The organism is Ewingella americana (genome assembly GCF_006438725.1).
Taxonomy (GTDB): Bacteria; Pseudomonadota; Gammaproteobacteria; order Enterobacterales; family Enterobacteriaceae; genus Ewingella; species Ewingella americana_A.
In genome coordinates, this window is record NZ_RCZD01000002.1 from 1 (window position 1) to 230,686 (window position 230,686).

A 230,686-nucleotide genomic window follows, 5' to 3' on the forward strand; every position below is an offset into this window, starting at 1 on the left:
ATGAGGGATCCCCACAAATTACTCTTCTCACCAATGAGACACTGAGTCGTAGTTTTTTTGCCAGATATTGAAGGCGTTCAATATGTTGGCTGCTGTGATTAAATCGGATTCATGGCGCAGCACGTTTCTTGCTAATGTCTGGAATGAAAGGACCCTGCGAGTCTTTATTGTATTTGCCTGGTATGAATGATGTTTCCCTGTCAGTTCAATAAGATATCCAATGAACCATGTCATGACTGACGCTATCATTGACAGGAGGCACAGGACATTCAGCCGGGCTATTCCTGTACTCCCGCTGTGACGCCAGCCGAAGCCAAAGCGAGGATTCTTCTCATCTCTGAAGTTCTGTTCTATCTGCATTCTTTTGCCGTAGATATTAATCACATCCCTGGCTTTATCTGTTCCGATCGAAGAAAAAATCAGCCATGCCGCTTTTCCACTGCGCCGATACTCTTTCTCAGATGAGCCGTATTTTACTCGCTTTGTCCTGCGCTTTTTAGGTAGCGCTTTATAGGTATAAAAGTGGCCTCTGATTTGACTCTTTCTGGTTTTATTGAGTAACCCTGCGCCGAGTGCTTTCGGTATTTTGGACGCCAATTCTGTCAGTGTCTCAGAATTGGCCCACTGTTCGCTACAGTCCAACCGGCTATGAACGTTCCCACGGATACGACCGACAAAATCCCATCCAATGGCTTTAACATGACTAAACCAGGGTGACTGATAACCTGCATCAGTCACAATAACGACCGATTTATCGGGTCCGACTATGTGTTTTAGCTCATCCAAGAATGTGACGTGGACGTCATGATTTCCTTGTTGTTTTAGCGTTTCAATACGGTTTAACAGAGGAATAGCCCGACCTTCGAATAACAAAGAGGCCCTGAGCATCTGGAACTCTTGCCGCCAGCAAGCACTCCAGTCAACGGCAATAATGAGGTGTGAAAGCGAGGAAATGATATGGCGAGAGATGGAACAATAAAGCCCGGGAATATCATGTTGAAGGCGAGGATTAGCCATTAATCGGTCGACGCGTTTTATTTTATGTTTCACTTTTGCGGAACCGGGCAAATAGCGCCCTATGCTGGTGAGGGTTAAAGATGCCCCGCGAACTAAAGTCATAGACATAGAAATCAAGGCGTCACGCCGATAAACATGAATATGGGAAAGGGATTTTTGGAGAAATTTCTGGCAAACTTGTGCGACAGGCATAGCCGGGGTCCTTTACTTTTTGTTGGCGCACGAAGTAGATCATATCCCGCTATGCCTGTCTGCATTTTGTGGGGAGCCATCAGNTGTTGAAGGCGAGGATTAGCCATTAATCGGTCGACGCGTTTTATTTTATGTTTCACTTTTGCGGAACCGGGCAAATAGCGCCCTATGCTGGTGAGGGTTAAAGATGCCCCGCGAACTAAAGTCATAGACATAGAAATCAAGGCGTCACGCCGATAAACATGAATATGGGAAAGGGATTTTTGGAGAAATTTCTGGCAAACTTGTGCGACAGGCATAGCCGGGGTCCTTTACTTTTTGTTGGCGCACGAAGTAGATCATATCCCGCTATGCCTGTCTGCATTTTGTGGGGAGCCATCAGGTCCAGAGGCCCGCGCGACTGCGGGTCTCTGGTCGGTGTGGGCCGACGCCCACGACCTTGACCTTGAATTTGAATTTAAAATGAAATTTGTAATTAAAGCACCTTGTACATCACTGTCGTCGACTCCAATTCCCCCTCTGTGGAAACGGCATAAACCGGAATTCGCCCCGCCACTTTATATTCCAGCGAGGTGTATAACCCCTCGGCGGCACCGCCGGAAATGGTGTCCAGCACCAGCAGAGTTTTGCCCGCGCTGCGCGCGACCAGCTCAATGGCCACCATCAGCGAACGGGCGATACCCAGACGGCGGGCGTCGGGGTGAACCATCAGCTTATTCACATCGCCACGATGGGTTCCGTTGGCAGGCTGGCTGACAGCCAGTTGCACCGTACCCACAATCTTGCCGTTCAGCCGCGCCACCAGCAAACGGCGCTCTCCTGACATGAAGGCAGAAATGAGTTTCTGCCAAAACACCAGCGCCTGGGCGTGCCCGAAAGGCGGAACAAAACCGATACTCGCCCCCTGCGCTACCGCCTGATCCAGCGTTTCAGCCAGTTGATTCAGGTCATCGGCGCTGAGATCGCCGTCAAACACTTCGGTCACAACCACTTCATTTTTTTTCGACATGCTGCTTGCCTCTGGGGTGACGGGTGGAGGATTTTAAGGCCGGGAGATGGCGATAACGTAGTGCGCGTCATCCGGCCCGTGAACGTGAAAGGATGACGTGCCGAACAGGTGGAAGCGCAGACTGTCACCCTTTTCCAGCCGGAAATGGCGCTGATCGAGTGTCAGTTCCAGCACGCCTTCAAGCAGCCAGATATGCTGCTCCAGGCCAGCCACCGGCGGTGAATCATAGGAGATTGTCGCACCGGCTTTAAGCTTTCCGGCCATCAGTTCAGCGCGAAAACCGTGGGCCGGTGGCGAAACCGAACGTCTTTCGAAACCGGTGTCCGTATCCCGCCATACCGACTGCTGCCCGTGGCGGATAAGCTCCGGCGGGTTGTCCTCCAGCGCCATCAACAGGCGGGAAGTGGTTAACCCATAAGCTGCACTGAGTTTGCCGAGCAGTGAGGCGGTCGGGCTGTTCTCCCCGCGCTCAATGCGCGACAACGTCGCCCGGCTGATACCGGTCTTTGCCGACAACACTTCCAGCGACCATCCCTGATTGACCCGCAGATACGCCAGCCTTTCCGCCAGCCGCATGTCGTCGTTCAGATGCTCCTCTTCCACAGTTCTCACCTTTCAATAAATTCCCAATATCGAGAATTTATTTCATATATGAGATTTTCGCAAGAGTCATTCCGTGAATAAATGTTGTTGGTTAATCCAACCCGCAGCGGTTGAAGTTGTACAACAACAATAAGCTTGTACAAGTTTATCTATACCAGCTAGAGTAAATATTAACGGTATGAATATTTCGGAAGGTTTTATGTCTCTGTACAGCATCGGCGAAGTCGCCCGTATTTGTGGTATCAATCCCGTCACCCTGCGTGCGTGGCAGCGCCGCTATGGCCTGCTTAAACCTCAGCGCACCGAAGGCGGCCACCGGCTATTTGGTGACCAGGATCTCGATACCATCCGCGTCATTTTGTCGTGGATCAATCGGGGCGTGCCGGTCGGGCAGGTTAAAGCCTTACTGGAAGGCAAAGTTGAACCACTACCGAATAGCTGGTCACAGTCGGAACATCGCCTGCTGGATGCATTGCAAAATAACAATATGCAGAAAGTGCGTCAGTTGCTCAGCGAACTGGGCCGTGACTACCCGGCCAACGCGCTGGTCAATAATGTACTGCGCCCACTGCGTTCCCGGCTCAGTTCCGGCGGCCCTTCATTGATGCTGCTGCGCAACTTGCTGGACGGCATCCTGATTGAACACACAGTGATGTGCCTGAATGCCGCCCGTAAAAAACCCGGCGTGCGGGTCGTGCTGTTGGGATGGGGGCCGATGGACAACACCGAACTCTGGCTTGAAGCCATTATTCGTAGCGAAGAAGGCGTGCAGATTGACGTGCTGCCGCAGCCACTTGATGAACCGTATTTGGACAACATCAGCGCGCATCAGATTCTGTTGTGGTCCGAGGGCAGGCTGACCCGCTTGCAGAAAAATAAAATGATCCAGTGGCGCGAGCAGGGTCTGTCTGTCGGCTTGCTCGGCAGCGCTGCGCTGCTTACTGAATCTGACCCCCGCCAAGGAGACAATCATGACCTCTAGCCCTACTGATACCAACGACCTGATGGGTCCTCTCGAACGGCTGGCTGATTTTTATCGTCAGCTTGATGACAGCCAACTGCCACAGTTGTCGCGCATTTATCACCCACAGATTGAATTTATTGATCCCGTCGGTCAGCACCACGGCGTGGATGCGCTGGAGCATTACTTCCGACAGTTGCTGAAAACCATGAATTACTGCCGTTTTGATGTCCAGCGGACACTGTGCAATGGCAGCGAAGCCACACTGTTATGGCGTATGGACTATTCCCACCCTTCACTGAATAAGGGCCAGGATTTGTCGCTCGACGGGATCAGCCATCTGCGGCTGGCCGACGATCTGATTATCTATCAGCGCGACTATTACGATTTGGGGGCCATGTTATATGAGCATATTCCGATGCTGGGAACCGCCGTCAAAGCGTTAAAGACAAGGTTGAAATCATGAGTCATGTCTTGATTACCGGTGCCAGTTCCGGCATTGGTAAACAGCTGGCGTTGGACTATGCCGCCGACGGCTGGAAAGTGACCGCCTGCGGGCGTGAACACGCCAGGCTCGAAGCACTGAATATGGCCAACCCGGCTATCGACACCCTGAGTTTCGATATGACCGATCTGACTTTAGCCCGCCAGGCCCTCGCCTGGATCCAGGCTGACCTGATTATTTTGTGTGCAGGAACCTGCGAATACCTGGACAACGGCGTCGTCGATGCAGAGAAAGTGACGCGGGTCATGAACACCAATGTGATCGGCCCGATCAACTGCCTTGACGCCCTGCTGCCGGGTTTGCAAACCGGTGCGCGTGTGGTGCTGGTCGGATCAACCGCTTCGCTGGTGCCGTTGCCACGAGCCGAGGCCTATGGCGCATCCAAAGCAGCGTTGGCCTATTTCGCCCGCTCTCTGGCGCTTGATCTTGCCCCGCGTGGGATCCACGTTTCATTTGTCATGCCCGGCTTTGTCAAAACGCCGCTGACCGAGCGCAACGATTTCCCGATGCCGATGATGGTCAGCGCCGAGAAAGCCTCTCAATATATCCGTGATGGTCTGGCACGCCAAGCCAGTGAAATTGCCTTCCCGCCGCTGTTTGCGTGGTTGCTAAAAACGGTCACCCTGCTGCCCCTGGCATGGCAAAAACGACTGACCCAACGGCTGGTAAGGTAACCGACTGATGAAAATTGCTATTATCGGCAGCGGTATTTCCGGGCTGAGCTGCGCCTGGATGTTGTCCCGCCAGTCACCCGACTGTGCTGTTACCGTATTTGAAGCCAGTGAAACACTTGGCGGCCACACGGCCACAGTGGATATTTCCCTCGACGGCCGTGACTACGCCATTGATACCGGGTTCATCGTTTACAACACGCGGACTTACCCGAACTTCATCGCCCTGCTGGACGAGTTAGGTTTGCAGGGGCAACCAACCGAAATGAGTTTTTCGGTACGCAATCCGCAAAGTGGAATGGAGTACAACGGGCATACGCTGAATACACTTTTCGCCCAGCGCGGCAACGTTTTCAAACCGAGATTCTGGCGTTTTCTGCGCGAAATTTTACGTTTCAATGCATTGTGCAAACAGCAGCTGAACAACCCGAATAATGACGAAGTGACCCTCGGCGATCTGCTGGATCAGAACCAGTTTTCTGAGTTCTTCGCCCTGCATTATGTCCTGCCGATGGGCGCGGCTATCTGGTCATCTTCACTGGGAGATATGATCCAATTCCCACTGTCACTCTTTCTGCGTTTCTTCGAAAACCACGGTCTGCTGGACGTCGCCAACCGTCCGCAGTGGATGGTGGTGCCCGGCGGCTCGCGGGAATATATTCGCCGGATGCAGCAGAAACTCCCTGCCCATGTTGAATTACTGACTGCCACACCGGTGCGTAGCGTGTTCCGCCATGCCGCGGGCGTCACGCTGCAAACCCCACGTGGTGCGGAGCATTTCGATCAGGTGATTTTCGCCTGCCACTCGGATCAGGCACTGGCGTTGCTCGGCGAGAATGCCAGCGATGATGAAAAAGAGATCCTTGGCGCGCTGCCGTACCAGTCCAACGACATCATTCTGCACACCGATACGCGCCATCTGCCAAAGCAGAAACGGGCATGGGCCAGTTGGAATTACCTGCTGCCGGTGGAAGACCCGACGGTCCGGGAGCGCCAGGCCAGCGTGACTTACAACATGAATATCTTGCAGGGCCTGTATTCACCGCACACCTTCTGCGTGTCGCTGAACCCGGCCACGCCGGTAGACGAAAGCAAAATCCTGTTCCGCGTCCAGTACATGCATCCGGTACTTAACCTCGCCAGTCATGACGCCCAACAGCAACGTGGCTGGATCAACGGCCATCACCACAGTTGGTTCTGCGGCGCTTATTGGTACAACGGGTTTCATGAAGACGGCGTAAACAGCGCCCGCGACGTCGTCGACCAGCTGCTAAAAAGTCCAGCGCACACGCGTCAAGCGCACTCTAAACCGGTGGCGTCATGAACAGCACGCTGTACGTCGGCGGGGTGCGTCATCGCCGGTTTACACCGGTAGAACACCATTTCGACTACGCGATTTTTATGCCGCTTATCGATCTCGATGAGCTGGATCAGCTGCATCAGGTTGGGATCCGGCTGGAGACGTTTTCCGCCGCCAGCTTCCGGCGCAGCGATTATCTGGGCGGCGGTGACATTAAAACCAAAGCCCAGGATCGCATTGCCGAACTGACCGGTGTCCGGCTGACAGGCCGGGTGATGCTGCTGTGTCAGCTACGCTATTTCGGGTTGTATTTTAATCCGGTCAATTTTTACTACTTATATGACAGCAACGATGTATTGCGCTGGATGCTGACCGAGGTGCGCAATACGCCGTGGAACGAACGTCACACTTACGCCGTCTTGCCAGACGGCAGCCTGCCGGTCGCCAAAGCGTTTCATGTTTCGCCATTCAACCCGATGGACATGGTTTATCACTGGCAGCTGACCCCGCCCGGAAAACAGTTACGCGTACATATAGAGAACCACCGCAAAACGCGGGAGTTCGATGCCACGCTGACCCTCAAAGCCCAGCCGCTGACCCGCCAGACCTTGCGCAAACAGCTCTGGCGACTGCCGTTAATGACCGGTAAAACCGCCGTCACCATCTACTTGCAGGCGGTAAAACTGTGGCTCAAACGCACGCCTGTTTATTCTCACCCTCCCGCTGATAAGGACTGACGATGAGCAATCCCGATGTACAGCTTGTCCGTAATGGCGCAGAAAACCGTCGCAGCAAAACGGCACGCAGTGTGATTCTCAGCGTCCTGAAACAGCTGAGCGGTGCCGGTTTAACGATTCAGGAGCCGGGAGCGGAGCCGCTGTTTTTCGGCGATGAGAGTGCGCCGTTGCAAGGCGTGATTGAAGTCCAGCAGTTGCGCGCCTATCGCCGTGTATTGCTGGGAGGCAGCATTGCGGCCGGTGAAAGTTTCATCGATGGCGACTGGACGACCCCAAACCTGACCGCCGTACTGCAATTACTGGCCGAAAACCTCGGACTGGTTGATAAAATAGGAGCCCGCCTGAGCTGGCTGAGCGCGCCGGTGCACGGCCTGATCCACTTGCTGCGCAGCAATAGCCGTAAGCAGGCGCGCAAAAATATCTCGGCACATTATGACCTCGGTAATGACTTCTATCAGGGCTTTCTCGACAGCCAGATGCTCTATTCTTCGGCCTGGTATCAGGAACCGCAGATGACGCTCGAGCAGGCGCAACAGGCAAAAATGCGTCGCCTGTGCGAGCAATTGCAACTGCGCCCCGGGGATCATCTGCTGGAAATTGGTACCGGCTGGGGCGCAATGGCGGAATTCGCCGCACGCGAATACGGTTGTCAGGTCACCACCACCACCATTTCCCGCGAACAGTATGATTTTGCCGTACATCGTATGGAAAAAGCCGGGCTGAGCGACCGGGTCACCGTGCTATTTGAAGACTATCGCGCACTGCGCGGCCAGTACGACAAACTGGTGTCTATCGAGATGATCGAAGCGGTCGGTAAACGTTATTTACCCACCTTTTTCAAACGCTGCAATGCACTGTTAAAGCCCCAGGGGCGCATGGCGATTCAGGCCATCACCATCGCGGATCAACGCTATAAGTATTACAGCCGCAATGTGGACTTCATTCAGCGCTATGTTTTCCCCGGCGGTTTCCTGCCCTCGATCACCGCCATGAGCGAGGCCATGACCCGTCACACCGGTCTGGTGGTACGCGACCTGTTTGATATCGGCTCCGACTACGCCCGCACGTTGCACGAATGGCGCGAGCGTGTCGTCAGCTACTGGAACCAGCAAACCTCACCCGACAGCGATGATCGCTTCAAACGGCTTTGGCTGTTTTATCTGTGCTACTGCGAGGCGGGTTTCCGGGCGCGCACCATCAGTACCGTGCAGATGACCGCAGAGAGGCGCTAGCCCTCCCTGGGCTGCCGCCCAAACCTGCTTTTAAATTCAAAGTCGCGGGCATCGGCCCACACCGGTGAACCTTGGGCCGCCGCCCAAACCCGCTTTTAAATTCAAATTCCAGTTCAAGACCGTGGGCGTCGGCCCACACCGACCAGAAGGCGGCCAGTCGCCGCCGCCCTCTGGACTCCCGGGCTTTTTAATGGAACACCGGCAGCTGCGCTGGTCACAATGGCCGTGTTTCAGGTATTTCCGTTATAGCCGCAAACTCCGCCGCTGCGCGGTAATCTCAGTTCGGGCTTCAACCCGCGTAAAACCCCACGCGGTTTTGCGCCTCTCCCTCGACGTCGTTTTGAACGCGGCCGAAGATTTTTCAAATTCAAATTCAAATTTAAATTTAAATTTAAATTCAAAACCAGTGTGGTGTTGACCTTCAAAATGTTGGGGCCGCATTCAAAAATGACGCTGAGCAAGCGGTTCGAGACCATAGGCTCGAAACCCACAGCGAAGGTACCGCCTAAGCGGCGACATTTTGCGGCTGTCACTGAGATACCTGAAACACGGCCATCCCGATTCAGCGATAGCGCGCAGTTAAAAAAACGCAGGATTCCAAAGGAGGTTCGTTTAAACCTCCTTTGGGCCCGTGTGGGCGGCGAGCCCACGGTTTTGAACTGGAATTTGAATTTAAAAGCGCCTTTGGGCAGCCGCCCAGAAACTACCGGTCGGGGTTAACCTCCTGTAAAGAAGCCGGTTTTCTTCCAAAAACAAACTTCCCTAAGGTCACCAGCAGGACGGCGCAGAGGATCACCGCCAGCGCAGCCCATTCAACCGGTGACAACCATTCGCCACCGAAACTGATACCCAGCAGCACCGCCACCATAGGGTTGACGTAGGCGTAACTGGTGGCAATCGCCGGGCGGACGGTTTTCAGCAGGAACATATAGGCGCTGATGGCAATCATCGAGCCAAACACCATCAGGTAACCGAGTGCCAGAAAACCGCTTAATGGCGGCATCGCGGTTAGGTGTTCGCCGCTGAGACGGCTGGCGACCAGCAGCACCCCACCCGCGACAATCATCTCGGCGGCACCGGCCATCAGACCGACCGGCAGCGTGAGACGGGAACTCCACACCGAGCCAAACGCCCAGCTCAGGGAGGCCAACAGGATCAGCAGCGCGCCCCACGGATTACCACCGAGATTACTGCCGGTGTTGAGCAGCACAATCCCAAACAGGCCGATGCCGACGCCGGTCCACTCCAGACGGCTGTTCGGCATTCCCCAGAAGCGGCTAAAGCACAGGGTAAACAGCGGCACCGTCGCCACCATCACCGCAGCAATGCCCGACGGCACCTGCATATGTTCAGCTACGGTGACCAACCCGTTACCCACGGCCAGCAGCAAAATACCGATAGCACCGGCGGCCAGCCACTGTTTGAGCGACGGCACTTTGTGTCCGCGCAGCAGCAGAAACGCAAACATTACGCAGCCCGCGACAAAGAAACGCAGACCGGCCATCATCAGCGGCGGCCAGCTTTCAACACCCACGCGGATGACAAAATAGGTAGAACCCCAGATAAAATAGAGGGCGAACAGCGCGGCAATCAACGGCAACAAAGAACGGGTGGCGGAACGGGTCATGATGAAGGCACTTTTAAGCATAAATTCGAAGGCAAACAGTTAACGCTATTGCTTATCGACGCGGCAAGTGAATCTGTGCTATCGCAGCAAAATGTTGCTAAATAGTTTCACGATATGTTGATTTGCAGTGCAAACATGAACAGACCCGTGACTTCGCATGAATAGACTGTTGCAGGCAGGGGCAAACGCCTTATAATTCCGCGCAATTATTAAAGAGGTTCTATGATGAATACGTTCGGCAAAAAATGTCTTATCGCCCTGTTCGGCCTGATGGCTATTGGCGCTATCGGCGGCGTGATGGTGGCGGGTTATGCAGTGGTTATCCAGGATGACAAAGCACCGGATACCAGCACAGCACCGGCTGTAACCCCAGCGCCAGCGGCTCATAACGCGTCCTGACGGCGCGTTTTCTTTTCAGTTTCCCCCACGTTTTCACGCGCACTTTTACACCTGCGCCGGTGTCACCTGCCAGCGTTGCAAATAACGGCTCCAGCGCTCGAATGCCATGTCAACGATGATCGCCAGCAGTGCCACAATGATCGCCCCCTGCAATACATAGGCCGTATTAAAACCACTCAGACCGATAATGATCGGTGAACCGAGACTTTGTGTGCCCACCGTCGAGGCAATAGCCGCCGTGCCAATATTGATAATCACGGAGGTACGGATCCCGGCGACGATCACCGGTGCCGCCAGCGGCATTTCCACCTTGGTGAGGATTTGCCAGCGGCTCATGCCGACGCCCTGCGCAATTTCACGTGCCGAAGCCGATACCGATTCAATACCCGCAATGGTGCCCTGCAAAATCGGCAATAAGCCGTAAAGCACCAACGCAATGATGGCCGGTTTTTCGCTAAACCCCATCACCGGCACCGCCACTGCCAGCACCGCGACGGGAGGAAAAGTCTGCCCCATCGCGACGATGGTCTCCACCAGCGAGCGGAACTCTTTTCCCGCATGACGAGTGACGCCTACCCCTGCCGCCACGCCAATCATTACGGCGATAAAGCTTGAGATACCCACTAAAAGCAGATGCGCCTCTACCAGTGCTGCAAAGCTCTCTTGCTGGTAGACAGGACGGTCCAGCGCCGGAAACAGCCAGTGAAACAAGCCGCCGAGCGAGGTCATGCCAAACACCAGCGCAATCAGCAAGAGGGTCACCCAGGGAAGGGGATCTTTCAGCCAGCGCAGGATCATGCCTCACTCCTTTCGGCCACTAAATCAGCGAAATGCAGCACGCCAAGCGGTTGTCCATTTTCATCGATCACCGGTAACTGTTCGGTATGACGCGCCACAAATACCGACAGCGCTTCACGCAGCGTCATGGACGCCGCAACGGGCTGCTGATGTGTCGCCAGCAGCTCACCGCGCCTGGTACGTTCCCCCACCAGCCCGAGCGACAGCAGTTTGATGCCCATATCGCTGCGGCCAAAGAAGTCACGCACGAATGGCGTCGCCGGTTTAGTCAGCATTTCCAGTGGCGTTCCCTGCTGGATCACCTGCCCTTCATTTAATAAAACGATGCGGTCCGCCAGGCTCAGCGCTTCGTCAATATCATGGGTGACCAGCACGATAGTACGGTTAGTCAGTTGATGAATACGCGCCACTTCCTGTTGCAGCGTGGCGCGGGTGACTGGATCGAGTGCGCCGAAAGGTTCGTCCATCAACAGTACTTCGGGGTCAGACGCCAATGCACGCGCCACGCCGACGCGCTGCTGTTGCCCGCCGGACAGCTGATGCGGATAACGTTGGCGAAACTGCGCGGGATCCAGATGCAGCAGTTCCATCAGCTCCGTCACGCGGTCGCGAATTTTAGCTTTCGGCCACTTGAGCAGCTGCGGCACGGTGGCGATGTTCTCTTCCACCGTCCAGTGCGGAAACAGGCCGATGGACTGAATGGCGTAGCCCATGCGGCGACGCAGATCCTGCGCGCGGAATTTTTCTATCGGTTCACCGGCAAAGGTAATTTGCCCCTGATCATGCTCCACCAGCCGGTTAATCATCTTCAGGGTGGTCGATTTCCCCGAACCTGAGGTGCCAATCAGCACCGTAAACTCGCCTTTGGCCATCTCCAGCGTCAGGTCGCGGACGACCGCTTTTCCGGCAAAGTGTTTGCTTACCTGCTTGAAATGAATCATCTGCGTGAGGTTTCCAACATTGAGACTAAAAATTTAAAGATGCCATCGACAATCACCGCCATCAGCACCACCGGGATCACCCCGAGCAGCACCAGATCCAGCGCACTGCTGAGCAGCCCCTGGAACATAATCGCGCCAAGGCCGCCCGCCCCAATCAGCGCAGCGACCACCGCCATGCCAACGGTTTGTACCGCCACGATACGCACGCCGCTAAGGATCACCGGCAGGGCAATCGGCATCTGCACTTTATAAAACACCTGCATCCGGTTCATGCCCATGCCACGGGCCGATTCAATCACCCCTGATGAGACTGAATCCAGTCCGGCAATCACACTGCGCACCAGCGGCAGCAGCGAGTAAAGCACCAGCGCGATGATGGCCGGCGCCAGCCCGATACCGCTGATACCGTGCTCCGCCAGCCACGGCATGGCTTTCGCCAGCCCCGCCAACGGTGCCAGCAACAGGCCAAACAGGGCAATCGACGGGACGGTCTGAATGATGTTAAGTACGGAAAGAATGGGCATCTGCCAGCGCGCCGAACGGTGACAAACCATGCCAAGCGGCAGGCCGAGCAGCACCGCAGGAACCAGCGTGCCGAACAAAATCCCCAGATGCTGCCACAGTGCGTCGTTGAAGACATCCGAGCGGTTGTCGTACTCCTTGAGCAAGGAGAGTTCGCTGAGCTGACCGCTGCCGATCAGCAGAACGATGGGTACAATCACCTGCAAATTGAGCAAAATCCGCCAGGTATGATTTAGCGTAAAACGGGAGATGGCGTCGGAGGCAATCAGCAAAGATAACGCCGCGCAGGCCCAGAATCCGCCACCGAGCGAGGTTCGCGCCAGACTCTCTTCGTCCCCCCCGGTCAGAGTCACGGCGGTATGCCCCGCCAGCGCCGTCATACCAAACAGCAGCACTTCCGCCAGCAGCATGACCACCAAGGTATTGCGACGCGAAGGTGTGAAAAATGAAAACAGCAGCAGCAATACGGGAAGCAGTAACAGCGCGCCCAGCCCGTTGAGCAGGCTGAAGAGCGAAATGCCCTGCCCCGATACCAGCCGGTTAGGCGCGTGGCTGAGAAAAGCCAACCCGGAGCCGGTGGCAATAAGGAGGATCACCAGCGTCAGTAGCACGCGGTTTTTAACGAAGTCCTGGGTCAAAAAAATCACCTGAAGCTAAAAAATCGGCCCGCGCCACCGGTCATCACCAGCATTGCGGGCCTGAATCATTATTCTGCCATCATGGCAGCGCTTATTTTTTCACAAAGCCTTTTTCCTGCAGATATTTCGCCGCCACTTTCTTCGCATCCATGCCGCCTACGGCGATTTTCGCGTTGAGTTTTTGCAGCGTCGGGCCGTCAAGTGAATCAAATACCGGTTTCAGCAGTTCAGGAATATTAGGATGCGCTTTCAGCACGGATTCACGGATGATCGGCGCAGGGGCGTAAATCGGCTGCACGCCTTTCGGATCGGCCAGTGTTTGCAGGCCCAGCGCCGCCACCGGGCCGTCGGTGCCGTAGGCCATCGCTGCGTTCACCCCGGAGGTTTTTTCCGCTGCCGCTTTAATGGTCACCGCCGTATCACCGCCTGCCAGCGACAGCAGTTGGTTCTGTTTCAGCTTGAAGCCGTAGGCATTTTCAAACGCCGGTAAGGCATCCGGGCGCTCGATAAATTCAGCCGAGGCCGCCAGTTTGAAATCACCGCCGCCGTTGATCCACTTGCCGAGATCGTCGAGGTTTTGCAGATGATTGGCCGTCGCTACGTCCTGACGCACCGCGATGGTCCAGGTGTTGTTGGCCGGAGAAGCGTCCAGCCAGACGATTTTATTCTGGTCGTAATCGAGCTTTTTGACTTTCTCATAACCGGCTTTGGCATCTTTCCACGCCGGGTCTTTTTCATCGGAGAAGAAGAAAGCGCCGTTACCCGTGTACTCTGGGTAGATATCAATTTCACCGGCGGTGATCGCCCCGCGCAACACCTTGGTGTTACCCAGTTGCAGTTTGTTGGTGGTCTTGATGCCGTTGGCTTCCAGCACCTGAATGATCAGATTACCGAGCAGCGACCCTTCGGTATCAATTTTCGACCCGACGCGCACATTGTCCGCCGCCTGCGCAGGGAGACTCATCGCTGAAACCATCGCCAGCGTCGCCGCCGCTGCTATCCCACGCATACGTCCTGTCAAGAAAGCCATGTTATTTCCTCTTAGCGGGTTACTTTTACGTTAAGGCTTTAACTGCCATCAACATCATCATTTATTTAAAAAAACACGTGTGATCAAGGATAGACCAATTTTGCCGACGGGCACAAAACGGCGGGCCATAACAGCAGCACCCGGTTTTCAAGTAAATGGCTTATTTGCGCATAGCTTTGCCATCAAATAGCTAAGGTCACAGGCTGTGTGCAAAACGGATCCTGCGCGCCTCAGATGAAAATCTTTTAAATTATAACCAATTAATTTACATCATGAATAAAATTCAGTTGTGACGAAGGTCACGCGCCTTCTATGCTGGTTTTTTGTCAAAAAGCGTAAATAACATAATGTCAGATTCATTTACGGCGGCTCACGCCGGTTCAGGGAATACAGGTTCCGTCAGCGAAGCGCCGGTTTTCATCCGTTCAGCTGCCGATATCACCCAGTTAGTTAACCGTGGCGCAGCCAAACTCAGCGATGCACGCGTTGTGATTGCCATTGCGCTCGGCGGCGTGTTCCTCGACGCCTACGATCTCGGCGCGCTGGCTTTCGGCATGAAAGATATCACCCGCCAGTTCGGTCTGACGCCATCCGGCGCAGGCTTTGTGGCGTCAGCCATCACCTTCGGGGCGATTATTGGCGCATTATTCGGTGGCTATTTGACCGATAAAATTGGCCGTTACCGCGTCTTCATGGCCGATATGTTCTTCTTTGTGATCGCTGCACTGGCCTGCGCGTTTGCCCCGAATGAATGGGTACTGGGCGGCTCGCGCTTCGTAATGGGACTGGGTGTCGGTATCGACTTACCGGTAGCGATGGCGTTTCTGGCCGAATTTTCCAAACTTCAGGGACGCGGCAATAAAGCCTCGCGCGTGGCGATGTGGTGCCCGACCTGGTATGCGGCTATCAGTATTTCCTATCTGCTGGTGCTGCTGTTATACGCGGTGTTACCGGCCACTCATACCGACTGGCTGTGGCGTCTGATCCTCGGTTTTGGTGCGGTCCCGGCCATACTGATTATTCTTATCCGTCATCGCTATATGAATGAATCTCCGGTCTGGGCTGCCAATCAGGGCGACCTGCAGGGCGCGGCGGCAATTTTGCGTAAGTCTTACAACATCAATGCCGTGGTCGCCGACGATGCCAGCCTGACGCCCGCGGTCAAAGTGCGCAAAGCCGCGTGGCGCAACTACGGCACGCTGTTGCAGGGCGTGTATCTGCGCCGCACCGTGCTGGCAACCGTGACCGCCGTGGCCTCTTCTTTCGCCTATAACGCCGTGGCCTTTGGTCTGCCGGTTATCCTGTCGAGTTTCCTCAAGCAGTCGATGATCAGCACCATCCTGTTCTCCCTCGGCCTGAACCTGTGCTTCGCCTTCGTCGGCGGGCTGATTGCAGTGCGTTATGTGTCTAAATTCGGTGCGTGGAAAATGACCTATGCCGGTTACGCCTGCCAGTTGGTGGCGATGATAGGCCTCGCACTGGTCGGCCGCCCGGCTGATGGCGCAGAAGCCGCGATTTCCATCGCGATGCTGGCGCTGTTCCTGTTCGGTCAGGGCTTCGGGCCGGGTTCGCACACCATGACTTTCGCCTCGCTAAGTTACCCGACATCACTGCGCGGTATGGGTGTCGGTTTCAACCAAACCCTGATGCGCAGCAGTTCGACCGTTTCTCTGTTCCTGTTCCCGGTGCTTTCCGCCGCCCTCGGGACCGGGGTTTTTTGGGTAATTGCGCTGGCGCCACTGGCGGGATTAGTCGTGCTGACGGCGATTCGGTGGGAACCGTCAGGGTATGATGTAGATGCAGAGGATTTTCAGGGATAAACCTGATTGGGTTTATCACCTCGCCGGTGAGGGCTAATTCAAGGTCAAGGTCAAGGCCGTGGGCCTGCTGCCCACACCTGCTTTAAAGTCAACACCGTGGGCCTGCTGCCCACACCCGCCCAGAAGGCGGCCAGTCGCCGCCGCCCTCTGGACTCCCGGGCTTTTTCATGAGGCACCCGCAGCTGCGCGGGTCACAATGGTCGTGTTTCAGGGATTTCCGTTATAGCCGTAAAATGTCAGCCCTTCGGGCTTCCCGGCTGCGGGTTCGAGCCAACGGTAAAAATGTTGTCTCTCCACCGACTTGCCGGTGACATTTTGAACACGGCCGGGGCTTCTTTAAATTCAAAACCAAAACCAAATACCATCTCTGTTTTTGTTTTTAAAAAAGTCCGGGCCGCATTCAAAAATGGCGCTGAGCAAGTGATTCGAGACCTGAGGCTCGAAACCCGCAGCGAAGGCACCGCCTAAGCGGCGGCATTTTGCGGCTATAACCAAAGTGACTGAAACACGGCCATTGTGACCCGCGCAGTTGCTGTTTTTAAAAGGCGCGGGAGTCCAGAGAGCGCGCGCCTACGCGCCTTCTGGGCCAGTTTGGGTGGCAACCCAAGGTCTTGATTTTGAACTTTAAGACCAGTTTGGGTGGCAACCTAAATCACAGGTGCTCGCGGGGCAAACACATGGCGTGCCCCCTGCCCGATCATCGCGGCCACCAGATCAAATCCCCCGTTGGGCCGCGAGAGTGCAAACTCCCGTTCTGCGGTAAAGATCGGGCTTATCCAGAACAGGTTTACCGGGTCACCATAGCTGTCAGGCAATGACATTTTGCTCGACGCCGAGCAGAGCGCAGAGGAGATCACGTGACCTTCGTAACCCAGTGGTGCCATTGGCGAAATCAGCGTATGCCCTTCCCCCAGCCAGCTCAGCGTGGTCCACGGCAGTTGTGCATAGCCGGAGAGCGCACTGGCCATCTGCACCGCATTCTCTTCGTTCACATACTCTTTGCCGACGGCGAATGCCAGTTCAATACGCCGGTGTTCACGGGCCTCATCGTTGAAAATAATATCGATTTGCGGCATCGGGCGGATACTCATACCCAGCGTAAAGAAATAATAATTCTCCTCATCTTCATGCTGGGAAATGGCCATCGGCGGCCAGTTGCCCTGATCGATACCGTAATATTTCACCGACGGGCCAAAGCGCTCTTCATAACGATCAAGATATTTACGCTGGATTTTCGGCCAGGGATTTTGGTCTTCCTGCTGCCAGTCACGCCAGAACTGGCGGGTTTTATCGGCAAGGGCGTATTGGGTATTGGTGGAGGCAGAACCCAGTGGGAAGGTGAGTGGATTCTGTTTGATACAACCCGCGGAATAGCAGACAGCGTGGTCGATATACAGGCTCCAGCCGGGGATCACCGCCAACAGCAACCCCTGATACCAGAGTGCGGCACCGTCATCACTTTCATTCCACAGGATCTGAATGTGCGCAGGGTCTAACGGCGCTTCGGCTTCAAGACTACGGCAGTATTGCGCGGCCAGCATCGGCGCCTGTCCGTTATCCATTGCGCCCTGATCATCTTGCAAAGGGGCAGGAGAAAGATTGCGGATCCAGCAGGCGCGCATACGCGGGAAACGATCGCGTAAATCTTCGTGGGCAAAAATATAGAAATAGGCCACGCGGTCATCCTGCTCGACCAGCGCGCTCAGGGTGTGTTTATCGTTACTGACTTCAACGAGAATATCTGACTGGCGCATAAAACCTCTACGGGTAGGGCCTCAATAGGAATATGAAGCGTCTGGGTCGCTTTCCAGTCAGTGTAGAACGGTTATCACGCCACGATAACGGGCAAAAGTCCCAAAAGTCCTCGCCCCTGCGCTTTTTCATCGCGATTGCGGACCGGCATTTACCTACATGCGGGGTGCTCTGTCGCAAAAAATGCAAAGTAAAACGCCAGGGCTGGCTATTGGAAAATAGCAGTGACCTGGCGTTGCGTTTAACGTCTTCTGCGACGTCGTGGAACGGGATGTAAATTTAATGCGCGAGCGGTTTCGCGGCGGTGGCCTTGTTCAGTTCAGGCCACAGAACCATCACCAGATCAATCAGGCGGTGAAGCTGTTCGGCGCTGGCACCGTCACGTGCCTGCACGGACATCCCCTGAATGGTACAGGCCAAATATTTGGCCAGCAGCGCGCTGTCCGTGGATTGCGGCACTTCGTTGCTGAGTTTTTTCTTTTCGAAAAACTCCTGCAACGTGCGTTCCTGCGAAAGATGACGACCGCGTAGCATTTCTGCGATGTCCTGCGATGAGGACGACATCCCCGAGGACGCGCTGACCATAAAGCAGCCGCTTGGGGTATCACAGTCGGTAAACAGTTCTGCCGTAGTGCGCAGATACTGCTCGATAGCTTGCTCGACGGACAAATCTGTTCTGCTTAACAGACAGAAACTCTTTTCGTAAAAGGTTGCCAGATAATGTTCAACGGCTGCGCGGAATAACCCTTCTTTATTACCAAACTCGGCATATAAGGTGGGGGCTTTCGCACCAGTAGCTTCGACCAAATCCGCTAATGAAGTGGCCTCATAGCCATGACGCCAGAATAAATTCAGGGCCTTGCTCAGAGCAGTTCCACGATCGAACTGTTTTGGGCGACCGCGACTTTTCCGGACCAAAGCCGTCTGTTCAGTGCTCATACACCCTCCTTCCATCACCCTAGTGGTTCTGGTTGTTTAAATAATATAACGATCATTATTAAAAATAGTTGCGCACAAGTCCAGCAGAGATTATTATTTAGTTATCGAGCGATAAGTAAATGGCTCCCACCAGCAAGTTGCATGCTTTTACAGCTAAGAATCCCAGGACATTCCATCATGAGTAATCTTAAAATCATTCTTGCAGTTATGGCGTTAACCGCTGTCCCGGTTGCCAATGTCGCCGCACAGCAGGTTATCATGATGCCAACCCAGAGTCAGGAGGTCGCGATGGTGAATGTGACCGGTGACAGCAGCTTCTGTCATCCTGGCCGTTTTGTTAACGGCAAGTCTTCACAACAGCGCATTCCAACGTCACCAACAATGCCACCTGCACCAGCCGGTTCGGCCAATCATCCCCCTGTTTACTACTAAGGCGTGTGATCTGAATCTTGCTCCCGCAGGGTAAAGAACGAGGCGACATGATGTCGCCTTCTCTTTGTCTGCTGGCCTCAGCGGCAAAGCGCCCTATCGGTTTTAACACCCTCCGCCACACAAACCAACCATTAAATTATCACTCATTAAATAATTCTTGAAGAGCGCAAAAAAACGCACTATCATTTGTTTATCGAATGATAATTAATTTAATTACTCATTAAATTTAACAAACAAATCACAAATACCTCCAATTATGTGATCTGCCGCACAGCACAATTAGTTAACGATTACTAAATAAACATGTTGCACAGGAACCGATCAATCGCTAACATTAACTTATCGAACGTTAAGTAATAACGTTGAACGAATCCGAAACAGACTTATCCAGATTAACGAACAGGAACTGACATCATGAAAAACGTAAAAATGACTCTCGCAGCACTCGCACTGGCCACCGTATCTTTCTCTTCCATGGCAGCAACACTGGTGGATTCCGCACCAGCTAACCAACAGAAAATCGGTGTTATCACTGCAAATTCAAGCAATGACCTGTCCAGCCTGCAACGCGAACTGAATGCTAAAGCCAACGAAGCCGGTGCAAGCTCATACCGCATTATCGGTGCTTCCGGTGACAACTACCTGCACGGTACTGCTGAGTTGTACAAATAATTACGATGACAACGTCATCTACCGCACAATTAGTTAACGATTAATAAAAAAATAGATTGTACAGAATGTGATCCAGGTCTAAGATTTAATTATCGAACGTTAAACAAAACGTCTGACCGAATTATCACCTGCTGATACGCAGAATAACGAACAAGAGAAAAAGGGTTTTATCATGAAAAACATCGCAATGACTTTTGCAGCACTCGCACTGGCTACCGCTTCATTTACGACGCTGGCAGCCACTGAAGTACAGTCCGCACCCGCTAATTCACAGTCTATCGGTGTGGTCAGCGCACAGGCCGGTTCAGACCTGAGCAGCCTGGAAAACAAACTGGCGGCAAAAGCAGACGCTAACGGTGCAAGCTCATACCGCATTATCTCCGCTTCCGGCGACAACCGTCTGTACGGTACTGCTGAGCTGTATAAATAACAGCTGGCAGCCCGCATAAGATCGATTTTTAAAGGTATCGGACAGAAAACTGAAGAGTGGCTTTGCACATGTAGATCGAGTGCTGAAAACAGCGCCAAACCCTGCGAAGCCCATCACACGACAATAGGACAAATATTATGAAAAACCTGACAATGACCCTCGCAGCAATCGCACTGGCTACCGCTTCATTCACGACGCTGGCAGCCACAGAAGTACAGTCAGCACCCGCTAATTCACAGTCTATCGGTGTGGTCAGCGCGCAGGCCGGTTCTAACCTGGCCAGTCTGGAAAACAAACTGGCAGCTAAAGCAGACGCTAATGGTGCAAGTTCTTACCGCATCATCTCCGCTTCCGGCGACAACCGTCTGTACGGTACTGCTGAGCTGTACAAATAAGTTCTGAGTTTTATAGAAGTATGCAGAAGAGGCGGCCCAGGGCCGCCTTTTTCGTTTGCAAAAAAGCAACCAAGTGAACTCTAATCATTTTGTGGAAATAATTTAAAACCCTATAATGCGACAGAACGTAATATTGAAAACTTTCATGGGATGAAAATAATGTCGAATATGGTTTTTTGTAGGGGTTGTGGTAAAGAAATACACGAATCAGCGAAAAGCTGCCCGCATTGCGGAGCAACCTCTTCTCCTCAAGGCACTAAGAGTCGTCTTTCCGCTGCCTTGTTAGCCCTCTTTCTGGGAGCATTTGGCGTACACAAATTCTATCTGGGTAAAGTCGGTCAGGGCTTCTTGTATTTAATTTTCTTTTGGACCTTTATTCCTTCTATTGTCGCTTTTATCGAATTTATTCTTTATCTCTTCATGTCGGATGAAGAGTTTGCACGTAAATATAGCTAAGCCTTGTTAATTCATGAAAAAGGCAGGGATTTTTCCCTGCCTTTTCTGCTACTTCACTTTCACCAAATATCAGTGTGCGGAGCTTTTCAACTGACTGTCTTGCTGATGCTGTTCCAGCGCCAGTTCGAGAAGTTTCGTGATCAGTTCGCTGTAGCCCAGACCGCTGGCGGCCCACAATTTGGGGTACATGCTGATGTTGGTGAAGCCTGGCAAGGTATTGATTTCATTAATCACCACGTCACCTTGCGCAGTCAGGAACACATCGACCCGCGCCATACCGCGACATTCCAGCACTTCAAAGGCCTGTAAAGCGATAGCGCGGATGCGATCATGGGTTTCCTGCGGCAAATCCGCCGGAACCGCAACGCAAGCGCCCTGCTCGTTAATGTACTTGGTATCGTAAGAGTAGAACTCGTCCTGCAGGATCACTTCCCCACAGACGCTGGCCTGCGGATGGCTATTGCCCAACACCGCGCATTCAATTTCACGGCCCACAATGGCAGACTCCACCAGCACCTTGTGGTCGAAATCGAACGCCAGATCCAATGCTTTAATAAAGCCGGCTTCGTGGGTGACTTTACTGACACCAACCGAAGAGCCTTGATTGGCCGGTTTGATAAACAGCGGTAAACCGAGGGTCTGCGACACTTTTTCGAAACTATAATGTTGGCGGTTAGTGCGCGTCAGGCTGACAAACGGCGCAATGTTTAGCCCGGCGTCACGCAGCAGACGTTTGGTCACATCTTTGTCCATGCTGACCGCGGAACCCAGCACGCCGGAACCAACAAAGGGCATGTTCGCCATGCGCAGTAAACCCTGCAATGAGCCGTCTTCACCGAGAGTTCCGTGAACAATCGGGAAAATAACATCCAGCTGGGAGAGCGCACTGGCGCTGCCGGTTTCAATCAGTTGATTTTCAGTCTGGCCGGGGATCAGCGCCACCTGATTATTTGAACGGTTCAGGGCAATCAGCGACGGGTTTTCAGCGTTGATTAAATAGTTGCTGGCATCGTTAATGTGCCATTCCCCCTTTTTATCAATCCCCAACAGCGTGACATCAAAGCGATTCTTATCAATGGCATCGACGATGTTTTTTGCCGACTGCAATGACACTTCATGTTCCGCCGATTTCCCACCAAAAATAATGCCTACGCGTAATTTACTCACCCACCACTCCTTGAAATCACTATTTTGCACGGTTGTAGCACTGAAAAATCCGTTGAAATATCAGTCCACAACAAAAAGTTTTGCGCCTTTAACGGTAGAAGACTGATGCGCTTCGGCATCATCGGCCACCTGGTAACTCATGCCCGGCGTCAGGGTGAAGGTCCGCCCATCGTCCAGCCGGGTTTGCAATTCGCCTTCCAGGCAGAACAGCACGTGGCCTTTACTGCACCAGTGGTCAGCCAAATATCCCGCAGAATACTCCACAATACGCACGCGAATCTCACCAAAATGCTGGGTACGCCACAAGGCCAGACCCGCTTCGCCGGCATGTTCCGTCGGCGCAATCTGGCTCCAGTCGGTGGTGCAAAAAGGAATATCGACAAGCTTCATATGTTTCTCTGTTTCTGCAAAAGAGGAAAGGAAATCCAGCATAAAAGTGGACGTGGCTTTAATCAATCACTGTTCCTGATTACCCGACGATTTCTGCACGCCGGACGGTCAATAACGCTTGCAAGCCTGTGGGTGAAAAGTTGCGTAAAGCCGAATTATCTGAGCATGGCGCTCCAAACCAGGTATGGCGGGGGCTGAGCGAGTCCGGTGAAAAACGGCTAATCGGGTGTGTTGCCAAAGGTGACTCTGCGACGGAGGTCTCATTTCTTCGACTATGCTTAAGGGAGTTTCAAAAATCAGTCCAAAACAAGGAGCACGCTATGCCTTATCAAACAATTAATCCGTTCAACAACAAGCTAATCAAAGAATATCAAACACATAATGACCAGCAGGTTGAGCAGACGCTGGATGCGGCACATGCCCTTTATAAGTCAGACTGGGGTCAGGGCGATATGCAGCAGCGTTTGAAAGTGCTGCATAAATTGTCTGATCTGATGTCATCCCGCGTGGAAGAACTGGCGAAAATCGTCAGTGTCGAAATGGGGAAACTGATTGAGCAGAGCCGCGGTGAAGTGAAGCTGTGTGCGGAAATTGCCCAATACTACGCTGACAACGCTGAAGAATTCTTAAAGCCTGTGACGTACAAATCGAGCCTCGGTGAAGCCTGGGTTGAGCACAGCCCGATTGGCGTGATCATGGCCGTTGAGCCGTGGAACTTCCCGTTCTACCAACTGATGCGCATACTGGCACCGAACCTCGCCGCCGGTAACAGTGTTATCGTCAAACATGCCAGTATCGTGCCGCATTGTGCAGAAACCTTCGAAAAACTGGTGGCCGAAGCCGGCGGGCCAAAAGGCGCTTACACCAACCTGTTTATCTCGCAGGATCAGGTGGCTAACATCATCGAAGATGACCGCGTACAGGGCGTTGCGCTGACCGGTTCGGAAAAAGCCGGGGCCGTCGTGGCCGCCAAAGCCGCCAGCAAACTGAAGAAATCGACGCTTGAGTTGGGCGGTAACGATATTTTCGCGGTACTGGAAGATGCCGATATCGACCATGCGGCCAAAGCCGGTGCGCAGGCCCGTGTTTCCAACGCCGGTCAGGTTTGTACCGCCGCCAAGCGTTTCATCATTCATGAAAAAGTGGCCGATGAATTCCTGCAGAAATTTACCGGGCATTTCAAAGCGCTGAAAATCGGTGACCCGTTAGATGCCAGTACCACACTTGGCCCGCTCTCTTCAGCCGATGCGTTGAAAACGCTGTCCAAACAAGTGGAGCAAGCCGTTAAAAACGGCGCAACACTGCACTTCGGCGGTAAGAAAGTGGCGGATAATCCGGGTAACTTCTACGAGCCAACCATTCTGACCCACATTACCCGTGACAACCCGGCCTATTTCGAAGAGTTCTTCGGCCCGGTGGCGCAGGTTTACGTGGTGAAAAATGATGAGGAACTGGTGAAACTCGCCAATGACTCAAACTATGGTTTAGGTGGTGCGCTGTTCACTAAAGATATGGCCCGTGCCCGTAAATTGGCGACCCGAATTGAAACCGGCATGCTGTATGTCAACTCTCCGACTGACACCGCGCCGGAACTGCCGTTTGGTGGCGTGAAACGTTCTGGCTTTGGCCGCGAGCTGTCTGATTTGGGGATCAAAGAGTTTGTGAATCAGAAACTGGTAGTACTGGCCGCGAAGTCATAATTCCTCCCCCGTAACCATGCCCTCTCCGTGCGGAGAGGGAAATTCCATCCTGTCCCGGTGTTTTATGTTCTCTTGATGCATAACAAAGCGCCCGCTCCCCACCGTTCTTTATAATCAGAGCCGTTTGTCTTCCCACTGGTGAATCACATGGCGTATGAACTTAATCTGAACTGGCCGGAGTTTTTAGAAAAATACTGGCAGAAACACCCTGTAATTATTAAAAATGCCTTCCCTGATTTTGTCGATCCCATCACACCGGACGAACTGGCCGGTCTCGCGATGGAAACTGAAGTGGACAGCCGCCTGGTGAGCCATGTGAATGGCCAATGGCAGGCCAGCAACGGGCCATTTGAGCATTTTGACAATCTGGGTGAAACTGGCTGGTCATTGCTGGCGCAGGCGGTAAACCACTGGCATGCGCCTTCTGCTGAACTGGTGCGCCCTTTCCGCGTGCTGCCTGACTGGCGCTTAGACGATCTGATGATCTCCTACTCCGTGCCCGGCGGCGGTGTCGGCCCGCATATTGATCAGTATGATGTGTTTATCATTCAGGGCATGGGCAGCCGTCGCTGGCGTGTCGGTGATAAATTACCGCTGAAACAGTTCTGCCCGCATCCGGCTTTATTGCACGTGGAGCCCTTCACGCCGATCATCGATGAAGATCTCGAACCGGGTGACATTTTGTATATCCCGCCGGGCTTCCCGCATGATGGAATCACCCATGTTGAGGCGTTCAACTATTCCGTGGGCTTCCGTGGCCCGAACAGCCGCGATTTCATCAGCAGCTTTGCTGATTATGTGCTGGAAAACGATCTGGGCGGCGACCACTACAGCGACCCCGACCTGACACTGCGCGATCATGTCGGCAAAGTCGAAGAGTATGAACTGGAACGTGTGCGCACCATGATGCACGAGCTGATTAATCAGCCGGAAGAGTTTAAACAGTGGTTTGGCCGTTTTGCCACTACGCCGCGGCATGAACTGGACATTGCTCCTGCCGAACCGCCTTATGAAGCGCATGAAATCGTAGATGCGTTGATGCAGGGCGACAGCCTGACCCGCTTAAGCGGACTGCGCGTACTGAACGTGGGTGAACGTTTCTTCGTCAACAGCGAAGCGCTGGAAACCGATAATGTCAGGGCAGCTGATGCCCTGTGCCGTTACACCCGCATCGGTAAAAGCGAGCTGGGTAATGCGTTGCAGGATCCGGCGTTCATCGCAGTGTTAACCGACCTGGTGAATCAAGGTTATTGGTTTTTTGACCAATAACGGGCAGTAATATCAGCGTTTAAAGGCGGCACCCATAGAATAGGGGCCGCCTTTTTTATATGTCAGATTTACCGACTGTCGCAGTTTACGGACGGTACAGTTCAACGGGCGGTTTTGATTTCCGCTCTTCCGGCGCGAACAAACCAATCTCTTCGCCATGAATGTACTTGGCGCGGAGTAACGATGAAATCTTGTCCATCGCCATGACAATCACCACCAGAATCAGGGTGATAAACATCACCACGTCCCAGTTCCATAAACGCATATTCTCGGCATAAACCAGGCCAATTCCTCCGGCACCGACAAACCCCAGCACCGCAGCAGAACGGGTATTTGACTCAATCTGATACAACGAAAGCGACAGGAAGGTTGGGAAGGATTGCGTGAAGATGCCAAAGCGATGCGTTTGTAACGGCGAAGCGCCCAGCGCCCGCAGACCACGGCTTGGCGAACGTTCAACCGCTTCATGGCCCTCGGCGTAGAGCTTACCCAACAGCCCCATATCCTGCATGATAATTGCCAGCACACCGGCCAGTGGCCCCATGCCGACGGCGCGCACGAAAATCAGCCCCCAGATCGCCATGTCCAACCCGCGTAGAACATCCAGCAGGCGGCGAACCACCAGCGATATCGGACGCAGCAGCGGCGTAGACATCACATTGCGTGCCGCCAGAAAGGAGAGCGGTAACGCCAGCAACGTGGCCGTGATCGTGCCGGCAAACACGATTGCCAGCGTCATGGCGATCTGCTCAAAGTAGTACATCAGAGGCCACTGAGAGAAGTTATGCCAGACAAACATACGCATAAAATAGCGACCAATTTGGCCTGTACCGCGCACAACGGCCTCGAACGGAATGCCATAAAAACTGAAAAAATAGATATAATACAATAAGATAAGCACAGTAAACACGCCGAGATACCGCAGGTAGCGGCGCTGGGCGGAAAACAGCGTTGGGTTGTCGCGCTTAATACCGGCAATCGCCGACGGCGCCAGTGCTTCAGTCAGCATCAGAATGTGCCCTCCACGGCGCGTTTACGCAATTTTCCAGATAAGAAGTCCATGACGGACACCACCAAAATAATCAGCAGCAACGTCATGCTGACCTGGTCGTAACGGTCGAGTTTAATCGAGGTCATCAGCTCCTGGCCGATACCGCCCGCCCCCACCAGCCCAAGAATAGTGGACTGGCGGAAGTTGATTTCGAGGCGCATAAAGCTGTAGGACAGGAAGATAGGTTTGACCTGCGGCCAGATGGCAAAACGCATACGTTGCAGACGCCCTGCCCCACAAGATTTCAGCCCGCGCACCGGTTTGTCCGATGCGGTTTCAATAGATTCGTAAAACAGTTTGGTCAGGCTGCCGACGGTATGCAGCGTCAGGGCAATAAAGCCCGGTATTGCGCCGATACCAAACGCCATGACACACATCACCGCCCACGCCAGTTCCGGCATGGTACGTAAGAAAGCCACAAAAGTACGGATGCCGAATTTCAGCCATTTTGGCGAGTCAGTGTTACTGGCCGCCATAAACGCCAGCAGCGTGGCCAGCGCTGTCGATAAAATGGTCGATGAAAGCGCCAGCTGAATAGTTTCCCAAATCAGCGGCAACTGAATATTCAGACGGTATCCCCAGTAGGCCAGCGAACCTTCAGTATGGCCGTCGGCAAACAGCAAGGACCAGTGCAATACCGGTACGGTTTCACCGATATAATCAAAAAAATGGGGAGCCGAAAGAAATACCGTTTTTAGATTGAGTTCAGACACATTGCCTGACCACAAATAAAGTACCAGCATCAGCCCCGACCAGACCAAAGCCTCACGTTTTTGCTTACCGCGTATTTGCTGGTAATAACGATTGAAGTCTTTATTCAAAATAGAGTTCCGGTTTCTCTGTAAATAATATCCATGCCTACCCAATAGATTTCATGGTGCAGCAAGGCGGCAACTGAATGAATCCCCGGGAGCTTACATAAGTAAGTGACCGGGGTGAGTGAAGGAAGCCAACGCTGCTGCAACGTGAAAGATAAAGGGTATTAGCGGGAACCCTTGGTGAGCTCTCGTTTCATATCTATGATCTGTTGATATTCAGCCAGCGTCGTATCACCAATATGCATTTTACCGCCAGCGGCTTTAATCCAGCAGGCGTGATCATCTTTATCCAATTTCTTAATGGCGGCGACCAGTTTGGTTTTAAATTCTGGCGGCAAATCGCTACGCACTAAAATCGGCCCATTAGGAATTAACGGTGACTGCCAGATAATACGGATTTTCTTCATCAGGTCGGGCTGGTCCATACGGATCATGCGGTTGAATGCACCTGAGGTATAACCTGTTTCGCGATCGCCAATCATAGAGGCCCAGGTGACTGCGCCGTCAAACTGGCCATTCAGCACGCCGAGAATGTCCTGCTCATGGCCGCCGGAGAAGGTCACGCTGGAGAAGAAGTTGTTGTATTTATTGTCAGTGCTGCCGCCAAACTCTTTCTTGAAGGCCTGGTTCGGGATCAAATATCCTGACGTTGAATCGGGGTCAGCAAAACCGAAGGCTTTGCCTTTCAGGTCAGACAGCTTCTGGTAAGGGCTGTCCGCTTTCACCACCACCACCGAGTGATAACCACGGGACTGGTCGGTGTCATCAATCGTGATGCCGACAATATCCACGGCTTTCGGATTATTAATATATACCGAGGCGAATGATGACGGAGACATGCTTAATACCATGTCCAATTTCCCACCGATTAACCCCTGAATAACGCCGGAGTAGTCAGAGGAGTTACGCAATTTGGTATCGACGTTTAATTCTTTATCGAAGAAATCTTTTACACACTGATTATCACCGATTTGTTGAGTGGCATTCTGCCCACCCAAAATACCCATATTCAGTTCCTTCGGTGCCTCTTCTGCCATGGTGTGCATCACGGTGAATGAGCCAGCCACCAATACCGCCAGACGTAATAAATTCTTCATGTAATATATGACCTTGTGTAGAAGGATATAAAGTTAAGATAAATAGAAACAAAGAACTGATAAACCGTTATATTTTATTACTGTACTTCCCCATCCTCCCCATATAACTGATGAAGAATGTCATCATTTAATTGATCAGGGTGACCATCAAATATTATCTGCCCTTTGGCAATACCAATGACCCGGGTACAAAAGTCTTTGACCAGTTCAACCGAATGCAAGTTAACCATCACCGCGATATTCTCTTCGCTGACTTTCTTCAGCGCATTCATGATACGCAGGGTATTTTTCGGATCCAGCGAGGCGACCGGTTCATCGGCCAGCAGGATTTTCGGGTTTTGCATCAGCGCGCGGCATATCGCCACACGTTGCATCTGGCCACCGGAGAGATTTTCAGCCCGCTGCAACGCGTGCGGCAGCATATGCAACCACTCGAGCAGGGAGATCGCGCGGGCACGATCTTCATCATCGAACTGGTTAAAGAAAGATTTTAACGTCGAGGTTTGGCTCAGGCGACCAAGCAACACATTGGTCAGCACGTCAAGACGCGGAACCAGGCAGAAGTCCTGGAAAATCATGCCACAACCCGCACGCCAGCGGCGCAGGGCTTTGCCGGTCAGACCGGCCAGTTGTTGCTGTTCGCCGTTTTCATAGTGACAGACCACGCTGCCATCCGACAGCGGGATAGTCCCGTTGAGCACGTGCAGCAACGTCGATTTCCCCGCCCCAGAGCGGCCTATCACGGCAACAAATTCACCCGCATGCAGGTTAAAATTGATGTCATTGAGTACGCGCTGGCCTGATTTGTAGGACTTCACCAGCCCTTTGACGTCGAGCACTTTGTTCTGCTGCTGTGGCCGGGTCTGAGGAAATTCAGCCTGTGCCAGCTTAAGTTGAGCTTGCGACATAATGCAGTCTCTCGGTTGCTTACAGAGTATGAGCGTTATTAAGCGCGAGTTTTATGACACATTGATGATGCTTTAGTGGCCGTCCGGTGACGTTAACCTTCCCCTGACAGCATTTAAGTCTATGATTATTTCGGGTGCCAATTGCGCTCAGGCGACAAACTGAAGGAGAAGAAATGAGCATTCATCAGGACAATCAGGGGCTGATTTCGCGTCTAAAAGAGATTGCCGGTAGCCGTCATGTCTTAACGGGCGACAGCAATACCGAACGCTACCGTAAAGGGTTTCGTTCAGGCGGAGGTAAAGCGCTGGCGGTAGTTTTCCCACAGACCCTGCTGCAACAATGGAAACTGCTGAAAGCCTGCGTTGATGCTGACAAAATCGTCATCATGCAGGCCGCCAATACCGGGCTGACCGAGGGCTCCACCCCCAGCGGTGACGATTATGACCGCGACATTGTGATTTTCAGCACGCTGAAACTCGACCACATTGAGCTGCTTGATGGCGGAAACCAGGTGATTGGTTTTCCCGGCAGCACCTTATATAAGCTGGAAAAAATTCTCAAACCTTATGGGCGCGAGCCTCATTCGGTGATTGGTTCTTCCTGTATTGGTGCCTCGGTGGTCGGCGGAATTTGCAACAACTCCGGCGGTTCACTGGTGAAACGCGGCCCGGCCTATACCGAGATGGCGCTGTATGCGCAAATCGACGCCCAGGGCGAACTGCAACTGGTGAACCATCTGGGCATTGCCCTGGGTGATACGCCCGAACAGATGCTGACGCGGCTGGAGAAAGGCAATTTCACCGACGAAGAGGTAAGCCACGACCAGCGGCTGGCCTCAGATCACGACTACGCCGAACGGGTGCGCGATGTCGAAGCGGATACGCCGTCGCGTTTTAATGCCGACCAGCGCCGCCTGTTCGAAGCCTCCGGCTGCGCGGGCAAACTGGCGGTCTTCGCTGTGCGTCTCGACACTTTCCCGGCCGAGAGCCAACAGCAGGTATTTTATATCGGTACCAACAGCACCGCCGTGCTGACCGAGTTACGCCGACAAATCCTGCGTGATTTCAAAAACCTGCCGGTGGCCGGGGAATATATGCACCGCGATATCTTCGACATCACCGAGGTCTATGGCAAAGACACCTTCATGATGATCGACAAACTCGGCACCGACAAAATGCCGGATATGTTCAGCGCCAAAGGCAAGTTTGACGCCCATATCAGCAAGGTGCCGTTCCTGCCGAAAAACTTCAGTGACCGGGTGATGCAGTGCATTAGCAAAGCCCTGCCCAATCATCTGCCACCGCGCATGAAAAAGTACCGCGACCGCTATGAGCATCACCTGCTGCTGAAAATGTCCGGTGCAGGGATCGACGAAGCCCAGACCTTCCTCGCCCAATTCTTTACTGATAACGAAGGTGATTTCTTTGTCTGTTCAGACGATGAGGGCAAAAAGGCGTTTCTGCATCGCTTTGCCGCCGCCGGTGCTGCGGTGCGCTATCACGCGGTGCATGAGAAAGAGGTGGAGGACATTCTGGCGCTGGACATCGCCCTGCGCCGCAACGACAAAGAGTGGTTCGAAACCCTGCCGCCGGAAATCAATAATCAGCTGGTGGCGAAACTCTACTACGGCCACTTTATGTGCCACGTTTTCCATCAGGATTACATCGTCAAAAAAGGGGCCGACAGTAAAAAACTCAAACATCAGATGCTGGAAATTCTCGACGCCAAAGGGGCCGAATACCCCGCCGAGCATAACGTCGGCCATTTGTATCTGGCGAAACCACATCTGAAAGCCTTCTACCAGCAAGCCGACCCGACCAACAGTTTTAACCCAGGTATTGGCAAGACCAGTAAGTTGAAGAACTGGCGCGGGTAAGGAGGGTTTGAAAATAGCAAAATGGAAACGGCCCCGGCGCTTTCACCCACCGGGGCCGTTTCTATTCTCTTTCGTCACTTGTCTCGATTATTCGCTGACAGGTTGGTTCGCGACCAGTTCTAAGGCTGCAAAATATGGCGTCTCTTTCGAGTCAAAACCATAGATATTACCGGTCTGTTTGCTGTCCCCTGACATACAGAAACCAATTTCAGTTTGGCCATTTTGCACGGCCTGGCGCACCATCGCATCCACGTCAAAGTTGTAATAGGCTTTCCCGCCGCTGACGAAAATAGTGCTCCATGTTGAAAAATCACAGGTCGGGCGGGTGTTCCACGTGACGGTATTTTCATCCCATTGCGTCGTTGTTTTATAAAGGTAGAGCGTTTTCGAATCGGTCGGATTATTGGTCAGAGCGCCGTTCAAGCGCATTCTATATTTGAACAGAGCGAGCTGATCAGCTGGGAATGTGGTTGGCAGTGCCGGGATTGGGAATTTGAAGAGCACTATTTTCTGCGGGTTATTCGCATCTTTGCTGCTGGTAGGATCCGCCAGTGCCAGAAGCTGGGTAGCCGCACCAAAGTTTTTGTCACTGTCAGCCTGATTACTGACATAAGTATCAGCTGTCGTTTCGCGGTAGCTATAAGGCACAGTCCCCGTGCAGTCATCGTTATTATTCATGCAACGCTCAGTCATGAATTTCGCCGCATCAGGCGACCAGCCATTCACAAAATCGCCGTGGGCGGTATAGATCGAACCCCACAAGTCGGTACGCTCTTCCCCGTTCATTTGCGGATCAAGCGAGAGCTTCACGTCGTTTAAATCCAGAGAATCATAGCCATCAATAATATAAGCCACGTTCAGGCTGATGCCCGGAATATGGGCAGGATAGTCAGCCGGGCAAGAGCCATCATCGTTTGAGTAAACGGCGTTAGGCAGTCTTGCTGGCGCAGCAGGTTTGGCCTTCAGCGTTTTACCATCCCAGCAGGTTGGGAAGTGGACACTGATGTTCACCTGGAGCGTACTGCCTGGCGTGCGCTGACAAATGCGATTGGCGTCGTTGGTATAGCCACGGCCATCATTACACAGGAAGGTGATATGACTGTTCGGCGTTGTGCCTTTGTGGTCACCGGCCAGCAGTTCCAGACCTGGCGGGAATGAGGTAAGCGGATATTGCGTACTGTTGATCGTTTGATAATAAATCTTGGCATATTTCGGCGGCGCAATGGTACCGTTCGGCAACTGCATGGAAGGCGTCCAGTAAGCCGATGAATCCGCCAGACTGTCGCAGGTGGTGCCCGCAGAGCTACGCAGTGACTCGTAAGTTGTGAAGGCGTTGGTATTCTGATTGCCAAAGAAGTCATGCCACATGGCGTGGTTTTGCATGCCATACATCAGGATAGAATCGTCACCCAGTTTATGCGAAAAAGCACATTCGACACTCGTTTGATAATTATCGGCGCGAGCGTAAAGCGGGCTGAGCAGCACGCCTAATAAACAGAAAATAAAAGAAAGGCAGCGATATTTCATAGAGACCTCCAAAGGAAAATACAGGGCATGGACTTATATTTAATCCATCAACGTGTTTTAACTATAGAGTTTTTGTATGTATCTCAGGCCTCACAATGCATCACCGTTATATCACTTTATAGTGATGTTATTTTTTTGTCTGCTCATTAGCGTCAGGTGTCCCTGATGAAATAGCCATTGTCAGCCAATCCTATCTGTCAATGTCCAGCAGGAAGAGCGCAATGCGGCTGCACATTTCCTGTGTCACGGCGCGACACCGTTTTATATATCAGCATCACGCATTAAGGTCACAGTTTCCCGCATCTGACATGCTGCCACAACGCGTTTAAACATAGGGAAGTCCATGCGCCCGGCCTGATGCGTTACGGTTATTTCTACTTTGCCCCGGGGATGTTATTTCCTCCTTTGCATTTCGGTGATTATTTCTATTTTAATAATACCTCCCCGTGTGTTTATTTGATTTATTTTATGCCGTAATGATTTTACACTTTCAACATGAGATCGTAATCTATGCATTCGGTATAATTTTTTTAAATCTCAAGAGGTGTTTCGAATGAGCGACGTAACTAATAGTAACTTATCAGCAACAACCAGTATCAAAGGGAGTTTTCTTAACCCAAAAACCTGGAGTGAAGAAGGTAAGAAGAATGATATTTACATTTATTACATTGATGATAAAGAAATTTATTTTGGATTAAAAACAGACGGCAAACCCTCTGACCATAACTGGTATTTCCCAACAACCGTAACAGATAATAGTCATTTCTTTTTTGCCGGATTCCATTCTGGAACTAACGCCGACCCTAAGGTATGGGATGAGTATGGAAAGGTTGGATCAGTATACTATGAAGAAACTCATGGTTTCTATCGCCTGAAGGTTGAAGGTTACCCAGTAACAGCCAACCGGGGCATTCCGAAGAAGGGAGAGTCAAATGACAAATGGGAATTTATGGGGGAGCGTGCGGGCACGTTCATAAACCCCAAGTCGTGGAGTGATGAAGGCTCGGTGGGGGATATCTACGTTACATTTACATATAATCGAGATTATTATTATAAACTGAAACAAGCCGGAAAACCTTCATCTCATTATTGGCATTACCCAGACCCGGGTCAAAGTGATGATATTTGGACTTTCGCTGGCTATAATCCAGGAACTAAAGAACGACCTAAAAGCTGGAGTGAATATGGCGAGAAAGGCTGCTATTATTCTGATTATACAGGCTTCTTTAAATTAAAAGCAGAGGGTATCCCATCCGAACATATTTGGTATTACCCTACCGATAATAAATCTAATAATATCTGGGAAGTTCATGGGGTTAGGCTAGGAACGAAGAGATTCCCAAAAGATTTCACCGATAATGGTAGCACAGGGGATATCTATATTGGTTTTTATAAAAACTACACATATAGATTAACAGATACAGGCAGTCCAAAAAATTCAAATTGGCTTTTCCCTGATGACCCTAACCAAGCCCCAGCTCCAGCTCCAGCCCCAGACCCAGACCCATACATCATTACCCGCTATGATGACACGACATCCGCTATTCCAGTGACGGAGAGTCATTGGGATAGTGAACTCATTGCATACAATCATGAAAAACCCGCCAAATGGATGTCATATTTCCGTGATGACACCCCCCTTAATCAAATATCAATTCCAGGCACGCATGATTCGAGTACGTTTGCGGCTGACGGCGCTTCAGTCGTTAGAGGGCTGGTCATGACGCAGAATGCCATTGATGATATTAGCAAACAGCTGACTGATGGAATAAGGTTTATTGATGCACGCTGTCGCCATATTGAGAATTCTTTCGCTATGCATCATGACAGGTATTACCTTAATCATATGTTCGGAGATGTGTTGAATGCCTGTTATTCATTTTTGGCTGCAAACCCAAGCGAATGTATTATCATGTCTGTGAAACAGGAATATGATGAATCCAAATGCACAAGGACTTTTATTGAGACATTTGAACAATCATATTATAATAAAGATCGGTGGTATGTTGGAAATACAGTGCCTAGACTGGGCGATGTACGTGGAAAAATAGTCCTGCTAAGTCGGTTCGGTGGTAATATGGGGATACTAGCCAATGGGTGGAAAGATAATGACGTATCCCAACTTGGGGGTTATCTCTACATTCAGGATAAATATAATGAACATAATGAAGTTAATAAATGGCATGCAATCAAAGAGGCATGGGATTTTTCAGCTAACAACCATAAGCTAGGTTGGCTGACGCTTAATTTTACCAGTATATCGGGTGAAGCAGGGACAACGCCTTATGAATATGCTGCCGATAAGAACCCAGAACTTGCTAATTACATCTCAAGCCGTAAAGAAGGAGGCGGAATTATAATTTCTGATTATTACTATGAGGGCAGGATAGCACAAAACGTGATTAAGACTAATTTTAGAGACATTTAATACTGGAGAAAAAATCAATCATTTTATACATAGATAACCAATACCACCTCCAGGTTTCGGATATTTATTACTCTGCAAATGATAGTCATCATCGAATTTTTTTCGCAATGACTATCATCGTACAAAAAAGGCCGCTTTCGCGGCCTTTCATTATTCAAAACGCTTAGGCTAATTATTTAGCGTCAGCGTCTGGCAGTGCGTAAGCGATGATGTAATCGCCCAGTTTGGTACCGAACGAACCATGGCCACCGGCTGCAATGACAACGTACTGTTTGCCATTCACCGAGTAGGTCATTGGGGTCGCCTGGCCGCCGGCTGGCAGACGGGCTTCCCACAATTTGTCACCGTTACTCATGTTGAACGCGCGCAGGTAGTTGTCGGCGGTTGCTGCAATGAAGAACACATTACCGGCGGTGGAAATCGGTGCGCCAAGCATTGGCATCCCCATTTTGAACGGTAACGGAACCGGTGAGCTGTCGCGCACGGTGCCGATACGTTTCTTCCACACGATGTCATTGGTTTTCAGATCAACACCGGAAATGTAACCCCATGAAGGCTGTTTACATGGGAAACCCAGCGGAGACAGAAACGCATTCAGCGTTACCGCGTAAGGCACACCGTACTGATGCTGGATACCAGACTCAGAACCGGAACCGCCTTTGTCGTTGGCGTCAGGCTCGATCGGGTTGCCTGGACCACGTGGGATCAGCTTAGACACAAATGGCAAGGCAATCGGGTTAGCGATAGCCACCTGACGGTCGGTATCCACAGAGATACCGCCCCATTCGAACATGCCGAGATTACCCGGGAACACCAGGGTGCCCTGCTCGGATGGCGGTGTGAAAGTGCCTTCATAACGCAGTTGGTGGAAGATCACACGACACATCAGTTGGTCGTAGATCGTCGCACCCCACATATCTTTGCCGGTCAGTTTTGCTTCTGGACGGAACGTCAGTTTGGAGAATGGCTGAGTCGGGGAAACGTGGTCGCCCTTCGCGGCGCCTTGCGGAACCGGTCTCTCAGGTGCATCAACAATCAGCTTACCGTCACGACGGTCCAGCACGAAAATGTTACCGGTTTTGGTCGGTACATAAATCGCAGGCACTTTGTTGCCGGTTTTGTCCGTGATATCAGCCAGCGTTGGCTGCGCAGGTACGTCCATATCCCACAGGTCGTGGTGAACGGTCTGGTAGAACCAGGCCAGTTTGCCCGTCGTCGCATTCAGCGCCAGCAGGCCGCTCGCGAAGCGTTCCATATTCGGGGTACGGTTGCCGCCCCAGATGTCCGGGGTCGCTACACCGATTGGCAGGTAAACCAGATCCAGTTTGTCATCATAAGACGCAGGCGCCCATGAGTTCGGGGAGTTTGGCGTGAAGTGCTCGCCTTCGGCTGGCAGTTTGTTCGGATCAGCAGCACCTGGGTCAAATGCCCACAGCAGCTTACCGGTCTCAACGTCGAAGCCACGGATCACACCGGAGGGCTCGCGGGTAGAGAAGTTATCGGTAACCGCACCGGCCACAATGATCACCGATTTGGTGATGATTGGCGGTGACGTCGGCTCGTAGTGACCCGGCACCGCATTCGGCATGTTGTTTTGCAGGTTCAGCTCACCGTTGTTACCGAATGCCGGACAGCGTGCGCCGGTTTGCGCGTCAAGCGCGAACAGACGCCCATCGTTGACCGGCAGAATGATGCGGCGTGCACACACCGCCGGGGCGGCACCATTGGCTTCCCCCCCTTGTGCAGCAGGTGTTGTCTCGTGATAAGACACACCACGGCAGGTGACGTGTTGGAAGGTCGGGTTTGGCTTGAGCTGGGGATCAAATTTCCACACCTCTTTACCGGTCGCAGCGTCCAGCGCAAACAGCTTCTGGTGCGGCGTACACAGGTACAGCATGTTGCCGATCTTGATCGGTGTCACTTCGTCGGTGATTTCGCCCGGATCGTTAGCGGTTTTCAGATCACCAGTACGGAAGGTCCAGGCAACGTCGAGCTTGCTGACGTTCTGATCGTTGATCTGGCTCAGCGGCGAGTAACGGGTACCGCCCTGAGTACGGCCATAGGCCGGCCAGTCACCGTCAGGAATGCCGGAATCAGATTTTGCCGGCGCGGAGTCCGCGGCTTTAATCGTACCGTTGATCACCTGCGGGTCATTGAAGATGGAGTAACCGAGTACGATCACGGTGAAGAGCAGCGACAGCGCCAGCGCACCGCGTGCAAAGGCGTTTTTAGCCGCCATCTGCCGGTAAACGATCGGCAACAGGATCCACAGGCCGAGGAAGAAGGTGACGTCCAGACGCGGTGTCAGCGCCCAGAAATCTGTGCCCACTTCCCAGACGGCCCAGACCGTCGTTCCGAGCAGGAACACGGCATACAGCAACAACGCAGAAGCGCGACGGCGGTACAGCAGCCACGCAGTCACCAGCGAAACCACACCGGCAATAATGTAATAAAAAGAACCTCCTAATTTCGCCAGCCAGATACCGCCGACCAAAAGATAAATCCCGCTTAACGCGGCGAACAAAGCGGTAATTATGACGACAATGCGTGATAACGAGGCTTTCGTTTCCATAGTTGATGACCTTACTGAATTTTTATAATTGTCGATTTAGGATGAGCTAAATCTTCAAGAACATCCGGTTGTCACCGGGTGTCATTCCGTGCGAACGCTGCCGGACTTCAACAAATGCAGGCGTTTGGCAGCGCCGCGTGGTTCTTGGCTTTTAATGGCTGAAACTAACCTAACTTACTCGAAGCGATAAGAAAGCGTCGCGCCGCCACCGTAGTTTCTGCCAGGGGCAGGTTCGAAATAGCGACCGTTACCTTCATTGACGATGACCGAACCGACATAGTTTCTGTCGAACAGGTTGTCGACGCGGGTGAACAGGTCAAGCGTCACCTGGTCCCAGTTGAAGCGGTAACCCGCATTCACGCTGGCGACGGTATACGCAGGCGCCTGCTCGCTGTTTTCGTCATTCACTTCAATATCGCTCATGTAACGAACATCAGCTCCCGCGTGCCAGCCATCAACCGGTGCCCACTCTAATGAAGCGTAGCCCATGTTGCGGGCGACACCCGGCAGACGGTTGCCCGCTGGCGTACAGTCGCCTGCGCCGCAGGTCTCGTTGCGATAGGTCGCATCGAGCAGTGTCCAGGCCATCTTCACGCGCCAGTTCTCTTCAATTTGTTGATCTAACGACAGTTCCAGCCCGCGACGGCGGGTTTTACCGGCATTGGTGTAGCTCGCACGCCCCCCGATGCTTTGGGCGACAATCAGCTCATCATCAGTGTCAGTCTGGAAAACGGCGGCGGTGACTAAACCGTTGCCGACCCGCCATTTGCTGCCGAGTTCGACGGTGTTGCTGGTGGACGGTTGCAGGCCAAGGTTCAGGCCGGATTTGCCGTCGGTGCGGTAAGAGAGTTCATTGATGGTCGGCGTTTCAAAGCCTTTTCCGGCTGAGACATAGGTGTTCAGCGCCGGGGTCACCGCGAAGTTCAGGGACGCCATCGGCAGCAGTTTGTGATAACGGCGCGAACCGCTGTCATCCGGGTTGTTGCCGGTTATGTAGTAATCCGTGGAATCGAAGCTGACGGTGCTGTAACGCGCACCGGCATCCAGCGTCCAGCGCGGCGTCAGGTTCCAGGAGGTTTGCAGATACGGGTCGAGATTCCACATCACGTTCTGTTCGTTACGGCGTTCATCGCCCTTCACGCCCAGCGAGCCCTGGTCGTTGAAGTTCTCGTAGCCGAAGCGGCGCTCGGTCATGGTTTCATAATCCAGACCGCCGGTGACCGAGAACGGCACGGAACCGAGCTGATCCTGATGTTTCCAGCGGGTATCAACCCCGGAATATTTACGTTCAAGCACGATCACCCCGCCTGCATTCAGCGGGTTCTTCTGCGCACTGGCAGGAATAGTCTGGTATTGCGTGGTGTGCCGCTCGCCGTGATAAGTCATCAGGCTGAACGCATCGTTCTCGCTCATCTGACGCTGGTAGCGCAGGCCGACCTGAGTCTGGTCGAGGCTCTTACGTGCGTTGTACTGATCGGCGCGCGTCGCCTGTTTCGGATTATCGTGCCATTCAGATTCTGTCAGGCCCCCCGGGTCGTTGGCATCGACAGAGACGCTGTTGAACATCAGCGTCAGGGTGCTGGCGTCATCAATACGCACGCCCAGTTTGCCATTGCCGAGATTTTTCTGCGTACCGCTGTGATCGCGGTAACCGTCAGTGGTGAAACGTGAACCGGAGATCAGATAGTTCACGTCGCCCGCCTGGGTACCGTCACCGGTAGCACCGCTGGCTTTGACGCTGTTACGAAAGGTTCCGTCGCTGCCGAAATAGGTGCCCGCTTCCAGTGTGGTCGGCTGCGTGCCGCTTTGGGTATCCACGTTAACCACGCCGCCGGAAGCATTGCCGTACAACGCGGAGAATGGCCCGCGCAGCACTTCGACGCGCTCTACCGAGTTCAGATCGATATTCGATGTCTGTCCCTGCCCGTCAGGCATGGTGGCCGGAATACCATCGACATAAATGCGCACGCCGCGCACGCCGTACATCGAACGGCTGCCGAACCCGCGCACCGAAAGCTGCAAATCCTGCGCATAATTCTGGCGGTTCTGCACCTGTAAACCCGGCACGCTGCCCAGACTTTCAGAGAGATTGACCTGCGCTTTACTGTTACGGAAATCCTCGCCGTCGATCACGCTGACCGCCGCCGGGGTATCCAGTTCGGACAGCCCCTCTGAGCCCTGTTGTTTGATGATCATCAGCGATGAGGCGTCAGATGTTTCGTCGGCCTCACCCTTTGGCGTAACCGTGGCTGAGAGCGCGTAACTGACGGAGGCAGGGCTAAAAAATGACAACAAGGTGATGATAAATGCAGAGGTTTTGGCGTTCACTTTAGGTGTTCTTTTTTTCTAGCTAAAAGTGAGAACTGAACAACAGCCCTAAAAGATGACGGACATCTCACTTTTAGACATTAAGAATAGACAAAAACCCACCAATCTGATGGGGAATCGAGAAGGCGAACACTATAGTTTTTTTCTTCCTGTTAGTACATACGTAACTTTACGAATGTAATTTTTTAACAAAATTCCGCACAAAATATACATTCCCCTTATCAGACGCTCATAAAACAAAGCCGGAGGCGGGTTTCCCCCGCTCCGGCTTGTTGGCTGCCTGATGAATCCCGCTGCGCCCTTAATGGAACTGGAGGTAAGCCACGTGCGTTTGCAGATACTCCTGCAAGCCGTGTTTGCCGTCGGCACCGCCCACGCCCGATTTACGCCAGCCCGCATGGAAGCCCTGCATCGCCTCGAAGTTTTCGCGGTTGATGTAGGTTTCACCGAACTTCAGCTGTTTCAGCGCTTTCATCGCGGTGTTGATGTTATTGGTGTAGATCGACGACGTCAGGCCGTATTCGCTGTCGTTAGCCATGGCGATAGCTTCATCCAGCGTCTTGAATACGGCGACCGGCAATACCGGGCCAAACACCTCTTCATGCATGATCGGCATCTCCTGCTTTACATCCACCAGCAATGTCGGCGGGTAGAAAAAGCCGGTGCCACTTTCACGCTTACCGCCCAGCAGCACTTTCGCGCCTTGCGATACGGCTTTCGCCACTTTGTCTTCTACACGTTGCAACGCGGCGGCGCTGATCAGCGGGCCCATATCCAGCTCTTTTTGCTCGGCGGTGTTACCGAAAGTCACCTGCTTCATGGCTTCGCTGATGCGCGAGATAAACTCGTCGTACACCCCTTCCTGCACATAAACGCGTTCGGCGCAGTTACACACCTGTCCGGTGTTGATAATGCGCGAACTGACGATGGCTTTGACCGCCAGATCCAGGTCGGCATCATTCATCACGATCGCCGGGGCTTTACCGCCAAGCTCCAGCGACACTTTGGTGACGTTCTGTGCAGCGGCGGTCATGGTGGCAATCCCGGCTGCGACGCTGCCGGTCAGGCTAACCATGCCGACTTTCGGGTTGCCCGCCAGCTCCTGTCCTACGGTGGGACCGTAACCGGTCACGATATTCAGCACGCCGTTTGGCAGGCCGATTTTATGGATGATTTCAGCGAAGATCACCGCATTGTTCGGCGTGATTTCGCTCGGTTTGATGACGATGGTGTTACCGGTGATCAGCGCTGGAGCGGCTTTGCGGGCAATCAGGAAGAACGGAAAATTCCACGGCAGAATACCGGTGGTCACGCCGATGGCTTTGCGGAACACGAAAATGTTTTCGTTTGGCCGGTCACTTTGGATGATTTCACCTTCGTAACGGCGCGCCCACTCCGCCATGTAATCGAGGTAGTCGGCGGTGAACAACACTTCGGTCTGTGCCAACCCGTAGGTTTTACCGCCCTCGGCAATAATGGTGGCGGTCAGCTCGGCTTCGCGCTCACGGATACCGGCGGCGATTTTATGCAACCACACCCCACGCTCTACCGCAGGTAACGCTTCCCAGCCCGGCTGTGCTGCCTCAGCCGCATCAATGGCTCGTCGGGCATCTTCCGCTGTGCCAGCAGGGATTTGTGAGATCACCTGTTCCGTCGCTGGATTCACAACGTCAATCCACTTGCCGCCGGTGTTTTCAACGAATTCACCGTTGATGTACATACGTTTTTGAACTGTGCCCATGTAAGGAGTCTCCCAGGTACGGATCGAGGTGATGAACGAGTTGTTAAAAAATAAGCTCTTTTTTGTGAAGTTTTAACAGACTGTTCCATCCGTCGACGATTTACCTTTCCGTGACTGCCATTCAGCGTTGAGAAATGGCAAAAACGTCATGGTCGGACTGCCAGATGTAACATTTTTGCAAATTGGAAGATCGAAACAGGAAGGGGATTTACTGGCGAACATGGCGCGGCGCGTAGCCAAATTCGCGTTTAAACAGCGTCGAGAAATGGTTGCTGTCACAAAAACCGCACTGATGCGCGATCTCAGTGATTGAGCTGTCGCCAAAGCGCAACATATTACGCGCGTTGAGCAGACGCAGACGGTTGAGGTAATTCAACGGCGTGCAGCCGGTTTGCTGTTTCATCTGGCGGTGCAGGGTGCGCAGCGACATGGAGAACTTTTCGGCTATCACTGCCCAATCGATCTCTTCATCATAATGCACGTTCATCCAGTCCAGCAGATTATTCAGGTCGCCGCCCTGCCCGTGATAGCCCACGTCGCGGCTGCCTTTGCGCAGCAATAATAAGAGCTGCATAAAATAGAGCTCCTGCTGAGCCTGGGACTCCGGCAACGAACTAAACGCCGTGTTGGCCATCAAGTCGATCAGCATTTTAGCCTGAATTATCTGGCCGGGGTTAATGCGCCAGTGTGCCGGGTAGTTTCCATTGACTTCCTGAGGCAGTAATTCACTGATCCTGTTAAGAAAACGAAACGCTTCAGGTCGGCGGTATAGCACGTTGGTGAGATGCAAGTTGTCAGTATTTTCATACAGATGATGATCACGGTAACGCACAAAACAGACACTACCCGCGCTGAGGATCAGCGGCTGATCGTTAAAAACGTGCGTACCTGTCCCGTGCTCAACCAGCACAATTTCATTGAAATCCAGATGATGGTGCTCAGGAAAGGTGTCGTGTGGATGACGCGGCTCAATGGCGACCGGGGAATCGCCTGAGGGGAAATACTCACTACTGCGCAACACCGTCATTTCCGACTCCTCATTAACATTATTGTAATATTTTAGTCGCCACCGGCGCGGCCATCAGGCTGAAACTGTGACCGGCTAACCGCTTTTGAACAAAATCTTTACTTCGCTGCTCAATCCGGCGTCATTCGGCGTGATAGTTGGCTTTATGCCTTCTTTCAGTGCAGGTTTCCCTGGCTAAAAGTCTGTGTTTTTCTGCCCGTTTCGCCTGCCGGATAAAAGATTGTTATCGATTTGTGAGATTGTTCTCCTAAACCTTTGTGTGTTTGCCAATGTTGGCTCAGAACTGGCACTCGCGGAAAGGTCAGTCTGTCAGCAACCTCCTAGAGTCATGATCATGCGCCTGGCGCGTCGGCAACTTTTGGTCGTTAAACTTTTGCAGATTTTGCAAATAGCATGCGGAGTACAGAGAATGAAATTAAAACACGTACTGAGCCTTACCCTGATGGCGAGCAGCATCCTGCTGGCAGGCGCGGCATCAGCAGAAGTAAAAATTGCGCTGGTGGCGAAATCGCTGGGCAATGGATTCTTTGAAGCAGCCAACGTCGGTGCACAGCAGGCTGCCAAAGAGTTGGGCGATGTGAAAGTGATTTACACCGGCCCGACCACCACCACGGCCGAAGCGCAGATCGAAGTGCTCAATGGTCTGATTGCGCAGGGCGTGGATGCGATCGCCGTCTCCGCTAATGACCCGGACGCCCTGGTGCCGGTGCTGAAAAAAGCCATGCAACGTGGAATTAAAGTGGTGTCATGGGACTCCGGCGTGGCGCAAGCCGGCCGCCAAATCCACCTCAATCCCTCCAATAATGCGCTGATCGGCGAAACTAACGTCAAACTTGCTGCCGATGCGCTGAAGGCACTGAATGTCGATAAAGGTGACGTGGCCATTCTGAGCGCCACGCCGACCTCGACCAACCAAAATTTGTGGATCGCTGAGATGAAGAAGGTGCTGCCGAAGTACCCTTCAGTCAATCTGGTGACCGTTGCCTACGGTGATGATTTATCAGATAAAAGCTACCGTGAAACGATGGGTCTGCTGAAATCCTACCCCAATCTGAAAGTGATCATTTCTCCGTCGTCGGTCGGTATTGTGGCCGCGGCACAGGCAGTCAAAGATCAGGGGAAAATCGGCAAAGTGTATGTAACCGGCCTGGGTCTGCCGTCTGAAATGGCGGGCGCAGTGAAATCCGGCGCAACCAAAAGTTTCGCCATCTGGAACCCCATTGATCTCGGTTACGCCGCCACTTATCTGGCCTACGATCTGGTTAAAGGCACGGCGACCAAAACCGAAGCCAGCATGGGCCGTTTAGGTAAAGTGAAGCTTGATGCCGACGGCAGCGGCGCGATGGCTGAACCCTTTATTTACGATGCCAGCAACATCGATAAATTCTCTAAAATATTCTGATCCTGAATGCGGCTGATCGCTTTTCGGTTGGCCGCTTTGTTGTATTTAGCCAAACAGGGGAATGGTATGAATGACTCCACGACTCCGCTTTTGTCATTAAAGGGCATCAGCAAAGTCTTTCCAGGCGTCAGGGCGCTGAATAACGTGCATGTGGATTTGTATCCGGGAAAAGTCACCGCCCTGATTGGCGAAAACGGCGCGGGTAAATCCACGCTGGTGAAGGTCATGACCGGTATTTATCAGCCAGAAGAAGGCGAACTGCACTATAAGGCCATCCCAATCAAACTGCCCAACCCTGAGTCGGCGCACAAGGTGGGTATCACGGCCATTCATCAGGAAACCGTGCTGTTTGACGAGCTTTCCGTCACCGAGAATATTTTTGTCGGCCACTACGTTTACAGCGGAATATTTAAACGCCTGAACTGGCCGGTAATGCATCAGCAGGCGCGAGATATCCTGACGCGTTTGGAAGTCAATATCGACCCGCACGCCACGCTGAAAGCGCTGAGCATTGCACAGCGTCATATGGTGGCGATTGCCCGCGCACTGTCGTTTAATGCGCAGGTGGTGATCCTCGACGAACCCACTGCGGCGCTATCGCAACATGAAATCACTGAGTTTTATCATATCGTCGAACGCCTCAAAGTTGAGGGCAAAGCCATCCTGTTTATCTCGCACAAGTTCGACGAGATCTTTGCCATTTCCGATTACTACACCGTGCTGCGCGACGGCAGTTACGTTGGCTCCGGCAAAATCAGCGACATCAGCGAGCGGCAGATGGTCACCATGATGGTCGGCCGTGAAGTCAGTCAGGCCTATCCGAAAGTGAACAGCGAACCGGGCGAAACGGTATTGCAGGTACAAAACCTCAGCCACCCAACGGAATTCGCGGGCATTCATTTCTCACTACGCAAAAGCGAAATTCTCGGCTTCTACGGGCTGGTCGGCGCAGGCCGAACCGAGCTGATGCAGGCGCTGTTTGGGGTCACGCAACCGAGTGGCGGGAAAATCCTGATCAAAGGTAAAGAACAGCATTTCTCACGGCCTTCGCAGGCGATCCGCGCCGGGATTGTGTATGTGCCGGAAGAGCGGCAGAAACAGGGTGCCATTATTGATTTGCCGATCAGCCAAAATATCAGCCTGCCGCAACTGAGCCAGCTCAATCCGCGCGGCGTGCTTAACGATAAAAAAGAGTGGGCGCTGGCCGATGATTATGCCAAACGGTTGCAGGTCAAAGCATCGAGCTGGAATCAGACGGTCGGCACGCTTTCTGGGGGTAATCAGCAAAAAGTGGTGATCGCCAAATGGCTGGCGACCCAACCGGACATCATCATTCTCGACGAGCCGACCAAAGGGATTGATATCGGCTCAAAAGCAGCGGTGCATCAGTTTATGTCCGAGCTGGTTGGGCGCGGGCTGGCGGTGATTATGGTGTCGTCCGAACTGCCAGAGGTGATGGGCATGAGCGATCGGATCATCGTGATGCACGAGGGGCTGATGGTGGCTGAATTTAATGCGGGTGCGGCCACCGCCGAAATGATTGTCAGCGCCGCCAGTGGCGTGGCCGGGGAGGCAGCATGATCAGGAATCTGCTGAAGCAGCGCGAGCTGTTGCTGGCGGTCGTCATCGTCATGATGGTGCTGGGCGTCGGTGCGCGATCGCCGGAGTTTGTCGGTCTGAATAATCTGCTGGAGATGTTCAACGATACTTCTATTTTGATCATTTTGGCGCTTGGCCAGATGATGGTGTTACTGACCAAAGGCATTGATTTGTCGATGGCGGCCAATCTGGCGCTGACTGGCATGATTGTCGCGCTGATTAATTTTCATCACCCGGACATCCCGGTGTGGTCGCTGGTGTTGCTGGCGACAGTGCTCGGGCTGGTGATGGGCGCAATTAACGGCCTGCTGGTGTGGAAAGTCGGTATCCCGCCGATTGTGGTCACGCTCGGCACCATGAGTATTTATCGCGGCATTATTTTCCTGCTCTCCAACGGCGGCTGGATCAACGCCCATCAGATGAGCCCCGATTTTCTGAGCCTGCCGCGTGCGACCTTTATCGGCCTGCCGCTGCTCGGCTGGTGTGCGATTGGCGTGCTGATTTTAGTGGCCTATTTCCTGCGCTACAGCCGCACCGGCCGCGCGTTATACACCGCAGGTGGCAATGCCACCGCGGCGTATTACACCGGTATCAACGCAGGGAAAATGCAGTTCGTCAGCTTCTGTCTCTCCGGTGCACTGGCCGGTTTCTGCGGTTATCTGTGGATTTCACGCTTTGCGGTGGCCTACGTGGATGTCGCCAACGGCTTTGAATTGCAGATTGTCGCGGCGTGCGTCATCGGTGGGATCAGCACCATGGGCGGTATCGGTTCGGTGGTCGGCTGCCTGCTCGGCGCGTTGTTCCTCGGCGTGATCAACAATGCATTGCCGGTGATCGAAGTGTCACCATTCTGGCAGATGGCGATTTCCGGCGGTGTGATCGTGATTGCGGTGATCCTCAACGAACGCACCAACAAACGGAAAGGACGGCTGATTTTGCGCCACTCTCCCCCCCTCCATGCTGCGCGAACTGAACCTGAGGCCAGATCATGAATAAAACGTTAATGTCGCGCAGATCCCTCCGTGAAGATGCGCCGATGTCGGTGATACCGTTACTTCGCCGCCTGATGTGCTGGGAAGGTTTTTTGCTGGCCGTGACGCTGTTGGTGTTCGTGGCGGGCGCCCTCGCCTCCCCGTACTTTCTGAATATCTGGAATCTGTCAGACGCGACGTTCAACTTCACAGAAAAAGCCATCATCGTACTGCCAATGGCGATGCTGATTATCGCGCGTGAAATCGATTTGTCCGTCGCGTCGACCATGGCGCTGAGCTCAACGATCATGGGGTTCTGCGCACAGGCGGGTTGGCCGACACCGACGCTGGTCGGCGTCGGGCTGAGTGTCGGGTTGCTGTGCGGGCTGATCAATGGCCTGCTGGTAACACGGCTGAATCTCTCTTCCATCGTGATCACCATCGGCACCATGAGCCTGTTTCGTGGCATGACTTATGTGCTGCTGGGCGATCAGTCACTGAACCACTATCCGGCCAGCTTCGCCTGGTTTGGGCAGGGATATGTCTGGGGGCCGCTGTCGTTTGAGTTCGCGTTGTTCCTGGTGCTCGGCGCGGTGTTTTATTTCCTGTTGCACAAAACCAACTTTGGCCGCCGCACCTATGCCATCGGCAACAATCCGGTCGCCGCGTGGTATTCGGGGATTAACGTCAAACGCCACAACCTGACGCTGTTCGTGCTGGTTGGCGTGATGTCCGGCCTGGCGGCTGTTTTGCTGACCTCGCGTTTGGGCAGTACCCGCCCGACGCTGGCCCTCGGCTGGGAGCTCAGCGTGATCACCATGGCCGTGCTCGGTGGCGTCAGCGTACTCGGCGGTTCCGGCAGCATGACCGGCGTCATTATCGCCGCGTTTCTGATGGGCCTGCTGACCTTCGGCCTCAGCCTGCTCAATGTGCCGGGCATCGTGATGTCGGTGATTGTGGGGGCGATGCTGATCGTGGTGATTTCGCTGCCAGTACTGTACAGAAAGGTTTTAGCACGGGGGAAATAGAGTGGTGGGCGTGAAAACCCCCGCCGGTTGGCGGGGGCGTCAAATCAAAACAGTTTTGTACCGTAGCCCCACATCAGTACAGTCAGCGCGAGCAGCAACTCCAGTACCAGAACCCCCATCGCCAGGGTAGAGCTGGAGAACAGCAAGCCTTCGCGATGATCGATATTGAGGAAGTTAGGAATGCCGAGATACAGCAGATATCCGCTGTAACACAGGCCGATCAGTCCGACAAACAGACAGAGCCAGACCATCGGGTAGAGCGCGACAATGCCGCTCAGGAACATCGGGGTTGCGACATAGCCGGCGAAAACAATGCAGTTATTGAGCGTCGGGCGGCTGTCATAGCGGCGCGCCATCCAGTAGATAATCCGCCCCATCAGGGCCACGGCACCCAGCATCAGGACGTAAAAAATTACCGCAATGTAGGCCGCAGTGAACATGGAGACCATCAGGTTCTGACCATCACCAAAATTCCATCCCAGCTGCGTGGTACCAATGAAGGAACACACCACCGGGATCAGCGCCAATAACAACACGTGATGAGAGTAAAGATGTGAGACGGTTTCCCGCTCGCGCTGGATTTGTTGCAATTCCGGGCCGGGATGGGACATCAGTCCCCAGACATGATTGACCATAGTACACCCCCATTAACGCCGAAAGCCGCCAGCGGCGCGGGTGAAATGTCCTTCCGGGATGCCAAGGGACACGGCGTGTCGGCGGGCATAAAGAAGGTGGCGACCTGAGTTAATTATAGTTCGCCACCTGAAGTCTGCATGCTGGTGATTAAAACATCAAAATTCAGCACGTCAGGAGCAAATAGCCGTTTGGCTGCCCCAAAGCAAAACCGGCGATCACAGCACTGTCACTCAAAAATATTCTCCCCTGTCGGCGAAAAACTATTAACCTGTGATCCTCATCCGATTCCCCCTGGAGCTACTTTGCGCATTGCCTGCTTACATACTGCCGACAGCAACATCGCCGTTTTCGATGCGGCTGCGGAAGCGTTGGGCCTGACACCCGATACGCTGTCACATCATTCCCGCCCCGACCTGCTGGCAGCAGCCGTTGCCGCCGGGCAACTGACACCCTACATCCAGCAGCAAGCCTGTGACGCGCTGGTTGAACTGGCACAAACCGCCGATCTGGTGCTGCTGACCTGTTCGACATTGGGCCCGTCCGCTACCCAGGCCGATGCCCTGACAACGGTGCCGGTGTGGCGAGTGGATGAAGCCTTAGCCACGCAGGCCATGGCGAAAGCCGGAAAAACCCAGGTGCTCTATGCAGTAGAAACCACCCTGCTGCCGACGCAGCAGCTGTTTGAGCGAGTCAGTCGTCATCCGCAGGCGGAAGTGGAGTTCGTTCTGGTGGAAGGCGCGTGGCAGAAATTCATGGACGGTGATGTGGCCGGATACGTGCAGAACGTCGCTGCCGCCGCAGACCAGGCGTTTCAGCAGGGAGCTGACAAAGTGGCATTAGCCCAGGCATCGATGGCCGGTGCGGTGGATCTCACACAGTTTGGCGCGCCGTTAAGCAGCCCGCGCTGCGGGCTTCGCGTAGCGATAGAGCACCTGCGCAAGCGGCAATATGAGGCAGGTTTGCAGCAAAATTCCTGACATTGTCTATACTCAGTGAAGGATATCATCGGCTTAGCGATGATCACTGCGTATATCAATTTGTTGAGGGACTGAGTATGAAAATTATTCTCTGGGTGATCGCCATTATCTTTATCGTCGGTTTACTGACGTTGACTGGCGTATTTAAACTGATTTTCTGAGGCCTCTCCTGCCCGACAGATAGTGACCAGACACAAACACACCAGGCGCAGATAAAAACGGCGCTGCATGATGCAGCGCCGTTTTTCGTTTGACTGGGTCAGAAACCGGTAACCTCAGGCAGCCAACTTAATCCTCAGCCTGTTCGATATTCGGCTGGGTACGTTGCTGATCTTTGGTCTTACGGTAAGTTTTGGCAATTTGCGGCACCGGCGCTGTTTTACCGGTTTCCATCCAGGTGCGCAGACGGTTGGCATCGGCAAACGCCGTATATTTGCCAAACGCATCCATCACCACCAGCGTAACCGGTCTGCCATTGATGGTGGCTCGCATCGCCAGACAGTGCCCTGCATTATCGGTATAGCCAGTCTTGGTCAACTGAATATTCCAGCTCGGGTTCATGATCAGATGATTAGTGTTACGAAAAGGCAATGCATATGCCGGGTGGCTGAAGACGGCCGTTTTTTCCGAGGTGGTACTCAGTTCACCGATCAGCGGGTATTTTTGCGAAGCCAGCAGTAAACGGGTCAGATCACGCGCGGTTGAAACGTTGCTTGGCGACAGACCGGTCGGCTCCACATAATGGCTTTGGGTCATGCCAAGCTGTTTGGCTTTGGCGTTCATCGCGCGGATAAAGGCGTCATAGCCGCCGGGGTAATGCGCGGCCAGACTGGCAGCCGCACGATTTTCAGACGACATCAGTGCCAGCTGAATCATCTGTTTGCGGGTAATTTCACTGTTCACTTTGACGCGGGAAAACACGCCGCGCATCTCGCTGGTGTTATGAATATCTACCGAGATCACTTCATCCAGCGGCAGCTTGGCATCCAGCGTGACCATCGCCGTCATCAGTTTTGTCAGTGAGGCAATCGGCCGCACCTGATCGGGGTTTCGGGAATAAATCACTTCGTGGGTTTTAAGGTCAACCACCATGGCGCTGCCGGAAGCGATCTGCACAATAGGCGCAACCACTGACGCATGTTTTTGTCCCGCAATCGCGGAGGAAGCAGACATCACGCCTGTGTTTAACACCAACAGGCTCAGAACCAGAAGACGGATTTTCACATGCATTGCTCTGTATTTAAAAAGGTTGTCATCAATAACTCACCGAAACTGCCGGGGATTATAAGGGAGGTGAAGCAAGATGACACTCGGATTTTATGCAGGCATTTGTCACAAAGTCTGTCACAAATGCCCTAAGAGCATGGCCTGGCGAGTAAGTGAACACTTGCCAAAATCATGTTCAGGTTTTCTCCTGAAATGAAAAAAGTATGAATATTGGACAGAAAAAAAGGAATATTAAACTAATAAAGGGAAGACGACTTGTTGTAAACGCGGAATTAAACTTAACGCCTCTTTAGCCTTGCTTATATATTGATGAGGGACATATATCGCTTTAATAAAATCGATATTAATCCCGCCCTTACTTAAAGGATGGTCAACGATTTTCGCATTAATAGAAACATCGCGGGAAAAACCATATAACACAGAATAATTCCCCACCGTCAAACCTTGATAGGAATAGGCACTTAAACTCTCCTGAAAGTTTTGCAGGTAATGCATACTCACACCTTGAGAAATTGGCTGATTTTGATAGATATGATGACAGGTATATCCCCTCTCACCAGAACCGAGCCTGTTGCGATCAAACCAGCTGGTACCGTCAATTTCTTCCATGCTTAATAGTGCTCTAAACCTTACTAACCCTGGAAAACTGCTGCTGTTCGAACCATGGACATAGCACACTTCATCAGCGAGCATTTTACCGAATTGTGGCGTTTCATTAACTTTAACCAAATTCAACGGTTTTAAACCCATGGGTCTTTTCATGATTAATTCCTTTTAAAAATTGTTACTGCACGGTTTTATTTTATGCACTTATACAGAAAACGATATTATTAACTTTGGAAATAGTTATTAAAATAATGTATTAGCACTTCCCTCAAAAAATCGCGCATATAATAACAACTCAGCCAATAATTAAAATAACTATTCGCTGCCAGGATTTTTTTCTATGGCGTATCCAATCGCCTGCCCAACAGACAGTTCCAGCGTATTGCCATCGGGATCGGAAAGATAGGCCCAGTAGCCGACGGGTGCGCCGGAATCCACCGGTTCTTTACGTAAAATCCCTGCGGTACGCGCGGCGTCGAGGCGGGAATCCATGATGGCTTTTGACGCGCAGGCAACGCCTAAGTGACCAAAAGGCCCCAGCGGCGTGTCATGCAGAGTCGTAGATTGCACCAGAACAATGGCAAAATTGCGTGTCATATCAGAGAGCCAGGCCACGGCGTTAACGTCGCCAGCGGCCAGCTCGCGGCGGTGGATCACCTGCATGTCAGCGAATTGTTGATAGAAAGCGACACTGGCAGCGAGGTCTTTTACGGTAAACGCGACGTGGGTCAGACCGATATCTTTGTTATCCATGATGTTTCTCCATTTTGCTTTTGTACATGAAGCAGCGCGTGGAGACGTCAGGGAAACAATCAGCGGTTAATACGTTCTGCGATAGTTTTCGATGTTTTCAACACGCGCACTTCATTAAATAACTCAGTGGCTTCGTCATATTCTTTGCGCAAATAGCCCAGCCACTGTTTGATGCGGGCAACGTGATACAAGCCGGTGTCGCCCTGTTTTTCCAGATGGGTGTATTTTTTCAGCAGCGTCATCACATCGCCCCACGGCATGCGCGGCTCGTTGTATTTCACCACCCGGCTGAGGTTGGGAATATTCAGCGCACCGCGCCCGATCATCACCGCGTCACAGCCGGTCACCTGCATGCAGGCCTGCGCACTGGCGTAGTCCCAAATTTCACCGTTGGCGATCACCGGAATGGTCAGGCGCTGGCGGATCTCGCCGATGGCCTGCCAGTTAATGCGTTCGGCTTTATAACCGTCCTCTTTGGTGCGGCCATGCACGGTTAATTCCGTGGCACCGGCCTGCTGGACCGCATCGGCAATTTCTAAACTTTGCGCCAGCGAATCCCAACCCAGCCGCACTTTTACCGTCACCGGCAGTTCGGCCGGGACCGCTTCCCGCATGGCTTTGGCACCCTGATAAATCAGCTCAGGATCTTTAAGCAGTGTCGCCCCACCACCGCTGCCGTTGACCGTTTTGGAAGGACAACCACAGTTGAGATCGACGCCGTAAGAGCCCAGCGCCACGGCAAGGGCGGCATTCTCCGCCAGCCACTGCGGATATTGGCCGAGCAATTGAATTCGTACCCGCGTGCCGGAAGGCGTGCGGCTCTGATTAAGCAGTTCAGGGCAGAGACGATAGAAGGATTTGGCGGGCAGCAGCTGATTGACCACGCGCAAAAACTCGGTGATGCATAAGTCGTAATCATTCACTTCGGTCAGAAGTTCCCTGACCAAAGGATCCAGTACGCCTTCCATCGGAGCCAGTAATACACGCATGACGTTCAACCCTTAAAAAATGACGGGCAATGATACGGGTGAACGCCCTGCTATTGCTATAGCAACGTTGTTATCCTTTACTGCACGCCATCTGGTCAGGATGAGAAATGCGACGTTTGCTCACCGAGCGCCAGGCGGTAAAAATACCCAAAGCAGACGGAATGATGAAGAACAAGAACAGCCAGAAGGCGGCGTTGCTGGCGGCATCCGCTCCCCCGTTGTTTACACCGGCCAGATTGGCAATGGTGCCTGCCAGAGCAGCACCGAGCGCAGCGGCGAAAGATTGCACCAGAGTGATAGAGGCACCGGCGGTCTCTTTTTCCTGCTCATCCGCCTGTTGCAATACGCGAGTCAACAGATGCGGCCAGCCAAGGCCAATACCAAAACCGGCCAGCGTCAGCCCCAGAACAATACCGCTCAGGTTGAGCCATGGTGGGCCAAACACCACCGGTACTGACGCCAGCAATAACACCAAACCCACGGCCAGAATCGCCGGGCCGGAGACAATCGCCTGGTTGGCGCGGCGGTCCGTCCAGCCTGCGCTGGTCATTTCGCTGAGCGTCCAGCCGGCGGCAGCGGCGGCCGTAATATAGCCCGCCGCCAGCGGCGTCTGACCGTGCAGATGTTGCAGCATGTACGGCACGTAGATTTCACACCCCAGACCAATCATCAGCAGCGCCATCGTCATATACAACCAGCACAGCGGCGAAGAGAGCGATAACGAATTACGCGGCAACAGGCGCACCTTTGAGCTGAACTCCCGCTGACGCAGCAGCATGACCATCAACATCGCCACCACAATACTGCCGAGATTCACCCAACCGTGAGCCGACAGACTTCCGGCGGATACCACCAGCACCGAGCCGGTCAGCAGAGCAAGTTGAATCAAAGGTAACGGTTCGGCCTCTTGTGGCTTGACCTGTTGCGCCGGTAACGTGCGCCAGACCAGCACGCCAAACAGTAACGTCACGGGTACCAGCAGGCCAAAAGCAAACCGCCAGGCGTGCAACTCTGCAAATATTCCACCAATCGCCGGGCCGACTAAGGTCGCGATGCCCCACATGGCGGAGATCAGCGCCATGGCGCGCGGCCACAGGGACTCTTTAAACACCAGATTGATCATCGCGTAAGAAAGCGCAAACAGAAAACCGCCGCCTAACCCCTGGATCGCCCGTCCCAGCAGCAGAATTTGCATACTGGGTGCGGCGGCACACAGCGCCGCACCGGCCATGAAGATACCGGTTGCGGTCAAATAGCTGCCGCGTGGCCCGGCTTTACGCATTAAGCGCGCTGAGAGTGCTGAACCGAGGATTGAGCTGACCACAAACAGCGTCATGTTCCACGCGTACCATGCCAGACCGCCAATATCCTCCACGACGGAAGGCAAAATAGTGATGACGATATAACTGTTGGTCGCAAACAGCGCCACGCCTGCGCTGAGCGCCACCGCACTGCCCCGGTTTTCGGCGCTGAATAAACCGCTCCAGCCGCTTTCGTTTTCTGACATCTCTGCTTCCCTTTGGATTGTTCCAGCACACCTTATTGAAGTGTGTCTGAGTTGTGGTAATATTAAACAAGAAATTACTTGGAATAATAATCTGTCCCGTAATCTAGAACCCAACGAGGTAATATGTCAAGCACTGACTTGGAAAACTCAGAGAGTGAAAATCCAGCCGGGATGAAACAAAGCGTAGCTGAACGCCTGCTATTACTGCTCAAAACCCGGGGAGAATTGCAGGCCAGTGACGCCGGTAACATTCTGGGCACCACCGGCGAAGCGGCGCGCCAGCAGTTCGTCAAACTGGCAAAAGAGGGGCTGGTTGAAGCCAAGTCCATCTCGCAGGGCGTTGGGCGTCCGGCGCAGTTCTGGCAGCTTACCGCGCTGGGCCACGCGCGTTTCCCCAACGCTCACGCCGATCTCACCGTGCAGCTGCTGACGCTGATCCGATCGTCGTTAGGAGATCAAGCGCTGGATACGCTGATTGCCGGGCGGGAAGAACAAACCCGTGACGCCTATCAACAGGCGATGACGGGCGCAACCACGCTGGAAGAGCGCTTGCAGCGGCTGACGGCAATTCGCACCCGCGAAGGCTATATGGCGGACTGGCAACAGGAAGAAGACGGCAGTTTTCTGCTGGTTGAAAACCACTGCCCGATTTGCGCCGCCGCCGCCACCTGCCAGGGGTTCTGCCGCGCCGAGCGAGAGGTGTTTAGCGCCACGCTGGAAGCCAACGTTGAGCGCACCGAGCATATTTTACAGGGGGCGCGTCGCTGCGCTTACCGCATCTGGTTGTGAAGTTCTGTTCAAACGACAGACATAAAAAAACCGCCTGCATTGAGGCGGTTTGCTTTCTTTTCTATCAGAAAAGAGTCAGAACGAAAGGGCTTCGCCTGAAAAATTACGAGTTACGGCTGCCACCCGGAGGGCCTGAACGACGCTGACCGGCATTGGCTGCGCGGGAAGGACGGGCCGCAGGACGGCCTTCGCCTGAACCGCGGTTTTCACCGCCGCCATTGCCGCTACGCTGGCCACTGCCTGCTGAGCGTGGTGCGCTTGAGCGTGGAGCACCGGAGCCCGAGCGCTGACCGCCACCCTGACGTGGAGCACCACGACCGCCGCCACCACCACTGCCCTGACGACCATTGATGATCGGCTCAGCTTTGATGGTTGGATCCGGCTCGTAGCCTTCCAGCGCGATGCGTGGCACTTCACGCTTGAGCAAACGCTCAATATCACGCAACAGTTTGTGTTCATCAACGCAGACCAAAGAGATCGCTTCACCGGTTGATTCCGCGCGGCCAGTACGGCCGATGCGGTGAACGTAATCTTCAGGCACGTTCGGCAACTCGTAGTTCACCACGTGTGGCAACTGGTCGATATCCAGACCACGTGCCGCAATGTCGGTGGCGACCAGCACGCGAACGCCGCCGTCTTTGAAGTCTGCCAGTGCACGGGTACGCGCGCCCTGACTTTTGTTGCCGTGAATAGCGGAGGCCGTAATGCCATCCTTATTTAGCTGTTCTGCCAGATGGTTTGCGCCGTGCTTAGTCCGGGTAAAGACCAGCACCTGTCTCCAGTCGCCTTCGCCAATCATCTGCGACAGCAGTTCTCTTTTGCGTTTTTTATCAACGAAATGCACGCTTTGTTCAATCTGCTCTGACGCGGTATTACGACGCGCCACTTCAACGGAGGCCGGGTTAGTCAGCAATTTGCTGGCCAGACCTTTAATCTCATCGGAGAAGGTGGCTGAGAACAGCAGGTTCTGGCGCTTGGCTGGCAGTTTAGCCAGAACACGACGGATGTCATGGATGAAGCCCATGTCCAGCATGCGGTCAGCTTCGTCCAGCACCAGAATTTCAACTTTGGATAAATCCACCGCGTTCTGATGTTCTAAGTCCAGAAGACGACCAGGGGTCGCGATCAGCACGTCTACGCCTGCGCGTAGTTTCAACATCTGCGGGTTAATGCTTACACCGCCAAATACGACCAAAGAGCGCAGGGTCAGGTATTTGCTGTAAGACACTACGTTTTCGCCAATCTGCGCCGCCAGTTCACGGGTCGGGGTCAGGATCAGCGCACGAACAGGGCGACGTCCTTTGAATTGCGCGTTGGAATGGCTGAGCATGTTAAGCAGTGGCAGGGTGAAACCAGCGGTTTTACCGGTACCGGTCTGCGCACTTGCCATCAGGTCACGGCCTTGCAGAACAACAGGGATAGCCTGGGTCTGAATAGGCGTAGGCTCACGATAGCCCTGTTCTTCAACAGCACGCAAAATTTCGGCACTTAAGCCGAGAGAATCAAATGACATATAAGGAAAAGCTCCAGTCCACTCTAACCCGAACGGGGTTCGGTGCAGTTTCAAGAGTGGATGATCAGACGAGGCAAATGAGGCATTACCACGAGGATTCGGCACAAACTGCAGTGCGCCAGTTGCAGCGATTTTAACACAAGACGAGGAGCTGCGCGAAATTATATCCAAAACGGGGTGTGGCCAGGTGTTTTCGGCGAAGGTATTGGGCATTAAATGTTGTACTTTCAAACGTTACGGCAGTTTGTTCGGCGATAACCAATAAGCCTGACACAGGATAGCAAATTAGTGCAGAAGCCCTCCCTTACCACTTTTTGCCGTCCCCTGCCGCGCCTGACTTGCTATGCTTTGCTATGTTTACACTCTCACCATGAAGGCAATCCCGCAGCACAATGGAAACTTGGAAACTCAATCTTATCTCCGTCTGGCTGGGGTGTTTTTTTACCGGCATGGCCATGAGCCAAATCCTGCCCTTCCTGCCGCTTTATATCGAACAACTCGGCGTCACTGACCACGCGTCACTCAGTTTGTGGTCCGGTTTGGTGTTTAGCGGAACCTTTTTGGTATCCGCCGTGGTCGCGCCATTGTGGGGCAGCCTTGCCGACCGCAAAGGCCGTAAGTTGATGCTGTTACGCGCGGCACTCGGTATGGCGATTGTCATGATGTTGCAGGGTTTTGCCACCAATGTCTGGCAGCTTTTCATTCTGCGTACCCTGATGGGGCTGACGTCCGGCTATATTCCCAACGCGATGGCGCTGGTCGCCTCACAGGTACCACGCGATAAAAGCGGCTGGGCGCTGGGTACGCTGTCGACCGGGCAGGTATCTGGCGTCATTATCGGCCCGCTGCTGGGGGGGTTTATGGCTGACCACCTTGGGCTGCGCACGGTGTTTTTCGTTACCAGCGGCATGTTGTTTATCAGTTTTCTGATCACCTTTTTCCTGATTAAGGAGCGGGTGGTGCCCATCACCAAAGCCAACCGCCTGAGCGGCAAAGCGGTGTTTACTTCGCTTCCCTATCCGTGGCTGATCGTCAGCCTGTTTGTCACCACGATGATGATCCAACTGGCGAACGGCTCGATAAGCCCGATCCTCACGTTGTTTATTCGCGAACTGTCATCAGACACCAGCAATATTGCCTTTATCAGTGGGGTGATCGCCGCCGTGCCCGGCGTGTCGGCGCTGATGTCCGCCCCCAAACTCGGCAAGCTTGGCGACCTCATTGGTGCACACCGCATACTCATCGCCGCGCTGGTGTTCTGTTTTGTCCTGTTCTGCCTGATGGCGACCATCAGCTCCGCCACTCAGCTCGGTATCCTGCGCTTTATGCTCGGTTTCGGCGATGGCGCCCTGATGCCTGCAGTCCAGGCACTGCTGTTGAAATACAGCAGCGACCAGACCACCGGACGTATCTTCGGCTATAACCAGTCATTTATGTATATGGGAAACGTCATCGGCCCGCTGCTCGGCTCAAGCGTCTCCGCTCTGATGGGCTTTAGGTGGGTGTTCCTCGTGACCGCAATTCTGGTGCTGTTTAATACCGCCCAGGTATGGTGGAGTTTTCGGCGTGTGCCGACACGCAAGTCGCGGTTTTAATTTCAAATTTAACTTTAACTTTAAATTCAAATTCAAATTCAAATTCAAGGTCGTGGGCGTCGGCCCACACCGACCAAAGGCCCGCAGTCGCTCGGGCCTTTGGAATCCGAGCTTTTTAAAAACAGCAGCTGCGCTGGTCACAATGGCCGTGTTTCAGTCACCGCGGTTATAGCCGCAAACTCCGCCGCTGCGCGGTACTCTCGTTTCGGGTTCGGACCAGCTCGGAAAAACACTCTCGCCGTTTCTCACCGCTCACTCGACGTCGTTTTGAACGCGGCCGAAACTTTTTTAAGTTCAAAACCAGAGGGGTTAATCTTTTGGTTTTGATCTTTTGACCTACATAGCCGCTAAGGCGCAGTCAAAAATGGCACCGGATGAGAGGTTCGAGACCTATGGCTCGAACCCGAAATACGGGGACGGCGCAGCCGTGACATTTTGCGCCGTGAACGGAAGTGCCTGAAACACGTACCCTGCCAGCAGCGAAGCTGTCGGTGTCTCATGAAAGAGCCCGGGGGTCCAGGGGGCGGCGGCGACTGGCCGCCCCCTGGTCGGTGTGGGCCGACGCCCACGACCTTGAATTTGAATTTGAATTTGAATTTAAAGTGAAATTTGAAGTGAAATTTGCAATTAAAAATCTAAAAGCAGGATTGGGCTGCAAGCCCAAAAAGAAAAGGGGCGCTTTTCAGCACCCCTCTCATTTGAAATCAAAAACCTTACCGGCGGTTGCCGAAAATCCGTAACAACATCAGGAACAGGTTGATGAAATCTAAATACAATGTCAGCGCACCAACAATGGAATATTTGCGGAAATTGTCTTTGTCATCAGCCGATAGCTGGGCACCCATGTTTTTCAGCTTTTGGGTGTCATAAGCAGTCAGACCCACGAAGATAAGCACGCCAGCATAAGAAATGATGTTGGCAAGACCGGAGCTTTTCAGCCACATGTTCACCAGCGACGCCAGAACCAGACCAATCAGCGCCATAAACAACATGCTGCCGATACCGCTCAAATCACGCTTAGTCACATAACCGTAAACACTCATCGCACCGAACATACCGCCCGCCACAATGAAAGTACCGAAAATAGACTCACCGGTATACACCGTAAAAATACTGGAAAGCGTCAATCCGGTCAGCGCGGAGTAGAGCATAAACAGCCCCGTTGCCACCGTTCCGCTCAGGCGATTAACCATACCGGAAATCACGAAGACCAACGCCAGTTGGGCGATGATCAAGCCAAAGAACGTAATTTGGCTGGAGAAAACAAAACTCTGGATAGCGTAAGAATTTGACGCATACCAGGCAACGAATGCGGTTAATAACAGGCCACAGGTCATCCAACCATAGACCTGCGCCATATAAGCCTGAATGCCGGTGTTTGCACGTTCAACAATCGAGCCGTTACTGCGTGGATATCGATCCATGATGATTACCTCTTGCATGGAGGACAAAAATTAGGCCATTAAACAGGCCACCTGTTGGATAACATTACCACAAATTCGCCGCTTTGCGCGGTTGCTAAGCGTAAGGTTTAGTTGCAGTTTACCAGCGCTTTGCCGCGTCTTTATCGCTGTCGCGGGCATCGACCCAGCGGTCGCCCTGCTCTGTGGCTTCCCGTTTCCAGAAAGGCGCGCGAGTTTTCAGATAGTCCATGATGAATTCGGTCGCGTCGAACGCCATACCACGGTGTGCGCTGGTCACGCCGACAAACACAATTTCATCGCCGGGATACATCGCGCCCACGCGGTGATAGACCGACACCCGCTGTAACGGCCAACGTGTACGGGCCTCTGCCACAATGTCCGCCAGCGCCTTTTCGGTCATGCCAGGATAGTGTTCCAGCGTCAGGGCGCTAACGCTATCGCCGAGATTATGGTTGCGTACCTTACCGGTAAAGGTCACAACCGCGCCGTCTGCATCAGATTGCGCCAGCCACTGGTATTCATCGCCGACATTAAACGGCGCAGCATCGACCACAATTCTCGTCTGGTCCATATCAGCCTCCGGTGACGGGTGGAAAGAATGCCACTTCATCCCCGGCGTTCACCGGGTGAGCCGTATCAACCAGCGTCTGATTCACCGCCACCAGCAATTTGCCGGACTCCAGCGCCAGCGCCCAGCGATCACCGCGCTCACACAATGCCTGACGCAGCGCTTCAACGTTGCGAAACTCAGCGGGCAGTTGCAGCGAGCTCACGCCAATCAGTTCACGCACCTGCGCAAAGAATAAAATCTCGATCATGGGACCGCCTTAAAGTCGCCGGATTTTCCGCCTGACTTTTCCAGCAAACGAATTGGGCCGATGACCATGTCTTTTTGCACCGCTTTACACATGTCATAAATGGTCAGCGCCGCGACCGACGCCGCCGTCAGCGCTTCCATTTCCACACCGGTTTTGCCGCTCAGGCGGCAACATGAATCAATCCGCACCCGGTTATGTTCCGGCTCGGCCTGCAGATTCACTTCCACTTTGGTCAGCAGCAGCGGGTGGCAGAGCGGGATCAGATCCCAGGTCTTCTTGGCCGCCTGAATACCGGCAATGCGCGCAGTAGCAAACACATCGCCTTTGTGGTGATTACCGTTGACAATCATCGCCAGCGTTTCCGCCGCCATAGTCACAAAGGCTTCGGCGCGGGCTTCGCGCACCGTTTCAGCTTTCGCGGAGACATCCACCATGTGGGCATCACCGGAAGCATTAATATGAGTAAAAGTAGACATAGCGGGCTTATTTCTTGACGTGAGGAGTGAAATTGCACGGGCCGTTGCGGGCATCGAGCTGGGCTTCAATAATATGTTCCCAGGCGGTGCGGCAGGCGCGGGTGGAGCCAGGCATGGCGAAGATCACCGTCTGATTGGCCATGCCGGCCAGCGCGCGTGACTGAATGGTCGAGGTGCCGATCTCTTCAAATGACACCATGCGGAACAGCTCGCCATAGCCTTCTATTTCGCGGTCAAACAGCGGTTTGAGGGCTTCTGGCGTATTGTCGTGCTGAGTAAAACCGGTGCCGCCGTTGATCAGAATCGCCTGAATCGCGTCATCGGCTATCCAGTGTGATACCACGGCGCGAATTTTATACAGATTATCTTTGACGATCGCCTGTGCAGCAACGCGGTGACCGGCCTCTTCAGCCGCTTCTTTCAGGTAATGACCGGAGGTATCTTCCGCTTCGCCACGGCTGTCAGACACCGTAAGAATGGCCACGTTGAGGGGAAGAAAATCTTTGCTGGCCTTGCTCATCTTGTAGCTCCTTGAATGTACATCAACCACCTCATGCAGTGAGTCTGCGGCGAAGCGAACTACCCGCCAATAAACGACAGATTCTGTGTCAGCCCGGTATTGCCTTCATGCAGGAAATGGGTCTGTTTTTTACGGCCGAGGCCGCCCTGAATACGGTCCATCAGGGCATCCTGTTGTATATCATCGGCCAGAAGGTCACGCAGTGGGATCCCCTCTTCGCCGAACAGACACAAATGCAGATTACCGATGGCCGACACGCGCAGACGGTTGCAGCTGGCACAGAAGTCTTTTTCGTACGGCATGATAAGCCCGATTTCGCCGACATAATCAGGATGGCTGAACACCTGCGCCGGGCCATCGCTGCGGGCGCGAACCTGCAACTGCCAACCCTGAAGGACCAACTGCTGACGCAATACTTCGCCGGAAACATGATGCTTGCGAAACAGATCGCTACCGTCACCCGTCTCCATCAATTCAATAAAGCGTAGCTGGATCGGGCGGTTTTTGATCCACGCGAGGAAAGTATTCAGGCTGGCGTGATTAACGTCGCGCATCAGCACGGCGTTGACTTTAACCTTGCGAAAGCCTGCCGCAAAAGCCGCGTCAATACCGTTCATCACGTCGTGGAATTTATCCTGGCCGGTAATGGCATGGAACTGGCGGGCATCAAGGCTATCTACGCTGACGTTAATCGCAGTCAGCCCGGCATCGCGCCATTTGGCCACGTCGCGCGCCATGCGGTAACCGTTAGTGGTCACGGCCAGCGTTTTGATGGTGGGGTTTTCACGGACGGCAGCAATGATGTCGCAGAAATCACGACGCAGGGAGGGTTCCCCACCGGTCAGACGCACTTTTTCTGTTCCAAGATGAGCGAACGCACGGCTGACACGACGAATTTCGTCCAGCGAGAGGAAACTTTTATTGCTGTGGCCCTGCGGTTTATAACCGTCAGGCAGGCAATAGGTACAACGGAAGTTGCACACGTCAGTAATAGATAGCCGCAAGTAATAGAACTTGCGCGCAAAAGCATCGGTAAGTTGAAGCACCTTAACACCTTTCCAAATACGGGAGATGCAGGCATTTCTGCCTCGCACCCTGGTGGCTGAGCCACGGCCAGGAAACCATATTGTTCTTTGCGAACAACTTAGGATTCAGGGCTAGGAGTTTGATTTCCCCGACGGCAAAACAGTCGAAAAAACGCGGTTTACGGGGACTATTCTAACGCCGCAAAAGGGATATCACCAAGGCGGTTTTCGTTATGTTATTTGATATATAGCGTTTTTCGTGACCGTTACGCGACAGATCGCGACAATAAACGCCTTTTTCATAAGGGATTCACTCTTTTTTCAGCGGCCTGGGGGATAACACCTTGTTGCAAAATTGGGTAAAATCAATCAGCAGGCATGATCAGTGCAATTCATGACAATGCCTCATTAACTGCCACGCTGAGGGCAGATTGACTCTTCTCTGGATGGTTTCAAGGATATTTATGCGTAATCGTACGTTAGCCGACCTCGACCGCGTGGTGGCATTAGGCGGAGGACACGGATTGGGCCGCGTGATGTCCGCCCTCTCCACTCTTGGCTCGCGCCTGACCGGTATTGTCACCACCACCGATAACGGGGGTTCGACCGGCCGTATCCGCAGCTCAGAAGGCGGCATCGCCTGGGGCGATACGCGCAACTGCCTTAACCAGTTAATCACCGAACCGAGCGTTGCGTCAGCCATGTTTGAATACCGCTTCGGCGGCAATGGTGAACTGGCCGGGCACAATCTCGGCAACCTGATGCTGCGCGCGCTCGATCACCTGAGCGTACGCCCGCTGGAAGCCATTAATCTGGTGCGCAGCCTGCTGAAAGTGGACGCCGAACTGATCCCAATGTCAGAACAGCCGGTCGATCTGGCGGCGCTGGATGCCAGCGGTGAGTGGGTCCATGGCGAGGTGAATGTCGATAAGCTGACGCAGATCCCGCGTGAACTGATGCTGGTTCCGCAGGTGACGGCAACGCGTGAAGCGATTCTCGCCATCAAAGAAGCCGATCTGGTGCTGATTGGCCCCGGCAGTTTCTACACCAGCCTGATGCCGCTGTTGCTGATGAAAGACCTGACGCAGGCCCTGCGCCGCAGCCGTGCGCACATCGTATACATTGGTAATTTAGGGAAAGAGTTGAGCGTGGCGGCTGCGTCACTGACGCTGCATGACAAGCTGTCGCTGATTGAACAACAGATCGGACGCCGCGCCGTTGATGCCGCGATCGTCGGGCCTAAAGTGAATATCGATGACGCCAGTGAGCGGTTGATCATTCAAACTACCCTCGAGGCCAGCGATATTCCTTATCGTCATGACCGCGAGTTACTTCGCAAAGCGTTAGAAGAAGCGTTGCAGCAGATGACTTAAGATTTTTTGGTCAGCGGATGGTTGTTCCACGGGCTGTCCGCGGCGGGTTTAGCGGTGCTGACTTTCGGTTTTTGCGGCGTCAGGGCTGACAACGGCGTGCGGCGTTTGCTGCGCGTCATGTCCGGGCGCAAATGGCCTTCAACGAAATCGAGATACAGCGTCTCCACTTCTTTGCGCGCCCATGGCGTGCGGCGCAAAAATTTCAGGCTGGACTTGATGCTCGGGTCACTCTTGAAGCAGTTGATATTGACCTGCGACGCCAGTGCGGGCCAGCCAAAACTATCGACCAACGTCGTCAGCAGCGCTTCCAGCGTGATGCCGTGCAGGGGATCTTTCGCCGCAGCAGGTTTCTGGGGAGTGGTGTCAGTCATTGGCTCGCTCGCAAGTCGTTTTTACCGGGCGCGCAGTCTAGCACTTTTTCAATGCCAGCGCAGCGCACCTTAATTTTCCACAGAAGGTATCCCCAATAGATTTCATGGTCCGCGAGGGAAGCCAACACCGCTGTGGCTTGAAGGATGACGAGTATCAGGAGAGAGCGATGAACTGAGCCCTCAACGCATGCAACTCATCACGCGTATTGGCCGCCTCTTCGAATTCGAGGTTCTGCGCGTGTGCATACATTTTACTCTCCAGCTCTTTAATACGCTGATCCAGCGCTTTCGGCGTAAGCAGCTTGACGGTTTCGAACGCCGCAGCGTCGCGCTTGTCTTTGTTTTTCTTGGTCTTCGGCTGACCGAGTTGCAGGATGTCGGAGATCTTCTTATTCAGGCCCATCGGCGTGATGCCGTGTTCCGTGTTGTAGAGCTCCTGTTTGGCGCGACGGCGTTCGGTTTCGTCAATGGCTTTCGCCATCGACTTAGTAATTCTGTCGCCATACAGAATGGCTTTGCCATTCAGGTTACGCGCCGCGCGGCCAATAGTCTGAATCAGAGAACGCTCAGAGCGCAGGAAGCCCTCTTTGTCTGCGTCGAGGATCGCCACCAGCGACACTTCCGGCATATCCAACCCTTCACGCAGTAAGTTGATCCCCACCAGCACGTCAAATTCTCCCAGACGCAAGTCGCGGATGATCTCCACACGCTCAACGGTATCGATGTCAGAGTGCAGGTAGCGCACCTTCTCGCCGTGTTCTTCCAGATACTCAGTCAAATCCTCAGCCATGCGCTTGGTGAGCGTAGTGACCAGCACACGCTCGTTTACTTCGACACGCTTGCGGATTTCCGACAGCAGATCATCCACCTGCGTGCCCACCGGGCGCACTTCAATCAGTGGATCGAGTAGCCCGGTCGGACGCACGACCTGTTCGATCACATCACCGCCGGATTTTTCCATCTCGTAGGTGCCCGGCGTCGCAGACACATAAATGGTTTGCGGTGCGGCCGCTTCGAACTCTTCAAAGCGCATCGGACGGTTATCGAGGGCAGAAGGCAGGCGGAAGCCATACTCCACCAATGTCTCTTTACGTGAACGGTCGCCTTTGTACATGCCGCCAATCTGCGGAATGGTGACGTGTGACTCATCGACAATCAGCAGACCGTCAGCGGGCAGATAGTCAAACAGCGTCGGTGGCGGCTCACCCGGACCGCGTCCTGACAGATAACGCGAGTAGTTTTCAATACCTGAACAGTAGCCCAGCTCATTCATCATCTCGAGATCAAACTGAGTACGCTGGCTGATGCGCTGCTCTTCCAACAGTTTGTTGTTCTCGAGCAGATTTTTACGCCGGTCAGCCAGCTCGACTTTGATCTCCTCCATTGCCTGCAAAATACGTTCGCGCGGCGTCACGTAGTGCGTTTTGGGGTAGAGGGTGAAACGGGGAATTTCATGCTGCACCTGGCCAGTCAGCGGGTCAAACAGTGAGAGCCGTTCCACTTCCTGATCAAACAGCTCAATGCGCAGCGCCAGATCGTCAGACTCCGCCGGGAAGACGTCAATCACTTCACCGCGCACGCGGAAGGTACTGCGCTGGAAAACCTGATCGTTTCGAGCATATTGCAGCTCGGCCAGGCGGCGCAGGATGGCGCGCTGATCGATGATCATGCCCTTAGTCAGGTGCAACATCATCTTCAGGTAGAGGTCAGGGTCGCCCAGACCGTAGATGGCAGAAACTGATGCCACCACAATCACATCGCGGCGTTCCAGCAGGGCTTTAGTCGCAGAAAGACGCATCTGTTCGATGTGTTCGTTAATCGAGGCGTCTTTTTCAATAAAGGTGTCGGAGCTCGGTACATAGGCTTCCGGCTGATAATAATCGTAATAGGAGACAAAATATTCAACCGCGTTATCCGGGAAAAACTCTTTCATCTCGCCATAGAGCTGCGCGGCCAACGTTTTGTTGGGCGCCAGCACCATCGTAGGCCGGTTGAGGTCAGCAATAACATTAGCGACGGTAAAGGTTTTACCTGAACCGGTCACACCCAGCAGCGTCTGGTGCGCAAGGCCGTTCTCCAGTCCCTCTTCCAGCGCACGTATGGCCTCAGGCTGATCGCCTGACGGTTGAAAATCGGAATGCAGTTTGAATACTTTGCTCATGGGCGGGCTACCTGACTGAAGAGAAGAAACGCACAACACCGGCTAAGGAGACTCAGTATGGAAGACTCCGCGATTTTTGCCAGCCATATAGTACTGGATATAAAACCAGCTTCCAATGGCTAAATAGCGTTCATTTTTAAACCCCCTGCCATCCCGGTTTTTAAACCACTCCCCTCGCTGCACTTTTTTAGGTTTTATGATGCACATCATTTTCCCCATGACAGAACATTTATCCCCAGCAGTTTGTACAAATTAACTTTCTGACAACAGGTTGACGAAAATTGACACAAGCGGGATGCGTCGATTTGACAAGGCTTGATTTTAGATAACTTATTGAAAAATAAAAATTTCATCAAAAAGCTGCGATTCCAAACAAACTGAGCGCAACCCGCGTCCTGACTCGCTTGCAGCAACTTTCCTTACGCTCATGCACATGGTTATCCACAGGAATGGTGGATAACTCACATCACGCCGCTTGCAGCGCGACCTGCCAAAAATCGCCCTTTCATCCTCAGCGTGGTCCGTGAGATGTTTTTTAGTTATTTTTAGCCTTTTTTACTTCTTTCTATATACCGATTTTGCCTAGATATTCTGTGCCGAAGATATTGCAAAATGGAAAAGTGCAGCCGACCCGGATTTTTTAGCTTTAGCCATGCTGATGCCTTGCACCAAAACTATCGTGTTCAGCACTGGCTGAGTGCATTAATAGATCCGATATCCCGCCGATTCATTACTATTCATTAACCTTTTTTCAGTTCTCCTGCCCGCCCGCCCATTAACAGTCTCGCAACCTTACCTTTAAGAGATATCTGCCCAAACTTGGCCTGAGAGTTGCAACATCTATAACGTCTTTAACTATCACCTTAAAAGCGCGAAGTAAATGTCAGAAATATGACAATGGCCGTCAATGTACATTAACCATTCCCAGCGTTTTTTTGGCGTTAAAAAGCCAGTAACGCAGGGGATTGAGGGAGGATGCTCTGATGTTAAGTGTTAAATCGGTGAATCAATATTATGGTCAGAACCATATCCTGTGGGATATCAATCTGGAGTTGTATCGCGGGCAGTGTACTTGCCTCATCGGGCGCAATGGTGTCGGAAAAACCACGCTGATCAACTGCATCATGGGCCATTTACCGGTCAAAAGCGGCACCATCTTATGGCAGTCTGCCAATCAAGAGCCACAAAGCCTGCTGGATATGCCGGTGGAAACCCGTGCACTGATGGGCATCGGCTATGTCCCTCAGGGGCGTCAGATTTTTTCGCAAATGAGCGTGAATGAAAATCTGCAAATTGCCATGATGGCCGGGCGCAACAAAACCCGCCGAGTGCCTGAGCAGGTGTATGAACTGTTTCCCGTGTTGAAAGAGATGGGCGAACGCAAGGCGGGCGAACTCGACGAAAGCCAGCAGCAACAGTTGGCGATCAGCCGGGCGCTGGTGCAGGAGCCGGAACTGTTGATCCTCGACGAGCCGACAGAGCATACCAGCCCGTCGATGGCGGCAAACATGGGCAATATCATTCACCGCCTTAACCGCGATCTGGGCCTGACCTTACTGTTGGTCGGTCACAAACTGCCGTTTATCCGCACCGTCGCCGACCGTTTTTGTCTGCTCGACGGTGGGCGAAATGTGGCACAGGGTACGCTGGCTGAACTCGATGATGAGCTGGTAAAAGATTACCTCACGGTTTGAGGCAGTTCAGATTCAGGTATTGCCCAACATCACCGCCGGTATCCGTGCCGAGGAACGGGATCTCGCCCAGCAGCGGTGCAGGCAGCATACGCGTGAGCGTTGCCAAATAGGCCTGATGATGCTTCCCCGTTGCCTGTACGTCATTGGCTATCCAGCCCGCCAGCTGCAAACCGCTGTGGGTAATAGCCTGCGCCGTCAATACCGCATGGTTGATACACCCCAGCCGTATTCCCACCACTAAAATCACCGGCAACTGCTCGGCAACCACCCAGTCAGCAAAGGTTTCTTGCTCATTAAGCGGCGTAAACCATCCTCCGGCCCCTTCTACCACCGTCCAGTCAGCTTTGAGTTCGAGATGGCGCAACCCCAGCGAGAGGGTGTCCAGGACAATCGGACGTTGCTCCAGTTGGCTGACAATATGCGGCGACGTCGGTTCAAGAAACGTACAAGGATTCACTTCGTGGTAACTCAGACGCACGGAACTGTTAGCCTGCAAGGCCAGTGCATCGCTGTTGCGCGGTCCGTCGGCGGTCATTTCGCTGCCCGAAGCCACCGGTTTATAGCCCACCGTGGAGAATCCGGCGCACGCCGCTGCCTGCAAAAATGCCGTGGTGGCGACCGTTTTGCCGACTTCGGTGTCGGTACCGGTGATGAAGAAGGTTTGTTTCATGTGAGCCTGGTCTTTAGTAACAGTTTCAGTTTTACATCAGCGCGGGATCAGCGTTTCCACCTGCAAAATACCGTAAACCACCCGGTAATTTAGCGGCAGAATGCCGTCGCGGCGTACATAGTGTTTTTCCAGCAATTGCAGGCGTTCACGCCCGCCCAGCCCGCCAAGACGACCGTTTTTAATGTGCGTCGCACCGATGCCTTTCAGCGATCGCAGCAGCGACATCACGTCGGGAAATTCTGCTATGTGATCGCTGAAAGTGACGTCATGGCGATATGGCGCGCAGGCTTCGGCGATTTTATCTGGCGTCAGGAACTGATTGACGTGACGGCGGCCGTCGACTTTCATCCACGCCGCCGCCAGCTCATTCAACGACCCTTCCGCCAGCGTGGAGAACAGCACCAGCCCGCCGTTGCGGGTGACGCGGTGCATCTCTTCCAGCGCGCGCGGCAATGCGTTGCACCACTGCACCGCCAGATTGCTGAAACAGATATCGATACAATTGTCGGCAAACGGCAAACGTTCGATGTCGCCCGGTACGTATTCATCGGCAGAATCCAGCTCACGCGCACGCTGTAACATGCCTTCGGAAATGTCCAGCGCGACGACCTTTTTGCCCTGCGCCCGCCAGTAACGGCTGAAATAGCCGGTGCCACAGCCAGCATCGACCACCGTCGCTCCCGCGTTGTTCAGATACGGCGCGGCCAGGGCCAGCAATTCTTCCCCCACTTCACGCTGCAACTGTGCGGCATTTTCATAACTGATGGCGGCGCGGCTGAACGCGTCGGCCACCGCTTGTTTGTTCACTAATTCAGTGACTGCACCCATGAAGGGACTCCAGCAAAAAATCGATATCTTCAGGCTGATGGGCAGCCGTCAGGGTAATGCGCAGTCTTGCGCTGCCCTGCGGTACGGTCGGCGGGCGGATCGCACTGACCCAAACACCGCGCGCACGTAACCGCTGCGCCAGATCCAACGTCGGCTGATTTTCACCCACGATCAGCGGTTGAATGGCCGTAGCCGATGCCGTCAGCCGATAGGGCAAACCGGCGGCCCCGGCGCGGAAACGGGCAATATTGGCCGCCAGTTTATCACGCAGGTCGTCGCCTTGCTGAATACAGCGCAGGCTGGCCTGCAAGGCACAGACCTGGGCTGCGGGCATGGAGGTGCTGTAAATCAGATGACGGGCAAACTGCAACAGGTAATCGGCAGTGGCGTCATCACATAATACCGCCGCGCCGCTGCACCCGAAGGCTTTGCCGAAGGTGACCACCAGCAACTCAGGCTTGATGCCCTGCTGCCAGCAACTGCCGCGTCCCTGCTCACCGATAATGCCCACACCGTGGGCGTCATCGACCATCAGCCAACTGCCGTGCGCGTGGGCTAAGCGCTGAAGCTCCGCCAGCGGGGCGGCGTCGCCATCCATGCTGAACACCCCTTCAGTCACCACCAGCGTGTCGCCGGCTACCGGTTTTTCCAGCAGACGTCGCAGGGAATCGGGCTGATTATGTTGAAAACGGCGCAGCTGCGAAGGGGCATGCAGAGCGGATTCCAGCAGCGAGGCGTGGCTAAGTTTGTCTGCCAGTACGCGGTCTTCCGCCTGCATCAGCGCCACCAGAACGGCCTGATTGGCCGCAAAACCGGAGATAAACAGCAGCGCGCGCGGGTAGCCCTGCCATTGCGCCAGTTGCTGTTCGAACTCGGCATGCACATCACTGTAGCCCGTGACATGTCCCGAACCGCCGCTGCCGACGCCAAAGCGCACCGCGCCCTGTTGCCAGGCGGCGATCACATTCAGGTTCTGGCTCAGCCCGAGGTAGTCATTACCAGAGAAGTTCAGCCAGCGCCGTTCCCCCTGCATTAACCAGCGGGCGCTGCCTCCCGCATTGGGCTGACGGACGCGAAACGCCGCCGCCTGTTTACGGACGTCAACAGCCTCTTTGATACGCGTTTGCCAGCTCATCGGTCAGACGGCAGCGTTGTAAAATTGCGCCGTATCAGCGTGGACCAGCTGTTCGACCAGCGCTTGCTGTTGTTGGTTATCACCCATCTCGGTTGCAAACACCTGCGGGTTCAGGCCCAGTTTGCCGAACAGGATCAGATCCTTGTCTTCCGCCGGGTTTGGCGTGGTCAGTAGTTTGCAGCCGTAGAAAATAGAGTTGGCACCGGCCATAAAGCACATGGCCTGCGTCTGCTCACTCATCTGTTCACGACCGGCGGAAAGGCGCACGTAAGATTGCGGCATCATGATGCGGGCCACCGCAATGGTGCGGATGAAATCGAACGGATCGACGTCGTCGTTATCGGCCAGCGGCGTGCCTTTGACTTTCACCAGCATATTGATCGGCACGCTTTCCGGCGCGACCGGCAGATTGGCCAGTTGCATCAGTAAACCGGCGCGGTCTTTCACCGTTTCGCCAAGGCCGACAATGCCGCCGGAACACACTTTGATGCCCGCGCCGCGCACTTCCGACAGCGTATCCAGACGTTCCTGATAGCTGCGGGTGGTAATAATGCTGCCATAAAATTCCGGCGAGGTGTCCAGATTATGGTTGTAGAAATCAAGGCCAGCAGAAGCCAGGCGCTGCGCCTGCGTGGTGTTCAGCGTACCGAGCGTCATACAGGTTTCCATGCCCAGCTCTTTCACGCCCTGCACCATCTGTTCGAGGTACGGCATGTCACGGTCATGTGGGTTTTTCCACGCCGCCCCCATACAGAAACGGGTGGAACCGGCCGCTTTCGCCTGACGCGCGGACTCCAGCACTTGTTTAACTTCCATCAAACGCTCGGTTTCCAGCCCGGTTTTGTACCGTGAACTCTGTGGGCAATATTTACAGTCTTCCGGGCAGGCACCGGTTTTTATCGACAGCAACGTGCTGACCTGCACCTGGCGCGGGTCAAAATTCTGACGGTGGACCTGCTGAGCGTCAAACATCAGCTCAAGAAAAGGTTTATCAAACAGGGCCTGCGTTTTTTCCAGCGTCCAGTGGGTGCGGGTTGTCATATGACATCTCCAAAAAAGTTTAACCTTACAAATCGTCAACCATTCTTTATTTGTTTTAGTTTACCGTCAACGTTAAAATTATTTTTTGGTTTACAAGTTTCATCAAGGACAGTGCAATGACCCCCGCCGATCTCGAGTTCGACCAGCGCCACATCTGGCACCCTTACACGTCGATGACCAAGCCGCTGCCCGTCTATCCGGTGGAGTCAGCGTCAGGCGTGCTGCTGCAACTGGCAAATGGCCGTCAGCTGGTAGACGGGATGTCATCGTGGTGGGCAGCGATCCACGGCTATAACCATCCGCAGCTGAACCAGGCGGCTATCGATCAGATCGGGAAAATGTCGCACGTCATGTTTGGCGGGATCACCCACCCTTCCGCTATCGCGCTGTCGCGCCGTCTGGTTGAGATGACGCCCGTTGGGCTGGAGTGTGTGTTTCTGGCTGACTCTGGATCGGTGGCCGTGGAAGTGGCACTGAAAATGGCGATGCAATACTGGCAGGCGCGCGGCGAGAAACGCCAGACGCTGCTCACGCTGCGCAATGGCTATCACGGGGATACCTTCGGCGCAATGTCAGTGTGTGACCCACAGAATTCAATGCACAGTTTGTATCAGGGTTACCTGCCGCAGCACCTGTTTGCCGACGCGCCGCAGAGCCGTTTCGACGGAGAATGGCATGAAGCGGATATCGCACCGTTCGCCAACATGCTCGGGGAGAATCACCGCAAGATCGCCGCTGTCATTTTAGAGCCGGTGGTTCAGGGCGCGGGCGGGATGCGGATTTATCATCCGACCTATCTCAGGCGGGTACGTGAACTGTGTGATCATTACGGCGTACTGCTGATTGCCGATGAGATCGCCACCGGATTTGGCCGCACCGGCAAGCTGTTTGCCTGCGATCACGCAGGGATTTCGCCGGATATTCTGTGTCTGGGCAAAGCGCTGACCGGCGGTTACATGACGCTCTCTGCCACGCTCACCACCCGCCACGTGGCCGAGACGATCAGCGATGGCGAAGCGGGATGTTTCATGCACGGTCCAACCTTTATGGGCAATCCGCTGGCCTGCGCAGTCGCGAATTCCAGCCTGCGATTATTGTCCGAAAACGGCTGGCAGGCGCAGGTGGCAAACATCGAACAGCAGTTCCGCCGCGAGCTGATGCCACTGGCGGAGCACCCCGCCGTGGCGGATGTCCGCGTTCTGGGGGCTATTGGGGTGGTGGAGATGTGCGAGCCGGTCAGTATGGCTCAATTGCAGAAACACTTTGTCAACGAGGGCGTGTGGATCCGGCCATTCGGCAAACTTATTTACCTGATGCCGCCGTACATTATCTCTCCCGCCCAGCTCAGTAAACTGACGGGAGCGATTGCCAGCGCACTAAACGCCCTCTATTAGTTTGAATTGACCAGCCGGTGGGAAGACGAAAGCAAAGCGCTGAGTTTCTCCCGGCTGATTCGGGCCTGATCGTTGAGGTAGTCGATCGCCACTTTCAGCGCCGGAGTCGGGTTTTCCGGGTAGAGCAGCGTGTAGGATGCACCGCTGGCGACGCACAGCGGGAATGGCGCAATGACCCTGCCCGCCTGCAAATCATCTTCTATTAAGGTCAGATCCCCTATTGCCACCCCGTAGCCTTGTAACGCCGAATTGATCGCCAGATCCAGGGTATCAAAATGCTGAGACTTGGCGGACGGCAGCCCTTTCACCCCCGCCTCGCGCAACCATAGTAGCCAGTCACGCCGGTCGCGCGTCGGGTGCAACAGGGTTTTATCGGCCAGATCGGCCACGTCAAAGCCCTCATGATGACGAGGTAAAAAGTCCGGTGTACAGACCGGCGTCAGCACTTCGTCAAACAGATGCTGCGCACGGCGCGGTGAATCCGGTGCGCGGCCAAACACCACGGCGGCATCGAATTGTTCGGTACTGAAATCCACACCGTGCGCAATCGAGGCAGTCAGTTCAATTTGCATATCAGGCCGGTCATTCTGTAACTGAATGACCCTGGGCAATAACCAGCGCATTGAGCAGGTCGGGCATTTGATGCGCAGCGTGTCGGGGTGTGACTCCACGCGCTTTAGCGCTTCGCCCATCAGTTCCAGCGCCTGCTGCACTGCCGGTAAGAGTTGTGCACCGCGCGGCGTCAGGGTCAGCCCGCGTGCCTGACGCAAAAATAGCGCATACCCCAGCGCCGTTTCCAGCCCAGTCATCTGACGGCTGACCGCCCCCTGCGTGATATGCAAAAGCGCGGCAGCGTGGGTCAGGTTGAGGGTTTTCGCCACCACGCTGAAGGTTTTCAGCAGGTTAAGCGAAGGAAGATTGAGCGCCGTCAGGTAAGAAAAATCAACAGAGGTTGCCATCAGTGCCTCACAAAAACCGCCACCCGCTATGACGGGTGATCATGGCAAGTATGACAAACTTTCCATTGTCGCCACAAGGGAACTGTTGCTTAATCATTCGATAGTTTTCGAATAATTATTCATTTTCGCCCTGCCTTTGGAGTTCTTTATGAAAAGCGCCCTTTCTCCTTTATCTAAGTTACCTGACGTTGGCACCACCATTTTCACTGTAATTGGCCAACTGAGCGCCGAGCACAATGCACTGAATTTATCGCAGGGCGCACCGAATTTCTCCTGTCAGCCGTCGCTTATCGACAGCGTGACCAAAGCCATGCGCGAAGGTCATAACCAATATGCACCGATGAGCGGTGTAGCCGCGTTACGCCATGCGCTTTCAGCCAAAGTGGAAGCATTGTACGGTTGCCATTACGACACAGACAGCGAAGTCACGGTGATGGCCAGTGCCAGCGAAGGGTTATATTCCGCCATCAGCGCGTTGGTGCACCCAGGCGATGAGGTCATTTACTTTGAACCGTCGTTCGACAGCTACGCGCCGATTGTGCGTTTGCAGGGGGCAAAACCGGTAGCCATCGGCCTGTCTTTGGACGACTTCAGCATCGACTGGGATCAGGTTGCCAGCGCCATCAACCGCCGCACGCGGATGATCATCATCAACAGCCCGCACAACCCGACCGGCGCGATCTTTAATGACTTCGACATCGAGCGGCTGATCGCACTGACCGAAAACACTGACATTATTATTTTGTCCGATGAAGTCTATGAACACGTGGTCTTTGACGGCGAACGCCACGAAAGCATGGCCTGCCATCCGCAACTGGCCGAGCGCAGCGTGATTGTTTCATCCTTCGGCAAAACCTATCACGTCACCGGCTGGCGCGTCGGTTATTGCCTGGCACCGGCAGAACTGATGGGCGAGATCCGTAAAGTGCATCAGTTTATGATGTTCTCCGCTGACACGCCGATGCAGGTCGCATTCGCCGACGCGATGGCTGACCCGCAGAGTTATCTCGGCCTGGCCGATTTCTATCAGCAAAAACGTGATTTGCTGGCCGATGCCCTGAGCGAATCCCGCTTTGAATTACTGCCGAGCCGTGGCAGTTTCTTTATGCTGGCCCGCTTCAGCCACTTTAGCTCGCTGACCGATGACGAGTTCGTTCTAAGTTTGATCCGCGATCACCAGATCGCCACCATCCCGCTGTCGGCGTTTTATAGCCATAACAAGCCGACCGGGCTTATCCGCCTGAGCTTTGCCAAAGACGATGACACATTGTATGAAGGCGCACGCCGCCTGTGCCGCGTCTGAAGGTCTTTCTTAATACCCTCCGGGAGAAGTGAAATGAAAAAATTAAATATCGCGCTGTTATTAGGTTGTGCTGTGGCTTCATTTTCTGCGCTGGCCGATGGTTCCACGCTCAAATTTGGTCTGGAAGCCCAATATCCGCCGTTCGAATCCAAAAGTGCCACTGGCGAGTTGCAGGGCTTCGACATTGATGTCGGTAATGCCGTGTGCGCTGCCGCCAAACTCAAATGTGAATGGTTCGACACCGCTTTTGACGGACTGATCCCTGCTTTACAGGCGCGTAAATTTGACGCCATCAACTCAGCGATGAATGTCACCGAAAAACGCCGCCAGGCGATTGATTTCACCAGTGTGATTTACCGCGTACCCAGCAAGCTCATCGCGAAAAAAGAGTCCCAACTGCTGCCCACCGTTGAATCTCTGAAAGGCAAACACATCGGCGTGTTGCAAGGCTCGATCCAGGAGAGTTACGCGCAGGCACATTGGGCGCCAAAAGGCGTGGATGTCGTCTCTTACCAGGATCAGAATCAGGTTTATCTGGATCTCTCTTCCGGTCGTCTTGACGGCACGCTGGTACTGGCACCGGCTGGCCAGACAGGCTTCCTCGACCGTCCAGACGGCAAGGATTACGCCTTCGCTGGCGATGCAGTGCGTGATGATAAAATCCTCGGCAGCGGCATTGCGTTCGGCCTGCGTAAAGGCGATACCGCCACCAAAGAGAAGCTTGATGTCGCCATCGCTAAAATCAAACAAGACGGCGTTGTTAAAGAGCTGTCGAAGAAATATTTCGGCGATATTGATGTCACGGTGAAGTAAATCTCGTCACCGGTTCAACAACAGGGGTTTCACATGTGAACCCCTGCTTTTTCAATAACTCATACCAACAAAGCATAAACCGCTCCGATCACAACTCGCGTAGACGCCTATACTTATTCCCCATGACCCAGGTGCCCATCCTACGATGGCCGCCTTAAGACCCGCGTCAATGAAGGAGTTTGTATGTCACAGAGTCAATCCGTAAACCGTCGCATTGTACTGGCTTCACGGCCGCACGGTGCACCGACCGCAGACAACTTCCGTCTGGAAAAACAGGATATCCCCACTGCTCAGGCGGGCCAGCTGGTGCTGCGCACGTTATTTCTCTCCCTCGACCCGTACATGCGCGGGCGAATGAGCGATGCCCCCTCCTATGCCGCTCCGGTGCAAATCGGCGAAGTAATGACCGGCGGTGCCGTGTCGCAGGTGGTGAGTTCGAACAGTCCTGAATTCAAACCTGGCGACCGGGTGGTGGGCAGCACCGGCTGGCAGGACTACGCCGTGGCCGATGCTAAAGCGGTAAAAAAACTGGAAGGTGCCGCGCTGAAACACCCTTCCCTCGCGCTGGGCGTGCTGGGAATGCCTGGCTTCACGGCATTTATGGGGCTGCTGGATATCGGCCAGCCGCAGGCAGGTGAAACCGTGGTGGTAGCCGCCGCGACAGGGCCGGTCGGATCACTGGTCGGCCAAATTGCTAAAATCAAAGGCTGTAAAGTGATTGGCATCGCCGGTGGTGCGGAGAAATGCCATTACGCCGTCGAACATTTTGGGTTTGACCAATGTCTGGATCACCGCGCAGCCGACCTGGATAAGCGTCTGAAAGAAGCTTGCCCTGACGGTATCGACGTCTATTTTGAAAATGTCGGCGGTGCCGTGTTCGATGCCGTCTTGCCGCTGCTCAATACCAAAGCGCGTATTCCGGTCTGCGGGCTGGTCTCGCAATATAACGCCACCGGTCTGCAAGAGGGACAAGATCGCCTCTCTCTGCTGGCCAGCACGATTTTGCGAAAACGACTGCGCATGCAGGGGTTCATCATTTTTGATGATTACGGCCACCGCTACCCTGAATTCGCCAAACAGATGAGCGAATGGTTTGAAGCCGGAAAAGTGAAGTTCCGTGAGGATATTGTGGACGGGCTGGAGAATGCGCCGCAGGCGTTTATTGGCCTGCTGGAAGGTAAAAACTTCGGCAAGTTAGTCGTAAAAGTCAGTCACGAAAATAATTGATCACACGTTGGCCAGGCCATGTAGCCTGGCACACAGGAGATAACATGAAATTACTGATTGTATTGACGTCGCACGATAAACTCGGCGATACCGGCAAGAAAACGGGCTTTTGGCTGGAAGAATTTACGGCACCTTATTATCAGTTCCTGGATGCCGGCGCGGAGCTGACGCTGGCGTCACCGAAAGGTGGTCAACCTCCGCTGGATCCGAAAAGCGATGAGAAAGACGCCCAGACTGAAACCACCGATCGCTTCCGCCAGGATAAAAACGCGCAACATGCACTGGCCAATACCGTCAAACTGGCCGAGGTGAAAGTGGCTGATTTTGATGCCGTGTTCTATCCGGGTGGCCACGGCCCGTTGTGGGATCTGGCAGAAGATGCCCATTCGCTTAAATTGATCGAAGATTTCTGGGCGGCCGGGAAGCCGGTAGCCGCCGTTTGCCACGCCCCCGGTGTACTGCGTGATGTGAAGCAGGCCGATGGCACGCCGCTGGTGAAAGGCAAACGTGTGACCGGTTTTAGCAACAGTGAAGAAGACGCCGTTGGTCTGACCGACATCGTGCCGTTCCTGGTAGAAGATGAGCTGAAAAAGAACGGCGGCGATTACAGTAAAGCCGCAGACTGGCGTCCTTACGTCATTACGGATGGCAAACTGATCACCGGCCAGAACCCGGCGTCATCCGCAAGCGTTGCGCAAGCCCTGCTCAAACTGCTCGGCGGCGGTGAGGTCAATAAACAAGCGTGAATTGAATTGATGTAAAAATAATAACCTTTAAACGAGGATTTTGACGTTATGGCATTCACTTTAATCAGTTCGGACCTGCGCGACGGCGAGAAAATGCCCGACACACAGGTGTTCAACGGCATGGGTTATAGCGGGGATAACCTCTCTCCGCATCTGGCCTGGAGCGGTGCGCCGGAAGGCACTAAAAGTTTTGCGATCACCTGCTATGACCCCGACGCGCCGACCGGCTCTGGCTGGTGGCACTGGGGTGTGGCAAATATTCCGGCAGACGTGACCGAATTGCCGCAAGGTGCAGGTTCCGGCAAACCGGGCCTGCCGGCGGGTGCGGTACAAACGCGCACTGACTTCGGCAAAGCCGGTTACGGCGGCGCGGCACCGCCACAAGGCGAAAGACACCGTTATCAGTTCACGGTGTATGCGCTGGACGTCGACCAGCTAGAGGTAAATGAAGAAGCCAGCGGAGCCTATCTTGGTTTCAATATCCACTTCCATTCGCTGGGTAAATCTTCCCTTACCGTGATATACAGCTGATAGCTGTGGTATAAATAGGGCAGAGAGTGAGAATGCAACGCGGTGGTCAGTCTTGCTGATCGCCGCTTTTTTCGTTTATTTAGGAGTCAGATCCAGTGAAACTTTCCACCCTGTCGCGCGCCTGCGCCATGTTGTCCGTCAGTCTGGTGTTGGCGGCCTGTAGCAGCAGCCACGAAGGCATGTCCAGTCAGGTCGCACCGGGCACCGCTGCGGATCCCATCCTCAGCCCGGATGAAGCCGCACACTTTACCCCCAAAAATTATCTGGCCTTCGGCGGCCGTTCCCTGCAAGTTCAACAGCAGGGTTGGTTCCCTAAACTGGTCGAAACCGGTGATGTAAAAACTGACTTCGTGGTTGGCCCGCAAATGGGTACCGACGGCGCGGCATATACCAATATTCAGCAAGCACTGGAAGCGGCACTGCGCGTACGTAACCACGGCGAGCGCGTCTTTATTAAAATCCTGCCGGGCACCTACAACGGCACGGTTTACATTCCTTCCGGTGCACCGCCGATCACCCTGTTCGGTACCGGTACTACCGCAGGCGACGTGGTGATCCAGCAAGGTCTGGAAGCGTCGGTCACTCCAGCCACTTACCGCGCGACGCTCAGCTCGAACGGTGAGTTCATTCCGGGCAACCGCGCCTGGTACATGTTCAATAACTGTGCCACACAGAAAGCCGAAACCATCGGTGTGGGCTGTACCGCAACCGTCTGGTCACAGAGCAGCGGTCTGCAAATTCAGAACATGACCATCAGCAATAGTCTGCTGGACACCGTTGACGCAGGCGATCATCCGGCTGTGGCATTGCGCACCGACGGCGACAATATCCTGCTGGACAACGTGCACCTGATTGGTCGCCAAAACACGCTGATGCTCACCACGGCCAATGTAAAAAATCAGCAAGACAACAGCCGCTACAGCCGTGCCTATGTTCACAACAGCCGTATCGAAGGTGATGTGGATTACGTGTTCGGCCGTTCAAGTGCCGTGTTTGACCAGGTGGAATTCCACACGGTCAGCAGCCGTGGGGTGAAACAGCCCTCAATCTTCGCCCCGAATACCCCGGCCAACGTGCCTTACGGTTTCCTGGTGACAAACAGTACATTGACCACCGACCGAGGCTTCGAAGGCCAGGCTGTCAAAGCCCAACTGGGCCGCGCATGGGATGAAGGCGCAGAAAACGGCGGTTACATTGCCGGTACTACGCCAAACAGCCAGTTAGTGATCCGCGACAGCCAGATCGACAGCGGTTACAACCAGCTGCACCCGTGGGGCGATGCCGCCTTCTCAGGCCGTGCCTTTACTGGCAATGTGCCAAAAGATGAGAAACAACAGCGCAATTTGAATGATGTGAACTTCAATCGCCTGTGGCAGTACAACAATATTATGACGCCTCCTGCGGCCAAATAAGCCACAGCATGGACAGACAAAAGCCGCCGGATGTCACTCCGGCGGCTTTTTTAATGCCCAAATTTTGGCGATCAGGCGGGCTGAAGGTTTTCGTTGCCCAACTGGAAAATAGCCACCGTCTCCTCCAGATTTATCGCCTGCAGATCAAGGGCGGCGGAGGCATTGGCAGACTGCTGAACCAGTGCCGAGTTCTGCTGTGTCACTGTATCCATTTCGGCAACGGCCAGCGCTATCTGGCTGATGCCCCGGCTCTGCTCCTCTGAGGCCGACGCAATTTCATGAATGATGTCGGTGACATGCGAGACGGAATCGACAATTTCCTGCATGGTGTCACCGGCTTTACCCACCAGCGTAGAACCACTGTTCACTTTACTCACCGACAGACCAATCAGCGTTTCAATCTCTTTCGCCGCCTGCCCGCTGCGTTGGGCCAGATTGCGCACTTCACTGGCGACCACGGCAAAACCGCGCCCCAGCTCTCCGGCACGTGCGGCTTCCACGGCGGCATTGAGTGCCAGGATATTGGTCTGGAAAGCGATACTGTTGATCACTGTGGTAATTTCAGCGATCTGCTTCGAACTGTCAGCAATATCATTCATCACGCCCACCACATCGTTCACCAGCTCGCCACCGCGGCTGGCGGTGGCGGCAGCCGAAGAGGCCAGTTGGCTGGCCTGACTGGCGTTATCGGCATTTTGTTTCACCGTTGCAGTCAGTTGTTCCATGCTGGCGGCGGTCTGTCCCAGCGCCGAAGCCTGTTGTTCCGTTCGGGCGGAAAGATCAATGTTTCCGGCAGCAATCTCGCTGGAGGCGCGCGTAACCTGCAACACCCCCTGACGGATATCGCCGATGATCCCGCGCAGGTTCTGGTTCATCCCTTCCACCGCACGAGTCAGTTGGCCGACCTCATCACCACTGCGGCTGACAATATGCGCGGTCAAATCGCCGGCGGCAATGCGCTGGGCCACCTCGAGGGTATGGCGCAAAGGCAGGGTTATCTGGCGGGTCATGCGCCATGAGAGCAACGCGCCAATGATAATGGTGGCCGCAATGATCAACAGCATCTCTTTGATGGTCCGATGCACTTCATCCTGGGTATAGGCCATTTCGTGGTCGAGCAATTGGTCGGAAGCAGACGTCAGCGCCAGCCCGGCGGCGGCCAGATCGGCCTGGACCTGATCGGCTTGACTGCCTGCTGGCGGATTCAGCGTATTCTGCCAGTTTTCGCGATATCGGCGGATATTCTCCGGCATAGCATCCACCTGGACCTGATCGATCGGCTGCCAGTCGTAGGTTGCCACCTGCGCCAGTTTGCCTTCCAGTTTGTCCAGCGCCAGACGGTTTTGTTCGACATATTTGACATCACGGTTGGCAAGGTATGAGAGACGGGTATATTTCGCCTCGCCCAGCAGATCGTTGACGCTTTTGAGCAGCGTGGCTTTTTCAGCCCGTTCGCTAATGCTGGTCAGATGGTAGATGCCTGAGGCGGCAATGGATGAACCGAGCAGCAGAACAAGCGTAAACCCTGCGGCAAGCTTGGTCGCAATGCTGGCGTTGTTGAAAACGCCGGTGATCCCTGAAGCTAAACTCATACTGCTCTCCCTGTTTTATGAAATAAAACATAAGTAACGCATTTACTGCGGATGTGTAATTGGTTGGGGTAACGAGAAGAGTTATCGACAAGGTAGGCACAACATTTAGAGGGAGATGAATATATTTCTTATCAATGGCACGAACAGCCAAAGAAAAAAAAGCCCCGGCTGTAAAGGCCTGGGGCTAATTTCGCTGTCCGCACAGCCTTTGGCTGGCAGGCTAAATCATTAGTAGTATTAATTTTTCAGTTCGAGAATGGATACCCACATCGGACCTTTGCCCACCGGGTACGTCTTCAGGGTGGTCAGCGCGCCGCTGTTCTGATCAATCTTCGCCACTTCGATGGCATCCGATTTTTGACCAGCCGTGATCACAAAGCGCCCACGGTGATCAATATTAAAACCACGTGGCTGGGTTTGTGTGGCGTGATGCCCCACCAGCGTCAAGACGCTGCCATCTTCGGAGACAGTCAGCACAGAGATCAGGCTGGAACCGCGATCTGACGTGTAGAGATATTTGCCATCGGGTGTGATGTGAATATCTGCCGCCCAGCGTGTCTCTTTAAAATCAGACGGCATGATGTCCAGCGTCTGCACCATGCGGTATTGACCGTTAGTGACATCCCGCTGGTACACATCAACGCTGCCGTTCAGCTCATTCACACAGTATGCAAAATGCTGATTCGGGTGGAAGGCCATATGACGCGGCCCTGCGCCTGCAGCGGTTTGCAGCGCGGGAATATGATGCGGCGTGGCTTCGCCTTGCAGGCTGAAGTCAAACAGACGGATACGATCTTCTTTCAGCGCCGGGATCATCAGTAACTGGTTGGTTGGGTCGATATTGGCAGAATGCGGCGCCTGAATATCTTCCAGCACGTGGATAGGTGCCAGCGCTTCGCCTTTTTCGTTAATCGGATGGATGCTGACGTTGTTGAAGCTGTAGGAGGCTGAGAACAGGAAACGCCCCTGCAGATCAACGCCCACATGCGTAGGGCTACCCGGCAGCGGTGCCATCGCCGCCTGTTGCAGCGTGCCGTCGTGCGCGATGTTGTAGGTCACCACGCCAAACTCAGGACGCACGCCAACGTACAGGCGGTGCCCGTCCGGGTGGAGCACCATCGGCTGAACCTGGCCCGGAACGTCGACCGTTTGCAGCAGGCTCAGTTCACCTTCTTCGCCAAGATGAAAAGCGTGGATTTGCTGGCTCTCAGGGCTGGCAACGTAGACAACTTGCTTCATCACATCTCCTTATTAAGACTGAATGCGTCGTTATGTTTTTTTAAAGCATGATTAAGACTAGCACGATAACCCGAAATAAGCGGAAGCCGTTTACCCCTAGGTGCGAGGTTCTCTCGTCTTGGCTAAACGTGTAATATGGCGAGAATTTCTTCGATCTTACGACTCTCTAACGGATTCTAACTATGACTTATCGCGTTATCGCACTCGACCTCGACGGCACCTTGCTTGACCGTCAAAAACGGATCTTGCCTGAATCGCTGGCCGCGCTGGCCGAAGCCCGCACTCAGGGCATTAAGGTCATTGTAGTGACCGGTCGCCACCATGTGGCTATCCATCCGTTTTATCAGGCGTTGCAGCTCGACACCCCGGCAATCTGCTGTAATGGCACTTATTTGTATGACTACCAGGCGCGTAAAGTGATCACGTCAGACCCGATGGACAAAATACAGGCCAAAAAAGTGGTCGATTTGCTGGAGTTTCACGGTATTCATGGGCTGCTGTATGTCGATGATGCGATGCTGTATCAGCAAGCCAGCGGCCACGTCAGCCGTTCGATCGCCTGGGGCGACACGCTGCCGGAAGGACAGCGTCCGAACATCGTGCAGGTCAACAGCCTGCGTGACGCCGCCGACGAAGCGCACTCGATTTGGAAATTCGCGACCTCGCATCAGGATCTTGATGCACTGCATACCTTTGCGACACAGGTGGAAAACGAGTTGGGTCTCTCCTGCGAATGGTCATGGCACGATCAGGTGGACGTCGCAAAAGGCGGCAACAGCAAAGGCCGCCGTCTGCAGGAGTGGGTAGAATCTCAGGGCATGAGCATGCAGGATGTGGTCGCCTTCGGCGATAACTTCAATGATCTCAGTATGCTGGAGAATGTCGGTTTGGGCGTGGCGATGGGCAATGCCGCAGAGGCTATCAAAGAGCGCGCTGCGCTGGTGATCGCCGATCACGAACAACCGGGGATCGCTGAAGTGATCCGCACGCGCGTGTTGGCGTAAATATTTAAGCTTTCAAATCACAGGGCACGCGCTGACGTGCCCTGCACTTCGCAGCAAAAAACCTTTTAGCGACTCAACGACACGCTCTTAATTTGCGCATACAGCCACTGGCCGGGGCGGATCATCAGTTCATCGCGCGCCCAGGGCGTAATGCGTGCCCAGAGAATATGGTCAGCCATCGCCAGTTTGACTTCTACCTGCGGGCCAATATCCAGACACTCCAATACTTTGGCAGGCAGAACATTGCGGATACTGCTGTTGTTAGCCGTCGGTTGCAGCACCAGAGAGACGTCTGCCGCGTTGACCCGTACACGCATCAACGTGCCTACCGGCGCATCAACTTTGCCAATCCACAGGCGCTGATCGCCAATCGACAGTGCGGTCATTTCGTAGCGCGGATGATGTTCCAGTACACTGACATTCAGCACACTGCTCTGCTCCTCACGCGGTAACCACGGGCGCATAATGTTACTGGCCCAGACGGTTTCCAGATCCCCCATGGCCAGCACTTTTCCGTTATCCAGCACCAGTACTTTTTCAGCCAGCCGCAGAATTTCATCCAGGCTATGCGTCACGTAGAGGATAGGAATGCTGACCTCTTTCGCCAGCTTTTCAAGATAAGGCATCAGTTCACGTTTGCGCGGGATATCCAACGCGGCCAGCGGTTCATCCATCAACAGGATTTCCGGCGCGGTCAGCAGCGCACGGCCAATTGCCACCCGCTGTTTTTCGCCACCGGATAGCGTTAACGGAAAACGGTCGAGCAAGGCTCCAATGCCCAACAAACGGACAATGCTGTCGAACTGCCCGCGCATCGACGATGCCATCCCGTATTGCAAATTGCCTTTCACGCGGTAGTGCGGGAACAAACGCGCATCCTGAAAAACATAACCAATGCGGCGCTTTTCAGGCGGCAGAAAAATGTTGTTCTGAGTGTCCGACAAGAGGCGTCCATTAAGCACAATGCGACCGGAATCCGGTTTTGTCAGCCCGCCGATCGCGTTGATAAGCGATGTTTTCCCTGCGCCGGACAAACCAAAAATCGCGGTGATGCCCTGCCCCGGCAAGGTCTGCGCCACCTGTAAATCCAAATCGCCCAGTTGCTGACTGAAATCCAGTTCAAGCATTTCAGCCTCCCAGCCGCGTGCGGCTGCGTTTTGCCAGCCAGTCAGATATCAATAACGCCGCCAGCGACAACAGGATCGCCAGCAAACAGAGCCTCGCCGCCGCGCTTTCAGCGCCAGGGGTTTCAATCAGGGTATACATCGCCAGCGGAATGGTGCGGGTTTCGCCGGGGATATTCGACACGAAGGTGATGGTTGCGCCAAACTCACCGAGCGAACGCGCAAATGCCAGCACCACACCAACAATCACGCCGGGAACCGATAACGGTAACGTGATAGTAAAAAACACCCGCCACGGCGACGCACCCAGCGTGCGGGCGGCGAGTTCAAGTTTGGGGTCCACGGCTTCCAGCGATTGCCGAATGGCCCTCACCATCAGCGGAAAGGCCACCACCGCCGAGGCCAGCACCGCGCCGTGCCAGCTGAAACTGAAGCTAAAGCCAAACCAGTCATAGAGCCACTGACCGATCACGCCCCGCCGCCCCATCACCACCAGCAGCAAATAGCCAATCACTACCGGCGGTAACACCAGCGGTAAGTGAATAATACTGTCGAGCAGGGATTTACCGGGAAAGCGGCAACGTACCAGGATCCATGCCATCAGGATACCAAGTGGCAAACTGCATACTACGGCCAGGCTCGATACTTTCAGACTGAGAAATACCGCCTGCCACTCATATTCACTCAACATCATGTTGGTTCGTTAATCCTGAATTAATGTGACACCAGAGATAAAATATCGGCAGAAACGTCAAAGCCTTTAATCAGCACCCCGCTGCCGATGACAATATGACTTAAAACCCACGGAGAAAAGCGCGGTTTGGGGTTCAGGGCATTCAGCATCATGGGCATCCACGGTGGCAGGAACGTTCAGAATTCTATTATGCCATAGCATGATGGAACAAATAGGGGGGAGCGTGGGTGACCGCTAACGTCACCCCACAGGGGATGACGTTAAGGTGATAACAAAACCGCGTGTTTAGCCGCGCGGTGTGAAACCATAATGTTTGAAAATCGCCCCGGCTGCGGGGGTTTTCAGGTAGGCATAAAACGCAGTAACGTCAGGATGTTCATGACCTTTGACAATCGCCATCGGATATTCAACCGGCTTGTGGCTTGCTGCCGGGAAAATGCCGACCACTTTCACTTTTTGGCTGGCAAGGGCGTCAGAACCGTAAACAATACCCAGCGGGGCCTCTTCGCGTTCAACCAGCGCCATTGCGGCACGGACATCGCTGGCGCGGGCCAGTTTAGGTTCGAGCGTGGTCCACGCACCGAGTTTTTGCAGGGCTTCTTTGGCATAAATACCGGCCGGAACGTGATCAGGATCGCCCACCGCTAAGCGGCTGTCACCCAGCAGTTTGGTCCATTCGGTTTTGTCGGAAATATCAACTTTATCGATCTTACCGGCTTTTGCTGCGATCAATACCAGTTCGTTGCCGAGCAAAGTATAACGGGTGTTATCCACAATTTGCTGCTTGCCAATGGCGTAGTCCATCCACTGCTGATCGGCGGAAATAAACAGATCGGCTGGCGCGCCCTGCTCAATCTGACGTGCCAGCGTTGATGAGGAGGCGAAGGAAGAGACGACCTGCACGCCCTTCTCTTTCTGATACTGCGTAGCAATATCCTGCATGGCATTGGTCAGTGACGCTGCCGCAAAAACAGTGATTTTGTCCGCAGCCTGCGCCTGAACGGTGAACCCGGCGACCAGCACAGTGGCGGTCAGCATTTTACCCCATGACATATTTACGTTCCTTTTCCCGTGAATGTAACACTTCGTTATATAGCCGTTAATATAACGTGGAATCAGGGGTTGTCATCAGATTTATAGACGGGAATGTCAGAGGGTTGATCTAAACCATAAAAAAACCCGGCACGATGGCCGGGTATTTGGATTCTGCTGCGTTTCAGCGCTGTTGCGGCTGTTCGCGTTTTTCTTTGGAGTGCCCAACGTTAGAAATAACGTTAAAGACGGAGCCCATAGCCCAAATCATACCAAGGATCACAGCGATAAATAACGGAACCATGATCACGGCAAAGAGCAAACTTTCTAAAAGTTCTAACATGATAGCCTCACTTAACTGGCTGGCACACGCCTGAGCGGCGGTGATAAAACATACCTGTTAACGATAATAGCAGCCCCGGGGCCAGAATACTTTAGCTTTTAACCAACTCGGACCTGCAAAGTGTCTCAGGCGGTTTAAGTCACTTCGCGGATCGGCGACAATGTCGGTATCGCCTTTTAAGGAAGCCCATCATGCAAGCTGAAATCCTGTTAACGCTGAAACTACAGCAAAAACTTTTTGCCGATCCGCGCCGTATTGAATTACTCAAGCAGGTTAAGGTTACCGGTTCCATCAGTCAGGGCGCGAAACTGGCGGGTATCAGCTATAAAAGTGCCTGGGATGCCATTAATGAAATGAATCAACTTGCCGATCAAACGCTTGTCGAACGCAGCACCGGCGGCAAAGGCGGCGGCGGCGCGATTCTCACGCACTACGGGGAACGGTTGATTCAGCTCTATGATCTGTTGGCGCAAATTCAGCAAAAAGCCTTCGATGTACTAAAAGAAGATACCTTGCCACTCGACAGCCTGCTGGCGGCCATTTCCCGTTTCTCACTGCAAACCAGTGCCCGCAATCAGTTCTTCGGCAATGTTGTTGCGCGTGACCATCAGGACGTTCAGCAGCATATTGACGTGCTGCTCAACGATGGCAAAACCCGCATTCGCGCCGCGGTAACCCAGCAAAGTGCTAACCGTCTGGCGCTGTCGCCGGGCAAAGAAGTGCTGGTGCTGATCAAAGCGCCGTGGATCACCCTGACAACCCACCGCGCCAATCCCCACAATGCGCTGGCAGGTAAGGTGCTGAGCATTCAGCGCGCGGCTGAAAACAGCGAGGTGCTGGTCAGTCTTGAGGGTGGCGAGACATTATGCGCGACGGTGGCTGAGGCTGAAGTTGAGCATCTGAACCTGCAAGAGGGGCAGAAGGTGTTCGCCGAATTTGATGATGACAAGGTGATCATCGCCACGCTGTGCTAGAAATGGTATTTACTATCAGTATCTTGCACAATGAGATTTAACAGTTTGCAGAATTGTCAATTGACTTCACTGACTGATGCGCTTATCCCTTAAATCATACTATAACGACTTTATATGGATGGGACATGTCATCGTTGCATATCTCGCAAGGCGTATTTCGCCTCAGCGACACCCGCACCCTCACGCTTTCTGAATTACGGATTAACCAGGGCGAAAGCTGGGCTTTTGTCGGTTCGAACGGCAGCGGTAAGTCGGCGCTGGCCCGCGCACTGGCGGGTGAACTGGTGACGTTGCAAGGCGAAAGCCACAGCGATTTCCACAACGCCGTACGCCTCTCTTTTGAACAACTTCAGAAACTGGTGGAAGAGGAGTGGCAGCGTAATAACACCGATATGCTGAGTGAAGGCGAGGATGATACCGGTCGCACCACCGCGGAAATGATTCAGGAGCAGGTCAAAGACCCGCAGCGCTGTGCCACGCTGGCCGCACAGTTTGGGATCACGAAGTTGCTCGATCGCCGCTTTAAATATCTTTCCACCGGTGAAACCCGCAAAACCCTGCTCTGCCAGGTGTTGATGCAACAACCCGATCTGCTGGTGCTGGATGAACCCTTTGACGGCCTGGACGTCAATGCCCGCGCACAGCTGGCGGAACTGCTGGCCGGGCTGGCACAACAGGGGCAAACGGTGGTGCTGGTCCTCAACCGTTTCGATGATATTCCCCCGTTTGTTCAGCACGTCGGCGTTCTGGCTGATTGTACACTGGCGACGGTCGGCCCGCGTGAAAGCGTGATGGCCGACGCGCTGGTCGCGCAACTGGCACACAGTGAAAACCTCAAAGGCATGGCGCTGCCCGAATCAGAAGACCCGACCCAGCGCGTCCGCCCTCCTGCCGGTGGCCCGCTAATCGTGCTGCGCAACGGCGTGGTGGAATATAACGACCGCCCTATTTTGCATCATCTCAGCTGGCAGGTGGATCCCGGCCAGCACTGGCAGATTGTCGGCGAAAACGGTGCGGGGAAATCGACCTTACTCAGTTTGATCACCGGTGACCACGCTCAGGGCTACAGCAATGACCTGACGTTATTTGGCCGCCGTCGCGGCAGTGGCGAAACCATCTGGGACATCAAACGCCATATCGGTTACGTCAGCAGCAGCCTGCACCTTGATTACCGCGTGAGCTCCAGTGTGCGAAACGTCATCACCTCGGGCTTCTTTGACTCCATCGGCATTTATCAGGCGGTGTCTGACCGGCAGAAATTCCTCACCGGTCAGTGGCTGGACTTGCTCGGTCTTGGCGGCAGCCAAGGTGAGACGCCATTCCACAGTCTGTCATGGGGCCAGCAGCGTCTGGCACTGATTGCCCGTGCGTTGGTGAAACATCCGGCGCTGCTGATTCTGGACGAACCGCTGCAGGGGCTGGATCCGATTAACCGCCAGCTGGTACGCCGCTTTGTTGACGTACTCATTGGCGAAGGGGATACCCAGCTGCTGTTTGTTTCGCACCACGCCGAGGATGCGCCCGAGTGCATCACGCACCGCTTGTCCTTTATTCCAGTTGGCGATATTTATCGCTATCAACAGGATGAATTGAAGTAAAAACCGTCTAATTCCACGGGCGAAGTCTATTACGCCCGTGTTCTTCATCCAGTGTAAGCGATTACAATTATTGCCCCCACGGCTTCTGCTCCCTCAAACAAACTCCCCCGCCCTGACTGTCTTAACCTCTGTGAGAGTGGTAAACTGTGGATGTAAACGATTCCACATTATTAGGCACAGATCACCTTTTTCAGCGTTATCGCGTGATATTGTTGTCGCAACATTACTCTCGAGGAGCATTTATGTACGTTTTAGTCACTGGTGGTAGCGGTTACATTGGCAGCCATACCTGCGTGCAACTGATTGATGCCGGCTATACGCCCATCATTGTAGATAATCTTCATAACAGTAAAGCCAGCGTGCTCGAACGAATCACTATGCTGACCGGCAAAACGCCGCTGTTTTATGAGGGTGATATCCGCGACCGCGCCATCCTCGACCAGATTTTCAGTGAACACAAAATCCATTCAGTGATCCACTTCGCGGGCTGGAAAGCCGTGGGTGAGTCCGTCGCTAAGCCGCTGGAATACTACGATAACAACGTCACCGGGACTCTGGTACTGGTTGAAGCCATGCGTGAGGCTGGCGTGAAAAACCTGATTTTCAGCTCTTCCGCAACGGTCTATGGCGATCAGCCGAAAACCCCTTACGTCGAAGACTTCCCGACCGGCAATCCTTCCAGCCCTTATGGGCGCAGCAAGCTAATGGTCGAACAAATTCTCGAAGACGTGCAGCGTGCCGAACCAGAGTGGAGCATGACGCTGCTGCGTTATTTCAACCCGGTCGGTGCCCATCCGTCTGGCCTGATGGGTGAAGATCCACAGGGCGTCCCCAATAACCTGATGCCATTTATCGCGCAGGTTGCTGTGGGCCGCCGTGAGTCGGTGTCTATTTTCGGCAACGACTACCCGACGCCCGATGGCACTGGCGTGCGTGACTATATTCACGTGGTAGATCTGGCTGACGGCCATATCGCGGCGATGAAACACCTGAGCGACAAAGCCGGTGTGCACATTTACAACCTTGGCGCAGGTTTCGGCCACAGCGTGCTGGATGTGGTGAACGCCTTCAGTAAAGCCTGTGGCAAACCGGTGAAATACCATTTCGCCCCGCGCCGCGACGGCGATTTACCAGCCTACTGGGCAGATCCGACCAAGGCCGCCAATGAACTGAACTGGCGTGTCAGCCGCTCGCTGGAAGATATGGCTAACGACACCTGGCTGTGGCAGTCGAAAAATCCACAGGGCTACCCGGACTAACCGCCGGATAACACCCCGAATAAAGGAAGAAGTATGTCAGAATTCAACCCAGTCGATCACCCGCATCGACGCTATAACCCGTTGACTGATCAGTGGATCCTGGTCAGCCCGCACCGTGCCAAACGCCCGTGGCAGGGTCAGCAGGAAACGCCGTCGCAGGAAGTTCTGCCGCAGCATGACCCCGACTGTTTTCTTTGTCCGGGTAACACCCGCGTCACCGGCGATGTGAACCCTGATTACACGGGCACTCACGTTTTCACCAATGATTTTGCCGCACTGATGCCGGATACGCCGTTTGCGCCGGAAAATGACGACCCGCTGATGCGCATTCAGAGCGCACGCGGCACCAGCCGGGTGATCTGCTTCTCGCCGGATCACAGCAAAACGCTGCCGCAACTCTCCGTCGCTGCGCTGGAAGAGGTGGTGAAAACCTGGCAGGAACAGAGCGCGGATTTAGGCAAAACCTATCCGTGGGTGCAGGTATTTGAGAATAAAGGCGCGGCGATGGGCTGCTCGAACCCGCATCCGCATGGCCAGATTTGGGCCAACAGCTTTCTGCCAAACGAAGCCGAGCGCGAAGACCGTCTGCAACGCACCTATCTGGAGCAGCAAGGCTCACCGATGCTGGTCGATTACGCACAGCGTGAACTGGCCGACGGCAGCCGCACCGTGGTGGAAACTGAACACTGGCTGGCCGTGGTCCCGTACTGGGCAGCGTGGCCGTTCGAAACCCTGCTGTTGCCGAAAGTCCATATTCAGCGCATCACCGATCTCAGCGACGCACAGCGCAGTGATTTAGCCCTGGCGCTGAAAAAACTGACCAGCCGTTACGACAATCTTTTCCAGTGCTCTTTCCCCTATTCGATGGGCTGGCACGGCGCGCCTTATACCGAAGGCGACCACAGCCACTGGCAGTTGCACGCACATTTTTATCCGCCGCTGTTACGTTCGGCGTCGGTACGTAAATTCATGGTCGGCTACGAAATGCTGGCCGAAACCCAACGCGATTTGACCGCGGAACAAGCGGCAGAACGTCTGCGTGCGGTGAGTGATATCCATTATCGTGAGGCCGGAGTGAAATGATGAAACTGAAAAACAAAACCCTGGATATTTTTGAGCAGAAGTTTGGCTACCCGGCCACCATCACCATCAAAGCACCGGGGCGTGTAAACCTGATCGGCGAACATACCGACTACAACGACGGTTTCGTTCTGCCTTGTGCGATTGACTACGAAACCGTGATCGCCTGCGCCCAGCGTAATGACCGCCAAATCCGCGTCGTGGCAGCAGATTTTGACAATGAAGAAGACAGCTTCTCCCTCGATGAGCCGATCCTCAGTAGCAAAACCCATCCGTGGGCCAACTATGTGCGCGGCGTGGTGAAACACCTGATGCAGCGCAACAAAGATTTCTCGGGTGCCGACATGGTTATCAGCGGCAACGTGCCGCAGGGCGCGGGCCTCAGCTCTTCTGCATCGCTGGAAGTGGCAGTCGGACAGGCGCTGAAGTCCCTGTATGACCTGCCGCTCGACGGCGTGGCGCTGGCATTAAACGGTCAGGAAGCGGAAAACCAGTTTGTCGGCTGTAACTGCGGGATCATGGACCAACTCATTTCCGCTCTCGGCAAACAAGATCACGCACTGTTGATCGACTGCCGCTCGCTGGAAACCCGTGCGGTCTCTATGCCGAAAAACGCCGCGGTGGTGATCATCAACTCCAACGTGAAACGCGGTCTGGTTGATAGTGAGTACAACGCCCGTCGCGAGCAGTGTGAAACTGCCGCCCGCTTCTTTGGTGTTAAAGCGCTGCGCGATGTGGACCCTTCCCTGTTCTTCTCGATTTCTGACGAACTGGATCCGGTCGTTTCGCGCCGTGCCCGTCATGTGATCACTGAAAACGATCGCACACTGGCCGCCGCCGATGCGCTGGCCGCTGGCGATTTGAAAAAGATGGGCGAACTGATGGCGGAATCTCATGCATCAATGCGTGACGATTTTGAGATAACGGTTCCCCCGGTCGATACCCTGGTTGAGATTGTTAAAGCCGTGATTGGCGACAAAGGCGGCGTGCGCATGACCGGCGGCGGCTTTGGTGGCTGCATCGTGGCGCTGATCCCGGTTGACCTGGTGGACAGCGTGCGCGAAACCGTCGCCCGTGAATATCCCGCACAAACCGGTCTGAAAGAGACGTTTTATGTCTGTACCGCCTCTCAGGGAGCCGGCATATGCTGAAGCCAGAAAACACCCTGTTAGCACCGGACGGCGAACCTTTCGAACTGGTCACCCTGAAGAACGCGGCAGGAACCACCGCCACGTTGATGGACTGGGGCGCGACCTGGCTTTCACTCGAATTACCTCTGGCAGACGGCACAACGCGTGAACTGCTGCTGGGGTGTGAAAACCCACAGGCTTATATCAATCAGAGTGCCTATCTGGGCGCAACCGTAGGGCGTTATGCCAACCGCATCGCCCGTTCACAGTTTCAGATCGACTGTAAACCGCATCTGCTGGTCGCCAATCAGGGCGTGCATCAGTTGCACGGCGGGCCGGAAGGTTTCCATGCACGCCGCTGGAAAATCTTGTCGCAGAGTGAGCAGAAAGTCAGCTTCCAGCTGTTTTCTGCCGACGGTGATCAAGGGTATCCGGGTGATATGACGGCCGAAGTACAGTATCAGCTGACCGACGACAACCGCCTGGAGATCCGCTATAAAGCCACGGTAGATAAGCTGTGCCCGGTCAATCTGACCAATCACGCTTATTTCAATCTTGATGGCGAAGGCAAAGACGCGCGACTGCAAACCCTGCAACTGTTTGCAGAACGTTTTCTGCCCATCGACAGCGACGGTATTCCCTGCGCGGATCCGACGCCCGTGGAGAACACCGGCATGAATTTTAATGCGCCGAAAACGCTGGCGAAAGATTTCCTCACCGATCGCGATCAGCAACGGGTGAAAGGCTATGATCATGCCTATTTGCTTAATCGCAGCTGTAACAGCGGGGAACATCCGGCAGCACATCTGTGGTCAGCGGACGGTAACGTAAAAATGAGCGTGTTTACCTCGGCTCCTGCGTTACAACTTTACAGCGGCAATTTCCTGAGCGGCACACCTAACCGCACCGGTGGCGAATACGCTAACTATCAGGGCGTGGCGCTGGAGAGTGAATTCCTGCCTGACAGCCCAAACCATTCGACCTGGCCGCAGCCAAGCTGCTGGATAAAACCCGGTCAAATTTACCGCTCAAACACGACTTATCAATTTTTCGCATTATAAGCGGTATCCTCGTGATATCAGCAGGGCCGGAAGGCCCTGTTTTTTCAGCACTCAGCCCACCATCCTGCGGTGAAATGTGACCTCCTGCTCATCCTGCTGCGCTTTTTTTATGCTAAAGCACGCAGGCCATCTACGCTTAGGGGGTGTCCTGCCAATGGGACGTCTGATAAGGAATCTGTTATGCGTTTATCTGTAATATTACCTCTGCTGACAACCTTGTTAATCGGTGGTCAGGCGCTGGCTGCTGACACGGCGAAAGCCCCCTCTGCCGCCCAGACGGCACAACGTCAAAAAATGACCGACTGCAATCAACAGGCCACCGGCCAGTCGCTCAAGGGCGATGAGCGCAAAACATTTATGAGTCATTGTCTGAAAGCCGAAACCAAGCCTGACCAGAAGATGACTGACCAACAGAACAAAATGAAAACCTGTAATGCCGATGCCGCAAAGAAAGATCTAAAAGGCGATGCCCGTAAAACCTTTATGAGTACCTGTCTGAAAAAAGCCAGCTAACGGCTGAAGTGAACTCTTAAATTCGCTATGGTGAAGGCTCTTCGAGTAGCGCAGACGGTAAGACAGCACACAATCAGATTGCCGTCTGCGGCGCTCAGGCCATATAATGATAAGCGTTATCATTGGAAATTCAGTTAATTGAGGAGTTTAGCTATGGCTGTAACCAAGCTGGTTCTGGTAAGACACGGCGAGAGTGAGTGGAACAAAGAGAACCGTTTTACCGGTTGGCATGATGTTGAACTGTCTGACAAGGGCCGTACCGAAGCAAAAGCTGCCGGTCAGTTGCTGAAAGACGAAGGCTTCCATTTCGACTTCGCTTACACCTCCGTGCTGAAACGTGCCATCCATACCTTGTGGAGCGTTCTGGACGAACTGGATCAGCCATGGCTGCCAGTTGAAAAATCCTGGAAACTGAACGAACGTCATTACGGCGCGTTGCAGGGTCTGGATAAAGCTGAAACCGCGAAAAAATACGGTGACGAGCAAGTTAAACAATGGCGTCGTGGCTTTGCCGTGACACCACCAGAACTGGAAAAAAGCGATGAGCGCTTCCCAGGCCATGATCCGCGTTATGCGAAACTGCGCCCTGAAGAGCTGCCAACGACGGAAAGCCTGGCACTGACCATCGATCGCGTGATCCCTTACTGGACTGACGTTATCAAACCACGTATCGAAAGCGGCGAGCGCGTGATCATCGCTGCACACGGTAACTCCCTGCGTGCGCTGGTTAAATACCTGGATAATCTGGGCGAAGACGAAATTCTTGAACTCAACATCCCGACCGGTGTGCCATTGGTTTACGAATTCGACGAAAACTTCAAACCTATCAAACATTACTATCTGGGCAATGCCGACGAAATCGCAGCGAAAGCGGCGGCCGTGGCAAACCAGGGTAAAGCGAAGTAATTCGCAGGTCTGCATCTGATGGCAGACAGCAACAGACAAGGGATAGCGAAAGCTGTCCCTTTTTTTATGGTTATCAATGCTAAAGTACCTCCTTAAACTCCCGTACAGGAATGAGTCATGTCAGGCGCTGACGTCAAATCAGAAGAAAACCACCAGCCAACAGATAATCCACACCGCAGCTCTGCAATTTCCCCGATGGCCCTGCTGGTAGCAGGCGCTTTCTTTATGGAGTTTCTGGATGGCACGGTGATTGCCACGGCCCTACCCGACATGGCGCGCTCATTTGGCGTGCTGGCGGTAGATTTAAACATTGGTATCAGCGCCTATTTACTGACGCTGGCGGTGTTGATCCCAGCCAGTGGGTGGATCGCCGAACGCTTTGGTGCGCGCAATGTGTTCAGCGCCGCCCTGCTGATCTTCACCCTGTCTTCGCTACTTTGTGGTCTGGCGCAAAACGTCACAGAGTTTGTGGTCATGCGTGTTATACAGGGTATCGGCGGTGCCATGATGGTGCCGGTTGGCCGGTTAGCCGTTCTGCGCAATACGCCAAAAGATCAGCTAATAAAGGCGATAGCCACGCTGACGTGGCCTGCGTTGGTCGCTCCAATCCTCGGGCCACCGATCGGTGGCTTCATCACCACGTATGCCAGTTGGCACTGGATATTTTTCATCAATGTTCCGCTTGGTGCGCTGGCGATTATTCTGGCCTGGCGGCTGATCCCCAATAAAACCGCCACCGGTAAACAGCCTTTCGATCTCAAAGGTTTTATCACGATGGGTGTGGCAATGCTGTGTCTGGTGATCGGGCTGGAACTGTGCAGCCAGCAGCAGGTGAATCTCACCTATGCGCTGCTATTACTGACGGCAGGTGGTGTTGCGCTGTGGATGGCAGTCCGGCATCTGCGTGACGCGGCGTTCCCCATGATCCGGCTGAGTTCGTTGCAGGTGAGCAGCTTCAGGATCACCATGCGCGGCGGGTTTATCTTCCGTACCACCATCAGCGCAGCCCCCTTTATGTTGCCACTGATGTTTCAGGTTGGTTTCGGGCTGGATGCATTTCATTCAGGGATTCTGGTACTGGCGGTGTTCGCGGGAAATCTGGCGATGAAACCGGCGACCACGCCACTGATTCGTTATTTTGGCTTTAAAAAATTACTGATCGGCAATGGTGTACTCAGCGCCCTTTCATTATTAGTGTGTGCGTTTCTCACGCCTTCCAGCCCGGAAGTATTAACCATGGTGATGCTGTTCTGGGGCGGGCTGTGCCGCTCAATGCAGTTCACCGGTATCAGTACCCTGGCGTTTGCCGAAGTGCCTGATAGCGAAATGAGTTCTGCTAACACGCTGTTCAGCACATCGCTCCAACTGGCGGCGGGTCTGGGTGTCACGCTTGGTGCGCTCAGTATCAGGGCGGGTGAGTTTATCGCAAGGCAAGCCGGGTTAGCCTCAGAGCCAGGTATTGCGTTTCGTTTGGGGTTTGTGATTATTGCGCTTATCACCGTACTGGCGGTGATCGACATTGCCCGTCTGGCACCTGATGCTGGAATTGCGGTTTCACGCAAGGCCAAAAAATGAAAAAGCCCCGATAACCGGGGCGTTAGACATATTTACGTGTCGCCGTTGAATTAGCCGCGACGCGCTTTTACCGCATCGGCCAGTTCACGCAGCAGGACTTCGGTGTCTTCCCAACCGATGCAAGCATCCGTTACGCTCTGGCCATAAGTCAGAGGTTCACCGCTGTCGAGGTTTTGATTCCCTTCGACCAGGTGGCTTTCAACCATCACGCCCATAATCGCCTGTTCGCCTTTTGCCAGTTGGCCACAAACGTCAGTACAGACTTCCATCTGTTTTTTGAACTGCTTGCTGCTGTTAGCATGGCTGAAATCGATCATGATTTGCGCAGATAAACCGCCTTTTTTCAGCCCTTCTTTCACTTCGGTCACATCTTCAGCGCTGTAGTTCGGTTTTTTACCGCCGCGCAGGATGATGTGGCAGTCATTGTTGCCGCTGGTGCTGACGATCGCGGAGTGGCCCCATTTAGTGACCGACAGGAAGCAGTGCGGTGCACCGGCAGCGTTAATGGCGTCGATAGCGACTTTGATGGTGCCGTCAGTGCCGTTTTTGAAACCAACCGGGCATGAGAGGCCCGACGCCAGTTCACGATGAACCTGAGACTCAGTAGTACGCGCACCGATAGCGCCCCAACTCATCAGATCGGCTAAATATTGCGGGGTGATCATATCAAGGAATTCACCCGCAGCCGGTAAACCCAGATCATTAATATCCAGCAACAATTTGCGTGCAATGCGCAGACCGTCGTTAATCTGGTAACTGTTGTTCATCTGCGGATCATTGATCAGCCCTTTCCAACCCACCGTGGTACGCGGTTTTTCGAAATATACGCGCATCACAATTTCCAATTCACCGCGCAGTGTTTCGCGCAGAGTCACCAAACGGGCAGCATACTCTTTCGCCGCTTTCGGATCGTTAATGGAACAGGGGCCAATTACGACGAGTAAACGATCATCGTTTCCTTTCAATATCTTATGAATGGCATTGCGTGCCTGAGATACCGTTTTTGCTGCTTTGTCGGTGGCCGGGAATTTCTCCAGGAGGGCAACCGGTGGCAAAAGTTCCTTGATTTCTTTGATGCGTAAATCGTCGTTTTGATAATTCATAGCTGTTCCATTGGGTCTTTCATAATGAGGATGGGCGAAATGCTAAACGCGTCCAATCTAGCCGCATTGCGCGCCGGTGTAAATGCACTTTAAGCCCGTGAAGACTTTGCGAATAGTCTCAATAATATTGCAGCTACCTAATCATCAGCTAGGCTTTAGACATAAGGTTTCGACAGAAGCAAAACGACGATATATCACAACCATAAGATGGAGAGACAAGATATGAACAAGCTTGCGATTATGATTCTTGCCGCAACAATGACGTTAGGTAGTGGTGCAGCCTTTGCAGAGGGCAGTGATGCGGGTTCCAACAATGGCTCGGCGAACGAATCTAACAGCCCGGGTTCCATTCAAAAAATTGCGCCTAATGGTGTTGATAACAGCAAAATCAACAATACAGATAAGCCAGTGAATGAGGTCCATAAAAAGGCCCATAAATCTACCGACAAAACCCATCATAAGATGAGTAAGAAAACCGTCGATCACAAAAAAGCCATGTGTAAAGATGGCCGTTGTCCGGATCAGGTTCCAGGAACCAATCAGTCCAAAGCCACCGGTAACTGATTTCATCCCGTTGAAATTTATTACCCTCATGAGTGCTTAATGCATGTACAAAAGGGAGCTTAGGCTCCCTTTTTCGTGGGTGTTTACGAGGAAAAAACGCTCCGTGGACCTATAATAGAGTGCACCGGTTATTGCAGGATTTGCTGACTATGCTCATTAATAGACTGGAAGTATCCTGCATGGTTCAGCCGGCTTCACATTAGATAAGGAAAGGTATGTCAGGCACCTCGTTTTTACCTCAGGACAAAAACAGCCGCCGGTTATTGCTGGCATTGATGATCACTGTGGTATTCATGGTGGTCGAGGTGATCGGCGGTCTGATTTCCGGTTCGCTGGCGCTGCTGGCCGATGCCGGTCATATGCTTACCGATGCTGCCGCCCTGCTGATCGCCTTGCTGGCGGTGCATTTCGCCAAACGCAAACCCAGCACCCGCCACACGTTTGGTTATCTTCGCCTGACCACAATGGCGGCGTTCGTCAATGCGGCAGCGCTGCTGGTTATCGTCATTTTAATTGTCTGGGAAGCCATCATCCGTTTTGTCAATCCGCAGCCGGTCATGGGCGGAACCATGCTGATCGTGGGTATCGCCGGGCTATTTGCCAATCTGTTCTCGTTTTGGTTGCTACATCAGGGGGAAGAGAAAGCCAATATCAACGTGCGGGCTGCTGCGTTACACGTAATGGGCGATCTGCTGGGTTCCATTGGGGCCGTCGCGGCTGCGCTTATTATTATGAAGACAGGCTGGACGCCGATAGACCCGATTCTGTCAGTGCTGGTGTCCTGTCTGGTGCTCAACAATGCGTGGCGCTTAATGAAAGAGAGTTTTCATGAATTGCTGGAAGGCACGCCGCAGGAAGTGGATATTGAGAAACTCCGTAAAGATCTGTCGGTCGCTATTCCCGAAATACGCAATATTCACCATGTTCACGTCTGGCAGATTGGCGAACAACGCCTGATGACGCTGCATGCGCAGGTTGTGCCGCCACACGACCACGATGCGCTGTTAGACCGTATACAAAAGTACCTGCTGGATAAATACCGTATCGGTCATGCCACCATTCAAATGGAGTATGGCGAGTGCAGCACGCCGGACTGTCTGATTAATGAAAACAGTGCCGCTGAAGCCGGGCACGACCACCACAGCCACGCACATCACCATTAATCACGCTATTTGGCCCTCAAACGCACAGCGCCCCCATAAAGGAGGCGCTACGATGAAATCTATTTCCTGAAGAGTTAAACGCGCCGCAGTGGCTTAGAGCCGTTGTCAGCCGCACTTTTTATCCACAGCCATGAACCATTCAGCGCAATCAGCGTCAGTAACACATATTCCAGCGCCATGGCATAGACGCCCTGATAAGCAAAAATCGCCACGCTTATGATGTCGATGACTACCCATATCAGCCAGTTCTCTACGTATTTACGGGTCATCAGCAGCATGGCGATGATCGACAGCACCATCATGGAAGAATCCCAGAACGGGAATGCATCAGGTTGCAGCGCAGGCATCTGCACATCCAGCCCCAGGGCTTGCATCAGGTTTACTGCAATTTGGCTCAGCGCAGCAAATACACGGTCAATATTGAAAGTCATCAATAAAATACCGGCCACACAAACCACACCCCATACCAGCGTTTTGCCGCGCGGCAGCCAGCGTATTTGCAGTTCGGCCTGCTGGTCTGCCGTCTGACGACTCCAGGCATACCAGCCATAAATGTTGGCTGCGAAGAAAAAGATTTGCAGCAGCAGGCTGGCATAAAGCTGAATCTGGAAGAAAATCACCGCAAACAGCGTGACGTTAATCAGACCAAACGGATAGTTGATGATCTTCTCTTTGCTGGCATACCAAATGCAAAGTAAACCAAACAGGGTGCCGATCGCTTCAATCCACGAGAGATCATAACCGCCCTTGCCGAGCGGAATATGAACCAGAATGTTGCTGGTACTGAAAAAATCCATAACGATTCCCTTCTGTTGCTTCATTCAGACAGGAGCACCGCTCCCTGCGTTTTACATCGTACCCTGCACGCGCAGTTTAAGCTGTGCAGCAAACTCCAGCATCCGGTTCAATGGGATCAGTGATTTAACCCGCAGCGCTTCATCTACTTCAATCGCATGTTGAGCACCGCCCAGTTCCAGACCTTCGGCAATGGCTTTGAGGCCGTTCATTGCCATCCACGGGCAGTGCGCGCAGGTACGGCAACTGGCGCCTTCACCGGCAGTCGGCGCTTCGAACAACTCTTTATCCGGCACGGCCTGCTGCATTTTATAAAAGATCCCGCGATCGGTGGCCACAATAAGTTGCTTATTCGGCAGCGTTTTCGCCGCCTGAATCAACTGGCTGGTTGAGCCTACCGCATCAGCCATATCGACAATTGCCTGAGGTGATTCAGGGTGAACCAGCACGGCGGCGTCTGGATAAAGTGCTTTCATCCGTTCCAACGCCTGGGTTTTGAATTCGTCATGCACAATACATGCGCCCTGCCAGCACAGCACATCCGCACCGGTCTGCTTACGCACGTAATTACCTAAATGGCGGTCGGGTGCCCAGATAATTTTCTGGCCCAGGCTGTCGAGATGCTCAATCAGCTCAACCGCAATGCTTGAGGTTACTACCCAGTCAGCGCGCGCTTTTACCGCAGCAGAAGTATTCGCGTAGACCACTACGGTGCGATCAGGATGACTGTCGCAAAAATCAGAGAACGCCTGCTCAGGACAACCCAGGTCTAATGAGCATTCTGCATTAAGCGTGGGCATGAGCACGGTTTTTTCCGGGCTGAGGATCTTGGCCGTTTCGCCCATAAAGCGCACACCGGCCACCAACAGCGTTGAAGCCGGATGCTGACTACCGAAGCGCGCCATCTCCAGCGAATCGGCAACGCAACCACCGGTCTCTTCCGCCAGCGCCTGAATTTCAGGATCAGTGTAGTAGTGGGCGACCATCACAGCATTACGCTGTTTTAGCAGGGTTTTGATTTTGGCTTTATAGAAGGCTTTTTCATCCTGGCTTAAAGGAATCGGCTTAGGCGGAAAAGGATAAACGGTTGCATTCAGATCTAAAGTCTCGCTCATTGCTCATCATCTCTTTTGGCCGGGGGCTCAGCCCGGACTCAGGAAGCAGTAACGGAGAAAACTCGTCCGTTTGTTTTGTATGCTAAACAAAATAACGCAGATGAGAGGAAAAGTCGCTTGAATTTTAATCTTTAGGCAGAAAGTGTTTAAGGGACTTAAAAATCGAGACGGAGAAGGGTTTTGGCGGGGATATAAACAAAAAAAACGCCATGAGGCGTTTCTTTACTCGACTTACTTTTTCCACTTTAAAAGCAGTGGGCCGTGCTGGATTGATTCGGTCTTCGACCTTACCCTACGGGCAACGCGTTCGCGTTGTCGTCTCGCTTCGCTCGAACCAGTGGTTCTCATCCTGCACTGCTTTACCGTGAGTCCCACTCAAAGAGTGGTGGGCCGTGCTGGATTCGAACCAGCGACCAATTGATTAAAAGTCAACTGCTCTACCAACTGAGCTAACGGCCCGCGGTATGTCGCGATACTAACGGTATTAACGGTATTCAATACGCTGCACTAATGAGGAAGTGGTGGGCCGTGCTGGATTCGAACCAGCGACCAATTGATTAAAAGTCAACTGCTCTACCAACTGAGCTAACGGCCCACGGTCTACTTCTCAATATTGCGTACTTTACAACTTTCCCCACCTAAACATGGTGGATCGTACTGGATTGATTCGGCCTTTGGCCTCACCGTCCAGGCAACGCGTTCGCGTTGTCGTCTCGCTTCGCTCGAACCAGCGACCAATTGATTAAAAATCAACTGCTCTACCCACTGAGCTAACGGTCCGCAGTATGTCGCGGCAGGACGTGCGTGAGTCACAGCAAACAAGAAGTGGTGGGCCGTGCTGGATTCGAACCAGCGACCAATTGATTAAAAGTCAACTGCTCTACCAACTGAGCTAACGGCCCACGGTCTACTTCTCAATGCTTTATATTTCGCTATGTGCACCACTTAGCGTGGTGGGCCGTGCTGGATTGATTTGGCCTTCGGCCTCACCCTGCGGGCAACGCGTTCGCGTTGTCGTCTCGCTTCGCTCGGCTCGAACCAGAGGTTCTCATCCTGCACTGCTCTACTGCGAGTTCCACTTTAACAGTGGTGGGCCGTGCTGGATTCGAACCAGCGACCAATTGATTAAAAGTCAACTGCTCTACCAACTGAGCTAACGGCCCGCACAAAGCTAAATCTCTCACTGCTATAACGTCTTACAGTTGCCTGGGCAACGGCGGCATATATTACTTATATAACTTTTCAGTGCAACGTTTAATTGAAGAAAAGGGCCTGACTGCTTGTTCTTCACGCATTCAAGCCCAGAAAACAGACGAAATCGGTATTTTCCGGGCCTGAATAGCGAATTACTGTGAAGACAAACGTTTTTGAGCTTGTTTGGCCGCATCGGTATTTGGGAACTGTTTTACGACCTGTGCATAGACGGCTTTGGCTTTATCCACCTGCCCTTTCTCTTGCATGATCACCCCAACCTTGTACATCGCGTCCGAACTTTTTGGTGACTTGGGATAGTTTTTGACGACAAACGCATAAAAGTAAGCGGCGTCATCTTTCTTACCTTTGTTGTAATACAACTGCCCTAACCAGTAGTTGGCATTAGGCTGGTAAGTCGAATTCGGGTACTGCTTGATAAATGCCTGGAAGGCAGAAATAGCCTGATCGTACTGTTTCTTTTCCAGAGCAAGTGAAACCGCAGCATTGTAGTCACTGTTTTCATCACCAGTACTGGCAGGAACCTGCGCAGGGGCTGAAGTGGATGAATCAGTCGCCGCACCCGCGGCAGCTCCGGCAGCAGCGCCTGAGGCGGCAGCTGTCGCATTACCAGTAGAACTCTGGCTGCTAAGGCTGTCCATCTGCTGATAGATTTGCTTTTGACGGTCAACGACCTGACTTAACTGATATTGGTTTTCCTGAATTTGACCACGAAGAGAGTCAATATCGCGTTGGGAGTCAGAGAGTTGTTGCTGAAGTTGAGTTAATAGCTGGCTATGAGCGTTAGAAATACGCTCCAGAGAGGTGACTCGATCTTCAATCGAGCCTGAGCCGACATCACTGATTGGCGCTTGGGCAGTAGCGGCCCATGGGACCGCTACGCCAACCAGTAACGACAGACTCAACAGGTGAGTTCTGAAGTTACTGCTCATGCGACTCTCTTAGTATACCAGTACGGCACGACGGTTTTTAGCGTAAGCCGCTTCGTCATGGCCCAGTACAGCTGGTTTTTCTTTACCGTAAGAAACGATAGAGATTTGATCAGCAGAAACGCCTTTGCCTTGCAGATACATTTTAACTGCAGTAGCACGACGCTCACCCAGAGCGATGTTGTATTCCGGAGTACCACGTTCATCCGCATGACCTTCAACAGTCACTTTGTATGAAGGGTTACTGCGCAGGAATGCTGCATGCGCGTCCAGCATTTGAGCGAAGTCAGAAGCGATATCGTATTTGTCTAAGCCAAAGTAAACGATATTGTTCTTTTGCAGTTCTTGCATCTGCAGACGTGCTTGCTCTTCAGAAGACATGTTGCCGCTTTCTGCACCAGTGCCAGCGCCAGCGCCCATACCAGATTGGCCATTGTCTGCGCTTTTGTGAGAACTACACGCGGCGATTGCCAGTACAGGCACAGCCAGCAGCAGCCCTTTAAGCACTTTGTTCAGTTGCATCTCGTTGATCCTTTTATAATTTGCCATACATAGTTACATATGCATCACAGGTACGGCGACCAGGCAGGAAATTTTACCTGTCCATCAGTCGCCGGAAGACGCGCTTTGAAACGCCCATCAGTCGAGACCAACTGCAACACGGAACCCAGTCCTTGAGAGGAGCTGTAAATAACCATGGTGCCATTTGGTGCGATACTAGGCGTCTCATCCAGGAACGTGTCCGTTAAAACTTGAACGGCTCCCGTTACCAGATCTTGTTTAGCGATGTGCTGGGAACCACCATTGGTGCTTACCATAACCAGGAATTTACCATCCGTGCTTATATCAGAGTCCTGATTCTGAGAACCTTCCCAGGTCAGGCGCTGAGGCGCACCGCCATTAATATTTACTTTATACAACTGCGGACGACCGCCCTGATCCGAGGTGAAAGCCAGGTTCTGGCTGTCGGGGAACCAGGTTGGCTCAGTATTGTTGCTACGACCGTCGGTAACCTGGCTGATTTGACCTGAGCCCAGATTCATTACATATACGTTCAGACTGCCGCCTTTGGACAAGGCAAACGCCAATTTACTTCCATCAGGCGAGAATGCTGGCGCACCGTTATGGCGTGGGAACGAAGCTATTTGCTTGATCGCACCATTAGACAGAGTTTGCACCACCAACGCAGAACGACCGCTTTCAAACGTCACATACGCCAGTTTGCTGCCGTCTGGTGACCATGCCGGTGACATGAGAGGTTCCGGGGAACGGTGAACAACGAATTGGTTGAAGCCATCGTAATCAGCAACACGCAGTTCGTACGGGAATTTACCACCGTTGGTCTGCACAATGTAAGCAATACGTGTACGGAACGCGCCTTTAATACTGGTCAGCTTCTCAAACACTTCGTCGCTGGCAGTATGGGCTGAGTAACGTAACCACTGCTTGGTAATTTGGTACTGGTTTTGTGCCAGAACGGTACCCGGAGAACCCGCAGTATCCACTAACTGGTAAGAAACCAAATATTTACCATCAGCACTTGGCTGAACCTGGCCGACAACGACCGCGTCAATACCTAAAGCGGTCCAGGCTGCAGGCGTGACTTCTGCTGCGCTTGACGGTTGCTGAGGCAAGCGGGATACATCAATCGGGTTAAATTTACCGCTGTTACGTAAATCAGCCGCCACAATGGCGCCAATATCTTCAGGTGGAGCACCCGGGCCGGCCCATTTAAACGGCACAACACCGATTGGGCGAGCGGTATCCACCCCCTGAGTAATTTCAATGCGAACTTCTGCGTGTAACACAGATGCCCACAGTATCAAAAGGCCGAACGCTACTCGAAATGCCTGCTTCATTGTATCTCCCTTATCTGGACCAATCTGCCCGCGATAATTTAGCAGAATTTTAACAAACCAACGCACACAAAACTAGAATTTCACCCTGCATACCATAGTAAAAGTCTGAAAAGACACTATTTTCAACAATCACTATGGCTTGAAGTCTAATGGCGCATTTTTAAAGACGTCATAAACGGCTTCTGAAGGCGGTTTAGGGAACTTCGCCTGTCTCGCGGCGGCAAGCGCCGCCTGGCAGAGCGCAGGATCACCGCCTTCTGCCTTCACGTCAATCAGTAAACCATCTGGTGCCATTTTAACGCGCAACGTACAGGTTTTACCTGCATAAGATGATGCGTCATAGAATTTACTCTCAATAGCGGCCTTAATCTGGCTACCATAGTTAGCAATATCTGCACCGGATGCTCCAGCCTTTTTCTGTGTTCCCTTCCCTGCCGGAGCTGTAGCCCCGCCAGCAGCGCCACCGCCTTTCGGGGCGTTCTTAGAATCGGCCAAACCACCTAAAAGATCGTCGACAGACTCAGATTGCTTGGCAGCGGCAGCCGCAGCCGCTTTCTTGTCTGCAGCGGCCTTTTTGGCAGCAGCGGCAGCTTCGGCTTTCTTCTCAGCAGCGGCATCGGCCTTGGCTTGTGCAGCATCCGCTTTAGCCTGTGCTGCAGCCTCGGCGGCAGCTTCTTTTGCGTCAGCGGCAGCCTGTTTCTTGGCCTCAGCTTCGGCCTGTTTTTTGGCATCGGCTTCAGCTTGTTTCTTTGCCGCTGTTGCCGCAGCAGCCGCTTCGGCTTCGGCCTGTTTTTTGGCTTCGGTGGCGGCTTTCTTCTGTGCATCCGCCGCAGTTTTCGCCGCTTTATCTGCTTCGGCTTTCGCCTTGGCAGCAGCATCGGTTTGAGCTTTTGCAGCCTCCGCCTTGGCTTTCGCCGCCGCGTCTTCAGCTTGTTTTTGTTGTTCCTGCGCCTGTTTCTGTTGTTCGGCGGCTTGTTTTTGTTGCTTAGCGTCTTCCTGAGCCTGCTTGGCGTCGTCCTGTGCCTGCAAACGCTCTTTCTCTAATTCTTTCAGTCTCTGCTGCTCTGCTGCCTGCTTCTGCTGAAGTTCTTCAGCCTGCTGCTCAGATTTTTTCTGGCGGGATTGCGCGGCACGTTGTGCATCAGCTGATTGCTGCTGCTGGCGGTTGTACTGATCGACCACGGCACCCGGATCAACCATGACAGCTGAGATATCACTCCCACCGCCACCACCACTCATGCTGGTATCTTCGGCCAGCGATCCCACGATCAGCAGGGCTATTATGATGATATGCAGAACGACCGAAACAATAACGGCGCGTTTGAGCTTATCGTTTTGTTCAGTTGCAGTTGCCTTTACCAAAATAGATTTCCCAACACAGGATGGCCAAAAACCCGGGTTTCTTCAGCGCCAGTTATCGCTACGCAGACAACCGCTTTCTCAGGCTAAGAAAAGCCGGGCTTCCAATAAGTGTTACAAATGCCTATCGTTAGATAGGTTGTGTCATCAGTCCGACAGATTTAACACCTGCCTGATGCAGCATATTCAATGCCTTGATGATCTCATCATAGGGCACATCTTTGGCCCCACCGATCAGGAAAACCGTTTTCGGATTAGCTTTAATACGGTTAGCGGCTTCCGCCACAACCTGCTGCTCCGGCAACTGTTCCATACGTTGATGATCCACCACGATGGTGTATTGCCCCACACCGGAAACTTCAACAATGACCGGCGGGTTATCATCACTGGACACTGTTTTTGAGTCTGTCGCATCAGGAAGATCAACTTCCACACTTTGCGTAATGATTGGGGCTGTCGCCATAAAAATCAGCAGCAGAACCAAGAGCACGTCAAGCAGCGGAACGATGTTGATCTCCGACTTACCTTCACGACGGTTACGACGACCTCGAACTCGAGCCATGCTATCCCCCTTTAGTTACTGCTGCTTTCGCGAGAGAAAGCCTGACGGTGCAGGATAGCCGTGAATTCTTCCATGAAGTTATCGTAGTTTTGTTCGAGCTTGTTCACACGCTGGTTCAGACGGTTGTAGGCCATAACCGCAGGGATCGCGGCGAAAAGACCGATTGCGGTGGCAATCAATGCCTCGGCAATACCGGGAGCAACCATCTGCAAGGTAGCTTGTTTGACAGAACCTAAACCAATGAAGGCGTGCATGATACCCCAGACCGTACCAAACAGACCGATGTACGGGCTGATGGAACCAACGGTACCCAGGAATGGAATGTGCATTTCAAGCGATTCAAGCTCGCGGTTAAAGGAGATACGCATCGCACGTGAAGAGCCTTCAATTACTGACTCTGGCGCGTGACTGTTTGCACGGTGCAAACGGGCGAACTCTTTAAAACCTGAATGGAAAATCTGTTCGGCGCCGGTGAGACTCTCACGGCGGCCCTGGCTTTCCTGGTAAAGGCGTGAAAGCTCAATACCGGACCAGAATTTATCTTCAAACGCTTCTGCCTCGCGGGTAGCTGCATTCAGTACTTTCGTACGTTGAATGATGATCGCCCAAGATGCGACAGAGAAGCACACCAGAATAAGCATAATCAGCTTAACCAGAATGCTGGCCTTTAAAAACAAATCAAGCATGTTCATGTCAGTCACTGCTTAAACTCCGCGACAATAGACTTAGGAAGCGCTTTCGGCTTCATTTGGTGTGGATCGATGCATGCAATCAACACTTCTGCAAAACTCAGAAGGTTACCGCTCGCATCAAGAATTCGTTGTGCAAAAGTAAGGGAAGCCCCCCGGATAGACGTTATCTCACTTTGGACTTCAAGCAGGTCATCGAGACGAGCAGGAGCCAAATATTCGACCGTCATGCGGCGGACAGCAAAAGCGACGTGTTCATCCAGCAACTGCTGCTGGTGAAAATTGCGTTGGCGCAACATCTCTGTGCGAGCCCTTTCATAAAAGGCGACGTATCGGGCGTGATAGACCACCCCTCCCGCGTCTGTGTCTTCGTAGTAGACACGAACCGGCCATCGGAACAACGAATTACTCACTCTACATCCCGTAATGCAATTTGACGGGCCTACTATACGCAAGAGCTTTCAGGTTGGGAATGGCTTGTTGGTCGAGAATGCAAATAATTATGGGCCTGAATGGCCCATAGGAAAAGTCGTGTAAATATCTATCAATATTAGATAAACAAACTAGCTAAAAAAGTAAAGAAGCCCTGCCAGCAGGATAATCATCGCGGGGAGCGGAGAAAAGAACGCTTTCCATACAGACCGATGAGGATGAAAACCAAAACCATGAATCAGTCCAGTGCATACTGCCCAGATCAGAATGATCCCATGCCAGACTTCCAGCTTGCTGGTTGATGATGCAAATTGGCCAGGTTGCCAAAACACGCACCCTGCCAACACGAGGGCCATTGCGAGTGAAAGGGCCCGCAAGGGGCCCTTGTCAGTAATGGCATACAGTTTGTCAGCGAGCAAACTCATTATTGCCCATCTTTCGCTGCAGCGGCTTTGTTCTCTTCATTGTGCTCGTAAGCCAGCGCCGTAATAATACCGAACGAACAGGCCAGCAGCGTTCCGAGGATCCAGGCAAAATACCACATGGTGTTATCTCCCGTTCAGTTGAACGATTAGTACAAAGAGTGTTTGTTGTTGTCGATGTAAGTTTTGTCGAGACGACCAAACATCTTGTAATACGCCCAACTGGTGTAGATAAGGATGATCGGCACGAAGATACAGGCTACAACGGTCATCACTTTCAACGTCAACAGGCTGGAAGTTGCATCCCACATCGTCAGGCTGACATCAGGCGTAGTGCTTGATGGCATAACGAACGGGAACATGGTGATCCCCGCCGTCAGGATCACACAGGCAATGGTCAGTGAAGACGACACAAATGCCAGCGCACCTTTATTGATACGAGAGAACAGGATAGTCAGCAGTGGCAGAATGACACCCAATGCCGGAACAGCCCACAGGCCTGGCATTTTGTTGTAATTAAGCAACCACGCGCCAGCCTGATGCGCCACCGTTTTGCGCAGCGGGTTAGACTGCCCTGCCGTATCCAGTGCAGACGTCACCACGAAGCCATCGATACCTTTCACCAGCCAGACGCCGGCAATCAGGAAACAGACCATCATGACAAGTGCAGAAATCTGCGACGCTGCCCGGCTACGCAAGTGCAGCTCACCGGTGGTACGCATTTGCAGATAAGTCGCACCCTGCGCGATAAGCATCGTCAGGCTGACAACCCCCGCCAGCAAGCCGAACGGATTGAGCAACTGCAGCAAGCTGCCGGTGTAATAAAGGCGCAGATATTCATCGATATGGAAAGGCACACCTAACAGCAGGTTGCCGAACGCCACGCCGAATACCAGTGCAGGCACGAAGCTACCAATGAAGATGCCCCAGTCCCACATGCCACGCCAGCGTGGGCTTTCCAGTTTAGAACGGTAGTCAAAGCCTAATGGGCGGAAGAACAAGGCGCACAGCACCAGAATCATCGCGCCGTAGAAGCCGGAGAAGGCAGCGGCATACACCATCGGCCAGGCAGCAAACAACGCGCCACCGGCTGTGATGAGCCAGACCTGGTTACCGTCCCAGTGCGGGGCAATGGAGTTAATCATCACGCGGCGGTCAGTATCGGATTTACCGATGATCCGCAGCAGGATGCCCACGCCCATATCGAATCCATCGGTGACGGCGAAACCAATAAACAGTACGCCGATCAACACCCACCAGATGAACCGTAAAACTTCATAATCAAACATATGTGGACTCCCTATTACCGAGCTTGCTCAAGCGGCGCTGAAGGTTGTTCAAAGTGATAGCGGCCAGTTTTCAGGCTGCTTGGCCCCAGACGGGCGAACTTGAACATCAGGAACATTTCAGCGACCAGGAACAGGGTGTACAGACCGCAAATCAACCCCATCGACATCAGGACGTCAGTGGTTGTCAGCGATGAGTTAGCCACCGCCGTTGGCAGCACTTCACCAATCGCCCACGGCTGACGGCCATATTCTGCAACAAACCACCCGGCTTCAATGGCAATCCACGGCAGTGGCAGCCCGTAAAGTACCGCACGGTGCAACCAGCGTTTTTGTCCCATCTTGCCACGTATAACGGTCAGGAAAGACAAACCGATCAGCGCCAGAATCAGGAAACCGCAACCGACCATAATACGGAAGGCGAAGTACAGCGGCAGAACGCGTGGAATAGAATCTTTGGTCGCCTGCTGGATTTGCGCTTCGGTCGCGTCAGTGACGTTGGACGTATAGCGTTTAAGCAACATGCCATAACCGAGATCCTGCTTGGACTTCTCGAAGTCACTACGAACAACAGGGTCAGTATTCCCTGAACGCAACTCTTCCAGAAGGTTGTAAGCTTTCATACCGTTACGGATACGCACTTCATGCTGCGCCATCAGGTCTTTCAGACCGGTGACCGGCGTATCGACCGAACGGGTGGCAATCAGACCCAGCAGGTACGGGATTTGAATGGAATATTCATTTTCCATCTTGTCCTGATTTGGCAGGCCGATAAGTGTGAAGTTAGCCGGTGCAGGCTGGGTGTCCCACTCAGCTTCAATGGCTGCCAATTTGGTTTTTTGCACATCACCCATTTCGTAACCGGATTCATCACCCAATACGATAACAGACAGTACAGCCGCCAGACCGAAGCTTGCCGCGATGGCGAATGAGCGCTTGGCGAAGCCAATGTCGCGCCCTTTGAGCAGGTAGTAGGAGCTGATCGCCAAAATGAACATCGCGCCGGTGACATACCCTGCCGCCACGGTGTGAACGAATTTAACCTGCGCAACCGGGTTAAGGACCAGCTCTGAGAAGCTGACCATTTCCATGCGCATGGTTTCGTAGTTGAAGTCTGAGGCAATCGGGTTTTGCATCCAGCCGTTGGCGACCAGGATCCAAAGAGCAGATAAGTTAGAACCGAGGGCAACAAACCAGGTCACCGTCATGTGCTGAACTTTCGTTAAACGATCCCAACCGAAGAAGAATAAACCGACTAAGGTGGATTCGAGGAAGAACGCCATCAAACCTTCGATAGCCAATGGGGCCCCAAAGATATCACCGACGTAATGTGAGAAATATGACCAGTTAGTCCCGAATTGGAACTCCATGGTCAAACCCGTGGCCACACCCAGCGCAAAGTTTACTGCAAATAACTTGCCCCAGAATTTGGTCATATCTTTATAGATTTGTTTGCCAGAAAGCACATATACGGTTTCCATAATCGCCAACAGGAACGCCATACCGAGCGTTAATGGGACGAACAGGAAATGGTACATGGCCGTTAAAGCAAACTGTAAACGCGACAGTTCAACGATATCAAACATCTTGACCCCTAGATCCTCGGAGGAAGACTCCAACTTACAACTCTCTGACGAACCGATCGCCGGAACGCCTCATGACTTCCACTTTCAAAAACCTGCCAAACAAATAAAAACCTGTCTTAAAACGCTTTTCACTATCAATCATTTTCACAATCAATAAGATTAAATACGCCTGACACCCAACCTCACTTCGCGCGAACACAGGAAAATAGCCAGGCAGTCGCAGCGAACGGTAGTGAGAGTCGGGAAAAGTTAACAATCTTAGATCTGTTCTTGGATACTCATGTTACAGGTTCATAATGTTACGCCACTAATCCCACACAATAAATAGGTTTTTACGTGACCTAAATCTGATTTCCACCTACAGGTCAATTAGCAGTCTGTTCACCCTCACACCCTTAAATTGATCTGTAGCAATTTAAGCCTATCTCACTGTTTATTTCTATATTGTTCTTAAGGTTTCTAAAAAAAATCTGAAATATTGTTAATTATTGGTTTGATAAGGTTTTATTGAAAGACTCAGTGTTAATTTATTGTAACTTTACGGTAAATTCAATATCACCACGGACACGTAATAAAACCAATTATTAACTTTTCATTTCTTTTGAACATTTCATGCACTGTTAAGAGTTCTCATTAAAATGATGCCTTGTTAAATATTATAGCAGTAATAAAAAAGGCCACCCGCAGGTGACCTTTGATGATAATAAATAACAGTGCGTTAATTTATTGTGGCAAAACCGCTTTCACTGCATCGCCAATATCGGCCAGGCTGCGAACAGTTTTCACACCAGCCGCTTCCAGCGCAGCAAACTTGTCGTCTGCAGTGCCTTTACCACCGGCAATGATGGCGCCAGCGTGGCCCATACGTTTGCCTTTAGGAGCCGTCACACCGGCGATGTAACCGACAACCGGCTTGGTCACGTGAGCTTTGATGTAAGCCGCCGCTTCTTCTTCCGCATTACCACCGATCTCACCGATCATTACGATCACTTCAGTCTGTGGATCTTCCTGGAACAGCTTCAGGATGTCGATGAAGTTAGAGCCTGGGATTGGGTCACCGCCAATGCCGACGCAGCTTGACTGACCGAAGCCGTTGTCTGTGGTCTGTTTAACCGCTTCATACGTCAGGGTACCAGAACGGGAAACGATACCCACTTTGCCCGGCTTGTGAATGTGGCCCGGCATAATGCCAATTTTGCACTCGCCTGGGGTGATAACACCCGGGCAGTTTGGCCCGATCATCACCGTGTCGCTCTGCTCAAGCTTCATTTTCACCACCAGCATATCCAGCGTCGGGATGCCTTCAGTGATACAGATAATCAGCTTGATGCCTGCATCAATCGCTTCCAGAATCGAGTCTTTACAGAACGGAGCTGGAACATAAATCACGGATGCCGTGGCACCGGTGGTTTCCACTGCTTCACGCACGGTGTTGAAAACAGGCAGGCCGAGATGCAGGGTGCCGCCTTTGCCTGGCGTAACACCACCGACCATCTGCGTACCGTAAGCGATCGCTTGTTCAGAGTGGAAAGTCCCTTGGCTGCCGGTGAACCCCTGGCAAATCACTTTGGTGTTTTTGTTGATTAAAATCGACATTATTTCCCCTCCACTGCCGCGACGACTTGTTGAGCCGCATTGGTCAGGCTGGTCGCTGCAATGATGTTCAAACCGCTGTCTGCCAGTTTCTTGGCACCCAGCTCGGCATTGTTACCTTCAAGACGCACCACAACCGGTACGTTGACGCCCACTTCTGCCACCGCGCCGATGATACCGTCGGCAATCAGGTCGCAGCGAACGATGCCGCCAAAGATGTTAACGAACACCGCTTTCACCTTTTCGTCAGACAGAATGATTTTGAACGCTTCGGTAACGCGTTCTTTGGTTGCACCGCCGCCAACGTCGAGGAAGTTAGCCGGTTCACCGCCGTGCAGTTTGACGATGTCCATGGTACCCATCGCCAGACCTGCGCCGTTCACCATGCAACCGATGTTGCCGTCGAGTGCAACGTAGTTCAGTTCCCACTGCGCAGCCTGAGATTCACGGGCATCTTCTTGGCTGTGGTCGCGCATTTCGCGCAGTTCTGGCTGACGGAACAAGGCGTTACCGTCTGCACCCAGTTTGCCGTCAAGGCAAATCAGGTCACCGGCGGTAGTCACCACCAGCGGGTTAATTTCGATCATCGCCAGGTCGCGCTCGAGGAAAATCGCCGCCAGACCCATGAAGATTTTGGTGAACTGCTGAACTTGCTTACCGGTCAGGCCCAGTTTGAAGGCCAGTTCGCGGCCTTGGTAAGGCTGCGGACCCGTCAGTGGATCCAATGCGACTTTGTGGATCAAGTGCGGGGTCTCTTCCGCTACCGTTTCAATTTCCACGCCGCCTTCGGTAGACGCCATGAACACCACGCGACGCGAGCTGCGGTCAACTACCGCGCCGAGGTACAGTTCTTTGTCGATGTCAGTCGCTGCTTCAACCAGGATCTGGTTTACCGGCTGGCCGTGTGCATCTGTCTGGTAAGTCACCAGACGCTTGCCCAACCAGTTTTCAGCAAAAGCACGGATCTCTTCTTTGCTTTTTACCACTTTCACGCCGCCCGCTTTACCGCGGCCACCAGCATGAACCTGACATTTCACTACCCACGGACCCGCACCGATTTTGGACGCCGCTTCTTCCGCTTCACGCGGAGTGGAACAGGCAAAGCCTGTTGGTGCTGGCAGGCCGTAGCGCAGGAAAAGCTGTTTCGCCTGATACTCGTGTAAATTCATGATGTTCTATCCATTCTTAGTAGGAAGGCTTATCAGGGCACGGCGAACCGTGCCTCAGATTTTAACGATCTCTTTTGCTTCTATCCGCCAGGACTAGACGTCCAGCAGCAGACGAGCCGGATCTTCCAGCATTTCTTTGATGGTCACCAGGAAGCCCACTGACTCACGGCCGTCAACCAGACGGTGGTCATAGGACAGCGCCAGGTACATCATCGGCAGGATAACAACCTGGCCGTTCACCGCCATCGGACGATCTTTGATGGCATGCATGCCAAGGATCGCACTTTGTGGTGGGTTGATGATCGGTGTTGACATCAGCGAACCGAATACGCCGCCGTTAGTCACGGTGAAGTTACCGCCGGTCAGCTCTTCAACTTTCAGCTTACCGTCGCGGCCTTTCAGAGCCAGCTCTTTGATGTTCTTCTCGATATCGGCCATGCCCAGCGTATCCACATCACGCAGAACCGGCGTAACCAGACCGCGTGGAGTGGAAACCGCGATGCTGACATCGAAGTAGTTGTGGTAAACCACATCTTCACCATCAATAGAGGCGTTCACTTCCGGGTAACGTTTCAGCGCTTCGACTACCGCTTTCAGATAGAAAGACATAAAGCCCAGACGCACGCCATGACGTTTTTCGAACGCGTCACCGTACTGCTTACGCATGTCCATGATTGGCTTCATGTTGATTTCGTTGAACGTCGTCAACATGGCGGTGCTGTTTTTCGCTTCCAGCAGTCGCTCGGCCACGCGCTTACGCAGGCGGCTCATCGGAACGCGTTTTTCACTGCGTGCGCCGATAGCCGGGCCTGCAGCAGCGGTAGCCACTTTAGCCGGTGCTGCGTCAGCCGCAGGTTTGGCATCTTTGCCCGATTTAGCAATATGTGCGTCGATATCTTCACGGGTCAGACGACCACCCACACCGCTGCCTTTAATGGCGCTGGCGTCGAGTGAATGCTCAGCGATCAAACGGCGGATTGCCGGGCTGAGTGCGTCGTTGCTCTCTTCTTCCAGTGCCGCGGTGTGGCGTTGGGAAGGGGTAGATTCTTTATCGGAATTTTTTTCCTGACTTGCCTTACCGGTGCTGTTACCCGGACGCAGACGAGCCAGGATCTGGCGGGAAATAACGGTCGCACCTTCGTCTTCCAGAATGCTCTCAAGAATACCGGCTTCGCTTGCAGGCACTTCCAGCACCACTTTGTCGGTTTCGATCTCGACCAGCACTTCATCGCGCTCTACACTGTCGCCCGGCTTTTTGTGCCAGGTGGCAACCGTCGCATCCGCAACGGATTCAGGAAGGTCAGGGACCAAAATATCTACGCTACTCATTCTCAATCCTTCTTAAAATCGTTAATTAATGTTCAACGCATCATTAACCAGATCTTGCTGCTGCTTCTGGTGAACAGACATATAGCCCACTGCCGGAGAGGCTGACGCTGGACGTCCTGCGTAACGTAAAGAAGCCCCGAAAGGAATCACTTCACGGAAATTGTGTTGGCTGCAGTACCAGGCGCCCTGGTTCAGCGGCTCTTCCTGACACCAAACAAAATCATGGACGTGAGAGAATTTCTCAAGCACTTCCTGAATAGCCTTGTGCGGGAATGGATATAACTGTTCGATACGGACGATAGCCACATCGGTCTGCTCGTTTTTGCGACGTTGCTCCAGCAGATCATAATAGACCTTGCCTGAACACATCACGACGCGCTTGACCTGTTTGGGATCCATCTCATCAACTTCACCAATCGCTGGCAGGAAGCTGCCGTTGGCCAGGTCATCCAGCGTGGAAACCGCCAGAGGATGACGCAACAGAGACTTCGGAGACATGACGATCAGCGGGCGGCGCATTCCGCGCAGCGCCTGACGACGGATCATGTGGTACACCTGCGCCGGAGTAGACGGGATACACACCTGCATATTCTGCTCAGCGCAAAGTTGCAGATAACGTTCCAGACGTGCGGAGGAGTGCTCAGGACCCTGCCCTTCGTAGCCGTGCGGCAGCAGCATCACCAGACCACACATACGGCCCCATTTCTGCTCGCCGGAACTGATGAACTGGTCGATGACCACCTGAGCGCCGTTAGCAAAGTCACCGAACTGCGCTTCCCAAATGGTCAGGGTGCGCGGTTCTGCGGTGGCATAACCATATTCAAACGCCAAAACGGCCTCTTCGGACAACACCGAATCCCAGACGTTAAACACGCCCTGGCTGTTGTGAATATTCGCCAGTGGCACATACACGGAACCGTTTTTCTGGTTATGAACTACGGCGTGACGGTGGAAGAAGGTCCCACGGCCGGTATCTTCACCCGACAAGCGGATAGGAATACCTTCGTCTACCAGCGTGGCGTAGGCCAGATTCTCGGCACCGCCCCAGTCAAACTTCTTGTTACCTTCAGCCATTTCATTACGGTCGGCGTAAATCTTGGCAACGCGGGCCTGCATTTCGATGGCTTCTGGTACGTGGCTAACGCGACGGGCCAGTTCCTGCAAACGCTTCGGTTCAACTTTGCTCGGGTACTCTTCATCCCATTCGTGGTTCAGGTACGGAGACCAGGTGAAGGTGTGCATGTCGTTCGCGCGCCACTCTTCCACCACGCAATCCCCTGCATCGAGGGCATCACGGTACAGATTGACCATTTCAGTCGCATCTTCCAGACTGGCGACGTTTTGCTCAGTCAGAATGTCTGCGTAGATTTTACGCGGCGTAGGATGCTTTTTGATTTTATGGTACATCAGCGGCTGGGTTGCACTCGGCTCATCGGCCTCGTTGTGCCCGTGACGGCGGTAACACACCAGATCGATCATCACATCACGCTTGAAGGTGTTGCGGAAATCCAGCGCCAGGCGGGTCACGAAAGCCACGGCTTCCGGGTCATCCGCGTTGACGTGGAAAATCGGCGCCTGCACCATTTTGGCGATATCAGTACAGTAATCGGTTGAACGCGCATCTTTCGGGTTCGAGGTGGTGAAACCCACCTGGTTATTGATGACGATACGCACAGTACCGCCCACTTCATAACCCCGTGCCAGCGACATGTTCAGGGTTTCCTGAACTACGCCTTGCCCGGTGATCGCCGCATCACCATGAATGGTGATCGGCAATACCATGTTGCTGCGCGCTTCATCCAGACGATCGCGGCGGGCACGAACAGAACCGATAACCACCGGGCTGACGATTTCAAGGTGCGACGGGTTAAACGCCAGCGCCAGGTGAACCATGCCGCCTTCGGTTTCCACATCAGATGAATAACCCATGTGGTACTTCACGTCACCGGTACCCAGATGTTCTTTATGCTTGCCGGAGAACTCGTCGAACAGGTCCTGCGGTTTTTTACCCAGCACGTTGATCAGCACGTTTAAACGCCCGCGGTGCGCCATACCCAACACCACTTCACGCGTACCGTTTTTACCGGCGTGACGGATCATGTCTTTGAGCATCGGCACCAGCGCGTCGCCACCTTCCAGTGAGAAGCGTTTAGCACCCGGGAATTTTGCACCGAGATAACGTTCCAGACCTTCTGCTGCAGTCAGCTCTTTCAGGAAAGTTTTCTTTTCTGCATCAGTGAAGTTTGCACGGCCAACCACGGATTCGACACGCTGTTGGATCCAGCGCTTCTCGTCGGTGTTAGTGATGTGCATGTATTCCACACCGATCGAGCCGCAATAGGTTTGCTTCAAGGCTTTATACAGCTCACCAAGCTGCATGGTCTCTTTGCCAATGGCAAAAGAACCTACATTGAAGGTTTCCTGGAAGTCAGCATCAGTCAGATGGTGGAAAGCCGGATCCAAATCAGGTACGTCGTCCATCTTCCACAAACCGAGTGGATCGAGATTCGCATTCTGATGGCCGCGGAAGCGGAAGGCGTTGATAAGTTGCAGCACTTTAACTTGCTTGGCATCCGTTTCCGGATCGCTGATAGCGGAGTTATAGCGTGATGCGTCTTTCGCCAGGCGGCGGAAGTAGTCGCGTGTTTGAGAATGGAGTTGCTCTGGTTTAACACCCACTGTCGGAAGCTGTTTAAAAATTGAACGCCAGCTATCGTCAACGGAACCAGGATCGGTTAAGTAGTCTTCATAGAGTTGTTCTATGTAAGACTGGTTTGCACCCGCCAGATAGGAGGAATCCAGCCAGGCCTTCATTGCGCCGTTCTGCATCGTGATCCCTTAAGCTTTGAAGCTTTAGTTTTCGCCGTGGTTAATAATATTGACCGTGATACACCGCGGTACGACGGTTTTCCATACATAAACAGTTCATTGGTCTGGAGCCTGTGGCGCCACAAGGAACCTCCAAAAGACAACATGCAGGACTCTCATCGCTGTCTTTTGGCGCTACCCTGCCGGACCTGACCTTATTATTTTTTCCCTAAACCTATCCTACTCCAATTGGGAGCAACTTTGTTGCACCTTGTTGCGAATATGTTACCAACAGCTCACTTAATATTAGCGGGAACCAGGGTTCCCGCTATTGAGTAAGGTCTTTCGAACTCAGGCACCGCGCTGTAGCAGCATCGATTTGATGTGGCCGATGGCTTTGGTTGGGTTCAGGCCCTTCGGACATACGCTGACACAGTTCATGATGCTGTGGCACCGGAATACGCTGAAAGCATCGTCGAGATCGTCAAGGCGCGACTCTGTTTCAGTATCGCGGCTGTCGATCAGGAAGCGATATGCCGCCAATAAACCGGCCGGACCGACGAACTTGTCCGGGTTCCACCAGAAAGATGGGCAGGACGTCGAGCAACAGGCGCAGAGAATACACTCGTACAATCCGTCCAGTTTTTCGCGATCGATCGGCATCTGCAAATGCTCGCGGGCCGGAGGATTTTTCCCATCATTCAATAAGTAAGGTTTAATCTTCTCATACTGCTTATAGAATTGCCCCATGTCCACCACCAGGTCACGAACGACCGGTAAGCCGGGCAGCGGGCGGATGACAATCTTCTTGCCATTCTTCTGTAAAACAGAGACCGGCGTAATACAGGCCAGACCGTTCTTACCGTTCATGTTGACGCCGTCAGAGCCACACACGCCCTCGCGGCAGGAGCGACGGAAAGAGAGCGTGGGGTCCTGCTCTTTCAGCTGGATCAACGCATCCAGCACCATCATGTCACGCCCTTCTTCCGCTTCCAGCACGTAGTCTTTCATGTGCGGTGCGTCATCAATGTCCGGGTTATAGCGATAAATCGAAAATTCGAGTCTCATGATCTTTCTCCGCTATGCCCTAGTAAGTACGTGCTTTCGGCGGGAAGGCCGCACGAAGCTTAGGCTGCATGTTCACCTCACGGCGGGTCATGCTTTCTGTTTCCGGCTGATAAAGCGTGTGGCAAAGCCAGTTCGCGTCATCACGGTCAGGGAAGTCGAAGCGGCTGTGTGCCCCACGACTCTCGGTGCGGTAATTGGCAGAAACCGCGGTAGAGAAGGCAGTTTCCATCAGGTTATCCAGCTCCAGACACTCAACACGCTGGGTGTTGAACTCCGTTGAGGTGTCATCCAGACGGGCAAATTTCAGACGCTCGCGGATCACTTTCAACTGCTCCAGGCCTTCGGCCATCGCATCGCCTTCACGGAATACCGAGAAGTTATGCTGCATACAGGTTTGCAGATCTTTACGGATAGCCACCGGGTCTTCACCCGAACGGGTATTGTTCCAGCGGTTCATGCGCTCAAGGGAGACATCGATGTCATCTTGTGTCGCTTCACGGCTTTCGCCCTGCTCGTCGATCGACGCCTGCAAATGCAGACCCGCAGCACGGCCAAACACCACCAGGTCCAGCAGCGAGTTGCCGCCCAGACGGTTGGCACCGTGTACCGATACGCAGGCAATTTCGCCCACCGCGAACAGACCGGGGATCACCACATCTTCGCCCTTCTCGTTCACACGCAGCGCCTGACCGGTCACTTTGGTCGGAATACCGCCCATCATGTAGTGGCAGGTTGGCAGAACAGGAATAGGTTCTTTGATCGGGTCAACGTGAGCAAAGGTGCGGGACAGTTCAAGAATACCCGGCAGGCGGGACTCCAGAACGTCACGGCCCAGATGGTCGAGTTTCAGTTTAACGTGCGGGCCCCAAGGACCTTCACAGCCACGGCCTTCACGGATTTCGATCATGATGGAACGCGCCACCACGTCACGACCCGCGAGATCTTTGGCATTCGGTGCGTAACGCTCCATAAAGCGTTCACCATCTTTATTGAGCAGATAACCGCCTTCACCACGGCAACCTTCTGTCACCAGAACACCGGCACCCGCGATACCCGTCGGGTGGAACTGCCACATTTCCATGTCCTGCACCGGAACGCCTGCGCGCAACGCCATACCCACGCCGTCGCCGGTGTTGATGTGTGCGTTCGTGGTGGACTGGTAAATACGGCCTGCACCGCCGGTCGCCAGTATGGTGGCCTTGGCTTTGAAGTAGACCACTTCACCGGTTTCGATACAGATTGCGGTACAACCGACAATCGCGCCGTCCTGGTTTTTCACCAGATCCAGCGAGTACCATTCGGAGAAAATGGTGGTGCCGTTTTTCAGGTTCTGCTGATAAAGAGTGTGCAACAGTGCGTGACCGGTCCGGTCCGCCGCTGCCGCGGTACGTGCCGCCTGCTCGCCGCCGAAATTCTTCGACTGACCACCAAACGGACGCTGATAAATTCGGCCATCCTCCAGACGGGAGAAAGGCAGCCCCATATGTTCCAGTTCCAGAATCGCTTCCGGGCCGGTTTTACACATATATTCAATCGCGTCCTGGTCACCGATATAGTCGGAACCTTTCACGGTATCGTACATATGCCATTGCCAGTCATCCTCATGGGTGTTACCCAGCGCGACGGTAATACCGCCCTGCGCTGACACCGTATGGGAGCGGGTTGGGAAAACTTTGGAAATCAGGGCACAGGTCTGGCCCGTTTGTGAAATCTGTAATGCCGCACGCATACCGGCGCCACCTGCACCGATAACCACAGCATCAAACTCTCTGACTGGCAGATTCATTGACTACGCTCCCCAAACAACGATCGTTCCATAAAGTAGATAAACGACTAACGTCACAACGATGGCCAGTTGCAGCACCAGGCGCACAGCCAGCGGCTTGACGTAATCCGTTAACACCTGCCACATACCAATCCACGCGTGGATCAGAATCGACAGCAACGTCAGCAGGGTAAATACTTTGGTAATGGAGGAAGCAAAGAAGCCTTGCCAGACATCAAAAGTAATGTCATGAGCGATAACAACGAAGCCCACGATATAGAGGATATACAGAGTGATAACGATCGCCGAAGCACGAAGCAGAAGCCAGTCGTGTACGCCGTTGCGTCCTAATGCCGAAACATTGTTTACCATACAAAGACTCCAGCCAGAATTGACAGCAGGACGGTAATACCGATAGCCACTTGGGCAGAACGGGTACCGACAGCCAAACTCTCTTCGAGATAGCCAAAATCCATCAGCAAATGGCGGATGCCACCGCAGACGTGATAGGCCAGAGCAGTGAGTATTCCCCAGAAGATGAATTTAACGACGAAGCCATTCATGATTTCAGCTGCGTGTGCAAACCCTTCGGGAGAAGAGAGCGACATGCCGAGCAGCCAGAGGAGGATACCTACAGCGACGAAGGTAATTACGCCGGAGACACGATGTAAGATGGACGCTATCGCAGTAACAGGAAACCGGATCGTTTGCAGATCCAGATTGACAGGTCTTTGTTTTTTCACGGTTATGCCCACACACCTCATAGAGCCTTTTCGTATCGCAGCGAGCGCTTTGATAACGACGGCACTTATTATTTTACTACCCCGGCCTTGGTGGTGTTCAAACAACACATCCTCTTATTGACTGAGGCTGCAAATGCGTTGGCTGCTCTCGTTCACACGAATCACTTACCGAAGTAAGCTCATCGTATTCACTCAATTGCCGCCTTCCTGCAACCTCACTCACTTCGAGCATGAAGGAGTCATACGCTCAAACAACGACATCCATTGTAATCAAGACGCGTAGACTAATTTTCCAGCTTCGAAGGATTTCGAATTCTGCTCGGCGGCAAGTGCGTAAATCCCTGAGAGCTTACATAAGTAAGTGACTTTAGAGTGCACGCGCGCAGCCAACAACGCAGTAATTTGAAAGACAAAGAAGATGTGCTGGGTGCTCCTACTTCGGGTTACCCGGAGACCTGCGGCAAAGTATAGGTTGATCACATTCCTATTACAATTCCCCTACAATCGCTTTGGTCACATTTCTGCGAAACAGTGATTTAGCTCGCAATTTTAACAATCGCCACAAAATAAATTATGTAGTTTGACATTGGATCAACATTTCCATTACATATTAGCCATCCGCTCGCTTCCGTGATGACTACGACAGACACATCTACGCTTCCCTGTTACGCCAAGGTATGCAAAAGTGGGGATTGCGTAAAACCTCATACTCGTCGCAAGTAATCTATAATTTGAGCAAAAGAAAATAATGATCTATCGAATCTTTAACAACGATGAAACGCCTCTCGTCCGTCAAATAGTTGCCTAAAGGCGACAAAATTCGACCGTGCTCTACGCTGGCTTCTCTATCCTATCGCAGAGACCCTTTCGAAAATAATAATGGCGGAACTTCGGGTCGCAATTCAGGCTGCTCAGTTGTTGATGATTTTTAAAATAAAGGCGCTAAGGAGACTGTAAATGGCTGATAAGAAAGCGACACTTACCCTACAAGGTCAAGAACCTATCGAACTCGACGTGCTATCCGGCACATTGGGCCAGGACGAAATTGATATTCGTACCCTCGGCGCTAAAGGCTTGTTCACCTTTGACCCCGGCTTTACCTCTACTGCATCCTGTGAATCTAAAATTACCTATATCGACGGTGACGAAGGCATTTTGCTGCACCGTGGATTCCCGATCGACCAGTTGGCTAAAGAGTCTACGTTCCTGGAAGTGAGCTATTTGTTACTGTACGGCGAAGCTCCAACCCAGAAACAGTACGAAGATTTTAAGAAAATTGTTGAACGCCACACCATGGTTCACGAACAGATCACCCGCCTGTTCCACGGTTTCCGCCGCGACTCGCACCCGATGGCCGTACTGTGCGGCGTGACCGGCGCGCTGGCCGCGTTCTATCACGACTCAATTGATGTCGAAAATGAACGTCACCGCGAAATCGCCGCGTACCGTCTGCTGTCAAAAATGCCGACCGTGGCTGCGATGTGTTACAAATACTCCATCGGACAGCCGTTCGTTTACCCGCGTAATGACCTCTCCTACGCCGGTAACTTCCTGCATATGATGTTCGCAACGCCTTGTGAAGAGTATGTGGTCAACCCGGTACTGGAACGCGCCATGGACCGTATTTTGATCCTGCACGCTGACCACGAACAGAACGCCTCCACCTCTACGGTGCGTACCGCCGGTTCAAGCGGCGCTAACCCGTTCGCCTGTATCGCTGCCGGGATTGCTTCCCTGTGGGGCCCGGCTCACGGCGGCGCCAACGAAGCCGCACTGAAAATGCTCGAAGAGATCAGTAGCGTAGAGCACATTCCAGGCTTCATCAAACGCGCGAAAGACAAAAATGATTCGTTCCGTCTGATGGGCTTCGGTCACCGTGTTTACAAAAACTATGACCCGCGCGCCACCGTCATGCGCGACACCTGCCATGAAGTACTGAAAGAACTCGATCTGAAAGACAACAACCTGCTGGAAGTGGCGATGGAGCTGGAACACATCGCGCTGAATGACCCGTACTTCATCGAGAAGAAACTGTACCCGAACGTCGACTTCTACTCCGGCATCATTCTGAAAGCCATGGGAATTCCGTCGTCTATGTTCACCGTGATCTTCGCCATGGCGCGTACCGTCGGCTGGATTGCACACTGGAACGAGATGCACCAGGACGGCATCAAAATCGCCCGCCCTCGCCAGCTCTATACCGGTTACGATCAACGTGATTTTCATTCTCAGCTGAAAAAATAAGCTCTCCTTTTCAACGCTGACAAAAAAGGCACCTTCGGGTGCCTTTTTCTTTGCATTCAATCCTCTACACCTGACAAACCGGGCACCAGAAGAAGGGCCGCGATGACACACTGCCTTTGACTATCGGATCGCCGCAGCGCTCGCAGGGTTTCCCGGTGCGCCCAAAGACGTTGAAGCGAAAGAGTGCGCCGTGGTGCACATTTTCATCCATCGTGCCGCGCGTGGCGTACGACAAACGGGCGACGGACAAACAGGCATCGGCCAGCGCATCAAGCTCGGTATCATTCAGTTCTTTTGGTTTATGCCCCGGCAACAATTTTGCCAGCCACAGGATCTCAGCCCGCAGATAATTCCCCAACCCGGCCAGAAACGCCTGATCCAACAGCATACCGCCGAGCTGACGGTTGCAGAACTTAGGAGAAAGTAACCGCTCACGGACCTGCGCGACGGTCAGAGTGTCGTCCAGTACGTCCGGGCCGATACGTTGCAGGAACGGATGATTTTCGATCTCGGCTGTCTCGTAAATACCGATCTCTGACGCGCTGTACAGCAGGATGGACCCATCGGTAGTTTCCAGTTTCACCCGCAGAGAACGTTGGGTTTCTTTAGGGAGTTCACCGGCGTTGACCACCCGCCAGACACCGTACAGCTGATTGTGGCTGTAGAGCGTCTGGCCGTTGGAAAAGTGCGTCAGCAGCGCTTTGCCACGGGTTTCTATTGACGTGACTTTAGTGCCCCTGAGGGCTGACTGGTAAGGCTTCAACGAGGGAAACGCAAACCAGACATCCGTGAGCGGTTTATTGACCACCGCACGCACCAGCAAATCGGCGGCGCGGCGAATTTCAGGACCTTCAGGCATCAGTGCGTTGCGCCCTCCGCCACCCGTAAGTCCTGCTCGGTATGCAGGGCAATCGCGATGGTCAGTTCAAGGGCCTCAAGCACGGTTTTCACCGACATGCTCGGCTGGCCGGGGTGCGCCGCCGCCTGCTCAGGCAGATACGGAATATGAATAAACCCGCCCTTCACCACTTTGCACGACGGCTGCGCCAGACGATGCAACAGCCCGTACATCACGTGATTGCAGACATAGGTCCCCGCCGTTTGCGAGACAGTGGCAGGGATCCCCGCTTCGCGTAAACCGTTAACAATCGCCTTAATCGGCAACTGCGAGAAATAAGCCGCCGGGGCATCGCTGACAATCGGTCGATCGACGGGCTGGTTGCCTTCGTTATCAGCAATCCGCGCGTCATCAACGTTAATCGCTACGCGCTCAACGCTGAAATCAGCCCGACCTCCCGCCTGCCCCACCGCAATCACCATCACCGGGTCAACTTCATCAATCGCCACATTCAGCGCATCAATGGCTTTGCCAAACACACAGGGAAGCTGGCGGATCACAATGCGCGCACCTGAGAGTTCCAGATCCTCCAGTTGCTTCACCACTTCCCATGACGGATTAAGACGTTCACCGCCAAAGGGTTCAAATCCGGTAACCAGAACTTTACGCATAGCCTCTCCTGATACTTTTTATAAGATTAGCCTGCACTGACCAAAATATCCTGCTCGCGAAACGCGTCGCGTAAGCGGCGGGCGAATTCCAGCGCGTGTTCACCGTCACCATGCAGGCAGACAGTATCGGCCTGTACCGGAACGCGAACCGCGTCACGACTGATAACCGCCTGTTGCTTCACCATCATCAGCGTTTGCTGTAAGGCCAGTTCATCGCGTTCAATCAGCGCATCAGGCTGGCTGCGCGGCACCAGCGTACCGTCGCTTTGATAACGGCGGTCGGCAAACACTTCCTGACGGATTGTCAGGCCCAAACGTTCACCGGCGCGGATCAATTCACTGCCCGCCAACCCCACCAGCCGTAATGTTGGGTCAACGCTAAACACCGCACGGGCGATAGCTTCCGCAAGCTTTGGGTCAGTCGCCGCCTGGTTGTAAAGCATACCGTGCGGTTTGACATGAACCATTTTTGCACCTTCAGCATGACAGAGTGCTGCCAGCGCGCCGAGCTGATACACCACCTGCGCGAAAACCATTTCCGCCGGCAGCTGCATGGCAGTACGCCCGAAGTTTTCGCGGTCAGGGAAACTCGGGTGCGCGCCAATCGCCACGTTATATTTCAGCGCCCAGCGAACCGATTGCTGCATAGTCTGCGCATCACCGGCGTGAAACCCGCAGGCGATGTTAGCGGAGCTGACTAACTGCAACAGTGCTTCATCATTGGCGCAGCCTTCGCCAAGATCGGCGTTGAGATCCACCGTGGTTTTAACACTCATGCAGACCCCATTTTACCTGATCGATAAAACGCTGCTGCTCACGTAGCGCCGTTTGCGCGTCGTCCAGCGAGCACTTCACAAAATGCACCGGCTCGCCCAGACGGATTTGTGCCAAATTGTATAAATCCGCTTCAATCACGCAGGCAATACGCGGATAGCCGCCGGTCGTCTGGGCATCAGCCATCAGCACGATCGGCTGGCCGCCGTGCGGCACCTGCACCACGCCCGGCAACAGCCCGTGCGATAACATTTCACGGCCGGTTTCACGTTTAAGCGCATGACCGTGCAGGCGGTAACCCATGCGGTTACTCTGCGGGCTGAGTTGCCACGACGTGCGCCAGAAGGCGTCGCGGGATTCCGCGCTAAACTCCTGATACTCCGGCCCAGGCAGAGCGCGAACACGGTTGCCGAACAGCAGCTGTTTAATGCCATTCGACTGTTTGGGTTCCTGCCATACGTTGCCGACCGGCAAATGATCGCCATCGCGCAGCGGACGCCCATCCAGGCCGCCGAAACCCGTTTTGAGATCGGTACTGCGCGACCCTAAAACTTCAGGGACATCGATGCCGCCGGAGACCGCCAGATAGCTGCGCATGCCCCGCATTGGGGTTTTCATGGTCAGGATCTGACCGGGTTTTACCGCATAACGCCAGCCGGTCCACAGCGACTGGCCGTCCAGTTCGGCGTGACACCCTGCACCGGTCAGCGCAATCCAGCCTGCGCGGTTGAACTCAGTGCTGAACTGGCCGAGGGTGATTTCCAGCCCTGCCGCGTTCTCGTCATTCCCCACCAGCAAATTGCCGATGCGCAGCGCAGGGGCATCCAGCGCGCCGGTCTGGCTGACGCCCAACTGGCGGTAACCACTGCGGCCCAGATCCTGCACAGTGGTGAAGATCCCCGCACGAATAATGTTTAACATAGGCCCTCCTTCTGCGGCACAAAGCGTACTTTGTCGCCGGGACACAACAAGGTTGGCAGGGATTTTTGCGGATCAAACATGACAAGCGACGTATGACCGATCACCTGCCAGCCGCCTGGGGTGATTAGCGGGTAAATCCCTGTCTGACTACCACCAATGCCGACAGAACCGGCAGGCACCGCCAGACGCGGCTCCGCGTGGCGGGGAGTGACCAGCGCGTCAGGCATACCGCCGAGGTAAGGAAAACCGGGCTGAAAGCCCAGGAAGTAGACGATGTATTCGGCGCCGGCATGCATCTCTACCACCTGACGCGGGCTCATGCCGGTGTGCTGCGCGACAAACGCCAGATCAGGGCCGCCGCCGCCGCCATACACCACTGGGATCTCGATCAGCCGCGACTCAGGTTCGATCGCCTCGCTCTCTTCCCACCAGCGCTGTAAACGTTCGATAGCATCCAGCGCGGAGCTTTGCGCATCGGCCAGCAACACCGTCAAATTATTCATGCCGGGAATGGTTTCACGGATTGCCGGATAAGCCTGGCGGTCTCGCAAACGCTGCGCCAGACCCCAGATCCGTTGCTGGCTCGCCAAAGAAACCGGCGGCTCAAGCTCCAGTACGACTGCGCGTTCACCCAGCAGATAACATCGTGCTCGTTGCACAAAACACTCCTAAGAAAAGAGGGTGGTGATAGAAATCCACCAAAAGAAAATCGTTAGACTGGAAACAGTTATGCGGGAAACGGACCGACGATGTCAACTCGCCAGCCCCCTGTTTCCAGCCCTTTGGGTTTCGCCACTGGGTTTCAACTGCTACTCTCCCCTATATCGCTGTTTTCTCAACCCAAGTAATTGGAGTTGCAACAAGGCAGCAAGGGAAAGAATCCGATGAGCTTACTGAAGTAAGTGATTCGGATTCTTGAGTGCAGCGAACGCCGCTGCAAATTCAAGTACGAAGGGAAGAGATTGAAGAAGCCGCTGGTACTGTTTTTTCCGCTATACACCACCACGCTGCTGATGCTGCTCGGCTCCGGCTTACTCACGACCTACATCTCTTTACGGCTATCAGCCATTCACGTCAGCGGCGCAATGATCGGGGCGATCATTGCGGCCAACTACGCAGGGCTGGTGATTGGCGGCAAAATCGGCCATATCCTGATTGCCCGCGTCGGCCATATCCGCGCTTACGTCTCCTGTTCGGGGATTATCACCGCCGCCGTGCTCGGCCATGGTTTAACCGACATCATCCCGGTGTGGGTTGTACTGCGGTTGATCATCGGTCTGTGCATGATGGTGCAATATATGGTGCTGGAGAGCTGGCTGAACGATCAGGCCGAATCGGCCCAGCGCGGTGTGGTGTTTGGCTTTTATATGGTGGCGTCCTATCTCGGCATGGCACTTGGCCAGATCGTTCTGATGCTCAGCGACGGTCTGGGGATCAGCACACTTATCATCATCGCGCTCTGTTTCGCCCTTTGTCTGGTGCCGATTGCCCTGACCACGCGAACCAATGTCGGGCATATGTCCCCGGCCCCAATGGAGCTGAAATTCTTTATCAATGCCATTCCTAAAGTGCTGGCGATCACTCTGCTGATTGGCATGGTGGTCGGCTCGTTTTATGGTCTGGCACCGATTTACTCCAGCCAGCAGGAATTCACCACTCAGCAAACCGGTCTGTTTATGGCACTGGCGATTTTCGCCGGGCTGCTGGCACAGTTCCCACTGAGCTGGCTGTCGGATCACTATAACCGCAACATGCTGATGCGCATCAACGCCATCCTGCTGGCGGTGGCCGCTCTGCCGCTGGCGGTCCTGACGCACATCTCTTTCCCGGTGCTGCTGGGCATCGGGTTTGTGGTCAGCCTGATGCAATTTACGCTCTATCCGCTGGTGGTGGCGCTGGCGAATGACATGATTGAACCGGAGCGCCGCGTGTCGCTCTCCGCCTGTCTGCTGATGGCGTTTGGCGTCGGAGCCTGTATCGGGCCACTGGCAGTCGGTGCGCTGATTGAACCCCTCGGCGGTAATATTCTGTATGCATTCTTTGCGCTGTGTGGGGCGGGGATTGTAGCGCTGAGCCGGACTTCAGCCAAAGAAGAGGAGAGGGTCATGGCCGTAGATGCCCCTCTGCCGCATATTGCCATGCCGGACAGCCTGAGCAGTTCACCGCTGTCACCGGCGCTGAATCCAGCGTTTGATGAGCAACTGATTCAGGACACCATGCCCGCGCCGGAAATGGCCAGTGAAGATGCCGCCGCTAATGACGTCATCAATGACAATGCGTCACCGGAAGAAACCGAAGCGGAGAGCCCGTTTGCACCGCAGGGTGCTGACCCGGATGCCGATACCGGCCTGCAACGCGCTTTTACCCTACTAGAAGACAGCGCCCCGGAAGAAGCGCCGTCTGCAACAGAGAAGCAAATAAAATAGCCTTTTACGCCGGATTATCGATGTCGATAAATTTGACCTCAAACCCGTGCTCGGCAGCCAGCCACTCGCCGAGCGCTTTCACGCCATAACGTTCCGTGGCGTGATGGCCTGCGGCATAGAAATGCAGGCCCATTTCGCGGGCGATATGAATGGTTTGTTCAGAGACTTCACCGCTGATAAAGGCATCAACACCAAACTCTGCGGCCTGTTGAATAAAGCCCTGTCCGCCGCCGGAGCACCATGCTACGCGGCGGATCTCGTCCGGCCCGCCCTGAGAACTGTGTAGAACGTTTCGGTCAAGCAGCACTTCTATCCGCTGGCGCAATGCCTCTCCGGTCATCGGCACTTCCAGCTCACCGTAAGGCACCAGCGGCATCACTTCACCCTGTACCTGAATGCCGAACATTTTTGCCAGCTGGGCGTTATTACCCAGTTGCGGATGCGCGTCGAGTGGCAAATGGTAGCCATATAAATTGATGTCATTGAGCAGCAGCGTTTTCAGACGATTTCGCTTCATGCCGCGCACCACCGCCGGTTCATTTTTCCAGAAATAACCGTGGTGAACGACGATAGCGTCCGCTTTATGCTCCACTGCCGCGTCAAGCAAGGCCTGAGATGCCGTCACACCGGTGACAATGCGACGCACCTCAGCGCGGCCTTCCACCTGCAAACCGTTCGGTGCGTAATCCTGAAAGTTATTTACGTCAAGTTTTTGATTGATCAGGGCTTCTAGCTGGAGATTGTTCATGGCAAATCCGGTATTCAGTCAACATGATAAAAGGATAACGTAAGCCAGATAGATCCCCTAAATAATTGAAGTTGCGGCATCGGAGTCCCTGATGGTCAGTTGAACCACTTGCCGGCTTTGACCTCCTGCGCCTTCCCTTCGCTTATCATCTGCGCCTGTTTCCCCTGCGACAGATTCCGGTTGGCATCCGCCTGCGACTGCGTTACATCCGTTTGTGCCGCCTGCTGTTTAAGATCCTGGGCGATAAATTCATTTTCATGTGCCGTCCGCGCGGCCAGTTGCTGCAATTCCAGCTTCTGTTTGTCGATATTCAACGCACGCAACTGATCCTCGTAATTCTGATCCCGGCTTTTATCTTTCAGACGCTCCGTTTCCCGCGCCCTGGCCCGGGCATTTGCAGCCGCAATACGTTTATTACGCTCGGCTTCGCGATATTGATAATAGGCATCGACACGGGCGTCATAATCGTCCCAACGTGCCTGTTGTTCCACCAGCCCCTGATTTTCGGCCTGAGCTACATTAGATAATTGTTGCTGTACGTCGGCGGCATATACGGCAACCGGCGAAATAAGAGCGCTAATAAGTAACAGTGCTAATTTCTTCATCATATTCCCTTATTTATTTACCGGGCAGGTGCTATTGGGCTGAATACGGGTTTCATTCTTTTGTGTCATAAAGACCACTGCCAGACCCGTGGTGAACTGACAAGCACGTCCGGCCTGCACGGAAGTAAATATTTTAGTGTCATCTTTATAGCTGAGACTTACCCCTTCCACGATATTACGGGTATTCACCGTCGAGCCTGTCACCGCGCCAATCGTTGCGCCACCTACCGCACCGCCGGCTGTCGCCAGATCACCACCGCTGCCCAATGCGAAGCCGACAACGCCCCCGGCGATGGCGCCAATGACGGTTCCGACCAGCACCGCTGTATTATGATTATCCGTATTATCAACGGCTATTTTTGCCGGAAGCACAGAAAGAATATTCACCGTGCGCGTTTCCTGTGGCGCATTTAGCTGACCAGGCGTAAAAACATCAGCGGCATATTGATCGGCATTCGACTGACAGCCAGATAATAAGCTCACTAATAATAATGATGAGACGGAAACAGCGGTATTTTTTTTCACGATTCTTCCCTGGCATCGAAATTATAGAGTTCGAATAAACTCAGGGAATAGTACGGCGGGAAATTTTTATCTGCCGTCAGGAATTGTCATTCACCCTGACGCATTCTTAACACTTCATCCATAATTGATGGCTGCAGGCCAAAAATGAGCGGTTACTTTCTCCATAATTGATTCGGAATAGTCTCAATTATAGTTGGGTCAATATTGAGTCTGATTTTCCGGAAAAATCAGACTCAGAAGGGGATCAAACGTTGATTAAAATTCCATCTTATCGCCCTGCTGCATCCTGACAAATTTCACGCCGAGATCGTTGCCTTTTTCCAGCTGGCGGGCGATCTCCGCTTCAGGATCGACACCGGCTTTCAGGCTCGGTTTGACGTGGCTGATAATCACGGTCAGGCCTTTTAGTGAACCGGTACCGCCGCTGGCGATTTCGAATACTTTCAGCTCTTTCAGTAACCATTCCGGGGTTAAATGCCCAAACAGTTGGCTGTCCGGCACGCCGTCAGGATAAGAGGTTTCGATGATCATTCCCTTCAGACGCCTGGCCTTGACCTCATCCCCCAGCACCCGCCAGACCGCCTCCAGATTTTTCGCTTTCTCAACTTGATCCGGGCCGGTATCACCAAAGAACGCGAACGACTCATTGTTACGGCTGAGCAGAATCATACTTGATGGCGTACCGCCATGACTGAGCGGGTAAATAATGCCATCCAAACCGGTCAGACCAATGGAGAAACGCTGGGCTGGACGCGGCGCATTCAGCCGGTAGGTGCCAATACGCAAACCGCTGCCCGCATCAGTGAAATTAGGCCACACTTTGCCGTTGAAGTAGTGCTGACGCAGGGTACCGATGGTATCTGCCGTTCCATAAATCGGTTTGTGGCTGTCTTCAGGGGAGCTGATGATAAGCCCGGCAAGGTGATCCAAATGGCCGTGGCTGATGAAGTAACCCCCGATCAGATTGCGGAATACCGCGCCCTGCGGGGTATAAGGAGCTGAGTTTGCTACCGTCACCTGCGGAAAGGCGCCTTTTTCCAGTGCCTTGCTGATGCCCGGCAAAACCGAGCCAGCATCCAGTCCGAAATACAGTTTTTCATCGTTGCTGCGGATCAAATACGAAGTGAGGTTTCCCTCCTCCACGCCGCCGTGAACGCCAAGCGCCACCACGTCAAAACCGGCCATTGCCTGACTGGTCGAACACGCCAGGATCAGCGCCAACATTGTATTTCTCATCACATCGCTCCGTGTGTGGTGAAGATTGCTGTTGGTGGTCAGCCCGTTGGCTGACTCCCTCGTTTTGCCGATTCGAACGCCGCCAGCGTGTCTTTGCGGGCGTGGGAGTGATCGATAACCGGCGTCGGGTAGTCTAGCACGCGATGAAGTTTCTCAGCCCATTGATGCGGTTGATGAATATGCTTTTCTGGGACATCGGTCAATTCCGGCACCCAGGCTTTAATAAAACGTCCGGCCTTATCAAAGCGCTCGCCCTGGGTCGTCGGGTTGAAGATGCGAAAATAAGGCGCGGCGTCCGTACCGGTAGAAGCCCCCCACTGCCAGCCGCCGTTGTTGGCCGCCAGATCACCATCGAGCAGTTGCGACATGAAATAGCGCTCACCTTCGCGCCAGTCGATCAGCAAATCTTTGACCAGGAAACTGGCGACAATCATCCGCAGCCGGTTGTGCATCCAGCCGGTGGCGTTGAGCTGACGCATGGCAGCATCGACAATCGGATAACCGGTTTTACCCTCTTTCCAGGCCTGCAAATCTTGCGGCGCATGCCGCCAGCGCACGTTGTCGGTCCAGGCAATAAACGGTTGGTGTTTGCACAATGTCGGCCAGGCTACCAGCAGATGGCGGTAAAACTCGCGCCACACCAGCTCATTGAGCCAACCGAACGCGCCACCGTCACGGCGATCGAGCACCTCCGGGCACTCAGTGCGCAGGCGGTTGAAACATTGGCGCGGCGACAACACGCCGGTGGCCAGATAAGGCGACAGCGAACTAGTGCCGTCCACGGCGGGCAAGTCCCGCTGCTCAAGATAATCCTGCACGGTTTCACGGCAGAAGGTGCGCAGGCGCTCGCGTGCAGCGTCTTCACCCACCGGGAAATCGTCGCCTATTTCCTGCTGCGGCATATCAAAAGGCGTCAGCGGGTGCATGGTGACGTCGCCGTCAATATCGCGGGCTTTCGGCGCAGGCAGTGAACGGCTGTCGGACTCCGCCAGCCGTTCAAGAAAGGCGCGGCGAAACGGCGTATAGACCTTGTACATCGTGCCTTCACCGGTCGTCACCGAACCGGGCGGCAACAGCAGGCTGTCGTCAAAACTGCGGGTAATGACGCTTTCCTGCAAGGCGTTTTCGAGCGCGGCATCACGCTCGCGCTCATTGATTTCATACTGTTTGTTGTAGAACAGCGTATCGACGTGCTGCTGCTGGCAGAAATCTTTCAGCCAGCGCTGGCTGGCCGCGAAGTCATCACACTGATGATAGAAAAGCGCTATACCACGCCCACTCAGAGAAGCCTGCAACGCCTGCAAATGCTGGTAGATAAACGCCGCCTGACGGGGTGCCATCACATGGCTTTCCCACTGTTTTGGCGTAGCGACAAACACGGCAATCACCTTCGCCTGCGGGTCTTCGCAGGCGGCGTGCAGCGCACGGTTGTCGGTAATACGCAGGTCGTTGCGAAACCAGACCAGATGCGTGGTCATAAAGCTCCTTATATTTAGTGTCCGTACCTGAGTCTTAATGCTTCAGGATACGGTTCGAAATAGCGTTGCCCGGCCAGATAGGCATCCGGGTACTCCGACATGTAGTGTTTCAGCAAGGTGATCGGTGCCAGTAAAGGCTGTACCCCCTGACGGTAGCGGTCGATGAGCTGAGTCAGTTCCTGCCGCTGATGTGCGTTCAGTTGGCGACGGAAATAGCCCTGTACGTGCATCAGCACGTTGGTGTGGTTACGCCGCGTGGCCTTGTGTTGCAGCAAATCCATCAGCCGCTGGCGGTACTCAATGAAATAGTCCTCCAGCGATGACCACTCCTCCATACTGGCCACAAAACGACCCAGCTCCCGATACTGCGGCTGGGAGTGCGACAACAGCGAAAGTTTATAACGGCTGTGGAAAGCCATCAGTTTGCCGCGCGTCAAACCGCTGGTGCGCAGCTGATTTAGTTCATACAGCGCAAACACCCGCTCGACAAAATTCTCACGCAATACCGGATCGTTGAGGCGCCCATCTTCTTCCACCGGCAACCAGGGAAAGCGTTTCATCAGCGCCGCGGCATAAATACCCACCCCGCATTTTTGCCCATCTTTACCGTTGGCGCTGTACACCCGCACGCGCTCCATACCGCAGCTTGGCGATTTGGCACAAAGAATGTATCCGCATAAATGACCGAGTGGTTCGGTACGTTTTTCGGCGTAGGTCTGCATTTGCTCTGTAATATCAATGGTTTCATCATTACTGAACCGCATGGCGACGCCCTCGCCCTGCCGCACCAGACGCAGTGCCGGCCGTGGCGTCGGCAGGCCGATGGCCATCTCCGGGCAAATCGCGTCGAAACGGACATAAGGCGCCAGCTGTTCGACGGCAAACGCCAGCCGCTTATGGCCGCCATCAAAACGGACATTTTCCCCCAACAGGCAGGCGCTGATCCCAATCGGAATATGTTCACTCATGGCGACTCCCTATGTTCATCTGGAAAAAGGGCTGAAGATAGACTCATCAACGCCCGGTATGATTCAGTATAAGTTATACAATAAAATAATGTTGTACAGGTTTTGTGTTCAGACAATAAAAAAACCCGGTCAGTTAACCGGGGTTTAAGAAAGGATTTGAAAAGCTGGAACTCTGGAATCCACTAAGTCATTGGCCATACAGCAAGGCAGCAAGTGCATGAACCCCGATGAGCTGACTCAAGTCAGTGATTCGGGTGAGTGCGCGAAGCTAACACCGCTGTAGCGTCAAGGACGACGTGGATTTAGTAGAACTCTTGCGCCGCGACCTCTGCGTGTGCCAGCCACACCGGTTTATCACTGGTTTTCAGCCAGACACGGTGTAAATAGCTGTAAAAACGGGCGCGGTCCTGACGGAAAAGCATAACCGGTAATACCAGCAGACCAGCGGCCAGTACCAGAGCGCGGCGGGTGATGATGCGGGTCAGCGTATACGGCGTGTAATCAGACATAGCGTTGCTCCTTTCGGAAAGTTTTAAGGTGGATTTCGAAACTCACGGAACCTGTAAATTGAACAAAATTTTACCGCAATAGATGAAAGTTTACTACTCATCTGACCACTTAAAGCATAAAAAAACGCCACTTTTTGGTTATGACTGTAATTAAGTTACGAAAAAGTTAAATAAACACAGCTTTATGTTTCAACAATGAAAAATAAGTTAAACCCATTATTTATTCTCCTAAGCCAAATCCCGGGCTATTCGCGTTGTATCAAGGCGGCAAGGGAGCGAGTCCCCAGGAGCTTACTTAGGTAAGTGACTGGGGTGAGTAAGCGTAGCCAACGCAGAGACGACTCGAAGGGCGACGGGATTTTTATACTTTTTTTACACCTGAAGCCCTTATCTTTTCAGGATCTTTTCCCGCGTTTTCCTATTCTCGCTGCAACATAAAAAACACACCTGTGGAGGTGGACTGTGACTGTTGGCGTAATCTGCGGCGCACTGCTGGTTCTTTTGCTGCTCGGCTATCTGGTTTATGCCTTGCTGAATGCGGAGGAATTTTAAATGGCAGCTTCGGCATTCTTACTCATCGCCAGCTTTATGCTGGTGCTATTGCTGCTTTCAAAACCGTTGGGCAATTTTATTGCTCAGTTGATTGAAGGTCGGCCCGTCGCATTTTTACAAGGGTTTGAACGCGGGATATTACGCACGGCGGGGAGCGCCGAGACCGAGATGAACTGGTGGCAATATGCACTGGCCATCATGGTTTTCAACATTCTGGGGATTGTGATTTTAATGGCGCTGCTGATGGCGCAAGGCTCGCTCCCCCTCAACCCGCAGAACTTTGGCGGTTTGTCTTGGGACCTGGCCTTTAATACTGCCATCAGTTTTGTCAGCAACACCAACTGGCAGGCCTACAGCGGTGAAAGCACGCTGAGCTATTTGAGCCAAATGGTTGGCCTGACAGTACAAAACTTCCTGTCCGCCGCCACCGGGATTGCCGTGGCCTTTGCGCTGATCCGTGCTTTTGCACGTCCTTCCGCGCAGACCATTGGTAACGCCTGGACTGACCTGTGGCGCATTACCATTTATCTGCTGATCCCAATAGCGTTGCTGATCGCGGTGTTCTTTGTCAGCCAGGGCGTGCTGCAAAACTTCGAAGCTTATCAGCACGTCACCACGCTCGAAGGCTTGCAACAAACGTTGCCAATGGGGCCGGTGGCTTCGCAGGAAGCGATCAAAATGCTCGGGACTAACGGCGGCGGCTTCTTTGGGGCTAACTCGGCTCATCCGTTTGAAAACCCAACCGCACTGAGCAACATGGTGCAGATGCTGGCGATTTTCCTCATCCCTTGCGCGCTATGCTTCGCCTTTGGCCGCGTGGTCGGCGACAACCGTCAGGGCCATGCGCTGATATGGTCGATGTCGATCATTTTCGTGGTGTCAGTGGTCGTCATTATGTACGCCGAATTGCAGGGTAACCCGCACCTCACCCAACTCGGTGCCACCAGCAATATCAATATGGAAGGTAAGGAAAGTCGCTTCGGCATTCTGGCTTCCAGCTTCTTTGCGGCGGTCACAACGGCGGCGTCATGCGGTGCAGTTAACGCCATGCATGACTCCTTCACCGCACTCGGCGGAATGGTGCCGATGTGGCTGATGCAAATTGGTGAAGTGGTGTTCGGCGGTGTGGGTTCAGGTCTGTACGGCATGCTGCTGTTCGTGCTGCTGACGGTGTTTATCGCCGGTCTGATGATCGGCCGCACACCGGAGTATCTCGGTAAGAAGATTGACGTTTACGACATGAAGATGACCGCGCTGGCGATTCTGGTCACACCGACACTGGTGTTGCTCGGCACCGCGCTGGCATTAGTCACTGATGCAGGTCGCGCCGGTATTGCTAACCCTGGCGCACACGGTTTCAGCGAAGTGCTGTATGCCGTCTCTTCAGCCGCCAACAACAACGGCAGCGCCTTCGGCGGCCTGAGCGTCAATACACCGTTCTACAACGTACTGTTAGCCGTATGTATGTTCTTCGGTCGCTTCGGGGTGATTTTACCGGTCCTGGCCATCGCGGGTTCACTGGTTGCGAAAAAACGCCAGAAAGCCGGTAACGGAACACTGCCAACGTCTGGCCCGCTGTTCATCGGCCTGCTGGTCGGTACGGTTCTGCTGGTCGGTGCGCTGACCTTCGTTCCTGCGCTGGCCCTCGGTCCGGTGGCGGAACATTTGCAGGTGTGGTCCACGCAGTAATGCCTTGACCCCGTTGAATTCATGAACAGTGAGATTAAGAAAATGACTCGTAAGAAACGTGCGCTGTTTGATTCGCGCCTCATCCGCACCGCCCTGCTCGACGCGGTGAAGAAACTGGACCCCCGCGTCCAGTGGCGCAATCCGGTAATGTTCGTGGTTTATCTCGGCAGTATTCTGACCACGATGATTTGGCTGGCTATTCTTTTCAAACAAACCGACGGCAGCGCCGGGTTTACCGGCAGCGTGTCGCTGTGGCTGTGGTTTACCGTGCTGTTCGCCAACTTTGCCGAAGCCCTGGCCGAAGGCCGCAGTAAGGCGCAGGCACAGAGCCTGAAAGGGGTGCAGAAAACCAGCTGGGCGAAGAAGATTTATGAACCCCGCCCGGAATCACCGGTGATCAAAGTGGCCGCCGATTCCCTGCGTAAAGGCGACATGGTACTGATCGAAGCCGGTGATACCGTGCCGTGCGACGGTGAAGTGTTAGTCGGCGGTGCGTCAGTTGATGAAAGCGCCATCACCGGTGAGTCTGCACCGGTTATCCGCGAGTCCGGCGGTGACTTCTCCTCCGTCACCGGCGGGACCCGTGTGCTGTCTGACTGGCTGGTGGTGCAGTGCTCGGCTAACCCAGGCGATACCTTCCTTGATCGGATGATCGCCATGGTGGAAGGCGCCAAACGTCGCAAAACACCAAACGAAGTGGCGCTGACCATTCTGCTGGTGGCGCTGACGCTGGTGTTTGTGCTGGCAACGGCCACGTTGTATCCATTCTCCTTGTTCAGCGTTGACGCCAGCCATGTCGGCGTGCCAGTAACCGTTACTGTGTTAGTGGCGCTGCTGGTTTGTCTCATCCCAACCACCATCGGCGGTCTGCTGTCGGCCATCGGGGTGGCGGGTATGAGCCGTATGCTGGAAGCCAACGTGATCGCCACCAGCGGCCGTGCGGTCGAAGCAGCCGGTGACGTGGATGTGCTGCTGCTGGATAAAACCGGCACCATCACGCTGGGTAACCGCCAGGCATCGCAGTTCCTGCCCGCACCTGGGGTGACGGAACAGGAACTGGCCGATGTCGCACAGTTATCTTCGCTGGCCGATGAAACACCGGAAGGCCGCAGTATTGTGGTGCTGGCAAAACAGCGCTTTAACCTGCGCGAACGTGATATTCATTCGCTGAACGCCACTTTCGTGCCCTTCTCGGCGCAAACCCGCATGAGCGGCGTGAACATCGGGGATCGCAGCATTCGTAAAGGGTCTGTCGATGCCATTCGTCGTCACGTGGAAACCAACGGCGGCAGCTTCCCGCTGGCCATCGAAGGCCTGGTGGAAACCGTGGCCCGCAAAGGCGGAACACCGCTGGTGGTGGCGGAAGATGCCCGGGTGCTTGGCGTGGTCGAGCTGAAGGATATCGTTAAAGGTGGCATTAAAGAGCGCTTCGCCGAACTGCGTAAGATGGGTATCAAAACGGTGATGATCACCGGGGATAACCGTCTGACCGCCGCAGCAATTGCCGCTGAAGCCGGTGTGGATGATTTCCTGTCTGAAGCCACGCCGGAAGCCAAGCTGGCCCTGATTCGTCAGTACCAGTCAGAAGGTCGCCTGGTGGCAATGACCGGCGACGGTACCAACGATGCCCCGGCACTGGCGCAGGCTGACGTGGCGGTTGCCATGAACTCCGGTACGCAGGCGGCGAAAGAAGCCGGCAACATGGTCGATCTGGATTCCAACCCGACCAAACTTATCGAAGTGGTGCACATCGGTAAACAGATGCTGATGACGCGCGGCTCGCTGACCACCTTCAGTATTGCCAATGACGTTGCCAAGTATTTCGCCATCATTCCGGCGGCCTTCGCGGCAACCTATCCGCAGCTCAATGCGCTGAACGTGATGCATCTGCATTCACCGTCATCCGCCATTTTGTCAGCGGTTATTTTCAACGCCCTGGTGATTGTGTTCCTGATCCCACTGGCGCTGAAAGGCGTGAGCTATAAAGCCATGAGTGCCGCGTCGCTGTTGCGTCGTAACCTGTGGATCTATGGCGTAGGTGGATTGCTGGTGCCGTTCGCAGGTATCAAGCTAATTGACGTGATCCTGACTGTATTACACCTGAGCTAAGCTTTCTTTGAGGACAATGCACATGTCTGTTACGACAATGAGAAATACACGTCACAGTTATATCCGTCCGGCCATTGTGATGACGGTATTACTGACGCTGGCGACCGGGGTGGTTTACCCGCTGATCACCACCGGGATCTCCACCGCCTTGTTCCATCAACAAGCGGAAGGTTCACTGATTCTGGAGGGAGATAAGCTGATAGGCTCTGAACTGATTGGTCAGAACTTTACCCACAACAACTATTTTTGGGGACGTCCGTCGGCGACATCCGACACCCCCTACAACGCGATGGCGTCCGGCGGCAGCAATCTGGCAGTGAGCAATCCGGCGCTGGACAAAGCCGTAGCGGATCGCGTGGCGGCACTGCGTCTGGCAAATCCACAAAGTTCGCCACAGGTGCCGGTGGATCTGGTGACCGCGTCCGGCAGTGGTTTAGACCCACAAATCTCGGTGGAAGCCGCACAGTGGCAAGCCCAGCGCGTTGCCAGCGCCCGTGGTTTAACGGTGGCGCAAGTGACTAAACTGATTGATGATAATACCGTCTCGCCGCTGGTGAATTTCCTCGGCCCGACCGTGGTGAACGTGGTTCAATTGAACCATGCATTGGATCAGGTGAAAGCGCAGTAATTTGTTCGAACTCACATTGTCAGATCAGGGTGCAACACGCTGTACCTTTCGGAGAGATCTCCCGGAAGGCACAACATGCTGCGCCCGTTCGGCTTTCTATAAAACAAGGATCATCATGGTGGAAGAATCACACAGACCTGACCCCGACAGTCTGCTGGCACTGGCCAATGAGAAGCCACGCGGGCAACTGAAGGTTTTTTTCGGTGCCTGCGCGGGCGTCGGGAAAACCTACGCCATGTTGCAGGAAGCGCAGCGGCTGCGCGCCACGGGTCTGGACGTGCTGATAGGCGTGGTGGAAACCCATGGGCGCGCAGAGACCGAAGCCATGTTGCCGGGTCTGAGCCAGCTCGCGCCAAAACGCATTCAGCATCGTGGGCGTCTGGTGCAGGAGTTCGACCTCGATGCCGCCCTCGCCCGCCATCCGGCGCTGATTCTGATGGACGAACTGGCGCACAGTAACGCAGCGGGTTCGCGCCATCCGAAACGCTGGCAGGATATTGAAGAGTTACTCGACGCGGGCATCGACGTGTTCACCACTGTCAACGTCCAGCATCTGGAAAGCCTGAATGACGTGGTCAGCGGCGTCACCGGCATCCTCATTCGTGAAACCGTGCCCGACCGCCTGTTTGATGATGCCACTGAAGTGGTGCTGGTGGATCTTCCGCCTGACTCCCTGCGCCAGCGCCTGAAAGAGGGCAAGGTTTATATTCCCGGTCAGGCCGAGCGGGCTATCGAACATTTCTTCCGTAAAGGTAACCTGATTGCCCTGCGTGAACTGGCGCTGCGCCGCACCGCCGACCGCGTTGATGACCAGATGCGCGAATACCGCGACGACCGTGGCATTCACCGCGTGTGGCATACCCGCGACGCGCTGCTGCTGTGTATTGGACACGGCGGCGGTAATGAAAAACTGGTGCGCGTGGCATCCCGTCTGGCGGCACGTCTGGGTTGCGTCTGGCACGCGGTTTATGTCGAAACACCGCGCCTGCACCGCCTGCCTGAAGGCCAGCGGCGCGCAATTTTACGCACGCTGAAACTGGCTCAGGAACTGGGCGCTGAAACCGCCACCCTCTCCGACCCGCAGGAAGATCAGGCTATTTTACGCTACGCCCGTGAACATCGGCTGGGCAAGATTATAATGGGCCGCCGCAAAGAGCAGCGCTGGAGAATGGGTGGCAGTTTTGCCGACCGGCTGGCGCGTATCGGACCGGATTTGGATCTGGTGATTGTCGGGCTGGAAGACGCCCCGCCGGTCACCACACGCAAAGAACACGATGCCCGCACCTTCGCGGAAAAATTCAGTCGTCAGCTTCAGGGCTGCGCGTTGGCCGTGGCGCTGTGCGCGATGATCACGCTGTTTTCCCAGTGGCTGGTTCCGGCCTTTGATCAGGCTAACCTGGTGATGGTCTATCTGCTTGGCGTGGTGATCGTGGCGCTGTTTTATGGCCGCTGGCCGTCGGCGCTGGCGGCGGTGATCAACGTCGTCAGCTTTGATCTGTTCTTCGTGCAGCCGCGCGGATCGCTTGCGGTAACTGACGCGCAATATCTGGTGACCTTTGCGGTGATGCTGATTGTCGGCATTTTGATCGGTAATCTGACCGCCGGTGTGCGCTATCAGGCGCGTATCGCCCGCCATCGCGAGCAGCGGGCACAGCATCTTTATGAGATGTCAAAAGGGCTGAGTCAGGCGCTGACGCCGGACGCCATTGCGCAGACCAGCCGTCACTTTATCTCATCGAGTTTGCATGCCAAAACGGCGGTCTTACTGCCACAAGAGAATGGCAGTTTGCAGCCAGCGGGATCAGATGAAGGCACCAGTATCGTGGTGGATGACGCCATTGCCCGCTGGAGTTTTGACAAACAGATGCCCGCCGGTGCCGGCACCGACACGCTCGCGGGCGTGCCCTATCAGCTTCTGCCACTGGTGGCTTCCGGCCAGTCGCGCGGGCTGCTGGCGGTGGAGCCGGCCAACGTTCGCCAGCTGATGGTGCCGGAACAGCAACGTCTGTTGCAGACCTTTACGGTACTTATCGCCAACGCCCTCGATCGCTTGCACCTGTCGGCCCGCGCAGAAACCGCCCGGCTCGATGCCCAGCGCGAACAGCTGCGCAATTCACTGCTTTCGGCGCTTTCCCATGATTTACGTACGCCGCTGACCGTGCTGTTTGGTCAGGCAGAGATCCTGACGCTGGATTTAGCCTCCGAAGGGTCAAAACATGCGCCGCAAGCCAATCAGATCCGCCAACAGGTGCTCAGCACCACCCGGCTGGTGAATAATCTGCTGGATATGGCGCGCATCCAGTCCGGTGGGTTTAATCTGCGCAAAGAGTGGCAGTCGGTGGAAGAGATCGTCGGCAGCGCCCTGCGTATGCTGGAAACCGTGCTCAGCTCCCATGAGATAAAAATCGAGCTACCGCCGGAGCTGTTGCTGGTCAATTGCGATGGCAGCCTGATTGAACGGGTGTTTATCAACTTGCTGGAAAATGCCCATAAATATGCGGGCGCAGGGGCCGTCATCGGTATCCGGGCCACGCCGCTGGACGACTGGCTGGAGATGGAAGTGTGGGATAACGGGCCGGGGATCGCACCCGGCGCTGAACGCGCCATCTTCGATAAATTCTCTCGCGGCAATAAAGAATCCGCAATACCGGGTGTGGGCTTGGGATTAGCGATTTGTCGTGCCATTATTGATGTACACGACGGACGCATTTGGGCCGAGAATGGCCCGAACGGCGGCGCACGTTTCCGTTTTCGCCTGCCGCTGGAAAAATTGCCTGAGATGGACACTGACATTAACGAGGAACTGTGACTGCATCCCCCATTAATATTTTGATTGTTGAAGATGAAAAAGAGATCCGGCGCTTTGTCCGCACAGCGCTGGAAGGGGAAGGTTTGCGCGTGTTCGAGAGCGATACGCTGCAACGCGGGCTGATTGAAGCCGGCACCCGCAAACCGGACCTGATTATTCTCGATCTCGGTTTGCCGGACGGTGATGGCCTGACGTACATTCGCGATTTGCGTCACTGGAGCGCCATTCCGGTGATCGTGCTGTCGGCACGTACCAGCGAAGAGGACAAAATTGCCGCACTGGATGCCGGGGCCGATGACTTCCTGACTAAGCCGTTTGGCGTCGGCGAGTTACTGGCCAGGGTGCGCGTCGCGCTGCGCCGTCATGCGGGCAGCTCACAGGAAAGCCCGCTGGTGACCTTTTCTGACGTCACGGTGGATCTGATCAACCGTCGCGTACAGCGAAACGGGGAAGATTGTCACCTGACACCGATTGAATTTCGCCTGCTGGCTGAACTGCTGGCCAACAGCGGTAAAGTGATCACCCAGCGTCAGCTACTGAGCCACGTCTGGGGGCCGAATTACGTCGAACATAGCCACTATTTACGTATTTACATGGGGCATCTGCGCCAGAAGCTGGAAGCCGATGCCACCCGCCCGCGTCATCTGCTGACCGAAACGGGTGTCGGCTACCGTTTTCTGCCTTAGGGTAATCATTAACAGGCTCTGATGTTTTTTGCCTGACAATCAGGCATTAAATCTGAACAACGTTGAAGCTGGCATTACATTACATAGGAAGGTGATTTGTTAACATCAGGTCCGCTGCTAAAGAATCATTTAGCTGTTGGTATATTTCGTGATGATTCGCAGATTTATAGCCGGTAAGTAAAGTGCGGGCTTCTTCATTCCACCCTGAAGAACGCAATCGTGCCTGATTTATTTCTGCGTTAATCCTGCCATTAACTCCAGCGTCACTAATCTGAAAAGCAATATTATCAATATATTCTGAGTAGAGACGGAATGTTTCAGGAGACCAAATGGCTCTATTAGAGTACATGATGGCGTTAATATTTTGTCTTGTTTTTTTTATTTCACTGACCGATATATTCTCCCAGTCACCCACTTCTTCTATATAACAGTAAATTTGATTCAATGGCTGTTTTATCTGGTCATAAACCGTCAATCGCCTGTCCGCTAGTTTTGCAGAGATTTCCTTTTCAATAAGTTGTTTTGACTGGAATTTCGTAATACTCTGCTGTACAAAAAAACCACTAACCCCTATCATTACAGGAACTGTAATAGAGACTATTATTTTCGCAATTTCTATCATCCGACTGAATTTTTTATCGTCCATGTTTTCTTTCCGGCTACTTTTGATTTAAGTTGAAATATCCATTTCTTCATCAGTACTTTACAGATTCTATTGCAAATAATAATCCGAACAATAATGTAAATATCCCCGCATTATGTCTAAAAGAAACACGCTGATAATTCAGCGTGTTTCTGCGCAGATGCAAAATGCGATTTATTTGGCGTCGGCGAGAACTTTGCTGACGATATCCACGGCTTCTTTCTCAATTTTTTCGCGATGTTCTGCACCAAGGAAGCTTTCACAATAGATCTTGTAAGCTTCTTCAGTACCGGACGGACGCGCGGCGAACCAGCCGTTTTTGGTCATCACTTTCAGACCACCGATCGACGCGCCATTACCCGGTGCGTTGGTCAGGCGGGCGGTGATAGGGTCACCGGCCAGAGTGTCAGCTTTCACCTGTTCAGGGGAGAGTTTAGACAACGCCGCTTTCTGTGCGTGGGTCGCGGGTGCCTGAATACGATTGTAGCTTGGGGCACCGAAACGGGCTGCCAGCTCGTTGTAATGCTCCTGCGGATTCTTACCGGTAACCGCTGTGATTTCCGCCGCCAGCAGACACATAATGATGCCGTCTTTGTCGGTGGACCACGGTGTGCCGTCGAAACGCAGGAACGAAGCACCCGCACTCTCTTCGCCGCCAAATCCGAAGCTGCCATCGAACAAACCATCAACGAACCATTTGAAGCCCACCGGCACTTCCACCAGCTTGCGGCCCAAATCTTCAACCACACGGTCGATCATCGCGCTGGAAACCAGCGTTTTGCCGACGGCAACATCTTTGCCCCACTGCGGACGGTGCTGGAACAGATACTGAATCGCCACCGCCAGATAATGGTTCGGGTTCATCAGGCCAGCAGGCGTCACGATACCGTGGCGGTCGTAGTCAGGGTCATTAGCGAAGGCAAGGTCAAACTTGTCACGCAGCGCCAGCAGACCGGCCATGGCCGATTCAGACGAGCAGTCCATGCGGATCACGCCGTCGTGGTCGAGATGCATGAAACGGAAAGTCTGATCGACGGAGTCATTCACCAGCGTAAGATCCAGCTGGTAATGCGCGGCGATGCGTTTCCAGTACTCGATACCAGAACCGCCGAGCGGATCCACACCGAGCTTCAGGCCCGCTTTCTGGATGGCTTTCATGTCAACGATTTCGCCCAGACTCTCAATGTAAGGCTGGACCAAATCAATCGCTGTCAGGTGTCCGCTTTTCCAGGCCGCATCCAGCGTCTGGCGCTGTACGCCGGCCAGTTTGGCGGCCAGCAGGGCGTTGGCACGTTTTTCAATCACCGAAGTCAGATCGGTATCCGCCGGTCCGCCATTGGTAGGATTGTATTTAATGCCACCGTCTTCCGGCGGGTTGTGCGATGGAGTGATAACAATACCATCGGCCTTCGCGCCACCTTTACGGTTGTGCGTCAGGATCGCGTGCGATACCGCAGGCGTCGGCGTGAAGCCGTTCTCTTCCTGCACGATAACGTCAACGCCGTTGGCGGTCAGCACTTCCAGCACAGAAATAAAGGCGGGCTCAGACAGCGCATGGGTATCTTTCCCCACGTAGCACGGGCCGGTGGTGCCCTGCTCTTTACGCACTTCGGCAATCGCCTGAGCAATCGCCAGAATGTGATTTTCGTTAAAGCTGTGGCGCTCTGCGCTGCCACGGTGGCCGGACGTGCCGAATTTCACCGCATGAGCAGTATTCGCCGGGTCCGGTTGCAGGACGTAATATTGTGACGTCAACTGCGCCACATTAATCAAATCGCTTTGCTGAGCAGGTTGCCCTGCACGGGGGTTATTGGCCACTGGCGCTTCTCCCTGACGCTGAAATTAGAGTGTACCGCACACTTTGTCAGTCAGTTCCGCGGGGAACTGCATCAATTGCATGATGTGTTCAATCATGCTGCGTTTGCGGTCTGTGTTGGTATTGGTGATAACCCAATACGGCGTTCCAGGAACGTGTTTAGGTTTGGTATGGATACCGTTTTGCAGCAGGGTCTGCTGGTCACCGGCGAAATAGGTGCGCGTGCGGCCACGAAGGGAATCTGTCGCGGCAGCGAATTCTTTAGGATTCAGGCAATACAACGTAGACAGAATCAGCATGAAACGGTTCACCGCTTTGGTCTGCTCTGCGTACTCGTCAGACAGCAGCAGTTCACGCACGGCACGCACTTTGTCACGTGCGGTGTTGGCGGCAACGGCAGGCGCTTTTTCCTGGGCAGCGGCACCTGAAACCGGCGAACCCGCAACGGCAGGTGTGGACTTCACTTCCTGACCGGCAGAAAACTTCAACATACGGCGCAAAATATCCGACGCAGTTTCACCGATATGCTGCGTATGGCTGGCAATATAACGGTAGAGTTCTTCGTCAACCTCAATAGTTTTCATCTTTTTCCAGTACTGTTTTTTCTACTTAATTTGTTCAAAAGGATTATACAAATTTCTACGCGTTTACGAACAGGGGAATTGTGCCGCGAAGCAAAAAGCAGAATTATTACCTTTCGCTGCATGCTGGCCCCGGCCTGTTCTTCTCCACGTAGTGAAATCCCGCTCAGGCATCAGGCAGAAAACTTTCCATTTTAAAAATTATCCGCCACTCATGATAACCTAATGAGATTGTTTATCTGCATGAACTTCACCATGAAATTACATTATCGTCTGCAAGAATCCGCCCAACCTGATAGTAAAACCCTACCGGTTTTGCTGGTCCACGGTCTGTTTGGCACGCTGGATAACCTCGGCGTGCTGGCTCGCGACCTGAAACAACAGCATAGCGTGTTGCAGGTTGATATGCGTAATCACGGCCAGTCAGGACGGTCTGACGACATGTCTTATGCCGCGATGGCGCAGGATTTACTGGAAACGTTGGATGATGTGGGTATCCAAAAAGCCATTGTTATCGGCCACTCCATGGGCGGTAAAGCCGCGATGGCCATGACGGCGCTGGCGCCGGAGCGCATTGCGAAACTGGTGGTGATTGACGTCGCACCGGTGGATTACCAGACGCGTCGCCACGATGAGATTTTTGCCGCCATCAACGCGGTGACCGAGGCAGGTCTTCATGATCGCAGTGCCGCTGCTGCCTGTATGCGTGACGTTATAAAAGAAGAAGGGGTGATTCAGTTCCTGCTCAAATCGTTCCAGCAAGGTGAGTGGCGTTTTAATGTGCCGGTGCTGATGGCGGAGTATGAAAAAATCGTTGGCTGGGAGACCCTCCCCGCGTGGCCGCATCCGGCGCTGTTTATCCGTGGCGGTTTATCGCCTTACGTTCAGGATAAATATCGTGATGCTATTGCCAGCCAATTTCCGCTGGCGCGCGCGCATGTGGTGGCCGGAACCGGTCACTGGGTACACGCAGAAAAACCGGAAGCGGTACTGCGTGCTGTACACCGATTCATCGATGAAGCCTGATGTGGGATAAGCTGGGGATAAATTGTGCAAAAAGGCTGCATAACTTAGTCACTTAGCCATAATTCCGGGCTTTTAACCGTTGTGAACCCCGGTATGGCTGGGGTATGATTGCGCGCTGAAATTTTGCCGCCTCGCGTTATGTTGTATAACACGGTGCGAGGGGTAAATGGGGTTAGGGTTTATTAGCCCGAAATGTGTAAGGCAATCGTCTGAAACGGCTTGCCGTTTTCCGATGTAACTTCCCTGGTTGTACCGCTACCTATGGCAAAAGAACAACTGGATCGCACGACGCTTGATCTGTTCGCAGATGACCGCCGTCCAGGGCGTCCAAAAACAAATCCGCTTTCCCGTGATGAACAGCTCAGGATCAACAAGCGTAACCAGCTGCGCCGCGATAAAGCGAGTGGCTTGCGACGCGTAGAGCTGAAAATGAACGCCGAGGCGGTTGATACACTCAACAAGCTGGCGGAAGAACGCAATATTAGTCGTAGCGAACTGATTGAAGAGATGCTGCTGGCGCATCTGAATCAGCAAAGCTAAAGATCGATCCCCACTATCCAAAATCGCTCATGTTGCATCAGGGTAACGCATGCTGAGGCAGCGTGACGGATAAGGTTGAAAGCGGGTAGCCGTTGCCGGTACCCGCCTGTTTTTCATCTCTGGCTATTCTTCGTCACTTCTTTGTTAAAATTTTTCCCAATTTTCTGTACTTCTGCCACCTGCCAGCTCGATATCCGGGCGTAACAACGGCGATTTATGGGCAGCCGGTTTCTTCTGGTTAACCCCGGAAACATGGTCTTTCAACTTGAAGGTTGCCACGGCGTTGTTGAGCAATGCAGCCTGCTCTTCCAGTGAAATAGCGGCCTGTGAGGCTTCCTCTACCAACGCAGCATTCTGCTGGGTGACGCTGTCCATTTGTGTCACCGCAATAGCAACCTGACTGATTCCTTTACTCTGCTCATCTGATGCCGAGGCAATTTCAGCCATGATATCGGTGACGTGGGTGATTGAGCGAACCACGTCATCCATGGTCGAACCGGCGTTTTCCACCAGTTTCGAGCCACTGTCGACCCTTGAAACTGACTCGCTGATCAGCTGCTCGATCTCTTTGGCAGCCTGCGCACTGCGCTGCGCTAAATTACGCACTTCGCTGGCAACCACGGCAAAACCGCGCCCCTGCTCACCCGCTCGCGCGGCTTCTACAGCAGCATTCAGCGCCAGGATGTTGGTCTGGAAGGCGATACTGTTGATGACTGAGGTGATCTCCGCAATCTTCTTCGAGCTGCCGGAGATCTCTTTCATCGTACTGACCACATCCGCCACGATACTCCCGCCTTTACGTGCGGTAGCTGACGCATCCACGACCAACTGGCTGGCGTGATGGGCGTTGTCGGCATTGTGTTTCACGGTCGCGGTGAGCTGCTCCATACTGGCTGCCGTCTCTTCCAGAGCCGATGCCTGCTGTTCGGTGCGCGAGGAGAGATCATTGTTGCCAGCGGAAATCTCCGAGGCTCCCTGATAAATATTGTTGGTGCAGTTACGGATGGTTTGCACGGTATTGATCAAACTGGCCTGCATGGCATTAAGCAACGGGATCAGTTTGCCAGCACAGTTTTTGCCGAACTCTTCCAAATCATGCGTCAGATCACCACGGGCAATAACCGCAAACTGGTCACGGATTTTGTTGAGTGGATTCACCAAAGCCATCACAAGGTAGCGATCGGTCAGGAACAAAATCACGATGCCCAGGCCAAACGCAGTCAACAGGATGATTTTGCTCACCTGGGTCAGATGACTGGATTGTTGTTCCGATTTTTGTAACGCGACGGCGATCAGGCCGTTCGCCTTCTCGACCGTAGCGCCAAATTTGACACTCAGCGGCACCACAGACACATTTGCAATCTGCTTGTAGGCTTCAAAGTTTCTACTGCTGGCGGCATTAAACAGTGGCCTAGCGCCCTGCTCCGCCAGTGCTGACCAATCAGTGAGTAGCTCCTGAACAATCGCATCGTCTAACCCAGGATGAGGGGCGTTCCTAAATGCCGTCAGCGCCTGCGTCATGTTAGTGATTGCCAGCTTTGCGTTGTCAAAGATTTCAGGACCTTTGCTGGGGTCGCTCTGAAGTAGTGCCATAGCGCGGGTCAAACGGGTTTGTGAACGGAAATACTGGTCACTGCCTCGGTGTATCAGTGTCAAATCATTAACCAATGCGACATTGATTTCGGCGTTTTTCGTCAAGGAGTTAAGTGATGTGACGGTATAGATTGCAACACAGGCCCACATGACGCAAAAAACGCCAAGGATCCATAACAAGGCTGCCCTGATGGTGATATTTTTCAAAAATTGCACAATGTGCCTCTCGTGAAACGTTAACGTTTCTTTTTATGAGATTAACGGGGATGCAGAGAATCAAGACAGGTCTCGGCCTGAGATTGGCACCGGGACATGGTTGAACACCTCTCCGGGCATCGATTTCTTTATTATGTTGAGATTCCTCTCGCATCTTCTATCGGCTCAGGAACAGTAAAATTTAGTTACGCTGCGAAATTTTTTTCATATTTGCGATTACCCGCGTCTTCAGCAAGGACAAGGTCTATACCCCCACTAACGGCATAAAACACACGAAGGCGATAACGCTTCGCATTAATGACCGATAAACTTATTTTCCAATCCGTATAGGTGCGCAGAAGCATGTTCTCCATGCGGCGAGTTTGCTATTATCTGCGGCATTATTGCCTGTGATGTATGCCCAAAATCATTCAAGTTGCACGAAAGCGTCGCCAACGCATCTGAGTCTTGAAAAATAACGGGTATAAGGCTTTTCATTGAGAACAAGAGGTTACGAATCTTATGGCCGTAGTAGGAATCTTCTTTGGATCCGATACTGGTAACACCGAAAACATCGCTAAAATGATCCAAAAACAGTTGGGTAAAGATGTTGCCGAGATACACGACATTGCTAAAAGCAGCAAAGAGGATCTGGAAAAATTCGATATTTTGCTGATCGGTATTCCTACCTGGTATTACGGTGAAGCGCAGTGTGACTGGGACGACTTTTTCCCCACGCTGGAAGAGATAGATTTCGAAGGTAAACTGGTTGCGCTATTTGGCTGTGGCGATCAGGAAGATTATGCCGAGTATTTCTGTGACGCTATGGGCACCGTGCGTGACATCATCGAGCCACGCGGTGCGGTGATTGTAGGCCACTGGCCAACTGCCGGTTACCACTTCGAGGCCTCTAAAGGGCTGGCTGATGACAAAAACTTCATCGGTCTGGCGATCGACGAAGATCGTCAACCAGAACTGACCAGCGAACGTGTTGATGCCTGGGTTAAGCAGATTTCGCAGGAATTGAGCTTAGCGGAAATTATCGGCTAAAGGGTGGTTGACCCGACCTTCCCGGGGATAAATTTTTCCCGGGTCATGAGTCATTGATTAGTCTCACTGATTCGTGGTTGAAAGGGCCAAACTATCACTGAAATTAACAATTTAACCGCTACAAAATTGTAACTTTCTCCGGTATCAAGGTACACTAAGTTTACGTGTTTTTTCTATTGATCAAGCCGTTGCGATCTTTTCGCCACAGCAATGAAAGATGCGATCTTTGTTAACAGACTACCGTTTCATCATGAACCGCCGCTACAGGCTTTCATGCCTCAACGTGATTACCATAGTAACAGGACTGAATCCGCATGACTGACAACAATACCGCACTGAAGAAAGCTGGCTTAAAAGTCACGCTTCCGCGACTAAAGATCCTGGAAGTGCTGCAAGCGCCGGAAGGTCATCACGTCAGTGCGGAAGATTTATACAAGCAACTGATTGATATGGGTGAAGAAATTGGCTTGGCGACAGTTTATCGCGTACTGAACCAATTTGATGACGCCGGGATCGTGACACGTCACAACTTCGAAGGCGGCAAGTCTGTTTTCGAACTGACCCAGCAACATCACCATGACCACCTGATTTGCCTCGATTGTGGCCGCGTGATCGAATTCCGTGATGAATATATCGAAGGCCGTCAGCGCGAAATTGCCAAGAAACACGGCATCAAACTGACCAACCACAGTCTTTATCTTTACGGCCACTGCGAACTGGGTGATTGCCGCGAAGACGACAATCTGCATAACGATAAACCTGCCCTGTAATTTCTGGTTTTGTCGTCATGCCTTCTGTCATACAAGACCCTAATTAACCGCTGAAAAGCGGTTTTTTTATGCCTGTGATTTCATATGTCGTTCCGGCAGACATAAAAAAACCCCGGCAAGCCGGGGTCTGATATGGCAGAGATTGAGTGTCAGGCTTTGCCATCAACCTGCTCAGCACGGCTGAAACGCTTACCGTCGGCTGAAGAGGAGCGAACCCAAACATCGCCGCTAACCTGTGGTTTTTGCGCGTCATCATAACGCTGCCACTGTTTGCCACCGTCCAGTGAATACTCGATGGCCAGGCCTGGAAGCGAAACGTTAGCTTCCAGTTTTCCCCCCGCGACACGAGCACCCGGCACTGGCAGACGATATGCAACACCGGCCGCATCCATCTTCGGTAATTCACGCTGCCCCATCAGGTTGGCGAACAACAGCCACTCTTTATGCAGTGCCTTCGTATCGACATGATGCGTTTTTCCACCCGCAAATTCGCGCCCGGCTTTGTAATCCATCTCCCAGTCCGCACGGTGCCATGCACGTTCAGCCAACGGTAATAGACGCGGATAGATCATGTATTCCATGCGTTCATCGGTGCGAACCACTTCGCTCCACAGCTGAGCAGAAATCCCGTAGGCACCCGGCCACGGTTTATCACTTTTGGCGGCAAAGGCATTGCCGTCACGGTCAACCGAGGTTTCAGCATTCTGCGGCAGATTGTCCGGCGCAAAGCTGAACACTTTAGCTTCGTCGCTGAAACGCGTCCCCCAGTAGAAGCCTTTTTCCTGCGGATTCACTTCATACGGGAAATCGAAATAGACGTAATCCGGGTTAGAAATAGTGACTTCGTAACCTTTGTTGGCCCAGTCATTCGCCGTGTCAAAACCGCCCCAATAAAGGGTATCCCAGAAGTTGACGCCGGTACGTTTAGTGGCGAACGAGGTGGCGTCTTTGGCATCCTTCAAACCATCCTGCCAGGCCTGCATTTTCTCAATGCCGTGGGCATTAACCAGTTTACTGACTTCAACTGCGAAGTAGCTTGGCAGGTGCTCAACATCCTGCACCTTGCCCTCTTTGACCATCGCCTGACACATTTGCGACTGCGCCCAGGGTTTGTCCTGCTTGCTGAGATCAACCAGGCCTTTACCCGGTTCGATTTTGCCATTCTTGTCCTGATAGCCCGGCCCGAGGAAGATATTTTTAGCTTCATCGCCACCAAAGTGCCAGGTGGTTAAAGGCTGGCCTGCGGCTTTATGCATGTCAGCAATTTCGCCAATGACTTTATCAACAAAGCGTTTTGATGATTCAAGACACGGGTTCAGATAGCCGTGACGATCGTAGAACTGCACGCCCGTCGTATTAGAAGTATCGGTTGGATCCAGCAGGCGGAATTCATTGGCCTCTTTCTCTTTGCCTTCCCCCATCAATTTTTTGTAACGCGCTTCCATCGAGATCACCGCAGCACGGGCGTGCGCTGGCATGTCGATTTCAGGAATAACCTGAATCTGGCGCGCTTTAGCGTATTTTACGATGTCGATATAGTCCTGACGCGAGAAGAAACCGCTGCCATTGTTGGTGGTGTCCGGCCCTGAGCCTAGCTGCGGCAACAAACATTTCGTTTCTGTCAGGTCGTGGCAACGCTTGCCACCGATTTCCGTCAGCTCCGGCAGGCCCGGAATTTCAATACGCCAGCCTTCATCATCACTAAGATGGAAGTGGAAAGTATTCAGCTTGTAAGCAGACATTTGATCCAGCAAACGCAGCACGGCCGCTTTGGTGTGGAAATTGCGGCCTACGTCGAGGAAGATGGCACGGTAATCGAAACGCGGCGCATCTTTGGCGTCGAGCTGGGCAATTTTCTTACTGCCGTCAGACGGGATTAAGCTCAGGATCGATTGCAGCCCGTAAAACACCCCGGCCGGATCGTAACCCGTCACTTCAGCGCCTTTCTTGCCGATATTCAGGATGTACGCACCAGAAACCGCCTGTTTCCCGGCAAACTTTGCCTTAGAAATATGGGTGGTAATCGGGTAACCGGTAGAGTTTTCAGCAATTCCCAGCAGGGTAAAGCGTTTGACGACGGCATCAGCCGCAGGTTTCTCCAGTGCGCTGAGAGCCAGTGCCACGCCGTGGGTTAAATCGACATCCCCGGCATGGACCTTCACTTCAAGCGGCGTAGGAATGATCTGCCCGCGCAGTGTCGAGGCCGGTAATACCGTCAGCGCTTCGTTTTTCACATAACGGCTGGCAGGCGTCATCAACACGTTGTGATCGGTGGAAGTCCGTTTCCACTGGTCGCCTTTAAACGGCGTCATGAACTGATGCAAATCTTCGGTATTCGTATTGGTTAGCACTTTCGGCTGGGCATTACCGGAAGTCGCATACCAGCGTGGGATGATGTCGCTTTCGAACACTTGCCAGTACTCACCCACGATAGGAATAGTGACAGTCTGATGCGCCGCAAAACCGGTGAATTTGTCAGTGGGTGCGAGTTTGTGTAGATCACCGGTGATGCGAGTGATGGTGAACTGGTCATTATCAACTTTTAAAACACGACGGACGTTATGGAAGTAAATCGCCCAGTCTTTACCCTTAATCTCTTGTCCGGCGTTTGTGAGGGTAATATCCGCAGTATTACAAGACGCATAATCCGCGCCAAGTGCCGCACAATTTGTTCCATGTTCTCCAGCCAGATTATCCTTGAGAGCATAGTTCACTTTTAACTGGCTGAGTTGATCCACCAACTGCTGGTCGGCCATCGCACTGTTGGCTCCGCCAAGCATTCCCCCCATCAGGGTCGCCACGGCCAGCGCTTTCAATCGGAATTTTTTCATCTGCAGTCACATCCTTAATTCGTTGTGGTAGGAGAATTATTCGCTCTGATTTCTTGCCAGATCTTGCCGCAATCCTCCGCATAGGCCTGGCCGTCACCGGTTTTTCGCGCAGTCAGACAGCGCTGGTAATCAATAACGCGCACGTTTTCTTTCTGCGCAAAAGCCTGATGTTCTTTGATGGTTTTCAGCTGTTCGAGTATCGCCTGACAGTTGGCGAGTTTGTCCGGTGCCCCTTCAGAGGCATTGATACAGTTGCTGTAGGACTGACGTAACTTTGCCTTCTCAGCCTTTTCCTCGGATGCAGAAGGGTCAACACAGGCCCCGATTACCCCCACCGCCACCAGCAAAAGCAGACCATTTTTAATTGATTTCAATTTCATAGTGTTTTTCATCACGACAGCGGGCCTCAGAAGATAGTGAACGGAGCGATGACGATGAACTTCACGTCTTTCTCATCCTGGAAAATATTGCCGTACCCGCCGCCCCAGCTTGGGATGTCGGAGTGGTTGTCGTACTGGGTGTAGTGCAGTTTGAACAGCGTGCCTTTGGCGCGCCCTTCCTGAATGGTGTACAGCCCATCGAGGCTCCAGGCACTCTCTTTCAGACGCTGACTTTGGTCATAAGCCGCGTTGGTGCTGGGTTTAGCATCCCACGCGTAGACGTAAGAACCGCCAACGGCCAGGCCGGGAAGGTCCCATTTAGCCAGATCATAAAGTACTCCGGCGTACACGGCTTTTTCGCCGTTAGCATTGAAGTCTGAGCGGTTATCCCACCACACATCCAGGCGTCCGTTGGAGGAGGCATAGGTTGGGGTCATACGTTGCAAGAAGTAGCCCTGATTGCCCTCGGCCTTGACCATGGTGCCTTCGAGACGCCAGTTAAATTGGCCGGTGGTGTAGCCAAAGGTTAATGCCTGCAACCATGCCAGCCCGTCATAAATGCTATTTGGATCATTTTTATCGTCAATACGGTCCTGCGCGCCATAAAACTGATAACTGGCGGTCAGCGGGTTGCCTGCCAGATCTAATTTATAAGAGGCTTTGGTGAAGTATTGATCGACATAGCTTTCGGCTTGCCCGAAGGCCGCTTCCAGCAGGAGGTCATTTTTAAAGTCATATTTCGCGCCCACGGAATGAATGTAAGAGACGCCGGTTTTTTTATCGTTCTGACGGAAGTCATCCATCTCAAGATGCCACGGCGATTTGTACTCATCTGCCCACATGTAGGAGAAACTCAGCTCGCCCGGTTCGCCAAAATCATGCTTGTAGCCAGCTTCTGCACCGCGATAAGTCCCCGGCATAAAGCTCCAGTGCGGGGCAATCAGCGTCTGTCCGGTCGGCTGGATATAACCGGCGTGGCCCCAGAAACCGCCGTATTTGAATTTACCCGCCGCTTTATACAGGCTGACTCCGCCTTTATCGCCAGAATAATCTTCGTCATAAGCATGGTTGCTGGAAGAGAAAGCAATTTCATTAGGATGGCCGCTATCACTGGCTTCCGCCATTTCGATAGCGGTAAAGGCTGCCACGTCGATCCCAAACATGTCCCAGGCATAACCAGAGGAAAAATCGAGATTAAGGTTGGCGGTAGCATGTGAAAGGTTGGTGGCATATTTATTGTAATCGGGGTTATTCACCGTCACTTTGCTGCCATCGGGACGGGTTTCTTCTTTGGTTTTATTCAGATCTTTGCGGTCACGTTCACGTTGCCAGTAATACACTCCCCCGGTCAGCGTTGAATCATCTATAAAACCCGCAGCCTGCGCGTCAGGCGTGGTCATCATTCCACCGCTCAATAACGTACCGGCAAGCGCGAAGGCAACGGGCTTTATTCTGGCAGGCGGGTTCAGGCCAGCCGCAGCCCTGCCCCGGTTAAGGTGCTTAGACATAGAAGATCCTCTTTGACTTGAAAATTAACGCAAACCCAAATGGGTAATAGACCGGACGCCAATCAGCGAAACCGGCACAAGGAGCAGGAGCAAGACTATTTTTCGCGACGCGAATTATCAATCACTAATTTAAGCTAAATTGCAGAATTATGACAAAGTGCACATAAATGTGTATTTATGTTACGCTTTTGGCGGGAAGACATAAAATGACCAGCACGAACAAATAAACACTATAATTCAATGAGATATATTATTTTTTAGAGTAAATAACGCTTTAGTTAGGCTTCTTCCTTCAAAAAATAGTTTTCTTCTCTTTGTTTTAAAAATTCATTAATTCGCGAAAAGAAATATAAGTCTATCCTGATTTCAGGTTAATAATTTTAGATAGCACACGCGTGACACGTTATATATTTGAGATAAGTCGAATTTTTGACGTAAAAAAACGCAACCGAAGCTGCGTTTTTCATTAGTTTGCTGCAATCACCCAAGAGGTTCAGGCAACAGGTTTGCTTTCCCAGGTATCACGCAGACCGACGGTGCGGTTAAACACCAGGTGATCGGCACTGGAATAGCGGTTGTCGGCACAGAAGTAGCCTTCGCGTTCGAACTGGAAGCTGACTTCAGGCTGTGCGCCACCCAGACCAGGCTCAACAAAGCCCTGAGTAATAACCAGCGATTCCGGGTTAATGGTGGTCAGGAAGTCTTCGGCCTGCGCCGGGTTAGCCACGCTGAACAGACGGTCATACAAGCGGAATTCTGCAGGCAGACCTTCTGTGGCGGAAACCCAGTGGATCACACCTTTAACCTTGCGGCCATCAGCAGGATCTTTGCTCAATGTATCAACATCATAACTACAGAAAATAGTGGTGATATTGCCTTCGGCATCTTTCTCAACGCGCTCAGCTTTAATCACAAACGCATTACGCAGACGCACTTCTTTACCCAGCACCAGACGCTTGTACTGCTTGTTCGCTTCTTCGCGGAAGTCAGCCTGATCGATGTAAATCTCACGGGTAAACGGTACGTCGCGGGTGCCCATTTCCGGTTTGCTCGGATGGTTAGGCATTTTGACCATTTGCACCGCATCGCCGGTGAAGTTTTCAATCACCACTTTTACCGGATTGATCACGGCCATCGCGCGCGGCGCATTTTCATTGAGGTCATCACGGATACAAGATTCCAGCGCCATCATTTCGACGTTGTTGTCCTGCTTGGTCACACCGATACGACGGCAGAATTCGCGGATAGACGCTGCACTGTAGCCACGACGACGCAAACCGGACACCGTTGGCATGCGTGGGTCATCCCAGCCCTCTACGACCTTCTCAGACACCAACAGTTGCAGTTTACGCTTGGACATGATGGCGTATTCGAGATTCAGACGGGAGAACTCGTACTGACGCGGGTGGCAAGGGATGGTGATGTTGTCCAGCACCCAGTCATACAGACGGCGATTGTCCTGGAATTCCAACGTACAAAGCGAATGGGTGATCCCTTCCAGCGCATCGGAAATGCAGTGGGTGAAATCGTACATCGGATAGATACACCACTTGTCGGCAGTCTGGTGATGATGCGCAAACTTAATGCGATAAATCACCGGGTCACGCATGACGAAGAATGGCGAGGCCATGTCGATTTTAGCACGCAGACACGCCGCACCTTCGGCAAACTCACCGTTACGCATTTTGGCAAACAGCGCAATGTTCTCTTCTACAGTACGATCGCGGAACGGGCTATTTTTACCCGGTGCGGTCAGCGATCCACGGTATTCGCGGATTTGCTCAGGTGACAGTTCATCAACGTAAGCTAAACCCTTATTGATAAGCTCTACGGCATAGTCATGTAACTGATCAAAGTAGTTGGAGGAGTATTGGATCTCTCCGCTCCACTGGAAGCCAAGCCACTGCACATCGTGCTTAATGGATTCAACGAATTCGATGTCTTCTTTGGCTGGGTTGGTATCGTCAAAACGCAGGTTGCATTGCCCCTGATAGTCTTGCGCAATGCCGAAGTTCAGGCAGATAGACTTCGCATGACCGATATGCAAATAGCCATTAGGCTCAGGCGGGAAACGGGTATGAACCTTGTTGTGTTTCCCGGACGCCAGATCTTCATCGATAATCTGGCGGATAAAATTTGTTGGGCGGGCTTCAGCCTCACTCATTGTGCAATTCCTCTACGCGACATTGGCTCTACGGATAACCGCTTATGTTCCAACAAGCCACGTCGGGAAACAACCGTTAGTTACAGAAAATAGGGCTTAACCGGTTCTGAAACAAAAAAACGGGAAGAGATTGCTCTCTTCCCGCCTTGATTTATGACAAAAGCTGTACTGCGATAACAGGGAAATTATTTGCCCTGCTTATTTGCCATGGATGTCGAACAGTTTAGTCTGACCTGCCACTACGGAGCCGCTGGCCAGTGATGTCACACCTGAGTAGTCATCAATATTGCTGACGACAACCGGGCTAATCATTGAACGTGCATTAGCGTTCAGGAAGTCCAGATCCAGCTCAAGCACAGGCTGACCGGCTTTCACCGTTGCCCCTTCTTCAACCAGACGGGTAAAGCCCTTGCCTTCCAATGCCACGGTATCAATCCCCATATGCACCACAATTTCAGCGCCAGAATCTGTTTCCAGACAGAACGCGTGGTTGGTGTTGAAGATTTTCACCACGGTGCCGTTAGCAGGAGAAACTACGGTTTTGCCGGTTGGGCGAATGGCCAGACCGTCACCGACTGCTTTGCTGGCGAAAGCTTCGTCAGGTACCTGATCCAGCGCCACGATGTCACCGGTCACTGGTGACACCAGTGTTTCGATAACCGCTTTAGCACCATTCGGCACAGCCTGAGGCTTGATATCAGCCACAGGCGCAACAGGTGTTGCAGTTGCTGCAGCAATCGGACCGGCAGTCATGGCTGTGCGCATAGCACCCGCGATGATTTCAGCACGTGTACCGACAATCACCTGCACACTTTGTTTGTTAAGGCGGATAACACCTGACGCACCCAGACGTTTAGCCAGAGAGTCGTTGACCAGTGCAGAATCTTTCACGTTAAGACGCAGACGGGTGATACAGGCATCAATGCCGGTCAGGTTTTCTGAACCGCCAATTGCGCTAATGTAACGACGCGCCAGTGCTACTGTTTCATCAGCTTTGCTACCGCCTGATTCAACATCAACGTCATAACCATCGGTTTCGTCACCGGCCACAGCAAGTTCACGACCTGGGGTTAACAGGTTGAATTTGTTGATGGTGAAACGGAACACCACGTAGTAGATAACGAAGAACACCAGACCTTGTGGGATCAACATGTACCAATGGGTCGCCAACGGGTTACGCGAGGAGAGCACCATATCCACCAGGCCCGCACTGAAGCCGAAACCGGCGATCCAATGCATGCTTGCAGCGATGAACACGGAAATCCCGGTCAGCACGGCGTGGATGAAGTACAAAACCGGAGCCACGAACATGAAGGAGAATTCCAGCGGTTCGGTGATACCGGTGAAGAAGGCAGCGAACGCCCCCGCCATCATGAGACCCATTACTTTCGCTTTGTTCTCAGGACGTGCGCAGTGGTAGATGGCCAGTGCGGCACCCGGCAGACCGAACATCATGATCGGGAAGAAGCCCGCCTGATAACGACCTGTGATACCCACAACGGCTTTACCCGCTTCGATAGACTGCTGACCACCCAGGAAATTAGGAATGTCGTTAATACCGGCAACGTCAAACCAGAATACCGAGTTCAGCGCATGGTGCAGACCGACCGGAATTAACAGACGGTTGAAGAAGGCGTAGATACCCGCACCGGCAGAGCCAAGCTTTTGGATGTGTTCACCGAAGCCCACCAGACCGTTGAAGACCACCGGCCAGATGTACATCAGGATGAAGGCAACCAAAATCATCAGGAAGGAGACCAGGATGGGTACCAGACGGCGACCACTGAAGAACGACAGTGCTTTAGGCAGTTCGACGTGGCTGAAACGGTTGTAGACTTCGGCAGATATGATACCCACCAAGATGCCCACGAACTGATTCTCAATCTTGCCAAAAGCGGCAGGAACCTGATCGAGAGGAATTTTCTGAATCATTGACACGGCGGCCGGTGAACACAATGTGGTCACGACCAGGAACCCGACAAAACCGGTCAGTGCAGCCGCTCCGTCTTTGTCTTTGGACATACCGTAAGCCACACCGATGGCGAACAGAACCGACATATGTTCAATAATGGCCGAACCAGACTTTATGAAAAGTGCCGCCAGAGCATTGTCTCCACCCCAACTTACCGGGTCGATCCAATAGCCAACGCCCATTAAAATGGCCGCGGCTGGCAGCGTAGCGACAGGAACCATCAAGGCCCGGCCTATTTTTTGCAAGTAACTAAGAATGTTCAACATTTCCCCCTATTCGCCCCAAAGCGAATCACCTAAGTAGTTTAATAACTATGGTTACTACCTTTATAAAAGCTTTATAGAAAAACTGATTTCACCAGTTGCACTGCCGAGTGTAAAAAAATTATTTCGTATCGCAAATTAAAACCTCCTTTTTTGTGATAATTGTCACCAAAAAACAGTCTTAACAGGCCACAACGCTAGTCAACTTGCAAAACTTATTTTATGATTAAAAAAATCTAGACGGTTTTGTGCCGCTCCGTAAACCTAAAGTCTGGTTTACGCTTACAGTGACGAATTTTCGAACCACAGCTTTCGAATCCCATACAGTATATTCAAGTTCTGAAAACTAAGAGGTGTGTAATGAGACTAATTCCTTTAAACAACACGACCGAAGTTGGCAAATGGGCTGCACGTCATATCGTTGAACGTATCAATGCCTTCAAGCCAACCGCAGAACGTCCTTTCGTTCTGGGCCTGCCTACTGGCGGTACACCATTAGAAGCCTACAAACACCTTGTTGCTATGCACAAAGCGGGCCAGGTTAGCTTCAAAAACGTGGTAACCTTCAACATGGATGAGTATGTGGGACTGCCGCAGGAACACCCTGAAAGCTACCATACCTTCATGTACAATAATTTTTTCAACCATGTTGATATTCCAAGCGAAAACATTAATTTGCTGAACGGTAATGCGCCGGACGTCAACGAAGAGTGTCGCCAGTACGAAGAAAAAATTAAGTCTTATGGCAAAATCAATTTATTCATGGGTGGCGTAGGCAACGACGGTCATATCGCATTCAATGAACCCGCGTCATCCCTGGCTTCACGCACCCGTATCAAGACGCTGACTCACGATACCCGTATCGCCAACTCACGTTTCTTCGATAACGATGTGTCTCAGGTGCCAAAATTCGCCCTGACCGTCGGTGTGGGTACCTTGCTGGATGCAGAAGAAGTGATGATCCTGGTTACCGGCCATGCTAAAGCGCAAGCGCTTGCCGCCGCCGTTGAAGGCAATATCAACCACATGTGGACCATCAGCTGCCTGCAGTTGCATGCGAAAGCGGTCGTGGTTTGTGATGAGCCTTCCACCATGGAACTCAAAATGAAAACCGTTAAGTATTTCCGCGAGTTAGAAGCGGAAAGCATGAAAAACCTTAACTAAAAAATTATGCCCAAAGCCAGTCGCGTTGCGGCAAGGCGGCAACGAAGCGAATCTCCGGGAGCTTACTCAAGTAAGTGACCGGAGTAAGTGAAAGCAGCCAACGCAGCAGCAGCGTGACTGGAGAAGGGCAAACGTACGAGGGGGCATGATGTACGCATTGATTAACGGCCGGGTATATACTGGCCACGACGTTCTGGATAACCACGCAGTGGTGATTGCCGATGGCAAGATCGAACGTGTCTGCCCGGTAGCTGATCTGCCGGCCAATATCGAAACCCGCGATCTGCACGGCGCACGCCTTGCCCCCGGATTTATCGATCTTCAACTCAACGGCTGTGGCGGCGTGCAGTTCAACGATTCACTGGAAGCCATTTCTGTTGAAACGTTAGAAATCATGCAAAAAGCCAATGAAAAATCTGGCTGTACCAGCTACTTACCGACGCTTATCACCTGTAGTGATGACTACATGAAGCACGGTATCAGCGTGATGCGCACCTATTTGGAAAAATACCCCAATCAGGCGCTGGGCCTGCACCTTGAAGGGCCGTACCTCAGTCCGCTGAAAAAAGGTACCCACAATCCGATTTTCATCCGCAAGCCTGACAGCGCGATGATCGACTACCTCTGTGCCAATGCGGATGTCATTACTAAAGTAACGCTGGCTCCTGAGCAGGTTGAAGACAAATTTATCCACCAGTTGCACGATGCCGGCATCATTGTTTCCGCCGGGCACTCTAACGCTACCTATGAAGAAGCGCGCAAAGGCTTTGCAGCGGGGATCAGCTTCTCGACGCATCTCTTCAACGCAATGCCCGCAATCACCGGCCGTGAACCTGGGCTGGTCAGCGCTATCTTTGATACGGCGGAAGTCTATACTGGCGTGATTGTTGACGGACACCACGTTGCCTGGGCAAACGTGCGCAATGCTAAAAAACTCAAAGGCGACAAACTGGTTCTGGTAACAGATGCCACTGCACCGGCAGGCGCAGACATACAAGAGTTCATTTTTGCAGGTAAAACAATATACTATCGTGATGGACTCTGTGTAGACGAGAATGGCACCCTCAGCGGATCGGCGCTAACCATGATCGAAGCAGTACAAAATAGTGTTGAACACGTAGGAATTGCGCTGGACGAAGCACTGCGCATGGCAACGCTGTATGCGGCACGGGCGATAGGTATCGACGACAAACTCGGCACCCTTGAGGCCGGGAAAGTCGCCAACCTCACTGCGTTTACTCAGGATTTCAACATCACGAAAACTATCGTTAATGGTGACGAAGTTTAATTGAGCGGATAAGGTATTGATGACGACTGGCGGACAGGCACAAATCGGCAACGTTGATCTGGTTAAGCAGTTAAACGGCGCGGCGGTTTACCGCCTGATTGATCAGCAGGGGCCAATTTCCCGCATTCAGATTGCGGATCACAGCCAGTTGGCACCGGCCAGCGTCACCAAAATTACCCGTCAACTCTTAGAGCGCGGGCTGATCAAAGAAGTGGATCAGCAGGCTTCCACCGGGGGGCGCCGCGCTATTTCGATTATCACCGAAACCCGCCCTTTCCATACCATCGCTATCCGCCTTGGTCGCCACGATGCAACCATTACGTTATACGATCTCAGTGCCAAAGCCCTTGCAGAACAACACTATGCGCTGCCAGAGCGCACGCAGGAGACGCTTGAAAACGCCCTGATTTCCGCCATCGCCCAGTTCATTGAGTTAAACCAGCGCAAAATCCGCGAGCTGATAGCCATCTCGGTGATCCTCCCAGGCCTGGTTGATCCGAACAAAGGCATCGTGCGCTATATGCCGCATATCAGCGTCGGCAACTGGAAATTAGTCGATGCACTGGAAGCAAAATTCAAAGTCACCAGCTTTGTCGGTCACGATATCCGCAGTCTGGCGCTGGCTGAGCACTATTTCGGTGCAACCCGCGACTGTCAGGACTCCATTTTGGTTCGTTTGCATCGGGGTACAGGTGCAGGAATCATCGTTAACGGGCAAATTTTTCTCGGCAGTAACGGCAACGTCGGTGAGATTGGCCATATTCAGGTTGACCCATTGGGTGAGCGCTGCCATTGCGGTAACTTCGGCTGTCTGGAAACTGTGGCCGCCAACTCCGCGATAGAAAACCGCGTCCGCCATCTGTTAACCCAGGGTTACCCGAGCAAACTGACGCTTGATGACTGTTCAATCAGCGCTATCTGTAAAGCCGCTAACCGCAGCGATGGACTGGCCTGCGAAGTGATTGAGTACGTTGGCCGCCAGTTGGGTAAAGGTGTCGCTATCGCCATTAACTTGTTTAATCCGCAAAAAGTCGTGATTGCCGGTGAGATCACCGATGCCGAAAAAGTGCTGCTGCCTGCCATTCAAAGCTGCATTAACACCCAAGTGTTGAAGGATTTCCGCCGTAATCTGCCCATTGTGAAATCCGAACTTAATCACCAGTCTGCGATTGGCGCTTTCGCGCTGGTCAAGCGGGCTATGCTGAATGGCGTTCTGCTACAGCGTCTGATGGAAAATTAAGCCGTGGTATAGTGCTGCATTGAAAGGAAGGGAATAGGGACTTATGACGATTAAGAACGTAATTTGCGATATTGACGGCGTGCTGCTGCACGACAACACCGCGGTACCGGGCGCCGATCTGTTCCTCGCCCGGATCCAGGAACAGGGTATGCCGCTGGTCGTGCTGACCAACTACCCCTCGCAGACTGCCCAGGATTTAGCCAACCGCTTCTCCGCCGCCGGTCTGGACGTTCCAGAAAGCGCGTTTTATACCTCGGCTATGGCAACCGCTGATTTCCTTAAACGTCAGGAAGGTAAAAAAGCCTATGTCGTTGGCGAAGGCGCACTGATTCATGAGCTGTATAAAGCGGGTTTCACCATCACCGATATCAACCCAGATTTCGTGATCGTCGGTGAAACGCGCTCATATAACTGGGATATGATCCATAAAGCGGCATTCTTTATCGCTAACGGCGCACGCTTTATTGCCACCAACCCGGACAGCCACGGCCACGGGTTCTCTCCGGCCTGTGGTGCTCTTTGCGCGCCAATTGAGAAAATCACCGGACGCAAACCTTTCTATGTAGGTAAGCCAAGCCCGTGGATCATCCGTTCTGCGCTAAATAAAATGCAGGCTCATTCAGAAGAAACGGTGATTGTCGGCGACAACCTGCGCACAGATATTCTCGCCGGTTTTCAAGCCGGCCTGGACACTGTCCTTGTACTGTCTGGTGTCTCCACGCTCAATGACGTCGAAGAAATGCCCTTCCGCCCGACCTGGATTTACCCTTCCGTTGCGGATATCGATATGATTTAACGCGCCATTGTTTGTCTGGCCATCGGGCCAGACTCCCCTTTTATCCTTCCCGACTTTTTCATCCCGCTAAATTTTTGCTCCCCTGCCGATTGGCCGATAAAATTGCAGATTCCGCAATTAAATTGCATCGAAACTGAGAATCCATCAAAGATCGAACCTCAGTTGCAAACTATTTTTCAGAAGAAGGTGAAACTACTTGCACACTATGGTGGTTTTGCCGCATTTTCTTAGTCAACAACGCAGCGAAGTCGAGCCTTTAATGAGAATTCGGCAAAACGCTTAGCAAACACAACAATATGACCGTCTGAGAAAAGTCTTTAGGAGAAAAAATATGTGTTCTATTTTCGGTGTGCTCGATATCAAGACAGACTCCATTGAATTGCGTAAAAAAGCGCTGGAGTTGTCCCGACTGATGCGTCATCGCGGCCCGGACTGGTCCGGCGTTTACGCCAGCGATAAAGCCATTCTGTGCCACGAACGCCTGTCAATTGTCGACGTCAACAACGGCGCACAACCGCTGTACAACGCCGCGCACACTCACGTTCTGGCCGTAAACGGTGAAATCTACAACCATCAGGCTTTGCGCGCCGAATTAGGTGACCGCTACGAATTCCAAACTGAATCTGACTGCGAAGTGATCCTGGCGTTGTATCAGGAGAAAGGTCCACAATTCCTTGATGAGCTGCAAGGCATGTTTGCCTTCATCCTGTATGACACAGAAAAAGACGCCTACATGATTGGCCGCGACCACCTCGGTATCATCCCTCTTTACTATGGTCACGATGAGCACGGCAACATGTACGTGGCGTCTGAGATGAAGTCGCTGGTGCCGGTTTGCCGCACCATCAAAGAGTTCCCGGCGGGCAGTTACCTGTGGAGCCAGGACGGTGAAATTCGCGAGTATTATCATCGTGACTGGTTCGATTATGATAACGTCAAAGACAACGTGACCGATGCTAAAGCGCTGAAAGACGCACTCGAAGAGTCGGTAAAAAGCCACTTGATGTCTGACGTGCCTTACGGGGTATTGCTGTCAGGCGGACTGGATTCTTCCGTCATCTCTGCCATCACCAAGAAATTTGCCGGTCGTCGTATTGAAGACAAAGATCAAAGCGAAGCCTGGTGGCCACAGCTGCATTCATTTGCAGTGGGTCTGATCGGATCACCGGATCTGAAAGCGGCGCAGGAAGTCGCCACGCATCTCGGTACTGTGCATCATGAAATTCACTTCACTGTACAGGAAGGTCTGGATGCTATCCGTGACGTGATTTATCACATCGAAACTTATGATGTCACTACCATTCGTGCCTCAACGCCGATGTATTTAATGTCACGAAAAATCAAAGCCATGGGCATTAAGATGGTATTGTCAGGTGAAGGCGCTGACGAAGTTTTGGGCGGTTACCTCTATTTCCATAAAGCACCGAACGCCAAAGAATTCCACGAAGAAACCGTGCGTAAATTGTTGGCGCTGCATATGTATGACTGCGCGCGTGCCAACAAAGCGATGTCAGCCTGGGGCGTGGAAGCGCGTGTGCCTTTCCTGGATAAAAAATTCCTCGATGTGGCGATGCGCCTCAACCCGAAAGACAAGATGTGTGGCAACGGCAAAATGGAAAAACATATCCTGCGCGAATGTTTTGAGTCCTACCTGCCGCACAGTGTCGCCTGGCGTCAAAAAGAGCAGTTCTCCGATGGCGTAGGTTATAGCTGGATTGACACCTTAAAAGAGGTCGCCGGACAGCAAATTACTGACCAACAGCTCGAAACGGCACATTTCCGCTTCCCGTATAACACGCCTGGCTCAAAAGAAGCGTACTTGTACCGCACCATTTTCGAAGAGTTATTCCCTATTCCAAGTGCTGCAGAATGTGTTCCGGGTGGCCCATCAGTTGCCTGTTCTTCTGCCAAAGCCATCGAATGGGATGAGTCTTTCAAAAACATGAATGATCCATCAGGCCGCGCCGTAGGCGTGCATCAGTCAGCCTACTGATCCTCATTTAAGACGACGTTTTCAAACCATTAACGGGCCTTTTCAGGCCCGTTTTTTCGTGTCTAAAGCCAATAAAAATAATGTGTTTTGCTGAATTAATCACCACACTGGTTATAACCCAGACAAATGACAGCTTTCAGGGCTTTTTCGTCAAAAAAGAGGTTGACGCAAAACGGTCAACTCCGCATAATGCGCCCCGCAACGCCGATGAAGGTAGCGCGAAAAAAAGATGGCTACGTAGCTCAGTTGGTTAGAGCACATCACTCATAATGATGGGGTCACAGGTTCGAATCCCGTCGTAGCCACCATCTTTTTTGCGGGAGTGGCGAAATTGGTAGACGCACTAGATTTAGGTTCTAGCGCCGCAAGGTGTGCGAGTTCAAGTCTCGCCTCCCGCACCATTTCCATGCATCGGTAAGCACAGTTGGGGTATCGCCAAGCGGTAAGGCACTGGTTTTTGATACCAGCATTCCCAGGTTCGAATCCTGGTACCCCAGCCATTTTCTTTCTTGTCATACGATTAGTATGTCGCGAAAGAAAACCCAATTTGAAGTAGTTGTACTGTTGGGGTATCGCCAAGCGGTAAGGCACTGGTTTTTGATACCAGCATACCCTGGTTCGAATCCAGGTACCCCAGCCATACTTCTTATTGATAAGCACTTGAAAATTATTATTAAAATAGTTAACTTGTGCTTGAAGTTTTGCAGTAAGTCAGTAGAATTTGGCTACGTAGCTCAGCTGGTTAGAGCACATCACTCATAATGATGGGGTCACAGGTTCAAATCCCGTCGTAGCCACCATTTTATTGTCTGATGAGTGTTTAGATTGACCTTGTACTTTTGGGGTGTCGCCAAGCGGTAAGGCTCTGGTTTCTGATACCAGCATACCCAGGTTCGAATCCTGGCACCCCAGCCACCTTAGAAAGGCCCGCAATTGTATTGCGGGCCTTTTGCTTTTGAATGTCTCCCCTTCATACTTCGAGTCGTCTAGAGGCGCCTACTTTTGGTGCAGATGCGTTGGCTGCATTCAGTCACCCGACAAATCTGCTGTAAGTAGATTTGAACGCTGCTAGCAGCGGCCCCGAAGGGGTTAGGCCCATTAATGGGCCTAATAATCACTTACCTGAACAAGCTCATCGGGATTCCCTCCTTTGCCGCCTTCCTGTAACTCGAATTATTTTGGGGACGGGTGAGAGGATTTATTTCCTTCCGTCTAATTCAAATCCCTAATGCATACTTCAATGCTTTAGTTTTCAATACTCCCGCTCTTTGCGCAGTCATCAGCGCCAGATTTCTGAGCACTTTGACCGGCGCTAAATCATTGCTAAACGCAGCATAGAACAGATCCATGCCACTTTGCATCAGCAGGTTATCCAGACGTCGCTGGCGCTGATAGCGTAGTAGCACACGCTCATCACTCCAGACTTCCTCGCGGCCACGGGCTTTCGCCAGCACATCCAGCAGCGCTTCAACGTCACGGTACCCGAGATTCACGCCCTGCCCCGCCAACGGATTGATGGTATGCGCCGCATCCCCAACCAGCACCAGCCCCGGTAAGACATAACGCTGAGCGTGGCGGCGTACCAGTGGGAAGGCTCCAGCCGACAGCGCCGTCACCTCGCCAAGACGTGTGGGGAAAGCCTTCATCACTTCGACGGTCAACTGCGGCATATTCAGAGATTGCAGGTAACGGATGCGCTGCGGGCTGTCGTACCACACCAGCGATGCATTATGGCCGGACAGTGGCAGGTACGCACGCGGCCCCGACGGGAAAAACTGCTGCCAGGTGGTGTCCTGATCGGGCGACGTGGTTGCTACGTTGATCAGCATACAGTTCTGCCGGTACTGCCAGCCATCCACACCAATCCCCGCCAACTGGCGTACCAGTGAATTAGCACCGTCAGCCGCTATCACCAACTGCGTGTTGATGACTTCCCCGGTGGTTAATTGCAATGACCAGCTTTTATCTTCATGTGAAAGCAGATGGCGCAATTTCGACGGGCAGAAACGGGTGAGGTTGGGAAAGCCAGCAAACTGTTGCCACAGCGCCAACTGTAAAACACGATTTTCCACCATAAAACCGAGCTCAGGCAGACCCAGCGATGTTGCATCAAAAATCACCTTGGAACCGTCATTCTCCCAGGTTTCCAACCTCCGGTAGGGCGTAGAACGCATCTGTTCAACGGCAGACCAGGCACCCAGTTTTTGCAGAAAACGCACCGATGCGCAGCCGATGGCCGAGATACGCAAATCAACCGGCGCTGAAGCATCGAAACCGGCAGGGTTTTCATTTTCAATCAGGGCAACGCTAAAACCAAGCTGTGCCAGACCCAGCGCCGCCGCCGCGCCCACCATGCCGCCGCCAACCACGACCGCATCAAAGGATTTATCAGAGTTGTTCATTTTCATCCGGCTTGATAAGGGAATTCACGGGGCAAAGTGTACCGGATTTTTGCGCAAGCATCAGGACCTAAGCTGCTACTGGTCACCACCTTTGTGAGGGTTTACACTATGCTGCCTTAATGTCGCCTCCGCTCTGCCCCTGATGTTTCCCTGCAGAACGGACTCAAATTTCACGTTTCTGACCTGCATTGAGTAATGACAAGCCGATGATTAAAAAACTGCACATTAAAACCTGGGGCTGCCAGATGAATGAGTATGACTCATCCAAAATGGCCGATCTGCTCGAAAGTACGCATGGTTACCAGCTGACTGACATCGCTGAAGAAGCCGATATCCTGTTGCTGAACACCTGTTCTATTCGGGAAAAGGCTCAGGAAAAAGTGTTCAGCCTGCTCGGACATTGGAAGCTATTTAAGAAGAAAAACCCGAATATTATTATCGGTGTGGGTGGCTGTGTCGCCTCTCAGGAAGGCGAAATGCTGCGCCAGCGTGCGCCGTGCGTAGACGTGGTCTTTGGTCCGCAAACCCTGCACCGCCTGCCAGAAATGATCAACCACGTACGCGGGACCAAAAGCCCTATCGTCGACATCAGCTTTCCAGAAATTGAGAAATTTGACAATCTGCCAGAACCGCGCGCCGATGGCCCGACCGCATTTGTATCCATCATGGAAGGCTGCAACAAATATTGCAGTTTCTGCGTCGTGCCTTATACACGCGGGGAAGAAGTTAGCCGCCCGAGCGATGACGTCCTATTTGAAATCGCCCAGCTTGCCGCTCAGGGTGTTCGCGAAGTCAACCTGCTGGGCCAGAACGTTAACGCCTACCGGGGCGCAACCTATGATGGCGGCATTTGCAGTTTTGCCGACCTGTTACGTCTGGTTGCAGCGATTGACGGCATTGACCGTATCCGCTTTACCACCAGCCACCCGGTTGAGTTCACCGATGACATCATCGAGGTCTATAAAGATACGCCAGAGCTTGTGAGCTTCCTACATCTGCCGATTCAGAGTGGTTCCGACCGCATCCTGACGATGATGAAACGGCCACATACAGTGTTGGAATACAAGTCGATTATCCGAAAACTACGTGCGGTACGCCCCGATATTCACATGAGTTCGGACTTCATCATTGGTTTCCCTGGCGAGACCAACGAAGATTTTGAAAAAACCATGAAGCTTATCGCTGAGGTCAATTATGACGTCAGCTTCAGCTTCATCTACTCTCCCCGCCCTGGCACCCCGGCCGCCGACATGGCAGACGATGTCAGTCTGGAGGAAAAGAAGCTGCGTTTACAGATTTTGCAGGACCGAATCACGCAACAAGTGGTGCGATTTAGCCGCGCAACGCTCGGCACCGTACAGCGTATTCTGGTAGAAGGCACTTCCCGTAAAAGCGTTATGGAGCTGACGGGGCGTACCGAGTGCAACCGCGTGGTCAATTTCGAAGGTACACCCGCTATGATTGGCACCTTCGTGGATGTCGAAATTGTCGATGTCTACACCAACTCCCTGCGCGGCGTGCTGGTGCGTACCGAAGAACAAATGGCGATGCGCCTGCATGAGTCGCCGGAGTCAGTTATCGCACGCACCCGTAAAGAAAATGATATTGGCGTAGGGATGTATCAACCCTGACGTCTGCGTTTCACATGGGTTTGTCATCAACAGGGCGCTTCGGCGTCCTGTTTCTTTTTACTGTTTTGTCTCAGAAAGTCGTCAATGGGGCCTTTAACACGGTTTAATTTTTCGAGACAGGCCGCATATTGTGATTAAGGTGTTCCCCGTCCAGCGGCTAAGAAGGCATATTTTGCCAACGGCATGTATTATTAACCAAGGTAAGGTGAACTTCGCACCTCTGCTTTACCATGAGGTGAAGCAAAAAATGTCAGACACATCAACAGGTCCAGCGTGGCCCACAGGAATAGTTTGAACGTTGTAACACAAGAGATTTTGCTGGAGCCCGAAGACAATCAGCGTTTGCTGAGCCTGTGCGGGCCGTTTGATGACAATATCAAACAACTGGAGCGTCGGTTGGGCGTCGAAATCAACCGTCGTGATAACGCTTTTAAACTGGTAGGAAAAACTCTGCCTGTGAATGCTGCCGTCAACATTCTGCGCGATTTATATGTCGACACCGCGCCGCTACGTGGCGAAATTCAGGACATCGACCCAGAAAAGATTCATCTGGCCATCAAAGAGAGCCGCGTACTGGAGCAAACCGCCGAAAGCGTGCCTGACTATGGTAAGTCGGTGATCATAAAAACCAAGCGCGGCATGGTGAAACCACGCACGCCGAATCAGGCGCAGTATGTTGCCAATATTTTTGACCATGATATTACCTTTGGTATCGGCCCGGCCGGTACGGGTAAAACCTATCTGGCGGTGGCTGCGGCAGTCGATGCGCTGGAACGCCAGGAGGTTCGCCGCATTCTGCTGACCCGTCCTGCCGTGGAAGCCGGTGAGAAACTGGGCTTCCTGCCAGGTGATCTCAGCCAGAAAGTCGATCCTTATCTGCGACCGCTGTATGATGCCCTGTTCGAAATGTTAGGTTTCGAGAAAGTTGAGAAGCTGATTGAACGCAACGTCATTGAAGTTGCGCCGCTGGCCTACATGCGTGGCCGCACGCTCAACGACGCATTTATTATTTTGGATGAAAGTCAGAATACCTCGATTGAACAGATGAAAATGTTCCTGACCCGCATTGGTTTTAACTCCAAAGCGGTGATCACCGGCGACGTAACGCAAATCGACTTGCCGCGCCATCAGAAATCCGGCCTGCGCCATGCCATCGAAGTACTCTCTTCCGTTGAAGAGCTCAGCTTTAACTTCTTCCACAGCGAAGACGTGGTTCGCCACCCAGTGGTCGCTCGTATCGTTGTTGCTTATGAAGCCTGGGAAGAAGAAGACCAGAAACGCCGCGACGCCATTACAGAGCAGCGCCGCCATGAATCCCATCAGCCGTCGTCCCAACAGGTTAGTCAATGAGTCAGGTTATTCTCGATTTACAAATTGCATGTGAAAGCAGCCACGGCTTACCGGCTGAAAGTGATTTTCAGAAATGGCTGGATGTTGTCCTGCCTCAATTCCAGGAAGAGTCAGAAGTCACCATCCGTATTGTTGATGATGCCGAAAGCCACGAACTGAATATGACTTATCGTGGTAAAGACAAATCCACCAACGTGTTATCCTTCCCGTTCGAGGCGCCTCCAGGTATGGAGTTGCCGCTGCTGGGTGATCTGGTCATCTGCCGTCAGGTGGTTGAAAAAGAGGCCGAAGAGCAACAGAAAGCGCTGCTGGCGCATTGGGCGCATATGGTTGTTCACGGCAGTCTGCATCTGCTAGGGTATGACCACATCGTCGATGAAGAAGCCGAAGAGATGGAGTCTATCGAAATCGAAATTATGCAAAGTCTGGGCTACCCTGACCCGTATATTTTCATTGAAGATGTCGAGAAAGACGACATTCGAGATTAGCCATAACGCCTCATCTGCCGTGCGGCAGGTGACCCGTTTTGCTGATCATTTTTTCCCTTACTATGAGTAAACTTAACCAAACGCCATGAGCGATGACCATTCACAAAATAGTGACAGCCCCAGTCCCAAGAAGGGCTTCTTTTCCCTTATTCTTAGCCAGTTGTTTCACGGTGAACCCAAAAACCGTGGCGATCTGGTTGAGCTGATCCGTGATTCCGAACAGAACGACCTGATCGATCCCGATACCCGTGACATGCTGGAAGGCGTGATGGATATCGCCGAGCAGCGTGTTCGCGATATCATGATCCCACGTTCGCAAATGATCACGCTCAAACGTAATCAGCCGCTGGAAGAGTGCCTCGATGTGATCATCGAATCCGCACACTCACGCTTCCCGGTGATCAGCGAAGATAAGGACCATATTGAAGGCATCCTGATGGCCAAGGATCTGCTGCCGTTTATGCGCACAGCGTCCGAGCCTTTCAGCATTGATAAAGTGCTGAGAACTGCCGTGGTGGTACCCGAAAGCAAACGCGTTGACCGCATGCTCAAGGAGTTCCGCTCACAGCGTTACCACATGGCTATTGTCGTCGATGAGTTCGGCGGGGTTTCCGGCCTGGTCACCATCGAAGATATTCTTGAACTGATCGTCGGTGAAATCGATGACGAATATGATGAAGCGGAAGATCTTGATATCCGCCAACTCAGCCGTCATACCTACACTGTCCGTGCTTTGGCACCGATCGAAGACTTCAATAACGTCTTCCAGACCCATTACAGTGACGATGAAGTTGACACAATTGGCGGACTGGTCATGCAGTCGTTCGGCCATTTACCCGCTCGCGGCGAAACCATTGAAATCGACGGTTACCTGTTCAAAGTTGCGATGGCGGACAGCCGACGTATTATTCAGGTTCACGTAAAAATACCGGACGAAGCGCCGCAACCGATACTGGAAGAATAATTACTCCATGGCAATTGCCTCTTTATATCAACGCCAGCGGGTTCGCGCCCTGCTGGCGCTCTTATTCGGTGCCTGTGGCACACTCTCCTTCTCACCTTACGATTACTGGCCAGCCGCACTGGTCTCACTGTTCGGCTTACTGGCGCTAACGCTTGACCGCCGCCCCGGCCAGTCCGCATGGATTGGCTTTTGCTGGGGCCTCGGGTTGTTTGGCAGCGGCGTAAACTGGGTCTATGTCAGTATCGCCACCTTTGGCGGTATGCCGGAAGCCATCAACCTGTTTTTAGTGGTGCTGCTGGCCTGTTACCTCTCGCTCTACACCATGGTATTTGCCGGTTTGCTGAGCCGCCTGTGGCCAAAAACCACCTGGTGGAAACTGGCGCTGGCCGCCCCTGCGCTGTGGCAATTCACCGAGTTCTTACGTGGTTGGGTGCTGACCGGTTTCCCATGGTTGCAATTTGGCTATAGCCAGATAGATGGCCCGCTGAAAGGGTTGGCGCCGATCGCGGGCGTCGACAGCATTACCCTGATATTGACGTCAATCAGCGGCTTGCTGGTGTATGCCGTGCATCAGCGCCGCAAAGTGCCGGCAGTGATTGCGTTGGCGATGCTGCTGTTACCCTGGTCACTACGTTATGTGCACTGGTATCAGCCGCAGGAAGATAAAAAGGTGGATGTGGCACTGGTGCAGGGCAACATCGAGCAGTCGCTGAAGTGGGACCCGAAATCACTGGTCAGCGCGCTGCAAACCTATATGGATCTCAGCCGACCTTATCTTGGTAAGGCGAAAATGATTATCTGGCCAGAATCAGCTATTTCAGATATCGAATCTGAACAGCAACAGTTTCTAACCATGATGGATGATCTCTACAGGTCGAAAGGCTCGCAGTTAGTGACCGGGATTATTGACGCACGTCGCACCAGTGAATATATGCATGTTTACAACAGCGCCATTGTGCTGGGTGGCGAAAAGCAATACCGCTACCCGGACAGCAACCGCTTTGATAAATATCATCTGGTGCCGTTCGGCGAATTTGTTCCGCTGGAATCCATCCTGCGCCCGCTGGCTCCCTTCTTTGATTTACCGATGTCAGGGCTCAGCCGTGGTGATTATATTCAGAAGCCGCTGCGGGTCAGTGACCTGAATCTGACCACCGCTATCTGCTATGAGATCGTCTTTGGCGAGCAGGTACGGGACAACTTGCGCCCGGACACTGACTTCTTGCTGACGATTTCCAATGACGCTTGGTTCGGGCACTCCATCGGGCCGTGGCAACATTTCCAGATGGCACGGATGCGGGCTTTAGAACTGGGCCGTCCGCTTTTACGCAGCACGAATAATGGTGTGACGGCAGCCGTTGATGCTAATGGTGATGTGATAGCCCAGATCCCACAATTCACCCGTCAGGTTCTGAACGTGGAAGTCACCCCGACCAAGGGGATCACGCCTTATGCCCGCTTTGGCTGGTGGCCGACCTGGATTATCACTGTGATAATGGCAGGTTTGGCGCTTCTCCTTAGCCGACGCAGAAACCTGCAATAATCCTGATTAATATCCTGTTACGGGCGCTTAATGGCGCCCGTTCTTTTTTGATGCAACATCCCACACCACAGCCGGCATCAACAGCGCCCAAGCCCCTGTCCCCTCAGCATCGTCGCGATTTCCCTCTTACATTACTCAGTTTAAGTGCACTGAAAAATCAGTGAGTGGCACGCATATTGCTACATCTAATTGAAAGTTATCTGTTTACTTATTTTTGCTGACAATGCGCATCATCCTGGAACACATTGATTAAAAAACACTCCCCTTTGTGGTGCATATGGGTTTTATTGCTTTGCTTTGGTGCGCGTGCCGTCTCAAAAAAGAAACATTATGGTTTCATTATCTTCACATTCAGTTATTTTCGATGCAGGTAAATGTAAGTGACTGAATACTTCACGGCCTATAAGAGCTTCCTGATCCATCCGTTTGGATCCTTAATGACAGCAAAGGAGTTGGACCATGCAAATGCGCAAATTGGCGTTATCGGTACTGCTGGCAAGTCTGGCAGCAAGTAGCGTAGCCCATGCAGAAGACCTGACCGGTACCCTGAAAAAAATTAAAGATAACGGCGTGATCGTCGTTGGTCACCGTGAATCTTCTGTGCCATTTTCTTACTACAACAACGAACAAAAAGTGGTGGGTTACTCTCAGGACTACTCCAACGCCATCGTTGATGCGGTGAAGAAAAAACTGAATATGCCTAACCTGCAAGTGAAGATGATGCCAATCACTTCACAAAACCGCATTCCTTTACTGCAAAACGGTACCTTCGATTTCGAGTGTGGCTCCACCACGAACAATCTGGAACGCCAGCAACAAGCGGCTTTCTCTGACACCATCTTCGTGATCGGTACCCGCCTGTTAGTAAAAAAAGGCTCAGACATCAAAGATTTCTCTGACCTGAAAGGCAAAACCGTCGTGGTGACCTCAGGGACAACCTCTGAAGTACTGCTCAACAAGCTCAACGAAGAGAAGAAACTGGATCTGCGCATCATCAGCGCCAAAGACCACGGTGACTCGTTCCGTACTCTGGAAACGGGCCGTGCAGTAGCCTTTATGATGGATGACGCCCTGCTGGCCGGCGAACGTGCCAAAGCCAAGAAACCAGACGGCTGGGAAATTGTCGGTACGCCACAGTCAAAAGAAGCTTACGGCTGCATGATGCGTAAAGACGATGCTGAATTCAAAAAACTGGTTGATGACACCATTGTGAAAGCGCAGACCTCAGGCGAAGCAACCAAGTGGTTTGATACCTGGTTCAAAAAACCGATTCCACCGAAAGATCTGAACATGAACTTTGCATTGTCAGACGACATGAAAGCCCTGTTCAAAGCGCCAAACGATAAAGCACTGTAAGAAATACCCGTCAGACAGGTATACAAGAAGTATCTAAGTACAAGGCTGGCCCACCAGCCTGTGATGATGGTCCGAAAGGGCAGAAAGACCGGATGCGGGGTGGTCGTTCCCCACCTCGCATTTTTCCTCAGCTCACCCGCGTGTTGGTTACGTCATCACTCAGAGGGGTAATTTATTACCCGCGTCATGGAGTTTTTATGTCAATAGATTGGAACTGGGGCATTTTTCTGCAACAAGCCCCCTTCGGTAATACCACCTATCTGGGCTGGATTTGGAATGGATTCCAGGTCACTGTCGCGTTATCGATTTGTGCCTGGATCATCGCTTTCTTCGTCGGCTCACTGTTCGGGATCCTGCGTACCGTTCCCAACCGTTTTCTTTCCGGCATCGGTACCTGTTACGTCGAACTGTTCCGTAACGTGCCGCTGATTGTGCAATTTTTTATCTGGTATCTGGTGGTACCTGAATTGCTGCCAGAAAATATCGGCATGTGGTTCAAGTCAGAACTTGCACCGAATGTGCAGTTCTTCTCCTCATCCGTTATCTGTCTTGGCCTGTTCACCGCTGCCCGCGTGTGCGAGCAAGTGCGCGCAGCCATCCAGTCACTGCCGAGCGGGCAACGCAATGCCGGTCTTGCCATGGGCCTGACCCTGCCGCAAACCTACCGTTATGTACTGCTGCCGAATGCTTACCGTGTGATCGTGCCGCCAATGACCTCTGAAATGGTCAACCTGGTGAAAAACTCGGCGATTGCCTCGACCATTGGTCTGGTCGACATGGCCGCGCAAGCCGGGAAATTGCTGGATTATTCTGCTCATGCGTATGAATCATTTACTGCCATTACCGTCGCCTACGTCATCATCAATGCGGTGATCATGCTGCTGATGCATTTTGTAGAACGTAAAGTCCGCCTGCCGGGCAACATGGGAGGTAAATAATCATGCATGATTTTGACTGGAGTTCGATTGGCCCTGGCCTGCCCTATTTATGGCAGGGGATGCTGATCACACTGCAAATTACCGGCATCGCTATTGTATTCGGTATTCTGTGGGGGACGCTGCTGGCGGTGATGCGCTTATCAACGTTCAAACCGGTGAGCTGGTTCGCTGCGGCGTATGTGAATTTGTTTCGCGCTGTTCCGCTGGTCATGGTGCTGCTGTGGTTTTATCTGATTGTGCCAAGCTTCCTGCAAAAGGTGCTGGGCCTGTCACCGAAAACCGACATCCGTCTGATTTCCGCCATGGTGGCCTTTGCGCTGTTTGAAGCCGCTTATTATTCCGAAATTATTCGTGCAGGGATCATTAGCATTGCGCGGGGTCAATCCTCCGCCGCGCTGGCGCTGGGTATGACGCAGTGGCAGTCGATGCAGTTGGTGATTTTGCCACAGGCGTTCCGCGCCATGGTGCCGCTGCTGCTGACTCAGGCCATTGTGTTATTCCAGGATACCTCGCTGGTGTTCGTCCTCGGCCTGGCAGACTTCTTCCGCAGCGCCTCCAACATTGGTGACCGTGACGGCACGCTGGTTGAGATGGTGCTATTTGCAGGACTTATCTACTTTGTTATCAGCCTTTCCGCTTCCTTGCTGGTGCGCTATTTGAAGAAAAGGACCGTTTCATGATTTCACTGAAAAATGTTTCTAAGTGGTATGGGCACTTCCAGGTGCTGACCGATTGCAGCACCGAAGTTAAAAAAGGTGAAGTTGTGGTGGTTTGCGGCCCTTCGGGGTCGGGTAAGTCAACGCTGATTAAAACCGTAAACGGTCTCGAGCCTATTCAAAAAGGTGAAATTCTGGTTAACGGTACGCCGGTCAACAACAAGAAAACCAATCTGGCACAACTGCGGGCGAAAGTCGGCATGGTGTTCCAGCATTTCGAACTGTTCCCCCACCTGTCTATTATTGAAAATCTGACATTGGCTCAGGTGAAAGTGCTCAAGCGTGACAAAGCCGCTGCTAAAGACAAAGGGCTGAAATTGCTCGAACGTGTCGGGTTATCAGCGCATGCCAATAAATTCCCCGGCCAGCTGTCAGGCGGCCAGCAGCAACGTGTCGCGATTGCCCGCGCACTGTGCATGGACCCGATTGCAATGCTGTTTGATGAACCAACATCCGCGCTTGACCCTGAAATGATCAACGAAGTTCTGGACGTCATGGTTGAGTTGGCTAACGAAGGCATGACTATGATGGTGGTCACCCACGAAATGGGCTTCGCTCGTAAAGTGGCCAACCGGGTGATTTTCATGGATGAAGGTAAAATTGTGGAAGACCGTAATAAAGACGACTTCTTCAATAACCCTGAGTCCGATCGCGCCCGCGACTTCCTGGCGAAGATCCTGCACTGATCTGCCTGTGTGGCAGTGATTGTTTTGAATGATTAAAGCCGCCATTTTAATGGCGGCTTTAATTTTAATCAGGGTTCGAAGGCTTTGCGGGTAAAGTCTGTATGCCCGCACTCTGGGCATTTCGAGAGGATTTCTGGCGTATAGACGGCAAGAGTAAAATGGCACTTCTCGCAAACTAAATTCCCAAGCCCCACCACTTCTCCGCTGTGGTAAATCCCGTGGTGGTTAACGTCCTTGAGCACCTCTTTCCACTCCAACTGGGTTTTGTCGGTCATGTCAGCCAGCTCTTTCCACAGGCTCTCCTTAATGATGCGCATAAAAACGCTTTCATCCTGGGTATCTTCTGCCGGTAGCGCAGAAGCCTGATGGTTGGCCGTATAGTGGCGGGCAAACTCGTGGAGATCGCGCCGCACCGAATGCGTTAACTGTTCAATTTGCAGGTCGGTCAGCTTTCCTTCCCTCTCCAGCGTAGCGCGGGCATCCTGAACCAGGGTATCGATATCGCGTTCACCATTTTGCAAACGCTCAGTTAATGATGTCACTAACTGACGATAATACTGCGCAACATTGTTCATAAATCCCCCTCAAAAAACAAGATTTAACCGACTTAACGCTTTATTTAACCGACGGAACTCCGCCGTACTTCTCAACCTATTTTAGTCGTAAATCACTGATCCAGTACGGCCATTATCCCGAGGCGCCTCGCATTTTAAGAATATTCACGCCCCCGGAAGCAGAAAACCCGGCTCGCGGCGCGCTTGGTGTTGTTGCCTCAGGCGCTTATCAGCTATGCTATGCGGATCTTTTGATTAAAACTATTTGAGCTACAGGCGTAGCTGTTTTTCACTCACAGGACCACCGGCCGCCATGCAAGAGCAATACCGCCCAGAAGACATAGAGACACAGGTTCAGCTTCACTGGCAACAGAAGCAGACTTTCAAAGTTACCGAGCAACCTGGAAAAGAGAAGTATTACTGCCTCTCCATGCTGCCCTATCCGTCAGGCCGCCTGCACATGGGCCACGTGCGTAACTACACCATTGGCGATGTGATCTCCCGCTACCAGCGCATGCTCGGCAAAAACGTTCTTCAGCCAATCGGCTGGGACGCATTTGGTTTGCCGGCAGAAGGCGCCGCAGTGAAAAACAACACGGCTCCTGCGCCGTGGACTTACGAAAACATCGAATACATGAAGAACCAGCTGAAATTGCTGGGCTTCGGCTACGACTGGGATCGCGAACTGGCGACCTGTCAGCCTGATTACTATCGCTGGGAACAGTGGTTCTTCACCAAGCTGTACGAAAAAGGCATGGTCTATAAGAAGACCGCTGCTGTGAACTGGTGCCCGCATGACCTTACCGTTCTGGCGAACGAACAGGTTATCGACGGCTGTTGCTGGCGTTGTGACACCAAAGTGGAGCGCAAAGAAATTCCACAGTGGTTCATCAAAATTACCGCTTACGCAGACCAGTTGCTCAACGATCTGGACACGCTGGAGAGCTGGCCTGAGCAGGTCAAAACCATGCAGCGCAACTGGATTGGCCGTTCTGAGGGTGTGGAAATCACCTTCAACGTCGAAAACAGCGAAGAGAAAGTGACTGTGTACACCACACGTCCTGATACCTTCATGGGCGCGACTTACGTTGCCGTGGCTGCCGGACACCCGCTGTCTCTGCAAGCCGCTTCCACACAACCTGCGCTGGCTGATTTCATCGATGAATGCCGCAATACCAAAGTTGCCGAAGCAGAAATGGCAACGATGGAGAAAAAAGGCATGGCTACTGGCCTGTTTGCCATCCACCCGCTGACTGGCAAGCAAGTCCCCATTTGGGTTGCTAACTTTGTTTTGATGGAATACGGCACCGGCGCGGTCATGGCCGTTCCTGCTCACGATCAGCGCGACTGGGAATTTGCCACCAAATATCACCTGCCGATTAACCCGGTGATTTTGAATGCTGACGGCACCGAAGCTGATGTCACCTCAGAAGCCCTGCTGGAAAAAGGTACCCTGTACAACTCCGGTGAATTCGACGGTCTGAACTACGAGCAAGGCTTTAATGCCATCGCCGATAAACTGGTCAGCCTGGGCGTCGGCCAGCGCAAAGTGAATTACCGTCTGCGCGACTGGGGCGTTTCCCGTCAGCGTTACTGGGGCGCACCGATTCCGATGATCACGCTCGAAGATGGTACCGTGATCCCAACGCCAGAAGATCAACTGCCGGTTATTCTGCCGGAAGATGTGGTGATGGACGGTATTACCAGCCCAATCAAAGCCGATCCTGAGTGGGCCAAAACCACCGTGAACGGCATGCCAGGCCTGCGTGAGACGGATACCTTTGACACCTTCATGGAGTCTTCCTGGTACTACGCGCGCTATACCTGTCCGCAATACGACGAAGGTATGCTCGACCCGGCTGCGGCCAACTACTGGCTGCCAGTCGACCAATATGTTGGTGGTATCGAACACGCCATCATGCACCTGATGTATTTCCGCTTCTTCCACAAACTGATGCGCGATGCCGGTCTGGTCAATTCTGACGAACCGGCTAAACGCCTGTTGTGTCAGGGGATGGTGCTGGCTGATGCCTTCTATTACACCGGCAACAGCGGTGAGCGCGTCTGGGTTTCTCCGGTCGATGCCACCGTTGAGCGCGATGAGAAAGGCCGTATCGTCAAGGCCAGCGACCCGCAAGGTCGTGAGTTGGTGTATGCCGGTATGAGTAAGATGTCCAAGTCGAAAAACAACGGCATCGACCCGCAAATCATGGTGGAAAAATACGGCGCAGACACCGTACGTCTGTTCATGATGTTTGCTTCTCCGGCAGAAATGACGCTGGAATGGCAGGAGTCCGGCGTTGAAGGGGCTAACCGCTTCCTGAAACGTGTCTGGAAACTGGCCTTCGAACATTCAGAAAAAGGCGCAACCATTGCATTGGATGTGGCTTCCCTGAGCGAAGCACAGAAAGATCTTCGTCGCGATCTGCACAAAACCATCGCAAAAGTCACCGATGATATTGGCCGTCGTCAAACCTTCAACACTGCCATCGCGGCTGTGATGGAACTGATGAACAAACTGGGCCGCGCGCCGCAGGATAGCGAACAAGACCGTGCCCTGTTGCAGGAAGCCCTGCTGGCGGTAGTTCGTATGCTTTATCCATTCACTCCACATATCTGCTTCAGTTTATGGCAGACTCTGGGTGGCGAAGGCGACGTCGATACCGCACCATGGCCACAAGCTGACGAAAAGGCGATGGTTGAAGATTCCAAGTTGGTCGTCGTTCAGGTCAACGGTAAAGTCCGCGGCAAAATTACAGTCCCGGCGGACTCTACTGAAGAGTATGTGCGCGAACGTGCAGCGCAGGAACACCTGGTCGCTAAATATCTGGATGGAGTTACTGTGCGTAAAGTAATCTATGTTCCAGGCAAACTGCTTAACCTGGTTGTAGGTTGAGTCAAGGAGGAGTTGTGCGACATCGTATTGTGATGCTGTTACTGAGTGCTGCGGTTCTCGTCACGTCAGGCTGTGGGTTCCACCTGCGTGGTGTAACCAATGTGCCTGACGACATGAAAACCATCGTTCTCGACAGTTCCGACCCTTACGGGCCGTTGACACGTAATATCCGTACGCAATTGCGTCTTAACGGTGTGACCATCGTTGATGATGCGAAGCGCAAAGATATTCCGTCACTGCGTATTCTGGGTGAAACCTCAGGACAGGCTACGGCGTCAATCTTCCAGGACGGTAAAACTGCAGAATACCAGATGCAGTTGATTGTTAACGCGCAGGTACTGCTACCAGGCAAAGATCTCTATCCTCTGCAGGTAAAAGTGTTCCGTTCCTTCTTCGACAACCCGCTAACGGCGCTGGCGAAAGATAACGAACAGGACATCATTCGCCAAGAGATGCGTCAGCAAGCCGCCCAACAGTTGATCCGTAAACTGTTGACTGTGCGTGCAGCAGAGAAAGAGAAACTGGAAGCCGAGGCCGTTGATAGCACACCTGTCGTCATTACTACCCAATCTTCAGCCAGTGAAATGGCTGCGGAAAACGGGACAAGCCTGTCAGACAGCAAAACGGTTACCCCTAAACCGGCCAACCCATTCGCTCAATGATTCGTCTTTATCCTGAACAACTTGCCGCGCAGCTCCGTGAAGGGCTGCGCGCCTGTTATCTGTTGTGCGGAAACGATCCGCTGCTGCTCCAGGAAAGTCAGGACAGCATCCGTAAAGCAGCCCAGGCTGCAGCCTTTGAAGAACACTACACCTTCACTCTTGATGCCCACACCGAATGGGATGCGATTTTCAGCATCTGTCAGGCATTAAGCCTGTTCGCCACCCGTCAAACCCTGCTGCTGATCTTGCCTGAAAACGGACCACCAGCCCCCATGGGTGAACAACTGGTTAAACTCACCACGCTCCTGCACGATGACATTTTGCTGATTCTGCGCGGCACTAAACTGACCAAGGCCCACGAGAACAGTGGTTGGTTCAAGGCTCTTAGCGATCGCGGTGTGTTTGTCAGTTGCCAGACGCCCGAACAGGCGCAGCTTCCACGCTGGGTCGCTAAACGCGCCAAAGAGTTATCACTCGAACTCGATGAACCTGCTAATCAGCTCTTGTGCTACTGCTACGAGGGTAATTTGCTGGCACTAGCGCAGTCCCTGGAACGCCTTTCATTGCTCTATCCTGATGGTAAACTGACGCTGCTAAGGGTCGAAGAAGCCGTCAACGACGCAGCGCACTTCACGCCTTACCACTGGCTGGATGCTCTGTTGGCAGGTAAAAGCAAGCGCGCCTGGCATATCCTCCGACAGTTACAGCAAGAGGACAGCGAGCCAGTGATCCTGTTGCGCACTCTGCAACGTGAGTTACTGATGCTGCTAAACCTCAAGCGCAAAATAGACAGCGCCCCACTGCGAACTTTATTTGATCAGTACAAAGTCTGGCAGAACCGCCGCGCGATGGTAACCCAGGCGCTACAACGGCTATCACTGCACCAGTTGCAACAAGCCGTTCATTTACTGACCAACATGGAAATCACGCTGAAACAGGACTACGGTCAATCCATATGGCCTGAGCTTGAGAGCCTTTCCATGTTGTTGTGCGGAAAACCTCTGCCCGAAAGCTTTATTAATACCCGCGACTTTTGAAAGCCCGAAAGGGGTACCAGTAAGCACTGACCCAGGAATGCATTGATGGCATTGAACTCCCCTTCTGATATCTCTTTGCTGGCGCTGTTCGGCGGCACTTTTGATCCGATTCATTACGGGCATCTCCGGCCGGTTGAAAAACTGGCAAAAGAGACGGAGCTGAAACAGGTGATCTTAGTGCCCAACAATGTGCCACCACATCGCCCTCAGCCCGAGGCTTCGGCCCTGCAACGGCTGAAAATGGTAGAGTTGGCCATCGAAGGTAACCCGCTGTTTACAATAGACTCACGGGAACTGTCGGTACAGAAACCGTCCTATACCATTGAAACACTTGAAACGTTACGTAAAGAACATGGCGCACAACGCCCGCTGGCGTTTATCATCGGCCAAGATTCATTACTTTCACTTTATAAGTGGCACCGCTGGGAAGAGTTACTGAACTTTTGCCATTTATTAGTGATGGCGCGTCCGGGATATGCAGAACGCCTCGACACCCCAGAATTGCAAGGCTGGTATAATAGACATCGGGTAACAGAGCCGTCGAAATTGCAGCAACGGGCACATGGATATATTTATCAGGCGAATACGCCGTTGCTGGATATCTCGGCGACCGAAATTCGCCAGCGTCGGCATGAGGGGAAATCCTGCGCAAATCTCGTGCCAGCTGCCGTTGAGCACTATATCGATTCGCAGGGTCTGTACCTTGTATAGCGAACGCGTGGTATACTGCGCCGCTTAATTTCGGCTTGCGGCACGACTGTGACGACGACAAATGTAATTCATTGATTACCCGTCATTTTCAGCATTAATCCCGTATTTCGACATACACTCTTTTTTGAAAGCCCTCTTCTGCACGCAGCGTTTGCGCGCTTACAGCAGAAGGTTTTCATCAAGCTAACCCGTTTCAACATCCCCAGGGGGAACCTTTGCAAGGTAAAGCGCTCCAAGATTTTGTTATCGATAAAGTCGATGACCTGAAAGCACAAGACATCATTGCCATTGATGTTATCGGTAAATCCAGCATTACTGACTGCATGATTATTTGCACCGGTACGTCCAGCCGCCATGTGATGTCTATCGCCGGGCATCTGGTTGAAGAAGTTAAAGCTTTAGGATTGGATGCCATGGGCGTTAAAGGCCTTAACGAATCTGATTGGGTGGTTGTCGATCTGGGTGAAGTGATTGTTCACGTCATGCAGGAAGAGAGCCGCCAGTTGTATGAGCTTGAGAAACTCTGGGCTTAATAGGTGAAACTGCAACTCGTCGCTGTCGGAACGAAAATGCCCGACTGGGTTCAGACCGGATTTAACGATTATTTAAACCGTTTTCCGAAAGATATGCCCTTCGAACTGGTCGAAGTTACGGCTGGCAAGCGCGGTAAAAACGCGGATATTAAACGCATTCTTGAAAAAGAGGGCGAGCAGATGTTGGCGGCTGTCGGAAAAGGTAATCGTATTGTGACCCTGGATATTCCGGGGACACCGTGGGAGACCCCACAGCTTGCCCAACAGCTGGAACGCTGGAAGCAGGATGGCCGTAATGTCAGCCTGTTAATTGGTGGGCCTGAAGGGCTGGCCCCGGCGTGTAAAGCCGCAGCAGAGCAGAGCTGGTCGCTCTCTCCGCTGACGTTGCCACATCCTCTCGTCCGGGTGTTAGTAGCGGAAAGTCTTTACCGCGCATGGAGTATTACCACAAATCATCCATACCACCGGGAATAATCGGCTGGTGAATGTCAGCAACATGAATTAAGTAGTGGGATGAAAATAGATCGTAACCCCTTTCGCGACTATACGGCTGAATCAGCCCTCTTTGTGCGCCGTGCACTGGTGGCGTTCATTGGTATTCTGCTACTCAGCGGTATCCTGGCATTCAATCTGTACAACTTGCAGATTGTCCGCTTTCAGGATTACCAAACCCGCTCCAACGACAACCGCATCAAGCTGGTGCCTATCGCGCCCAGCCGTGGCATCATTTATGATCGCAACGGTACCCCGCTGGCGCTAAACCGTACTATTTATCAGCTCGAATTAATGCCGGAAAAGGTCGATAACCTTCAGGCGACCCTTCAGGGGCTGAAGCCAATTGTCGATTTAACCCCGGAAGATATTGATAATTTTCAGAAAGAGCGTAAACGCTCGCGCCGTTTCACCTCTATTGCCGTCAAAACTGCCCTGACTGAAGTTCAGGTCGCCCGTTTTGCCGTCAACCAGTTCAATTTCCCCGGCGTTGAAGTCAAAGGCTATCAGCGTCGTTATTATCCCTATGGTTCCGCCCTCACCCACGTGATTGGTTATGTGTCGAAAATCAACGACCGCGACGTCGAGCGTCTGGATAAAGACGGCATACTGGCGAACTACGCGGCGACGCACGACATTGGCAAGCTGGGTATTGAGCGTTATTACGAAGATACCCTGCACGGTAAAACCGGCTACGAAGAAGTCGAGGTCAATAACCGTGGTCGGGTGATCCGCCAGCTTCACGAGGAAGCCCCGCAGGCAGGTAAAGATATCTATCTGACCATTGATCTACCGCTGCAAACGTATATCGAAGCGTTGTTGGCAGGTAGCCGTTCGGCGGTGGTGGTGTCTGACCCTCGCGACGGCAGCATCCGCGCACTGGTGTCAAACCCGAGTTATGACCCGAATCTGTTCGTCGATGGGATCTCAAGCAAAGATTACGGTGGCCTGCTGGAAGACCCGAACAAACCCCTGATTAACCGCGCAACGCAAGGCGTTTACCCACCCGCTTCGACGGTTAAACCTTACATCGCCGTCTCCGCCTTAACGGCAGGCGTGATAACCCGAAGCACGTCGTTGTTTGACCCAGGTTGGTGGCAACTCCCCGGCTCTGAAAAACGCTTTCGTGACTGGAAACACTGGGGCCATGGCCGCCTGAATGTGACCAAAGCGCTGGAAGAGTCCGCTGACACCTTCTTCTATCAGGTCGCCTACGATATGGGCATTGACCGTCTGTCAGAATGGATGGAAAAATTTGGCTACGGCCAGTATTCCGGCATCGACTTATCTGAAGAGCGCAGCGGTAACATGCCTAACCGCGACTGGAAATTCAAACGCTTTAAAAAACCCTGGTATCAGGGTGACACCATTCCGGTGGGTATCGGCCAGGGCTACTGGACCGCCACGCCAATTCAGATCATGAAAGCCATGACGACGCTGATTAATGACGGCACAGTCAAAACACCGCATCTGCTGCTCAGCACCAAAGTCGATGGCAAACTGGTACCTTACCAGCAGCAGGAAAAAACACAGATTGGCGACGTGCATTCAGGCTATTGGGAAATTGCCAAAGACGGTATGTACGGTGTGGCTAACCGGCCAAACGGTACGGCCCGCAAAAGTTTCGCTGACGCACCGTATAAAGCAGCTGCCAAATCCGGTACTGCACAAGTTTACGGTTTGAAAGCCAATGAAATCTATAATGCGCATAAGATAGCCGAACATTTGCGCGACCATAAATTGATGACTGCCTTTGCGCCATTCAATAACCCGACGGTAGCCGTCGCCGTTATTCTTGAAAATGGCGGGGCGGGTCCTGCTGTGGGTACCATTACCCGCCAGATACTCGACCATATTTTGTTGGGCGATAACACGACACAACTACCGGCAGATGCACCACCGCCGGGAACCGAAGGTGACTAACCAATCATGACTGAAAGCCAACAAAAAGGGTCGCTGTGGTCGAGAATGCACATCGACATTACCCTGCTGCTGATTGTGCTGGCACTGCTGGCCTATAGTGCCTTCGTGATGTGGAGCGCCAGCGGCCAGGATATCGGCATGATGGAGCGCAAAATCGGCCAGATTGTGATGGGCTTGATCATCATGTTGGTGATGGCGCAGATCCCGCCTCGTGTTTACGAAAGCTGGGCCCCGTACCTCTATTTGTTCTGTGTACTGTTGCTGGTGCTGGTGGATGCCTTCGGTACCATCAGTAAAGGGGCTCAGCGCTGGCTTGATCTCGGCGTGGTGCGTTTCCAGCCGTCAGAACTGGCAAAAATCGCCGTTCCGCTGATGGTCGCGCGCTTTATCAACCGCGAGGTCTGCCCGCCTTCGCTTAAGAACACGGCCATTGCCTTGGCGCTGATCTTTATTCCGACGCTGCTGGTGGCCGCGCAACCCGATCTCGGGACGTCGATTCTGATCGCAGCTTCAGGTTTGTTCGTGCTGTTCTTGTCAGGGATGAGCTGGAAGTTGATCGCCTGTGCCGCCCTGCTGGTCGCGGCATTTATCCCGATCCTGTGGTTTTTCCTGATGCACGATTACCAGCGCGATCGCGTGATGATGCTGCTCGACCCTGAGAGCGACCCCCTTGGGGCCGGATACCATATAATTCAGTCCAAAATCGCCATCGGTTCAGGCGGACTGTCGGGCAAAGGCTGGCTGCACGGCACGCAGTCTCAGCTCGAATTCCTGCCTGAACGACATACCGACTTTATCTTTGCCGTTCTGGCAGAAGAGCTGGGGCTGGTGGGCGTTTTGGTTCTGCTCGGATTGTACTTGTGCCTTATCATGCGCGGCTTGGTGATCGCCGCTCATGCACAAACCACCTTTGGCCGCGTTATGGCAGGAGGTCTGATGTTAATTTTATTCGTTTATGTGTTTGTTAACATCGGCATGGTCAGTGGCATTGTCCCGGTGGTTGGGGTACCTTTGCCACTGGTCAGCTATGGGGGCTCAGCGCTCATTGTACTAATGGCAGGGTTTGGTATCGTCATGTCGATACATACTCATCGAAAAATGTTGTCAAAAAATTTATAGAGGTGAGCAATGCGTAAGGAGTGGCTTGGAGCTGTCATCATTGGGTTGCTGTTAAGTGGATGTGCGTCTGACGACACACAGCCGCAGCAAGCTGCACCGCAACAAGCCTATAACGGCCCTGTGGTGGAAATTGGTGGGGCTGACCCGCGTTACGAACCTTATAATCCAGGCACCAGCCAGGATTATTCCGTCAACGGCAAAACGTACAAAATCATCAAAGATCCGTCCAACTTTACCCAGACCGGTTTAGCGGCATGGTACGGTCAGGAAAATGGCGGTAACACCACGGCGCTAGGTGAAGAGTTTGATCCTAACGCCCTGACGGCAGCCCACCCTACACTGCCTATCCCAAGCTATGTGCGTGTCACCAACGTGGCGACAGGCCGTATGCTGGTGGTCCGCGTGAACGACCGTGGTCCGTACATCCCAGGGAAAATTATCGACCTCTCTCAGGCTGCGGCAGATCGTCTGAATCTGACCAACAGCACCAAAGTTAAAATCGATTTTATCAATGTTGCACCTGACGGCACACTGTCTGGCCCCGGCACCATTGGTACGACCGTCGCCAAACAGTCTTACGCCTTGCCTGGCCGCCCTGAATTAGGGGCAAGCGGCATAGGAACGCCGGTACAAAATACCCCACCGGATACCAGCGCTAACGTTCATCCGATTGACAACAGCACGCTGAGCAATGGTGATGACACGACGCCAACCGCCAGTACGGGTTCTACAGGCGGAGGCTTTCTGAAATCACCGAGCGCCGTTCCTCAGGGGATTCTGGAAAAAGATGAACCTGCCGCACCGATGATGGCTGCCGTTGCCGCGCCGGTGGCGGTTGCTGCCCCCGTGGCCCACGCCGCCTCGTCATCGACAACCGGTGGAAGCTATATGGTGCAGGTTGGCGCGCTAAGTAATCAGCAAAACGCCGCGTTATGGCAGAAAAGCCTGAGCCAGAAATTCTCGGTGCCGGGTAAAGTTCAGCCCAGCGGTGGGATGTATCGCGTGCAGTTAGGGCCATTGACGCGTCAACAAGCCGATCAGTTGAAACAGCGCCTGGCCAGTGAAGCACAACAGCAGTCTTTTGTTGTGTCAGCGATGTGATTGCAAAAACCGTTTCCTGAGCGGGGCTACGGCCCCGTTTTTGTACGTCGCTTTTTAAGCGTAAATAAGGGTAAACACTTTCAAGCCACTGTTATGGCAGATGTCTGAATATGTCGATTCTGCTATAGTGTGGCACGTTTTTAACTTACTTCTACGGATGTTGCTGTCCCCTCATGAAACTTGTAACTACCCCACTTTTAGTCAAAAGCCTGGCTTTTGGCACAGCGTTGACCCTCTGCGCAGCGTCCGCCTATGCCGACGATGTTAACTTAAAGACGATGATCCCCGGTGTTCCGCAAATTGATGCTGAAGCCTACGTTCTGATCGACTATAACTCAGGTAAAGTGCTGGCAGAAATGAATGCCGATGCACGCCGTGACCCTGCCAGCCTGACCAAAATGATGACCAGCTATGTCATTGGTCAGTCCATCAAAGCCGGCAAAATCACCCCTAACGACATGGTTACCGTAGGTCAGGATGCCTGGGCAACCGGCAATCCGGTGTTCAAAGGCTCTTCGCTAATGTTCCTCAAACCGGGCGATCGCGTACCGGTGTCTGAACTGAACCGCGGCATTATTTTGCAATCTGGTAACGATGCCTGCGTGGCAATGGCCGATTACGTTGCCGGCAGCCAGGATGCTTTCGTTGGCCTGATGAACAACTACGTTAACGCACTGGGCCTGAAGAATACCCATTTCGGTACCGTACACGGTCTGGACGCAGAGGGGCAGTTCAGCTCTGCCCGCGATATGGCACTGATTGGTCAGGCACTGATCCGCGACGTACCTGAAGAGTATGCGACCTACAAAGAGAAAGAGTTTACCTTCAACAACATCCGTCAGATGAACCGCAACGGCCTGTTGTGGGACTCCAGCCTGAACGTGGATGGCATCAAAACCGGCCACACGGAGTCAGCAGGTTACAACCTGGTGGCCTCCGCAACCGAAGGCCAGATGCGCCTGATCTCTGCGGTGATGGGCGGTCATACCTATAAAGGCCGTGAAGTTGAAAGTAAAAAACTGCTGACCTGGGGCTTCCGCTTCTTCGAAACCGTCTCTCCGCTGAAAGCAGGTAAAGAGTTCGCCTCAGAGCCCGTCTGGTTCGGTGATACCGACCGTGTGGCGCTCGGCGTCGATAAAGACGCTTATCTGACTATTCCTCGTGGCCGGATGAAAGATCTGAAAGCCAGCTATGTGCTAAACAGCCCAGAGCTGCATGCACCATTGCAGAAAAATCAGGTAGTTGGTTCAATCAACTTCCAACTGGATGGCAAAACCATTGACGAGCGCCCATTGGTGGTGCTGAATGAAGTCAAAGAAGGCGGTTTCTTTGGCCGTATCGTCGACTACATCAAGCTGATGTTCCATCATTGGTTCGGTTAAGCCGGGCTTGAAATAGCCAGTTACGCCCCCATTTGATAGTAATCATTTTGCCATCAAATTTTATAACTCCCGCTTCAGATTGGCGGGAGTTATAATTTTATCAATACGCTGTTAATCACGCTGGAGTGCACATGAAAACCAAACTTAACGAACTGCTCGAATTCCCATGTTCCTTTACTTATAAAGTAATGGGCCTGGCACAACCCGAGTTAGTTGATCAGGTTGTGGAAGTCGTGCAACGCCATGCACCTGGCGACTACAATCCTCAGGTAAAACCGAGCAGTAAAGGGAATTACCACTCCGTCTCAATTACGATCAATGCCACCCATATCGACCAGGTCGAAACCCTGTATGACGAATTGGGTAATATCGAAATTGTCCGCATGGTGCTGTAAACCTTCGCTCGATCACTGAATAGCGCAGTGTCGAATTTGACACTGCGTTACTATTTCTGCCCCACCCACTTCCTAACTAGCGATGGCTGCTGTGCAACAAGACAAACTGCAACAACGCATTGTGTTACGTCAGCTGGGCCTCCAGCCTTACGAACCGGTATCCCGCGCGATGCATCTGTTCACCGATACCCGCACCGCTGATACGCAGGATGAACTCTGGTTGGTTGAACACCAGAAAGTCTTCACGCAGGGTCAGGCGGGTAAAGCGGAACACGTTCTGCTTCCCGGCGACATCCCGGTGGTTCAAAGCGATCGCGGCGGTCAGGTGACCTATCATGGTCCCGGCCAGCAGGTGATGTACGTGATGGTCGATTTGAAGCGCAAAAAGATGGGCGTTCGCCAGTTAGTCACCATGATTGAACAAACCGTTGTCGATACGCTGGCCCATTTTTCCATCGAGGCCTATCCGCGTGCCGATGCTCCCGGTGTCTACGTTGATCACAAAAAAATCTGCTCGCTGGGGCTGCGTATCCGCAAAGGCTGTTCGTTACATGGCCTGGCGCTCAACATCAATATGGATCTCGAACCCTTCCTGCGCATCAACCCGTGCGGTTATGCCGGCTTGCAAATGACCCAGGTCAGCGCTGAAAAGCCAGGGGTTACCGTCGATGACGTCATGCCGGTGCTGGTCAAATCTTTTAATCATCTTATGCAATATCAACAGGTTGATTATCTTCCCTGGCGGGAAGAAGAGTATTGATGTTAAAAAATTGTACACTTTGTTGCTTGTGAGCACTTCAGGGGGCTGAATAGTGACCGCCATCAGTGTTATAATTTTTGTAATATTTCTCATTTTTTTTAATGAATCAGCCCGTTCATTGAATGTCCTGAAAAACTCGAATTACGAGAGACGAACCTGGAACCTGCAAGCTTATGAGTAAACCGATTCAGATGGAACGCGGCGTTAAGTACCGCGATGCAGATAAGATGGCATTAATCCCGGTGAAAACCGTGGTCACTGACCGGCAGGAAATGTTACGTAAGCCGGCATGGATGAAAATCAAGCTTCCGGCCGATTCGACCCGCATTCAGGGCATCAAAGCCGCGCTGCGCAAGAATGGTTTGCATTCTGTGTGTGAAGAGGCGGCCTGCCCTAACCTTTCCGAATGTTTCAACCACGGTACCGCGACCTTTATGATCCTCGGCGCGATTTGTACCCGCCGTTGCCCATTCTGCGACGTCGCCCACGGTCGCCCGACGGCACCGGACGCTAACGAACCGGAAAAACTGGCACAGACCATCGCCGATATGGGTCTGCGCTACGTGGTGATCACCTCCGTGGACCGTGATGACCTGCGTGATGGCGGTGCTCAGCACTTTGCCGACTGTATCGCCGCTATCCGCGAAAAGAACCCGACCATTAAAATCGAGACACTGGTACCTGATTTCCGTGGCCGTATGGATCGCGCACTGGAAATTCTTACCGCCACGCCGCCTGATGTCTTTAACCATAATCTGGAAAACGTGCCGCGTGTGTACCGCCAGGTTCGCCCTGGGGCAAACTACGACTGGTCACTGACGCTGCTGCAACGTTTCAAAGAAGCCCACCCTGAAATCCCGACTAAATCCGGTTTAATGGTTGGCCTCGGCGAAACTAACGCGGAAATCGTGGAAGTGATGCGCGACCTGCGCCGCCACGGCGTCACCATGCTGACCCTCGGTCAGTATTTACAACCAAGCCGTCACCATCTGCCGGTTCAGCGCTATGTCAGCCCGGAAGAGTTTGATGAAATGAAAGCTGAAGCCATGGCAATGGGCTTTACCCATGCCGCCTGCGGACCTTTCGTGCGTTCGTCTTACCACGCAGACCTGCAAGCCAAAGGGTTGGAAGTCAAATAAACACCCCGGCGCGCCGGTTGAATGACCGGCGTGCTCTGCCTGCCAGACAAACGAAAATAAGGGTTACACCTTGTTACTTTTTGGATAGCGGGAACGACAAAAACGGTTGCTCATAAGAGCAGCCGTTTTTATTTTAAACCCAGCAAAGAAGCAGAATACGGGCCGTGGCCCGCTGGCAATCAGTCTTTGTGTTCTACGCGTGGTTCGACAGGCGCGGCATCAGTCTTTGCCGCTGGGGTAGGCTCATCGCTCATGGCTTTCTTGAAGCCACGCAGCGCAGCGCCCAGATCACCGCCCAAAGAGCGCAGTTTACTGGTACCGAACAGCAGAATGATCAAAACGCCCACAACCAACAATTTAGTAATGCTTAGACCTTCCATACACACCTTCTTTTCACGGATTGCGAGACTGTCACCGGTAAGGTTACCGGTACTTTTTACACAAAATAATAACCGAAAACATTGTGGTTATTTACGAATAATAATGGCGGAAACACAACCCCAATATGTAACAGAATTGATCGAGTCACGATCTAATCTGTGCGCATTATAACCAGACTGAGCTATTATGAGCCTCTATGACAGAGTCATAAAGCATTTACTGGATAAATCAATTTTGCGCCAGCTTTCGGCCCAACCAGACAGCAGTCTGCGTGCCAAAAAATAATGAGATCCGATGGCAAAAACGCTTCAAACCACTCTGGTCAGTGATGCACATCACTCCGGCCTGAGATTTGCGAGACGTACCTATTTCCCCCGTATTATCGGGCTGGCTATGGGCAGCATCTGCGTGGCATCCGTCATCATTACCCACCCGACGCATTTTTCCGTCTGGTTATTGTTGTTTCTCAACGGATTTATCTGGCCCCACGTGGCCTATTTGCTGGCTATCCGCGCCAGCAACCCGTTTAAAGCCGAAATCCGCAACCTGCAAATTGACGTTATCTTTGGCGGTGCCTGGCTGGCGATGATGGGCTTTAATGCGCTGCCGTCAGTCGTTATTATCTCCATGATGGGCATGAATAATATTGCCGCAGGCGGTAAAACCCTGTTCTTCAAATGCATTGTTGCCCAGGCAACCGTGGCACTGTCGGTTTTTCTGCTGGCTGATATTCCTTTCCAACCAGAAACCCGCCCCTTCCAGCTCTATCTTTGTCTGCCGATGATTCTGATTTACCCGATTTTTCTGGGTAACGTCACCTTCCGCACCTCGAGAAAACTGTCCGAGCATAAGGAAGCCATTATGCAGATCAGCGTTCGCGATGGTCTGACCGGTTTATATAACCGACGCCACTGGGAATCGTTGCTGGATAATGAAATCGAGAGTCATCGCCGTTACCACTACAAAACCACGCTGGTGCTTATCGATATCGATCACTTCAAGGACATTAACGACAACTACGGCCACAACGTCGGCGATCAGGCGATTATACTCCTGGCTCAGGAGCTACAGCAGACCATGCGGACTGCCGACATCATTGGCCGTTACGGCGGAGACGAATTTGCCGCGATTTTGCCCCACAGCACGGCAGAACAGGCGCAGAAGGCGATGGAGCGTTTACAGAGCCGTTTGGATAACAGTCTCTTCCCCCATTACCCTGAACTTCGAGTCCATATCAGTGCGGGTATTGCCGAGTGCAGGGAAGATCAGGAAAGTGCCGCGCAGTGGCTGAATGCAGCCGATACCGCACTGTATAAAGCCAAAAACGGCGGACGAAACCGGATCGAAGCGCGGGTATAAACGCCCTCTTTCCAGCCCGCCCGCCGATTTCAGATGAAACGGCTGAGAAAAGCCTGCGTTCTCGGGTGCTGTGGATTTACCAACACCTCATCCGCCGCGCCCTGCTCCACCACATATCCCCGGTCCATAAATACCACCCGATCGGCAGCTTCTTTAGCAAACCCGATCTCATGGGTGACCACGATCATCGTCAACCCTTGCTGTGCCAGTGAGCGCATGGTCGCCAACACTTCACCCACCAATTCCGGGTCCAGTGCTGACGTCGGTTCATCAAACAGCATCAGTTTGGGTTTGACCGCCAGCGCACGCGCAATCGCCACACGCTGCTGCTGGCCACCAGAGAGATGACGCGGATAGGCGTCGGCCTTGTCGCTCAGCCCGACCCTTTCCAATAACTCGCGGGCATATTTCTCGGCCTGATGGCGGCTCTCTTTGTGCACGCCAATCGGCGCTTCAACGATATTCTGCATCACGGTCATGTGCGGGTAGAGATTAAACTGCTGAAACACCATGCCAATATCACGGCGCTGGCGGGCTATCGCCCTTTCCGACAGCTTATGCAACCGGCTGCCGCGCAGCTCGTAGCCAATCTGCTCGCCGCCCACCATGATCGAACCGCGATCGATATCCTCCAGATGGTTAATACAGCGCAGAAAGGTCGATTTCCCGGATCCGGACGGCCCGAGGATCACCACCACTTCGCTCGGTTTAACGTCCAAATCGATGCCTTTGAGTACTTCATTGTCGCCATAACTTTTATGCACATTACGCGCCACGACCAAAGAGGCCGGTGCGCCGGTCTCTTGCTGACTCATAGATCCTCCTTATGTACGATGCCCGGCTGGCTGACAATCGGGATGGTTTTCTCTTCACCAGATGCCTGACGGCGCTTAGTGGCAGAACCTGAACGGCGCGTACCGCGGGAGTAATAACGCTCGATTGCCGACTGACCGACGTTCAGCACCGAGGTGATCAGCAAATACCAAATCACTGCCACCATCAGCATCGGCACCACTTCGAAAGTACGGTTATAAATGGTTTGCACTGAGTAAAGCAGATCACCCATGGCGATCACACTGACCAACGAGGTGGCTTTGATCATGCTGATCAACTGATTTCCGGTCGGTGGAATGATCGCTCTCATCGCCTGTGGAATAATGATCCGGCGCAGTGCGCGGCCACGGCTCATGCCGAATGCCTGCGCAGTTTCTGCCTGACCGTTATCAACCGACAGCAGCCCGGCGCGGATAATTTCCGCCATATACGCCGCTTCATTCAGCGCCAGACCGGCGATCGCCGCCGTCAGCGGCGTGATCAGATCATTGGTATTCCAGCTCATATATTCCGGGCCGAACGGAATACCCAGCACGACACGCGGGAATAACGTCGACATGTTGTACCAGAACAGCAGTTGCACCAGCAGCGGCGTCCCGCGGAAAAACCAGATAAACATACCCGACAGGCGGCGCAGCAGCATACTTTGTGACAGCCGGGCAATCGCCAACATGAGCCCCAGAAACACGCCCAACAGCATCGAAATCACGGTAAGGCCGAGCGTGACGCCCAGCCCTTTGATCACCGTGGCTTCAGTAAACCATTGCGCCACCACATGCCATTCAAAATTAGGATTGCGGGCAACATTCCAGATCACATCGACGGCAATCAGCACCACGACAATCCAGGCTAACCAACGTCCGTAACTGCGAGGCGCGTGGGAAAACTCCACATTACGGCGTGGGTCCGACGTATAGTCATCCTTGGCGGCAGGCGGGGAACTATACGTTTTATCCGTCATTTAGGCTGCGCCTTGGCCAGGTTAATACCAGGCGCGGCGATCATATTGTCTTGCAGACCCCATTTTTTCATGATGATGGCGTAAGTCCCATTATCAAACAGCTTCTGATAGCCCGCCAGAATCGCATCACGTACGGCAGAATCTTTCGGTACCACCGTACCCTGGAAGATATCGCCGAAGCCGTTGGCTTTGCCGGTGCCCGTTAACTCCAGCTGGCCGTTGGCTTTCTCAACAAAATAGGTCAGCGGTGCCTGAGAGGAGAAGAACGCATCGGAGCGGTTAGAGCGCACCGCCAGAATTGAGGTCGGCTGGTCGGTGTAAGACTGGACGGTTACCGCCGGTTTGCCATCTTTCACACACACGTCGGACTGCCTGCGGATCACTTGCTCCGCCGAGCCACCGGCCATCACCGCAATGCGTTTACCACAGGTGTCGTCCAGCGAATTAATCTTTTGCGGGTTGCCTTTATGCACGGCAAACACCACGAACTCTTTCACGAAATCAACGAAGTCATTCTTCGCCTGACGGTCCGGGTAATCACCAATCGGGCCGATCCCCATTTGGTAGCGCCCCGCGGCCATACCACTCAAAATACCGGACAACCCGCTGACAGAAGCATGTTCAATTTTCACACCCAGCACGCCCGCCAGTGCCGTGGCCAGATCGGCGCTGGCACCATCGAGAGAGTTATTGCCGGTGACAATTTCATACGGAGGAAACGAACCGTTATTCACTGACGTCATCACCCCTGACTTTTGAATCTCAGGCGGCAATTTCGCATGCAGTGCCGGGTCCATGGTTTGGGTCGGAATAGCCACACTTTCAGCCGCAAAGGCGCTTGTGGAAAGTATTGAAAGTATCGCAGCCGTCAGTAATTGTTTTGCCATCATCTCTATTTCCTCTGTGTAAAAGTGGGTCTGGATGTTGTGAAAAAATCATGGGAATCATTTTGTTTTTGTTAACACCTTCCCTGGTGTTGATAACGCCTTATAAACTTGACACCGTCGGTTCCGGCGCTGTTCCGGGGTGTTTACTGCCGCGCTCCCTGGTGTTGTTCGCGCTTTTTTCTACTGCATCGCTCGCCGTTGAGGACCGGCTGGGCGGGGGTGATCAGAGTTTGTCAGTGCGCAACTGCGGAATATCAAAACAGCGGTTTTCCAGCACCGGCAACACCTTTCGGGCGTGAATCAGACGATCTTTATCCAATTGAGCAAACACCAGCGCCGGGGCTTCTGCAGCCCGGGCAATCGCCACACCCAGCGGGTCAACCACCATACTGTTGCCAATATTGCGTTCGCCACATTCGCCGACGGCCACCATATAGGTGGTATTTTCCAGCGCACGGGCGGTGACCAAAACGTCCCAATGCATCTCTTTGAGCGGACCTTTCACCCAGGCGGCTGGCAGCACTAATACATCGGCACCGTCGAGCACCAGACGGCGCGCCAGTTCCGGGAAACGCACGTCATAGCAGGTCATCAGACCAACCTTGAACCCTGCGACCTCGACCAGCGGCGGAACCTCTTTGCCCGGCGTGACGTTTTTGGATTCCTGCGCCGAAAACGCATCATACAAATGCAGCTTGCGGTACTGGGAAATGATCTCGCCATTGCGGATAGAGATCAGCACATTCCATGCACGGCCATCGGGTGCGGGTGTATGTACGCTCATCATGGTGGTCATCTGGCTGCCGAGACTGGCCGCCAGTAACTGGCTAACAAACGGGCCATCGAGGGGCTGAGCCGCTTTTAACACCAAATCAGGATCCGCGATATCACGCGCCAGAATACCTTCCGGCAACACCAGTAGATCGACCTCCGCTTTCTGTGATGCCGCCATCAGCGACAGACAGGTTTCGGCATTGGCCTGCCACTGTTTGGCAACGGCAAACTGCCCTAATGCAACTTTCATGTTCATTCCTCAGGTTCAGTGACTCGCAGATTCAGCGGCAAATTGCGGGAAGAGTTCCGCCGCACTCAGGCGCTGAGCGGTCAGGTTCTGCCGGTGTAACTCTTCGGCAAAATCTTCAATCATTTTCTTATTGGCAACGTAGCCGTTTGCATTCCAGTCCGCAGGTAAATCAATGACCGTGCGACGCAGATCATCCAGCAGCCATGGCGTGGTATCAGCATATTTGGCGCGTTTATCCATCCAGACCTGATAAGAACGTTCAATCACATCGCTCAGTGCCTGCGGTAACCACGGGTGCGCTTCGGCCAGTGCCGGTTTGATTGCCAGCAGATGAATACCCGGTACGTAACCTACCTTATTAAAGTAGGCCAGTTCAGCCTGACGGAAATCGGGCTGGAACTGACGGAAGCCGGAGTCCGGCCTGAAAAAACCTTCCGGCATGAAAGGCGTGAAGACGGCGTCGAGCCAGCCTTCCTGCAGCAACGCCATCATCGGGCGCTCTTCGGGCACCGCCTCAATACGCCCTACCCGGCCAAAACCGGCCAGACGATCAACAATAGGATGATCGGCAGTCAGACGGCCCACGTACCAGTTAGCGTCTTCAATACCCACGCCTTCCAGCGCCAGCAACGTGCGGGTCCAGGTGTTGCCGGAATCCTGCCAGCCCGTCAACCCGATGCGCTTACCGGCCAACTGAGACAGTTCGGTCAGCGGGCTGTCATCGCGAGTGATGATGCAGCGCTGACGAAAGCCACGCATCAGAAAATGAGGGATCGCCAGCAGGTCATTTTCCCCTTTGGCCCGCCCCTGGGCATAACGGCTGAAGGAGACTTCGCCTGCGTCGTAGCGATCGCTGGTGGCTAAATCGCCAACCAGAGTGCCGACGCGATCAATCTCAAGAGTAAAACCTTCTGGTTTCACATCGCCCAACGCCAGTGGCGTAAAGTAATCCCAGTCACGAACAGCCAGTCTGATGGTGATTGCCACAGCTTTCCCCTTATGAATCTGCAAATGAAAACATCATAAAAATTACATTTCATTGACTATTGGCGATCACACTCATGCCAATATGATTATTTTATCGCCTCAATTGATTAAGTTTGATACTAATGGCATAAATTAATATGTACAATAGAATCTTTGTTACTGAACAAAAGGCAAAAAATGAGTGAAAGTCTGCGGGTAAAAACACTGGATGCTGAGTGGTTCGCGGGGCATTTGCAGGACCGTTCAATGCGCGGCATTGCGCTCGAAACAGCGTCAATGATCCGTTCAGGCATTATTGAGATTGGCACCCATTTACCGGCGGTACGTGAACTGGCACAGGCACTGGGCGTCAGCCCGGCCACGGTGTCAGCCGCGTGGGGCCAGCTTCGCCGTCAAAAAGTGATTGCCGGACGCGGGCGCAATGGCGTCTGGGTGTGCGGCGATACGCTCTCCCCCCGCCCGGCGAGGTTTGAGAAAATCGGTAACTTCGGCGATCACATCATTGCCGATCTGGCGCTGTCATCACCGGATCCGGCCCTGCTGCCCGATCTTCGTGCCGCACTGCAGGCAGGCGTTAGCGCCGAGAATCTCAATAGCTATCAGCGTGAGGCCATCGCTCCGGCGTTGCTCGCGGCGGTAAAACCCAGCTGGCCTTATGAAGCCGGGGCTTTTATGGCGGCCGACGGCGGCTTTGATGGTATGAACCTGACGTTGCAAACCCTGCTGATGCAAGGCTCGGTGGTCGCGATTGAAGACCCGACCGCCACCCGCCTGCTCGACATGCTGGACAATCTGGGCGCGCAGGTTCTGCCGGTAAAATGTGATGAGTTCGGGCCGATACCTGAGTCATTGCAGATGGCGCTGGCGAAAAAGCCTTCGGCCTTTATCTACCAGCCGCGGACCCACTCTCACTGCGGTCATGCGCTGAATGCCGAACGTTACGCGGTACTGGCGGAGATCCTCAGTACCAGCAATACGCTGATTATTGAAGATGATGGCATCGGGCAGTTGTCACGAGAAAAACCCATCAGCATGGGCAGCGTACTGCCACTACGCACGATTCACGTTCGCTCGTATTCCAAAGCCTACGGGCCGGATCTGCGGCTGGCGGTGATCTCCAGCTCTGAAGATTTGATCAAACAGATCAAATCTTTTCGCAATTTTGGCGCAGGCTGGTCGAGTCGCATATTGCAGCAGGCGCTGGCGTACCTGATTAATGATGAAAAAACCCAGCAAGGCATTGAACACGCCCGCCAGGTCTATGCACAACGGCGTAAAGCGATGTCGGATGCGCTGAAAATTCGCGGCGTCACCATTCCCCACCGGGACGGTCTGTCCATGCTGATCCCGGTGCCTTCCGAGCAATTTGCCCTGGTTACCCTCGCGGCAAGAGGCATTGCGGTACTGCCCGGTGAACGCAGCCGCGTCGGGCCAGGACAGTTTATTCGCATCAGTACGTCACAGCTCAAAACCGAACAGATTGATGTTATCGCCGATGCGATTGTGCTGGCCCTTGGCTGAGAAGCTACAAATTACTGTCGCAGCCGTGTAAAATCGCCCGACACGATGGAGATGGCATTCCTCCGAAACCGCCCTTACCGGCTAATGATGTCTACGCAATCTCATTGAGAGGTTCGTAGCATCACGCCGGAACCTTTCTGAATCCTCACTCAATCTTACGAAAGGCTTTTATGTTTAGCACACTACTTGCAGTATTTATTGGCGGCGGTCTGGGCAGCGTTGCCCGTTGGTATGTCAGCATGAAGATGAACGGTATGACACCCGTATTGCCTTTGGGGACGTTGACGGTCAATCTGGTGGGTGCCTTTATTATCGGTCTTGGCATTGCGATTTTCACTCGCCTCACTCACCTGGACCCGGTATGGAAATTGCTGCTGACTACCGGTTTTTGCGGCGGCCTGACCACCTTTTCCACCTTTTCGCTGGAGGTGGTGTACATGTTACAAGATGGCCGTTTTGCCGGTGCGTTGCTGAACATGTTCCTCAATCTGGCAGGATCTCTGGCCATGACGCTGTTGGCCTTCATGCTGGTCAGTTGGTATACCGCGCACTGAGTTAAAAAATAACGATGCTTTTGGTAACAAAAGCATCGTAGCTGGCTCATTGTGTGAGGTAAATCCGCTTACACCCACCATTTCCCCTATTGTCTTAATGTTTCCTTCATTTTAGAACTTCATACTGGCGCCATAGATTTTGCACTTTCTGGAACCTGTTATGTTCTCAATGCCTAAAACGTTTTCTGAATGCTTGATTGTTACGCTGTGTGTTCTCAGCGCCGCCATTTTCCTGCACACCTGGTTCTCTGCCTGAGGCATTTCCTCCCCCATTCCATAACGACAGCGTGCGCTTTCTGAGCCTGCGCTGTTTTTTGACATTTACCTCCCGCGCCTGACCTCCTATACTTGAGAACGAACGTTCACACCTAATGTGTGGCGCATAACGTCAGGCAATCAAAACCCGATGCTTCATCCTCAGGAGAGTAAAGAACTGCGCATTGGCGCCAGGCGCGATCAGATTATCGCCGCATCACGGGTTTGCTTTCGCAAACACGGATTTCATGGTGCAGGCATGGCGGAAATCGCCAAAATGTCGCGGCTCAGCGTCGGTCAGATTTACCGTTATTTCGCCAATAAAGACGCAATTATCGAAGAGATCGTGCGGCGCATCGTGTTTAAAAAAATTCGTCTAATCACCGGTGATGCCCACAATCTGCGGCAGATGGCCGAGAATCTTGCCAACCGGCAGATTGGCGCACTGCACATTGAACCTAAACAGAACAGCTGCCCGGAGCTGAGCAAGGAACAGATCGAAATCGACCATGCATTGATGCTGGAGGTCGCGGCAGAAGCCACGCGCAATCCGGTGGTGGAACAAATCTGGCGCGACGCAGAACGCCAACTGTTCAATGAAGCCAAAGCCATGCTGGCAAAAACCTATTCTCACCTGTCGGATGATGAATTAACCGCCCGGGTCGAAATACTGGCAGTCATTTGCGAAGGCACGGCGTTTCGCCGCCTGACCACCCTGCACGCAAACCCCGTTAATCTTGACGTACTTTATGACCGGCTTTTTAGCCAACTGTTTGACCCTGCAACGTGACCACCACAGACGTAACCATCGCTTTCATCCCAAAAATCTACCGGAAACGGACATAATAATGAGCAATCACCTGACAGAAAAACGCCTGGGTTATGCCCTGGTTTTGGGTTCACTCGCGGCGCTTGGGCCGCTGTGTACGGACCTCTATTTACCGGCACTGCCCGAAATGGCGCTCGAGCTTGATACAACCACCGCCGCCAGCCAGTTGAGTCTGACCGCCGGTCTGCTGGGCCTGGGCTTAGGACAGCTGATCTTTGGCCCTCTGAGCGACACATATGGCCGCATGCGCCCGTTGTTGTGGTCACTGGCACTGCTGCTGGTGGCTTCCGTGGGCTGCGCGGTCGCACAAAATATTGATCAGTTAATTGCAGCCCGACTGTTACAGGGACTGGCAGGCGCTGGCGGCGCGGTGCTGTCACGCGCCGTGGCCCGTGACTTATACAATGGTCACGAGCTGACCCGGTTCTTTGCATTGCTGATGTTGGTCAACGGGCTGGCGCCTATTGTCGCGCCAGTGCTGGGCGGGGGCTTGATGAACTTCATGAGCTGGAGGGGGATTTTTGGCGCATTAGCGGTGATTTCCGTGCTGCTGTTCAGCTTCTCCGCGCTGAAACTGCACGAAACGCTGCCCGCTGAGCGGCGCTCGCAGGGTGGCGTCATGGTGATGGTGCGCTCGATTGGCGGCCTGATGAAAGACCGTCAATTTATGGGGCTGTGCCTGACGCAGGGCTTTACGATGGCGGGGATGTTCGCCTATATCGGCGCATCTCCCTTTGTATTGCAGCAGATCTACCACCTCAGCCCGCAGATGTTCAGCCTTTGTTTCGCCGCGAATGGCGTCGGCCTGGTGATTGCCGCACAGGTCTCCACGCGTCTGAGCCACAAGTGGGGTGAACTGACACTGGTCAAAATCGGCCTGTGTATCGCGGCGGCGGGTTCCGTTTCGCTGGTTATCGCCGCCAGCCTGCATGCTCCGCTATTTACGCTGCTGGTGCCGCTGTTCTTTTCGGTTATCACCATCGGTATTGTCGGTCCGAACGCAGGTTCACTGGCGATGCAAAGTCAGGGGAAAAATGCAGGCAGTGCATCAGCACTGATTGGAGTGTGTATGTTCGCGCTGGGAGCGATGAGTGTGCCTATCAGCGGACTGGGTGGCACGTCGGCATTGTCAATGGGACTGACAATTCTCGGCTGTTACGCGATTGCCATTACGCTGTTTATCTCGTTAGTCCGTAAATCCGCTGTCGCGGTGTAAACCAGAGACCGTCAAAAAAATCCAATAAAAAACCCGCATCAGCGGGTTTTTTCAAAATTTGGCCAGCGTTAAATAGGTTTAACGTCAGCAGCCGATGGACCTTTAGCGCCCTGTGTGATTTCGAACTCAACACGTTGGCCTTCAGCGAGGGTTTTAAAACCGTTGCTGGCGATAGCAGAGAAATGAACGAAAACATCCTTGCTGCCATCTTCAGGGGTAATGAAACCAAAACCTTTAGATTCATTGAACCACTTAACGCTACCTGTAATCTTAGACATCAAACTTACCTTTACGTGAATGAACGACACAGAACGTGTCAATCACAGTACAGCAACAGATTTGGCTTTTGTCCAGAATTCAGATTGCAATAAGCGATAAAGCTCTCACTCTTACAATTTGTACGATAATTCCTACTGTCAAAATGCCTTCACAGACCATAAAACATCAGAAAAATGAATCGTCATCGTTGCTGTAATCATCGGTATCGTTGTTGTCAGCGCCAAAACTCAGGTCTGAATTATCGCTGTTGTCACGCAGTGAGGCATCCTGCCAGGATGGCTGACCGCTGTCGAAATTTTGCTGCTGGAAATCATTATTGCCGAGGAAACTGGTGTCGTTGGGATCCAAATTCTGCACCGGTGGCTCTTCAATAATATTCACAATTTCCTGTGGCTGGGTCTGATGGAACATCCCCGTCAGCATCTCCGCCAGCACAACACCACCGGCCACACCGGCTGCGGTACGCAGTGCACTGCCCAGGAAACCCGGCTGTTGAGGCGCAGCCTGCTGCGGTGCGGCCTGTTGCTGATATTGTTGTTGTGGCTGGGCATTACGATTATCCCATCCATTGGTACCCGGAATAGGCTGGCTACCGGAATTATTCTGTGGTGCTGCATGTTGCTGATTTTGCGCTGATGCACCGCCGCCAAACAGCCCGGCCAGGAAACCGGTGCTTGAAGGGCGGGCGTTTTTTGCCTGCTCTTGCAACTGCTCAATCTGCTGCTGCTGTGCCTGAACCTGCTGATTCAGCTTGGTCAGCGCGGCTTCCTGAATGATCATCGCCTGCGCCATATAGTAAGGGGCTGACGGCTGCTTACTGACACAAGCCTGAATCACACGTTCTGCCTCGGCGTCACGCGGCGCCGTTACAGACTCCGCCTGTTGCAGACGGCTAAAAAGACCTTCGATCAAACGCTGTTCTTCGGATTGCATAAATTCACCTTGTCGATGTGTGTCGCTGCGCTATCACGGCCTTTGCCAGCAAAAAAGCATCACAAAAGCGCACGGACAGCGCGAATCTGTCAATTACACTAAACCAATTAGTCACAGGGATGAATTAACCGAGTGTCAACAAATGTGATCGCGTTAAATAACGCGTGCTGATGGGCAGACAAGCAGAGGAAAAGCCGTCTGCCGGGAAGCAGAGGGCGGGTAAAGGCAGTGGCGTTATTTCGCTTCAGACCAGCCGAAAATAAAACCGTTGTCCGGCAGATTGGTGTAGTTGCGCACCAGATCGTGGTAGGTTTTGGCCGGATCCAGATCTTTAAACTGCTGCGGATAGATAAATTTCGCCAAATATTCCATGCCGACAATATTGTACGGATGGTTATAGAACTGGTGATAGACGCCATAGGCGTGCTTATGCGTCACGGCAGAGATCTGAGCAATGCCATTACGCGCCAGCAGCGCCTGACCTTCGCGATCGATGCTGGCCTGACTGGCGCCATAACCCAACGGCAGAATGTGCGACACGCTGCCATTCGCGGGCCGCGCCGAGCCAGTCATGATGTAGGCATCAGGTTTCATGCTGATGACTTTTTCCAACGACACATCACCGGATGCTCCCGGCAGCAGGTCGGTGCCGATATTGTCGGCACCGACGGCTTTCACCAGCTTGCCCCAGCCGGAATCACCGTGAGTGAAGCAGCAGGAGTCAGAGCGCCCGGCGATGGCTTCAATAAAGACCTTGGGTTTCGGATTCACCGACGCCACCACTTGCTGTATATGCTGATAGTGTTCGTTGTAGAATTTACTGTAAGCCTCGGCATTTTTTTCCTGATTCAGCACTTTGCCCAGCAGCTCAATGCTTGGCGCGGTATTTTTCGCCGGGTCACGTTCGTAATCTACAAACAGCACCGGGATCTTCAGCGCGCTGAGTTTATCCAGTACTCCCGCCTCTTTCAGCGAATCTTTCGCCCGTAGCTGCGCTACCATCAGGTCAGGTTTTTGCGCAATCACCGTTTCGAGATCAACCTGCCCTTTATCGCTAAAGCCCATATCCAGAATGTTGGCAGACTCAGGCCATTGGCTTTTCAGCATGTCCCAGGTACCGCTGTCGGTTTTCTTCAGCAGGTTATTCCACGCCACCACGTGCTGGAACGGATTGGCTTTATCGAGTACTGCCAGCGAAAGAATATCGCGACCATCCTGCAAAATAATGCGCTGCGGCGCTTGGGTGAACGTCAGTTTCTGGCCATCAAGGTCAGTCACATTCAGCGGATAGGTGGTAGCAAAAGTGGAAAAAGAGGTGACCATCAGGCCTGCAACAGAAAATACGCGAGCAGTATTCTTTAACATATTCATACCTGGCAAATGAGAATTAAAAATAAATGATTTTGAGAACCATTATCAAATAATCTCAGAATCATAAACAATCATCGATCCACAGGGCAATGTTTTTAGAGCATAAAATGTTGATAAAACATGTCGAAATATAAACAGCCGCGTTTATCACCGCAGAAAAAAAACGTCCGGCCATGATGACCGGACGCTTGGTGTCAGAACTTGTCGATCACATTCAGTGAACATCCCGCCCGATAAAGTGCAGCAGGAATTCACTGACCATCGCACGTTTGAACGCCGACTGTGCCTTGTCGGCCGCCGCGCTGTGGCCGCCTTCGGTATTCTCGTAGAACCAGACATCAGGAATGCCCAGCGCCTGCATTTTGGCCGCCATTTTACGCGCATGGTCTGGCCCGACGCGGTCATCGCTGGTCGCCGTAGAGAACAGCACCGGCGGGTATTTTTTTGCCGGACTGATGTTGTGATACGGTGAGAATTCGCGGATAAACGCCCACTCTTCTGGGATCTGCGGGTCACCGTACTCGGCAATCCACGAGGCACCGGCGGAAATTTGTGTGTAGCGCTGCATGTCCAGCAGCGGCACTTCGCAGACGATCGCCCCGAACAGTTCCGGGTAGCGCGTCAGCATATTGCCCACCAGCAGGCCGCCGTTGCTGCCGCCCTGCGCGGCCAGATGTGCCGCCGACGTGATTTTGCTGGCAATCAGCGCTTTGGCGACGGAGGCGAAATCTTCATAGGCGCGCAGACGTTTTTCCTTCAGCGCCGCTTTGTGCCATTCCGGCCCATACTCGCCGCCACCGCGGATATTCGCCACCACAAAGACACCGCCGCGATCCAGCCACGCCACGCCGCTGACCCCCAGATAATAAGGGTCGAGCGACACTTCAAAACCACCGTAGCCGTACAGCAGCGTCGGATTCTTGCCGTCGTACACCACGTCTTTGCGGCAGATAACGAAATACGGCACGCGGGTCCCGTCGTCGGACGGCGCAAAATGCTGGCTGACCTGATAACGGGATGCATCGAAATGCGACGGATCCTGCTTCAGTAACTCCGCTTCTTTGTCCGCGCCGTCATCCAGATTGCCGAGCGACAGGCTGGCCGGTTGCAGGAATCCGCTGACGCTCATGAAATACTCATTCGAATCGTCAGCCACACCCCAGGCATTAATTTTGCTCAATTCCGGCACATGGCCGAACGGCTCACGCTGCCATTCGCCCTCTTTTGGCGTCAGGACTTCGAGGCGGTTCACCACGTCACGGGTGATGCTGAGGATGATGTGATCGCAGGTGCAGGAATAACCGTTGAGCTGATCGCGGGTGGCGGTGACGCCGCTCAGTGCAGTGTGTTCGCCCGGTACAAACAGCGGTTTCAGCGCACGGTCACCGGCCATAAAGGCGCCAAAATTCATGGTCAGCAGCGAACCGGACGGCCAGCTTTCGCCATTGACCAGCCATTCGCTGGAAGGCTGGATCAGGATCCATTCGCGCCATGTGCTGAATTTGGCGTCAGTCGGCACATCTATTTTGACTAAGTGCTTTTTGTCATCCAGCAGGAACACATCGCGGTGATAAAAGTCGATCACCCGCACGACATAATTGTGTTCGAAGCCTTTGAAACTGTCGTGATAGCCAACGGCCATCATGTCTTTTTTACCGGCGCTGAAGATAGTTTCGGCCTCACTGAGCGGTGTACCGCGCGACCAGATTTTCACGATGCGCGGGTAACCGGAATCGGTCAGTGAGTCTTCACCAAAGTCGGTGGCGACAAACAAATGGTCGTGATCGATCCAGCCGGTGCGGCTTTTGGCGACCGGCAGGAAGAAACCGTCGGCGACAAACTTCAACGTCTGCAAATCAAACTCGCGCACTTCTGAGGCATCACCGCCGTCGGGTGACAGGAAGATCAGCGCACGTTGGAAATCAGGTTTAAGAGGGTGCACGCCGTGATACACCCAGTCCTTGCCTTCAGCCTTGCCCAGCGCATCGATATCCAGCACGGTTTCCCACTGCGGTTCGGCTTTGCGGTATTCGGCAAGCGTCGTGCGGCGCAGCAGTCCGCGCGGATTCTTCGCATCCTGCCAGAAGTTGTACCATTTTTCGCCGAATCTCCCGATGCCGGGGATCTGATCAGGAGAGTTCAGCCCGTCGAGCACCTTTTCGCGGATCGGATCGAAATTTTTACCCTGCGTGAAGGCCGCCAGCGTGATCGAATTTTGCTGATGCGCCCATTCCAGCGCCTGTTCATTACGTATGCCTTCCAGCCAGATAAAGTCATCCTGCGGTGGAAGAGTTGAGTCGATAGTCATGCGGTTCTGCTCCTTCAGTGATGCGTTCAACGGCTTATTGCAACAATATGCCCTGAATCAGGCTGGCTTTCACCACCGTCACCTGAGGTATTTTCAGCGCCTGCATATAGCCTTCTACCAACAGTAAGTTGCTGACGTCGGTAGCGCGGTACTCGCCTTTCAGCTCGGTATCCCCTTTCCAGACATTGTTTTTCGACACCCGTTGCACATCTGCCAATGTATAGGTGTGGTTAACCGGATGAACCTGGTCACTGATCGAATAGCCGTGTACGCCGCCGATGCCAATCACCCGTTTATGTTGTACCTCCTGCTTCATCTGGGCGCTGACATGGGTACGCGCATAGAAATTCACATAGCGCAGCACGGTATTACGCAGTGAACCAATCGGGTTCGGCGTGCTATCAGCCTGCTGATCTTTATTCTGTAATACCCCGGTGAAGAAATCTTTCAGCGTCACCGAGGCCAGCTTGCCCTGATAAATATCCACGGTTTTCACGCCCTGCTGCTGGCGGTAGGTGGTCATCTGCATGGAGCCACCGCCGATATCCCACACCAGCAAATCTTCGTCGTTGAGATTATTATCATGCAGCGCCGCCCTGGCGGAGAGAAAACCGAGTTCCGCTTCCTGCTGCTGAGAAATGATCTTCAGGCTGACGTGCGCCTGCTGGTTAAAACGGTCAATCACCTGCTGGCCGTTGGAAGCCGTGCGGAACACGGCGGTCGCCACGCCGGTAATGCGCTGTGGCTTGAACGCGTTGGCTTTATTGACCATCTCAGTCAGCGCACTGAGGCCTTTTTGCTGGGCGGCTTCGCTGAGCTGATTATTACCGGACTTCGCCAGATCGGCATTGAACCCCACCGGGCGCTGATCTTCATACAGCACTTTGCCCAGGGTTTTCTGGCAGATATTCACTTCGGTAACCTGAATTTTGGTACTGCCGGATCCCATATCAATTCCGGCGCGGTTCTCAATACAGCGGTTCGCCTGAGCCTGAGTGGGTAAAAAGGCCAGCGTGGCACACACCACGGTCAGAGAGATCACGCTGTGTAATATTTTGTTCATTCGTCCCTACCCTGAAAAGAAAATAATCATTAAAAATAAATGAAATCGCTTTATAAAATCGCTCTGTTTTTAGCCTGCTATCCCACTGTTTTCTGCAATCCTGTACCTTATATAACGAAAAAGGGTGGCCATCGCCACCCTCTATTTTTAGTCTCACTGGAATATTAGTATTCAATATGGCCATTGAGATCTTCGCCATTACTGGCAATCACCCGCTGATACCAGAAGAAACTTTTCTTGCGGTATCGCGCCATATCTTTCAAGTCATGCTCATCGCGGTTCACGTAAATAAACCCGTAACGTTTACTGATGCCCTGATGAGTACTGACTAAATCGATGGCCGACCACGGGCAATAACCAAAGAGTTCGACGCCGTCGGATATTGCCAGTTTTAACTGCTCAATATGAATACGCAGATAATTAATGCGGTTATCGTCGTACACTTTTTTGTCGGCCGTCAGCTTATCAAATGCCCCCAGACCGTTTTCGGTAATGATCAGCGGCATGGCATAGCGTTCATATATTTCACGGCAGGTGACACGAAAACCGACCGGGTCGATATACCAGCCAAACTCGTTATGCTCGAGATGCGGATTATCCACACCGAGATAAACATTTTTATAGACGCCAGCCAGCTGCTGGTCTTCCACGGCGCGCGGATCTTTTTTCTCTCCGGCATGAGTATTCGGCGCGTCAGCTGCCACGGTGGTCGAGGCATAATAGTTGAATGCGATGAAGTCCGGTTTCCCCTGGCGCAGCACCTCCATGTCACCCGATAATATCTCCGGCAGCAGGGACTTCTCTTCGAGGAAACGCCACACCAGGGCGTTATAACGCCCATGGCAGGCTAAGTCGAGATATAGCCAGTTGCGGATAGACGAGTAATTTTGCGCAGCAATATTGTCTTCCGGTTTGGAGCTGGCGGCATAAATACAGGAGATATTCGGTGCCGGTCCAATTTTCGCCTGCGGTAATAAAGTGTGGCAGAGAATCATGGCTTTGGCCTGCGCCAGCATCATGTGGTGATTCTGCTGATATAAGGCTTTCTGCGGATTTTCGGTGTTGGGATCCAGCGTGCCTATCACATCGCCTTTAAGGATCATCATGTTTTGTTCATTGATGGTCAGCCAGTATTTGACCCGGTCACCGTACAATTCGAAAGTGGTTCGCGCGTAGCGTTCAAACGCATCAATGGTCTGCCGGTTAGACCAGCCGCCCTGCTGTTGCAGCGCATAGGGCAAGTCAAAATGGTACAGCGTGACCAGCGGCTCAATGCCTGCGTTACAAATCTCGTCGATTAACTGGTTATAAAACGCCACGCCCTGCGGGTTGATTTCGCCGTCTCCGGCAGGAAACAGGCGGCTCCAGGAAATGGAGAAACGGTAGGTTTTCAGTCCCAGTTCTTTGAACAGAGCCACGTCTGTTTTGAAGTGATGATAGTGGTCGCTGGTGACTTTAAAGTCGCTGATATTATCGGGAAACGTCGCCATATCAATGACCGAAGGGCCTTTCCCCTCCTGATCCCATGCGCCTTCAACCTGGTAGGCCGACGTGGATGCTCCCCATAAAAAATCAGCGGGGAACGGTTTGGTTTGCTTGTAAATCATCCTTATCACCTCTTGTCATTTTAGCTTTGGAGAGTATCCGGTGGTGGCTACCGGCCTCAGCGTGACTGCCTGAGACTGTCGATTTCCTTATGCAGATAGATTATTTCTTCGGCCATTTCCCGACATAACAGGGAGTTCATTAAGTGATCCTGCGCGTGGACCATGATCAGATTGACCGGGATTTTTCCGCAGCCTTCATCGGCACCAATCAGCTCGGTCTGGATCTGATGGGCGCGTTTACCGGCCTGCGTGGACTGCACCAGCAGCGCCTCAGCCTGCTGCCACTCTTTTTTGCGGGCCGCCTGTAAGGCTTCCATCGCACATGAGCGGGATTCCCCGGAGTAGATGATAAGTTCCATCACCGTGGTTTCCATATCCATCTGTGTGTCCATCGTATTGCTCCCCTTGGCGGCTCAGGCCTGTGGCTGAGTCAGCGTCTGTTTCTCTTCCTGCTCTGGCGGATTTTCCTGTTCGAGCAGCTGTTTTTCATAGGCTTTAAAGAACGGATAGTAAATCACTGACGAAATGGCGATGAGGATCAGCACCAGTGCAGCGGCGCGCAGATCCCAGCCCGTTGACCACGCGGCACCAATCGGTGCGGGTGCCGTCCAGGGCACCACCGAGATCACTTTACCTACCCAGTCGGTGCGGGTGGCAATGTAGGCAATCACAGCGTTGACCAGCGGTGCGGTAATAAACGGAATGAATAAGGTCGGGTTCATGACGATCGGCGAGCCGAAAATCACCGGTTCATTAATATTAAAAATGCCGGGGATCAGGCTGAGTTTACCGATAGAGCGCAAATGCGCCGAGCGGCTGCGCAGATAGAGCAACACCAGCCCCATGGTCGAACCGGAGCCGCCAATCACAATAAAGAATTGCCAGAAGGGCTCGATGAAAATATGCACCGGCGGCTGGCCAGAGGTGAGCAACTCCTGATTAATACCCAGGTTAGTTAACCAGAATGCCTGCAACATGCCGCTGATGATCACCGCGCCGTGAATACCGGCAAACCACAGTAGATGGCAAATCAATACGGCAATCAGAATGGCCGGTAAGGTATCGGCGGCGGAGATAATCGGACCAAACAGCGCCATAATGGCCTGTGGTAATAGCATATCGAATTGATATTGAATAAACAGGCTCAGCGGATACAACGTCAGTACCACCGCCATAATTGGAATGAGTAAATCGAAGGACTGTTTTATTTTCGGCGGAACTTGATCCGGCAGTTTAAAACCGATATTTCTGACTTTTAAAAACCGCGCTAATTCTGTGGTATAAATCGCCACCAGCACGGCGGTAAATATCCCAACTCCGCCCAGACCCAGCGTCGGCAGCATTTTATTCACCTGCGGCGATGCCACCAGCATAAAGGACATCAGCGATAACATGGCGGTCATAAAGGGATTAAGTTTGTAGCTGGCCGCGAGATTATAGGCGATAGCGGCGGTGATATATATCGACATGATCCCCATGGTCATATTGTAGGGAGTTAATATCACTTCCTGATATTTCACTGACATCGCCAGCCACCAACGGGCGAATGCCCAGCCGCTGTCGGGGGAAAAAGGGGGGTACGCAAAAACCAGCAGGAACGAGCCGACAATCATAAATGGCATGGCCGAAATAAACCCATCCCTGATTGCCATAATATGCCGCTGACTGGATATTTTGCCCGCCATCGGACTAATTTTATTTTCGATAATACCGAACAAGACATCACTGGCATGAGACATAAATTTCCCCTATGGCACAAGCATGGTAAGAGCATCGGGTAAATATTGACCGTCGGGGATAATACTGCAACCGGTTTCAGAAACCGGTTGCGGTTTTGTGATTGGCTTCATAAATAAATGTATTACGCAGGAAAGTCTGGGATTTATAGGGGAATTGGGGCTAAAGGAAATGATGAAAGGGAAATGACACAGCCTACCGATGCAGACTCACTGCACAGCAGGCCATGGTCGTGCTCAGCTAATTAGATTCAGCCTTTAGTCACGGAGACAATGTCTTTGATCTGGCTAAAGTTGGAGTTGCCGTGATCGGTTTTGACTGTTGGGTAAACGCGTTCCCCTTTTTTCACAAAGCCAGTTACCACGTGGGTAGAACCGCTCTTAACAGTCAGAACATCACCAATACTGATTGAACTTTCGACTTCGCTCATAACAATCCTTAACACTTACAATCGCTTAACTTCAGGGTGTCCAGTTAATACCTATAAAGAGTAGGCCTTTATCCCACACATAACCAGCGGCATCGCCCTGAGCGCCGCAATAGCTCACCCGATAGTCACTCGCCTAGGAAAATTCCTGAAGACTTCCCCCTAAGTCAAATTATGGAAAGTTGTACTTGAACGTGTAATACCGACAGTTATTATAAGTGTGCAAGCACTTATCCCCCTATAGGTCATTGCATCTCATTGGACTATCCCCTCGTAAGGTATTACGACATCCCGCCATCCTTGAGCGGGATTTTTTTTGCCTGCCATTTGGCGGTCTCAACCTTCGTTAATCCACACGCGCATCTCCCCTTCCCCACGATTCGCCCAGCTGAAATAGGGAACAAAGGTCAGGGTTTGCGGCTGCAACTCAGTCGCAGTCGGATTGAAACTGTAGAGCGGCTGTTGGGCGGCCTGCGTGGAATTAACCCTCACCCCGCGGGTCTGCAACAGGATTTTTCCTTTGAACAGACCGCTGCCGGCAATCAACCTGAAGGATGCGTGTTCCGGCAGTTGCACATTGTGCAGTTCGCTACCGTTATCGGCCTGTTCGAGGCAATAGACCAGCGGTCCACGCTGAATCGCCACTTTTCCGGCCACATGACGCAGCAACGGATTGCCCTTGACCCGCGTTACCGGCATGGGCAGCGCCAGTTGCAAAACATCGCCGTTCTGCCAGTGACGCGTCAGACGCACGTAACCACGCTGTACATGACCGCGTAGCTCCTGCGGCTCACCGTTAACCAGCAGCTGTGGGCTGGCGCACCAATCTGGCAAACGTAGCGCCAGCGTGGCCTCCAGCGGCGCCGTGGTTTCCAGTTCAATATTCACCGTGTCATGCCATGGGTAACCGCCACTCTGTTTGAGACGCAGGGTTTCGCCATCGACATCGACTTCCACGTCACTGCCGATATAGAGATTAATATCCACCCCGTCATTGCGGCGGGTATAAATATAACTGCCGAGTGAGGCCAGCAGACGGCGATATTGGGCGGGCAGCAGGCGCAGCCGAACCAACGCTGGCGTACCGGTTTAACGTGGTCATAGATATGGTTGAACTGAATACTTTTCGGATGCACTTCCAGCGGATTGACGTAGAAGAAGTGCTTACCGTCAAGCGCCATACCGGCCAGCACGGTGTTATAGAGTGCACGCTCCATGACATCGCTGTAACGACTGTCGGCCTCCAGCTGCAACATGCGGTTGGCGAACATCATCAGGCCAATGGATGCACAGGTTTCGGTGTAGGCGGTATCGTTCGGCAAGTCGTAATCACAGCTGAATGCCTCGCCGCTGCTTTGCGAACCGATGGAGCCGGTGATGTACATCTGGCGCTGGGTCATGTTTTCCCACAGCCTCTGACACACCTCTCGCTTTTCCTGATCCTGGCTGAGGCGCGCCAAATGTGCCACACCCGCGTAAAGGTAGACGAAACGTACCGCATGGCCGATGGCGGTCTTCTGTAACGCAACCGGCAAATGCGCCTGGCTGTACGCCTTGTCTTTCACCATCCATGCCGGGCCGTGAATATTCCAGTGTGAAGTGCGCCCGCGTTTTTCAAACTCAAGATCGTAAAAATGAGGCTGCGTACCGCGCTGTTCGACGAAATAACGGGTCAGTTCAAGATAACGCGGCTCGCCAGTGGCCTCGTACAGCCGCATCAGCGCCAGCTCAATTTCCGGGTGACCGGGATAACCCTGAATCTGGCCCTTTTCCGGCCCGAATACCTGCGAGATGTGGTCAGCCAGTTTGCATACCACCTCCAGCAGACGGTTTTTCCCGGTGGCCTGCGCATAGGCTACCCCCGCCTCAATCAGGTGCCCGGCACAGTACAGTTCGTGGCATTCCGCCAAATTGCTCCAGCGCAACGCGGGCGCTTTGACGGTGAAATAAGTATTCAGGTAACCGTCAGGCTGCTGCACGGCAGCCACCAGTTCAATCACCCGGTCCGCCGTCTCTTCCAGTGCGGCATCCGGGTTTTTCACCAACAGATAAGCGACGGCTTCCAGCCATTTCGCCACATCACTGTCCTGAAAAACCATACCGTAAAACTCACCATCACTCTGTCCGGCAGCGATACGGAAGTTTTCAATCGCATGGCTCGGTTCAGCCTCCGCCACCTGGTCATTGAGCGCCAGCCACTGATACGGCACCACCACCTCTTTAACCAGACGCTGATACTCGAGCCAAAACGCATCGGTTATCTGGACTTTATCCAGTGGGACCTCAAGGCAATCTATAGGATGAAAAGACATGCAACCTCCTGAAATGGTGTCGTTAAACAATGTCGTAAAATCAAATTTTGCTGGCCAGCTCGCCGGACATGCGGTTGAGCAGGCGGTTATCGAGCTTGCAGAAAGTAATGGTGATCGCCAGCAGCAGATGCAGTGCGGCAGGCAGCAGCGTTTCAAACAGCCGGATACCGGTCAGCGACGCTGACGTTTGATGGTCAACCCCGGCCTGATAGGAAACCAGAATAAACACCAGCGCGATGATCCCGGCGCTCGAGGCCCATGCCAGTTTGATGAAAAACAGATTGAAGGCGAAGTTCATGCCGGAAGAGCGGATGCCGTTTTTCCAGTGCCCGTAGTCGTCGGCGAACGCCATGATGGAAAAGTGCAGCGGCAGCGTGAATCCCAGGATCACGCAGTGCACAAAAATGATGCCCAGCCACAGCGATTGCCACTGCTCACCCACGGGCATAAACCACAGCAGCAGCGAGAACACCGCCAGTATCAGGTTAGTGAGCATATACAAACGTACCGTGTCGATAACTTTGGTCAGTTGATTGACAATCACCGCGCCAAGTATCGACGCCAGCGTCACCATGCCAAAAAACAGCGAGGCATAACCTGCGCCACCTTTGAGCACATAGGTGATGAAATACATGTAGCCGCCGCCACGTAGATTGAAGACGTTGATCAACAGGAAAGACATCAGCAGCACCAACAACAGCTGATCATTTTTCAGCATGCCGCGAATATGCTCGCGCACGCTGAACTGGCCGAGCATCGACAAAGGCAGACGTTCACGTACGGTGAAAAAGCACCACAGGAACATCACAACGGCGACCGTGCATAACAGACCGACACCTTGCTGATAGCCGAGTGCCGCATCGCCGTGACCAAAATATTCCACCAACCACGGCAGCCCCACCGAGACTAAAAAACCGGCTACGCCGCACAGCACAAAGCGCCACGCCTGGCAGGAGATCACTTCGCGGTGATCGGTGGTCATGGTGTTGATCAACGCGCAGTAAGGCACGTTGATCGCTGTGTAAGAGACAGAGAGCAAAAAGTAAGTGAAGAACGCGTAGGCAATTTTGGCGTCTCCGCTAAGACCCGGCACGGTGAAGGTCAGCAACCCGACCACGCCAATCGGCACGGCAATCCACAACTGCCAGGGACGAAAACGCCCCCAGCGGCTTTGCGTACGGTCCGCCAGAATTCCCATCAGCGGATCGGAGATCGCGTCGATAATGCGCAGGGAAATGAACAGCGTGCCGACAATCGCCGGGGTCAAACCGAAAATATCGGTATAGAAAAAGGTCAGGAAATTGGCAATCAGGCAGGTAATAATGGTGCCGCCGGCATCACCGAGTCCGTAACCTATTTTCTCGCTGACCGTTATTCGGCTACTTTTTTCTTTAATCCGCGCAGGGGACGTATCAATTGAAATTGTTGGCATCATTTCCTCGCTTATATTTATATTTTTTATTCGTAGCAATAAGAAACAGGCAGCCATAACGTAATTTTTTATGGCATCAGGACGTTTTTAAATACAATAAATAAGGTACGTCCTTAATCTGGCATGGACGTAAAGCACAACAAGTGGCGGATCAAGTAGTAAAAAGGGACGATTCCGACCTGTCTCGGGTTTTGTGAAGCGGATCAAATCCTGCACGACCCAGCCGACTAACCGAACGCCACTCTGCTAGCCTAAAACCTTCCAACAGCCCTCTCTCATGACTTAACCGGAGAATGAAATGCTTTCTATTCCCGTAAGTTACCCGCTGCGTGTGCAAAACGGTGGCCTGTTTATCTCACGCGGTGTCGGCACACATCCGACTCGCACGCTCACCTCATTTGAGTTGATTTACGTGGTGCGTGGATCACTGTCACTCCAGGAGGAACAGACCCGTTTTGATTTGCACGCCGGTGAAAGCTTGATTTTATTTCCCGGCAGAAAACATCAGGGCATGGGCATATTCGACGCGCAATTAAAATTTTATTGGCTTCACTTCGATATTTTACAACATCAGCAAAATAATCCCTCTTTGCAGCTGGATATTCCACAGCACTGTAAAGTTCGCGATGCCGAAAGAATATTGGCGCTGTTCAGACTTTTTTTAAATGAACAGCAGCGCGGCGCGCAAAGCCCGTCGCTGGAATTATTTCTGCTGTTATTATTACAGGAAGTCGGGCAGGCTCCGGCCGGTGTGCCTGACCCCGATGGCCCCGGTGTGGCGCTGGCGTATAAAGCCCGCCAGTTGATTGCCACCCGCTATCATCAGCCGCTGGGTACCGCTGAACTGGCGGCGCTGCTGCACTGTAACGCGGACTACCTTGGGCGAGTTTTCCGTTCTACCTTTCATCAGACCCTGACCGATGCCCTGCACCAGCAGCGCGTCTCGGCGGCAGAAAGCCTGCTGCTGACCGATAGCGGCAGTCTGGCGGAAGTGGCGCGGCGCACGGGTTTTAATGATGCCGCTTATTTCAGGCGAGTATTCAGCAAACTGTTAGGGATAACCCCGGCGGCGTATAAAAAAAGATACTGCCGTGAACATATCAACTCGGATTAATCTCTCATCGGACCTGTTATAAACAACGGGGTAACAATCTCAAAATCCTGAGAAAAGTCATGATACTATTGCGCTATTCCCGCTGCTGAAAATGTCAATTTACCTATGACTGAATCCTACGAATTTCTCAATAACATGCCGGTAAATCAGCAGATCTACCGGACCCTGCGTCAGGACATCGTCACCTGTGTGATCCCGCCGGGAACGCTGTTGTCAGAGAAAGAAATTTCGTCGCGCTTTAATGTCTCACGCCAACCGGTGCGTGAAGCCTTTATCAAACTGGCGGAAGCCGGTCTGGTGCAGGTACTGCCCCAGCGCGGGACGTTCGTGATGAAGATCTCCGCCAAACGCGTGGCCGATGGCCGTTTCATTCGTGAAGCGGTGGAAACGGCGGTAGTGCGCCGCGCCGCCGTGGTCGCAACCCCTTATGATCTGGCGCTGTTAGAACACAATCTACAACGCCAGCGGCTGGCGGCGAAAAGCCAGCAAACACAGGAGTTTTTGCTGCTGGACGACGAGTTTCACCGCACCATCGCGCAGATCATCGACTGCCGCCTGGCGTGGGAAACCGTCGAGCATATTAAAGCCACCATGGACCGCGTGCGTTTCTTAACCCTGAGCAAAGTCTCCCCGCCTGAGAGTCTGATCGAGCAGCATGACAACATTTTTGCCGCGCTGAAAGCCCATGATCCTGATGCCGCCGAGCGCGCCATCCGCATTCATCTGCAAGAGATGATCTCCACCATCACGCCCATTGCCGAGCAAAACAGCGACTGGTTCGAGACCGAGTAACCGCCGGGCGTCCTGCATTTTCGCAACGCCAGCGACCACAGGCAGCGAGCCGCACGATAAAGACGCCCACTCCAGCAGCCTTGAGGATTTACAAAAAAATGCCGTTTATGTTAGCCATGACATAAATTTGTATAACAACTTACGCTAAGCTGTAAACCATGTGCTTTCCATGGAATTTTTGTTATGCCGTCTGCTGCGCCGTTGAAATCCGATATATTGAAAAAATGCTATTACAGCGCCGAAGAGACGCTCTCGCTGGGTCTGCTGGATGTGGAGAAAATCGAACAGATCGCCCGCGATCTGGATATCGCCGAGAGTGAAAAAGAGCACTATGTCACCGGCTGGATGGGTCAGAACAGCGTGGTGCTGGTGCGAAATTATCAGGATAAGCGTGGTACCTCCAACGGGCTGGTGATGTCGCGCGGCCAGCGCTACAAGCTGAGCGTGCAAGCCATTAAATTCCGCATTCCTAAATTCCTGTTATGGATAACTCTGCGCCGCCGCCCGCGCACCATGTCCGTGGTGGGGTATACCCGCCTGGGTGAACAGGCCAGCGGCTTGCAGCAGTTTCACAATATTCTCGAGCCAGAGCTTAAACAGCAGTTGGAAACCGACTGGCGCGAGCTGAACGACTATCTCGGCATGGCATGCTGGCAGATGGAGAACAACCAGCCCTTGTGGCGGGAATTACAGCGCGAAATCACGCCTCAGGCATTATGGTTTCTGGCTGACAGCAATTGGTTCAGCGGTAAAAAACTGCAAAAAGACGGTGACTGCGAGGGGCTGTGGGCACATAACCGCTTCCTGGCCCGCCGCACGGGTGAGCACGCTGCACTGCTGATCTCATGGCGTGATGAAGAGAATGATGACATCGCCAGCTATCTGTTTGAGCGCGTCTCTTCGACGCAGATTCGTCTCTCCCTGCGCCCGCGCAAAGAGGAAAAATTCTACCCGCTGAACCCGTTTGATGCCGTGCATCTTATGCAGGCGCTGACGCTGTTTCAGCAGGCAGAATCTGAGATTTGTCACGATAAGATCCGCGCCTGACCTGGCGAATTAACGCCCGCTACCACCATTGATGGAAATGATGTACCGGCCCGCAGCCGTGGCCGACCTCCAGCGAATCAGCTTGCATCAGCGCCTGTTGCAGGTAGGCTTTGGCGGCCTGCACGGTGTCCGGCCAGTTTTCATGGCGCGGGCGCAGTGCCGCCAGCGCCGCCGACAGCGTACAGCCGGTGCCATGAGTGTGCCGCGTATTGACCCGCGGGGCGGTAAATCGCTGGCGGCCATCGCGCATAAACAGCCAGTCCGGGCTTTCCCCCCCTTCACTGTTTTCACTCGCCTGCAAATGCCCGCCTTTCATCAATACCGCCCCACACCCCATCGCCAACAGCGCTTCGCCCTGCTCACACATCTCCTGTTCGTTCTGCGCAATGCCGCACGCCAGCAAGGCAGCGGCTTCCGGCAGATTCGGCGTAATGATCGACATCTGCGGCAGCAGTAACCGGCGTAACGCCTCGACCGCATCCGGCTGCAATAACGGATCACCGCTTTTCGCCAGCATCACCGTATCGAGCACCACAAACGGCAGCCCGTAGTGCTTCACTCTTTCCGCCACCGCTTCCACAATGTCAGAGTTCGCCAGCATGCCGATTTTCGCGCTGTCGATACGCACATCGCTCAAAACCGAATCCAGCTGCGCCGCCACAAACGCCGGTTCGATGTTGTACACCGACTGCACACCACGGGTATTTTGCGCCACCAGCGCGGTGATCACGCTGGTGCCATAGGCTGCGAGGGCGGAGAAAGTTTTGAGGTCGGCCTGAATGCCGGCGCCACCGCTCGGGTCAGTACCGGCAATCGTTAATGCGTTGATGCGCCTCATTGCAGCGCCTCCCCGTCCAGCAGATAAAGATTATCCAGGAACGCAGGAATGAAACTGCCCGGCCCACGTACCTGCTGGCAGGCCAGTTCACCGGCACAGGACATCACCCGGCACGCAGCCGCGACATTCTCCAGCCGCTCACCCGGCAGCGCAACAAAGGCCGCTACCACCGCCGACAGCGAGCAGCCGGTGCCTACCACGCGGGTCATTAGCACATGCCCGCCGTGCACAGCCAGACAACGTTCGCCATCGGTCACGTAATCAACCTCGCCGGTGACGGCGACAATCGCCCCGGTTTGCTGCGCCAGTCTTTTTGCCGCAGGCAGTGCCGAGAGGGAATCATCGCCGCTGTCGACGCCGCGCCCGGTAGAGGTCATCCCACTGAGTGCGCGGATTTCAGAAGCATTGCCACGGATAGCAGCAGGGGTGAGTTTAATGAGTTCAAGACAGAAGTCAGTTCGCAGCGTCAGTCCGCCCACGGCCACCGGGTCGAGCACCCAGGGCTTTCCGGCCAGATTGGCGGCCTGAACCGCCGCGCGAATAGCGTCGATCTGAGGGTGGGTCAGCGTACCGACATTCACCAGCAGCGCATCGGCTATAGAAGCAAACTGCGCCGCTTCAATTGGGTCCACCACCATCGCCGGTGACGCACCCAGTGCCAGCAGCACATTTGCGGTAAAAGATTGCACCACGTCGTTAGTCAGACAATGCACCAGAGGCGCGGCATTACGCAGGGTTTGCAAAGCACCGGCAGCACGTGCGCCGGAAAAATCGACAGGTCGGATAGTCATATGTCTCCCCACCGGCGCTCAAGAAGGCGGTATCGGGAGAGATACCTGACTTCCCTACGCTGGCATAATCCAGATCAGGTAATACGGGTAAGATCTCAGCCCTTTCTTTTGCAAGAGGGGCACCCCGAGTCAACGAAAGCCATTATTGGTGGGCGCAGCAGGAAGATCAACCTACAATCATCCGAAGACAGTAACAACGGAGAACAATCCCTTGCAGATACGCCCTTACGAGGAAGCCGACCGGCCTTTTTTACGCACGCTCTATCTGGCGTCGCGCAAAGATACCTGGACGTGGATGGAAACAGAGGATTTACAGCTGGAGGATTTTGACCGGGCAACCCTCGGCGAAACGGTGATCGTCGCCGTTCGCGACGGCAAATTAGTCGGCTTCGCGTCGATATTCACCCAGGAGAATTTTCTGCATAACCTGTTCGTCGACCCCGCCGTTAAAGGCACCGGCGCAGGCACTGCGCTGCTCCACGCCGCCGAAGCCATGCTCACCGGCACAGGCGCATTGAAATGCCTGATCAAAAGTGAAAAATCCGTGGGGTTTTATCTGGCCAAAGGGTGGGAAATTGTCGCCGAGGGCGAAAGCCCAAAAGGGGACTACTACCTGTTTCATTTTTTAAAGAAATAGACCCCGACAGGCTACCTGTTACCACACCGGTTAAAAATCTCCGCTTCTTTCGCTCAGCACATCGTTGAATCTGAATGGCCAGGTTTCAGGTGCGGGGGCGTGGCCATGCCCGTAACCGAGAAGTTGAAGTTGAATTTGCATGCAAAAGCGCATACAGTCCTGCCCCTTCTTTGGCATGGGGAACAGTAATGTTTATTGGATTTGACTACGGCACCGCAAATTGTTCAGTCGCCGTGATGCGCGATAACGACGCCCATCTTTTGGCGTTAGAAAACAACGATCCTTATTTACCCTCCATGCTGTGTGCGCCTACGCGCGAAGCGGTCAGCGAATGGCTGAGCCGTCACGGGCAGGTTCCGGCTGGCAGTGATGAAAACATTGCACTGTTACGTCGCAGTATTAACTTTAACCGCGAGGAAGATATCCCGGTTAATGCCAACAGCGTGCATTTTGGCCTGCAGGCTCTTTCTACTTATATGGAAGACCCGGAGGAAGTCTATTTCGTGCGCTCACCGAAATCCTTCCTCGGTGCGAACGGCCTGAAGCCGCAGCAGATTGCGCTGTTTGAAGACCTGGTGTGCGCCATGATGTTCCACATCAAGCGCCAGGCAGAAGCCTCCCTGCAAGACACCATCGAACAGGCGGTGATTGGTCGCCCGATTAACTTTCAGGGCATGGGCGGTGAAGAAGCCAACGCGCAGGCGCAGGGGATTTTGCAACGCGCCGCTGAGCGGGCCGGTTTTCGCGATATCGCTTTCCAGTTTGAACCGGTGGCCGCAGGTCTTGATTTCGAAGCTACGCTGACTGAAGAGAAAACCGTGCTGGTGGTCGACATCGGCGGCGGAACCACCGACTGCTCGGTACTGCTGATGGGCCCACAGTGGCGTGACAAGGCTGAACGCCAGCAGAGTTTGCTCGGCCACAGCGGGTGTCGCGTGGGCGGCAACGATCTGGACATCATGACCGCGTTTAAACAGCTGACGCCGCAATTCGGCATGGGCAGTGAAACGGCGAAGGGCATTGCCATTCCGTCCCTGCCTTACTGGAATGCGGTGGCCACTAACGATGTACCTGCGCAACTGGATTTCTACAGCGTGGCCAATGGCCGCATGCTGCGGGATTTGATCCGCGATGCTGCCCAGCCAGCGCAGATAAAACGCCTGCTGAAAGTGCATCAGCAACGTCTGAGCTATCGTCTGGTGCGTACCGCCGAAGAGAGCAAGATCGCGCTGTCCGAACGTGAAAACGTCACCGCCGCACTGGACTTTATCGAAGCCGGTCTGGCGGAAAATATCAGCCAGCAGCAGTTGAGTGAGGCGATTGCGCAACCGCTGGAACGCATTCAGGAGCAGGTAAATCTGGCGCTCTCCACCAGCAATATTACGCCGGACGTGATTTACCTGACCGGTGGCAGCGCACGCTCACCGCTACTGCGCGCCGCATTACAGGCCCAGTTACCGGGTATTCCGCTGGTGGGTGGCAATGATTTTGGCTCGGTCACCGCCGGACTGGCACGCTGGGCACAAACCTTGTTCCGCTAAATCCCTGCCATTTGAATGTGAAAAAACCGCCTGCGTGAAGTGAACACCGCAGGCGGTTTTTTTACATTGATAAGAGTGAGTTACCAGCTACTGGCTTCATTTAGCAGACGGATATCGGCATCATCCAGCGTCAGGTCTGCGGCTTTTGCCAGCTCATCCAGCTGTTGCAGTGAAGTCGCGCTGACGATTGGCGACGTTACACTCGGACGGGCAATCTGCCACGCCAGCGCGATTTGCCCCGGCTTGGCATTATGTTTCTCCGCCACCTGATCGAGTGCTGCCAGAATTTTCAGGCCACGCTCATTGAGATAGGTATCCACCACTTTTGAGCCGCGCTGACTTTTACTGGCATCGGCTTTGGACCGGTATTTCCCGGTGAGGAACCCGCTGGCCAGCGCGTAAAAGTTGATCACCCCCAGACCATGGTCAGACACCACTTTCTCCAGATCCTCTTCATACACTTTGCGGTCGCACAAATTATACAGCGGCTGAAGGGTTTCATAGCGCGCCAGATTGTTGTCTTTACTGACTTTCAGTGCTTCAATCAGGCGTGGTGCGCTGTAGTTGGAAGCCCCGACGGCGCGCACTTTGCCCTCTTTAATCAGCGCATCAAACGCGGCCATGGTGTCGGCCAGCGGGGTATCCGCATCGTCGTCGTGGGACTGATACAGGTCGATATAATCCGTTTGCAGGCGCGTGAGTGATGCCTCAACCGCTTGTTTGATATAACGTGGCGAGAGGCCAATTTTGCCTTCGCCCATCGGTTTGCCCACTTTGGTGGCCAGGATAATCTGGTCGCGCTTACCGGTTTTTTTCAACCAGTTACCGATGATAGTTTCCGACTCACCGCCCTGATGGCCTTCCACCCATGTGGAATAGACGTCGGCGGTATCAATAAAGTTAAGTTTGTGTTCAAGCAAGGCGTCGAGAAGGCTAAAAGATGTCGATTGATCCACGGTCCAGCCAAAGACGTTACCGCCAAAAGTTAACGTCGGTACCCGAATGCCTGAACGCCCCAGTTCTCTTGTACTCATGACATGCTCCCTTTTTAAGGTCAGATTAAAAATTGCTTTGTTTGTGAACCATTAGCTTCAGAAGAATAACAGTAGCACTTCACACAATATTGTCAGGCGTGGGAAGGCGTTAAATTGTTAATGGATGAAAGTGACTCCTTATTTCCTCCATTTTTCATCTGCCGACAATAGCTACACTGTGGCCAGACCAATAGGTTCAAATTGTGATCAATTTACCATTAATAAAAAGAGTGAAATTGTGCGAAAAAGCCCCCTGCGATTTTTAATTATCCTGCTGGTGTTGATTATTACCGCCCTGGGCATCGGTTATTTCTATGTGAGTCACCCGAATTCGCACAGCATAAAAGCTGACACGCCCAATGCGACAAATGCCGCAAGGCCTGGCGGCGGACGCCGCAATATGCCGCTGCCGCCGGTTCAGGCAGCGATGGCGACCGAAAAATCCGTTCCTCAATATCTCAGCGGGCTGGGCACGGTCACGGCATCCAATACCGTGACCTTGCGCAGCCGGGTTGACGGCCAACTGATGGCGCTGCACTTTACCGAAGGCCAGCAGGTCAAAACCGGCGATTTACTGGCGGAAATTGACCCACGCCCGTATCAGGTTGTGTTGACCCAGGCGCTGGGGCAGCTCAATAAAGATCAGGCGACGCTCGATAACGCCCGCCGGGATCTGACGCGCTACCAGCAACTGGTCAAAACGAATTTGATTTCACGCCAGGAGCTGGATACCCAGCAGTCGCTGGTACGCCAGAGCGAAGGCGCCGTGGCGGTGGATCAGGGCGCCGTTGACAGTGCCAAACTGCAACTGACCTACAGCAAGATCACCTCACCGATCGATGGCCGCGTTGGCCTGAAACAGGTGGATATCGGCAATATTATCTCCAGCAGCGACACCACCGGCATTGTCGTGCTGACGCAAACACAGCCCATTGACGTGATTTTCACCCTGCCCGAGGCCAGTATCAGCACCATCGTCCAGTCACAGCAAACCGGCCAGCCGCTTAGCGTAGAGGCCTGGGATCGCACCAATCAGCATCAACTGACACAGGGCACGCTGCTGACACTGGATAACCAAATCGATGTAACCACCGGGACCATCAAACTCAAAGCGCGCTTTGATAATCAGGACAATGCGCTGTTTCCCAATCAGTTCGTCAATGCCCGGCTAAAAATAGGCACGCTGCAAAATGCCGTGGTGGTGCCGACGGCAGCGGTGCAAATGGGTAACGACGGCCACTTCGTCTGGATAGTCGACAGCGACAAAAAAGTGAGTAAACACATCATCACCACGGGCATGCAGGACAGCCAGCAGACCGTGGTCATCGCCGGGTTGAGTGCCGGGGAGAACGTCGTAACCGATGGCATTGACCGCCTGACCGAAGGCGCTACCGTCGAGGTTATCCAGCCCGAAACCGCCGCACAGGCTGCCGCTGCTGCCGATAAAGCGGCTGAAAAACATCATCACCAAAGGAAGTCCTGATGCAGGTGATGCCTGACAAACCTCAGGGCGGGCCATCACGGCTGTTTATTCTGCGCCCGGTGGCCACCACACTACTGATGGTCGCCATTCTGCTGGCCGGGATTATCGGCTACCGCGCCCTGCCGGTAGCGGCCCTGCCGGAGGTCGATTACCCGACCATCCAGGTGGTGACGCTCTACCCGGGAGCCAGCCCGGATGTCACCACCTCGGCCATTACTGCGCCGCTGGAACGCCAGTTCGGGCAGATGTCTGGCCTGAAGCAGATGCAGTCGCAAAGCGCCGGGGGGGCATCGGTCATCACCCTGCAATTCGGGCTGGAACTGCCGCTGGATGTCGCCGAGCAGGAAGTGCAGGCCGCGATCAACTCCGCCACCAATTTACTGCCCACCGATCTGCCTAACCCACCGGTTTACAGCAAAGTTAACCCGGCCGATCCGCCGATCATGACGCTGGCGGTGACCTCCAGCGCTCTGTCGATGACGGCGGTGGAAGATCTGGTGGAAACCCGTGTGATGCAGAAACTGGCCCAGGTCAGCGGCGTCGGGCGGGTGAGTATTTCTGGCGGGCAGCGCCCGGCAGTGCAGGTGAAACTGAATGCACCGGCCATGTCAGCCCTCGGGCTGACCAGCGAACAGGTGCGCACGGCCATCGCCGCAGCTAACGTCAATTCCGCCAAGGGCAGTTTTGACGGCCCGGAGCGCTCGGTGATTTTATCCGCCAATGACCAGATGAAAACCGCCGCCGATTACCGCGCGCTGGTGGTGAGTTATAAAAACGGCGCACCGGTGCTGCTTAGCGATATTGCCAGTGTCGAACAGGGGGCCGAAAACAGTAAACTGGCCGCATGGGCTGATACACATCCGGCCATCGTGCTGAGTATTCAGCGCCAGCCGGGCGCTAATGTGATCACCACCGCCGACAGCATCCGGGCGATTTTGCCCACGCTGCAACAGAACCTG

209 protein-coding genes, 11 tRNA genes, 2 other RNA genes, 2 pseudogenes and 3 riboswitches (1 of these 227 cut by a window edge) are annotated in these 230,686 nt (G+C 53.2%); of the genes and pseudogenes, 103 read left to right on the forward strand and 121 right to left on the reverse strand.

Features of this window, described 5'->3' with window-relative positions; genetic code table 11:
• Positions 1–27: 27 nt before the first annotated feature.
• The 4 genes and pseudogenes from EAH77_RS03105 to EAH77_RS03115 all read right to left on the reverse strand — a co-directional run bounded on the left by EAH77_RS03105 (position 28) and on the right by EAH77_RS03115 (position 2,794).
• The gene (locus EAH77_RS03105; RefSeq protein WP_140470366.1) at positions 28–1,209 is read right to left on the reverse strand and encodes an IS4 family transposase; all 1,182 of its coding nucleotides are present in this window, start codon (positions 1,207–1,209) and stop codon (positions 28–30) included.
• Between the two features lie 110 nt (positions 1,210–1,319).
• A pseudogene (locus EAH77_RS25455) lies at positions 1,320–1,508 on the reverse strand (IS4 family transposase); the annotation flags it as partial.
• 176 nt (positions 1,509–1,684) lie between these two features.
• A complete protein-coding gene (locus EAH77_RS03110; RefSeq protein WP_140470367.1) occupies positions 1,685–2,218 on the reverse strand; it encodes a GNAT family N-acetyltransferase in 534 nt (177 codons plus the stop codon).
• 33 nt (positions 2,219–2,251) lie between these two features.
• Positions 2,252–2,794, reverse strand: a complete 543-nt coding sequence (locus tag EAH77_RS03115) for a helix-turn-helix domain-containing protein (protein WP_140470853.1) — start codon at positions 2,792–2,794, stop codon at positions 2,252–2,254.
• Positions 2,795–3,020: 226 nt separating this feature from the next.
• On the opposite strand from EAH77_RS03115, the gene EAH77_RS03120 reads away from it, so the two are divergent.
• Genes EAH77_RS03120 through EAH77_RS03145 form a run of 6 tightly spaced genes read left to right on the forward strand, consistent with a single transcriptional unit; the run spans position 3,021 to position 8,227 of the window.
• On the forward strand, positions 3,021–3,803 hold the full coding sequence (locus EAH77_RS03120) for a MerR family transcriptional regulator (RefSeq protein WP_140470368.1): 783 nt from the start codon (positions 3,021–3,023) through the stop codon (positions 3,801–3,803).
• Positions 3,793–4,248 carry a nuclear transport factor 2 family protein gene (locus EAH77_RS03125; protein WP_140470369.1) on the forward strand — a complete coding sequence of 152 codons (456 nt, stop codon included), beginning with the start codon at positions 3,793–3,795 and terminating at the stop codon, positions 4,246–4,248. Before EAH77_RS03120 ends, EAH77_RS03125 begins: the two co-directional genes overlap by 11 nt.
• On the forward strand, positions 4,245–4,961 hold the full coding sequence (locus tag EAH77_RS03130; RefSeq protein ID WP_140470370.1) for an SDR family NAD(P)-dependent oxidoreductase: 717 nt from the start codon (positions 4,245–4,247) through the stop codon (positions 4,959–4,961). Before EAH77_RS03125 ends, EAH77_RS03130 begins: the two co-directional genes overlap by 4 nt.
• Positions 4,962–4,968: 7 nt before the next feature.
• On the forward strand, positions 4,969–6,282 hold the full coding sequence (locus EAH77_RS03135; protein WP_140470371.1) for an NAD(P)/FAD-dependent oxidoreductase: 1,314 nt from the start codon (positions 4,969–4,971) through the stop codon (positions 6,280–6,282).
• A complete protein-coding gene (locus EAH77_RS03140; protein WP_140470372.1) occupies positions 6,279–6,995 on the forward strand; it encodes a DUF1365 domain-containing protein in 717 nt (238 codons plus the stop codon). The genes EAH77_RS03135 and EAH77_RS03140 overlap by 4 nt, the downstream gene beginning before the upstream one ends.
• 2 nt (positions 6,996–6,997) lie before the next feature.
• A complete protein-coding gene (locus tag EAH77_RS03145; RefSeq protein ID WP_140470373.1) occupies positions 6,998–8,227 on the forward strand; it encodes an SAM-dependent methyltransferase in 1,230 nt (409 codons plus the stop codon).
• A gap of 703 nt (positions 8,228–8,930) precedes the next feature.
• On the opposite strand, the gene yedA is transcribed toward EAH77_RS03145, so the two are convergent.
• Complete coding sequence (gene yedA, locus EAH77_RS03150; protein WP_140470374.1) at positions 8,931–9,854, reverse strand: drug/metabolite exporter YedA; 924 nt, start codon at positions 9,852–9,854, stop codon at positions 8,931–8,933.
• A gap of 222 nt (positions 9,855–10,076) precedes the next feature.
• On the opposite strand from yedA, the gene EAH77_RS25765 reads away from it, so the two are divergent.
• Positions 10,077–10,253: a hypothetical protein gene (locus tag EAH77_RS25765; protein WP_162541439.1), complete on the forward strand. Its 177-nt coding sequence runs from the start codon at positions 10,077–10,079 to the stop codon at positions 10,251–10,253.
• A 45-nt stretch (positions 10,254–10,298) separates the two neighbouring features.
• Here the strand turns inward: EAH77_RS25765 and EAH77_RS03155 are convergent, their stop codons facing one another.
• The 4 genes from EAH77_RS03155 to osmF all read right to left on the reverse strand — a co-directional run bounded on the left by EAH77_RS03155 (position 10,299) and on the right by osmF (position 14,182).
• Complete coding sequence (locus tag EAH77_RS03155; protein WP_140470375.1) at positions 10,299–11,051, reverse strand: ABC transporter permease; 753 nt, start codon at positions 11,049–11,051, stop codon at positions 10,299–10,301.
• A complete protein-coding gene (locus EAH77_RS03160) occupies positions 11,048–11,992 on the reverse strand; it encodes an ABC transporter ATP-binding protein (RefSeq protein WP_140470376.1) in 945 nt (314 codons plus the stop codon). Before EAH77_RS03160 ends, EAH77_RS03155 begins: the two co-directional genes overlap by 4 nt.
• Entirely contained in the window at positions 11,989–13,152 is a 1,164-nt protein-coding gene (locus tag EAH77_RS03165) for an ABC transporter permease (RefSeq protein WP_140470377.1), read from the reverse strand. The genes EAH77_RS03160 and EAH77_RS03165 overlap by 4 nt, the downstream gene beginning before the upstream one ends.
• Positions 13,153–13,243: 91 nt before the next feature.
• Positions 13,244–14,182 carry a glycine betaine ABC transporter substrate-binding protein OsmF gene (gene osmF, locus EAH77_RS03170; protein WP_140470378.1) on the reverse strand — a complete coding sequence of 313 codons (939 nt, stop codon included), beginning with the start codon at positions 14,180–14,182 and terminating at the stop codon, positions 13,244–13,246.
• Positions 14,183–14,529: 347 nt separating this feature from the next.
• On the opposite strand from osmF, the gene EAH77_RS03175 reads away from it, so the two are divergent.
• The gene (locus tag EAH77_RS03175) at positions 14,530–16,002 is read left to right on the forward strand and encodes an MFS transporter (RefSeq protein ID WP_140470379.1); all 1,473 of its coding nucleotides are present in this window, start codon (positions 14,530–14,532) and stop codon (positions 16,000–16,002) included.
• A 647-nt stretch (positions 16,003–16,649) separates the two neighbouring features.
• Here the strand turns inward: EAH77_RS03175 and EAH77_RS03180 are convergent.
• Positions 16,650–17,756, reverse strand: a complete 1,107-nt coding sequence (locus tag EAH77_RS03180) for a suppressor of fused domain protein (RefSeq protein WP_140470380.1) — start codon at positions 17,754–17,756, stop codon at positions 16,650–16,652.
• A gap of 277 nt (positions 17,757–18,033) precedes the next feature.
• The gene (locus EAH77_RS03185) at positions 18,034–18,693 is read right to left on the reverse strand and encodes a TetR/AcrR family transcriptional regulator (protein ID WP_140470381.1); all 660 of its coding nucleotides are present in this window, start codon (positions 18,691–18,693) and stop codon (positions 18,034–18,036) included.
• A gap of 177 nt (positions 18,694–18,870) precedes the next feature.
• On the opposite strand from EAH77_RS03185, the gene EAH77_RS03190 reads away from it, so the two are divergent.
• The 5 genes from EAH77_RS03190 to EAH77_RS03210 all read left to right on the forward strand — a co-directional run bounded on the left by EAH77_RS03190 (position 18,871) and on the right by EAH77_RS03210 (position 21,078).
• Complete coding sequence (locus EAH77_RS03190) at positions 18,871–19,125, forward strand: hypothetical protein (protein ID WP_140470382.1); 255 nt, start codon at positions 18,871–18,873, stop codon at positions 19,123–19,125.
• A 414-nt stretch (positions 19,126–19,539) separates the two neighbouring features.
• Entirely contained in the window at positions 19,540–19,797 is a 258-nt protein-coding gene (gene bhsA / locus EAH77_RS03195) for a multiple stress resistance protein BhsA (RefSeq protein WP_140470383.1), read from the forward strand.
• Positions 19,798–19,969: 172 nt separating this feature from the next.
• On the forward strand, positions 19,970–20,227 hold the full coding sequence (bhsA, locus tag EAH77_RS03200; RefSeq protein ID WP_140470384.1) for a multiple stress resistance protein BhsA: 258 nt from the start codon (positions 19,970–19,972) through the stop codon (positions 20,225–20,227).
• A 137-nt stretch (positions 20,228–20,364) separates the two neighbouring features.
• A complete protein-coding gene (gene bhsA / locus EAH77_RS03205; RefSeq protein ID WP_140470385.1) occupies positions 20,365–20,622 on the forward strand; it encodes a multiple stress resistance protein BhsA in 258 nt (85 codons plus the stop codon).
• A 159-nt stretch (positions 20,623–20,781) separates the two neighbouring features.
• Positions 20,782–21,078: a zinc-ribbon domain and TM2 domain-containing protein gene (locus EAH77_RS03210; RefSeq protein WP_140470386.1), complete on the forward strand. Its 297-nt coding sequence runs from the start codon at positions 20,782–20,784 to the stop codon at positions 21,076–21,078.
• A gap of 69 nt (positions 21,079–21,147) precedes the next feature.
• Here EAH77_RS03210 and ddlA read toward each other — a convergent pair whose 3' ends face one another.
• A complete protein-coding gene (gene ddlA, locus EAH77_RS03215) occupies positions 21,148–22,245 on the reverse strand; it encodes a D-alanine--D-alanine ligase (protein ID WP_140470387.1) in 1,098 nt (365 codons plus the stop codon).
• A 60-nt stretch (positions 22,246–22,305) separates the two neighbouring features.
• A complete protein-coding gene (locus EAH77_RS03220) occupies positions 22,306–22,635 on the reverse strand; it encodes a DHCW motif cupin fold protein (protein ID WP_140470854.1) in 330 nt (109 codons plus the stop codon).
• A gap of 320 nt (positions 22,636–22,955) precedes the next feature.
• Between EAH77_RS03220 and EAH77_RS03225 the strand changes: the two genes are divergently transcribed.
• Together EAH77_RS03225 and EAH77_RS03230 are read left to right on the forward strand one after the other, a co-directional pair.
• Positions 22,956–24,335: an NAD-dependent succinate-semialdehyde dehydrogenase gene (locus EAH77_RS03225; RefSeq protein WP_140470388.1), complete on the forward strand. Its 1,380-nt coding sequence runs from the start codon at positions 22,956–22,958 to the stop codon at positions 24,333–24,335.
• Positions 24,336–24,482: 147 nt separating this feature from the next.
• A complete protein-coding gene (locus EAH77_RS03230; RefSeq protein WP_140470389.1) occupies positions 24,483–25,604 on the forward strand; it encodes a cupin domain-containing protein in 1,122 nt (373 codons plus the stop codon).
• Between the two features lie 85 nt (positions 25,605–25,689).
• Here EAH77_RS03230 and phnE (EAH77_RS03235) read toward each other — a convergent pair whose 3' ends face one another.
• From phnE (EAH77_RS03235) to phnC, 4 genes are all read right to left on the reverse strand, one after another.
• Positions 25,690–26,613, reverse strand: coding sequence for a phosphonate ABC transporter, permease protein PhnE (phnE, locus tag EAH77_RS03235; protein ID WP_140470390.1), 924 nt, complete (start codon positions 26,611–26,613; stop codon positions 25,690–25,692).
• Complete coding sequence (phnE, locus tag EAH77_RS03240; RefSeq protein ID WP_140470391.1) at positions 26,613–27,476, reverse strand: phosphonate ABC transporter, permease protein PhnE; 864 nt, start codon at positions 27,474–27,476, stop codon at positions 26,613–26,615. The genes phnE (EAH77_RS03235) and phnE (EAH77_RS03240) overlap by 1 nt, the downstream gene beginning before the upstream one ends.
• A gap of 161 nt (positions 27,477–27,637) precedes the next feature.
• Positions 27,638–28,570, reverse strand: a complete 933-nt coding sequence (phnD, locus tag EAH77_RS03245; RefSeq protein WP_140470392.1) for a phosphonate ABC transporter substrate-binding protein — start codon at positions 28,568–28,570, stop codon at positions 27,638–27,640.
• A 77-nt stretch (positions 28,571–28,647) separates the two neighbouring features.
• A complete protein-coding gene (phnC, locus tag EAH77_RS03250; RefSeq protein WP_140470393.1) occupies positions 28,648–29,478 on the reverse strand; it encodes a phosphonate ABC transporter ATP-binding protein in 831 nt (276 codons plus the stop codon).
• A gap of 173 nt (positions 29,479–29,651) precedes the next feature.
• On the opposite strand from phnC, the gene dld reads away from it, so the two are divergent.
• On the forward strand, positions 29,652–31,355 hold the full coding sequence (gene dld, locus EAH77_RS03255; RefSeq protein ID WP_140470394.1) for a D-lactate dehydrogenase: 1,704 nt from the start codon (positions 29,652–29,654) through the stop codon (positions 31,353–31,355).
• A gap of 87 nt (positions 31,356–31,442) precedes the next feature.
• On the opposite strand, the gene EAH77_RS03260 is transcribed toward dld, so the two are convergent.
• Positions 31,443–32,882: a DUF1996 domain-containing protein gene (locus EAH77_RS03260; protein ID WP_140470395.1), complete on the reverse strand. Its 1,440-nt coding sequence runs from the start codon at positions 32,880–32,882 to the stop codon at positions 31,443–31,445.
• Between the two features lie 553 nt (positions 32,883–33,435).
• Between EAH77_RS03260 and EAH77_RS25460 the strand changes: the two genes are divergently transcribed.
• Positions 33,436–35,310, forward strand: coding sequence for a phosphatidylinositol-specific phospholipase C (locus EAH77_RS25460; RefSeq protein WP_241673395.1), 1,875 nt, complete (start codon positions 33,436–33,438; stop codon positions 35,308–35,310).
• Between the two features lie 172 nt (positions 35,311–35,482).
• Here EAH77_RS25460 and EAH77_RS03270 read toward each other — a convergent pair whose 3' ends face one another.
• From EAH77_RS03270 to rhaS (EAH77_RS03285), 4 genes are all read right to left on the reverse strand, one after another.
• Positions 35,483–37,882: a glucose/quinate/shikimate family membrane-bound PQQ-dependent dehydrogenase gene (locus tag EAH77_RS03270; RefSeq protein ID WP_140470396.1), complete on the reverse strand. Its 2,400-nt coding sequence runs from the start codon at positions 37,880–37,882 to the stop codon at positions 35,483–35,485.
• 174 nt (positions 37,883–38,056) lie between these two features.
• The gene (gene pqqU, locus EAH77_RS03275) at positions 38,057–40,210 is read right to left on the reverse strand and encodes a TonB-dependent receptor PqqU (protein WP_140470397.1); all 2,154 of its coding nucleotides are present in this window, start codon (positions 40,208–40,210) and stop codon (positions 38,057–38,059) included.
• Positions 40,211–40,511: 301 nt separating this feature from the next.
• Positions 40,512–41,951, reverse strand: coding sequence for an aldehyde dehydrogenase (gene aldA, locus EAH77_RS03280; protein WP_140470398.1), 1,440 nt, complete (start codon positions 41,949–41,951; stop codon positions 40,512–40,514).
• A 208-nt stretch (positions 41,952–42,159) separates the two neighbouring features.
• Positions 42,160–42,978, reverse strand: a complete 819-nt coding sequence (rhaS, locus tag EAH77_RS03285; protein WP_140470399.1) for an HTH-type transcriptional activator RhaS — start codon at positions 42,976–42,978, stop codon at positions 42,160–42,162.
• A 409-nt stretch (positions 42,979–43,387) separates the two neighbouring features.
• Between rhaS (EAH77_RS03285) and rhaS (EAH77_RS03290) the strand changes: the two genes are divergently transcribed.
• The 4 genes from rhaS (EAH77_RS03290) (at position 43,388) to EAH77_RS03305 (ending at position 47,978) form a co-directional block, all read left to right on the forward strand.
• The gene (gene rhaS / locus EAH77_RS03290; protein WP_140470400.1) at positions 43,388–44,380 is read left to right on the forward strand and encodes a rhamnose ABC transporter substrate-binding protein; all 993 of its coding nucleotides are present in this window, start codon (positions 43,388–43,390) and stop codon (positions 44,378–44,380) included.
• Between the two features lie 66 nt (positions 44,381–44,446).
• Complete coding sequence (locus EAH77_RS03295) at positions 44,447–45,961, forward strand: sugar ABC transporter ATP-binding protein (RefSeq protein WP_140470401.1); 1,515 nt, start codon at positions 44,447–44,449, stop codon at positions 45,959–45,961.
• The gene (locus tag EAH77_RS03300; protein ID WP_140470402.1) at positions 45,958–46,971 is read left to right on the forward strand and encodes an ABC transporter permease; all 1,014 of its coding nucleotides are present in this window, start codon (positions 45,958–45,960) and stop codon (positions 46,969–46,971) included. Before EAH77_RS03295 ends, EAH77_RS03300 begins: the two co-directional genes overlap by 4 nt.
• Positions 46,972–46,982: 11 nt before the next feature.
• On the forward strand, positions 46,983–47,978 hold the full coding sequence (locus EAH77_RS03305) for an ABC transporter permease (RefSeq protein ID WP_431306746.1): 996 nt from the start codon (positions 46,983–46,985) through the stop codon (positions 47,976–47,978).
• 44 nt (positions 47,979–48,022) lie between these two features.
• On the opposite strand, the gene EAH77_RS03310 is transcribed toward EAH77_RS03305, so the two are convergent.
• Complete coding sequence (locus EAH77_RS03310) at positions 48,023–48,613, reverse strand: Yip1 family protein (protein ID WP_140470404.1); 591 nt, start codon at positions 48,611–48,613, stop codon at positions 48,023–48,025.
• 303 nt (positions 48,614–48,916) lie between these two features.
• On the opposite strand from EAH77_RS03310, the gene EAH77_RS03315 reads away from it, so the two are divergent.
• On the forward strand, positions 48,917–49,591 hold the full coding sequence (locus EAH77_RS03315) for an aspartate/glutamate racemase family protein (RefSeq protein ID WP_140470405.1): 675 nt from the start codon (positions 48,917–48,919) through the stop codon (positions 49,589–49,591).
• A 288-nt stretch (positions 49,592–49,879) separates the two neighbouring features.
• Here the strand turns inward: EAH77_RS03315 and pbpG are convergent, their stop codons facing one another.
• The 5 genes from pbpG to EAH77_RS03340 all read right to left on the reverse strand — a co-directional run bounded on the left by pbpG (position 49,880) and on the right by EAH77_RS03340 (position 54,673).
• Entirely contained in the window at positions 49,880–50,821 is a 942-nt protein-coding gene (pbpG, locus tag EAH77_RS03320) for a D-alanyl-D-alanine endopeptidase (protein ID WP_170215664.1), read from the reverse strand.
• A 228-nt stretch (positions 50,822–51,049) separates the two neighbouring features.
• Positions 51,050–51,580, reverse strand: coding sequence for a hypothetical protein (locus EAH77_RS03325; RefSeq protein ID WP_140470407.1), 531 nt, complete (start codon positions 51,578–51,580; stop codon positions 51,050–51,052).
• Between the two features lie 159 nt (positions 51,581–51,739).
• Complete coding sequence (locus EAH77_RS03330; protein ID WP_140470408.1) at positions 51,740–52,177, reverse strand: VOC family protein; 438 nt, start codon at positions 52,175–52,177, stop codon at positions 51,740–51,742.
• Positions 52,178–52,236: 59 nt separating this feature from the next.
• Complete coding sequence (dusC, locus tag EAH77_RS03335) at positions 52,237–53,166, reverse strand: tRNA dihydrouridine(16) synthase DusC (protein WP_140470409.1); 930 nt, start codon at positions 53,164–53,166, stop codon at positions 52,237–52,239.
• A 70-nt stretch (positions 53,167–53,236) separates the two neighbouring features.
• The gene (locus EAH77_RS03340; protein ID WP_140470410.1) at positions 53,237–54,673 is read right to left on the reverse strand and encodes an MFS transporter; all 1,437 of its coding nucleotides are present in this window, start codon (positions 54,671–54,673) and stop codon (positions 53,237–53,239) included.
• Positions 54,674–54,796: 123 nt separating this feature from the next.
• Between EAH77_RS03340 and EAH77_RS03345 the strand changes: the two genes are divergently transcribed.
• On the forward strand, positions 54,797–55,462 hold the full coding sequence (locus EAH77_RS03345) for a helix-turn-helix transcriptional regulator (RefSeq protein WP_140470411.1): 666 nt from the start codon (positions 54,797–54,799) through the stop codon (positions 55,460–55,462).
• Between the two features lie 103 nt (positions 55,463–55,565).
• Here EAH77_RS03345 and rhlE read toward each other — a convergent pair whose 3' ends face one another.
• Entirely contained in the window at positions 55,566–56,975 is a 1,410-nt protein-coding gene (gene rhlE / locus EAH77_RS03350; protein WP_140470412.1) for an ATP-dependent RNA helicase RhlE, read from the reverse strand.
• 392 nt (positions 56,976–57,367) lie between these two features.
• On the opposite strand from rhlE, the gene EAH77_RS03355 reads away from it, so the two are divergent.
• Positions 57,368–58,570: a multidrug efflux MFS transporter gene (locus tag EAH77_RS03355; RefSeq protein WP_140470413.1), complete on the forward strand. Its 1,203-nt coding sequence runs from the start codon at positions 57,368–57,370 to the stop codon at positions 58,568–58,570.
• Positions 58,571–59,022: 452 nt separating this feature from the next.
• Entirely contained in the window at positions 59,023–59,310 is a 288-nt protein-coding gene (locus EAH77_RS03360; RefSeq protein ID WP_140470414.1) for a hypothetical protein, read from the forward strand.
• On the opposite strand, the gene EAH77_RS03365 is transcribed toward EAH77_RS03360, so the two are convergent.
• The 6 genes from EAH77_RS03365 to moaA all read right to left on the reverse strand — a co-directional run bounded on the left by EAH77_RS03365 (position 59,284) and on the right by moaA (position 62,854).
• Positions 59,284–59,994: a Bax inhibitor-1/YccA family protein gene (locus tag EAH77_RS03365; RefSeq protein ID WP_140470415.1), complete on the reverse strand. Its 711-nt coding sequence runs from the start codon at positions 59,992–59,994 to the stop codon at positions 59,284–59,286. The two genes, EAH77_RS03360 and EAH77_RS03365, sit on opposite strands and share 27 nt — an antisense overlap.
• A 118-nt stretch (positions 59,995–60,112) precedes the next feature.
• Complete coding sequence (moaE, locus tag EAH77_RS03370) at positions 60,113–60,565, reverse strand: molybdopterin synthase catalytic subunit MoaE (protein ID WP_140470416.1); 453 nt, start codon at positions 60,563–60,565, stop codon at positions 60,113–60,115.
• A gap of 1 nt (position 60,566) precedes the next feature.
• On the reverse strand, positions 60,567–60,812 hold the full coding sequence (gene moaD, locus EAH77_RS03375) for a molybdopterin synthase sulfur carrier subunit (RefSeq protein ID WP_140470417.1): 246 nt from the start codon (positions 60,810–60,812) through the stop codon (positions 60,567–60,569).
• Entirely contained in the window at positions 60,809–61,288 is a 480-nt protein-coding gene (gene moaC / locus EAH77_RS03380) for a cyclic pyranopterin monophosphate synthase MoaC (RefSeq protein WP_140470418.1), read from the reverse strand. The genes moaD and moaC overlap by 4 nt, the downstream gene beginning before the upstream one ends.
• 7 nt (positions 61,289–61,295) lie before the next feature.
• Positions 61,296–61,808 carry a molybdenum cofactor biosynthesis protein B gene (gene moaB, locus EAH77_RS03385; RefSeq protein ID WP_140470419.1) on the reverse strand — a complete coding sequence of 171 codons (513 nt, stop codon included), beginning with the start codon at positions 61,806–61,808 and terminating at the stop codon, positions 61,296–61,298.
• 59 nt (positions 61,809–61,867) lie between these two features.
• Entirely contained in the window at positions 61,868–62,854 is a 987-nt protein-coding gene (gene moaA / locus EAH77_RS03390) for a GTP 3',8-cyclase MoaA (protein WP_140470420.1), read from the reverse strand.
• Positions 62,844–62,984: riboswitch (molybdenum cofactor riboswitch) on the reverse strand. (Overlaps the previous gene by 11 nt.)
• 313 nt (positions 62,985–63,297) lie before the next feature.
• On the opposite strand from moaA, the gene yvcK reads away from it, so the two are divergent.
• Positions 63,298–64,206, forward strand: a complete 909-nt coding sequence (yvcK, locus tag EAH77_RS03395) for a uridine diphosphate-N-acetylglucosamine-binding protein YvcK (protein ID WP_140470421.1) — start codon at positions 63,298–63,300, stop codon at positions 64,204–64,206.
• Here yvcK and EAH77_RS03400 read toward each other — a convergent pair.
• A complete protein-coding gene (locus tag EAH77_RS03400) occupies positions 64,203–64,577 on the reverse strand; it encodes a VF530 family DNA-binding protein (protein WP_140470422.1) in 375 nt (124 codons plus the stop codon). The genes yvcK and EAH77_RS03400 overlap by 4 nt on opposite strands.
• 154 nt (positions 64,578–64,731) lie before the next feature.
• Positions 64,732–66,738 (reverse strand): excinuclease ABC subunit UvrB, encoded by a 2,007-nt coding sequence (uvrB, locus tag EAH77_RS03405; RefSeq protein ID WP_140470423.1) that lies wholly within the window; start codon positions 66,736–66,738, stop codon positions 64,732–64,734.
• Between the two features lie 983 nt (positions 66,739–67,721).
• Here uvrB and EAH77_RS03410 point away from each other — a divergent pair.
• On the forward strand, positions 67,722–68,432 hold the full coding sequence (locus EAH77_RS03410) for an ABC transporter ATP-binding protein (RefSeq protein ID WP_140470424.1): 711 nt from the start codon (positions 67,722–67,724) through the stop codon (positions 68,430–68,432).
• Here the strand turns inward: EAH77_RS03410 and bioD are convergent.
• Genes bioD through bioB form a run of 4 tightly spaced genes read right to left on the reverse strand, consistent with a single transcriptional unit; the run spans position 68,422 to position 72,106 of the window.
• Positions 68,422–69,102: a dethiobiotin synthase gene (gene bioD, locus EAH77_RS03415; protein ID WP_140470425.1), complete on the reverse strand. Its 681-nt coding sequence runs from the start codon at positions 69,100–69,102 to the stop codon at positions 68,422–68,424. The two genes, EAH77_RS03410 and bioD, sit on opposite strands and share 11 nt — an antisense overlap.
• A 36-nt stretch (positions 69,103–69,138) precedes the next feature.
• Complete coding sequence (bioC, locus tag EAH77_RS03420) at positions 69,139–69,930, reverse strand: malonyl-ACP O-methyltransferase BioC (protein ID WP_140470426.1); 792 nt, start codon at positions 69,928–69,930, stop codon at positions 69,139–69,141.
• Positions 69,914–71,065, reverse strand: a complete 1,152-nt coding sequence (bioF, locus tag EAH77_RS03425; RefSeq protein ID WP_140470427.1) for an 8-amino-7-oxononanoate synthase — start codon at positions 71,063–71,065, stop codon at positions 69,914–69,916. The genes bioC and bioF overlap by 17 nt, the downstream gene beginning before the upstream one ends.
• A gap of 3 nt (positions 71,066–71,068) precedes the next feature.
• Positions 71,069–72,106, reverse strand: coding sequence for a biotin synthase BioB (gene bioB / locus EAH77_RS03430; RefSeq protein WP_140470428.1), 1,038 nt, complete (start codon positions 72,104–72,106; stop codon positions 71,069–71,071).
• A 116-nt stretch (positions 72,107–72,222) separates the two neighbouring features.
• Between bioB and bioA the strand changes: the two genes are divergently transcribed.
• Entirely contained in the window at positions 72,223–73,500 is a 1,278-nt protein-coding gene (gene bioA, locus EAH77_RS03435; protein ID WP_140470429.1) for an adenosylmethionine--8-amino-7-oxononanoate transaminase, read from the forward strand.
• Here the strand turns inward: bioA and EAH77_RS03440 are convergent.
• Positions 73,497–74,459 (reverse strand): LysR substrate-binding domain-containing protein, encoded by a 963-nt coding sequence (locus tag EAH77_RS03440; protein WP_140470430.1) that lies wholly within the window; start codon positions 74,457–74,459, stop codon positions 73,497–73,499. The genes bioA and EAH77_RS03440 overlap by 4 nt on opposite strands.
• A gap of 148 nt (positions 74,460–74,607) precedes the next feature.
• Here EAH77_RS03440 and EAH77_RS03445 point away from each other — a divergent pair, with 148 nt between their 5' ends.
• The 6 genes from EAH77_RS03445 to EAH77_RS03470 all read left to right on the forward strand — a co-directional run bounded on the left by EAH77_RS03445 (position 74,608) and on the right by EAH77_RS03470 (position 80,491).
• Positions 74,608–75,762 (forward strand): methionine aminotransferase, encoded by a 1,155-nt coding sequence (locus tag EAH77_RS03445; protein ID WP_140470431.1) that lies wholly within the window; start codon positions 74,608–74,610, stop codon positions 75,760–75,762.
• Between the two features lie 33 nt (positions 75,763–75,795).
• Positions 75,796–76,575, forward strand: a complete 780-nt coding sequence (locus EAH77_RS03450; protein ID WP_140470432.1) for an ABC transporter substrate-binding protein — start codon at positions 75,796–75,798, stop codon at positions 76,573–76,575.
• Positions 76,576–76,758: 183 nt separating this feature from the next.
• Positions 76,759–77,802, forward strand: a complete 1,044-nt coding sequence (locus EAH77_RS03455) for an NADP-dependent oxidoreductase (protein ID WP_140470433.1) — start codon at positions 76,759–76,761, stop codon at positions 77,800–77,802.
• Positions 77,803–77,846: 44 nt separating this feature from the next.
• Positions 77,847–78,548 (forward strand): type 1 glutamine amidotransferase domain-containing protein, encoded by a 702-nt coding sequence (locus EAH77_RS03460; RefSeq protein ID WP_140470434.1) that lies wholly within the window; start codon positions 77,847–77,849, stop codon positions 78,546–78,548.
• A 48-nt stretch (positions 78,549–78,596) separates the two neighbouring features.
• On the forward strand, positions 78,597–79,079 hold the full coding sequence (locus EAH77_RS03465; protein WP_140470435.1) for a kinase inhibitor: 483 nt from the start codon (positions 78,597–78,599) through the stop codon (positions 79,077–79,079).
• A gap of 95 nt (positions 79,080–79,174) precedes the next feature.
• A complete protein-coding gene (locus tag EAH77_RS03470; RefSeq protein WP_140470436.1) occupies positions 79,175–80,491 on the forward strand; it encodes a putative acyl-CoA thioester hydrolase in 1,317 nt (438 codons plus the stop codon).
• 71 nt (positions 80,492–80,562) lie between these two features.
• Here EAH77_RS03470 and EAH77_RS03475 read toward each other — a convergent pair whose 3' ends face one another.
• Positions 80,563–82,083 (reverse strand): methyl-accepting chemotaxis protein, encoded by a 1,521-nt coding sequence (locus tag EAH77_RS03475; protein ID WP_140470437.1) that lies wholly within the window; start codon positions 82,081–82,083, stop codon positions 80,563–80,565.
• A gap of 237 nt (positions 82,084–82,320) precedes the next feature.
• On the reverse strand, positions 82,321–83,322 hold the full coding sequence (gene pgl / locus EAH77_RS03480) for a 6-phosphogluconolactonase (RefSeq protein ID WP_140470438.1): 1,002 nt from the start codon (positions 83,320–83,322) through the stop codon (positions 82,321–82,323).
• A 182-nt stretch (positions 83,323–83,504) separates the two neighbouring features.
• Between pgl and EAH77_RS03485 the strand changes: the two genes are divergently transcribed.
• A complete protein-coding gene (locus EAH77_RS03485) occupies positions 83,505–84,326 on the forward strand; it encodes a pyridoxal phosphatase (RefSeq protein WP_140470439.1) in 822 nt (273 codons plus the stop codon).
• Positions 84,327–84,391: 65 nt separating this feature from the next.
• Here EAH77_RS03485 and modC read toward each other — a convergent pair whose 3' ends face one another.
• The 5 genes from modC to EAH77_RS03505 form a co-directional block, all read right to left on the reverse strand.
• Positions 84,392–85,453 (reverse strand): molybdenum ABC transporter ATP-binding protein ModC, encoded by a 1,062-nt coding sequence (gene modC, locus EAH77_RS03490; protein ID WP_140470440.1) that lies wholly within the window; start codon positions 85,451–85,453, stop codon positions 84,392–84,394.
• A 1-nt stretch (position 85,454) separates the two neighbouring features.
• Positions 85,455–86,144 (reverse strand): molybdate ABC transporter permease subunit, encoded by a 690-nt coding sequence (gene modB, locus EAH77_RS03495; RefSeq protein WP_140470441.1) that lies wholly within the window; start codon positions 86,142–86,144, stop codon positions 85,455–85,457.
• Between the two features lie 20 nt (positions 86,145–86,164).
• Positions 86,165–86,296: a hypothetical protein gene (locus EAH77_RS25670; protein WP_277752535.1), complete on the reverse strand. Its 132-nt coding sequence runs from the start codon at positions 86,294–86,296 to the stop codon at positions 86,165–86,167.
• Positions 86,297–86,429: 133 nt separating this feature from the next.
• Positions 86,430–87,197 (reverse strand): molybdate ABC transporter substrate-binding protein, encoded by a 768-nt coding sequence (gene modA, locus EAH77_RS03500; protein ID WP_140470442.1) that lies wholly within the window; start codon positions 87,195–87,197, stop codon positions 86,430–86,432.
• Positions 87,198–87,360: 163 nt separating this feature from the next.
• Entirely contained in the window at positions 87,361–87,519 is a 159-nt protein-coding gene (locus EAH77_RS03505; protein ID WP_140470443.1) for an AcrZ family multidrug efflux pump-associated protein, read from the reverse strand.
• A gap of 191 nt (positions 87,520–87,710) precedes the next feature.
• Here EAH77_RS03505 and modE point away from each other — a divergent pair, with 191 nt between their 5' ends.
• The 9 genes from modE to EAH77_RS03550 all read left to right on the forward strand — a co-directional run bounded on the left by modE (position 87,711) and on the right by EAH77_RS03550 (position 97,615).
• Complete coding sequence (modE, locus tag EAH77_RS03510; RefSeq protein WP_140470444.1) at positions 87,711–88,493, forward strand: molybdenum-dependent transcriptional regulator; 783 nt, start codon at positions 87,711–87,713, stop codon at positions 88,491–88,493.
• Between the two features lie 125 nt (positions 88,494–88,618).
• Positions 88,619–90,091, forward strand: a complete 1,473-nt coding sequence (gene modF, locus EAH77_RS03515) for a molybdate ABC transporter ATP-binding protein ModF (protein ID WP_140470445.1) — start codon at positions 88,619–88,621, stop codon at positions 90,089–90,091.
• Between the two features lie 242 nt (positions 90,092–90,333).
• Positions 90,334–91,350 carry a UDP-glucose 4-epimerase GalE gene (galE, locus tag EAH77_RS03520; RefSeq protein ID WP_140470446.1) on the forward strand — a complete coding sequence of 339 codons (1,017 nt, stop codon included), beginning with the start codon at positions 90,334–90,336 and terminating at the stop codon, positions 91,348–91,350.
• Positions 91,351–91,383: 33 nt separating this feature from the next.
• Positions 91,384–92,433 (forward strand): galactose-1-phosphate uridylyltransferase, encoded by a 1,050-nt coding sequence (galT, locus tag EAH77_RS03525; RefSeq protein WP_140470447.1) that lies wholly within the window; start codon positions 91,384–91,386, stop codon positions 92,431–92,433.
• Complete coding sequence (gene galK, locus EAH77_RS03530; RefSeq protein WP_170215665.1) at positions 92,430–93,581, forward strand: galactokinase; 1,152 nt, start codon at positions 92,430–92,432, stop codon at positions 93,579–93,581. Before galT ends, galK begins: the two co-directional genes overlap by 4 nt.
• Positions 93,575–94,621 carry a galactose-1-epimerase gene (galM, locus tag EAH77_RS03535; RefSeq protein WP_140470448.1) on the forward strand — a complete coding sequence of 349 codons (1,047 nt, stop codon included), beginning with the start codon at positions 93,575–93,577 and terminating at the stop codon, positions 94,619–94,621. Before galK ends, galM begins: the two co-directional genes overlap by 7 nt.
• Positions 94,622–94,801: 180 nt before the next feature.
• Positions 94,802–95,134, forward strand: a complete 333-nt coding sequence (locus EAH77_RS03540) for a PsiF family protein (RefSeq protein ID WP_140470449.1) — start codon at positions 94,802–94,804, stop codon at positions 95,132–95,134.
• 153 nt (positions 95,135–95,287) lie between these two features.
• A complete protein-coding gene (gpmA, locus tag EAH77_RS03545; RefSeq protein WP_140470450.1) occupies positions 95,288–96,040 on the forward strand; it encodes a 2,3-diphosphoglycerate-dependent phosphoglycerate mutase in 753 nt (250 codons plus the stop codon).
• Between the two features lie 117 nt (positions 96,041–96,157).
• Entirely contained in the window at positions 96,158–97,615 is a 1,458-nt protein-coding gene (locus tag EAH77_RS03550) for an MFS transporter (RefSeq protein WP_140470451.1), read from the forward strand.
• Between the two features lie 50 nt (positions 97,616–97,665).
• Here EAH77_RS03550 and aroG read toward each other — a convergent pair whose 3' ends face one another.
• Positions 97,666–98,718, reverse strand: a complete 1,053-nt coding sequence (aroG, locus tag EAH77_RS03555; protein ID WP_140470452.1) for a 3-deoxy-7-phosphoheptulonate synthase AroG — start codon at positions 98,716–98,718, stop codon at positions 97,666–97,668.
• Positions 98,719–98,940: 222 nt separating this feature from the next.
• On the opposite strand from aroG, the gene EAH77_RS03560 reads away from it, so the two are divergent.
• Positions 98,941–99,282 carry a protein YbgS gene (locus EAH77_RS03560; RefSeq protein ID WP_140470453.1) on the forward strand — a complete coding sequence of 114 codons (342 nt, stop codon included), beginning with the start codon at positions 98,941–98,943 and terminating at the stop codon, positions 99,280–99,282.
• Positions 99,283–99,497: 215 nt separating this feature from the next.
• Positions 99,498–100,445: a CDF family zinc transporter ZitB gene (gene zitB, locus EAH77_RS03565; protein ID WP_140470454.1), complete on the forward strand. Its 948-nt coding sequence runs from the start codon at positions 99,498–99,500 to the stop codon at positions 100,443–100,445.
• A 74-nt stretch (positions 100,446–100,519) separates the two neighbouring features.
• Here the strand turns inward: zitB and pnuC are convergent, their stop codons facing one another.
• The 28 genes from pnuC to sdhC all read right to left on the reverse strand — a co-directional run bounded on the left by pnuC (position 100,520) and on the right by sdhC (position 123,178).
• The gene (gene pnuC / locus EAH77_RS03570) at positions 100,520–101,242 is read right to left on the reverse strand and encodes a nicotinamide riboside transporter PnuC (RefSeq protein WP_140470455.1); all 723 of its coding nucleotides are present in this window, start codon (positions 101,240–101,242) and stop codon (positions 100,520–100,522) included.
• A 51-nt stretch (positions 101,243–101,293) separates the two neighbouring features.
• Positions 101,294–102,355 (reverse strand): quinolinate synthase NadA, encoded by a 1,062-nt coding sequence (gene nadA / locus EAH77_RS03575; RefSeq protein ID WP_140470456.1) that lies wholly within the window; start codon positions 102,353–102,355, stop codon positions 101,294–101,296.
• A gap of 252 nt (positions 102,356–102,607) precedes the next feature.
• Positions 102,608–102,724, reverse strand: a non-coding RNA gene (locus EAH77_RS03580) — RtT sRNA.
• A 14-nt stretch (positions 102,725–102,738) separates the two neighbouring features.
• A tRNA-Lys gene (locus EAH77_RS03585) sits at positions 102,739–102,814 on the reverse strand.
• A 60-nt stretch (positions 102,815–102,874) separates the two neighbouring features.
• A tRNA-Lys gene (locus EAH77_RS03590) sits at positions 102,875–102,950 on the reverse strand.
• 50 nt (positions 102,951–103,000) lie between these two features.
• Positions 103,001–103,135 (reverse strand) — tRNA-Lys (locus tag EAH77_RS25060).
• 46 nt (positions 103,136–103,181) lie between these two features.
• Positions 103,182–103,257, reverse strand: a tRNA-Lys gene (locus EAH77_RS03600).
• 49 nt (positions 103,258–103,306) lie between these two features.
• Positions 103,307–103,428: non-coding RNA, RtT sRNA (locus tag EAH77_RS03605), on the reverse strand.
• A gap of 14 nt (positions 103,429–103,442) precedes the next feature.
• Positions 103,443–103,518 (reverse strand) — tRNA-Lys (locus EAH77_RS03610).
• Positions 103,519–103,701: 183 nt separating this feature from the next.
• Positions 103,702–104,499 (reverse strand): cell division protein CpoB, encoded by a 798-nt coding sequence (gene cpoB, locus EAH77_RS03615; protein ID WP_140470457.1) that lies wholly within the window; start codon positions 104,497–104,499, stop codon positions 103,702–103,704.
• Between the two features lie 9 nt (positions 104,500–104,508).
• Entirely contained in the window at positions 104,509–105,018 is a 510-nt protein-coding gene (gene pal, locus EAH77_RS03620; RefSeq protein WP_140470458.1) for a peptidoglycan-associated lipoprotein Pal, read from the reverse strand.
• Positions 105,019–105,062: 44 nt separating this feature from the next.
• Positions 105,063–106,355 carry a Tol-Pal system beta propeller repeat protein TolB gene (gene tolB, locus EAH77_RS03625; RefSeq protein WP_140470459.1) on the reverse strand — a complete coding sequence of 431 codons (1,293 nt, stop codon included), beginning with the start codon at positions 106,353–106,355 and terminating at the stop codon, positions 105,063–105,065.
• Positions 106,356–106,487: 132 nt separating this feature from the next.
• The gene (gene tolA / locus EAH77_RS03630; protein WP_140470460.1) at positions 106,488–107,717 is read right to left on the reverse strand and encodes a cell envelope integrity protein TolA; all 1,230 of its coding nucleotides are present in this window, start codon (positions 107,715–107,717) and stop codon (positions 106,488–106,490) included.
• A gap of 127 nt (positions 107,718–107,844) precedes the next feature.
• Positions 107,845–108,276 carry a colicin uptake protein TolR gene (gene tolR / locus EAH77_RS03635; RefSeq protein ID WP_140470461.1) on the reverse strand — a complete coding sequence of 144 codons (432 nt, stop codon included), beginning with the start codon at positions 108,274–108,276 and terminating at the stop codon, positions 107,845–107,847.
• An 11-nt stretch (positions 108,277–108,287) separates the two neighbouring features.
• Complete coding sequence (tolQ, locus tag EAH77_RS03640; protein WP_140470462.1) at positions 108,288–108,977, reverse strand: Tol-Pal system protein TolQ; 690 nt, start codon at positions 108,975–108,977, stop codon at positions 108,288–108,290.
• Complete coding sequence (gene ybgC / locus EAH77_RS03645; protein WP_140470463.1) at positions 108,974–109,378, reverse strand: tol-pal system-associated acyl-CoA thioesterase; 405 nt, start codon at positions 109,376–109,378, stop codon at positions 108,974–108,976. Before ybgC ends, tolQ begins: the two co-directional genes overlap by 4 nt.
• 150 nt (positions 109,379–109,528) lie before the next feature.
• Entirely contained in the window at positions 109,529–109,822 is a 294-nt protein-coding gene (ybgE, locus tag EAH77_RS03650) for a cyd operon protein YbgE (protein ID WP_140470464.1), read from the reverse strand.
• Positions 109,822–109,941, reverse strand: a complete 120-nt coding sequence (gene cydX, locus EAH77_RS03655) for a cytochrome bd-I oxidase subunit CydX (RefSeq protein WP_140470465.1) — start codon at positions 109,939–109,941, stop codon at positions 109,822–109,824. The genes ybgE and cydX overlap by 1 nt, the downstream gene beginning before the upstream one ends.
• Before the next feature lie 27 nt (positions 109,942–109,968).
• Complete coding sequence (gene cydB / locus EAH77_RS03660; RefSeq protein ID WP_140470466.1) at positions 109,969–111,108, reverse strand: cytochrome d ubiquinol oxidase subunit II; 1,140 nt, start codon at positions 111,106–111,108, stop codon at positions 109,969–109,971.
• 14 nt (positions 111,109–111,122) lie between these two features.
• On the reverse strand, positions 111,123–112,691 hold the full coding sequence (gene cydA, locus EAH77_RS03665) for a cytochrome ubiquinol oxidase subunit I (protein WP_140470467.1): 1,569 nt from the start codon (positions 112,689–112,691) through the stop codon (positions 111,123–111,125).
• 723 nt (positions 112,692–113,414) lie between these two features.
• Positions 113,415–114,287, reverse strand: coding sequence for a succinate--CoA ligase subunit alpha (gene sucD, locus EAH77_RS03670; protein WP_140470468.1), 873 nt, complete (start codon positions 114,285–114,287; stop codon positions 113,415–113,417).
• Positions 114,287–115,453, reverse strand: a complete 1,167-nt coding sequence (gene sucC, locus EAH77_RS03675) for an ADP-forming succinate--CoA ligase subunit beta (RefSeq protein WP_140470469.1) — start codon at positions 115,451–115,453, stop codon at positions 114,287–114,289. The genes sucD and sucC overlap by 1 nt, the downstream gene beginning before the upstream one ends.
• Positions 115,454–115,546: 93 nt before the next feature.
• Complete coding sequence (gene odhB / locus EAH77_RS03680) at positions 115,547–116,782, reverse strand: 2-oxoglutarate dehydrogenase complex dihydrolipoyllysine-residue succinyltransferase (protein WP_140470470.1); 1,236 nt, start codon at positions 116,780–116,782, stop codon at positions 115,547–115,549.
• Positions 116,783–116,803: 21 nt separating this feature from the next.
• Positions 116,804–119,611, reverse strand: a complete 2,808-nt coding sequence (gene sucA, locus EAH77_RS03685) for a 2-oxoglutarate dehydrogenase E1 component (RefSeq protein WP_140470471.1) — start codon at positions 119,609–119,611, stop codon at positions 116,804–116,806.
• A gap of 330 nt (positions 119,612–119,941) precedes the next feature.
• Positions 119,942–120,658: a succinate dehydrogenase iron-sulfur subunit gene (locus tag EAH77_RS03690; protein ID WP_140470472.1), complete on the reverse strand. Its 717-nt coding sequence runs from the start codon at positions 120,656–120,658 to the stop codon at positions 119,942–119,944.
• Positions 120,659–120,677: 19 nt separating this feature from the next.
• Entirely contained in the window at positions 120,678–122,444 is a 1,767-nt protein-coding gene (sdhA, locus tag EAH77_RS03695) for a succinate dehydrogenase flavoprotein subunit (protein ID WP_140470473.1), read from the reverse strand.
• Between the two features lie 3 nt (positions 122,445–122,447).
• On the reverse strand, positions 122,448–122,795 hold the full coding sequence (sdhD, locus tag EAH77_RS03700; RefSeq protein ID WP_140470474.1) for a succinate dehydrogenase membrane anchor subunit: 348 nt from the start codon (positions 122,793–122,795) through the stop codon (positions 122,448–122,450).
• On the reverse strand, positions 122,789–123,178 hold the full coding sequence (gene sdhC / locus EAH77_RS03705; protein ID WP_140470857.1) for a succinate dehydrogenase cytochrome b556 subunit: 390 nt from the start codon (positions 123,176–123,178) through the stop codon (positions 122,789–122,791). Before sdhC ends, sdhD begins: the two co-directional genes overlap by 7 nt.
• A 945-nt stretch (positions 123,179–124,123) precedes the next feature.
• On the opposite strand from sdhC, the gene EAH77_RS03710 reads away from it, so the two are divergent.
• Positions 124,124–125,410, forward strand: a complete 1,287-nt coding sequence (locus EAH77_RS03710) for a citrate synthase (RefSeq protein WP_140470475.1) — start codon at positions 124,124–124,126, stop codon at positions 125,408–125,410.
• Positions 125,411–125,474: 64 nt separating this feature from the next.
• On the opposite strand, the gene nei is transcribed toward EAH77_RS03710, so the two are convergent.
• From nei to pxpB, 5 genes are read right to left on the reverse strand one after another with little or no spacing between them, the layout of a single operon-like run.
• A complete protein-coding gene (nei, locus tag EAH77_RS03715; RefSeq protein ID WP_140470476.1) occupies positions 125,475–126,269 on the reverse strand; it encodes an endonuclease VIII in 795 nt (264 codons plus the stop codon).
• Positions 126,269–126,919 carry a pyroglutamyl-peptidase I gene (gene pcp, locus EAH77_RS03720; protein WP_140470477.1) on the reverse strand — a complete coding sequence of 217 codons (651 nt, stop codon included), beginning with the start codon at positions 126,917–126,919 and terminating at the stop codon, positions 126,269–126,271. The genes nei and pcp overlap by 1 nt, the downstream gene beginning before the upstream one ends.
• 26 nt (positions 126,920–126,945) lie before the next feature.
• Positions 126,946–127,695, reverse strand: a complete 750-nt coding sequence (gene pxpA / locus EAH77_RS03725; RefSeq protein ID WP_140470478.1) for a 5-oxoprolinase subunit PxpA — start codon at positions 127,693–127,695, stop codon at positions 126,946–126,948.
• Positions 127,685–128,614, reverse strand: coding sequence for a 5-oxoprolinase subunit PxpC (gene pxpC / locus EAH77_RS03730; RefSeq protein ID WP_140470479.1), 930 nt, complete (start codon positions 128,612–128,614; stop codon positions 127,685–127,687). The genes pxpA and pxpC overlap by 11 nt, the downstream gene beginning before the upstream one ends.
• Complete coding sequence (gene pxpB / locus EAH77_RS03735; protein ID WP_140470480.1) at positions 128,608–129,273, reverse strand: 5-oxoprolinase subunit PxpB; 666 nt, start codon at positions 129,271–129,273, stop codon at positions 128,608–128,610. The genes pxpC and pxpB overlap by 7 nt, the downstream gene beginning before the upstream one ends.
• 303 nt (positions 129,274–129,576) lie before the next feature.
• Between pxpB and EAH77_RS03740 the strand changes: the two genes are divergently transcribed.
• The gene (locus EAH77_RS03740; protein ID WP_140470481.1) at positions 129,577–131,040 is read left to right on the forward strand and encodes an MFS transporter; all 1,464 of its coding nucleotides are present in this window, start codon (positions 129,577–129,579) and stop codon (positions 131,038–131,040) included.
• Between the two features lie 4 nt (positions 131,041–131,044).
• Here the strand turns inward: EAH77_RS03740 and EAH77_RS03745 are convergent, their stop codons facing one another.
• From EAH77_RS03745 to EAH77_RS03775, 7 genes are all read right to left on the reverse strand, one after another.
• A complete protein-coding gene (locus EAH77_RS03745) occupies positions 131,045–131,788 on the reverse strand; it encodes a type 2 GTP cyclohydrolase I (RefSeq protein ID WP_140470482.1) in 744 nt (247 codons plus the stop codon).
• A gap of 95 nt (positions 131,789–131,883) precedes the next feature.
• Positions 131,884–132,393, reverse strand: a complete 510-nt coding sequence (locus EAH77_RS03750; protein ID WP_140470858.1) for a DUF5384 family protein — start codon at positions 132,391–132,393, stop codon at positions 131,884–131,886.
• 9 nt (positions 132,394–132,402) lie between these two features.
• Positions 132,403–132,918, reverse strand: a complete 516-nt coding sequence (locus tag EAH77_RS03755; RefSeq protein WP_140470483.1) for a hypothetical protein — start codon at positions 132,916–132,918, stop codon at positions 132,403–132,405.
• Positions 132,919–133,173: 255 nt separating this feature from the next.
• Positions 133,174–134,154: an MBL fold metallo-hydrolase gene (locus EAH77_RS03760; protein ID WP_140470484.1), complete on the reverse strand. Its 981-nt coding sequence runs from the start codon at positions 134,152–134,154 to the stop codon at positions 133,174–133,176.
• Between the two features lie 38 nt (positions 134,155–134,192).
• Positions 134,193–135,632: a deoxyribodipyrimidine photo-lyase gene (gene phrB / locus EAH77_RS03765; protein ID WP_140470485.1), complete on the reverse strand. Its 1,440-nt coding sequence runs from the start codon at positions 135,630–135,632 to the stop codon at positions 134,193–134,195.
• A gap of 14 nt (positions 135,633–135,646) precedes the next feature.
• Positions 135,647–136,600: a YbgA family protein gene (locus EAH77_RS03770; RefSeq protein ID WP_140470486.1), complete on the reverse strand. Its 954-nt coding sequence runs from the start codon at positions 136,598–136,600 to the stop codon at positions 135,647–135,649.
• A 302-nt stretch (positions 136,601–136,902) separates the two neighbouring features.
• On the reverse strand, positions 136,903–137,109 hold the full coding sequence (locus EAH77_RS03775; RefSeq protein WP_140470487.1) for a DUF2517 family protein: 207 nt from the start codon (positions 137,107–137,109) through the stop codon (positions 136,903–136,905).
• A 462-nt stretch (positions 137,110–137,571) separates the two neighbouring features.
• Between EAH77_RS03775 and EAH77_RS03780 the strand changes: the two genes are divergently transcribed.
• The 6 genes from EAH77_RS03780 to kdpE all read left to right on the forward strand — a co-directional run bounded on the left by EAH77_RS03780 (position 137,572) and on the right by kdpE (position 145,582).
• Entirely contained in the window at positions 137,572–137,661 is a 90-nt protein-coding gene (locus EAH77_RS03780; protein ID WP_100937756.1) for a K(+)-transporting ATPase subunit F, read from the forward strand.
• Complete coding sequence (kdpA, locus tag EAH77_RS03785) at positions 137,662–139,350, forward strand: potassium-transporting ATPase subunit KdpA (protein WP_140470488.1); 1,689 nt, start codon at positions 137,662–137,664, stop codon at positions 139,348–139,350.
• A 42-nt stretch (positions 139,351–139,392) separates the two neighbouring features.
• Positions 139,393–141,459, forward strand: a complete 2,067-nt coding sequence (gene kdpB, locus EAH77_RS03790; protein WP_140470489.1) for a potassium-transporting ATPase subunit KdpB — start codon at positions 139,393–139,395, stop codon at positions 141,457–141,459.
• Between the two features lie 22 nt (positions 141,460–141,481).
• Positions 141,482–142,087, forward strand: coding sequence for a potassium-transporting ATPase subunit KdpC (gene kdpC / locus EAH77_RS03795; RefSeq protein ID WP_194150474.1), 606 nt, complete (start codon positions 141,482–141,484; stop codon positions 142,085–142,087).
• A 115-nt stretch (positions 142,088–142,202) separates the two neighbouring features.
• Positions 142,203–144,896, forward strand: coding sequence for a two-component system sensor histidine kinase KdpD (kdpD, locus tag EAH77_RS03800; RefSeq protein WP_140470490.1), 2,694 nt, complete (start codon positions 142,203–142,205; stop codon positions 144,894–144,896).
• On the forward strand, positions 144,893–145,582 hold the full coding sequence (kdpE, locus tag EAH77_RS03805; protein ID WP_140470491.1) for a two-component system response regulator KdpE: 690 nt from the start codon (positions 144,893–144,895) through the stop codon (positions 145,580–145,582). The genes kdpD and kdpE overlap by 4 nt, the downstream gene beginning before the upstream one ends.
• A gap of 79 nt (positions 145,583–145,661) precedes the next feature.
• On the opposite strand, the gene EAH77_RS03810 is transcribed toward kdpE, so the two are convergent.
• From EAH77_RS03810 to seqA, 3 genes are all read right to left on the reverse strand, one after another.
• On the reverse strand, positions 145,662–146,228 hold the full coding sequence (locus EAH77_RS03810; protein WP_140470492.1) for a hypothetical protein: 567 nt from the start codon (positions 146,226–146,228) through the stop codon (positions 145,662–145,664).
• A 171-nt stretch (positions 146,229–146,399) separates the two neighbouring features.
• Positions 146,400–148,043 carry a phosphoglucomutase (alpha-D-glucose-1,6-bisphosphate-dependent) gene (pgm, locus tag EAH77_RS03815; protein WP_140470493.1) on the reverse strand — a complete coding sequence of 548 codons (1,644 nt, stop codon included), beginning with the start codon at positions 148,041–148,043 and terminating at the stop codon, positions 146,400–146,402.
• 24 nt (positions 148,044–148,067) lie between these two features.
• On the reverse strand, positions 148,068–148,625 hold the full coding sequence (seqA, locus tag EAH77_RS03820) for a replication initiation negative regulator SeqA (protein ID WP_140470494.1): 558 nt from the start codon (positions 148,623–148,625) through the stop codon (positions 148,068–148,070).
• A gap of 240 nt (positions 148,626–148,865) precedes the next feature.
• Between seqA and ybfF the strand changes: the two genes are divergently transcribed.
• Positions 148,866–149,648: an esterase gene (gene ybfF / locus EAH77_RS03825; protein WP_140470860.1), complete on the forward strand. Its 783-nt coding sequence runs from the start codon at positions 148,866–148,868 to the stop codon at positions 149,646–149,648.
• Positions 149,649–149,909: 261 nt separating this feature from the next.
• Entirely contained in the window at positions 149,910–150,188 is a 279-nt protein-coding gene (gene ybfE, locus EAH77_RS03830) for a LexA regulated protein (protein WP_140470495.1), read from the forward strand.
• 144 nt (positions 150,189–150,332) lie between these two features.
• On the opposite strand, the gene EAH77_RS03835 is transcribed toward ybfE, so the two are convergent.
• Positions 150,333–151,997, reverse strand: coding sequence for a methyl-accepting chemotaxis protein (locus tag EAH77_RS03835; RefSeq protein WP_140470496.1), 1,665 nt, complete (start codon positions 151,995–151,997; stop codon positions 150,333–150,335).
• Between the two features lie 501 nt (positions 151,998–152,498).
• Here EAH77_RS03835 and fldA point away from each other — a divergent pair.
• Both fldA and fur read left to right on the forward strand, forming a co-directional pair.
• Entirely contained in the window at positions 152,499–153,026 is a 528-nt protein-coding gene (gene fldA / locus EAH77_RS03840; protein ID WP_140470497.1) for a flavodoxin FldA, read from the forward strand.
• A gap of 314 nt (positions 153,027–153,340) precedes the next feature.
• Complete coding sequence (gene fur, locus EAH77_RS03845) at positions 153,341–153,796, forward strand: ferric iron uptake transcriptional regulator (RefSeq protein ID WP_140470498.1); 456 nt, start codon at positions 153,341–153,343, stop codon at positions 153,794–153,796.
• Positions 153,797–153,945: 149 nt separating this feature from the next.
• On the opposite strand, the gene EAH77_RS03850 is transcribed toward fur, so the two are convergent.
• The 5 genes from EAH77_RS03850 to nagE all read right to left on the reverse strand — a co-directional run bounded on the left by EAH77_RS03850 (position 153,946) and on the right by nagE (position 162,914).
• Complete coding sequence (locus EAH77_RS03850; protein ID WP_140470499.1) at positions 153,946–156,627, reverse strand: beta-N-acetylhexosaminidase; 2,682 nt, start codon at positions 156,625–156,627, stop codon at positions 153,946–153,948.
• Positions 156,628–156,641: 14 nt separating this feature from the next.
• Positions 156,642–157,007, reverse strand: coding sequence for a ChiQ/YbfN family lipoprotein (gene chiQ / locus EAH77_RS03855; RefSeq protein WP_431306744.1), 366 nt, complete (start codon positions 157,005–157,007; stop codon positions 156,642–156,644).
• Positions 157,008–157,033: 26 nt separating this feature from the next.
• Complete coding sequence (gene chiP / locus EAH77_RS03860) at positions 157,034–158,515, reverse strand: chitoporin ChiP (protein ID WP_140470500.1); 1,482 nt, start codon at positions 158,513–158,515, stop codon at positions 157,034–157,036.
• A 493-nt stretch (positions 158,516–159,008) separates the two neighbouring features.
• Positions 159,009–160,679: a glutamine--tRNA ligase gene (gene glnS, locus EAH77_RS03865; RefSeq protein WP_140470501.1), complete on the reverse strand. Its 1,671-nt coding sequence runs from the start codon at positions 160,677–160,679 to the stop codon at positions 159,009–159,011.
• Positions 160,680–160,877: 198 nt separating this feature from the next.
• The gene (gene nagE, locus EAH77_RS03870; protein ID WP_194150487.1) at positions 160,878–162,914 is read right to left on the reverse strand and encodes an N-acetylglucosamine-specific PTS transporter subunit IIBC; all 2,037 of its coding nucleotides are present in this window, start codon (positions 162,912–162,914) and stop codon (positions 160,878–160,880) included.
• A 360-nt stretch (positions 162,915–163,274) separates the two neighbouring features.
• Here nagE and nagB point away from each other — a divergent pair, with 360 nt between their 5' ends.
• The 11 genes from nagB (at position 163,275) to EAH77_RS03925 (ending at position 170,310) form a co-directional block, all read left to right on the forward strand.
• Positions 163,275–164,078, forward strand: a complete 804-nt coding sequence (gene nagB, locus EAH77_RS03875; protein WP_140470503.1) for a glucosamine-6-phosphate deaminase — start codon at positions 163,275–163,277, stop codon at positions 164,076–164,078.
• A gap of 148 nt (positions 164,079–164,226) precedes the next feature.
• A complete protein-coding gene (gene nagA, locus EAH77_RS03880; protein WP_140470862.1) occupies positions 164,227–165,366 on the forward strand; it encodes an N-acetylglucosamine-6-phosphate deacetylase in 1,140 nt (379 codons plus the stop codon).
• Between the two features lie 19 nt (positions 165,367–165,385).
• Complete coding sequence (gene nagC / locus EAH77_RS03885; protein WP_140470504.1) at positions 165,386–166,606, forward strand: DNA-binding transcriptional regulator NagC; 1,221 nt, start codon at positions 165,386–165,388, stop codon at positions 166,604–166,606.
• Between the two features lie 43 nt (positions 166,607–166,649).
• Complete coding sequence (locus EAH77_RS03890) at positions 166,650–167,402, forward strand: HAD-IIA family hydrolase (RefSeq protein ID WP_140470505.1); 753 nt, start codon at positions 166,650–166,652, stop codon at positions 167,400–167,402.
• A gap of 331 nt (positions 167,403–167,733) precedes the next feature.
• A complete protein-coding gene (asnB, locus tag EAH77_RS03895) occupies positions 167,734–169,395 on the forward strand; it encodes an asparagine synthase B (RefSeq protein WP_140470506.1) in 1,662 nt (553 codons plus the stop codon).
• A 231-nt stretch (positions 169,396–169,626) separates the two neighbouring features.
• A tRNA-Met gene (locus EAH77_RS03900) sits at positions 169,627–169,703 on the forward strand.
• 8 nt (positions 169,704–169,711) lie between these two features.
• Positions 169,712–169,796: transfer RNA gene (locus EAH77_RS03905), tRNA-Leu, on the forward strand.
• Positions 169,797–169,820: 24 nt separating this feature from the next.
• Positions 169,821–169,895: transfer RNA gene (locus tag EAH77_RS03910), tRNA-Gln, on the forward strand.
• Between the two features lie 65 nt (positions 169,896–169,960).
• A tRNA-Gln gene (locus tag EAH77_RS03915) sits at positions 169,961–170,035 on the forward strand.
• An 83-nt stretch (positions 170,036–170,118) separates the two neighbouring features.
• Positions 170,119–170,195, forward strand: a tRNA-Met gene (locus EAH77_RS03920).
• Positions 170,196–170,235: 40 nt separating this feature from the next.
• A tRNA-Gln gene (locus EAH77_RS03925) sits at positions 170,236–170,310 on the forward strand.
• Positions 170,311–170,612: 302 nt separating this feature from the next.
• Here the strand turns inward: EAH77_RS03925 and ubiF are convergent.
• Complete coding sequence (gene ubiF, locus EAH77_RS03930) at positions 170,613–171,797, reverse strand: 3-demethoxyubiquinol 3-hydroxylase (RefSeq protein WP_140470507.1); 1,185 nt, start codon at positions 171,795–171,797, stop codon at positions 170,613–170,615.
• A gap of 206 nt (positions 171,798–172,003) precedes the next feature.
• Here ubiF and miaB point away from each other — a divergent pair, with 206 nt between their 5' ends.
• The 9 genes from miaB (at position 172,004) to EAH77_RS03975 (ending at position 181,469) form a co-directional block, all read left to right on the forward strand.
• On the forward strand, positions 172,004–173,428 hold the full coding sequence (gene miaB, locus EAH77_RS03935; RefSeq protein WP_140470508.1) for a tRNA (N6-isopentenyl adenosine(37)-C2)-methylthiotransferase MiaB: 1,425 nt from the start codon (positions 172,004–172,006) through the stop codon (positions 173,426–173,428).
• A 273-nt stretch (positions 173,429–173,701) separates the two neighbouring features.
• A complete protein-coding gene (locus EAH77_RS03940) occupies positions 173,702–174,778 on the forward strand; it encodes a PhoH family protein (RefSeq protein WP_194150475.1) in 1,077 nt (358 codons plus the stop codon).
• Positions 174,775–175,266, forward strand: a complete 492-nt coding sequence (gene ybeY / locus EAH77_RS03945; protein ID WP_140470510.1) for an rRNA maturation RNase YbeY — start codon at positions 174,775–174,777, stop codon at positions 175,264–175,266. The genes EAH77_RS03940 and ybeY overlap by 4 nt, the downstream gene beginning before the upstream one ends.
• An 85-nt stretch (positions 175,267–175,351) precedes the next feature.
• On the forward strand, positions 175,352–176,230 hold the full coding sequence (corC, locus tag EAH77_RS03950; protein WP_140470511.1) for a CNNM family magnesium/cobalt transport protein CorC: 879 nt from the start codon (positions 175,352–175,354) through the stop codon (positions 176,228–176,230).
• A 7-nt stretch (positions 176,231–176,237) separates the two neighbouring features.
• On the forward strand, positions 176,238–177,773 hold the full coding sequence (lnt, locus tag EAH77_RS03955; protein WP_140470512.1) for an apolipoprotein N-acyltransferase: 1,536 nt from the start codon (positions 176,238–176,240) through the stop codon (positions 177,771–177,773).
• Positions 177,774–178,232: 459 nt separating this feature from the next.
• Positions 178,233–179,129: a glutamate/aspartate ABC transporter substrate-binding protein gene (locus tag EAH77_RS03960; protein ID WP_140470513.1), complete on the forward strand. Its 897-nt coding sequence runs from the start codon at positions 178,233–178,235 to the stop codon at positions 179,127–179,129.
• A 197-nt stretch (positions 179,130–179,326) separates the two neighbouring features.
• The gene (locus EAH77_RS03965; protein WP_140470514.1) at positions 179,327–180,067 is read left to right on the forward strand and encodes an amino acid ABC transporter permease; all 741 of its coding nucleotides are present in this window, start codon (positions 179,327–179,329) and stop codon (positions 180,065–180,067) included.
• Between the two features lie 2 nt (positions 180,068–180,069).
• Positions 180,070–180,747 (forward strand): glutamate/aspartate ABC transporter permease GltK, encoded by a 678-nt coding sequence (gltK, locus tag EAH77_RS03970; RefSeq protein WP_140470515.1) that lies wholly within the window; start codon positions 180,070–180,072, stop codon positions 180,745–180,747.
• Positions 180,744–181,469 carry an amino acid ABC transporter ATP-binding protein gene (locus tag EAH77_RS03975; protein WP_140470516.1) on the forward strand — a complete coding sequence of 242 codons (726 nt, stop codon included), beginning with the start codon at positions 180,744–180,746 and terminating at the stop codon, positions 181,467–181,469. The genes gltK and EAH77_RS03975 overlap by 4 nt, the downstream gene beginning before the upstream one ends.
• Before the next feature lie 68 nt (positions 181,470–181,537).
• Here the strand turns inward: EAH77_RS03975 and EAH77_RS03980 are convergent, their stop codons facing one another.
• Positions 181,538–182,044, reverse strand: a complete 507-nt coding sequence (locus EAH77_RS03980; protein WP_140470517.1) for a zinc ribbon-containing protein — start codon at positions 182,042–182,044, stop codon at positions 181,538–181,540.
• Positions 182,045–182,336: 292 nt separating this feature from the next.
• Here EAH77_RS03980 and leuS point away from each other — a divergent pair, with 292 nt between their 5' ends.
• The 13 genes from leuS to lipA all read left to right on the forward strand — a co-directional run bounded on the left by leuS (position 182,337) and on the right by lipA (position 196,173).
• Positions 182,337–184,919 carry a leucine--tRNA ligase gene (leuS, locus tag EAH77_RS03985; protein WP_140470518.1) on the forward strand — a complete coding sequence of 861 codons (2,583 nt, stop codon included), beginning with the start codon at positions 182,337–182,339 and terminating at the stop codon, positions 184,917–184,919.
• 14 nt (positions 184,920–184,933) lie between these two features.
• Positions 184,934–185,581 carry an LPS assembly lipoprotein LptE gene (gene lptE, locus EAH77_RS03990; RefSeq protein WP_140470519.1) on the forward strand — a complete coding sequence of 216 codons (648 nt, stop codon included), beginning with the start codon at positions 184,934–184,936 and terminating at the stop codon, positions 185,579–185,581.
• Positions 185,578–186,618, forward strand: coding sequence for a DNA polymerase III subunit delta (gene holA, locus EAH77_RS03995; RefSeq protein ID WP_140470520.1), 1,041 nt, complete (start codon positions 185,578–185,580; stop codon positions 186,616–186,618). The genes lptE and holA overlap by 4 nt, the downstream gene beginning before the upstream one ends.
• 45 nt (positions 186,619–186,663) lie before the next feature.
• The gene (nadD, locus tag EAH77_RS04000) at positions 186,664–187,329 is read left to right on the forward strand and encodes a nicotinate-nucleotide adenylyltransferase (protein WP_140470521.1); all 666 of its coding nucleotides are present in this window, start codon (positions 186,664–186,666) and stop codon (positions 187,327–187,329) included.
• A gap of 215 nt (positions 187,330–187,544) precedes the next feature.
• Complete coding sequence (rsfS, locus tag EAH77_RS04005) at positions 187,545–187,862, forward strand: ribosome silencing factor (RefSeq protein WP_140470522.1); 318 nt, start codon at positions 187,545–187,547, stop codon at positions 187,860–187,862.
• A 3-nt stretch (positions 187,863–187,865) separates the two neighbouring features.
• On the forward strand, positions 187,866–188,336 hold the full coding sequence (rlmH, locus tag EAH77_RS04010) for a 23S rRNA (pseudouridine(1915)-N(3))-methyltransferase RlmH (protein ID WP_140470523.1): 471 nt from the start codon (positions 187,866–187,868) through the stop codon (positions 188,334–188,336).
• Between the two features lie 39 nt (positions 188,337–188,375).
• Entirely contained in the window at positions 188,376–190,277 is a 1,902-nt protein-coding gene (gene mrdA, locus EAH77_RS04015; protein WP_140470524.1) for a peptidoglycan DD-transpeptidase MrdA, read from the forward strand.
• Positions 190,278–190,283: 6 nt separating this feature from the next.
• Positions 190,284–191,396, forward strand: a complete 1,113-nt coding sequence (gene mrdB, locus EAH77_RS04020; RefSeq protein ID WP_140470525.1) for a peptidoglycan glycosyltransferase MrdB — start codon at positions 190,284–190,286, stop codon at positions 191,394–191,396.
• A 9-nt stretch (positions 191,397–191,405) separates the two neighbouring features.
• Entirely contained in the window at positions 191,406–192,497 is a 1,092-nt protein-coding gene (gene rlpA, locus EAH77_RS04025; protein ID WP_140470526.1) for an endolytic peptidoglycan transglycosylase RlpA, read from the forward strand.
• Positions 192,498–192,670: 173 nt separating this feature from the next.
• Entirely contained in the window at positions 192,671–193,879 is a 1,209-nt protein-coding gene (gene dacA, locus EAH77_RS04030; RefSeq protein ID WP_140470527.1) for a D-alanyl-D-alanine carboxypeptidase DacA, read from the forward strand.
• A 131-nt stretch (positions 193,880–194,010) separates the two neighbouring features.
• Positions 194,011–194,274 carry a DUF493 family protein YbeD gene (ybeD, locus tag EAH77_RS04035; protein ID WP_140470528.1) on the forward strand — a complete coding sequence of 88 codons (264 nt, stop codon included), beginning with the start codon at positions 194,011–194,013 and terminating at the stop codon, positions 194,272–194,274.
• Positions 194,275–194,356: 82 nt separating this feature from the next.
• On the forward strand, positions 194,357–195,034 hold the full coding sequence (lipB, locus tag EAH77_RS04040) for a lipoyl(octanoyl) transferase LipB (protein WP_140470529.1): 678 nt from the start codon (positions 194,357–194,359) through the stop codon (positions 195,032–195,034).
• A 173-nt stretch (positions 195,035–195,207) separates the two neighbouring features.
• Positions 195,208–196,173 (forward strand): lipoyl synthase, encoded by a 966-nt coding sequence (gene lipA / locus EAH77_RS04045; RefSeq protein ID WP_140470530.1) that lies wholly within the window; start codon positions 195,208–195,210, stop codon positions 196,171–196,173.
• A gap of 179 nt (positions 196,174–196,352) precedes the next feature.
• Here lipA and tatA read toward each other — a convergent pair whose 3' ends face one another.
• Positions 196,353–196,553: a Sec-independent protein translocase subunit TatA gene (tatA, locus tag EAH77_RS04050; RefSeq protein WP_140470531.1), complete on the reverse strand. Its 201-nt coding sequence runs from the start codon at positions 196,551–196,553 to the stop codon at positions 196,353–196,355.
• Between the two features lie 295 nt (positions 196,554–196,848).
• On the opposite strand from tatA, the gene EAH77_RS04055 reads away from it, so the two are divergent.
• Positions 196,849–197,913, forward strand: coding sequence for a diguanylate cyclase (locus EAH77_RS04055; protein ID WP_140470532.1), 1,065 nt, complete (start codon positions 196,849–196,851; stop codon positions 197,911–197,913).
• Between the two features lie 29 nt (positions 197,914–197,942).
• Here EAH77_RS04055 and EAH77_RS04060 read toward each other — a convergent pair whose 3' ends face one another.
• The 5 genes from EAH77_RS04060 to EAH77_RS04080 all read right to left on the reverse strand — a co-directional run bounded on the left by EAH77_RS04060 (position 197,943) and on the right by EAH77_RS04080 (position 202,606).
• Positions 197,943–198,728 (reverse strand): amino acid ABC transporter ATP-binding protein, encoded by a 786-nt coding sequence (locus tag EAH77_RS04060; RefSeq protein WP_140470533.1) that lies wholly within the window; start codon positions 198,726–198,728, stop codon positions 197,943–197,945.
• Complete coding sequence (locus tag EAH77_RS04065; RefSeq protein WP_140470534.1) at positions 198,725–199,708, reverse strand: amino acid ABC transporter permease; 984 nt, start codon at positions 199,706–199,708, stop codon at positions 198,725–198,727. Before EAH77_RS04065 ends, EAH77_RS04060 begins: the two co-directional genes overlap by 4 nt.
• Positions 199,705–200,598 (reverse strand): ABC transporter substrate-binding protein, encoded by an 894-nt coding sequence (locus EAH77_RS04070; RefSeq protein ID WP_140470535.1) that lies wholly within the window; start codon positions 200,596–200,598, stop codon positions 199,705–199,707. Before EAH77_RS04070 ends, EAH77_RS04065 begins: the two co-directional genes overlap by 4 nt.
• 220 nt (positions 200,599–200,818) lie before the next feature.
• Complete coding sequence (locus EAH77_RS04075) at positions 200,819–201,619, reverse strand: deaminated glutathione amidase (RefSeq protein WP_140470536.1); 801 nt, start codon at positions 201,617–201,619, stop codon at positions 200,819–200,821.
• Between the two features lie 15 nt (positions 201,620–201,634).
• Positions 201,635–202,606: a nitrate ABC transporter substrate-binding protein gene (locus EAH77_RS04080; protein WP_140470537.1), complete on the reverse strand. Its 972-nt coding sequence runs from the start codon at positions 202,604–202,606 to the stop codon at positions 201,635–201,637.
• A 177-nt stretch (positions 202,607–202,783) separates the two neighbouring features.
• On the opposite strand from EAH77_RS04080, the gene EAH77_RS04085 reads away from it, so the two are divergent.
• From EAH77_RS04085 to EAH77_RS04100, 4 genes are all read left to right on the forward strand, one after another.
• On the forward strand, positions 202,784–204,127 hold the full coding sequence (locus EAH77_RS04085) for an aminotransferase class I/II-fold pyridoxal phosphate-dependent enzyme (protein ID WP_140470538.1): 1,344 nt from the start codon (positions 202,784–202,786) through the stop codon (positions 204,125–204,127).
• Positions 204,128–204,165: 38 nt separating this feature from the next.
• Positions 204,166–204,228: riboswitch (Fluoride riboswitch) on the forward strand.
• Positions 204,229–204,297: 69 nt separating this feature from the next.
• A complete protein-coding gene (gene crcB / locus EAH77_RS04090; RefSeq protein ID WP_140470539.1) occupies positions 204,298–204,681 on the forward strand; it encodes a fluoride efflux transporter CrcB in 384 nt (127 codons plus the stop codon).
• Between the two features lie 406 nt (positions 204,682–205,087).
• Positions 205,088–205,726: a TetR/AcrR family transcriptional regulator gene (locus EAH77_RS04095; RefSeq protein ID WP_140470540.1), complete on the forward strand. Its 639-nt coding sequence runs from the start codon at positions 205,088–205,090 to the stop codon at positions 205,724–205,726.
• A 58-nt stretch (positions 205,727–205,784) separates the two neighbouring features.
• The gene (locus tag EAH77_RS04100) at positions 205,785–206,981 is read left to right on the forward strand and encodes a multidrug effflux MFS transporter (protein WP_140470541.1); all 1,197 of its coding nucleotides are present in this window, start codon (positions 205,785–205,787) and stop codon (positions 206,979–206,981) included.
• A 68-nt stretch (positions 206,982–207,049) separates the two neighbouring features.
• On the opposite strand, the gene cspE is transcribed toward EAH77_RS04100, so the two are convergent.
• The 11 genes and pseudogenes from cspE to EAH77_RS04155 all read right to left on the reverse strand — a co-directional run bounded on the left by cspE (position 207,050) and on the right by EAH77_RS04155 (position 220,450).
• Positions 207,050–207,259 (reverse strand): transcription antiterminator/RNA stability regulator CspE, encoded by a 210-nt coding sequence (gene cspE, locus EAH77_RS04105; RefSeq protein ID WP_140470542.1) that lies wholly within the window; start codon positions 207,257–207,259, stop codon positions 207,050–207,052.
• A gap of 166 nt (positions 207,260–207,425) precedes the next feature.
• Positions 207,426–208,193 carry a DUF2076 domain-containing protein gene (locus EAH77_RS04110; RefSeq protein ID WP_140470543.1) on the reverse strand — a complete coding sequence of 256 codons (768 nt, stop codon included), beginning with the start codon at positions 208,191–208,193 and terminating at the stop codon, positions 207,426–207,428.
• A gap of 234 nt (positions 208,194–208,427) precedes the next feature.
• Positions 208,428–209,558, reverse strand: a complete 1,131-nt coding sequence (locus EAH77_RS04115; RefSeq protein WP_140470544.1) for an ABC transporter substrate-binding protein — start codon at positions 209,556–209,558, stop codon at positions 208,428–208,430.
• A gap of 220 nt (positions 209,559–209,778) precedes the next feature.
• Positions 209,779–211,872, reverse strand: a complete 2,094-nt coding sequence (locus EAH77_RS04120) for a prolyl oligopeptidase family serine peptidase (RefSeq protein WP_140470545.1) — start codon at positions 211,870–211,872, stop codon at positions 209,779–209,781.
• Positions 211,873–211,906: 34 nt separating this feature from the next.
• Positions 211,907–212,935, reverse strand: coding sequence for a Ppx/GppA phosphatase family protein (locus EAH77_RS04125; RefSeq protein ID WP_140470546.1), 1,029 nt, complete (start codon positions 212,933–212,935; stop codon positions 211,907–211,909).
• A gap of 164 nt (positions 212,936–213,099) precedes the next feature.
• Positions 213,100–214,542, reverse strand: a complete 1,443-nt coding sequence (locus EAH77_RS04130) for a glycoside hydrolase family 1 protein (protein ID WP_140470547.1) — start codon at positions 214,540–214,542, stop codon at positions 213,100–213,102.
• A gap of 56 nt (positions 214,543–214,598) precedes the next feature.
• Positions 214,599–214,922, reverse strand: a complete 324-nt coding sequence (locus EAH77_RS04135; protein ID WP_140470863.1) for a PTS lactose/cellobiose transporter subunit IIA — start codon at positions 214,920–214,922, stop codon at positions 214,599–214,601.
• A 33-nt stretch (positions 214,923–214,955) separates the two neighbouring features.
• Positions 214,956–216,281 (reverse strand): PTS sugar transporter subunit IIC, encoded by a 1,326-nt coding sequence (locus EAH77_RS04140; protein WP_140470548.1) that lies wholly within the window; start codon positions 216,279–216,281, stop codon positions 214,956–214,958.
• Positions 216,282–216,529: 248 nt separating this feature from the next.
• Positions 216,530–216,709, reverse strand: a complete 180-nt coding sequence (locus tag EAH77_RS04145) for a hypothetical protein (protein WP_140470549.1) — start codon at positions 216,707–216,709, stop codon at positions 216,530–216,532.
• 333 nt (positions 216,710–217,042) lie between these two features.
• Positions 217,043–219,003 (reverse strand): annotated as a pseudogene (locus EAH77_RS04150) (glycoside hydrolase family 127 protein).
• Positions 219,004–219,058: 55 nt separating this feature from the next.
• Positions 219,059–220,450 (reverse strand): MFS transporter, encoded by a 1,392-nt coding sequence (locus tag EAH77_RS04155; protein WP_140470864.1) that lies wholly within the window; start codon positions 220,448–220,450, stop codon positions 219,059–219,061.
• A 298-nt stretch (positions 220,451–220,748) separates the two neighbouring features.
• Between EAH77_RS04155 and EAH77_RS04160 the strand changes: the two genes are divergently transcribed.
• From EAH77_RS04160 to EAH77_RS04170, 3 genes are all read left to right on the forward strand, one after another.
• Positions 220,749–221,564 (forward strand): AraC family transcriptional regulator, encoded by an 816-nt coding sequence (locus tag EAH77_RS04160; protein WP_140470550.1) that lies wholly within the window; start codon positions 220,749–220,751, stop codon positions 221,562–221,564.
• 105 nt (positions 221,565–221,669) lie between these two features.
• A complete protein-coding gene (locus tag EAH77_RS04165) occupies positions 221,670–222,356 on the forward strand; it encodes a GntR family transcriptional regulator (protein ID WP_140470551.1) in 687 nt (228 codons plus the stop codon).
• A 183-nt stretch (positions 222,357–222,539) separates the two neighbouring features.
• Positions 222,540–223,403 (forward strand): hypothetical protein, encoded by an 864-nt coding sequence (locus EAH77_RS04170; protein ID WP_140470552.1) that lies wholly within the window; start codon positions 222,540–222,542, stop codon positions 223,401–223,403.
• Between the two features lie 19 nt (positions 223,404–223,422).
• Here the strand turns inward: EAH77_RS04170 and thiD are convergent, their stop codons facing one another.
• The gene (gene thiD / locus EAH77_RS04175) at positions 223,423–224,241 is read right to left on the reverse strand and encodes a bifunctional hydroxymethylpyrimidine kinase/phosphomethylpyrimidine kinase (protein WP_140470553.1); all 819 of its coding nucleotides are present in this window, start codon (positions 224,239–224,241) and stop codon (positions 223,423–223,425) included.
• Complete coding sequence (gene thiM, locus EAH77_RS04180; RefSeq protein WP_140470554.1) at positions 224,238–225,032, reverse strand: hydroxyethylthiazole kinase; 795 nt, start codon at positions 225,030–225,032, stop codon at positions 224,238–224,240. The genes thiD and thiM overlap by 4 nt, the downstream gene beginning before the upstream one ends.
• Positions 225,033–225,066: 34 nt before the next feature.
• A riboswitch (TPP riboswitch) is annotated at positions 225,067–225,169 on the reverse strand.
• Between the two features lie 74 nt (positions 225,170–225,243).
• On the opposite strand from thiM, the gene EAH77_RS04185 reads away from it, so the two are divergent.
• Entirely contained in the window at positions 225,244–225,669 is a 426-nt protein-coding gene (locus tag EAH77_RS04185) for a GNAT family N-acetyltransferase (protein WP_140470555.1), read from the forward strand.
• A 188-nt stretch (positions 225,670–225,857) separates the two neighbouring features.
• Positions 225,858–227,210 carry a molecular chaperone gene (yegD, locus tag EAH77_RS04190; protein WP_140470556.1) on the forward strand — a complete coding sequence of 451 codons (1,353 nt, stop codon included), beginning with the start codon at positions 225,858–225,860 and terminating at the stop codon, positions 227,208–227,210.
• Positions 227,211–227,290: 80 nt separating this feature from the next.
• Here the strand turns inward: yegD and EAH77_RS04195 are convergent, their stop codons facing one another.
• The gene (locus EAH77_RS04195) at positions 227,291–228,244 is read right to left on the reverse strand and encodes an aldo/keto reductase (RefSeq protein ID WP_140470557.1); all 954 of its coding nucleotides are present in this window, start codon (positions 228,242–228,244) and stop codon (positions 227,291–227,293) included.
• Positions 228,245–228,461: 217 nt separating this feature from the next.
• Here EAH77_RS04195 and EAH77_RS04200 point away from each other — a divergent pair, with 217 nt between their 5' ends.
• Together EAH77_RS04200 and EAH77_RS04205 are read left to right on the forward strand one after the other, a co-directional pair.
• Positions 228,462–229,727, forward strand: a complete 1,266-nt coding sequence (locus EAH77_RS04200) for an MdtA/MuxA family multidrug efflux RND transporter periplasmic adaptor subunit (protein ID WP_431306747.1) — start codon at positions 228,462–228,464, stop codon at positions 229,725–229,727.
• On the forward strand, positions 229,727–230,686 hold the start of the coding sequence (locus EAH77_RS04205; RefSeq protein WP_140470559.1) for an MdtB/MuxB family multidrug efflux RND transporter permease subunit. It continues 2,190 nt past the right edge of the window; 960 of the gene's 3,150 nt are visible here — the first part of the coding sequence; its start codon is at positions 229,727–229,729; the stop codon falls past the right edge of the window. The genes EAH77_RS04200 and EAH77_RS04205 overlap by 1 nt, the downstream gene beginning before the upstream one ends.

Coding starts and splice junctions, on each gene's coding strand:
- EAH77_RS03105 (WP_140470366.1), bottom strand. CDS start 1,209: ATGCCTGTCGCACAAGTTTGCCAGAAATTTCTCCAAAAATCCCTTTCC.
- EAH77_RS03110 (WP_140470367.1), bottom strand. CDS start 2,218: ATGTCGAAAAAAAATGAAGTGGTTGTGACCGAAGTGTTTGACGGCGAT.
- EAH77_RS03115 (WP_140470853.1), bottom strand. CDS start 2,794: ATGCGGCTGGCGGAAAGGCTGGCGTATCTGCGGGTCAATCAGGGATGG.
- EAH77_RS03120 (WP_140470368.1), top strand. CDS start 3,021: ATGTCTCTGTACAGCATCGGCGAAGTCGCCCGTATTTGTGGTATCAAT.
- EAH77_RS03125 (WP_140470369.1), top strand. CDS start 3,793: ATGACCTCTAGCCCTACTGATACCAACGACCTGATGGGTCCTCTCGAA.
- EAH77_RS03130 (WP_140470370.1), top strand. CDS start 4,245: ATGAGTCATGTCTTGATTACCGGTGCCAGTTCCGGCATTGGTAAACAG.
- EAH77_RS03135 (WP_140470371.1), top strand. CDS start 4,969: ATGAAAATTGCTATTATCGGCAGCGGTATTTCCGGGCTGAGCTGCGCC.
- EAH77_RS03140 (WP_140470372.1), top strand. CDS start 6,279: ATGAACAGCACGCTGTACGTCGGCGGGGTGCGTCATCGCCGGTTTACA.
- EAH77_RS03145 (WP_140470373.1), top strand. CDS start 6,998: ATGAGCAATCCCGATGTACAGCTTGTCCGTAATGGCGCAGAAAACCGT.
- yedA (WP_140470374.1), bottom strand. CDS start 9,854: ATGACCCGTTCCGCCACCCGTTCTTTGTTGCCGTTGATTGCCGCGCTG.
- EAH77_RS25765 (WP_162541439.1), top strand. CDS start 10,077: ATGATGAATACGTTCGGCAAAAAATGTCTTATCGCCCTGTTCGGCCTG.
- EAH77_RS03155 (WP_140470375.1), bottom strand. CDS start 11,051: ATGATCCTGCGCTGGCTGAAAGATCCCCTTCCCTGGGTGACCCTCTTG.
- EAH77_RS03160 (WP_140470376.1), bottom strand. CDS start 11,992: ATGATTCATTTCAAGCAGGTAAGCAAACACTTTGCCGGAAAAGCGGTC.
- osmF (WP_140470378.1), bottom strand. CDS start 14,182: ATGGCTTTCTTGACAGGACGTATGCGTGGGATAGCAGCGGCGGCGACG.
- EAH77_RS03175 (WP_140470379.1), top strand. CDS start 14,530: ATGTCAGATTCATTTACGGCGGCTCACGCCGGTTCAGGGAATACAGGT.
- EAH77_RS03180 (WP_140470380.1), bottom strand. CDS start 17,756: ATGCGCCAGTCAGATATTCTCGTTGAAGTCAGTAACGATAAACACACC.
- EAH77_RS03185 (WP_140470381.1), bottom strand. CDS start 18,693: ATGAGCACTGAACAGACGGCTTTGGTCCGGAAAAGTCGCGGTCGCCCA.
- EAH77_RS03190 (WP_140470382.1), top strand. CDS start 18,871: ATGAGTAATCTTAAAATCATTCTTGCAGTTATGGCGTTAACCGCTGTC.
- bhsA (WP_140470383.1), top strand. CDS start 19,540: ATGAAAAACGTAAAAATGACTCTCGCAGCACTCGCACTGGCCACCGTA.
- bhsA (WP_140470384.1), top strand. CDS start 19,970: ATGAAAAACATCGCAATGACTTTTGCAGCACTCGCACTGGCTACCGCT.
- bhsA (WP_140470385.1), top strand. CDS start 20,365: ATGAAAAACCTGACAATGACCCTCGCAGCAATCGCACTGGCTACCGCT.
- EAH77_RS03210 (WP_140470386.1), top strand. CDS start 20,782: ATGTCGAATATGGTTTTTTGTAGGGGTTGTGGTAAAGAAATACACGAA.
- EAH77_RS03220 (WP_140470854.1), bottom strand. CDS start 22,635: ATGAAGCTTGTCGATATTCCTTTTTGCACCACCGACTGGAGCCAGATT.
- EAH77_RS03225 (WP_140470388.1), top strand. CDS start 22,956: ATGCCTTATCAAACAATTAATCCGTTCAACAACAAGCTAATCAAAGAA.
- EAH77_RS03230 (WP_140470389.1), top strand. CDS start 24,483: ATGGCGTATGAACTTAATCTGAACTGGCCGGAGTTTTTAGAAAAATAC.
- phnE (WP_140470390.1), bottom strand. CDS start 26,613: ATGCTGACTGAAGCACTGGCGCCGTCGGCGATTGCCGGTATTAAGCGC.
- phnD (WP_140470392.1), bottom strand. CDS start 28,570: ATGAAGAATTTATTACGTCTGGCGGTATTGGTGGCTGGCTCATTCACC.
- phnC (WP_140470393.1), bottom strand. CDS start 29,478: ATGTCGCAAGCTCAACTTAAGCTGGCACAGGCTGAATTTCCTCAGACC.
- dld (WP_140470394.1), top strand. CDS start 29,652: ATGAGCATTCATCAGGACAATCAGGGGCTGATTTCGCGTCTAAAAGAG.
- EAH77_RS03260 (WP_140470395.1), bottom strand. CDS start 32,882: ATGAAATATCGCTGCCTTTCTTTTATTTTCTGTTTATTAGGCGTGCTG.
- EAH77_RS25460 (WP_241673395.1), top strand. CDS start 33,436: ATGAGCGACGTAACTAATAGTAACTTATCAGCAACAACCAGTATCAAA.
- EAH77_RS03270 (WP_140470396.1), bottom strand. CDS start 37,882: ATGGAAACGAAAGCCTCGTTATCACGCATTGTCGTCATAATTACCGCT.
- aldA (WP_140470398.1), bottom strand. CDS start 41,951: ATGGGCACAGTTCAAAAACGTATGTACATCAACGGTGAATTCGTTGAA.
- rhaS (WP_140470399.1), bottom strand. CDS start 42,978: ATGACGGTGTTGCGCAGTAGTGAGTATTTCCCCTCAGGCGATTCCCCG.
- rhaS (WP_140470400.1), top strand. CDS start 43,388: ATGAAATTAAAACACGTACTGAGCCTTACCCTGATGGCGAGCAGCATC.
- EAH77_RS03295 (WP_140470401.1), top strand. CDS start 44,447: ATGAATGACTCCACGACTCCGCTTTTGTCATTAAAGGGCATCAGCAAA.
- EAH77_RS03300 (WP_140470402.1), top strand. CDS start 45,958: ATGATCAGGAATCTGCTGAAGCAGCGCGAGCTGTTGCTGGCGGTCGTC.
- EAH77_RS03305 (WP_431306746.1), top strand. CDS start 46,983: ATGTCGCGCAGATCCCTCCGTGAAGATGCGCCGATGTCGGTGATACCG.
- EAH77_RS03310 (WP_140470404.1), bottom strand. CDS start 48,613: ATGGTCAATCATGTCTGGGGACTGATGTCCCATCCCGGCCCGGAATTG.
- pbpG (WP_170215664.1), bottom strand. CDS start 50,821: ATGCATGTGAAAATCCGTCTTCTGGTTCTGAGCCTGTTGGTGTTAAAC.
- EAH77_RS03325 (WP_140470407.1), bottom strand. CDS start 51,580: ATGAAAAGACCCATGGGTTTAAAACCGTTGAATTTGGTTAAAGTTAAT.
- EAH77_RS03330 (WP_140470408.1), bottom strand. CDS start 52,177: ATGGATAACAAAGATATCGGTCTGACCCACGTCGCGTTTACCGTAAAA.
- dusC (WP_140470409.1), bottom strand. CDS start 53,166: ATGCGTGTATTACTGGCTCCGATGGAAGGCGTACTGGATCCTTTGGTC.
- EAH77_RS03340 (WP_140470410.1), bottom strand. CDS start 54,673: ATGTCAGAAAACGAAAGCGGCTGGAGCGGTTTATTCAGCGCCGAAAAC.
- EAH77_RS03345 (WP_140470411.1), top strand. CDS start 54,797: ATGTCAAGCACTGACTTGGAAAACTCAGAGAGTGAAAATCCAGCCGGG.
- rhlE (WP_140470412.1), bottom strand. CDS start 56,975: ATGTCATTTGATTCTCTCGGCTTAAGTGCCGAAATTTTGCGTGCTGTT.
- EAH77_RS03355 (WP_140470413.1), top strand. CDS start 57,368: ATGGAAACTTGGAAACTCAATCTTATCTCCGTCTGGCTGGGGTGTTTT.
- EAH77_RS03365 (WP_140470415.1), bottom strand. CDS start 59,994: ATGGATCGATATCCACGCAGTAACGGCTCGATTGTTGAACGTGCAAAC.
- moaE (WP_140470416.1), bottom strand. CDS start 60,565: ATGGACCAGACGAGAATTGTGGTCGATGCTGCGCCGTTTAATGTCGGC.
- moaD (WP_140470417.1), bottom strand. CDS start 60,812: ATGATCGAGATTTTATTCTTTGCGCAGGTGCGTGAACTGATTGGCGTG.
- moaC (WP_140470418.1), bottom strand. CDS start 61,288: ATGTCTACTTTTACTCATATTAATGCTTCCGGTGATGCCCACATGGTG.
- moaB (WP_140470419.1), bottom strand. CDS start 61,808: ATGAGCAAGGCCAGCAAAGATTTTCTTCCCCTCAACGTGGCCATTCTT.
- yvcK (WP_140470421.1), top strand. CDS start 63,298: ATGCGTAATCGTACGTTAGCCGACCTCGACCGCGTGGTGGCATTAGGC.
- EAH77_RS03400 (WP_140470422.1), bottom strand. CDS start 64,577: ATGACTGACACCACTCCCCAGAAACCTGCTGCGGCGAAAGATCCCCTG.
- uvrB (WP_140470423.1), bottom strand. CDS start 66,738: ATGAGCAAAGTATTCAAACTGCATTCCGATTTTCAACCGTCAGGCGAT.
- EAH77_RS03410 (WP_140470424.1), top strand. CDS start 67,722: ATGTTAAGTGTTAAATCGGTGAATCAATATTATGGTCAGAACCATATC.
- bioD (WP_140470425.1), bottom strand. CDS start 69,102: ATGAAACAAACCTTCTTCATCACCGGTACCGACACCGAAGTCGGCAAA.
- bioC (WP_140470426.1), bottom strand. CDS start 69,930: ATGGGTGCAGTCACTGAATTAGTGAACAAACAAGCGGTGGCCGACGCG.
- bioF (WP_140470427.1), bottom strand. CDS start 71,065: ATGAGCTGGCAAACGCGTATCAAAGAGGCTGTTGACGTCCGTAAACAG.
- bioB (WP_140470428.1), bottom strand. CDS start 72,106: ATGACAACCCGCACCCACTGGACGCTGGAAAAAACGCAGGCCCTGTTT.
- bioA (WP_140470429.1), top strand. CDS start 72,223: ATGACCCCCGCCGATCTCGAGTTCGACCAGCGCCACATCTGGCACCCT.
- EAH77_RS03440 (WP_140470430.1), bottom strand. CDS start 74,459: ATGGCAACCTCTGTTGATTTTTCTTACCTGACGGCGCTCAATCTTCCT.
- EAH77_RS03445 (WP_140470431.1), top strand. CDS start 74,608: ATGAAAAGCGCCCTTTCTCCTTTATCTAAGTTACCTGACGTTGGCACC.
- EAH77_RS03450 (WP_140470432.1), top strand. CDS start 75,796: ATGAAAAAATTAAATATCGCGCTGTTATTAGGTTGTGCTGTGGCTTCA.
- EAH77_RS03455 (WP_140470433.1), top strand. CDS start 76,759: ATGTCACAGAGTCAATCCGTAAACCGTCGCATTGTACTGGCTTCACGG.
- EAH77_RS03460 (WP_140470434.1), top strand. CDS start 77,847: ATGAAATTACTGATTGTATTGACGTCGCACGATAAACTCGGCGATACC.
- EAH77_RS03465 (WP_140470435.1), top strand. CDS start 78,597: ATGGCATTCACTTTAATCAGTTCGGACCTGCGCGACGGCGAGAAAATG.
- EAH77_RS03475 (WP_140470437.1), bottom strand. CDS start 82,083: ATGAGTTTAGCTTCAGGGATCACCGGCGTTTTCAACAACGCCAGCATT.
- pgl (WP_140470438.1), bottom strand. CDS start 83,322: ATGAAGCAAGTTGTCTACGTTGCCAGCCCTGAGAGCCAGCAAATCCAC.
- EAH77_RS03485 (WP_140470439.1), top strand. CDS start 83,505: ATGACTTATCGCGTTATCGCACTCGACCTCGACGGCACCTTGCTTGAC.
- modC (WP_140470440.1), bottom strand. CDS start 85,453: ATGCTTGAACTGGATTTCAGTCAGCAACTGGGCGATTTGGATTTACAG.
- modB (WP_140470441.1), bottom strand. CDS start 86,144: ATGATGTTGAGTGAATATGAGTGGCAGGCGGTATTTCTCAGTCTGAAA.
- EAH77_RS25670 (WP_277752535.1), bottom strand. CDS start 86,296: ATGATGCTGAATGCCCTGAACCCCAAACCGCGCTTTTCTCCGTGGGTT.
- modA (WP_140470442.1), bottom strand. CDS start 87,197: ATGTCATGGGGTAAAATGCTGACCGCCACTGTGCTGGTCGCCGGGTTC.
- EAH77_RS03505 (WP_140470443.1), bottom strand. CDS start 87,519: ATGTTAGAACTTTTAGAAAGTTTGCTCTTTGCCGTGATCATGGTTCCG.
- modE (WP_140470444.1), top strand. CDS start 87,711: ATGCAAGCTGAAATCCTGTTAACGCTGAAACTACAGCAAAAACTTTTT.
- modF (WP_140470445.1), top strand. CDS start 88,619: ATGTCATCGTTGCATATCTCGCAAGGCGTATTTCGCCTCAGCGACACC.
- galE (WP_140470446.1), top strand. CDS start 90,334: ATGTACGTTTTAGTCACTGGTGGTAGCGGTTACATTGGCAGCCATACC.
- galT (WP_140470447.1), top strand. CDS start 91,384: ATGTCAGAATTCAACCCAGTCGATCACCCGCATCGACGCTATAACCCG.
- galK (WP_170215665.1), top strand. CDS start 92,430: ATGATGAAACTGAAAAACAAAACCCTGGATATTTTTGAGCAGAAGTTT.
- galM (WP_140470448.1), top strand. CDS start 93,575: ATGCTGAAGCCAGAAAACACCCTGTTAGCACCGGACGGCGAACCTTTC.
- EAH77_RS03540 (WP_140470449.1), top strand. CDS start 94,802: ATGCGTTTATCTGTAATATTACCTCTGCTGACAACCTTGTTAATCGGT.
- gpmA (WP_140470450.1), top strand. CDS start 95,288: ATGGCTGTAACCAAGCTGGTTCTGGTAAGACACGGCGAGAGTGAGTGG.
- EAH77_RS03550 (WP_140470451.1), top strand. CDS start 96,158: ATGTCAGGCGCTGACGTCAAATCAGAAGAAAACCACCAGCCAACAGAT.
- aroG (WP_140470452.1), bottom strand. CDS start 98,718: ATGAATTATCAAAACGACGATTTACGCATCAAAGAAATCAAGGAACTT.
- EAH77_RS03560 (WP_140470453.1), top strand. CDS start 98,941: ATGAACAAGCTTGCGATTATGATTCTTGCCGCAACAATGACGTTAGGT.
- zitB (WP_140470454.1), top strand. CDS start 99,498: ATGTCAGGCACCTCGTTTTTACCTCAGGACAAAAACAGCCGCCGGTTA.
- pnuC (WP_140470455.1), bottom strand. CDS start 101,242: ATGGATTTTTTCAGTACCAGCAACATTCTGGTTCATATTCCGCTCGGC.
- nadA (WP_140470456.1), bottom strand. CDS start 102,355: ATGAGCGAGACTTTAGATCTGAATGCAACCGTTTATCCTTTTCCGCCT.
- cpoB (WP_140470457.1), bottom strand. CDS start 104,499: ATGAGCAGTAACTTCAGAACTCACCTGTTGAGTCTGTCGTTACTGGTT.
- pal (WP_140470458.1), bottom strand. CDS start 105,018: ATGCAACTGAACAAAGTGCTTAAAGGGCTGCTGCTGGCTGTGCCTGTA.
- tolB (WP_140470459.1), bottom strand. CDS start 106,355: ATGAAGCAGGCATTTCGAGTAGCGTTCGGCCTTTTGATACTGTGGGCA.
- tolR (WP_140470461.1), bottom strand. CDS start 108,276: ATGGCTCGAGTTCGAGGTCGTCGTAACCGTCGTGAAGGTAAGTCGGAG.
- ybgE (WP_140470464.1), bottom strand. CDS start 109,822: ATGAGTTTGCTCGCTGACAAACTGTATGCCATTACTGACAAGGGCCCC.
- cydX (WP_140470465.1), bottom strand. CDS start 109,941: ATGTGGTATTTTGCCTGGATCCTCGGAACGCTGCTGGCCTGTTCGTTC.
- cydB (WP_140470466.1), bottom strand. CDS start 111,108: ATGTTTGATTATGAAGTTTTACGGTTCATCTGGTGGGTGTTGATCGGC.
- cydA (WP_140470467.1), bottom strand. CDS start 112,691: ATGTTTGATATCGTTGAACTGTCGCGTTTACAGTTTGCTTTAACGGCC.
- sucD (WP_140470468.1), bottom strand. CDS start 114,287: ATGTCGATTTTAATCAACAAAAACACCAAAGTGATTTGCCAGGGGTTC.
- sucC (WP_140470469.1), bottom strand. CDS start 115,453: ATGAATTTACACGAGTATCAGGCGAAACAGCTTTTCCTGCGCTACGGC.
- odhB (WP_140470470.1), bottom strand. CDS start 116,782: ATGAGTAGCGTAGATATTTTGGTCCCTGACCTTCCTGAATCCGTTGCG.
- sucA (WP_140470471.1), bottom strand. CDS start 119,611: ATGCAGAACGGCGCAATGAAGGCCTGGCTGGATTCCTCCTATCTGGCG.
- EAH77_RS03690 (WP_140470472.1), bottom strand. CDS start 120,658: ATGAGACTCGAATTTTCGATTTATCGCTATAACCCGGACATTGATGAC.
- sdhA (WP_140470473.1), bottom strand. CDS start 122,444: ATGAATCTGCCAGTCAGAGAGTTTGATGCTGTGGTTATCGGTGCAGGT.
- sdhD (WP_140470474.1), bottom strand. CDS start 122,795: ATGGTAAACAATGTTTCGGCATTAGGACGCAACGGCGTACACGACTGG.
- EAH77_RS03710 (WP_140470475.1), top strand. CDS start 124,124: ATGGCTGATAAGAAAGCGACACTTACCCTACAAGGTCAAGAACCTATC.
- nei (WP_140470476.1), bottom strand. CDS start 126,269: ATGCCTGAAGGTCCTGAAATTCGCCGCGCCGCCGATTTGCTGGTGCGT.
- pcp (WP_140470477.1), bottom strand. CDS start 126,919: ATGCGTAAAGTTCTGGTTACCGGATTTGAACCCTTTGGCGGTGAACGT.
- pxpA (WP_140470478.1), bottom strand. CDS start 127,695: ATGAGTGTTAAAACCACGGTGGATCTCAACGCCGATCTTGGCGAAGGC.
- pxpC (WP_140470479.1), bottom strand. CDS start 128,614: ATGTTAAACATTATTCGTGCGGGGATCTTCACCACTGTGCAGGATCTG.
- EAH77_RS03745 (WP_140470482.1), bottom strand. CDS start 131,788: ATGAACAATCTCCAGCTAGAAGCCCTGATCAATCAAAAACTTGACGTA.
- EAH77_RS03750 (WP_140470858.1), bottom strand. CDS start 132,393: ATGAAGAAATTAGCACTGTTACTTATTAGCGCTCTTATTTCGCCGGTT.
- EAH77_RS03760 (WP_140470484.1), bottom strand. CDS start 134,154: ATGAGAAATACAATGTTGGCGCTGATCCTGGCGTGTTCGACCAGTCAG.
- phrB (WP_140470485.1), bottom strand. CDS start 135,632: ATGACCACGCATCTGGTCTGGTTTCGCAACGACCTGCGTATTACCGAC.
- EAH77_RS03770 (WP_140470486.1), bottom strand. CDS start 136,600: ATGAGTGAACATATTCCGATTGGGATCAGCGCCTGCCTGTTGGGGGAA.
- EAH77_RS03775 (WP_140470487.1), bottom strand. CDS start 137,109: ATGTCTGATTACACGCCGTATACGCTGACCCGCATCATCACCCGCCGC.
- kdpA (WP_140470488.1), top strand. CDS start 137,662: ATGGCAGCTTCGGCATTCTTACTCATCGCCAGCTTTATGCTGGTGCTA.
- kdpB (WP_140470489.1), top strand. CDS start 139,393: ATGACTCGTAAGAAACGTGCGCTGTTTGATTCGCGCCTCATCCGCACC.
- kdpC (WP_194150474.1), top strand. CDS start 141,482: ATGTCTGTTACGACAATGAGAAATACACGTCACAGTTATATCCGTCCG.
- kdpD (WP_140470490.1), top strand. CDS start 142,203: ATGGTGGAAGAATCACACAGACCTGACCCCGACAGTCTGCTGGCACTG.
- EAH77_RS03810 (WP_140470492.1), bottom strand. CDS start 146,228: ATGGACGATAAAAAATTCAGTCGGATGATAGAAATTGCGAAAATAATA.
- seqA (WP_140470494.1), bottom strand. CDS start 148,625: ATGAAAACTATTGAGGTTGACGAAGAACTCTACCGTTATATTGCCAGC.
- ybfF (WP_140470860.1), top strand. CDS start 148,866: ATGAACTTCACCATGAAATTACATTATCGTCTGCAAGAATCCGCCCAA.
- ybfE (WP_140470495.1), top strand. CDS start 149,910: ATGGCAAAAGAACAACTGGATCGCACGACGCTTGATCTGTTCGCAGAT.
- fldA (WP_140470497.1), top strand. CDS start 152,499: ATGGCCGTAGTAGGAATCTTCTTTGGATCCGATACTGGTAACACCGAA.
- fur (WP_140470498.1), top strand. CDS start 153,341: ATGACTGACAACAATACCGCACTGAAGAAAGCTGGCTTAAAAGTCACG.
- EAH77_RS03850 (WP_140470499.1), bottom strand. CDS start 156,627: ATGAAAAAATTCCGATTGAAAGCGCTGGCCGTGGCGACCCTGATGGGG.
- chiQ (WP_431306744.1), bottom strand. CDS start 157,007: ATGAAATTGAAATCAATTAAAAATGGTCTGCTTTTGCTGGTGGCGGTG.
- chiP (WP_140470500.1), bottom strand. CDS start 158,515: ATGTCTAAGCACCTTAACCGGGGCAGGGCTGCGGCTGGCCTGAACCCG.
- glnS (WP_140470501.1), bottom strand. CDS start 160,679: ATGAGTGAGGCTGAAGCCCGCCCAACAAATTTTATCCGCCAGATTATC.
- nagB (WP_140470503.1), top strand. CDS start 163,275: ATGAGACTAATTCCTTTAAACAACACGACCGAAGTTGGCAAATGGGCT.
- nagA (WP_140470862.1), top strand. CDS start 164,227: ATGTACGCATTGATTAACGGCCGGGTATATACTGGCCACGACGTTCTG.
- nagC (WP_140470504.1), top strand. CDS start 165,386: ATGACGACTGGCGGACAGGCACAAATCGGCAACGTTGATCTGGTTAAG.
- EAH77_RS03890 (WP_140470505.1), top strand. CDS start 166,650: ATGACGATTAAGAACGTAATTTGCGATATTGACGGCGTGCTGCTGCAC.
- asnB (WP_140470506.1), top strand. CDS start 167,734: ATGTGTTCTATTTTCGGTGTGCTCGATATCAAGACAGACTCCATTGAA.
- ubiF (WP_140470507.1), bottom strand. CDS start 171,797: ATGAACAACTCTGATAAATCCTTTGATGCGGTCGTGGTTGGCGGCGGC.
- miaB (WP_140470508.1), top strand. CDS start 172,004: ATGATTAAAAAACTGCACATTAAAACCTGGGGCTGCCAGATGAATGAG.
- ybeY (WP_140470510.1), top strand. CDS start 174,775: ATGAGTCAGGTTATTCTCGATTTACAAATTGCATGTGAAAGCAGCCAC.
- corC (WP_140470511.1), top strand. CDS start 175,352: ATGAGCGATGACCATTCACAAAATAGTGACAGCCCCAGTCCCAAGAAG.
- lnt (WP_140470512.1), top strand. CDS start 176,238: ATGGCAATTGCCTCTTTATATCAACGCCAGCGGGTTCGCGCCCTGCTG.
- EAH77_RS03960 (WP_140470513.1), top strand. CDS start 178,233: ATGCAAATGCGCAAATTGGCGTTATCGGTACTGCTGGCAAGTCTGGCA.
- EAH77_RS03965 (WP_140470514.1), top strand. CDS start 179,327: ATGTCAATAGATTGGAACTGGGGCATTTTTCTGCAACAAGCCCCCTTC.
- gltK (WP_140470515.1), top strand. CDS start 180,070: ATGCATGATTTTGACTGGAGTTCGATTGGCCCTGGCCTGCCCTATTTA.
- EAH77_RS03975 (WP_140470516.1), top strand. CDS start 180,744: ATGATTTCACTGAAAAATGTTTCTAAGTGGTATGGGCACTTCCAGGTG.
- EAH77_RS03980 (WP_140470517.1), bottom strand. CDS start 182,044: ATGAACAATGTTGCGCAGTATTATCGTCAGTTAGTGACATCATTAACT.
- leuS (WP_140470518.1), top strand. CDS start 182,337: ATGCAAGAGCAATACCGCCCAGAAGACATAGAGACACAGGTTCAGCTT.
- holA (WP_140470520.1), top strand. CDS start 185,578: ATGATTCGTCTTTATCCTGAACAACTTGCCGCGCAGCTCCGTGAAGGG.
- nadD (WP_140470521.1), top strand. CDS start 186,664: ATGGCATTGAACTCCCCTTCTGATATCTCTTTGCTGGCGCTGTTCGGC.
- mrdA (WP_140470524.1), top strand. CDS start 188,376: ATGAAAATAGATCGTAACCCCTTTCGCGACTATACGGCTGAATCAGCC.
- mrdB (WP_140470525.1), top strand. CDS start 190,284: ATGACTGAAAGCCAACAAAAAGGGTCGCTGTGGTCGAGAATGCACATC.
- rlpA (WP_140470526.1), top strand. CDS start 191,406: ATGCGTAAGGAGTGGCTTGGAGCTGTCATCATTGGGTTGCTGTTAAGT.
- dacA (WP_140470527.1), top strand. CDS start 192,671: ATGAAACTTGTAACTACCCCACTTTTAGTCAAAAGCCTGGCTTTTGGC.
- ybeD (WP_140470528.1), top strand. CDS start 194,011: ATGAAAACCAAACTTAACGAACTGCTCGAATTCCCATGTTCCTTTACT.
- lipB (WP_140470529.1), top strand. CDS start 194,357: ATGGCTGCTGTGCAACAAGACAAACTGCAACAACGCATTGTGTTACGT.
- lipA (WP_140470530.1), top strand. CDS start 195,208: ATGAGTAAACCGATTCAGATGGAACGCGGCGTTAAGTACCGCGATGCA.
- tatA (WP_140470531.1), bottom strand. CDS start 196,553: ATGGAAGGTCTAAGCATTACTAAATTGTTGGTTGTGGGCGTTTTGATC.
- EAH77_RS04055 (WP_140470532.1), top strand. CDS start 196,849: ATGGCAAAAACGCTTCAAACCACTCTGGTCAGTGATGCACATCACTCC.
- EAH77_RS04060 (WP_140470533.1), bottom strand. CDS start 198,728: ATGAGTCAGCAAGAGACCGGCGCACCGGCCTCTTTGGTCGTGGCGCGT.
- EAH77_RS04065 (WP_140470534.1), bottom strand. CDS start 199,708: ATGACGGATAAAACGTATAGTTCCCCGCCTGCCGCCAAGGATGACTAT.
- EAH77_RS04070 (WP_140470535.1), bottom strand. CDS start 200,598: ATGATGGCAAAACAATTACTGACGGCTGCGATACTTTCAATACTTTCC.
- EAH77_RS04075 (WP_140470536.1), bottom strand. CDS start 201,619: ATGAAAGTTGCATTAGGGCAGTTTGCCGTTGCCAAACAGTGGCAGGCC.
- EAH77_RS04085 (WP_140470538.1), top strand. CDS start 202,784: ATGAGTGAAAGTCTGCGGGTAAAAACACTGGATGCTGAGTGGTTCGCG.
- crcB (WP_140470539.1), top strand. CDS start 204,298: ATGTTTAGCACACTACTTGCAGTATTTATTGGCGGCGGTCTGGGCAGC.
- EAH77_RS04095 (WP_140470540.1), top strand. CDS start 205,088: ATGCTTCATCCTCAGGAGAGTAAAGAACTGCGCATTGGCGCCAGGCGC.
- EAH77_RS04100 (WP_140470541.1), top strand. CDS start 205,785: ATGAGCAATCACCTGACAGAAAAACGCCTGGGTTATGCCCTGGTTTTG.
- cspE (WP_140470542.1), bottom strand. CDS start 207,259: ATGTCTAAGATTACAGGTAGCGTTAAGTGGTTCAATGAATCTAAAGGT.
- EAH77_RS04110 (WP_140470543.1), bottom strand. CDS start 208,193: ATGCAATCCGAAGAACAGCGTTTGATCGAAGGTCTTTTTAGCCGTCTG.
- EAH77_RS04115 (WP_140470544.1), bottom strand. CDS start 209,558: ATGTTAAAGAATACTGCTCGCGTATTTTCTGTTGCAGGCCTGATGGTC.
- EAH77_RS04120 (WP_140470545.1), bottom strand. CDS start 211,872: ATGACTATCGACTCAACTCTTCCACCGCAGGATGACTTTATCTGGCTG.
- EAH77_RS04125 (WP_140470546.1), bottom strand. CDS start 212,935: ATGAACAAAATATTACACAGCGTGATCTCTCTGACCGTGGTGTGTGCC.
- EAH77_RS04130 (WP_140470547.1), bottom strand. CDS start 214,542: ATGATTTACAAGCAAACCAAACCGTTCCCCGCTGATTTTTTATGGGGA.
- EAH77_RS04135 (WP_140470863.1), bottom strand. CDS start 214,922: ATGGATATGGAAACCACGGTGATGGAACTTATCATCTACTCCGGGGAA.
- EAH77_RS04140 (WP_140470548.1), bottom strand. CDS start 216,281: ATGTCTCATGCCAGTGATGTCTTGTTCGGTATTATCGAAAATAAAATT.
- EAH77_RS04145 (WP_140470549.1), bottom strand. CDS start 216,709: ATGAGCGAAGTCGAAAGTTCAATCAGTATTGGTGATGTTCTGACTGTT.
- EAH77_RS04155 (WP_140470864.1), bottom strand. CDS start 220,450: ATGCCAACAATTTCAATTGATACGTCCCCTGCGCGGATTAAAGAAAAA.
- EAH77_RS04160 (WP_140470550.1), top strand. CDS start 220,749: ATGCTTTCTATTCCCGTAAGTTACCCGCTGCGTGTGCAAAACGGTGGC.
- EAH77_RS04165 (WP_140470551.1), top strand. CDS start 221,670: ATGACTGAATCCTACGAATTTCTCAATAACATGCCGGTAAATCAGCAG.
- EAH77_RS04170 (WP_140470552.1), top strand. CDS start 222,540: ATGCCGTCTGCTGCGCCGTTGAAATCCGATATATTGAAAAAATGCTAT.
- thiD (WP_140470553.1), bottom strand. CDS start 224,241: ATGAGGCGCATCAACGCATTAACGATTGCCGGTACTGACCCGAGCGGT.
- thiM (WP_140470554.1), bottom strand. CDS start 225,032: ATGACTATCCGACCTGTCGATTTTTCCGGCGCACGTGCTGCCGGTGCT.
- yegD (WP_140470556.1), top strand. CDS start 225,858: ATGTTTATTGGATTTGACTACGGCACCGCAAATTGTTCAGTCGCCGTG.
- EAH77_RS04195 (WP_140470557.1), bottom strand. CDS start 228,244: ATGAGTACAAGAGAACTGGGGCGTTCAGGCATTCGGGTACCGACGTTA.